Here is a 230,686-nt window from a genome sequence, read left to right on the forward strand (position 1 = left end):
CTCCTGGCCTATCTGGCATGGTATGTCATCGGCCTCGTCTCCATATTGCAAACAGATCTGCTGATAGCCGCCCTGGCGCTGCTTTTTTGGCTGGCGGGAGGCTTTGCCGTGCAATATGTGATGGAACAGAACCTGGGACAAGTCTATGCGTCTTTCGGAGAGACGTTCCCTTTCCGCATACTGTTCGGAGCATTGGCTTGGGGAGTGATGATGTTGTGGTATCGTTTACAGTCGTTGAGCACTGTTCAGGAGGAGATATTAGAAGAGGCTGTTTCAAGAGAAGAAGCCCTTCGTGAAGAACTGAAGCAGGCCGGATGCCGCGAAGAGAAAGCGTCGTCGGAAGAGGCGGAATGCATTGACCGCATCACGGTGAAAGACGGTACGCATATTCACCTGATCTGTACCGACGAATTGCTGTACATACAGGCATGTGGCGATTACGTCACATTAGTGACCCCTTCGGGACAATATGTCAAAGAGCAGACGATGAAGTACTTCGATGCCCATCTGCCGTCGGCCGGATTTGTGCGCGTACATCGCTCTACGATAGTAAACGTGACACAAATATCACGGGTGGAACTCTTCGGGAAAGAGAACTATCAACTCTTACTGAAAAATGGGGTCAAGCTGAAAGTGAGTAATTCCGGATATAAGCTGCTGAAAGAACGGCTGGAGCTATAATAACTCCTATCTGGGAATAAACGGAAGGGTGTAGCCATACGAAGCGGATGGCTACACCCTTTTGTGCCCGGGGCTACACCCTTTCCTCCGGATGGCTACACCCTTTCATAAAAATCTTATGGAGAAAGGACCGGTAGCCGGAATAGATTTATTATATTTGCACTAATTGCAAAAATATAATATTCTATGACTGAATCGGCTCCGATGCCTTTATACAACGAGTTTACTTTCTTTCTGAAAAAATATTTTCCTTACAAGGTGCAGAAGATATCTCTCAATGCGGGTTTTACATGTCCCAACCGGGACGGAACGAAGGGGCTGGGAGGCTGTACATATTGTAATAACCAGACATTCAATCCCGAATACTGCAAAACGGAGAAATCCGTCACCCGGCAACTTGAAGAGGGGAAGCAGTTCTTTGCCCATAAATATCCGGATATGAAATATCTGGCCTATTTTCAGGCTTATACCAATACTTATGCCGAACTTGAAGGACTGAAACGGAAATACGAAGAAGCTCTGAGCGTAGATGGTGTAGTGGGGTTGGTCATCGGTACACGTCCCGATTGCATGCCGGATCCTCTGCTGCATTATCTGGAAGAGCTGAATAAACACTCTTTCCTTTTGGTGGAGTATGGCATTGAAACCACCCGGGATGCTACACTCAAACGCATTAACCGGGGGCATACCTATGCCGATACGGTAGAAGCTGTCCACCGGACCGCAGCGTGTGGTATTTTAACCGGGGGACACGTCATTCTCGGTCTTCCGGGAGAGAGCCGCGAAGAGATCATTGTTCAGGCGGCAGAGTTGTCACGTTTGCCCCTGACCACTCTCAAAATGCATCAGTTGCAGCTGATACGTGGCACGAAAATGGCACGTGAGTTTGAACTCCATCCCGAAGATTTTCATCTCTTTAGTGTCGACGAGTATATCGATCTGGTAATCGATTATGTGGAACATCTGCGTCCTGACCTGATACTCGAACGTTTTGTTTCACAATCACCTAAAGAACTCTTGATTGCACCCGACTGGGGATTGAAGAATTATGAATTTACAGCCCGCGTGCAAAAAAGAATGAAAGAAAGAGGTGCTTATCAGGGAAAGGCATACTGGGTTTAGAAAAAAAGAACTATTTTTGCGAAGCGAATGAGTTGCGAGTTACGAGTTGCAAGTTTAGAGTGCCGTTGGGTGTTGTTACTCGTGCCCCGTAATTAATTAAACTAAAATATAGAATGGAACAGAAAACAAGAATTAAAGGAAACGTTCATTATGTGGGAGTTAACGACCGTAACAGGCACCTCTTTGAGGGAATGTGGCCTTTACCCTATGGAGTTTCATATAACTCTTATCTGATTGATGATGAAATGGTGGCACTGATCGATACAGTGGATATTTGCTATTTCGAAGTATATCTTCGTAAAATTAGAAGTATCATAGGCGACCGTCCTATCAACTATTTGATTATAAATCACATGGAACCGGACCATTCAGGTTCTATCCGATTGATTAAACAGCACTATCCCGACATTGTAATCGTTGGCAATAAGCAGACTTTCGGAATGATCGAAGGCTTCTATGGTGTGACCGGCGAGCAATATCTGATAAAAGATGGTGATTTCCTTGCTCTCGGACGTCATAAACTGCGTTTTTACCTTACTCCGATGGTGCATTGGCCGGAAACAATGATGACATTCGACGAAACGGATGGTGTACTCTTCTCCGGTGATGGGTTCGGCTGCTTCGGTACGCTGGATGGCGGGTTTGTGGATACACGTATGAACATCGATCACTATTGGGGCGAAATGGTGCGTTATTATTCCAATATCGTCGGAAAATACGGTTCGCCCGTACAGAAAGCTTTGCAAAAACTGGGAGGACTTCCCATTTCGACCATTTGCTCTACACACGGTCCGGTATGGACTGAAAATATCACTAAGGTGGTAGGCATTTACGATAAACTGAGCCGTTACGATGCAGACGAAGGTGTGGTGATTGCTTACGGAAGCATGTATGGCAATACCGAACAGATGGCGGAGGCCATTGCTGCCGAACTGTCGGCCCAGGGCATTAAAAACATCGTGATGCACAACGTCAGCAAGAGCAATCCTTCTTATATCCTTGCCGATATCTTCCGTTACAAAGGATTGATTGTCGGTAGCCCGACTTACAGCAACCAGATTTTCCCGGAAATAGAGTCGCTTTTGTCCAAAATACTGGTACGTGAGTTGAAAGGACGTTATCTGGGCTATTTCGGCTCGTTCACATGGGCCGGTGCCGCCGTGAAACGCATGGCCGAGTTTGCCGAAAAAAGTAAATTCGAACTGGTTGGTGACCCTGTAGAGATGAAACAGGCCATGAATGATATCACCTATCAACAGTGTGAGAATCTGGCACGTGCCATGGCCGACCGTTTAAAAAAAGACAGAGTATAAGTTACCCCTAATTTATTAACCTGATAAAAACAATCGAACATGAGACTAATCATTCAGCCGGACTATCAGTCCGTTTCTCAATGGGCAGCACATTATGTTGCTGCTAAGATCAAAGCTGCCAATCCTACTCCGGAAAAACCTTTCGTATTGGGTTGCCCCACCGGATCATCTCCTCTGGGTATGTATAAGGCACTGATCGACCTGAATAAAAAAGGAATCGTATCGTTCCAGAACGTTGTTACTTTCAACATGGACGAATATGTGGGACTGCCGAAGGAACATCCGGAAAGCTACTATTCTTTTATGTGGAACAACTTCTTCAGCCATATCGACATCAAACCGGAGAACACGAACATTCTGAATGGGAATGCTGCCGATCTGGATGCTGAATGTGCACGTTATGAAGAGAAGATCAAATCGTATGGTGGTATCGACCTGTTTATGGGAGGTATTGGTCCCGACGGTCACATCGCTTTCAACGAACCGGGTTCTTCACTGAGCTCTCGCACTCGTCAGAAGACACTGACTACGGATACGATTATCGCTAACTCCCGCTTCTTCGATAATGATATCAACAAGGTTCCCAAAACTTCGTTGACAGTCGGAGTAGGTACTGTGCTTTCTGCCCGTGAGGTGATGATTATCGTAAACGGCCACAACAAAGCACGTGCATTGTATCATGCCGTAGAAGGTGCTATTACTCAGATGTGGACTATCAGTGCGTTACAGATGCACGAGAAGGGTATCATCGTTTGTGACGATGCTGCTACTGCCGAACTGAAAGTAGGTACTTACCGTTACTTCAAGGACATCGAAGCAGATCATCTCGATCCGCAATCGTTGCTGAAGTAATACATAAGCATAAAAATAAAGAAGAGGATAGGTCAATCGTTTTTTCGGCCTATCCTCTTCTTTTTATCGGTCTGATACATGAAGCCCGGTTGGGCGGGGCTAATCTTTCAGACCGTCTTTGATCCCTTCCATTGCTTTCTCGCCTTTCTTCACAGCTTTTTGGGTACCTTCTTTCACATCTTTTGCTGCATCCTTCGCTGTGTCTTTGGCTTTCTCAAAAGCGTCTTTGGCACCTTCTTTCAAGTCATTGCCTATTTTCTTCAGCTTCAGGGCGGTATAAGTGGATTCCAGTTTTACTATCTCGTCCTTTTCGTTCGAGGTCATTTGCTCACTGAATTTGTTATAACTGTCTTTTAGCTTCGTAAATTGCTCGTCAGCTTTTTCCCAGTCGGCTTTTGTATAGTCCTGGGCGTTTTTTTGTACGTTTTCGACAAAAAGCTTGAAGCCGTCCAGATACGACTCCTTTGTTTGGGTGCATGCGGTGGCAATGGCCAGTACTAATGCAAGGAATAATACTTTCTTCATAATCAAATACTATTGTTTAGGTTTTATATATTAACACCGTGTATTTGAAAATTGTTTGCCTGGGTCAGGCTTCTTCCAGTTCCCCTTTGCCTTGCCGGACGATGGTTACCTCTCCCTCAGTACAGTTTACGATGGTCGAAGGTTCGATTCCGCCGATTCCTCCGTCGATCACAAGATCTACCTGGTCACCGAACTTCTCGTCTATCAGCTCCGGGTCAGTGATATACTCTATGTCTTCGTGTTCGTCATGAGGCAGGGTAGTGGTCATGATCGGAGCATCCAGCAGACGCGCGATCTCCCGGATGATGTGGTTGTCCGGCATACGGATACCCACTTCCTTCCGGTTACGGAAGATTTTAGGCAACCGGTTCGTTCCGTTCAGAATAAAGGTGAAGGGACCGGGCAGGTTGCGTTTCATCAGTTTGAAGATGTTATTGTCTACCTTGGCATATTCGCTGATACTGCTCAGGTCGTAGCAGATGATAGAGAGATTGTTTTTCTTTGGGTCTATTTCCTTAATCCGGCAGATGCGCTCGATGGCACGTTCCTTCAGGCCGTGGCAACCAATGGCATACATGGTATCCGTGGGATAGATAATCAGTCCCCCGTCATTCAGCAGGTCCACAATCCGTTGCAGGTCCTGGGGATTATTGTTTTTCTCGTAAAGTTTGAGTATCATAATTGTTCGTTATTTAATCTTCTTTTTTAAGAAATCAAGTGCTTTTTCTACGGCTTTTTCCTTTACTTTTTCCTTCACGGAATCTTTATTGGCCGTAGTTGCCGAATCCAGTCCCAGTTTTTTCCCTATTTCGCTGATTGCCTTATCTGTGACTGCTTCCACTGCCTGGTTGGTCATGCTTTTCGTATCCAGTGAAACTTTGGGCGAAGAGAAAGTGCCCCCTATTTTCAGGTCGAGTGTAGTCAGTTTGGCAATATCACCCGCTGATGCCGGTAGCTTGATTTTTCCCGAGTAGTCGATGGTCTGGTCAAGTCCCGTACTTCCTGAAAGGTTCATCACATAGTCTCCTAACTTAATGTCGAACGGTTCGGTAGACACCCTTCCCTCCTTGATGGTGAAGTCCAGCGTCATGTCCTTCACTTTCATTTCTTTGAGTTCAGGCTTCTTCACGGCATCGGCTATCTGGTCGATGACCTTTACACCGCTGAGGCTAAGGTCTTTGGTCGAAAGGCTGCCATTGCCTTGCATCGTATCCATGACGGGCTCCATCCGGTTGTCGAGCAAAGTCTGCACATGCATGTTGCCGGAGAAGTTTCCTTTCAGATTCTCGAAAATAGGAGCCATTTGCTGTACCATATTCAATTCTTTGTAGGCTTGTGCAAAGCTGAGTCCCTCCAGGCGGAACCCTGCATTCATCTCTGGTTTTTTTAAGTCGGCGGTAGAATAATATCCGTTCATAATAACCTTGCCTCCCATGGTGTTCATCGACAAGTTTTTCATATCCACTTTTCCGTCTTTTACAACCAGTTTTCCATTCATATTCGTAAAGGCCATCTTGTCGAACAATACCTCTTTCAGGTTGGCATCCATCTGGAAATCGATATTGCGTGGAACCTCTATCAGGCTGGCTGCTTCATCGGGCGAAACTGCCTGTGCCGTTTGGGTGGTAGTATCGGTTGAGGCTGTCATAAAGTCGTTCAGATTGAGATGGTTCGACCGGACATTCAATGTACCTTTCAATGTAGTGCCTTTCAGAGCATAACCCATGTAATTTTCGAACCGGCTGTCGGCGGTAAGGTCGTTCTTGCCAATAACTACTGTGGTCTCACTGAGTTGCAGATATTTCGGAGTGAAAGTGAACAGTGATTGTCTGATTTCTACATCAGGTATCTCTTTCATTTTTAGTTTCATGTCGCTAAGGGCGATGGTACCCGATGCGGAGAAACGGTCATATTGCTCTTTTTCGATGTACGAAAGGCGTCCGCCCATCTTCATATCCGCACGAATGGTGCCATTCAGTTCCATATCGTCCAACGGGTATACTTGCTTGATCATTCCTAAATTAAGCACTCCCTTTGCTTCGGCTGTAAAGTCCGGATCGCTGACCGGTGTCTTTATATCGGCAGTCAGGCTAAACGGGTTGTTTGCCAGACGGAAGCTGAAAGGACGAATGTTGATTTCTGTCAGGTCGATATTACCTCCCGGGTTACGTACTTGTGCGTCAATGTTGATCTGGTCGACTCCTGCCGGCAGGGACGGATAACGGAACATGGCATTCTTTACTGATAACCGCACATCGAACCGGGGGACGGTATCACCTTGCAATACTCCTTTTGCCGTGGCTTCGAGGGTAGCGGTTCCGTCTGTTTTCAGATTCTTGAATTCTTTGGAGTAGATGGCTGGTATCAGGGACAGAATTTCCTTAAAGCCCACTTCGCTGGTATTGAGCTTCAGGTCCATGTCAATGGCAGGATCTTTCAGTTCTACCCATCCGTCGATGCCTGCCTTAATGGCGTTGAGGCGAAATTCATTCTTTTTCAGTGTGAATTTGTGATGTACGAGGTCAGCGTCCACATCCATTTTGGCATAGATGTTGGCTTGTGAGAGGAAGGGAATGCCATTCATCTTATAAGTCAGGGCTTCGGTCTCTGCTTCTAAATTGAGCAAAGTCTGGTCGCTGCCCAGGTCGCCCGAGCAAAGCGCATTGAAATTGTGTATGTCGGCATACATGGCGGACTGTCGGTCGTCATACACCACATTCATGTTCTTGATAACAAAGCGCTGAAGTTTAATCCGGAAGGGAGAAGATTCGCTGCTCTCCGATGTCTCGCTGACGGTGGCTGAATCGGGTTTCATGATATCCCAGTTGGCTTTGCCGTCAGGAAGTACGATGGCATGTAGCCAGGTATCTGTGACAGATACTTTGGAAACATCGTATCCGCTGTCTCCGAAGAGTGAAAACAGGTTAATGGCGGCAGTAACTTCACCGGCTTTCACCAGCGTGTCGTTTTCAAACACTCCTGTTCCTTTCAGCCAAAAATCGTTTAGGGTAACGGAAGCTTTCGGGAAATTACGGAACAGGCTGATGTCGAGGCTACTGAAATCGAACCGGGCGTTCAGCATTTTGTTTCCTTCGGTTTTTACGATACCTTCAATTTTGCTGCGGAAGGCAAAAGGAAGGAGTAACATCAGTATCAGGATGACACCGATGACGATTGCTGTAATTTTGAGTCCTTTTTTCATAATTGCACTGGTTGTTAGGTTGATAGTGATAACAAAGTTAATAATAAAAGACGAGAAGTCCAAGGTGATGATGGATTATGTTTGGATAGGAGCAAGTTAAGCTCACCACAGAGTAACACGGAGTCTCACAGAAAATTTAAGTACCTATAATAAAAGATTAAAACTCTGTGAAGTTCCGTGTTACTCTGTGGTGAATCGACTTCAAGACCATTTAAGAAATGAACTTATCTTATTTCTTCTTTTTTCGTAATTCCTCTGCGATTCGCCATTGTATGGCCGCTTCTGTCTCTTTCCCCACCTTCAGCAGTGCATCTCCAAAAAGTTCGTGTGCACCCGGATGTTCCGGTTTCAAGGTGGTTGCTTTGTCGAGATCGGCCAAGGCGCCTTCCGTATTCTCTGTTTTCAGACGGAGTTTGCCCCGGTTGTAGAGTGCCTTGAAATCTGTCGGACGAAGACTGACTGCCCGGTTCAGGCAACTCTCGGCATCAAAGAACTCTTTCTCGTTGAAAAGTGTGATTCCTTTCCGTATCCATGCATCGGTGTATTCGGGATACAGTTCGATTGCTTTGTCGTAATTGGCCAGTGCAGCCCGGATATCATGTGCCTGGGTGATGCATTCGTTGCCCATCAGCAGATATTCCCGTGCATACTTTTGCAGACTTTTTTGCTGTGCGGTCATTTGTTCCTGTAACTTCCTTTTCTGTTCACGCAACAGGTTGATGACACCCAGTTTCCGGCGGATCAGTCTCCGGGCGGTAGGCTTCTCTATGTCGTAACGGGAGTGGATGGCCAAGAAAAACTGTTCAAGACACGCTTCGAAATCTCCTTTGTCGAAAGCACGGGCAGCTGCGGCATATTGCACATCGGCTTGTGCCTGTTTCAGAGCTTTGTCAATAGCTTGCCGGTTGTTGAACCTTCCGGAAAAACTTACGATTTCGGGACGGACAAAGATGTCGGCACGGCTGACAGGCTTTTTTAATTGAATGCCCTCGAGCGAGGTGCAACGGCTGAGAGCTACGTATGCCTGTCCTCCGGCGAACACTCCGCCGGTGAAGTCGATAACTACGCGACTGAAGGTCAATCCCTGACTTTTGTGTACGGTGATGGCCCATGCCAGCCGAATGGGATATTGAGTGAAGGTGCCTAACTCTTCTTCTTCGATCTCTTTCTTTTCTTCATTGTACTTATAGCGAATGTTTCGCCATGATTCACGGTGGACATCGCACTCTTTACCGTCATCGGTGATGACATAGATGATACCGTCGTTATCGATTCCGCTTACTACACCGATGGTCCCGTTCACCCAGCGGCGTTCAAAATCGTTCTTGATAAAGATGATCTGTGCTCCGGGTTTCAAAGTCAGGTCCTTGGATGTCGGCAGGCTGCTTTCGGGAAAATCTCCGTTGATTTCGCCTTCGAATACTACCGGATCTCCGGGGAGTTCGGCAAGCCGTCGGTCATTGATGGTTTCCACCGTATCGCGACGGGTGGCAAGGGTGATGTACATATCCTCTTCCGAGGCATCGATGGGAGCGCCATAACGGGTATTGAGCAACTGAAGGTCGGCAGCTCCGGCAGCTCCGCTGCGAATGTGATCGAGTACGCTGACAAAAACCGCGTCCGACTGTCGGTATACCTTTTGCAATTCGATGGATACCAACTCTATTTCGTTGAAAACCCGTGCCGAAAAAAAGTAAGGAGTGGGATAGAAGCGGTTGATAATTTCTCGTTCGTCTCCTTTGATCACCGGTTCCAGCTGGAATACATCGCCCACCAGTAAAACCTGTTTCCCGCCGAATGGGTCACGCAGGTTGCGGCTGTATACTCGCAGGATGCGGTCTACGGCATCAATCATATCTGCCCGCACCATCGATATCTCGTCGATAATGACCAACTCTACCTGTTCCAACAGTTTCCGATGGGGCTTGGTATACTTGAAGAATTCGTGGATACGTCCCCGTTGCAAGCTTAGGTTGGGGTCGTCGGGCAGCAATGGATGGAAGGGGAGCTTGAAGAAACTGTGTAAAGTACTGCCACCGGCATTAATGGCGGCGATGCCGGTGGGGGCCAGTACGATATGCTTTTTCTTGGTGTTCTTGCAGATATACTTCAGGAAAGTCGATTTACCCGTCCCCGCTTTTCCGGTGAGGAAAACCGATTGCCGGGTGTACTGAATCAGGTTCAGTGCATCCTGAAATTCTTTATTGCCGGTGTCTATAGTAAATTCCACGTCAGATGATACCGAAATGTTTTAATGCTTTTTGTATGCCGTCTTCGTCCACCGATGCAGTCACATAATCGGCTGCCTCTTTGACTTCGTCGTTTGCATTGCCCATGGCCACTCCGATGGCTGCATGGCGCAGCATGCTGATGTCGTTGCCTCCGTCGCCGAATGCCATTGTCTCTTCCAGGCGGATGCCGAAATGGCGGATGATTTCGTCTATCCCTTTTTGCTTACGGATACCTTTTGCCACAACATCTGTGAATGCCGGAAACCAACGTCCGGACTCGCAGTGCGGGAGTAAAGGCAATATGTTTTTTTCGTCTTCGGTGGTGATGAACGGGGTCATCTGGAAAATCTCGGTTTGGGTAGCTTCGGCAGTAGTCTGAACGGGCAGGATGTCTACATGCAGGAACTCGTGGAAAATTTGGTTTACCAGTTCGTTGGGGTTGCAGACGGCTACGGTATGTTCGGCGACAAAGATGCAGGGAAAACCTTTCTCGTCCGAAAGGGCAGCAAGTGTCTTGACATCTTCTGCCGGGATGGAATGTTTGTAAATCACTTCATCTCCTACAAAGCAGTATCCTCCGTTCATGGTGATGTAACCGTCTATCAAACTTTGTTTCTGGAGGGCCGACAGGTTGTTAATAATCGCTTTCGGACGTCCGGTAGCAATGAAAATCTTAATTCCTTTAGCTTTGGCTTCGGTTATGGCCGAGAGGGCAGACGAAGGAATTTCGTGCGTGTTGAAACTAACCAACGTCCCGTCTATATCAAAAAACAGGGCTTTTATCATACGTCTTTTCTTTAATGGAGCACAAATGTACTGAAAAAGCCTGATATAGAGTAACTGAATAGCACAATGATGGTAAATTTTAACTGCTGTCTGCTAAAATAGCTCATTTGGTTTCATTATGAAACAGATGAATTGTACATTTGCAGGCTGAACTTAAAAAGAGAACCCTTATGAAGTATAACTTTGATGAAGTGATAGAACGCCGGGGGACAGACTCGGTAAAGTATGACGCAGTGCCGGAACGTTGGGGACGAAATGACCTGCTTCCGATGTGGGTGGCCGACATGGATTTCCGTACTCCACCTTTTGTGATAGAAGCTATCCGTCGCCGGTTGGATCATGAAGTGTTGGGATACACTTTTGCCTGCGAAGCCTGGTATACATCCATTATCAATTGGCAGAAGGAACGCCATGGGTGGAATATTACCCGGGAGATGCTGACATTTACTCCGGGAATTGTGCGTGGACTGGCTTTTGCTTTGCAATGTTTCACTGTTCCGGGCGATCGGGTGATGGTGATGCCTCCTGTCTACCATCCGTTTTTTCTGGTAACGGAACATAATCATCGGGAAGTGGTCTATAGCCCGTTGGTTTTGGAAGATGGACAGTATCAGATCGATTTCGAACGTTTCCGTACCGATGTGAAAGGATGCAAAATACTGATCCTTAGTAATCCGCATAATCCGGGAGGACGTGTATGGACCCGGGAAGAGTTGGCTGAGATTGCGGAAATCTGTTATGATAATCAGGTTTTGGTCATTTCGGACGAAATCCATGCCGACCTGACATTGCCCGGATATACGCATCCCACTTTTGCGTTGGTATCGGAGAAAGCCCGTCGGAATTCACTCGTGTTTATGTCGCCCAGTAAAGCTTTCAATATGCCTGGACTTGCCAGTTCGTACTGTATCATAGAGGATGAAGACATTCGTCGTCGTTTCCAGACGTATATGGAGGCCAGTGAGTTCAGTGAAGGACATTTGTTTGCTTATCTTGGAGTGGCCGCTGCTTATAGTAATGGAACGGAGTGGTTGGATCAGGTGTTGGAATACATTCAGGGAAATATTGATTTTACGGACGAGTATCTGAAAGCGAATATCCCTGCAATACGGATGATTCGTCCCCAGGCTTCTTACTTGATTTTCCTGGACTGTCGCGAACTGGGACTGTCGCAGAAAGAATTAGTAAGTTTCTTTGTTGATGATGCACATCTGGCACTGAACGATGGTGCAATGTTTGGTAAAGAGGGAGAAGGATTTATGCGTCTTAACGTGGCTTGTCCGCGGAGTGTGCTGAAGCAGGCACTGGATCAGATAAAGCAGGCATACGGGAAGAAGCATGACACAATAGCATAATTTGTGGAATTTATATAAAAAGACTTTCAGGATGAAAAAAAATAGTTTCGAGACACAAATACTGCATACTCCTTTTGAGAAAGAGGATGCATATCATTCTCTTTCCATGCCGGTATATCATACTGCTGCTTATGAATTTGAAACTGCTGAAGAGATGGAAGCTGCTTTCTGTGGACGGACAGCCGGACATGCTTATTCACGAATTACAAACCCTACGGTGCAGTACTTCGAGCAACGTGTACAGGCTGTGACCGGTGCGCTGAGCGTGACGGCGTTGAATTCCGGAATGGCTGCCATCAGCAATGCTCTGATCACTTTGGCAAGTGCAGGAGCTAATATCGTGGCTTCGGCGCATTTATTCGGCAATACCTATTCATTCCTGAAAAGTACGTTAGGAGCTTTTGGGGTAGAAGTACGTTTCTGTGACCTGACATGCCTTGAAGAAGTGGAGAGGCAGATCGATGAAAATACTTGTGCGCTTTTTCTGGAGGTTATTACCAATCCGCAGCTGGAAGTGGCCGATTTGAAAGCCCTTGCCGGTATTGTCCATAGTGCCGGAGTACCATTGCTGGCAGATACAACGGCGGTTCCTTTCCATGTGTTTCGTGCGGCGGATTTCGGAGTCGATATTGAGATTGTGTCCAGTACGAAATATATTTCGGGAGGTGCTACCTGCATTGGAGGACTGATAATTGACTATGGCACCTTTGATTGGGGGCATTCCGGTAAGTTGGCAGCTTTGAGTACAGATACCGGGAAGGAGGCTTTTACCGCCAAACTCCGTAGGGAGATTCATCGTAATCTCGGAGCATACATGACTCCCCAGGTAGCTTATATGCAGACACTCGGGCTTGAAACAATGGAAGTCCGGTTTGCCCGGCAGGCGGAAACATGTTTGAAACTGGCACGGTGTTTGCAAGAACTGCCGGAGGTTGAGTCGGTGAATTATACCGGCTTGGAGACCAATCCGTTTTATGAATTAAGTATCCGGCAGTTTGGTTCTCTTCCGGGCGCGATGTTGACGTTCGACCTTCCATCGCGTGAAATATGTTTTCGTTTCATAAATCGGTTGAGAATCATACGTAGGGCCACGAACTTATTTGATAATAAAACGTTAGCTATCCATCCGGCAAGCACAATCTACGGTTCGTTTACCGAGGAGCAGCGCCGGGATATGGACATCAGTCAGAAAAACATTCGCCTTTCGGTGGGGCTGGAACGGACTGATGACCTGCTGGAAGATATCATACAGGCTCTGAAAAGCTAAATTTATCATTTACAAACTTTATACAATGCTGCCAAAAAAAGAAAACCTGGAAGAAAAAGAGAGAACGAAACATACGGTTGATAGTCTGTATAAAGACTATGTCGACGACTTGTTTTCGTATGCTTTAGGATTCGGGTTTGATAAACAGGCAGCGATGGATGCCATTCATGACGTGTTTTGCAGGGTATGTATTCGTGAGAAGGATGTTCAGGAGATACAGAATCCTAAATTTTACTTGTTGCGTGCCCTGCGAAACCAATTGATTGACACCTATAAGCTTAAACGGAACTATTCGGAGGTTCTTACCGGTGAGATTACCGATGAACTTCCATACAGAATCAAAATCACCGTGGAGGATGAAATGATCGCGGCGGAAGAACAGGCGGAAGTGTCACAGAAAGTCGATGAAATTCTGAGTGTGCTGACCGAACGCCAACGCGAGATTATTTATTTACGCTACATGCAGGAATGTTCCTATGAGGAAATTGCGGAGATCATGCAAATCAGTGTTCCTGCTTGTCGTAAACTGCTCTATCGGACCTTACTTAAACTGAAGCACAATAATACGTTAGTGCTCTTCTATCTCTTGCTTTCTATTAATGTTGGTTAAATAAGGCACCAATTTAAATTTTATTCGGGAAAAGTGGGTATGAAACCTGTGCCCGTTCGTGTTCTATGCAGACAATAGTGTTATTAAACTCTTTAAGCACCTATTCTGAATGGAAAAAACGAAGCGGGATAGCAGACATATTGATCCTTTGAAAGATGAAGAGAAATTCTTCCAGTGGTTAAAATTCAAGAGCGTTCGGATGAACAGGGAGCGCCTCTCGAAAGATGATCATGAGCGTCTTCGTCAGCGGATCCATGCTTCTCTGCGCATGTTGCGACGGAAACGAACCATCAGGAGGGGCGCTTATTATGGTATATCCGTGTGCATCGTTATTGCATTAGGAATCATTTCTTATTTGAATCGTTATGAGAGAGTGGAACCGGTAACGCCTGTTACTGAACAAAAAGCGGAGATTGTATGGCAACCTTTGAAATCAGAAGATATCCGTCTGGTAAGTGGCGACAGTATAACTTCGTTCCGGCAAAATGTACACCTGCTCTTAAGTAAGGATGGATCAGCCATGGTCTACCACCCCAACAGCGGGCAAGAAAAGATCAGGATGGAACAGAATGAGGTCAATAAGTTGGTGGTTCCTTACGGTAAACGGTCGAAGGTGAAGCTGGAGGACGGAACAGAAATCTGGTTGAATTCCGGTTCTGTTCTTAAGTTTCCTACCCATTTCTCGGGAGAGAAGAGGGAAGTGAGCCTGAAAGGCGAAATGTATGCCGAAGTAGCCGCAGATAGCAAAAAGCCTTTCATAGTGCATACGGCACATTTCGATGTGCAGGTATATGGCACCCGATTTAATGTATCGGCTTATGAAGACGAGGCGGTTCCTTCGTGTGTACTTGTGGACGGCATAGTCGGATTTCGGCCGGAGTCCGGTCCTGAGATACGCATGAAAGCAAATGAAAAAGTGCTCTACGATGGGAAGCAATGTGAAAAAAGAAAAGTTAGTGCCTCCAGATATACCTGTTGGAAGGAAGGTTATCTGGAATTGGATGATGCCAATATGGTGGATGTACTGAATCGGATAGGACGATATTATAATCTGTCGTTTAACTTCGGTGACAAGAAGCAACTGACCGGTAAGAGATGTTCGGGAAAGATCTATTTATCCGATAATATTGATAATGTATTGACGACTATATCATTGCTGTATTCTACTGATTACAGGAAAGAAGAGCGGACTATTTTTATATCTGAGAACCCATAAAATGGTAGAGCCTATGGAATGACACTGAACACTATGACACACGCACACACACAACCCCCACAAAAAGGATAGAGTGATATCCTTCCTCTAACTTACACACACGACTACATATCAGAGCCGGGAAGCATGGTTATGCCCTCCGGGAAGGGATGCAATGGCCTGAAATTAGTATTATAACAACTGGAACAAAGCATGAAAAGAGAACGTATAGTAAGAACTGAAAACATTGATAAACAGAGAATAAAATATAGAGTATTGTTTGGCTTTATTTTCATTATGTGCTGTAATGGGGCAGCTTTATCGTCAGAGGATGTTAAGATGCCGGACTGGAAATTTTCTTTTAATCTGAGACGTGTGCCGATCATCCGGGTTTTTGATGAAATCGAGCAAAAGAGTGATTTTGTCTTTGCGTGGGCTTGCGATATAGACACCGAGATTCATAAGGAAATAAGTATTTGTGTTTCGGAAGAACCTATCCAAAGAGTGATGGAGAAGGTTTTAGAAGGATCGGGACTCGTTTTTCAGAGACTCGACAGGCAAATCGTGGTTTATCGTTTGTCGGAGCACAATGCCTGTAGAGCAACTGTTCGCAAGGATAGTGTGAGGGTAATGACAAAGGTGGGACCAAACGACTGATAGAGGGATTGGCACCGACTCTTTATCGTTTTTCGTTCCACTCTGTCAGGAGTGCTAAGTCGGGTATGCGGATTTCTTTCCGGTGGAGTTCCAGCAGATTTAATTCCTGCAATCCGTTGAGGGCTTTTGATACGTTCAGGCGAGTATCATCCAGTATGCGTGCCAGATCATCCATTTTCACTTTAAACAGTTTTTCACCTGTCATTCTTTCGATATGGGCCAATATGAAACGTATTATTTTATCTTCAATGTCCTTGGGAGCTCTATCCCACAAACGAGTGTAAAGGTTCTGTGCACGATTGCTGACGATATTCATATAGTTGAGGCGGAAAATATCGTATTTGAACAATTCACCCATAACGAATGATTTGCTGATGCTTACCATTTGTGCTTCTTCATTATGAGGAATGTAGGTAGATATATACCGGGTGTTCATTCCAAACATGGAGTAAGGTTCCAATACGGCAGGAGCTTCGAAATACTCTATGACAGTCAGTGTCTCGTCTTCCGATACGGTGACGGAAGAGAGCTTACCTTTTAGCAAAAAAAGTAACTGGTCACATACTTCACCACTTTTTATCAACGGTTCTCCTGCTTTATGACGGGTGAAATGAAGTTTTACTTTTTCTAATATATTTGTGAAATCCTCATGACAAAGTCCCTGAAACAGGGGGAGTTGTAACAAGGTGTCGAACATGGTTTCCATATATCGTAATCTTCTAATTTGAAGGCAAATGTAACGATAATAGGGGTTGACTGAAACCATCTTCCCCTTCTTTTTGTTTTTTTTATTATTTCTTAAAGATGGTAGTGATTACCTAAAACAATCTCTTGCGAGATGCATAAAAATGAAGTATATTTGCGGGAAAAAGGAGGAAGTCATGTTTGCAAACTTTAATTTTCAACAGATGGTCAGTGCGTTTATCGTGCTTTTTGCTGTGATTGATATTATTGGTTCTATTCCTATTATCATCAATCTGAAGGAGAAGGGAAAAGATGTGAATGCCACGAAAGCGACCGTTATTTCGTTTGCATTAATGATTGGCTTTTTTTATGCCGGTGACTTTATGCTGAAACTGTTCCATGTTGATATTGAGTCCTTTGCCGTGGCGGGAGCATTTGTTATCTTCCTGATGTCTTTGGAGATGATTCTGGATGTGGAAATCTTTAAGAACCAGGGACCGATAAAAGAGGCTACGCTTGTACCTTTGGTATTCCCTCTGCTGGCAGGTGCCGGTGCATTTACTACATTGCTTTCTTTGCGGGCCGAATATGCCAGTATCAATATTGTGATCGCTTTGATCCTGAATATGTTGTGGGTGTATTTCGTTGTCAGTATGACAGGACGTGTGGAACGCTTTTTGGGCAAGGGAGGCATCTATATTATTCGTAAATTCTTTGGTATCATTCTGTTGGCTATTTCTGTCAGATTGTTTACCGCCAATATCACATTATTGATTGCTGCATTACAGAAGTAATAGGTATCCCCATTAATCTGTTGTAGAAACCGAGGTGAAAAACTATTCTTTTTCACACTCTGTGTCTTTTTGGTCCGTTTCGTCGCTATTGATTTCGTCGTTATCGGTTTCATTTGTTTCATTGGCAACCTCCTCCTCTTCCTCTTCATTTGCGAATGGTTCAGGCTTTTGTGGACCATGATTCATAAAAGCAAGGGCACAGATGGTACCGGTGACAGCTCCACTCAGATGTCCCTCCCACGAAGTACCCGATGGCGCGAAATAAGGAAGCATATTCCACACCAGTCCACCATAGAGGAAGGTTACTAAAAGAGAGATCGCGATCAGGGGGACATATTTTCGTAAGAGTCCGCTGAAGAAAAGAAAAAAAGCCAAACCGTAAATAATGCCGCTGGCCCCGATATGCCAACCGGGCTTACCGATAAGGAACGTGATGGTTCCGCATCCTATCCAGATGATAAAAAAAATCAGAGGTGCAATGCTCCTGTAAAAATAAAAAAGACACCATGAAAGGAAGAATAGAGGTAAAGTGTTGGCCAGTAAATGTTTGAAGCCACTGTGTATAAGAGGATGCGCGAAAATACCAAACATCCCTTTTTTTGACAATGGGTATACTCCTAATCTGGTAAAGTCCCAGTCCATGCCCACCTCTAAAACTTTTATTGTATAAAGGATAAAAATTAGGAACATAGGAAGCACCATCGCTATCAGGATTCGTCGAACATCTGACTTCATATTGGCATATTTCTTTAAATTTTATACAATGCTACGAATATTTGCCTTGAAAATAAAAAATAAAGTTCCTTTTTATTTTGTTTTTTACCTTTAATTCGTATTTTTGGGCATCATACTTATATTATATACTATGATAACCGAAATAATTAACCTTTAAATAATGCACAACTATGAGTTATTTACATTTTGACAAGACTCTGATGATAAATCTTGAGGAATCTTTACCAAGGGAGATTCTCCGGACGAATAAATCAGGAGCTTATCATTGTACAACGATTGTAGATTGTAACACACGCAAATATCATGGATTGCTGGTGATTCCCGTACCCAATCTGGACGATGAAAATCATGTGCTGCTGTCTTCTTTGGATGAAACGGTAATTCAACACGGTGCGGAGTTTAACCTGGGATTGCATAAGTATCAAGGAAATCACTTTAGTCCGAATGGGCATAAGTATATCCGTGAGTTTGACTGCGAACATATTCCGGCAACAACTTACCGTGTGGGAGGAGTCATACTTCGTAAAGAAAAAATCTTTGTACATCATGAGAATCGGATCCTGATCCGTTACACCTTGGTCGATGCACACTCTGCTACCACTCTTCGCTTCCGCCCGTTCCTCGCTTTCCGTAGTGTACGCGAATATACACACGAGAATTCGCAGGCGAGCCGTGACTATCAATTGGTAGAGAACGGCATTAAAACTTGTATGTATCCCGGATATCCGGAACTGTTCATGCAATTGAATAAGAAGAATGAATTCCACTTTGATCCGAATTGGTATAGAGGAATTGAATATCCGAAAGAACAAGAGAGAGGATATGACTTCAATGAAGACCTTTATGTTCCCGGATATTTCGAAGTTGATATAAAGAAAGGAGAGAGTATTATTTTCTCTGCCGGTATTTCAGAAATTTCTCCACGTCGACTAAAGCAAACTTTTGATGCGGAAGTGGCCGACCGTACGCCGCGTGATAGCTTCTATCACTGTTTGAAGAATTCTGCCCATCAATTCCATAATAAGCAGGAAGATGACCATTATATTCTGGCCGGATATCCCTGGTTTAAATGCCGTGCCCGCGATATGTTCGTGGCTTTGCCGGGATTGACGCTTGCTGTGGACGAGACAGATGAATTTGAAGATGTGATGGAGACAGCCCGTAAAGCGATTGGCAACTATATTAAAGGTGAACCGATTGACTGTAAGATATACGAGATGGATGATCCGGATGTATTGTTGTGGGCTGTATGGGCCTTGCAGCAATATGCAAAGGAGACAAGTCGTGAACAATGTCGTGTCAAATATGGTTCTTTGTTAGAAGAAATCATTGATTTTATTCGTCAGCGTAAACATGATAATCTGTTCCTGCACGAAAACGGGTTGCTTTATGCCAATGGTGCAGATAGGGCGATCACATGGATGAACTCCACGGTTAACGGGCGTCCGGTTATTCCACGCACGGGTTATATTGTAGAGATAAATGCTTTGTGGTATAATGCTTTGCGGTTTATTGCCGATTTAGTTCGCGAGGGTGGTAACGGACTGTTGGCCGACTCGCTGGATGCACAGGCTGAAGTAACTGGAAAATCGTTTGTGGAAGTATTCCGCAATGAATATGGTTATCTGTTGGATTATGTAGACGGAAATATGATGGACTGGAGCGTACGTCCCAACATGATATTTACGGTTGCCTTCGATTATTCTCCTCTTGACCGGGTACAGAAAAAACAGGTACTCGATATTGTGACGAAGGAATTACTTACTCCGAAGGGACTCCGAACATTGAGTCCGAAGAGCGGCGGATATAATCCGAATTATGTGGGTCCTCAGATCCAGAGAGACTATGCTTATCATCAAGGTACGGCTTGGCCGTGGTTGATGGGGTTCTACATGGAGGCTTATCTGCGAATCTATAAGATGAGCGGTATCTCGTTTGTAGAACGCCAGTTAATCGGCTTTGAAGACGAGATGACCAGCCATTGCGTTGGTTCACTGCCTGAGTTGTTTGATGGAAACCCGCCTTTCAAAGGTAGAGGAGCGGTATCGTTTGCAATGAATGTGGCAGAGATTTTGCGTATCTTGAAGCTGTTGTCTAAATATAATTTATAGGAGGAGGGACGAAGATGAAAGTTTTAATGTTTGGATGGGAGTTCCCCCCGCATATCTTAGGAGGTTTAGGAACTGCCAGCTATGGTTTGACGAAAGGGATGTCTCAACAAGAGGATATGGAGATTACGTTCTGTATTCCCAAACCTTGGGGGGATGAAGACCAAAGTTTCCTGAGAATAATCGGTATGAATAGTACACCGATTGTGTGGAGGAATGTAGATTGGGATTATGTGAAAGGACGTGTCGGTTCGTACATGGATCCCCAGTTATATTTTGACCTGCGCGATCATATTTATGCTGATTTCAATTATCTGAATGCAAACGATCTGGGATGTATTGAGTTTTCTGGGCGTTATCCGGATAACCTGCACGAAGAAATCAATAACTACTCGATTGTGGCAGGAGTAATAGCACGCCAGCAGGAGTTTGAAATCATCCACTCACATGACTGGTTAACTTATCCGGCAGGAATACATGCAAAACAGGTATCGGGTAAACCATTGGTGATTCATGTACATGCTACCGATTTCGACCGTAGTCGTGGCAATGTGAATCCAACTGTATATGCCATCGAAAAAAATGGTATGGATCATGCCGATCATATCATGTGTGTGAGTGAACTGACTCGTCAGACGGTGATTCATAAATACTTCCAAGACCCGAAGAAAGTGTCGACAGTGCACAATGCAGTCTCTCCTTTATCACAAGAGATACAGGATATCGTACCCAATAAGAATCCGAAAGAAAAGGTTGTCACTTTTCTGGGACGTATCACGATGCAGAAAGGACCGGAATATTTTGTGGAGGCAGCTGCAATGGTGTTGAAGCGTACGCGGAATGTACGTTTTGTGATGGCCGGTAGCGGTGATATGATGGATCAGATGATTCGTCTGGCTGCTGAAAGGGGGATTGCGGACCGTTTCCACTTCCCGGGATTTATGAAAGGAAAACAAGTATACGAGGTACTAAAAGCCAGTGATGTATACATTATGCCTTCGGTATCCGAACCTTTTGGTATCTCTCCGTTAGAGGCTATGCAGTGTAGTGTGCCAAGCATCATTTCCAAACAATCCGGTTGTGCCGAGATTCTGGAAAAGTGTATTAAGACCGATTACTGGGATATACATGCTATGGCGGATGCTATCTATTCTATCTGTACCTATCCGGCTATGTACGAGTATCTCCGTGATGAAGGTAAGAAAGAGGTGGATGAAATTAAGTGGGAGAACGTAGGCTACAAAGTTCGCGGCATCTACGACGAGGTTATAAAAAATTATGGAAAACAATAAAACAATATAGATATGAGAACAATCTGTCTTTATTTTGAGATACATCAAATTATTCATCTGAAACGTTACCGCTTCTTCGACATTGGTGCCGATCATTACTATTATGATGATTATGCCAATGAGACAGGTATAAATGAGGTTGCCGAACGTTCTTATATTCCGGCTCTCAATGCATTGATTGAAATGGTGAAGAATTCCGGGGGGGCCTTTAAAGTAGCTCTTTCTATTTCGGGAGTAGCATTGGAACAACTCGAAATTCATGCACCTGCTGTAATTGACTTGTTACATGTATTAAACGATACAGGCTGCTGCGAATTTTTGGCCGAGCCATATTCCCATGGGTTATCATCATTGGCCAATGAAGACTGTTTCCGTGAAGAAGTGATGCGTCAGAGCGACAAGATGAAACAGATGTTTGGTAAAGCACCGAAAGTGTTCCGCAATTCCAGTCTGATCTATTCGGATGAAATAGGAGCTACGGTAGCAAGCATGGGTTTCAAAGGTATGCTGACTGAAGGCGCTAAACACATATTGGGTTGGAAGAGCCCGCATTATGTATACCATTGCAATCAGGCTCCCAGCCTGAAACTGCTGTTGAGAGATTTTAAGTTGTCCGATGATATCAGCCTGCGCTTCTCTAATTCCGATTGGAGCGAGTATCCGTTATTCGCTGATAAATATATTGGTTGGATCGATGCTTTGCCGCAAGAAGAACAAGTTATCAATATCTTTATGGAACTGAAGGCACTGGGGCTGGCTCAGCCGTTATCATCCAATATCTTGGAATTCCTGAAAGCTCTTCCGTATTGTGCAAAAGAAAAAGGAATTACTTTCTCTACCCCATCGGAGATTGTTTCAAAATTGAAATCAGTTTCTCAATTGGACGTACCATATCCGATGTCATGGGTGGATGAAGAAAGAGATACCAGCAGCTGGTTGGGTAATGTCCTGCAGCGTGAAGCTTTCAATAAGTTATATAGTGTGGCCGAGCGTGTACATCTCTGTGATGATCGCCGTATCAAGCAAGATTGGGATTATCTGCAGGCCAGCAATAACTTCCGCTTTATGACTACCAAGAATACCGGTGTAGGGTTGAATCGTGGTATTTATGATTCTCCTTATGATGCGTTTACCAACTATATGAATATTTTGGGTGATTTCATTAAGCGTGTAAATTCTCTCTATCCTGAAGATATTGACAATGAAGAGTTGAATTCATTGTTGACAACGATCAAGAATCAGGGAGAAGAAATTGCCGAGTTGCATAAGGAGGTTGATAAACTGGAAGCAAAGGCAGCAAAAGCTACCAAAGCAAAAGCGGAACCCAAAGCTACTGCTCCTAAAAAGGCAGCAGCAAAGAAACCTGCAACAAAGAAGACAGCTGCAAAGAAAGAAGACTGAATATAGTGCAAGTTTGCTTTAGCGAAAGCTTTTCAAATAGAGAGGGCGGAGGATTTACATTCTCCACCCTCTTTTAGTATAGAAGGGGCATTTGATGATTAGATTTTTGTCTCATCTCAGAATTAATGAAAAGGAAGGGGGCGTATAGAAAACAATCAGGGCGGTGTAAAGGGAAACTATTCACACCGCCCTGATTATATAATGAAAATCTCTTGTTATTATTTACCGTTGAAGTTGGTGTATGTCACTTCTAACTTCAGTTTTGGACCATTCTGGCCACCTTCCAGTTTTACATATCCCGGTTGTAAATCGTGCTGAATACTGATCATGTTCTTGTTGGAAGAACTGTCATACTGTACAAGTACCGGAATGAGTACTACTTTGTTCCAATCCGGGTTTTCAGCTTCCCAAGCAGCTTCATTCCAACTGGCCCCAGCTTTTTTCTTGGCTTCCAGTTTTTCGTTGACACAAGTGTTGATCAGACGAGTCAAATTGGTAAACACATACTGATTGGTTGTAGGTTTACTGTTAATTGTTGCATTGTGTACCGCCAGATAAGAAGTGATATTATCTGTAAGTTTATTCTCCTCAAAGAAACTTTGCCGTTCTTTTTCACGCAATAACAGCACATATGTAGGTGCTTGCATGCTGAATTGCCCATTATCTACTTGGTTATAGTTGTTGAAAGTCAACTTCACTGCATTAATGGTGTCGTTGCTTAATTCCTCATAAATCTTGTTGATGGGCAATGTAGCTTGAGTGAAGATACCCGCCGGAGATTTCAGATAAGTACAATCGGTCTTTTTGGCTATTTCCTCTAACTTAGCGGAGTTCGTAAACTTGTTGGCTTGAATAACCTCTTTTGTTGTAGCGAAAGTACGGGTTGTGTAGTACAGAGAATCAGTACCGTCTTTTTTCTTCAGGTTATTTCCTAAACTGTCTTTTTCGTGGCATCTGATTACAACGTTCAGGTTGATTTGATCAACATAAAGAACTGTTCCGTTACCATAATCATTTTTGGCATAAATACCTTTGAACACATTGTTGATAAAAGCTTCCGAACTTTTGAAATATTCAGGATGATTTCTGTTTAATCGATAAATCTTTTTACCTAAATTAGTAATCTCCTCAGACGTCAGACGGACATTGGGATAAAAATTCTCAGTTTTTCTGATGGAATCACTGAGTGATTGATCGACCGCAGTGTAGGCTTTCCGTGCAAGTAAGTTGTTCGGATTATAATATTCCAATGGGTTTATGTCTGTATAATAATTCTGGGTTAAGTTTTTGTCCAGTTCGTACACAGTCATACGGCACGGGCTTATAGAATCGCCAAAATAGCTTTGATAGTACAATATCAATTCAGCAGTGTGGATAGAGTCTCCTGCCATAACACCTTTGGGATTGGTTTCCGGATCGTAAACCGAGGGAAAGGAAATTCCATCCGGACTATTCAATTGTGCGAGGAAACTGGCTTCGTAATCTCCGAACACCTTGTCGGTGAATTTACCGACATAACCTACGCTGGTTTTGGCAAAAACAGGACCTGATAAATCGGAATTTGTAGTCAACTCGTAAGTGGTGTATCTTCCATTGATATTTTGGTCGCTTTCCGGAAGCATTCCCAGTCCGAGAGTACCTGTATTATCATCACACCCGAAGAAAGTCAAGGCAAGCAGTGCCACCCATACATATTTTGCTTTCATGATCGTCGTATCTTGGTTCTTATTATTTTTGTTCAGTTTCCCACACCTGATCGTAGAAGCTGTTGCAAGCGTCTGCAAGAGCGTCGGGAGCCTGATAGTCAAGAACCAATTTACCCGATTGACGGGCATAGTTCATGACTTCTTCATTTACATGTTCGCTATTCTGTACTACTCCGTCTGAGTAATCAACAGCCAATTTGCAAAGTGTAGCGTAATCTACCGGATCTTTCAAAGTAGCCACATCCTTTTTATTAATGCCTTTCAGCATCAGTTTAGTTGCGAAATCAGGGTTGAACGTACCTTTGAAATCATCCTCGTATACGGAGAATACCACTTTCGCATCACGGAACGAAGGTTCGTCTTTATACGCTTTTTTGATATATAAAGGAGCCAGAGCAGTCATCCAGCCGTGACAGTGAATCACATCCGGACACCAACGCAGTTTCTTTACCGTTTCCAACACTCCTCTTGCATAAAAAATAGCCCGGCTGTCGTTATCATCGTATTCTACTCCGTTTTCGTCTGCTGTTTGTAGCCGGTTCTGGAAGTAATCATCGTTGTCGATAAAATAAACCTGCATACGTGCTGACTGGATGGAAGCTACTTTGATGATAAGAGGATGGTCGGTGTCATCGATAATCAGGTTCATACCGGAGAGTCGTATCACTTCGTGCAATTGATTTCTGCGTTCGTTGATATTTCCCCATTTGGGCATGAATGTTCTGATTTCTCTGCCTTTTTCCTGGATAGCTTGTGGTAGATGTCTGCCTATATTGGCCATCTCGGATTCTGAAACGTAAGGAGTAATCTCTTGTGTAATAAATAAAACCTTGTTAGCCTTTGTCATAATAACAATCGTTCTCGTAAATATTCTGCAAAGATATAAAAAAAAACGGGCATTAAAGCAAGTTCTCGGGCGGTATAATTCCTTATGAATTGTTAAGTGCTTGTCTTTCAGTTGTAAACCGTCTGGTTGTTAAGGTTCCTACTTCGGTATCTTTTGCATTAATTTACGATATTTCTTCTTTATATGGTAAATTATGGTTTATTTTGCACCGTTTTTCAAACGACTAAGAATCATAAACCAATTAAAATGAAAGTAATACATACGATCAAGGACTTGCAGGCTGAACTGTCGGTTTTGAAAGCCCAGGGTAAAAAGGTAGGTTTGGTACCTACTATGGGTGCTTTGCATGCAGGGCACGCATCTCTTGTAAAACGTAGTGTAAACGAGAATGAAGTAACGGTGGTGAGTGTTTTTGTGAACCCTACCCAGTTTAATGATAAAAATGACCTTGTAAAGTATCCCCGTACGTTGGATGCCGATTGCAAATTACTCGAGGCTTGCGGAGCGACTTATACTTTTGCTCCTTCGGTGGAAGAAATGTATCCGGAACCGGATACTCGCCAATTCAGTTATGCTCCTCTGGATACTGTGATGGAGGGGGCTTTCCGTCCGGGCCACTTTAATGGGGTATGCCAGATCGTAAGTAAACTGTTTGAAGCAGTAAAACCACATCGCGCATATTTTGGTGAAAAAGATTTTCAGCAGTTGGCCATCATCCATGAGATGGTTCGCCAGATGCAGTTCGATCTTGAAATTGTAGGTTGTCCCATTGTCCGTGAAGAGGATGGGCTGGCTTTGAGCAGCCGGAATGCTCGGCTGTCGGCAGAAGAACGTGAAAATGCATTAAAAATATCTCAGACCTTATTTAAAAGTCGTACCTTTGCAGCTACTCACACAGTGAGCGAAACGCAAAAGTTTGTGGAAGATGCTATTGCTGCTGCACCGGGATTACGCCTGGAATATTTTGAGATAGTAGATGGAAACACTTTGCAGAAGGTTGGGAATTGGGACCAAACATCCTATGCAGTAGGCTGTATTACAGTATTCTGTGGAGATGTCAGACTGATTGATAATATTAAATACAAAGAATCTTAAACTAAAAAAGACGAAGTCCTTATGATGATTGAAGTGTTGAAGTCGAAAATTCATTGTGCCCGTGTTACGGAAGCCAATCTGAATTATATGGGTAGTATCACGATTGATGAGGATTTGCTGGATGCAGCCAATATGATTGCCGGTGAGAAAGTATACATCGCTGATAATAATAACGGTGAGCGTTTTGAGACCTACATTATCAAAGGTGAACGCGGATCAGGTAAAATCTGCTTGAATGGTGCTGCTGCCCGGAAAGTACAACCGGACGACATTGTGATTATTATGTCGTATGCGTTGATGGATTTTGAGGAAGCAAAGACATTTAAACCAACGGTGATTTTTCCGGATCCAACTACAAACAGTGTGGTGAAGTAAGAAACCGTTCAACCGAAGAATATAAAAAATCCCTGCTAATATCAGAATATTAGCAGGGATTTTTTTATTGGGTAGATCCGTGTTGATGTTACTTTCTGCCCAAAGAGTCTATTTGCGGTCGGTAAGCAATTGGTTGTGAGATCACGAACCGTAGATTACTTACCAACGCAGATTTCCGATTCTTTATTTAGAGCTTAACTGTTCGTTCATCGCTGCTGCAGCACGGCGTCCGTCTCCCATGGCAAGGATTACGGTAGCTCCTCCGCGTACAATGTCTCCTCCTGCATAAATGGTAGGGATAGACGATTGCATCTGGTCATTAACGGTAATCGTACCTTTACGTCCCAATTCCAGACCTTTGATAGAGCTGGGAACAATGGGATTGGGTGACACGCCTACGCTGACAATGGCAAGATCGATGTCGATGGTTTCTGTCGCTCCTTGAATGGGCACCGGACTGCGTCGCCCTGAAGCATCCGGTTCACCCAGTTCCATTTTCTGTAAAACCACTTGTTTCACACGTCCTTGCTCATCAGCCAGATATTCGATCGGGTTGTGCAGGGTCAGGAATTCTATCCCTTCTTCTTTAGCATGCTTCACCTCTTCCAGACGTGCCGGCATTTCTTCTTCCGAACGACGGTAGATAATCATGGCACGTTCTGCTCCCAGGCGTTTGGCTGTACGGACAGAGTCCATAGCGGTGTTGCCACCCCCAATTACAGCAACGTTCTTACCGAAAGCTACCGGAGTATCGGAATCGGGACTGGCCGCATCCATCAGGTTTACGCGAGTCAGATATTCATTAGAAGACATAATATTGATAGAATTTTCTCCCGGTATATTCATGAAGTTAGGGAGTCCGGCACCGGAAGCTACAAAAATGCCTTTGAAGCCTTCTTCCTCCAATTGTTCCACACCGATTGTTTTTCCTACGATGCAATCCTTGATGAAAGTAACCCCCATTTTGGCAAGATTCTCTATTTCAACGTCTACAATCTTGTTGGGCAGACGGAATTCAGGAATACCGTATTTAAGTACACCGCCGATTTCGTGCAGCGCTTCGAATACAGTTACATCATATCCGTATTTGGCCATATCCCCGGCAAATGACAGTCCGGCAGGACCTGAACCGATGACAGCTACTTTGATACCGTTCTTCTCACCAATTTCCGGAACAGAGATTTGTCCGCTTTCGCGTTCGTAGTCGGCGGCAAACCGTTCGAGATGACCGATGGCTACAGCTTCTTTACCCATTTTCAAATGGATGCACTTTGACTCACATTGTTTTTCTTGTGGACATACACGGCCACATACGGCAGGCAGGGCACTGGTTTCTTTCAGTGTCTTAGCCGCTTCAAGAATTTCTCCACGTTCGATGTTCTTGATGAAACGGGGAATATCGATACCTACCGGACAACCGGTCATACAACCTGGATTGGCACAATCCAGACAACGTTGTGCTTCTGTGACTGCCTGTTCTTTAGTTAATCCCTGGTTAACTTCCTCTTTGCGGCTGTGTGAACGATACTCCGGATCGAGTTCATTCATTTTGCAGCGTTCGATGTTTGCACGGTCTTTTGCTTTTATTGCTTTACGGAGTTCTTCGCGCCAAGGAGCGGTACGTCCGTTTTCGTCTATGGTTTTAGTTGCTTCACATTCGTCGAGTTTGTGCAGTTCTTCACGTTCAATGGCTTTAAAAGCGCCCATGCGTTTCAACATTTCGTCGAAATCCACCTGATGACCGTCAAACTCCGGACCGTCTACACATACGAATTTGGTTTTTCCTCCGATGGTGATTCGGCAAGCACCACACATTCCGGTACCGTCCACCATAATTGTGTTCAACGATACTTCGGTCGGAATTTCGTATTTTTTCGTCAGCAAACAAACAAATTTCATCATGATAGCCGGGCCGATAGCAAAACATTTGTCCACTTTCTCCCGCTTGATCACTTCCTCTACTCCTTCTGTAACCAGACCTTTGCGGCCATATGATCCGTCATCGGTCATTATGATCACTTCATCCGAACTTTCGCGCATTTCTTTTTCAAGAATAATCAGTTCTTTGCTGCGTCCGGCCAATACAGTGATCACACGGTTGCCGGCTGCTTTAAGCGCTTGTACGATCGGTAGCATCGGAGCAACTCCCACACCTCCTCCGGCACATACAACGGTTCCGAAGTTTTCAATGTGTGTAGCCTGTCCCAGCGGGCCCACTACGTCAGTGATATAGTCTCCTTCGTTTAGTTCGCAAAGGCGGGTAGAAGAGAGTCCTACCTCCTGAACAACCAGTGTGATGGTTCCTGCCTTCGGGTTGGCGGCTGCAATGGTCAGTGGCATACGTTCTCCCTTTTCACCGACACGCACAATCACGAAATGACCAGCCTTGCGTGATTTTGCTATCAACGGAGCTTCAATTACAAGTTTGAATACTTTCTCCGAGAAATGTTCTTTGCTAATGATTTTGTTCATTATCTAATTAATTTGTTGGATTTATTACGTAATTGCTATCAGAATGTTCTTAGTGTGCAAAGATACTGCTAATTTGTAAATAACAAAAGAAAAGCCATCCTTTTGAAGGGATGGCTTTGTCCTCAAGGTGAGTATATTTGTTTATTTTGTTCTGATTTTATACCCCGCCATTCCATAATAGAGGATAAAGAGGAAGCAGGGGAGGCAGATCCAGTAAGCATTTTGTGCTCCTGCTATATCTTTGATATATCCGAACAGGGTAGGAATGACAGCACCGCCGGCCATAGCCATTATCAACAAAGAAGAACCGGCCTTGGTGAATTTGCCTAAGTCTGCCATGGCGAGTGGCCAAAGTGCAGGCCACATCAGTGAACATCCCAATGCTATGAATGCTATGAAGTAGATCGAGATATCAGCCGGAGTCAATACTACCAGGATAGAACCTGCAATGGCAAGAATGGAACAGATTTTCAATGCTGTAGCCTGATTGAGGTATTTAGGTATGAAAATGATGCCGCAGATATATCCGATTACAATTCCGATTGGAGCAATCCAGGCATAAGCTGCTGCGTTTTCCAGATGTAGGCTGTTGGCGTAGTCAACAAGAGTACCCAATGAAACCGTTTCTACACCTACGTAGAGGAAGAGTGCAAGACATCCCAACAGCAGATGCGGGAATTGCCATACAGACGTTTTGCCGGCTGCATACGGACAAGCCTCTGCACCACCTTCGCTGTCGTCTTCGCCGGCTGCTTTTACTTCCGGCAGTGGAGCCATCAGCGAGATGATTCCTAATAAGATGAAGGCGGCGATGATTACATAAAACGGAGTAAATAAGTCTGATACGGTAATGTCGCTGACTTCCTTACCGATCAGGAAGGCCAGGAACAATGGAGGAATCGGCCATGCTAACTTGTTGCAGATGCCCATGATGCTGATACGTTTGGCGGCACTGTCCAATGGACCGAGGATAGTGATATACGGATTGACAGATGCTTGTAAGAATGCATTTGCCGTACCGCTAACGAAAGATGCTACCAGGAAAAGTGCGAAACTTTCCTGACTGGCAGACGGAATGTACAAACCGAAAGCAATGGCAAACATGGCGAATGAGAGTGCCATGGTACGTTTGTACCCGATAGCTTTGATAGTCATCGAAGCCGGATAACCAAAAATAAGAAAAGGTACGAAAGTAGCTGCGATAATAAGATAAGATTCAGCGGAAGTGATGCCTAAAGAACCTTGTAAAACCGGAATCAGAACGGAGTTAATTCCTAATGCGAATCCGATGGCAAAGAACATGATGCCGATAAATGCTAACGGCAGAGCAAAGTTTTTTTGAGTAGAGCTCATAAAATAGGAGTTTTGAGGTTAGTAAAAATGTGTTTTAAGGTAAAAAAAGAGCAACCCCTGTATCGGAGTTGCTCTTTTATCTTGTTTTGTTTTTAGTCGATAATGTCAAATCCGCAGTAAGGAACCAATGCTTTCGGGATCCGAATGCCCTCCGGGGTCTGATGATTTTCCAGCAGGGCTGCTACGATACGGGGTAACGCCAGCGCTGATCCGTTCAGTGTATGGCAAAGCTCGGTCTTTTTTTCTCCGCTGCGATAACGGCATTTCAACCGGTTAGCCTGGTAAGTATCGAAGTTGGATACGGAGCTGACTTCCAGCCAGCGTTTCTGTGCTTCGGAGTATACTTCGAAATCAAAGCAGAGAGCGGCGGTAAAACTCATATCACCGCCACAAAGACGGAGAATGCGGTAAGGAAGTTCTAACTTCTGGAGCAAACCTTCAACGTGATCCAGCATTTCCTGATGTGACTGGCGGGAGTGCTCAGGCTTATCTATACGTACCAATTCTACTTTAGAAAATTCGTGGAGACGGTTCAGGCCGCGTACATCTTTACCGTAGGAACCGGCTTCACGGCGGAAGCACTGTGTGTAAGCACAGTTTTTAATAGGAAGTTGTTTTTCATCCAGAATCACGTCACGGTAGATGTTGGTTACCGGAACTTCGGCTGTCGGGATCAAATAAAGATCGTCTACTTCGCAGTGGTACATTTGTCCTTCTTTGTCCGGAAGTTGTCCCGTTCCGTAACCGGAAGCTGCATTGACAACCGTTGGGGGCATGATTTCAGTATATCCCGATTTACGTGCTTCATCCAGGAAAAAGTTAATCAGTGCACGCTGCAATTGAGCACCTTTACCTTTGTATACCGGAAAACCTGCACCGGTGATTTTTACACCCAGGTCGAAATCGATCAGGTCGTATTTCTTAGCCAGCTCCCAGTGAGGAAGTGCATCTGTTGGGAGTTGAGTTTCCATGCCTCCCATTTTTTCTACAACATTATCCTCGGCGCCAACACCCTCGGGTACGCTGTCATAAGGAATATTGGGAATAGTATACAGCAGATTCAGCATGTCGTTGGCCGCCTGATCCATGTCAGCCTGTAGTGTTTTGTTGGTCTCCTTTATTTCGGCTACACGGGTTTTCGCAGCTTCGGCTTCTTCCTTTTTTCCTTCTTTCATTAGCTGGCCGATGGTTTTCGAGAGCGAATTTACCTCTGCCAGGTTTTTATCTAATTGGTTTTGTGTATTACGTCTTTTGTCATTCACTTCAATCACTTGGGCAATTGTTTCTTTGGCCCCTTTGAAGTGTTTCTTTTCCAGACCGCGGATTACCGCATCTGTGTTTTCTGTAATTTGTTTAATGGTAAGCATATCTATACTTTATTTATGAACTTTCTTCTTTGAGTTTACAAAGATATATAAAAATAAGATAAGAGGATACGTCTTGTATAAAAAAGAAAAGAGACGCAATCAACCGATTGCATCTCTTTCTTCAATTTCTTACAATTTCCTTTAAACTCCGGAAATTTATGCTTCTGTTGCTTCAGCAGGGATGATAGAAACATATCTTCTGTCTTCTCTACCTACTTTGAAACTTACAGTTCCGTCTACTAAAGCGAAAAGAGTGTGGTCCTTACCCATACCGATGTTTTCACCCGGGTGGAATTCAGTACCTCTTTGACGAACGATGATGTTACCTGCTTTGCAAGCTTCGCCACCAAATATCTTAACGCCTAATCTTTTGCTCTGTGATTCGCGGCCGTTCTTAGAACTACCGACACCTTTCTTATGTGCCATTTCTTCTTACTTTTAAAAATTGATTAAGCTACTACTTCTGTAATTGTTAACTCTGTGAACTGCTGACGGTGACCGTTCAACTTTCTGTGACCTTTTCTTCTTTTCTTGTGGAAAACAAGTACTTTGTCACCTTTAACCAGGCTTGAAACAATCTGGCAAACTACTTTTGCACCGTCTACAGTAGGAGCACCTACAGTAACGTTTCCGTCTTTGTCTACCAAAAGAACTTTGTCAAATTCTACAGTTGCACCATTCTCTGCATTCTGAATGTGGTGAACGAACAATTTCTGGCCAGCTTCAGCTTTAAATTGCTGACCGTTGATTTCTACAATTGCGTACATCTTATATAAATAAATGTAAGTTAGCTCCGTCGGGTGGTCTTTAATCACTTAAAAAACACTTGCTCAAACCCGGTGCGGAATAATCAGGGCACAAAATTACTGCTTTTATTTGTTTCGGACAAGTTTTTCTTTTTCTTTTTTGTTGTTCAGTATGTTATTTTACTCTTTTTCTTCTTTCAGGCAAGGGCAGTTAGAAGGTTGATTACTAAATGGAATATGACTTTATTCATTCTGTCACTTTGATAATCGGAACTCCTCAGAATCGTTTATTTCGGACGGGGACGCTTGCCCAAATGAAAAAACGCATTCTACAGTTTTTTCCTGATGACATATTTCTTTGGATTTTTGATTGATTGTATACATGAGGAAAGAAAAATGTCTTGACGGCGGTGAAAGTGTTGCGGATGAGATCGTATCCCGGTTATTCTGTCATTCCAGAAAGCTCTGCCTGCGGGTGCCAACCGGAAGATGGAGTGTTCCTTTCAAGCCGGATTTTGAATAACAATAGGAGATATTGGAGAAAACAATAGGAGATATTTTCAAAACACAAGGACATTTTTGGTAAATGCTTACTTCTTTCCGGGTAAATGCTTACTTCTTTCTGCTAAAATGCCTGCTTCTTTTCGCAAAAAGCCCGGCTTTTCAACCTCGGAAGCCCGGCTCTCCGGCCCCTTAAGCCTCCGTTGGGCTTTTTTCTTCTCTCAGAGCATTGGAAACGGACAAGGACTCTGTTATAAAAAACAGATGTTTGCTTTCTTTTTGCACCGTTATTCGGCGAATGGATAACATCCGGTTGATTGCTCAGAGCGAACAGTCGGCTTTGTCGTCCGGAACGGAAATTAGCTGACCAAGGGAACTGATGATTCTGTCGTAGGGATAAGCCTGAAACTCTTCGGCAGTGGTCATACCGCTGGTAACACCGACAAAAGAAACTCCGGCAGCGGCGGCCGTTCCTGCATCCACTGTACTGTCACCGATGTATAATACTTCTTCGGGGCATGCCTTCAATCGGTCAATGGCAAGTAACAAACCTTCAGGATCGGGTTTATGATGTGTCACATCTTCACCTCCGATAATAATGTCAAACCAATCATCCGGCATGTGATTTTTCAGGAAACTCAGTATCCGGAACCGGTATTTGGTTGAAATGATTCCGATACGGGCCCCTTGTTTTTTCAGGTACGTAAGCGTGGGGAGAGTATCCGGGAAAAGGATGGTGTTTGCATTCATATATACATCTGCCTCTTTGGCATACTCTTGTCTGAATGCTTCCAGTTGACTGGCGTCAGTAATTCCTGTAAGGATGCTGAATGATTCTTCAAGCGTTTTCCCAATGGTACGTTTAATGGTATCATCGGTGACACCGGTGTAGCCGTGTCTCTCGAGCACGCTTCTGAAGCAGGTTACGATACCGCGTGAAGAGTCTGCTAACGTATAGTCAAAGTCGAATAAATAAACCGTGTATTTCATTTGCGGAATTTTCGGCAAAGATAGTGATTTTTTTATTTCAATAAAGCTTATTTGCGCACTCTGCCTCCCGATATCCAATGGGTACGGTAATAAGGCTCGTTGAGGCTGCTGACAATTACCCCTTGGCTGGTGCTGGCATGAACAAACTTTCCATCCTTGAGATAGATGCCCACGTGGGCCACTTTTCTGCGCGATTTCCGGCTGCTGAAAAATACCAGATCACCTTCCCGAAGATTCCGCCGGGCAACTTTGCTGCTCTCTTTCTTCTGGCCGTCTGTACTTCGTTGCAGTTTGATGTGATACACCTTTTTATAAATCTGGCAAGTCATTCCCGAGCAGTCAGTACCACGTTTCGTCTCCCCACCTCCCCGGTAAGGGGTACCTATCCACTGGGCCGCCTCCAGATAAAGTTTGTGATTATCTTCCATTCCGATGTCCACACCCAGGCGTACAGAAGCGCGGGCGAGTGCCTTATAATCAAGTCTGGGGACAGAAGTACGGCAAGCACTCAGGCTGACAACCAAAGCAGTAAGGAGCAGCAGATTAAAAAGATGTCTCTTCATACGTTTTTATTCTTCTACATTAAAGTAATCTTCCAGTTCTTTTTCAGCCGAATTATTCTCGTTCACAATGTCACGGATGATAATTCCGTGTTCAAGTACTGCGATGCGGGGACAAACATCTACCGTGTGGTTCAGATTATGGCTCGAAATGATGACTGTGGCATTATGTTCTTCATTATACTTTTTCAGCAGGTGCTTGATTACGGATTGCGAACTCGGATCGAGAAAGTTGAATGGTTCATCCAAAATTATCAATTTGGGATAATGCAACATGGCCGATATGATTCCTATTTTTTGCTTATTTCCCGCGGAAAAATTACGGATAAACTTCTTTTGCCCCAGTACTTCTCCGTTCATAAAACGTTCGAAAGCGGTCAAACGTTCATCCACCTCCTCTTTTTTCAGTCCATACATTTTGCCGATGAAATAGAAATACTCCTCCGGAGTCAGGTAGCCGATCAGAAAACCATCATCGATAAATGCACCGGTGAAACTTTTCCAGTCTTCACTTTGATTCACATGGATGTCATTAATAATGACCTCTCCGGAGTCAGCTTTCAGCAAATCTAACATTAAACGGAATAAAGTTGTTTTTCCGGCTCCATTGTTACCTACCAGGCCAATCATTTCTCCTTGATTGATTGTGTAGCTATCGATATCGATAGCTGTTTGGGTACCGAAATTTTTTCGGAGGTTATGTATGGTAATCATATTCTTTTTTGTTTGATAAATATTGAATCGTTATTTACTATCTCTGAATCCTTCCATATTTTCGTAGCGGCGTTGCATGAAACGGACATACACATTGTTTATCCACATAGGGGAGGTCAGGGTGAAGCCTAATCCGATGATTAATATAACAATGTAGGCCCATGTTTGTCCCAGCAGCATGGGGAGCGTACCATAGAGTGTGGTTGGTACGATGAAAACTCCAAGACTGATTAGCATCTGCATTCCGCTATTCGTGCTTTGTTTGCCTGTGATGCTTTCATTGAGTGGTACGGTTTTATGGTTGTATACCGCCAGTTGGAACAAGATGCAATAGACGGGACCTGTTGTCAGAAAGATTAGTGCGACAGCACCCAGCAGGCTGGCTTTTCCCATCACAAAAGCCGGTATCAGCAGGATCAGCGGAATGATTTCCGCCAAGCTATAGATATAATATTTGGCTGTCAACAGGCTTTTGATAGATTCTTTGCGAGTCATCAGTCCGTCGATATAGTTTCCTTCAAATCCCATAAGTTGTATCAGAATCACCATACCGAATCCAAGGAAAGAGTATACCAGGACAAAACTCTTCATGTGGTCATACGTACTGCTGAAACTCAGTATGATGGAGAAGATGATTACGAGCATTGCTACCGATCGGAGTGAGGCCTTACAGCGTTTGTTTCGTAGGAGCATTTTCAACTCCAGGCGCATGTATTCGCCCACTTCTCCGTAACGTTCCAGAAAACGGTATTCGGATACGGTTTTTACTTTTGTGTCTTCTACTTTATTGATTTCGTTGTATATTAAACCGGTCATCACTTTACGGTTGATACACCATATCAGAACAGTGGCTGCCAATGTACCCAGGTAAGCAAGTAGATTTCCTTCGATATAACCTTCTCCCAAGTTCATGAAAAAGTCACTTATAAATTCCGTTTTGGGAATAAAAATAGCGATGGCAATTCCACTGTAGACAACGATGGGAAGTAACACCCACCAAATATGTTCGTTAATCAGCGTACGGCAAAGCAGATACCAATATCCATTGAAAACCATCAGTAACCAAATGCCGATGCTGTAAGTGAGAACTCCTGATATTCCATAAAAAGGAAAGACTGTGAGTGCTGCGAACGGCACGAACAGGAACAGCCAGATAAGATTGAAAGAGCTGAGTCCGTGGCGGAGAAGCAGAAAGTCGAGTATACGGCTTCGTTTTACCGGAAGTAGCAGGTAAGGCTTTACTTCTTGTGTAGGAGTTTTTTGGAAGGGGAAACGTATTACAAAGTCCAGGGCAAGCGCAAATATCAGTCCACTGTTCAAAATATGATAGGCTTCCATATTGGGAACTTCTGTGCTGATGGCTTTTGCCAGACCGATGCCAATAAATATAAAGTAAGCACCCCAGAAAATAAAGGAGGCATACATGATGTATTTGCCGATTTTATTCTTTTCGTACATCGGATGCCGTTTGGCAGCAAGTTTGCCGTGTCGACGCAATTCGTTGAATAGCATAGTTTGTTATAGTTTAAGGGAGGGGGGAGAGCAAAACCACCACAGATTACACCGGTTTTCATTGTCTGAGTTTCATTCTCGGATTTTGAATGACTGTGATTCTAATCTGTGAAATCTGTGGTGGAAAAGATTTTTTGATGCTCTTTGCTTTTAGGATTGATTATTTATTTTCTGCACTGACCATTGTCACTTCCACCTCGTTCTTTTGTTTGAACAGGTCGTCTGCGAATTTCCGGATATCATTTACCGTAATGCTGTTGACTATCTTTTCGTAGTCATTCACACGGTTAACGCCGGTATACAGGTATTCGTCGATACTTCCCAACCAGTAGCTATTCTCTTTCAGGTCCTCGGTATGCTTTTTCAGCATGTACTCTTTCACCTTATTCAAGTTGGTTTCTGACGGACCGGTTTTCGCTATGTCGGTTATCTCGTCAAAGATGATTTTCATCAATTTCTCTTTCTTGTCGGGGGCTGTATCGAAGATAATCTGCAAAAATATTTTTTCTTTGGGATATTTTTGTAACCTTCCACCTACGTATACTCCATAGGTACCTCCCTCGTCTTCACGTACTTTTTCTGTGTAAACCAGATCAAGTATCTGGCTTGTCATGCCGAGCAGAAGGTTGTTTCTCAGATCATATTTGCAGTCTCCGCTATAAAACACGAATACCGAAGCTTTGGGCGTTTCCTGTTTCTTGGTGAATTCGTTCTTGTAAACACCCTGACGCACTTCTATTTTGTTATCTTTAAAAGTCTCCTGACGATTGATGGCAGGGAGTGCACCCAGATATTCTGCAATGACCGGTTTCATCTTTTCTACGTCTACGTTACCGACAAAGATGAATGTGAAGTCGCTTGCATCTTTAAAACGATCCTGATACATAGACAGAATCTTATTGTAATCCATCTGATCCACCATATCGGCTTTTATGCGTCTGGCTCTCGGATGATTCATATAAACACCGGCCTGAATGGAGTCGTTGAATGCCACATTCGGATTCAGTTCCTGATTCTTTAACGTGGCTTTACTACGACTTTTATAAGATGCAAATGCATCGTTGTCTCTGCGCGGGGCGGTGAATGTGAGGTAAGTGAGTTGCATCATCGTTTCAAAATCTTTGGGAGAGCAACTTCCTGAAACGTTTTCGGTCGTGAGTGAGATATTGTAATTGACCGATGCTTTCTTTCCGGCAAGCACTTTCTCAAGATCTACCGCACTGAAGTTACCTAAGCCACCGGCGCCGACAGCATCCAGACCACTTATATTAATGATTTCCGAATCGGGGAATAAAGAACTGCCTCCCAGACTGACACCTTTCATACGGATTTCGTCTGCTTTGAAATCGGTCTTTTTTATAATTACCTTTACCCCGTTAGATAGAGTCAGAGTAGTTGTTCCAAAGATATCATCTTTCGTTTCGGAAACAATTTTCCCCCCTTTCGGAGCTTCGGCCATCAAAGGTTCGTCTGATACCTTGTCTACATAAGCAGTCAGTTTCTCCGCTTTTGCATCTTTCAGCAGTTTGTTTATGGTCGCTTCGGAAGGCAGTTTCAGACCTTCTTTTTCAGGAGCGAAAAGAGCTACTACCTGATTATTGTCCGTAATAAGCCCTTTCATCAATTGGTTGATTGCTGCCACCGGAATATTTGGAGCTATCTGATTGATAAAAGTATATTCGTTTTCAATACCCGGTATTGGTTCGTTATCAAGGAAGTGACGGACATATTCGTCCACATATTTATTATTTTTCTGTTTATCCCGTTCGTTGTAAGCCGATTCCAATTGGCGTAGGTATTCTGCACGGGCACGGTTGTATTCTGTTTCGGTAAAGCCGAACTGGCGGGCACGTTCTATTTCGCGCAGCAGGGTGGCGATACCATTATCTATGCTGTCTTCTTTGCAGACCACAACTCCGAGAAAGGCATCCTTGGTTTTGGATACGAAAAAGTTGCCGTCTTGCGTTCCGGCATAGATATAAGGCGGGTTAGCCGTTTGTGCCAATTCATTTAAACGTGCGTTCAGCATACTGCTGATCAGATCCTTGGCATACTGCTGTATCAGGTAGTCCACATTGCCTTTCTGATTATCAGGAATTGCTTCGTGCTTATTGAAAAGAAGAACCTGTACATGAGGTTGTTCCTTATCTTTCAGGATACAGATGATCGGTTCTTTATTATCGGCAACCGGATAATAGATGCGTTCGGCGGCATTCGGCTGTGCCGGAATATCGGCGAACATTGTTTTGATCTTGGCTTCTACGGCATCTACGTCGATATCACCGACAATGACGATTCCCTGTAGGTCCGGACGGTACCACTTTTCATAGTAGTCTCTCAGTGTTTGTGGTTTGAAGTTCATCACTACGTCCATGGTTCCAATGGGGAAACTGTTGGCATATTTATCGCCCGGATACATCATCGGTAGAAGTTTCTCTTGCATACGCATCATGGCACTCATACGGGTACGCCATTCCTCATTGATGACACCTCGTTCTTTATCAATTTCCTTCGGATCGAGGGTCAGGTCATTGCTCCAGTCGTGGAGGATCAGTAAACAAGAATCTACTGCTCCGGGGGTGTTGACCGGTACATTGGAGATGTTGTAAACCGTTTCGTCGATGGAAGTATATGCATTCAGATTCTCACCGAACTTTACTCCGATACGTTCCAGATACTGTTTCAGCGCATCACCCGGGAAGTGAGTGGTCCCATTGAAACACATATGTTCCAGAAAGTGTGCCAATCCACGTTGGTTTTCTTCTTCTTGGATAGAGCCCACTTTCTGGGCAATGTAGAAGTCGGCACGGTTGGCGGGCAGATTGTTCTTACGGATGTAGTAAGTCAGACCATTGTCTAACTTTCCGATACGTACATTCTTGTCAATAGGGATGGGCGGCATTTGCTGTGCAAAGGCCTGCTGGAAGTTGCAGCACAGGATGACTGCAACGAAAAGTAAACCACGGAATAAATGTTTCATTGCTATACTGTTTTTGAATTCTATCTACCGCAGCATACACTGATCACACTCTCGTTTTTGATGTTTTTATATACAAGATTCTGTGCTTTCAGTGCGTTCTGTGGTGAATAATCTTGTTTCTGTTTTTTCTATCAGTCGCATTGCCGGGAAGTAAATCACATAATCGCTTCTCTAATTTTCACCAGTTTAGTCAATAATCCTTCCAATAGGTCAAGCTTCAGCATATTGGCACCGTCACTCTTGGCTACTGTGGGATTTTCGTGCGTTTCAATGAAAAGTCCGTCGACGCCGACAGCGATACCGGCTTTGGCCACCGTCTCAATCAATTGCGGCATTCCTCCCGTTACTCCATTTGTCTGATTAGGTTGTTGCAATGAGTGGGTTACATCCAGAATGACCGGATAACCAAAAGATTGCATTTCCGGTATACCCCTGTAATCAATCACCAAGTCCTGATAACCAAATGTTGTTCCACGTTCAGTCAGCATCACGTTCTTGTTTCCGGCTTCTATCACTTTGTCGGCTGCAAATTGCATGGCGAGTGGGGAGAGAAACTGTCCTTTTTTGATATTAATCGTTTTTCCGGTTTTAGCTGCCGCCACCAGCAAGTCCGTCTGTCGGCACAAGAAGGCCGGGATTTGCAGAATATCTACATAACTGGCCGCCATGGCCGCTTCGTCGGCAGCGTGAATATCTGTTACGGTAGGTATTCCGAAGGCTTTGTGCACTTTTTCGAGAACCTTTAATGCCTTTTCATCACCAATTCCCATGAATGAATCCATGCGTGAGCGGTTAGCTTTGCGATATGAACCTTTGAATACATAAGGAATTCCCAGTTTATCGGTGATGTTTACTATTCTTTCGGCAATTCGCATGGCCATCTCTTCACCTTCGATAACGCATGGTCCGGCCAATAGGAAAAAGTTTCCCGTCTTATTGTTTTTCAGTTGTTCTATCATAACATTTATATTTTATCAATTGGGTATAATCAATGTGGTTGCTTCCGGAATAATTCCTATTTCGATGGGAAAATGACGTGGCAGGAGACGTCCGTCAAGGTCGACTGCGGCATTTTGTGCACGCAATACCTTTACTTTCCGGGTGCGATAAGACTTCACGACTTTATGATTCAGGATACGTCCCTGGATAAGCATCCAAAGTCCGGATATTATTTGCAGGAACTCAGGACGGTAGATGACTGATACATCTAACCAGCCATTATAAGGAACAGCGCTTGGAGTTTGTCCGTATCCGGTAGCGCTTCCTACACAGACTGTCATGATCCGGCCGCGTATATGTTCGTCGTTAATCTTGAGATGTGAGCGATATAGCTTACGTTCGAATATCAACAGGAAAAGAGCTGCCAGGTAGGAGAGGAACTTTACGCCCCAGAAACGTTTGGTTTGATCGGTGATTTTTACGATACGTGCCCCTAACCCTATGTTAACGGCATTCAGGAAATAACGTCGCCGATGCTTCTCGCCATCGTAAAAATTGCAGTAACCTACATCTATTTTCTTTCGGCGGTTGTTAATGATCCAGTCCACTGCCTGCTTATATTCCAGGTTCAGTTCCCAATATCTGGCAAAGTCGTTTCCAATTCCGTTAGGGATGATACCAATGGCTATTTCGTCTTTTTTTTCTGCATTCGAGCTCATAATGCCGTTGATGGCGTCATTCAGTGCACCGTCTCCCCCCACAACTACGATGGTTCGGTAACCATTGTTGGCCAAAATTCCGGCAAGTCGTTCTACTGAACCGAAACCTTCGGACTGCACATAGTCGTATGACACTCCTTTAGAGTCCATGTACTCTTTAATTTCTTTCCATCGTTTCTGCACTTTTCGTGTGCCTGCTTTGGGATTGTAGATTACACCCCATTTCCCAGGTTCTACGCTCATGGATTTTACATTTATTATTTCGTACTTCTAATTCAATCTCTCTGTCAGCGAACCGGTTTCTTGCTTAAGCGGTAGATCATTCGTTTATTAACAACGGACTTACCGTACTTTAACCGTCTGACATTGGTTATTTATTAGCTTTTCCCTCGTCCTTTAGCTCGTCCCGCATACGCGGGCTCATCGTCCCGCCTGCCTGGGCTCATTAGCCCGCGTACGCGGGCTAATGAGCCCAGGCAGGCGGGACGAGTTGATGAACAAAGCAAAGGCTGTTAAGAACTTCGCCAAAGTTACTAAAACTCTTTGAGTTTCTGCTTTACAAAGTTAATCTTTTCCTCCATCGGAAGTGAAGCATTTACCCAATGAATGGTAAAGCCCCTTCGCTCCATTCCCCTAAACCAGGTCATTTGCCGTTTGGCAAACTGATGAATGGCAGTTTCCAAGCCCGTGAACATTTCCTTATACGTCATTTTCCCAATAACATGCAGAGTCAGGTATTTGTATTCCAACCCATAATAAATCAGATCATCCGGATGGATTCCTTGTGCCAATAAGCGGCGTACCTCTTCTATCATGCCGTCATCCAGCCTTTGCTTCAGCCGGCGGGTGATTTTTTCCCGTCGTAACTCCCGGTCGATGTCCACTCCGATAATCAGGCTGTTCAGTTGTGGAAACTCTCTTTCTTCTATCGGCGTCTTTGCGTAATATTCTTCAATTTCGATGGCGCGGATTGCCCGTTTAACGGTATCTACATCTGTCGAGTTATGAAGTGTCTTATACTGGCTTAATATGCCGGTCAGTTCTTCCAATGATTTTTCCGCCAGACGTGTGCGCAATTCTTGATTTTCGGGGACGGGAATCAGGCGATATCCTTTCAGTACCGATTCCAGATACAGTCCCGTACCTCCACATAGAACGGGAAGGCGCCCTTTTTGTTTAATAGTCTCGTAAGCTGTCAGGAAATCACGTTGATACTCAAAAACATTGTATTTATAACCCGGGTCGGCAATATCGATCAAGTGATAGGGAATTTGCTGCCCGTTGATGGTGTAATCTTCCAGATCTTTGCCTGTTCCGAGGTCCATTCCCCGGTAAATCTGGCGTGAATCGGCACTGATGATTTCAGTATCTAAGTCTGCAGCTAATGCGGCAGCAAAAGGGGTTTTACCTGAAGCGGTGGGGCCAAGTATGGCAATCAGATCATAGTCCGGCATGGTCATAACTTTATTAATGATTGGACAAAGATATGAAAAAGGAAGTGAAAAGCAGATGTTAAACTCTTAAATGGTGTTATAAAACATGCTTTTTTTCTTGTATTATTTGCAGATAACCAAAGAGTGCGTATCTTTGCAATGTGTTTTTCATAGTATTAGATTTAAGGTTAACAAAGGTTGGAGCAAGGCGTTGCTCCTTTTTTTATGTCCTAATCTCTCTTATGCGTTGTGCATCCATATAGATAACATCTTCTTTTTCAAAACAATGATATTGATGAATGATACCAGTAAGAACAGCAATATGCCGATAGTGAATGTGGGCCAAAGTGATCCGGAGGGTATCTGTGGGAAAAGTGAGTTTAGTGTTTCGAGATAAGATGCACGTGTCCACGAAACAATTCCTATGGATAATAACATCACTACAATATTAAGTCCTACTGTCAGGGTCTGATAGGGGAGTGCCACTTTCGAAGGGCTGTATCCTATCAGAAGCAGGCTTTCCAGCTTGGTGGTGTTTTTTTGCAGTAACAAGAAAATGCTGAGCATCAATATATAGAAAGAGAGCAAGCTGATGAATAGTCCCACAGCCAGAACGATACCCACAATCAGTCTCAGGAAATAAGTCGTTTTACCGGCATCCAGTTTCCCGTCTTCCGTTTCATAACCTTTCTGCTGAAAATATTTTGCGATAGAGGCGTCAGCCGGGTTGTTTACTTCAACAATCAGTCGTGAAGGATCTGCCTGACGATCCGGTGCGAAGTTCTTGTTAGCCCAATCCATGAACGATTGTGGAACCAGAATGGTGTTCAACCGGTTGGAAAAGCCGACGATATTCCCCTTGTATTGCTCTACCCGTCCATTCCCCTTCATCAGGATGTCCATCTGGATCAGACTCATCAGGCCTTCCGAGAGTTTAGGCAGGTTTCGGCTTTGAGCAAAACCAAAGTTATACAGGTTCAGATAATTGCGTGGAATGATGATGGGGAGGGTATGGGTATTTTCATCGAAGTACCATTTGTTGAGGTTGACGTCTACGAATTCGTCAGGGACGGCTTCGAAAAACATTTCCGTAGAAAGGTGTACTCCTGCTTCCTGCATTCCCAGACCGGCGGATACTTTAAATTGCGAAGGGGTGAAAGCGCCTACTGTTCGGGTGAATGACTGTTGTTTCAGTTCCTCGATTTCTTTGGGGGAGAAGGTGTTATTCTTACCTGCGAAAGTGCCTAATGTGCTGATTCTCTTGGTAGCAATAATATAATCTTTCTTCATGAAACTATCCCCTTCGGTAAAGATGGGAAGTACATCTTTGTAGAATTGTGCGCTGAGCAACACAATGACCATCCCGAAAAGGTTGGCAAAAAAGAAACCGGTCAACTGACCGATGCTGATATGCTGGCGGAGCAGCTTCCAGACTAAGTTGTTCATAATTTTAATATTCTGTCATACTTTAACTCGATATGCTTTCCGATGGACGTCACGATGATACCCGCCCCTTGTTTCTCGGCTTCTCCCGTCACTAACTCTTCCATGATATGTGCGTTGTCATCGTCAAGATGGCTGATGGGTTCATCCAGGAAAATAAAGTCGAAGGGTTGACAAAGTGACCGGATGAACGCCACTCTTTGTTGTTGTCCGAAAGATAGTTTTCCTGCTTTTACATTCAACTTGTCCGAAAGTCCCAGTGCTTCGAACAATGCCAATACCTCTTTCCGGGTTTTATATCCGGTTAGGTTATTCTTTAACCGGATATTTTCGATGGCAGTCAGCTCTGTGAAAATGCGCAAATCCTGAAATAGCATACTCAGTGAATGTTTCCTGAGTTCAACCCATTGCTTCACCGAGTATGCTTTTATATTGGTTTCATCGAAATTGATAATTCCTTGATAGTCGTTTCGGTAGCCATAGATATAGCTGCATAGCGATGATTTTCCGGTACCGGATGCTGCTTCGATCAAGTAAGATTTTCCTTTATGGAAAAAGAGGTCTTGATGCCATACATCCGAAATGACCGAGTTACGCTCAGCAAACACTTGGGGAAGTGTTTGCTGTAAGTGAATGCTGTTCATACGCTGAAGGTTACATGCCGGCAAATTGCTTGGCAAAGTCTACTATCTGTTTTAAAGCGTTGACATCTTTGTTTTTCAGGAGAATGGCTGTTTCAGTCTTACCTTCGCTGTCACTGAATGCTTCAATATAAGAAATCTGTGAAGCAAGTTTATAGTAAGTCTGGTATTCTTCGCCACCGAAACCGGTTATCATTTTCACGACAGGAAGATCTAAAATGGCATCCATGTTGATGACAAAGAACACATTTTTGCCCTTCATATCCGATACATATCCGGCATCTTTGATTGATTTGTCTACCGGCTTACTGATATTCTTGTAGAGGAGCTCGTCATTGGTGGCATACATTTGTTTGTTACGGATGCCAAAGAACACATTATTGGTGTTGGACTTATAAACGTATTCATTTTCGCCCAGTTGGATGATGTCTTCATTTCTACCTAATTTCAATTCTTTCTTTTTATCGTACAATGCTTTCAAGGCATTTCCGTTCTTTGCGTCGGCATAAGCAGCGAAAGTGGGTGCACTGTTCATGGTTACGTTAATCAGACCGATAGAGATATCACCATCGAAAGATGCGAATAAACTTTTCACCTCCTCGGCTTTTGCAAGTGAAACGTTTCTGCGGAATTCTTCGTTGTTGAGCAATAGGTCATAGAATGCTGCCCCGTTGACTCCTATGTTTAGAAAGGCAAGAGTCGATTCCGGGAAATTCTGGAGGAAAGTTGTATTTAGTTTTTTCACAGCTTGAGCCTGCTTCTTTAGCAGTGCGTCTGTTTCGGCGTTATCCGAATAAGTTTCAATCTGCAGAGCTATCTTTCCTTTCTCAAAGTTGAGATTGCCTACGGCCATTACTTCGCTTAGATCGAGTTGTGAAGAAAGTCCCATACTGATTTGTTGTGAGTATATCTTAGGAACAGCATCCATTGAAGCAAAGAAGTTAATGTCCCCTTTTTGATTTTGCATCTTTTTGAAACCGCTGTTCTTCATGATACTGTTCTCTTCCGTCTGTTTTAATAAAGTAGAGATGGTTTGTTTGGCAACATCCATTTGTGAAGTTCCGTAGGCTTCTGTCAAGACTGCTGCGTTTTCATTAAAAACCAACAGGCTGTTTTTTTGCAGAGTAGTGAAACTATATCCGTCTTCTTCTGCTATCGGCTGGCAGATTCCCTCTTTGGCCATTAAGTCAAGAGAAGCACGCAAGTCGTCGATATTGCTAACCTTGGCAACCATAGCGGGGGTAATGAACGTTTTGGAAGTAAACACAAAGACGGGGGCCTTGATATCGATACCCGATTGGGAAGGATCCTTCATTATCTTTTCCAATTGCTGGAAGGCGGCCGCATTCATTCCGCTTTTCAGGGCTTCCATCATTTTTTGTTTCATTCCTTCGTTTTCTTTATCATTCAGGCCGGCTTTGTCGGCAAGCGTATTCAGATTGACGGAGGCAACAGCCGAAGCGTCAGCAGGAATCACATGGATATATTCCGCTTTCTTTGAGCAGGCTGCCATGAAAACAATCAGTACTCCCAGTACCGAAAGTCGGGAAATCATTCGTTTTACCATAATTACTATATATTTAGTTCTGTAAATTACATATTCATTGTATGGCAAGCCACTAATGCCGCCGTTTCTGTTCGTAATCGTGATTTGCCTAAACTGATCGGGATGAATCCCTTTTCGATGGCTTTTTTCACTTCCTCTTCGCTGAAGTCGCCCTCCGGCCCGATCAATACTAATGTATCTTCTCCTTTTTTCAGTACATCCTTCAGGAGAGGTTTCTCTCCTTCATAACAGTGGGCTATGAATTTTTGTCCTGAGAAGTCTTTTTCAATGAACGAATTGAAGTCAGTCATTTCGTTCAACCGGGGCAAGCGTGCCTTTAATGATTGTTTGATGGCCGATACCAATATCTTTTCGATACGTTCCGTCTTGATCACTTTTCGTTCGGAAAAGCGACAGTTCAGAAACGTCAATTCATCGAAACCTATTTCTGTCGCTTTTTCAGCGAGCCATTCATTACGGTCCATATTCTTGGTCGGTGCCATGGCTATATGCAGATGGCCCTGCCATAAAGGCTCTTGATGAATAGTTTCTTTAATATTCACCAGGCAACGTTTATTGGTTGCTGCACTGATCTCTGCCCGATAGAAGTTTCCTTTACCGTCGGTCAGGGTGATTTCGTCTCCGGCTGTCAGACGGAGCACACGCACGCAATGCTGTGCCTCCTCTTCCGGAAGCTCAGCATTGGTTTGTATATCAGGGGTATAAAATACGTGCATATCTTTTATTTATGTCGGTTTATCTCATCACGCAGTCGGGCGGCAAGTTCATAATTCTCTTCTTGAATGGCCTTGCTTAAGGCTTCTTCAAGGGAAATGATGCTGACTGCCTCCGTACGTGAGTTATCATCTTCTTCCGGTGAATCAGGACGTTCAGCACCGTCTGTCATCCGAATGCATTCGCGTTCAAGGATAGATTCGTATATAAATATGGGACAATCTGCCCTCACGGCCAATGCTACCGCATCCGAAGTACGTGCGTCTATCCGGATAATCTCTTCGTCTCTTTTAAAGTAGATATACGAATAAAAGACACCTTCTTTTGCTTTATAAATCAGTACCCGGAGCAAAGATGCTCCCAGAACATTCAGACACGAGTAAAATAAATCGTGTGTCAGCGGGCGAGGGGCTTTTATTCCTTTCAGGCAAATGGCTGTGGCTTGCGCTTCGGCTGGTCCTATTATGATAGGTAACTGCCGTTCGCCATCTACTTCTCCCAGTACCATTGCATAGGCACCCACCTGCGCCTGACTGTTAGAAATGTTCAATACCTGTAGTTCTACTTTCTTATCCATTGTTAATTATTCACTTTCTTAAGTTCTCCCGGTTGATGTTTGTATCTGAAGACAACGGCAAATAAAATGCCGATGGCCAGTGCGTATGCTGCAAATATAAACCAGATGGTTGGCCAATCTCGGCTTACCAACATTCCGTTTTCGTATACGGAGAATGCGTCCACTACAGCACCGCTGGCATATCCTCCGATGACGGCTCCAAGTCCATTTGTCATAATGAAGAACAAGCCTTGTGCGCTGGCCCTTGTCTCAGGTTTTGTTTCCAATTCAACAAATAAAGAACCGGAAATGTTGAAGAAGTCAAATGCCATACCATATACTATCATGGATAAAATCAGCATCCAGATGCCCGCACCCGGATCACCGAATCCAAACAGCCCGAATCGGAATACCCAGGCGAACATACTGATCAGCATGACACGCTTGATTCCGAAGTGTCTCAAGAAGAAGGGGATGGCCAGGATAAACAGGGTCTCGGACATTTGTGAGATAGATAGTAGAATTACCGAGTGTTTGACACCAAAGGAATCTGCAAATTCGGGTATTTTGGCGAAACTACCCAGGAATGCATCACCATAGGTATTTGTAATTTGCAATGCCGCACCCAATAGCATGGAGAAAAAGAAGAAAATAGCCATCTTTTTTCTTTTGAACAGGCTGAGGGCATCAAGTCCGAAAGAAGACAATAAAGTTTTATTTTCATTCTTCGCCGGTGGACAGGGAGGCAGCGTGAAAGAATATATCCCCAAAAGTAAGGCTGAACTTGCTCCTACATAAAGTTGTGCACTGGAGTTCTTGAATCCTGTAAGGTCTACTGCCCACATGGCACAGATGAAACCGATGGTTCCCCATACGCGGATAGGCGGGAAATCCTTTACTAAATCACATTTATATTGTTCAAGTGCGTTATATGAAACTGTATTGGCAAGGGAAAGGGTAGGCATGTAAACCATCAGGTTGAGTAACATGGCCCAATACATTTGATTATAGTCGGTAGCGGTGGATGCGTAAAACAAACAGCCGGCTCCTAATAAATGACAAATACCATAAAGACGTTCGGCGTTGAACCATTTATCGGCAATAATACCGGTTATTCCCGGCATGATGATAGATGCGATTCCCATTGTAGCGAAGATAGCTCCGATTTGTCCACCTTCGAAATGGAGGCCTCTTTCCATATAGCCACCTAATGAAATTAACCACGACCCCCATACAAAGAATTGCAGGAAGTTCATAATAATCAAACGATTTTTTATATTCATAACTTTATTGATGTGTTTCCCGTCGTGCCAATATATGGCAGATCAGCTGCAAATATAATATTTTTAGTTGACAGAGTGGAAAAAGCACAGGATAAAAGGGAGGAAGAAAGGGAAAAATAGCAAAAGAAAATTGGAAATGCAAAGAAGGAAAGGGTATATAAAAAAAGAAGGCTATCTATCCCAGACAGCCAATCTTTATTAACCTTAAATCTAATACCATGAAAAACACATTGCAAAGATAAAGGGTTTTATGTTATAGAACATAACGATTTGGTGAAAATCTTCTGTTTGTTAACTCATATTAACTTTGTAGCTTCTGCTTTTATGCTATTAAGGCGATTATTCGACATACAGTACCAATCCTTTGAGATATTCGCCTTCCGGGTGATAGATATTTACCGGATGATCTGCTGGTTGAGTCAACTGATGCAGTATGCGTACACTTCTACCGGACATGGCTGCTGCTGTGAATACAGCAGTACGGAAATTATCTTTGGTCACCACCTGTGAACAAGAGAAGGTGAACAGGATACCGCCCGGTTTGATTTTCTCAAATGCTTTGGCATTAAGTTTGCGATAACCTTGGAGGGCGTTGCGCAATGCGTCTTTGTGCTTGGCGAATGCCGGCGGATCGAGGATGATCAAATCGTATTGGTCGCCCATGCGGTCGAGATATTTGAAAGCATCTTCTGCAAAAGCCGCATGACGGGTATCACCCGGGAAATTTAATTCTACATTTTTATTAGTCAAATCAATGGCCTTGGCAGAACTGTCTACCGAATGTACCTGTTTGGCACCTCCACGCATGGCGTAAAAGGAGAATCCGCCGGTGTAGCAGAACATGTTTAATACCGAACGGTCTTTGGCATAACGTTCCAACAAAGCACGGTTTTCGCGTTGGTCTACGAAGAATCCCGTTTTTTGTCCTTTCAGCCAGTCTACATGGAACTTTAATCCATATTCCTGAGCGATGTTGTCGTTACTTCCTCCTTTGAGGAAACCGTTTTCCGGAAAAAGGTCCGCTTTGAATGGCAAAGTCGTTTCCGATTTATAGTAGATGTTTTCAATCTGCTTGCCCATCACTTCGGACAATGCTTCGGCAATGGCCATGCGGTCTACGTGCATGCCGGCAGAGTGTGCCTGCATTACGGCGGTCCGGGCATAAACATCGATAACAAGTCCTGGCAGGTTATCGCCTTCTCCGTGTACCAGGCGGTAAGTGTTGTTAGTCGGGTTGGTAGCGATGCCGATGCTGCGTCGCATGTCATAAGCCACTTCCAACTTGCGTTTCCAGAAGTCATGGTCGATCTCTTCTTGTTTAAAGGAAAGAACACGTATGGCAATGCTTCCGATTTGGAAATGCCCTTTAGCTATGAATTCTTTTTTTGAGGTATACACTTCCACTACTTCTCCTTCTTCGGGTTCGCCGTCGAAGTGAGCAATGGCCCCGGAGAAAATCCAGGGATGGAACCGTTTCAGTGAGTCTTCTTTGCCGGGTTTAAGATATACTTTATGCATAAATTTATTATGTTGTTTTTATTTTTATCATTGATCCGAACCTGCTTTCACCGTCTCTACGGTTTCTTCTTCCGGGGCCAGTTCGTAATTACCCGTACGCTTTAGGTCTTGCAGTAGGTGGTATATGTTGAGGCAAGCCCATGCGTCTGTAGCTGCATATTGCTTTTGGGCATCCGTCAGTACATCTGCTTCCCAATTGGAAAGACGTTGTGATTTTGAGATTTTTTCCCTGAATAAGATACCGTATATCTTTTGCAGGCTTTTATCCTGAATGCCGAACGGACGGACATACTCTTGCAACTCGATGCATGCCTGCTGGTTGAAAGGAGCCCGTTTATGCAACATCATAAAGTCGTCTTTCAACGAGAGTCCTACTTTGATCACTTCCGGATTTTCAAGCAACTCTATGATGGGTTGGGTCAGCCCGGTCATGTTCAGGCGGAACAGGAAGCAACATTCGTCAGATGAAATCTGGAGCAATGCTACTTTATGGGAATGTCCTTTGGTGAATGAGGGACGGGTTTCGCTGTCGATGCCCAGAATTGCCTGGGATTGCAGATAAGCCACTGCTTTTTCCGCTTCACTTTCAGTTTGTATTACATGAATCCGTCCGGGGAATGCCGCTTTGGGCATCTCCTTCACCTCTTCTTTGCTTATGGTTCTTTTTAAAATCATATTCGTTTATTCATCGTCGTGGCAATGACAGCCATGATCGTGACAATGGCAGTCGTCATCTTCACAGTGACAGTCTTCATTGTTTTCGGGTTCGTATTCATCCTCCTCTTCGTCTTCTCCCCGGGCCTTCGGACTATATTTCACGTCATGCAGGGCACGCATGGTATTTACCAGTTTTTGTCCCCACAAGAGTCCGAAGTTTTCCTGGCAAATGGCAAGGGAGTCATTCATCGTCTCGTTCAATCCCAGTTGAAATACAAAGATAAAATCTTTAATATCCTGATAGATATCGGCCAGGTCTTCCGAAATATTCTTTTTGATGGGTTCATCGCTGTAAGCCATGTCGGGTAGGAATACTTCCAGATAGTCGTCCTTTTCCGCCAATACGGATGCCAGGTTGATGCGCAACACTTCGTATATTTCTTCCGTCACATATGTTTCCGGTGCTTCGTCGCCTATCATTTCGCATTTTGGAAGCATGGACGCTTTTAGATAAAGTAAAGGAAGAATTTTCAGGGTGGTGTCAACAAACATACTACGTTTCATGCCTTCGGCACGTTCCAGAAAAGCGCAGAACTCGGCAGCTACCGTAACGAATTCTACCACATTCTTATCAAATATTACTTGGCTTTCTTTTTTCATATCAGCTTGAATTGAAACGCAAAGGTAAGAAAAAGTTGTGGGTAGTCCAATGAAATTCTTTTTTTTACTACTTTTGCATCATTAATCATATAGCTTAAGATTCTTCATCCACATGGCAAAAAAGAAATCAGATAAGGAAGCAGAACAGAAGCCGGCTTCCACAAATAAGTACTTGGCTTTCTTCAGAAACGAAACAATCCACTTTGTGATCGGATTGGTATTGGTCATCTTTTCAGTCTATCTGTTGCTGGCTTTTACCTCCTTCTTTTTCACCGGAGCAGCCGACCAGAGTATCATTGATAGCGGGAATGCCCAGGATCTTGCTGCTGTAAATAATCATGTAAAAAACTATGCAGGTTCCCGGGGAGCTCAGCTGGCAAGTTATCTGATCAATGACTGTTTTGGTGTCTCCTCTTTCTTTATTTTGGTTTATCTGGCTGTAGCCGGATTGAAGCTGATGCGTGTGCGTGTGGTGCGTCTTTGGAAGTGGTTCATCGGATGTACGCTGTTGCTCATTTGGTTTTCCGTTTTCCTGGGCTTTATTTTTATGGATCATTATCAGGATTCATTCATTTATCTGGGTGGATTGCATGGATATAATATCAGTAACTGGCTTATTTCGCAGGTCGGTATTCCCGGTGTTTGGCTTATTCTTTTGGTGACAGGCATTTGTTTTCTTATATATATGAGTGCCCGCACAGTCATCTGGTTGCGTAAGCTTTTCACTCTTAGTTTCCTGAAACGTAAACAAAAAGAAGAACATTCAGAGGTGAAGCAGGATTCCGATCCCCGTGAATATGATAATCCGAAACCTCAGGAAGTGGAATTCGATGTTAATCGCACTTTCCGTCAGGAGGTACCGGTGAAGAAGGTGGAAACTCCTACCGTATCCGATCTGCTTGTCGAGTCTCCTTCTGAGTCTCCAATAGTTACGGAAAGCAGAAATACGGCAACCGATGGTGATGTCACCATGACTTTCGAACAGACAACTCCTGATCCTGTGCCCCCTTTTCGGGCAGAGTCGGCAGATAACGGGCCTGAGTTTGAAATAGAGGCTGCTGCCGATGACGAAAGTTATCAGGGAACGGAAACCGAACCCTATAATCCAAAGTTGGATCTGGAAAACTATCATTTCCCTACTATCGATTTGATGAAGCACTATGAAAATAGTGAGCCTACCATCAATATGGAGGAACAGAACGCAAATAAAGACCGTATCATTAATACATTGCGTAGTTTTGGTATTGAAATCAGTACGATTAAAGCTACGGTAGGTCCTACGGTGACTCTTTACGAAATCACTCCGGAACAGGGAGTGCGCATCTCAAAGATTCGTGGGTTGGAAGATGATATCGCTTTAAGCCTTTCTGCCTTGGGTATCCGTATTATAGCTCCTATACCGGGAAAAGGTACAATCGGTATCGAGGTACCTAATTCAAATCCTAAGATTGTTTCGGGGCAGTCCATCATCGGCAGTAAGAAGTTTCAGGAATCGACATACGATTTGCCCATTGCGCTTGGTAAGACCATTACGAACGAGGTATTCATGGTAGATCTTTGCAAAATGCCTCATGTGCTGGTGGCAGGTGCTACCGGACAGGGTAAATCTGTCGGTTTGAATGCCATCATCACTTCATTGCTCTACAAGAAGCATCCTGCCGAACTGAAGTTCGTTCTGGTGGATCCTAAAAAGGTAGAGTTCAGTATTTATTCTGTTATTGAGCATCATTTTCTCGCGAAGCTTCCCGATGGTGAGGATGCTATCATCACCGATGTGACCAAGGTGGTGCAGACCCTCAACTCAGTCTGTGTAGAGATGGACAGTCGTTACGATCTGTTGAAAATGGCACATGTACGCAATATCAAAGAGTACAATGAGAAATTCATCAACCGCCGCCTGAATCCGGAGAAAGGGCATAAATTTATGCCTTATATTGTGGTAGTCATCGATGAGTTCGGAGACTTGATCATGACTGCCGGCAAGGAGATCGAGTTGCCGATTGCCCGTATTGCGCAGTTGGCACGTGCCGTAGGTATCCATATGATTATTGCAACCCAGCGTCCGACTACAAATATCATTACCGGTACTATCAAAGCCAACTTCCCGGCGCGTATTGCGTTCCGTGTGTCGGCCATGATGGACTCACGTACCATCCTTGACCGTCCGGGAGCCAATCAACTGATTGGGCGTGGTGATATGCTTTTCTTGCAAGGGGCCGATCCGGTGCGTGTGCAGTGTGCTTTTATCGATACGCCGGAAGTGGAAGAAATTACCAAATATATTTCACGCCAACAAGGATATCCTACCGCTTTCTTCCTGCCCGAATATGTGAGCGAAGACAGCGGAAGCGATCTGGGAGATGTCGATATGGGGCGCCTCGATCCTTTGTTTGAAGATGCTGCCCGCCTGATCGTAATTCATCAGCAAGGGTCAACTTCGTTGATACAGCGTAAATTCTCCATTGGCTACAACCGTGCCGGACGCTTGATGGATCAGCTTGAAAAGGCCGGCATTGTGGGTCCTTCGCAAGGAAGCAAGGCGCGCGACGTACTTTGTGTTGACGAGAACGACCTTGAAATGCGTTTGAACAATATTCAATAATCAAACGTTAAATGAGTGTATACAATGAAGCAGATTATAATTAGCATTTGGATAGCTTTACTGACTTTGCCTGTGTTTGCGCAACAACAAATGCAGGCAAAGGTTGTGCTTGATAAAACGGCAGCCACATTTGAGAAAGCAGGGGGTATTCGTGCGGGATTCAACGTGACGGTGTTCAATAAAGGCCGGATGGCGGGACAATCTGCCGGAGTCATTGAACTCAGGGGAGAGAAGTTCGTGCTGAAAACGGACGATGGTACCACGTGGTTTGATGGCAAGACCCAATGGAGTTATCTGGCAGGTAGTGACGAGGTCAATATCAGCAATCCAACCGGAGTCGAACTGCAAAGTCTTAATCCGTACGCACTTTTGCAGATTTATCGCCATGGTTTCAGCTATAAGCTTGGAACACTGAAGAATTTTGGTGGCAAATCGATTTATGAAGTGGTGCTGACTGCTACCGACAAGAAACGGGATTTATCACGAATTGTGCTTTATGTCAGTAAAGACACTTACCAGCCACTCTTCATTCTGATGGAACAACGTGATAAGAGCCGTAGCGAAATCACGGTGACCAGCTATCAGGCTGGATTGAAATATGCCGACAGTATGTTTGTGTTTGATAAGAAGCTCTATCCTCATGCCGAGGTGATCGATCTCCGATAGGTCAAGAGGAGTAACTTCGATCGTTTATTATAAATCGTAGAATGTAAAATAGGAATATGGAAACAGAAAGAATTAAATGCCTTATTATAGGTTCAGGACCAGCCGGCTACACAGCCGCTATTTATGCAGGACGTGCAAATTTGTCACCGGTGCTTTACGAAGGAATACAACCGGGTGGACAGTTGACCACGACTACCGATGTAGAAAATTTCCCGGGCTATCCTCAGGGAATCAGCGGACCGCAATTGATGGAAGATCTTCGTACACAGGCCGAACGATTCGGTGCCGATATCCGTTTTGGAATCGCTACTGCTTCCGACCTTGGCCAAGCTCCCTACAAAATCACGATTGATGGTGAAAAAGTAATTGAAGCCGATTCATTGATTATCGCTACCGGTGCCACAGCCAAATACTTAGGTTTGGATGATGAAAAGAGATATGCCGGTATGGGGGTCAGTGCTTGTGCTACTTGTGACGGATTTTTTTATCGCAAAAAGGTAGTTGCTGTTGTGGGTGGTGGCGATACCGCTTGCGAAGAAGCCATCTATCTGGCCGGACTCGCTTCTAAAGTCTATTTGGTTGTACGCAAGCCCTATCTTCGTGCTTCAAAGATCATGCAAGAGCGTGTGATGAAGCACGATAAGATTGAAGTCCTTTTCGAGCATAATGTAGTCGGACTCTTTGGAGATAACGGTGTAGAAGGTATGAATCTCGTAAAACGTTGGGAAGAACCGGACGAAGAACGTTATTCGCTGCCTATCGACGGATTTTTCCTTGCCATCGGTCATAAGCCTAATTCGGACATTTTCAAACCTTACCTGGATACTGATGAGGTGGGATATATCATCACTGACGGTGATAGTCCCCGTACCAAGGTTCCCGGAGTGTTTGCGGCTGGCGATGTAGCCGATTCACATTATCGCCAGGCTATTACTGCTGCAGGAAGCGGCTGTAAGGCTGCCATTGAGGCTGAGCGTTATCTGTCGGAGAAGGGATTGATCTGATAGTCGTAAGATATTGTTTATTAATATACCGGACGCAACCATGCTTAATAAGAGAGAGCTGGTTGCGTCCGGTAGTTTTTTTATAACTTCTTATTTCTTTATTGATTTTGCGAGATCAAGCCCCTATGGCACCCTACAAATTCGTCTTGTTCAATTCTATATGTTGTATCAGAGTCATCTCAGGCTTGATTCTGTTTTATATTTATCACTTATCCGGATAGATGAAGTTCTTTTTCCGGTAGTTTTCATTTCACCACCGATTAACAGATTACATTGAGAAGAAGATAATTGGGATTATTTATTTTTATGTAATCGTCAATCGATGGAAAAACAAATTAGTATACTTCAATTTCGTCCAGATACAGGTTTGCCTGAACCACCTCTTTGCTGCCCGGGTCTTTTACGAAGTCGATGCCGTTTCGCAAAGTACCGCCATTCTGAAGGGTGACTTTGAGATAGGTTACTTCTCTCGGTTCGAAGGCTAAGGTGTCTGTAAATGCCTTTCTGCCTCTTTCCGGATAGTTGCGTTTGAAGGAAGCTTCTGCGACTTTGCTGTATTTTTGTCCGTCGGAAGAGGTTTCGATGGTGGCAACACTCGGAGGGAGGATAACTGACGCAGGGTTGTATAGCGAACCGAAGACTACTTTGCTGACAGTAGTGGGCTCATCGAATTCGACGATGAATACCATCTCTTTGCAGTTATCATCCATCCGGAATCCGCTCCACGGAGTCATAGAGGCGGTGTTGCCGCGTTTACCGTTGGTAAGCCCGAAGGTACTTATGTCCGTGCCGAGAACGTCATTTTCACCAAAGATGTCGCCTTTGGCACCTCCAATGGCCGGAGTGACTGTGAAGCTCTTTCCGCTGATCAGGTTGCCGTACAGTTTCTTTCCGGTGACCTTGCCCAGCATCTGTCCGTCTTTGAAAGCGGCTGCTTTCACTTCAATTTCGCCCGAGAGGGTGAAAGGGCGATTGTAGAGGGCCGATTCTACGGTTGGAGTACTTCCATCTGTTGTATAATGAATTTCCGCATTGGGATAAAAGCTTTCCAGTATCACTTTTAGCGTATCACTCTCGTCTACATGAGTATTTATGTTCACATCGAAGAAATTACGGCAGGCTTTTACATTCTTCACGTCCATTCGCCGGAAATCTTCAACCATGCGCTGGCAGAAGTCATTCCAGTTTTTGTTTGCGTTCAGTGTCCAACCGGTTTCGGCAATAGCTATTGCGCGCGGGAAGGCTTGATAGTCGCGGTTATTGTCGCTCGGCATGTATTCGGTCCAAATGTTGCCTTGTACTCCGATGATGTGTTTTTTTACCAGGTCGTCTGCATCGTCCGGTACCGGGTTATAACTGTAGGTCTTTTTAAGTGTATTATATCCGCCGATAGTAACGGGGGCTATCTCCGGTTCTTCCTGATATTGATCCAGATAAGCGTATGGATTCGGAGTCATAATAGCGTTGTGACCGGCTTTGGCTGCATTCATTCCGCCTTCTACTCCCCGCCAGGACATGACGGTAGCATTCGGGGCCAACCCGCCCTCCAGGATTTCGTCCCACCCGATGATGTTGCGTCCTTTGCTGTTCAGGTATTTTTCCATGCGGGTGATGAAGTAACTCTGTAATTTCTCCTCTTTGGTATGCTTCTTCCCGTCAATAACGTTGGGAGTGACATCGTCTTTCAGTCCCAGTTGTTTAATCAGTGACTGGCAATATTCACTTTTGATCCAGGCCGTTTTCGGACATTCGTCACCGCCTATGTGGATATATTTGCTTGGGAAGAGATCCATTACTTCGTCCATCACTCCTTCAAGGAACTCGAAAGTGGTATCCGAAGGACAGAATACCTCTTCGAATACGCCCCAGGTTCCCGTCACATCGCATGTACTGTCCGGTGTACACGAAAGCTCCGGATAAGAAGCGATGGCAGCTATTGCATGTCCCGGCATTTCGATCTCAGGGATTACAGTGATGAATTTACTGGCAGCATAGTCTACAATGTCCTTGATCTGTTCCTGTGTATAATATCCGCCATGCTCTTTGCCGTCGAATATTTGCGGATAGTTCACATAATAATAGTCTATCAGTGTCTCTTTGCGCTTGGAGCCTATCTCGGTCAGTTTCGGGTATTTCTTGATTTCAATTCTCCATCCCTGATCATCGGTCAGGTGCCAGTGGAAGGTATTCATTTTATGCATGGCCAGCATGTCAATGAACTTATATACATATTCCACTGGAGAGAAGTGGCGGCATACGTCCAGCATCATACCGCGGTATGCAAAGCGCGGGGCGTCTTCTATCTCGACAGCCGGCACTGACCATTCTGCGTTTTTTACTTTCTCTGTGCCATATACGGCGGGAGGAAGCAATTGGTAAAGGGTCTGTAATGCATAGAAAAATCCCTTGGGGGTGGAGGCGCTGAGAGTGATATTCTGCGGTGTGACCGAGAGTTTATATCCTTCTTCGGGCATTCCGTCCTGGGGGACAAAGCGGATGACGGGCTCGTCCGTTATGTTTTCGAAAGTCTGTTTCATTGTGATTCCGGACATCAACTTCAATCGGTTGATAAGGCTGTCGGCAATGGTCTGTACTTCCGGTGTGCAAGCAGTAGTGATGACTCTTACTTTTTTACTTATTTCAAATCGCCCCTGTTGGGGAATCATTTGGTTGGGCAACGGAACGATATTGTACTCGTTCACGATGGCTTCTTTTGACTGTTTACATCCGGGGGCGATGAAAAGTAGAGACAAAAGAAGAAGAGTAATTCCTTTTTTCATGGTCTGATAAATATGTGTTAAGTTATTAAATAGTGACGAAGCGTCTTAACCGATTTTGCTGATCTTCTTAAGCTTTTCTTCGTCAATGATCTTGATTTTTCTTCCGTCGATGGTGATCAGGCGTTCGGTTGCGAAGTTGGACAACGTGCGTATGGCATTGGAAGTTGTCATATTCGACAGATTGGCCAGGTCTTCACGGGACAGATAGATACTCAGGGTAGAGCCGTCTTCCTCCAGTCCGTAACTCTCTTTAAGGAAGAGTAGCGATTCGGCCAGACGTCCGCGGATATGCTTCTGGGTCAGGTTCACAGTTCTTTCGTCAGCAATACCGAGGTCAACAGACAACTGGCGAATGAAAAACATGGCCAGGTCGTTGTTCTGGCCGAGCAGTGTCATGATGGCACTCATGGGAATCAGGCAGATAGTTGAAGGTTCGAATGCGGAAGCGGCGGTCACATAGTCTTCTTTGGCAAAATAAGCCCGGTAACCGAAATATTCCGTAGGTTTTATCATGCGGATAATCTGACTTCTGCCTCCTACACCGTCTTTGTAGATTTTAACTTTTCCGCTAAGGAGACACATCAGATAGGCAGGCGATTCGCCTTCGCAATAGATTGTTTCGTTCTTTTTGTAATTCTGAAGAGTGAAATTATTGGCCAGGAACTCTCTCTGCTCTGCGTTTAGAGGAGCCCACATCTCTGCAATACGTTCGGGAACGTTTATTTCTGACAAATTCATCTTTACCATGACTGCTGCAAAACTGTGTTATAAAGCACAAATGTAGAAAGAAAAAATGAAAAACGGAATAGTTTTGGGAAAAGTTTGCCATGTTGGCATTGCAATACCGCAGATTCCACAGATGTATGCAGGGTTTATTTCTTTCATTACAGAAGTAGAGAGGGCACAGTGAAACTATATTTTTGAAGATATATTCATAAATGATTAAAAGCCTGTGAACTCTGTATCTTTTGTATTGCATTCTTTGGCTGTTCCTTGTATACCTTTTGATCTCTATATCTAAAACATCCGGGTGTTTATGATGATAACATCCCCATGTTGTTGTGTAAAACATCCGGATGTTTTGTGGTAAAACATGGGGATGTTTTAAGGTGAAGGAATTAGTGCTTGTAGTGGAACATTTATAAATAAAAAAAGAAAGTGTGTCGAAACTCACCACAGAGTAACACAGAGTGAATTTTAAGTCATTGATTATCAGTATTGATAATCTGTGATAATCTGTGTAACCTGTGGTGAAAAGACTTTTGACAGAATCCCATTCTATAAAGTATAGGGCTTACTTTGTGAATAGTAGTTCTCTATACTTCGGTAACGGCCAGATTTCGTCGTCGATTTCCATTTCCAGGTGGTCAATATGATCGCGTATGCTTTCCAGATAGGGACGTACGGTCTCTTCGTAGGCAAATGCTTTTTCCTTAAAGTTCTCTTTATGGTTTGCCACTTTGCGGGCCTCTGTCATGTCGCGTACCAGTACCTTGATGGCAGACACACGGTGCGAGATTTCTTTGATAAGCTCTTTCCGGTCGGCACTCATGATTTCGTATTCTTCTGCTGGGAAGATCTCTTTCATTCTGCAAAGGTTTTCCAGCAAGCGGTTCTGATAGCTGACAGCAATGGGGACAATGTGGTTGATGGCCAAGTCACCCAATACACGACTTTCGATCTGTACTTTCATGGTGTACTTTTCAAGTTCCACTTCCAGGCGGCAGGCAAGTTCGGTTTCGTTAAAGATGCGTTCACCGATCAGTACGGCTCTCGATTGGTTGTCCATGTAGTGCATCAGGGCTTCCGGTACGTGGCAGATGTTTGTCAGTCCGCGACGAGCTGCTTCCTGCTTCCACTCTTCCGAATAACCGTCCCCTTCGAAACGGATGGGTTCGGAGGCGATGATATTTTCCTTCAGGATGCGGAAGATGGCTTCATCCTTGCTAATGCCTTCTTCCATCAGTTTGTCTACCGATGCTTTAAATTCGTTCAACTGGTTGGCCATGGCAGCGTTGATGGCAATCATGGCGGCGGCACAGTTGGCCGATGAACCTGCGGCACGGAACTCAAAGCGGTTTCCGGTGAATGCGAATGGAGAGGTGCGGTTACGGTCGGTAGTATCGAGCAAGATTTCGGGGATACGTCCGATGCCCAGTTTCAGGGTAGTCTTCTCTTCCGGAGTCATTTTGGAATTGGTCACCTGGCGGACAATTTCGTCCAGAGTAGCCGACAGTTGCGAACCCAGGAAGATGGATAAGATGGCTGGAGGGGCTTCATTGGCTCCCAAACGGTGACTGTTTCCGGCGCTCATGATCGAAGCACGCAACAGGTCCTGATTTTTGTGAACCATCATCAGCACGTTGACCAGAAAGGTGAGGAACAACATGTTTCCTTTTGGGTTCTTGCCCGGTGCAAAGAGATTGACACCTGTGTCAGTACAAAGCGACCAGTTGTTATGTTTACCCGAACCATTGACACCGCTGTATGGCTTTTCGTGGAAGAGTACGGCGAAATGATGCTTGCGTGCGATGCGCTTCATCAGATCCATCACCAGCTGGTTATGGTCATTTGCCAGGTTGCAGTTTTCGAAAATGGGGGCCAACTCAAACTGGTTGGGAGCTACTTCGTTGTGACGGGTTTTCACCGGTATGCCCAGTTTGTGGCATTCTATTTCAAGCTCTTTCATAAAGGCTGTGACACGTGGAGGGATGGAGCCGAAGTAATGATCTTCCAATTGCTGATCCTTAGCCGAAGAGTGTCCCATCAGGGTACGTCCGGTCAGTCGAAGGTCAGGACGCGCATTATATAAAGAGGTGTCGACCAGGAAATATTCCTGCTCCCAACCCAGATTGGTAAATACGCGGGTTACGTTTTTGTCGAAAAGCTGGCACACTTCGGTGGCAGCTTTGTCAACGGCGGCCAATGCTTTCAGTAACGGAGTTTTGTAGTCGAGCGCTTCGCCCGTATAGGAGATAAAGATTGTCGGGATACAAAGAGTGGTGTCTACCACAAAAGCCGGTGAGGATACATCCCATGCTGTATATCCGCGGGCTTCGAATGTATTTCGGATTCCGCCGTTGGGGAAGGAAGAAGCATCCGGTTCTTGCTGGATCAGTAATTTTCCGGAGAAGCGTTCGATGACTTCACCGTCTTCGCCAAACTCGATAAAGCCATCGTGCTTTTCGGCAGTTCCGTCCGTCAGTGGCTGAAACCAGTGTGTATAGTGTGTCACGTTGAGCGATTTAGCCCAGCTTTTCATACCATTGGCTATCAGATCGGCCATCTCACGGCTGATGGGTGTACCTTTTTCGGTAGCGTCTACCACTGCTTTGTATGCTTCCTTGGGAAGATATTCCTGCATCTTCTTGCGGTCGAATACGTGGCTGGCATAATAATCGGATAGTTTGTTTGAGGGAGTGGTAACTTCTAAGGGCTTTCTGTTAGATAGCTCTTGTAATGCGAAAAATCTCATTTTTGACATAATGGTGCCTTTTTTATCGGTTGTTGGGCGCAAAATTATGTGTTTTTTCTGAGATAACCCCTATTTTTATAGGGGTATTTTCTATAATTAGTCTCTTTTTTAAGATGACACCCTGTTTTAAGAAGGTAGATCGGATTCGTATAAATCATTAATTTATTAGTCGTATAATCGGATTTTTTTTATATTTGCCTTGAATAAAGGAGATTACTATTTGAGATACAAGATATGGATATGGGTGTTTGGGCTTGTCTTGCTCTCTTTTTCACAAAAGGGAGTGGCTAACGTTGTTCTTGATCCTCAGACCAAACGTCCGATTTCTGCCGATTCCATTTTAAATAATGTGATGACCTTTGCCCCGTTTTATGAAAAGTTGGTGACCGACTACCGAGCCGACCTCTATATAAAAGGTACGATGGACATCAAACGCAAAAATTTTATTCTCCGGTATGTGCCTTCCATGTTCCGTCTTCAGAAAGGAGTGCGCCAGTATATGGTGGAAACATATAGTGACCTGCATTTTACGGCTCCTAATATTTATGACCAAAAAGTGAAAGCCTCTGTAGGTACGGTACACAATAGCCGGGGAGTGCCGGGTATGCTGGAGTATTTCAATATCAACCTCTATTCGTCTACGCTGCTTTATGATCGGTTGCTTTCGCCCTTGGCCAAAAATGGACGGAAGTATTATAAGTATCTGATTGATTCCATTATGGGGGGGACAGATAACCGGCAGTATAAGATACGGTTTATCCCCAAAAGCAAAAGCGACCAGTTGGTGGGCGGGTATATGATTGTGAGCAGTGATGTATGGAGTGTCCGCGAGATACGATTTTCCGGCAGGTCGGAGCTTTTGCTGTTCAGTTGTCTGATAAAGATGGGAGGAGTTGGAGAAGATGATGAATTTCTGCCTGTCAGCTACAATGTCGAGGGACAGTTTAATTTCTTGGGTAATCGTATCAACGGGGTTTATGTGGCATCACTCAACTACCATGACATCGTACTTGAAGAAAACCAGAATGAATGGAAAGAAAAAGTGAGGGCAAGGACAAAAGGAAAAAGTAAATATGATCTTTCAGACTCTTACAACCTGCAATGTGAGACTGCTTCTTATCATACGGATAGTGCCTACTTTGAAACATTACGGCCTATTCCCTTGTCGGAAAGTGAGCGTAAATTGTACGAGGAAGATGCGCTGCGTAAAGACACCATTCAGCGCAATATCAAGCCAAAGAGTAAGAGCCAGGTGTTCTGGGGACAGGTAGGAGATGTGCTGATCAGTGATTATAAATTGAATCTGTCCAATTTGGGAAGTGTGAAGTGCTCGCCCATAATCAATCCTTTCTTATTGAGTTACAGTGGAAGTAACGGGCTTTCTTACAGGCAATCGTTTAAGTACAACCGGCTTTTTAAGCACGACCGGCTGTTGCGTGTGGTGCCTAAGTTGGGTTACAACTTTACGCGCAAGGAGTTTTATTGGTCTGTCAATTCCGAATTTAATTATCTACCCGAGAAAATGGGGACCTTCCACGTGGACTTTGGTAACGGAAACCGGATTTACAGCAGTGATGTGCTCGATGACCTGAAGGCCATACCGGATAGTGTATTCGATTTCAACCAGATTCATCTGGATTATTTCTATGACTTATACTTTAACTTCAGGCACAGTATCGAAATTATTAATGGACTGGAATTGAGTGTGGGCTTTTCCACCCATAGACGAAAAGCCGTGAAACCCTCCAAGTTGGTTCCATTGACCAAGAGCCTGGAACTTCCCAACGAAGATATTCAGGGAAAAATCAGGAATACCTATTTAAGCTTTGCTCCCCGGGTCCGGTTGGAGTGGACCCCTTGCCTTTACTATTATATGAACGGCCATCGTAAGATCAACCTGCGTTCTAAATACCCCACTTTTTCAATAGACTGGGAGAGGGGTATCAAGGGGGTGTTTGGCAGCACCGGGCAATATGAACGTCTGGAGTTTGACCTGCAACACCATATCCCTTTGGGACTGATGCGTAATATCTATTATCGTTTTGGTTTCGGTATGTTTACTAACCAGAAAGAAATGTATTTTGTTGACTTTAATAATTTCACCCGTAGCAATCTTCCTGAAGGTTGGAATGATGAAATTGGCGGAGTATTTCAGCTTCTTGACCGACGTTGGTACAATGCTTCACGCAAGTACATACGGGGGCATTTCACCTATGAAGCTCCTTTTTTACTTCTAAAGCATCTGATCAAGTATACACGCTATGTGCAAAACGAACGGTTGTATGCAAGTATATTATCGGTACCCCATCTTCAGCCTTATATTGAGCTGGGATATGGAATCGGCACTCACATTTTCGATTTCGGCGTTTTCGTAGGAAGTGAGAACTGGAGGTATACCGAGGTTGGCTGTAAATTTACGTTTGAGTTATTCAACCGCTAATTTTATTCTTGTTATTATTTGTCGGGGAAGAGAAAACCTTTATCTTTGCCCGTAAGAGGATGAGATAAAGATTTAGCAAAAAAGAGGTGCAGTCGCCTCGTGAATTCAGGGCCTTTCTGGATTTCTTTATTAAGATACTCATAATAAAGAAAAGTAAACACTCTCATCCTCTTTTTTACTTGCTTCTATATATTAATTAAGGTATAAGGATGGAACTACTTTTAGCTATTGTGATTGTCGTTACCGGTTGGCTGGTTTTTAGTATCATTCGTTCAAGTAAAGGCCAGGAAGGATATAAAAGATGGAAAGCCGGAAACTATGCCGGTGAGAATCCTTATGCTAAAGAGAAGAAGGAAAGTGTTTCGTCCCTGAAGAATATTTTTGGTAGGAAAGCCGTGGCTTTCGGCTCAAAGCGGTTCGATGCCGGAGCTGTCAGTTGGTGTGCCAGTTTACTTGGAGTCAAAGAAGACACGTTGAGAGAGGTGCTGGATTATGTGCCGAGGCAATATACCCAGTTCTATATAAAGAAGAGAAGCGGAGGAGTCCGGATCATTACAGCTCCCCAAGGTCAGTTGCGAGCTATGCAGCAGACCATTTACCAACGAGTTTTATTGTTAGCCAATGTGCATCCTGCTGTTACCGGATTCTGTCCTGGTAAATCTGTATCCGATAATGCGCGGGTTCATTTGGGACGAAAAAATGTATTGAAAGTAGATCTTCATGACTTTTTCCCTTCCATACGTTCGCCCAAAGTGAGGGCGACATTCAGGGAGATGGGATATTCACGTCCTATAGCGAAAGTACTGGCGGAACTCTGCTGCTGTAACAGGTGCCTTCCGCAGGGTGCGCCTACAAGTCCGGCTCTCAGCAATATTATTGCTTATCCGATGGATAAAAAAATGATGGCGTTAGCCGATGAATACGGGCTGGTCTATACGAGGTATGCCGATGACCTGACCTTTTCGGGAGATTTTCTGCCGAAGGATAAAGTCTTGTCACGGATTGATCAGGTTATCAGGGAGGAAGGGTTTACGATGAATGTGAAGAAAACCCGTTTTCTGCCTGAGCATAAACGTAAGATAATCACTGGAGTATCAGTTAGTTCGGGTACGAAGATGACAATTCCCAAAACTAAAAAGAGGGAGATCCGTAAGAATGTGCATTACGTCCTGACAAAAGGATTGGCCAGTCATCAGGAGCATATTGGCTCCACCGATCCGGTTTATCTGAAGCGTTTATTGGGCAATCTGTGTTACTGGCGTTCCATAGAACCGGATAACCGATATGTATCCGATTCTATCGCGGCTTTAAAGAGCTTGATGTGAGACGTACCGATTGTAGCTCTTTTTGATATTTTTTTTGCTATTCTTTTCTAATTCAAGAAAATAGTTCTATCTTTGCGCCCGATTTATATAATCAATATAATGTCTTATTTAATTAAAGAATTACTAAACAATTAATTATTAATGGAAAACTTAAAGAACGTTGCTCCTATTGAAGACTTCAACTGGGATGCGTATGAAAACGGCGAGAGCTTCGCTGGTGCCAGCCACGAAGAACTTGAAAAAGCTTACGACGGTACGCTTAACAAAGTAAATGACCGTGAGGTTGTTGACGGAACTGTAATCGCAATGAACAAACGTGAAGTTGTTGTGAACATCGGTTACAAATCAGACGGTATCATTCCTTTGAATGAATTCCGCTACAATCCTGATCTGAAAGTAGGTGACACTGTAGAAGTATACATCGAAAACCAGGAAGACAAAAAAGGACAGTTGGTTCTGTCTCACAGAAAAGCCCGCGCTACCCGTTCTTGGGATCGCGTTAATGCTGCTCTGGAAAATGAAGAAATTATCAAGGGTTACATCAAGTGCCGCACTAAGGGTGGTATGATTGTTGACGTATTCGGTATCGAAGCATTCTTGCCGGGTTCTCAGATCGACGTGAAACCGATCCGCGACTACGATGTATTCGTTGGCAAAACAATGGAATTCAAAGTTGTTAAAATCAACCAGGAATTCAAAAACGTGGTTGTTTCTCACAAAGCTCTTATCGAAGCTGAACTGGAACAACAGAAGAAAGAAATTATCGGTAAACTTGAAAAAGGACAAGTTCTTGAAGGAACCGTTAAGAATATCACATCTTATGGTGTATTTATTGACCTCGGTGGCGTAGACGGATTGATCCACATCACTGACCTGTCTTGGGGCCGCGTAAGCGATCCGAAGGAAGTGGTTGAGCTGGATCAGAAGTTGAACGTAGTTATCCTCGACTTTGATGACGAGAAGAAACGTATCGCTTTGGGTCTGAAACAACTGACTCCGCACCCATGGGATGCTTTGGATCCGAACCTCCAGGTAGGTGACAAAGTGAAAGGTAAAGTAGTGGTTATGGCTGACTACGGCGCATTTATCGAAATTGCTCCGGGTGTTGAAGGTCTGATCCACGTATCAGAAATGTCATGGTCACAGCACCTGCGTTCTGCACAGGACTTCATGAAAGTCGGTGACGAAGTAGAAGCTGTAGTTCTGACTCTGGACCGTGAAGAACGTAAGATGTCTTTGGGTATCAAACAACTGAAACAAGATCCTTGGGAAACTATCGAAGAAAAATATCCTGTAGGTTCTAAACATACTGCTAAGGTTCGTAACTTCACTAACTTCGGTGTATTCGTAGAAATCGAAGAAGGTGTTGACGGATTGATCCACATCTCTGACCTGTCTTGGACTAAGAAGGTTAAACACCCGTCAGAATTTACTCAGATTGGTGCTGACATTGAAGTTCAGGTACTGGAAATCGATAAAGAAAACCGTCGTCTGAGCCTTGGTCACAAACAACTTGAGGAAAATCCTTGGGATGTATTTGAAACAGTATTTACTGTAGGTTCTGTACATGAAGGTACAATCATCGAAATGTTGGATAAGGGTGCTGTAGTTGCTCTTCCTTACGGCGTTGAAGGTTTCGCTACTCCGAAACACCTCGTTAAAGAAGACGGTTCACAGGCTCAGATGGACGAGAAACTGGAATTCAAAGTAATCGAGTTCAACAAAGACGCTAAGAGAATCATCCTGTCTCATAGCCGCATTTTTGAAGATGTTGCCAAGGCAGAAGAAAGAGCTGAGAAGAAAGCTGCTTCTAACGCAAAGAAATCTTCTAAGAGAGAAGAAACTCCTGCTATCCAAAATCAGGCTGCTTCTACTACTTTGGGTGATATCGATGCTTTGGCTGCTTTGAAAGAACAGCTGGAAGGTAAGAAGTAATTCAAATCTTTCATAGATTGATATAGAAGGGTATCTCATTCAATGGGATACCCTTCATTTTTTTGTATGTTGAATCATTGCGCTGAACTTTAATTGTCTATCTTTGCAAATACAGTTTGAAAGATGGAAAAATTTGAATTACATATATTGGGTTGTGGGTCCGCATTGCCTACTACCCGGCATTTTGCCACTTCGCAGGTAGTCAACTTGCGTGATAAACTTTTTATGATCGATTGCGGAGAAGGGGCACAGATGCAATTGCGTAAGTCGCGGTTGAAATTTTCGCGGCTGAACCATATCTTCATTTCGCATCTGCATGGTGATCATTGCTTCGGATTGATGGGGCTTATTTCCACTTTCGGGTTATTGGGGCGCACGGCAGAGTTACATATCCATTCTCCAAAAGGATTGGAGGAGTTATTGGCTCCTATGCTTAATTTCTTTTGCCATACGTTGGCATATAAAGTCATTTTCCATGAATTTGACACCAGACAAGCGTCGGTGATTTATGAAGACCGTTCGATGACAGTCACCACCATCCCGCTCCAGCACCGTATTCCCTGTTGTGGCTTTTTGTTTGCGGAAAAGGCCCGGCCGAACCATATTATCCGTGATATGATCGATTTCTATAAAGTACCGGTCTATGAACTGAATCGGATAAAGAACGGTGCAGACTACATAACTCCGGAAGGAGAAGTGATTGCTAATGTGCGCTTGACCCGCCCCTCGGATCCTCCCAGACGGTATGCCTATTGCTCGGATACGATTTTCCGGCGGGAGATTGCGGAACAGATCTCAGGTGTTGACTTGCTTTTTCATGAGGCTACATTTGCCGAATCGGAACTGGCACGTGCTAAAGAAACGTACCATACTACAGCCGCCCAAGCCGGCCGGATAGCTGTGGAAGCCGGTGTACGGCGATTAGTGATCGGTCATTTCTCTGCCCGCTACGAAGATGAAAATGTTTTGCTGAAAGAAGCTTCGGCTATCTTTCCGGATACTATACTTGCAAAAGAAAACTTGTGTATAAGTCTTTAATTTCGGGAGACCGATTAAACCTTTGTTGAATAGAATTGTCTAAAATAACATATACGAATTACAAACGAACCTATGAACCCTTATAATGAACGAGAGGTTTTGGCACTCCTTCAGGATGAGAGGACACAGAAGCAGGGATTTGAGCAGATCGTTTCGCAGTATAGCGAACAATTATACTGGCAGATCAGGCGGATGGTACTTTCACATGACGATGCCAATGACCTTCTTCAAAATACTTTCATTAAGGCATGGATAAACATTGACTATTTCCGGGCTGAGGCAAAGCTGTCTACCTGGCTTTACCGTATTGCCCTGAACGAATGTATCACTTTCCTGAATAAACAACGGGCTATGAATACAATTGCCATTGACGATCCGGAGGCCGACGTGACTCAGAAACTGGAGAGCGATCCTTACTTCTCGGGGGATCGGGCAGAGTTATTGCTTCAGAAGGCATTGCTGACCCTTCCTGAAAAGCAACGGATGGTGTTCAACCTGAAATATTATCAGGAAATGAAATATGAAGAGATGTCGGAGATATTCGGCACTTCGGTGGGGGCTCTGAAAGCTTCTTATCACCATGCCGTGAAAAAAATCGAGAAGTTTTTGGAGGAGGCTGATTAAACCTTTTAATATGCATAATGTCTAAGAAGAAGAGAGGAGAAGAACGTATGAAAGAAGAAGATAACATATTGAAGAAAGTGGGGAGGGAGAATTCCTTTAAAGTACCTGAGGGATACTTTGAAAACTTGACTTCAGAGGTGATGGGTAAACTTCCGGAAAAAGAGAAGCCTGCTTTTGAAGAAGTGAAGCAACCCACAATGTGGACCAGGGTGAAACCTTTATTCTATATGGCGGCTATGTTTATAGGAGCTGCATTGATTATCCGTGTGGCTTCTTCAAATCACCAGCCGGCAACGGTGGATGATCAACTGACTGCAAATGATGCAGGAACCGAAGTTGTTTCGGATGAATATATTGATGTAGCACTGGATCGCTCGATGCTGGACGATTACTCTTTGTACGTCTATCTCAGTGATGCTACAGCTGAATAAGTAAACTAAACTGATTTAATAAAGCAAAATGAAGAAACTGATTATTCTATTGATTATAGTTTGTAGTTGTATCCCGGCACTGAATGCCATGGGAGATCCTAACCAACATTTGTCACCCGAAGAATTCAGGGCCAAACAACGAGCATTTATAACAGAAAAAGCCGGTCTGACTAAGGAAGAGGCAGCAAAGTTCTTTCCGGTTTACTTTGAATTACAGGACCGGAAAAAACAACTGAATGACGAGGCCTGGAAGTTGCTTCGTAGCGGTAAAGATGATAAAACCACTGACGCACAATATGGAGAAATATTGGAAGGGGTATACGATGCCCGTATTGCTTCAGACCGTCTGGATAAAACTTATTTTGAGAAGTTTAAAAAGATACTTCCGTGTAAGAAAATTTATCTGATACAGCGAGCGGAAATGCGTTTTCACCGAGAGTTGTTGAAAGGGGTTCGTGATAACAAAGGAAAGAAAAAATAGAATGAAAAATTGCTCTCCTGCAAGAGCGGGAGAATTTACCACAGACTTAACGGATTGCACAGATAAACACTAATTGGGGATATTTATTGATCCGTCAATTACATACTCTGCGCAATCCGTTAGTTTGCAGTGGAATTTTGGTATTATCCTTTTAGAGGAGAGAGGACTTTTTACAGTCCTTTCTTTTTGGCTTCATCCCAGATTGCATCCATTTCTGCGAGAGACATCTCTTTCAGGTTTTTGCCTTCCTTAATGGTGTGTTCTTCCAGATAGTTGAATCGGCGGATGAATTTTTGGTTTGTACGTTCTAAGGCATTGTCCGGGTTGATCTTGTAGAGACGGGCAGCGTTGATGAGGCTGAACATGACATCACCGAATTCGGCTTCCGCCTTATCTTTGTCCATATGGGCTATTTCTACCTGAAATTCTGCAATTTCTTCTTTGACTTTTTCCCAGACTTGCTCTTTTTCTTCCCAATCGAATCCTACATTACGTGCTTTGTCCTGCATCCGGTAAGCTTTGATAAGTGAGGGTAGGGCAGTAGGGACTCCGCTTAATACAGTTTTATTTCCGTCCTTTTCCTTTAGTTTCAGCTGTTCCCAGTTTTCGGATACTTGTCCGGCTGTGTCGGCTTTTACTTCTCCGAAAACATGTGGATGGCGGAAAATCAGTTTTTCGCAGAGTTTGTCACAAACATCTTTCATGTCGAAATCACCGGTTTCTGAGCCTATTTTTGCATAAAAGGCCACGTGCAGCAATACATCTCCCAACTCTTTACAAATATCTTTTTTGTCATCGCGCATCAATGCGTCGCACAATTCGTAAGTCTCTTCGATAGTATTGGGGCGCAGACTTTCGTTGGTCTGTTTGCGATCCCAGGGACATTTTACCCGAAGTTCGTCGAGTATATCCAGGAAGCGCCCGAAGGCTTCCATCTGTTCTTCTCTTGTATGCATGTTTATTCTTTATTTGATTCTTTTTTCCATTCGTTGTATGAAATCAGCAGACCGATGACTTCCGAATAGTTTTTCCGTCCGCTTTCTATTTTGTTTCCTTTCAGATATAAGTCATATATCCAATCTTGAATATCACCTATCAACGGGCTATATTTAGCCATCCAATACTCTTGATCCTTCCGGGCGAGTTCGATGATTTCCGGACGTATCCGACTGAATAATTCCCGGTATTCATTTTCTGTCATCAATCTGCGGGCATTAGCAAGCACATGTCCCAGGATAGAGAAGTAACCGCTAAAGCGGATTTCTCTATTTGTAGAACGTGTGCAGACCTGATAGGCGTAAAAGTTGGCTTCCGCTTCACTGGTGATACCCAATAAGTGGGCCAGTTCATGCGTATAGGTTGCCGGATATTGTGGAGGTAACAAGTCACCATTCAGCGTGAACTCACAGAAAAACGGTCCCATGCTTCCTGTTACTCCTACCATTGAAATAAGTGGAGTGAACAACATTGTTTTGACCTGTGGCATGGAGTGTGGAGGATGGTGTACGCCGAGACTGTCACTGATCAGACTGTACTGGCTGACTGCCTCTTTACAGATGGTTTCCTTGTCGATCCGGGTTATGGGAACGTATGATTCATTCAGTAAATAGATGTATTGGTTTACAAAGTGGTCAAAATTTTCCGGAGTATAGGTAATATATGGTATCCCTGTACGCTCGTAGAAGTTTCTTTGCGAATAGTTGAGTCCCCATGCCAGGTAAAACCATACATAGATCCATGCCAGATATTCCATATCCCTTCTCAGGATTGTTTTCCAGCTTAACTTTTGGCGGATGCGTGCGTATACCGGATAAAGAATAATCCCTGTAATACTGAATGCTATGAACAGGTCACCCAAAGCAAAAGGAATGAAATTGGAAAAACCGGACAGGACGTACGAGATAACAGGATAGACCGAGCGTGCATATCCTTCTCCCATTGCCGGGATCGCCTGAGTGACCCAGACAAGGATAATTAAAGTTCCTAAAACAGAGTACCGTATGACTCGCTTTTTGCTTTTCATTGCTACTTCTTTCTTTCGAGGAACAAAAGTACATATTCCTGTCCCTATATTCTACTTATTTTTATTAATTTTGCGCCAATCTTTCGCAATAAACTAATAAAATAGATATATACAACATGGAATTAGCAAGTAAGTACAACCCTGCTGACGTGGAGGGAAAGTGGTATCAGTATTGGCTGGACCATAAATTATTCAGTTCGAAACCCGATGGACGTGAACCTTACACCATCGTTATTCCGCCCCCTAACGTCACTGGTGTGCTGCATATGGGACACATGCTTAATAATACCATTCAGGATATCCTCGTTCGTCGTGCACGTATGGAAGGCAAGAATGCTTGTTGGGTGCCGGGAACCGACCATGCCTCTATCGCTACCGAAGCAAAGGTGGTGAATAAGTTGGCTGCACAGGGTATTAAAAAGACTGATCTGACTCGTGACGAGTTTCTGAAGCATGCTTGGGCATGGACAGATGAACATGGTGGGATTATCCTGAAACAGCTCCGTAAGTTGGGGGCATCCTGTGACTGGGACCGTACTGCTTTTACTATGGACGAAAAGCGTAGCGAAAGTGTGCTGAAAGTATTTGTAGACCTTTACAAGAAGGGACTTATTTACCGTGGCGTGCGTATGGTAAACTGGGACCCGAAGGCATTGACAGCTTTGTCTGACGAGGAGGTGATTTACAAAGAGGAGCATGGAAAGCTGTATTATCTGAGATATAAGGTAGAGGGTGAAGACAGTTATGCCGTTGTTGCAACTACTCGTCCGGAGACGATTATGGGCGATACCGCTATGTGTATCAATCCGAATGACCCGAAAAATCAGCACCTGAAAGGTAAGAAGGTTATTGTTCCGCTGGTAGGCCGTGTCATCCCGGTGATTGAGGATGATTATGTAGATATCGAATTCGGTACAGGATGTCTGAAAGTGACTCCGGCACATGACGTGAATGACTATATGCTGGGTGAGAAGTATAACTTGCCAAGTATTGATATTTTCAATGATAACGGGACTATCAGCGAAGCTGCCGGTATGTATATCGGTATGGACCGTTTTGAAGTTCGCAAACAGATTGAGAAAGATCTTGAAGCCGCCGGATTACTTGAAAAGACGGAGGCATATACCAATAAAGTCGGCTATTCTGAACGTACCAATGTAGTGATAGAGCCTAAACTCTCTATGCAGTGGTTCCTTAAGATGGAGCATTTGGCTCAGATTGCCCTTGAGCCAGTGATGAAGGATGAGATTAAGTTTTATCCTGCCAAATATAAAAATACTTATCGTCATTGGATGGAGAACATCAAAGACTGGTGTATCAGCCGTCAGTTGTGGTGGGGACACCGCATCCCGGCTTACTTCCTTCCGGAAGGCGGATATGTAGTAGCCGTTACTGACGAAGAAGCATTGAAATTGGCTAAAGAAAAAACAGGAAACGATCATCTGACAATGGCTGACCTTCGTCAGGATGAAGATTGTCTGGATACTTGGTTCTCTTCCTGGCTGTGGCCTATTTCTTTGTTCGATGGCATCAATAATCCGGGTAACGAAGAAATTAACTATTACTATCCTACCAGTGATCTGGTGACCGGTCCGGATATTATCTTCTTTTGGGTGGCCCGCATGATTATGGCAGGCTATGAGTATGAAGGTAAAATGCCGTTTAAAAATGTATATTTTACAGGTATTGTCCGCGACAAATTGGGACGTAAAATGTCCAAGTCGCTTGGCAACTCACCGGATCCGTTGGAGTTGATAGAGAAATACGGAGCAGATGGTGTACGTATGGGGATGATGCTTTCGGCTCCTGCCGGAAACGACATTCTTTTTGATGATGCACTTTGCGAACAGGGACGTAATTTCTGCAATAAAATATGGAATGCCTTCCGACTGGTAAAAGGTTGGGAGAATGGAATGGGAACAATCGATATTCCGGCGGATGCACACCTGGCTGTACAATGGTTTGACCAAAGACTGGATGCTGCCGCAGTTGAGGTAGCCGATTTATTCAGCAAGTACCGTTTGAGCGAAGCGTTGATGCTGATTTATAAACTGTTTTGGGATGAATTTTCTTCATGGTTGCTCGAAATCGTGAAACCTGCTTATGGACAGCCTGTAAACGGATTTATCTATTCAATGACTTTGAGTGCTTTCGAACGTCTGTTGGCTATGCTCCATCCTTTCATGCCATTTATTACGGAAGAATTGTGGCAGCAGTTGCGTGAGCGTGAGCCGGGGGCAAGTCTGATGGTAGAACCGTTGGCAGAAGTCGGAGAAGTGAACGAGGAGTTCTTGAAACAATTCGAAACGGCTAAAGAGATAATCAGTAGTGTGCGTGCCATCCGTTTGCAAAAGAATATTGCAATGAAAGAACCGCTTGAGTTACAAGTGGTAGGAGTAAACCCGGTAGAGAAAATGAACCCTGTTATCTTTAAAATGTGTAACTTGTCTGCTATTCAGGTAGTGGATGTAAAAGCTGACGGAGCTTCTTCATTCATGATCGGAACGACTGAGTTTGCAGTCCCCTTGGGCAATATGATCGATGTGGAAGCTGAGATAGCACGTATGGAAGCCGAACTGAAACATAAAGAGGGCTTCTTGCAGGGCGTTTTGAAGAAACTCAGCAATGAGAAATTCGTGAGTAATGCACCGGCTGCCGTTATTGAAATGGAACGCAAGAAACAGGCTGATGCCGAAAGTATCATTAAATCGCTCAAAGAGAGTATTGCATCTCTGAAAAACGCGTAAGAAAGTCTTTTTAGAAGATAAATATAAAAGGGCACTCTAAAATAATAGGGTGCCTTTTTCTGTATACGAATAATAATGATACCTTTGTCACCGATTTTAGCAATCGACCGTTACAAATGAAACAAATACAATTCAGATACTTCTGTTTCCTTCTGATTCTGTTGGGAGGAATGAACTGTCGGCTATCGGCTCACAAGGACAGGTCCGGTGAAGATGTGTTGTTTCTGAATTCTATTAACTTTAATCTTCCCTGGGCAAAAAGTATATATTGGTATGTACATCAGGAATTGCAGAAGGAAGATATTTCCGTAACGGCCGAATCTCTGTCTGTACCGGCCCTTTGTAGCCGTAAAGAGGCAACTGCAATTGTAGAACAGTTACGTCGAAAGCATGATATACCTCCTCGATTGGTTGTTTTTATAGGTGACCCGGGATGGATTGTCTGTCGGGAGCTTTTTGATGATGAATGGAGAGATGTGCCGGTCATCATTATTAATGCCCGGGACCGCTTGCCGGCAACACTTGATGTTTTGCTGTCTCACGAACCGTTGACTGATACCAATACCGTTCCGGCTAAAGAATGGCGCAAAGGATATAATGTGACTACATTGGGGCAAACGTATTATGTAAAAGAGACTATCGAACTGATGCGGCAAGTGATGCCCGGGATGAAACGAGTTGCTTTTATATCCGATGACCGATATATCAGTGAGGCAGTTCGTGGTGATGTCAGTCAGGCTGTGGGCAGATACTTCCCGGAGCTGAGTCTGGAGCAGTTGTCAACCAAAAATATTTCTACTGAAATGCTGCTCGATACTTTGAGCGGATATGATAAAAACACCGGATTGATTTATTATTCGTGGTTTGAATCGCATAACCAAGACGACAATAACTATTTGTTTGATCATATTCAGGAGATTATTACCCGATTTGTGCACTCTCCCCTGTTTTTGCTGGCTGCTGAGGATTTATCCAATAACACATTTGCGGGAGGGTATTATGTATCGGTGGAGTCATTCGGAGATTCATTATTGCAACTGATTGAACGTGTGTTGAAAGGAGAGCAACCCCGCGAAATTCCGTCTGCATTAGGGGGTGAGCCGGCCGCTTATCTTTGTTATCCGGCTTTGCAGTCCTACCAAATCCCTGTTTCGCTTTATCCGGAAGGGGCTGTATATGTAAATCTTCCTATGAGTTTCTTTGAGCAGTATAAAAAGGAGATTTTACTAACGGTATTTGTTGTGCTTCTGGTAGCAGGTGCCATTGGCTTTTATATTCATATTCTTAAGAAAACTCATCAACGCCTGGAAGAGGCGCGTCTGAAAGCGGAGGAGGCTAATCAATTAAAATCAGCTTTTCTTGCGAATATGAGTCATGAAATACGTACCCCTCTGAATGCTATTGTCGGTTTTTCAAACCTGCTTTCGCAGGTAGAAGATAAAGAAGAGATGAAAGAATATGCCGATATCATTGAAACCAATACAGATCTTCTGCTTCAACTGATCAGCGATATTCTGGACATGTCGAAGATCGAGTCCGGAATGTATGATTTTCATATAACCCGTGCGGATGTCAATCAAATGATGTCGGAGATAGAACAAGTGGGTAAACTGCGTATCAAATCGGAAGAACTCGTTCTAACTTTTGACGAACAATTGCCCCAATGTATTTTATATACTGATAAGAATCGGCTGACACAAGTCATTATTAATTTGTTGACCAATGCGATTAAGTTCACTTCCGGAGGGGAGATACGGATGGGATATCGGTTGAAAGATGCCGCAACATTATATTTTTATGTGTCTGATACAGGCTGTGGCATGTCTACCGAACAGTGTGAGCATGTGTTTGAACGTTTTGTCAAATATAATCCTTTTATACAAGGTACCGGGCTGGGACTATCTATCAGCCGGATGATTATTGAAAAACTGGGAGGTGAGATCGGGGTTACCTCCGAGGTTGGTAAAGGCTCTCTTTTTTGGTTTACTTTACCCTACCGGACTTCTGTATAGTATTTGCTGAATGCTCCGCTGTTTTAACGCAGCAGGAAGGATAGCAGGACGGGCAGATAATCTTTCAGATCGATGCGCAGTTGTTTCAGTGCCTGCTGAATCCGGTAATCTATCGTTTTGGGAGATACTCCTAAGCGTTCGGCTATTTCGTTGTAGGTCAGGTTCTGGAAACGATTGAGCTCGAATGCTTCGCGGATATTTTCCGGGAGTCGTGCCAAAGCTTCTTCTATTTTCTCGGTTAATTCTTGCATGACGTAGAAATCGGGATCATCATACTGTGATTGGAGATTGTCGAAAATCATCTTTTCGATTCTTTGTTTCACTTCGTTCCGATTGATAAGAGTCAGGCAACGATTTTTAACAGCTTTGAACAAGTAACTTTTCAAAGAAGTTTCAAATGCCTGCATCTCTTTATTTTCCCAAAGCCAGACCATTACATCCGATACAATCTCCTGTCCGTCGTCCGGTTCCACAAACAGCCTGGCGTAAGCGCACAAGGCGGGATAGTGCCGGAGAAACAGCGCTTCAAATGCGTCTTCATTTCCCTGTTGTATCTGATAAAAAAGAATTTCGTCGCTTGTTGTATGCGATGTATTGTTGTGCATGTAAACCCTCGTTTTGGGCAAAAATAATATTTTTTTCAAAAAAAATACGTTTTTAGGTTAGGAGATTTCTGATTTCATTCGTCTTATCTATAAAAGCACGAATTATGGATGAATCCTATTACATAAATGAGTCAATTCTTTTAAGCTATTTTGCCGGGGAGCTTCCTGCTGACAGACAAAAGGAGGTAGAAGAGTGGATTGCTACTTCGGAGGAGAATACGAAGACAGCACGGGATATTTTTCAGCTTTACCGGGCAGCCGATACATTGAACTACATGAAGCACGTAGATTCTGTTGCGGCTTTCCATCAGGTAAAGGACCGAATACACAAACATCAACATAGAGTTTCATGGATGGTGTGGGGGCAGCGTATTGCTGCTTGTTTGGCTCTGCCGCTGCTTGCCACCACCCTTTATCTGATTTTGAAAAACTCCCCCGTGGAGTATGTGGAGATACGGACAAATCCCGGTATGGTTGCTGAAGCGAATCTGCCGGATGGAACTAAAGTTTGGCTGAACTCGGGATCTTCACTTAAACATCCTACCAGGTTCACAGGAGATATACGTAACGTAGAACTTGATGGAGAGGCTTACTTTGAGGTGCATAGAGATAAGAGTAAGCGATTTATTGTTAATACGCCTTTCCGTATTCAGACTGAGGTTTTGGGTACGGAGTTCAATATAGAGGCTTATCGGACGGACAGTGTGGTAAGAACTACCTTAGTATCGGGCTCTGTGAAATTGTCATTTCTGGGTGAGGGTGACAAGCAACGGACCTTTGTGATGAAGCCTGATGAGGAGTTTATCTATAATCCGAAAACACGTACAGTGAGGACCGACAAACCTTATGTGAAAACTTATACGGCCTGGAAAGACGGTCAGGTGGTATTTAGGAATACCCCGCTGTCTGAGGCTTTGAAAATACTTACCAAGCGGTTTCATGTGGAGTTTATCGTAAAAGATTCTACTCTTTATGGAAATTCATTTACCGGAGTATTCAGCGAACAGCACTTACCTCTGATTCTTGAACACTTCAGGCTTGCTTCGGGCATACAGTATAGATTTATAGAACTGGAACATAACACACAGCAGACAATACAGCAGAAAATGAAAATAGAGCTATATTGACCATTTGAATATTAAACTTTTAAAATCTGATACCTATGACAACACGTCCACCTTAAAACAAAAAAACATACAGGAAAATATTGGCGTATTTTCCTGTATGAAAGTCCACCGTCCGCTTGTTTGGCGACAAGTTGTGCGGTTAATAGAATTTTTTAAATCAAAATCACTACAAATCTATGACAATTTACTTAAACTTCCAATTTTTCGGGAGGCAGAATATCTTTTCGCTTCTGAAAAAAATACCTTTGTGTATGAAACTATCAGCGATCATGTTGTTTGTCTTTGCCAGTATGGCATTTGCGGCTAAGGGTTATAGCCAGTCAGTACGTGTGACATTGAATGTCAGCAACAGCAGTCTTCAGAAAGTGCTGGATGAAATAGAGAAGCAGTCGGAATACCACTTTTTCTATAATAATAAGCAGGTGGATATCTCTCGGAGTGTGACTATTAAAAGTACTCAAAAAGAGATCAGCCAAGTTTTGAATCAGCTGTTTGCCGGTACGGATATCGGTTATAAAATATTGGAGAATAGTATTATCCTGTCTCCTAAACAGATTTTGGAAACGACTGCTGCACAACAGCAGACCACTAAAAAGATAAAGGGACTGGTTACTGATGAGGCCGGTTTACCCATTATCGGAGCTAATATTAAAGAAAAGGATTCCGGAAACGGGACGATTACAGATGTCAACGGTAACTTTAGTCTTTCTGTAGGAACTAAAAGCTCAATTATCATTTCGTATATCGGGTACATCACCAAAGAAGTTCCTGTGGGTAATAATACTTCACTTACTGTTCGGTTGGCCGAGAACACGAAACTGCTCGATGAGGTTGTTGTAACGGCATTAGGTATCAAGCGCGAAGAGAAGGCTCTGGGGTATGCCGTGCAAAAAGTGGACGGAGATCGGCTGGCTGCTGTAAAAACAGTGAATGTTGCTACTTCGTTAACGGGCAAGATTGCCGGATTGAATGTAAAAAACAGTACAGAGTTCAATACAGCTCCTTCACTCTCGTTGCGTGCATCTGCCCCCCTGTTAGTTATCGACGGTGTACCTTATGGTAATGTGGGATTGAATGATATAGCAGCTGATGATATCGAATCGGTTGATGTCCTGAAAGGAGCTACGGCTTCGGCACTCTATGGTGCCCGTGGAGGTGCCGGTGCAGTGATGATTACCACTAAAAAAGGTAAGGAAGAAGGATTGAATGTGACTGTAAACAGCAGTACCATGTTTGCAGCCGGATATCTGAGAAAGCCGGAGGTACAAACTTCATATAGTTCCGGGTCGCAGGGGACTTATTCCACCGGAGGATATGTATGGGGAGACAAACTGGACATCGGACGTACAGCATTGCAATATGATCCGTATACTCACGAATGGGTGGATATGCCTTTGGTTTCGAAAGGTAGAAATAACTTAAAGAACTTTCAAGAATTGAGTTTGGTGACAAACAACAATGTAAGTGTATCCCAGAAAGGTAAATATGGTAGCGTACGTACTTCATTGACCCATGTATATAACAAAGGGCAGTATCCGAATCAAAAATTGAATAAGATTACTTACTCAGTATCGGGCGATATGAAATGGAAGAAATTTTCTTTTGACGGAGGTCTGACTTATAACAAACGTTTCTACCCCAACGATATGGGAGCCGGATATGGTGGAAGTGGTTTCCTTTATAATTTGTTGGTATGGTCAGGGGCTGAGTATGATATACGGGACTATAAAAATTACTGGATTAAACAGGATGAACAGCAGAACTGGATGGATACCAAATGGTATGATAATCCATATTTCATTGCGAACGAAATTACGCGTTCAAGCGATTATGATTTGATTAACGGATATCTTTCTGCCAATTATGATTTTACTCCTTGGTTGAACTTATCACTGCGTTCGGGGCTGGACTCGTATTCACAGAAAAAAGAGTGGCGGAATGCTGTAAGTGCTGTGGGTGGTTGGCATAAACAGGGTTATTATGGTCTGCAACGCTTAGGCGGATATAGTTTAAACAATGACTTGATACTGTCTGCCGATCATAAATTCGGTAATTTCAATGTCGATGGTTTCGTGGGTGGAAACGTTTATTACTGGAAGAGTGATAATATTTTGGCTGAAACACAAAATGGTCTGAAAATTCCGGGATATTACTCATTGAAATCATCTGTAGACCCGTTGAAAACAACCAGTGGTATTACTAAAAAACTGGTGACCAGTGTATATGCAAAAGCTTCTGTTTCGTGGAAGAGTACTTTATTTCTGGATGTAACGGGACGTAATGACTGGTCATCTTCCTTGCCGTCGGAGACACGATCTTATTTCTATCCGTCTGTGGCCAGCAGTGTTGTGCTTTCGCAGTTTATCCCAATGCCTAAATTTATTGATTTCTGGAAAGTGAGAGGTGCATGGACACAAACTAAGAGTGACCTGGGAGTATATGATACTAACAATACTTATAGTGTGTCTACCGATTTGTGGAATGGTGAGAGTGCTGCATATTATCCCACATCTATCCGTGGTGTTGCGGTGAAACCTTCGGCTACACGTTCTTATGAAATCGGTACGGCAGTCCATATGTTTAAAAATCGTCTGAAAGTAGACTTTACTTATTATAATAAGCTCTATTACAATCTGACTCGTAGTGCCGGCATCAGCAACTCTTCCGGATTTACGTCTACATTGATCAACATTGATGAAGAATATGTGGGTCGTGGGGTAGAATTGACCCTGTCAGGCGATATTATCAGAACAAGAGACTGGAATTGGGAGTCGGCTTTCAACTGGTCACGTGACCGTTGGTATTATACCAAAATAGACCCGGTATATTCTACACAGAAGCCTTGGGTAGCTGTCGGTAAACGTTGGGATTGGTACGGAATTTACGATTGGGAACGCGATCCTCAAGGAAATATTATCAATTACAATGGTTATCCTAAACAGAGCGATTACCAGTCGGTTATCGGTTATGAATATCCTGATTGGATATGGGGCTGGACGAATACGATAACTTACAAGAATTTCACTCTCTCCTTTACACTTGACGGACGGGTAGGAGGTATGGCACACTCGAAAACCAATCAGGCGATGTGGAACTCGGGGGCACATATTGATTCGGACAATCAGTGGCGATATGATGAAGTGGTGAATAAGAAGACCAATTTTGTAGGTACCGGAGTGAAAGTCGTTTCCGGGAGTGTAGATTACGATTCGAACGGAAAAATTATCCATGACGATCGAGTATTTGCTCCGAACGACGTACAAGTATCTTACGAGTCGTATATGAAAAGTACTAACCCGTATATAGGTACCGTGACACGTCAGAATGTATTTGACGAGACGTTCTTCAAACTGCGTGACCTCTCGCTGAGCTATCAGATGCCTAAGTCTGTTTGCAACAAACTGCATATGAAAGGTTTGACACTGGCTTTTGTCGGACAAAATCTGTTTGTATGGACTAAAGAGTTCCGCTTTACCGATCCCGACAGTGACTCAGATAACCTAAGTTCTCCGTCCACCCGTTATTTAGGCTTTAATGTAAAATTGGATTTTTAAAAGATAGAATAATATGAAACGAATTAATAAATACATATCGTTGTTATTGGTAACTACCTTGCTGGCTTCTTGCGATAAGTTCGATGAAATCAACACAAATCCCGATGCAACCACTAAGGTTACCTCTTCACTGCTGGCGACCGGATTACTTTTGGATATTACATCGTCCAGTGCCAGTAAATCATTTATATATGACGATCTGCTTGCCAAACAGATGGCATGGGGCGAAAGTATGGAAGATTACCAGTATAATGTGTTCGGACGTTCCGGTTTCGGAGGATACACGACACTGATTAATGCACAGAAGATGGTCGAATCTGTTACGGATGATAATGTGAATGCATACGATGGTCTGGCGCATTTTATAAAGGCCTACAAAATATTCTATATGTCGATGGAAATGGGTGACCTTCCTTACGAGGAGGCTTTGCAAGGTGAATTAGGGTTGGTGCGCCCTAAATACAATACCCAAAAGGAAGTGATGGGGTTTGTTTTGAGTGATCTGGAAAGAGCATACGAATTATTTTCCTCAGCTAAAGATTTTGATGGTGATCCGATTCTGGGAGGTAGTATCAGCAAATGGAAGAAAGCGACTACAGCATTTCAGTTGAAAGTTCTGATGCATCTTTCGAAGAAAGAGAGTGATGTAGATTTGAATGTGAAAGAACGTTTTGCCCGGATCGTGGCATCGGGTAGCTTAATGGAATCAAACGATGATAATCTTCAGATGAAATATGCGGATAAAGCGAATACTGTATATCCTTTCCATAACACAAATACTAAACACGCCGGTTATGCCATGCTTTCTACTATGCTGATTGATAAGTTTAAGGCAACCGGAGATATCCGTATGTTCTATTATGCCAAACCGGCAAAGGCTAAACTTGATGCAGGAGTGACCGCTGACAGTTGGGATGCTTATATCGGGACTGATCCGTCATTGCCTTTTGAGCAGATAGAGAAGGCTTATGCCACAGAACAATATTCAGGATTTAATGCGCGGTATACTGATTATCCTTCCGGAGAACCGGTTGTCCGATTGGGATATGCCGAACAGAATTTCATTCTGGCAGAAGCTGCCGTGAGAGGATGGATTTCGGGTGATGCAACTACTTATTACAAGAAGGCAATCAGAGCTCACATGGAGTTTATAGCTGCTAATACTCCGGATGAAGAGATCTATCATCATGGACATCCGTTGACGCAGGAAGCGATTGCGGCTTTTCTTGAAACACCGGCTATACAGTTAAGTGGTGAGAGAGAGGGAGACCTTGAGAAGATATTGACACAACGTTATCTGGCATCGTTCATGCAACATCCGTATGATGTTTATTATGACTACCGTCGTACAGGGTATCCGATATTACCGATTAATCCTGCAACCAACCGGAATACGATGAATGACAGACTGCCTATGCGCTGGATGTATCCGAAATCAGAGTCTGATTATAATCTGGAGCATCAGAACGAGGCTTTGCAACGTCAATTCGGGGGAGTAGATGACGTTAATAAACTGATGTGGATTTTGCAATAAAATAGAGTTTTAGAAGAGGTGTGTGCAGAATGGAGAGAAATGCTTTCTGTTCGCACCTCCTCTGGTTTTTAATACATTTATTAATATGATGTTGAGATATAGTTTATTAAGTATAGTCTTATGGCTATCTACTGTAATGGCTTATGGCAAGGGAAACGAAGTTAAAGTCCTCCAAATGAATATCTGGCAGGAAGGTACCATGGTGAAAGGGGGCTTTGAGGCAATAGCTGACGAGGTGGCTCGTCTGGAGCCGGATATCGTGATGTTTAGTGAAGTGAGAAACTATCATGGAAAACAATTTATTTCGCGTATACTACAGGCTTTGGAAGAACGTGGAAAGAGATATTATGGTGAAAACAGCAAGTTGGATGTAGGTATTTTATCTAAATATAAAATTGAAGAACAGGCTCCTAATTGTCCCTTGGAAGATGATGCCGGTTCCGTACTGAAAGCCCGCATACGCATTAATGGAAGAGATGTTGTTGTATATTCCGCACATTTGGATTATACACATTATGCCTGTTATCTGCCAAGAGGATATAGTGGCGTTACATGGAAAAAGTTGGATGCACCGGTACTGGATGTAGCGGTGATTGAGAAAGCCAATAATGAATCTTTGCGTGATGAAGCGATTCGTCATGTGATAGAAGATGCCCGGAAAGAAAAGGGGAATATTGTTTTATTAGGCGGTGATTTCAATGAACCTTCACATTTGGACTGGAACGAAAATACGAAGAAATTGTGGGATCATAACGGGACGGTAGTTCGGTGGGATTGTTCCGTTCTCCTTGAAAATGCGGGATTTAAAGATGCCTACCGGACAAAATATCCTAATCCGATCACACATCCGGGATTTACTTTTCCGTCTGATAATGAAGGTATAGCTGTAGAAAAGCTGTCGTGGGCACCTGACGCTGATGAACGGGACCGTATTGATTTTATTTATTTCAGGCCTGACAAAAAATTGAAATTGAAGGATGTATCTGTGGTAGGACCTTCAAAATCGATTGTCCGCAGTAAACGTATAGAGGAGAGAAGCAAAGATTTATTTATAACCCCGTTAGGGGTGTGGCCGACGGATCATAAAGCTGTAATGGCCACTTTTCTTCTGAAATAATTAGGAGGATACAGGGGTTATTGCCAGTGAGTATTTATATCTTTGCTACTTAATTTTATTTGAAATATTTAAATGTAATACTTATGAACAGGAAAAACTACTTATTAGCTTTTATTCTTTGTATGCAGACTTTATTTGTTTCTGCGCAAGTTTATCCGGTACGTGCAAAACTTACCGATAAAAATTCTTTTTCAATGATTCTGTTGCCCGATCCACAGAGCTATACAAAGTTCGATGCCAACCAACCTCTTTTTGAGTTGCAGACAGCATGGGTGGCTAATAGCATTGAGTCTCTGAATATAAAAGGAGTGCTTTGTACCGGTGATTTGGTGGAGCAGAATGAAATCCGTATTCCGGATGGAGTGAACGGGAATCAGACAAGTGAAGAACAATGGCGTGCCGCCTCGCGTGCATTTGAGCGCTTGGACGGAAAGCTGCCTTATGTGATTTGTACCGGCAATCATGATTATGGATATCAAAAAGCAGAAAATCGTTTGTGTCATTTTCCTGATCACTTTCCTTCAGAGAGAAATTCTTGTTGGAGAGAAAGTCTGGTTGCTGTAGGAAATAACTATCAGGGCATACCAACACTGGAAAATGCTGCTTATGAATTCGTGACTGATACCTGGGGTAAGATTTTAGTTGTTTCTCTGGAGTTTGCTCCTCGTGATGAAGCTTTGGAGTGGGCGAAGAAAGTGGTGGATTCACCTCGCTATAAGGATCATAAGGTGATATTGTTGACGCATTCATATCTGGCATGGACAGGAAAAATAATTGAAAAAGAGAATTATAAAATGACACCTGCCAATTATGGACAAGTTATTTGGGACAAGTTGGTTTATCCTTCAAAGAATATTTGTATGGTGATTTGTGGACACGAATGTGAGATAGCCGATTATAAGGATAATGTCAGTTTCCGGATTGATAAAAATGCATCCGGTAAAAATGTTCCTCAAATGATGTTCAATGCACAGACAGCAGATGGACAATGGTTTGGTAACGGTGGAGACGGGTGGCTGAGAATTATGGAATTTATGCCTGATGGAAAAACGATTAAAATCAAGACTTTCTCTCCTCTTTTTGCTCTCTCTCCTCTGACTTGCGATAAATCGTGGAGAACAGATTCTTATGATCAGTTTGATATTACGATAGAATAAACAGTGCATGTGTAAAGGAGGGGGTGTCGAAACTCACCATAGAGAACACAGAATAACACAGATGTGTCTTTAAGTCGTTGATGATCAATGTGAATAATCTCTGCTACTCTGTGTCCTTTGTGGTGAAAAGACTTTTGACACAACTCCTTCTTTTTATTCGGTAACTCTGCAGGGCGGACGCTCAATAAGTATAACATCTTATTAGGGTTGTATTATTTCCTAAATATGTAGTCCCTTCCCTGTATTTTTCAATATTTCCTGCTCCTTTTGTCTGTGTGTAATATAATTCATTACATTTGTTTTTTACTATATTAAATCCATATCGCAATATGACCATTCAAGCATTTTCAGCTATTATTCCTGATGTAAGAGATGATAAGAATAAAATATATCAGTCTAACGAAATAGTGTTCATCGCCCTAGTCGCTGTTATCTGCGGTGCTGATACGTGGAACGAAATAGAAACATTCGGAAAAACACATGAATCATATTTCAAGGCTCGTCTTCCGGGTTTGGTTTCTATTCCTTCTCATGATACCTTGAGCCGTTTCTTCTCCATATTGGATATCGATTGGTTTGAAGAATGTTTCAGGTTGTGGGTTGATGACATCTGCCGTAGAATCCCCGGAGTGGTAGCTATTGATGGAAAAGCCATTTGTGATAATCCCGATAAAAGTAGTAACTCAAAAAATGGAGTGAGAAGTAAACTCTACATGGTCAGTGCCTGGTCTGTATCTAACGGTATTTGCCTTGGGCAAAGAAAAGTAGAAGAAAAATCGAATGAAATAAAAGCTATCCCCGAGCTGATAAAGACACTGGATCTTGAGAATTGTATCATAACCATTGATGCTATCGGCTGTCAGAAATCAATCACTAAACTAATAATAGAGAACAAGGCTGACTATATTTTATGTGCCAAAGATAATCACGAAGCACTCAGGGATATAATAGAGTTTAATCTTAGTGAGGAATCGAGATACTATTTATGTCACGCAAAAAGGTACTTTGAGGAAAACAAAGGGCATGGAAGAAGTGAATACAGAGAATGTGTATGCATAAGCGCTAAAAATCTTCAGTATTTTCTCAAAGGCTGGACGGGAATCAAGACATTGGCAATGATAAATTCTATTAGAAAAATGGGGGATAAAGAGGCTGTCATGGAAACAAGGTATTATATATCATCATTGGAACCTGACCCGATTATCATACTCAAATCGATTAGATCACACTGGGAGGTTGAAAATAACCTACATTGGGTACTTGATATAGGATTCAGAGAAGATGATGACAGGAAAACAGGAAATGCAGCTATCAACTTTTCTGCCATATCAAAGTTAGCACTCATGCTATTGAAACAGAGTGACATCAAACTGGGAATGGCAGGAAAGAGGAAAGCATGTGGATGGGATGAGAAAATAAGAGATAAAGTCATTGGTATTGAAAAAATATAGAAAATGATAAGATGTTATATTTATTGAGCGTCCGCCCTGGTAACTCTGCCTCCTTTTATAATGTCTATCTTTCGTCTGTGCGAACTACGCTGCCAGAAAAATTAATGCCAATGATAAGAATTCCTTGAGTTCCTTGCGTAGTAATTTCAGTGCCTGTTGTATACGATAATCTACGGTCTTAGTAGATATATTAAGGAGCTCTGCAATTTCTTTGTAACTCATATCCTTGAAGCGGTGCATGATAAATGCTTCTCGATAAGATTCCGGTAACGCTGCTATGGCTGTGTGAATCCGTTTTGTTAATTCTTCTATCTGATAGAAGTCTACATCGTAAATCATTGCCTGATTTTTTTCATAAAATAGTGTATCTGCGCGATATTTTACCTCTTTCTGCGCGATGCGGTTTAATGCACGGTGATATATCATTTTTAGCAGATATTGGCTTAGTGATGATTCAATAAGTAATATCTCACGATTCTCCCATAGCCAAAGCATCACATCCTGTACAATTTCCTCCGCATCCTCCAAATCCACAAACCGGTGGGCGTATGCACATAACGTTGGATAGTATTTTCTGAACAAGGCGTTAAAAGCCTTTTTATCCCCTTGTTGAAGTTTGGAAAGCAATAAAATCTCTTCTCTTGTCCGGTTTGGCTTCATAGATCTAAGAATTTAATTTATATACAAAGATAGTCTTTTCTTATTAAAACAAAGATTTTCTAAAAAAAAATGGAATTAAGTTTAGGAATCCTATTTTCCCACCTGTCTTATTAATAAAAGAGTTGAGTTATAAATATGAATCAAGAAGATATAGACCATTTACTACCTCGCTATTGTGAAGGACTGGCTACGGAAGAAGAGTGCAGGCAGGTGGAAGCCTGGATAGGAGAATCGGAAGAGAACCGGAAGATGGTTGATCAGATGAATACTCTTTATCTGGCTGTAGATACAGTTAACGTAATGCGTAAGGTGGATACGGAGAAGGCCTTGGATAAGGTTAGGAGTAGAATGGTTGTAAAGAAAACAACTTGGTGGGAGTGGATACAACGTACCGCTGCTGTTTTATTCATTCCTTTGTTTATAGCTTTTGTGGTGCAATACATGAACAATAGTAAACCTGTCTTGAGTCAGATGCTTGAGATTAAGACGAATCCGGGAATGACAACTTCGGTGGTACTACCAGATAGTACGGTTGTTTATCTGAATTCGGAATCTTCTTTACGTTATCCAACTTTTTTTGAAGGTGATACACGAGATGTGGAGTTGCGGGGAGAGGCTTATTTTGCGGTAGCAAAAGATTTAAAAAAGAAGTTTTTCGTCTCTACTCCACATGCATCAAAGATAGAAGTATTGGGTACCCATTTTAATGTGGAGGCTTATGAAGATGAACCGGACGTCTCGACCACGTTGGTAGAAGGACATGTTTGTTTTCATTTTAATGATAGAGATTATCGGGTTAAGAAAGTTGTTATGAAACCCGGACAAAAGCTTGTTTATAGTTCGACAAGCGGTGATGTGCGGCTATATGCTACATCTGGCTTGTCGGAAACCGCCTGGAAAGATGGCAAGATCATATTCAGTAATACGCCGTTGGAAGTAGCGTTGAGAATGCTTGAAAAACGTTTTAATGTAACTTTCATTATAAAGAATACACGTTTAAAAACAAATGCGTTTACGGGTACATTCACCGAACAACGGCTTGAACGCATATTGGAATATTTTAAAATTTCGTCCAAGATACAATGGAGATACCTGGAGAGTCCTGATATTCAGGATGAACGGAGTAAAATTGAAATTTATTAATTAACCCTTAAAAGAAATGCTTATGAAAAACAAATCTCCCTGAACTACTAAAAACGTACGGAAAGATATTGGCGTATCCTTCCATACGTAAAAGAGTAAACCTTTTGAGCTTGTTTAGCGACAAGCTAAGATAAACTATTTTTTTAACTTTAAGTCAATACAAAATTATGCAAAATTATTTTAGCATCCAATTATTGCGGGTGGTAAAGTCTTCGCTTTGGCTGACCTCGAATAAAATACCAAGAACTATGCGACTATTTATTCTATTCCTAATTTGCTCTATGAGTTTTGTGCATGCCACAGATGTTTTTGCACAAAAGGTGGAGATCAGTATTGATATACATAATCAAACTGTAGAGAAAGTTCTGAAAGAAATAGAAAAGCAATCGGGCTTTGGCTTTTTCTTTAATAACAAACATGTTAACCTGAAAAGGATGGTTTCCGTTTCAGTTGACAAGAGTGATATATTTAAAGTGCTGGATGAAATCTTTGAAGGGACTAATGTGAAGTATTCCGTTTTGGATAAAAAGATTATTTTATCTACCGAAATGACATCGAAGCAACAACAAACGGTAAGAGTTTCGGGAAGAGTGACGGATGTGAACGGAGAACCGGTGATTGGTGCCAGTGTCGTTGAGAAAGGGACAACAAACGGTATCATAACTAATTTAGAGGGAGAGTTCTCCTTATCAGTGAGTTCGGAGAAAGCGGTGATTGAGATTTCTTATATCGGATATCAGACTCAGGAACTGAAAGTTGTTTCGGGAAAACCATTGAGTGTTACGATGAAAGAAGATACCCGGGCTTTGGAAGAGGTGGTCGTGGTTGGATATGGTTCACAGAAGAAAGTGAACGTGATTGGTTCGATTGCTGCGGTGGATAGTAAGAAACTTGAATCCAGAACCGCTCCCAGCGTTTCGAATATGCTGACCGGACAACTATCCGGAGTAACAATTACACAATCGAGCGGTAATCCCGGACAAGATCAAGGTACAATTCGTGTACGTGGTGTCGGTTCTTTTGGAGCAACCCCCGATCCTTTGGTGCTGGTTGACGGACTTCCCGGTAGCTTGAATGATTTGAATCCAGCTGATATTGAGAGTATTTCAATCTTGAAAGATGCTTCCTCTGCTGCTATTTACGGTTCGCGTGCTGCGAACGGCGTTGTACTTGTGAAAACCAAGGGTGGTCAAAAGGGTAAGGTTACTGTAAGTTATAACGGTTATGTCGGATTTAATCAGGCTACTGAATTACCTGAAATGTGTGATTCGTGGGAGTATGCCGAACTGTACAATAAAGCAATGGGCAAGGAGGTTTATACGGCAGAAGAGATTCAGAAATATAAAGATGGCTCCGATCCGTACAATTATCCTAAAGAACACTATCTAGACAAATTATTGGGTAACAAAGGGCTGCAAACCGGACATGAACTGACTGTGAACGGAGGCAATGATAAAACACAATATATGGTTTCCTTTGGCTATGTAAAACAGAACGGACTGATGAAACACAATCACTATGATCGTTATAACGGCAGAGTGAATCTGACGACAGAATTGGCTAAAAACCTTACATTAACCACACGTTTAGGCGGTGTCGTTTCAAAAAGAAGCGAGCCTTCTACTCCAGGTGGAATGGATTCTGCAGGATTTAAAGCTTTTTCAAGCAATGCACTTCGTTTCCCAGGATTGTGGGCTACCAAATTGGAAGATGGTTCGTACGGTTTAGGACCCAAGGTGCTTGGTACACCGTTGGCATGGTTGGATAGTGGTTCTTTTTATGATGAAAACTTTGATAAATTCCGTTCTAATGTAGAGTTGGCGTTTACACCGGTGAAAGGTTTAACTTTGAAAGCTATCGGAGGATATAATTATACCGGTCAGCAGATTCGTCACTATCGTTCGGCTATGGAGATTACAGGCGGTAAAAAGTTGGGTCCTTCTTCTCTGTCGGATACCATGTATAAAACGGTCTATAAAACGTTTCAGGCATTGGCAGATTACAATGTGAAATTCAGCAAGAATGATTTGTCTGTATTAGTCGGTTATACTTGGGAAGATGAATCGCAGAGAACCGTAGGAGGAAGCCGCCTGAATTTCCCATCGGATGAAGTCCCCTACCTGAACGCCGGAGGAGCTGATGGGCAAACCAATTCCGGTGGAGGCTATGATTGGGCCATTATGTCTGTTTTCGGACGTTTGACTTATAATTATGACCAACGCTATTTGTTTGAAACCACGATGCGCTATGATGGTTCTTCCCGTTTCCCGACAGATAATAAATTTGGTTTCTTTCCATCTGTTGCCGCAGGATGGCGTTTATCGGAGGAGCAATTTTTCAAAGAAGCAGAGTCACTGAGCTTTATTGATAATCTGAAGCTGAAAGCATCATACGGTATTCTGGGTAATAACAATATTGGTAACTATCCTTATCAGTCTACTTATGCTCTTGGAAAAGCAATGAACTATGTATTCGGGGGTGTTTATACTCAGGGTGCCGCAGTGACTACCTATGTTGATCCGACTCTAAAATGGGAAAAGACCCGTACTACGGATGTCGGTATCGAGACTGCTTTCTGGAAGAACAAACTGACGTTTAATGCAGCTTATTTCTATCGTAAGACAACAGACATCCTGTATAAACCGAGCGCAAGTTATTCTTCTATTTTCGGTCTTGCACTTTCGCAAGTCAACACGGGAAGTCTTGAAAACAAGGGATGGGAGTTTGAAATAGGGCACCAGAATAAGGTTGGTGAATTTAGTTATCATGTTAACGGAAACTTTTCCATTATCAAGAATAAAGTGATCAGTCTGGGTGTAGGAGATGTGGAGCAAAAGAGTGGAATGATAGGTAATGGTAGCAATCTGTTCCTGGGTTATCCGATGAATATGTTTTACGGTTATAAGACGGATGGCGTATTCTTGACTGATGAAGAAGTAAAAGAATGGCATGATCAGAGTAAGATTGCTCCTAACTCCAAAGCGGGTGATTTGCGTTATGTGGATATTTCCGGTGACGGAAAGGTGGATGAAGCCGATAAAGCTTATTTGGGATCGAAGATACCTCAATATACATTTGGTTTAGGATTGGGTGCCGAATACAAAGGATTCGATTTCAATATATTGCTTCAAGGAGTGGCCAAAGTAAAAGGACAGTTGACTAATTATGCCGGTTATGCTTTCTTCCAGGAAGGTAATATCCAGAAATGGCAGGCAGAAGAGACCTGGACGAATAATCAGTCGAACCGGTATCCTAAGTATCCCCGTCTCGAGGTGATGTCGAATGCGGGTAGCAACAATACGCTGGGTTCTGACTTCTGGATTCTGGATGCCTCTTATCTCAAAGTGAGAAATATCCAGTTAGGATATACATTGCCCAAACATATAACTCAGAAGTTCGGTTCCTCCAACCTTCGTTTTTATATATCACTTGATAATCCATTCTCCATCAGCGGATATCGTAAAGGCTGGGATCCGGAAATTAATACAGACGGTAGTTATTATCCTATTCTGTCAACTTATACATTTGGTTTAACCTTAAAATTTTGATGTAAGATGAAGAGTTTAAAATATATAGTAGCATTGGCATTGGCGGCAGGACTGTTTCAAGCTTGTGATTTAGAGCGCTATCCACTGACAGACTTGTCTGAAGAGACTTTTTGGAATAGCGAATCGAATGCGGAACTGGCATTGACTTCTCTTTATAGAGGAAGCCTGACAGACGGCGTAGAGTATAACCCTTCGGATTGGTGGTCCTATCACGGAATGATTATGATGGAGCATCTTTCGGATAATGCTTTTGACCGTCGGGGGGAGAATAATCCTTTCTTCAAGATTTCAAGTGGTAATTTGACGGCTGATAATGCATTTATTAAAAGATATTGGGAAACGTCTTATAAGAGAATAGGTTACTGCAATCGTTTTCTTGTTGGCATTCAGAATAGTTCCGAATCGGCAAAAAAGACACGGATGATTGCTGAGGCCCGCTTTTTACGTGCAACCCAGTATTTTTATCTTGCCAGCTACTTCAAGGATGTTCCTTTAGTAGAGAATGTGCTGACGGGTGAAGAAGCCAACAATGTGACAAAGACTTCACAAGCCGATATCCTGAAATGGTGTGTAACCGAATTTACTGCAGCTGCGGCCGATTTGCCCCGTTTCTCCGCCATTCCGGCGGGAGAAGCCGGACGTGCTTGTAAACAGGCGGCCCTTGCTTTTCTCGGACGTACCTGCATGTTGCAGAAAGATTGGAAAAGTGGAGCAAAGGCTTTCCACGATATTATGGAATTGGGAGATAATGCGATAAACGCCAACTATCAGGAGCTGTTTTATCCTTCTACCGGAACTTCGAACAAGGAGAATATTTTCTACATCCAGTATCTGGAAAACTATCTGGGTACCGGTCTGCCGCAGCATGCACTTTCTGCCAAAGACGGGGGCTGGAGCCTGGTCAATCCGGCTGCTGATTTATACGAATCGTATGAATTTAAGGATGGAACTCCTTTCAGCTATGATGATCCGAGATATGACCCGTCTAATTTAGGAAAGGATCGCGATCCGCGTCTGGATTATACAATTTACTATAATGGTGCCATCTTTATGGGTACAGAGTATAAGATGAGTCCTGACTATAGTGCAGCCAAGAAAGAGAAGCTCGATTATACGAGCGAGGCTTCCAGAACCGGCTTTATGATGAGGAAATATTTTGAAGAATCGACACCTATAAACGATGTACAGAGCGCAAACGGACTGACTCCGATTATTCGTTATGCCGAAGTGTTGTTGGGATATCTGGAATGTCTGGTTGAAGATAATCAAACGATCACTCAGGGAACATTGGACGAGACAATCAATGCAGTGAGAGGTCGGGCCAGTGTGAAGATGCCTGTTATTACCGAAGTGAATCCGGCTAAACTTCGTGAGATCGTGCGTCACGAACGTCGCATTGAGTTGGCTATGGAAGGTATTCGCTACTGGGATATCATGCGATGGGGGATTGCACATGAAGTGTTGTCCCAGAAAATATGGGGTGCTCCCTATCCAAATTCAACTCAGTATGCAACAACGACCAAGGAGGTTGATCCGACAGGGAAGTGCCGTTGGTATGTTGGAAAACGTGCTTTCCGCAATCCGACAGATTATACATGGCCGATTCCACAGTCTGAACAGAATATTAATCCTAATTTACGCGACTAATTTAATAGCTTAAGTAATGAGACAATATGTATTATTGGCTTGTCTCTCTCCGGTAGCATGCCTGATGGCTGCTACCGGTCAGAAGGGAGGGAAAGCCCAACAAAAAGTTAACGATCGGAAGCTCCCCAATGTTGTGTTTATCTATGCTGATGACCTCGGCTATGGTGATTTGGAATGTTACGGTGCAAAGAATGTGCAGACACCCCATGTAAATCGTTTGGCAGCTGAGGGGATCCGCTTTAATAATGCCCATGCTACAGCAGCTACAAGTACCCCATCCCGTTATTCCATGCTTACCGGAGAGTATGCCTGGCGTCGTCCGGGCACGGATATTGCGGCAGGCAATGCAGGGATGATTATCCGCCCCGAGCGTTATACGATGGCTGACATGTTTAAAAACGCCGGTTATGCTACTGCTGCTATCGGCAAATGGCATTTAGGATTGGGAGATAAGGATGGGGAACAAGATTGGAATGCTCCGTTGCCGACTGCTTTAGGAGATATCGGTTTTGATTATTCCTATATAATGGCTGCAACCGCTGATCGTGTTCCGTGTGTTTTTATAGAAAATGGTAAGGTGGCCAATTATGATCCCTCTGCTCCGATTGAGGTCAGTTATCGTAAACCGATTGAAGGAGAACCATTGGGAAAGGATCACCCGGAGTTGTTGTTCAATCTGAAGTCAAGCCATGGACATGATATGGCTATTGTCAATGGCATTGGTCGTATCGGATATATGAAAGGGGGAGGCAAGGCCTTGTGGAAAGACGAGAATATTGCTGATTCGATAACTTCACATGCCATAGGTTTCATTCGTGAGCATAAGGACGAGCCGTTCTTTATGTATTTTGCGACGAACGATGTTCATGTCCCTCGTTTTCCGCACGATCGCTTCCGTGGTAAAAATCCGATGGGATTGCGCGGAGATGCAATAGTCCAGTTTGACTGGAGTGTAGGTCAGATTATGGATACGCTTGATAAGCTGGGATTATCAGAAAATACCCTCATTATACTGTCCAGTGATAACGGGCCGGTTGTTGATGATGGCTATCAGGATCGGGCAGAGGAGTTGCTGAACGGGCATAGTCCCGCAGGACCGTTACGTGGTAATAAGTACAGTGCTTTTGAAGGTGGAACCCGTATTCCCGCTATTGTCCGGTGGCCGAAGGGAGCTGCTTCAGCCGAGGTTTCCAATGCTTTAGTTTCACAAATTGATTGGTTTGCTTCTTTGGCTTCATTGGTTGGAGCAGGGCTACCCAAAGGAGCGGCACCTGACAGTTTTAACTTTCTGGATACTTGGTTAGGCAAGAATCAGTCCGATCGTCCATGGGTGATAGAGCAGGCTTCAAATCACACTTTGTCGGTCCGTACCAAAGATTGGAAGTATATTGAGCCGAATGACGGACCTGCCATGATTACCTGGGGACCTAAAATAGAAACCGGTAATTTGAGTACCCCCCAATTATATCATGTAGCAGATGATGTGGCGGAACGGAAGAACGAAGCTTCTTTATATCCGGAGCGGGTTTTTGAATTACAGAATATATTAAGGCATGTCCGGATGAAAAATCTGAAACCTTAGAAAACTTCTTGGCAGAAACAGGATGCCGTCTTAATGATAATATCGTTGAGGCGGCATCTTTTTTAGATGTGCTTTATATTTAATTTCATTATTTTCATGACAGAACAAGATTCTTGCCTATCTTTGTACTCAGGCTCCATTGACCTCATCAGAAATTACTCTTGAACAAATTTAATATGACAAACGAAAAAATGAAATTGCTAAACTGTACCTTAGGGGTGGTAGCGGGGGTATCTTTGCCGGCTACTGCTTTGGCCGGCGCGCCGCAGTCTGCACAAGAACAAACAGAAAAACAGCCCAACATTATCCTGATTGTTGCCGATGACTTGGGATACGGAGACTTAAGTTGTTATGGTGCCCATCGAATACAGACTCCGGGCATGGACCGTATAGCCAATGAAGGTATTCGGTTTACACAGGGATTCTGTACCGCGGCTACGTCCACTCCGAGCCGTTATTCGGTCATGACCGGGAAGTATCCCTGGAGCAATGTCGAAGCTAAGATTTTGCCGGGTAATGCCGCGTTGATTATTGATCCACAGAAGATAACATTGCCAAAGCTGATGAAGCAGGCAGGGTATACTACCGGTTCTGTCGGTAAATGGCATATCGGTCTGGGAGACGGGCATGTAGATTGGAATAAGGAGGTACATCCCGGTGCTGCCGAGATTGGTTACGATTATTCATTCATTCAGGCAGCGACGAATGATCGTGTTCCTTGTGTTTTTCTGGAAAATGGAAAAGTGGTCGGGCTGGATCCGAATGACCCTCTTTATGTGGATTATCGGAAAAATTTCCCTGGCGAACCCACCGGTAAAGACAATCCGGAGTTGTTGCGTATGCACCCCAGTGTGGGGCATGCAGGTTCCATCGTGAATGGGGTGCCTCGTATTGGTTTCCAGAAAGGCGGTAAGGCGGCACAGTGGAAAGATGAAGAAATGGCAGGATTATTTCTGGATAAAGCCAAACAATTTGTTGATGAAAACAAGGATAAACCTTTCTTTCTCTATTATGGACTTCATCAACCGCATGTACCTCGTGTGCCTAACGAACGTTTTGTCGGGAAGTCGGGTATGGGGCCTCGTGGCGACGTGATTCTGGAAGCTGATTGGTGTGTAGATCAATTTCTGAAAGAATTGGATAAACTGGGATTGGCAGAGAATACCATCGTGATTCTGACAAGTGACAACGGTCCGGTACTTGATGATGGCTACAAAGATGATGCTGTTGAATTGGTGGGTGATCACCAAATAGCCGGGCCCTTACGCGGGGGTAAAACAAGCATGTTTGATGGGGGAACCCGTATACCATTTATGCTTCGCTGGCCGGCCAGGGTGAAGCCTCAGGTATCAGATGTATTTGTTTGCCAGATGGATCTATTAGCTTCATTTGCTTCACTTCTGGGACAAAGTTATCCTGATAAAGTGGATAGTCAGAATACGATGGATGCTTTTTTAGGTAAGAGTAAAAAGGGTCGTAAAGAGTTAGTGATCGAAGGGATGTTCAATTATGCTTATCGTCAGGGTGACTGGGCACTGATTCCCCCTTATTATAATCCCTATAGTAAAGAAGACGGTGACTTTATCGGTTTAGGCTATGGCTATAAACTCTATAATCTGAAATCGGATATCGGTCAGCAGGAGAATCTGGCAGAGAAGTACCCTAAAAAGTTGGGTGAACTAATCAATCGTTTTGAATACCTGAAGGCGCATTCGGACAAGGTGACAAGGTATTGATTATCCATATGTCCGTCATGAACCCAATCCAAAAGAGGCTATTCGAATTATTCGGATAGCCTCTTTCAGTTATATCACAAGAAGGGGGCGGAACTATTTTTCCAATAAGTTTTTCAGAAAATCGTCCAGTTCTTTATCCAGCCCTTTCAGAAGTTCATCATTTACTAACAGTGTATCATCGTCTACAAGCAAAAGGTCGGAGATCGTCTCTTTATCTTCGTCTACCAATACGAAAGAATAAGGTTTAAGGATAGTCAACTTATCGAAACTTCCACCTTCTTTCATACGGCAGAGCATGGTGCGGAAGATTCTTTCAGCATCTTCGTAAAAGTCATCTCCCTCGTAGGCTGTCCATTCATCAATGGTTACACTGGATAATTCTTCATCTTCATCATCATAGATGAAGAGCTCACCGGAATTTTGGTTCGGTTGAATATGGATATCTGTGACAATGGTCTGTTCGCATCCACAGGTATATTTGTTAATTGCTTTTTGAATCGCAGATTCGATAATGGCTTGTGACTGCTGACTAAGTTTCATATCTTTTAGCTCTTTTTATTTAGCTCAAAGGTATAAAAAAAATAAGAACCCTTGCATGATTTCTTTAAAAATCATCATTAAATCTACTCATTTGGCCTTTAAGTTTGCCTAATCCCTCGGCCCTTTCCTTCAATTCGTTCACATAAAGGCTGGTCAGGTAGTAGTTGGGAATTCTGCTAAAGTCTATATCACTGCTCTTCAGTGAATCGATTTTATCTATTTTACGTGCAAATTCCTGTGCTTTGATAGCCCATTTCTCTGCTTCTTCCACACTATCTTTCATTTCGTGGTATAGGGCCAGATTGAAAGCTGCACGCATTTTCTTTTTGTTATTTTTAGTTGCTTCGAAAGCTTGTTCCCAAAGTTTTGATGCTTTGTCCCATTCATTTTCTTTCACATAGACGGCTGCGTCGCGCATTGCTACCGAGCCACTGATGAAGTAATAACGATAGGCTGTTTTCCAGTACGGCAGTATCTTGCTTACCGGAATGCTACCGGCAAACTCAGAGGATTCGCGAATCATTTGTTTGTCATCCGGGAGACGTGAGCGGACAAACGCTTCGGTATTTCCGTACTCTTCCCAAAAAATGCTGTCGTTGCTGTTGATCGTTACCATCGGGCTTTTCCGTCCCGGAAGATAAATCTTCACCGTAGGATAGATTTTAGTATCTAATGTACCATAATAAGTGTTCCATTCGGGAATATAACTGAAAACACGTGTTGATTTCATTTGCAAGTTTTCAAGTGAAATGATGAAATCAACACCTAAAGTCTGTGTCAAGGTCCGGACCTCTTCTTGGCTGAGGGTTGATTCACGAGGTCTGAAGTCCCGTGCGCGCAGAGCCGAATCACAAATAACGACTTCGTTAAAATAATTCTGCTCAGCTATGGCTTTGGCCAGTGCCTCGGTAGTGAGCACGGGCTGGCCGTCGTGATAGGATACTGCCCGGCTGAGTTCATTTTTATCTTTTATTTTATTTTCTTTGGGAGGTAAGGTATTATCAGGTGTGGCACTGACATTATTTACGATTGCCACCCGTTTCAACTCGTTAGGAAAACTGATTTCCGCAGGGAGCATATAATCAATGGAAAGTTGCTCAACAGTCTGGCAGGAACTGAAAGACACAAGGAGCAATACGAACAGAATATACGGATATTTTGTCATAGCCTGTTTTTTTACTTTTCTGAAAGAACAAAAATACGATTTTGATTGAATATAGAAAAGCCTCGAACAGTTTTTAACCGTTCAAGGCTTTTATTAAGGAGTTACGGGTTCTTTATATACTTAACTGTTCCGTCCGTGACAATTTTTATATTTTTTTCCGCTTCCACATGGGCAGGGATCATTGCGTCCTACTGTTTTTTCGGCACGGATGGGTTCACGTTTCACGGCTTCGCGCGTATCTTGCTGGGCAGCGGCCTGCTGATTCGGATCACTCAGATCTTGTTTTTGTTCCCGATATTTGCTCATGTCCTGACGTTGTTCCGGAGCTGCCTGGCGTACTTCTACGCGTCTGGCCGCTTCTTGCTGTTCTTCAGTTGGTTCGGCTACAGGAATCTGACCACGCATCAGGATGGATACAGTCTGATTATTGATCTTGTTTACCATATTATCAAACAAAGTCACCGATTCCAGTTTATAGATCAATAGCGGATCTTTCTGTTCGTAACTTGCGTTCTGTACCGAATGTTTCAGTTCGTCCAGTTCACGTAAGTTTTCTTTCCAAGACTCGTCGATGACATGGAGCAAGATCGATTTTTCGAATGATTTCACTACTTCTTTCGATTCGCTTTCGTAAGCAGCTTTCAGATTGCAAGAGATATTGTACATACGTTTTCCGTCCGTGATCGGAATCAGGATGTTTTCGTACATATGTCCTTGGTTCTCGTACACTTGCTTGATCACCGGATTGGCTATCTGTGCCAGACGTTCTGTCTTGCGCTTGAAGTTAGCCATTGCCACATCGAATGTTTTGTCTGCCAGTTTATCCTTTTTCTCGTTGCGGAACTCTTCTTCTGTGAAAGGAACCTCCATTGCGAGCGTTTGGAGCAAGTCCAGCTTACATTCTTCGTAGTCTGCATTGTTCTCGATAGCGGCGGCACAACGGTCCCAAATCATATTAACGATATCCATTCCGATACGTTCACCCATCAGCGCATGGCGGCGTTTGGTATAAACAACCGTACGTTGCTTATTCATTACATCGTCATACTCCAACAGACGTTTACGGATACCGAAGTTGTTTTCTTCTACCTTTTTCTGTGCACGCTCGATGGAGTTGGAGATCATCTTGTGCTCGATCATTTCACCTTCCTGGAATCCCAGTTTATCCATCACGCTGGCGATACGGTCGGAAGAGAAGAGGCGCATCAGGTCGTCCTCGAGTGAAACGAAGAAGACAGATGAACCCGGGTCACCCTGACGTCCTGCACGTCCGCGCAACTGACGGTCTACACGACGTGACTCGTGACGTTCGGTACCGATGATTGCCAAACCGCCTGCTGCTTTTACTTCAGGACTCAGCTTGATGTCCGTACCACGACCGGCCATGTTTGTAGCAATGGTTACCGTACCGCTCAAACCTGCTTTAGCAACGATGTCTGCCTCCCTCTGGTGAAGTTTCGCATTCAATACGTTGTGTTCGATCTTGCGCATGGTCAGCATCTTGCTCAGCATCTCGGAGATTTCTACCGAAGTAGTACCCACCAATACCGGGCGTCCTGCCTGTACCAGTTGTTCTATTTCTTCGATTACGGCTTTATACTTTTCGCGTTTTGTTTTATAAACGCGGTCATTCATGTCTTTGCGGGCAATCGGTCGATTGGTCGGAATCACGACTACATCCAGTTTGTAAATGTCCCACAACTCACCGGCTTCTGTTTCGGCCGTACCGGTCATACCCGAGAGTTTATGATACATACGGAAGTAGTTCTGCAGAGTGATGGTGGCAAAAGTTTGTGTGGCAGCTTCTACTTTCACACCTTCCTTCGCTTCGATGGCCTGATGCAGTCCGTCTGAGTAACGGCGGCCTTCCATGATACGTCCTGTTTGTTCGTCAACGATCTTCACTTGTCCGTCGATTACCACATACTCATCATCCTTTTCGAACATGGTGTATGCCTTCAGCAACTGGTTGATGGTGTGTACACGTTCTGACTTGATGGCATAATTGGTCAGCAAGGCATCTTTCTTTTCAAGCTTTTGTTCGTCGCTCAATCCATGTTCGTTTTCCAATTCCGAAAGTTGGGCGGCTATGTCCGGCAATACGAATAAAGTCGGATCTTCCGAGTTACCGGTGATCAGGTCTACACCTTTATCTGTCAGATCTACGCTGTTCAACTTTTCGTCAATCACGAAGTACAATGGATCTGTTGCTTCATGCATGCGTTTGTTGTTTTGCTCCATGTAGATCTCTTCCGTTTTCAGCATACCGGCTTTGATTCCCTGTTCACTGAGGAATTTGATCAATGCCTTATTTTTAGGCAGTGCTTTGTGGCTGCGGAACAGAGCGAGAAATCCTTCTTCCACCTCTTTCTTATCATTCGAGTTGATAAGTCTCTTAGCCTCCGATAAGTATTTAGTTGCTAACTCTTTCTGTTTCTCCACAAGGCGTTCTACCAATGGGCGGAGTTGCTCAAAGAGTTGGTCTTCGCCTTTGGGCACGGGACCTGAAATAATCAACGGAGTACGGGCATCGTCAATCAATACCGAGTCCACCTCGTCGACGATGGCATAGTTGTGCTGGCGCTGTACAAGGTCTTTCGGGCTGATAGCCATATTATCACGCAGATAGTCGAAACCGAATTCATTGTTCGTTCCGAAAGTGATGTCTGCCAAATAAGCCTGGCGGCGTGCGTCAGAGTTGGGTTGGTGACGGTCGATGCAGTCCACGCTGAGTCCGTGGAACATATAAAGCGGTCCCATCCATTCGGAGTCACGTTTAGCCAGATAGTCGTTCACGGTTACTACATGTACGCCGTTTCCGGTCAGGGCATTCAGGAATACGGGAAGCGTAGCTACAAGAGTCTTACCTTCACCGGTCGCCATTTCGGCAATTTTCCCTTTGTGCAGTACTACACCGCCAAACAACTGTACGTCGTAGTGAACCATGTTCCATACCGTGTCATTTCCACCGGCATTCCAATGATTCTGCCAGATGGCTTTGTCACCTTCGATGCGCACGAAGTCTTTGGTAGCCGCCAGGGTGCGGTCGAAATCTGTAGCTGTAACTACTATTTCTTCGTTTTCAGAGAAACGTTTGGCAGATTCTTTCACGATGGAGAAAGCTACCGGCAATACTTCGTCAAGTGCTTTTTCGTATATCTCTAATATTTCTTTTTCAATTTTGTCGATCTGAGCGAATACTTCTTCGCGGTCTTCCAGTTCCACGCTTTCGATGCCTGCTCTGAGTTCGTCAGCTTTAGCACGTTCTTTGCTTGCCGAGTTGCGGATGTATTCTTTAAGTTCCTCTGTTTTTGCACGGAGGCCGTCATTGTCAAGCTTAGCAACCTCTGGGTAAGCGGCTTTGATCTTGTCTACCCAGGGTTGAATTTCTTTCATGTCTCGTGTGGATTTGTTTCCGAAAATCGAGCTTAAAAATTCATTAAATCCCATTATCTATTATTTATGTTTATTATTTACTAAATTGATTCAACTGCGCAAAGTTACATTAAAATGCTGATTTATTTGCGCTTTGCACACTGTTTTTTGTGTGGAAAGTGTCACCGGATGTCGGTAATCGGAGTTGCAGTGCATGCGTTCGGGGCCCGTATTCTCAGGATGTGAGCTACGGTAGGAGCTATGTGGTCGACGGTTACGGGCGTGTTGATTACGGCCGGTTTTACGCCACTGCCCAGAAAAATAAGCGGAGACGGAATATGTGCTTTCCGGACCACTTTATGGTCGGATGTATTTTCATTGACGATGGTCCAGCCCGGCAATACGTCGATCAACAGATCGCCCGAGCGTTTACGGTGGAAACCATTCCGTATCATTGAGATGTCCGGTGTCCAGGCCCCCAATAACAGGCGTTTACCCGAATAAACCTCGTTTACCCCACTAAACTGGATCAGGAATTCAGCGGCTTTTTCCTGAATATCTGCCAAATCCAGTTGTTTTTCTTCTATCAGTTTATGGTTGAGATAAATTTGCTGGTCGTAGTAGGCTTCCACGTATTGTCCCTGACCGTAAGTAGCCATCAGATACATGTTCAACAGGGCCGCACAACGGTTCAGGTGGAACTCTCCGGTCGGAACCCGGTAGAGTCCCCGGTCTGCCGATTCAGTATCGGTATATCCGGTGGAAGTGATAAAGAAGACAACGTTCTGTAAGCCTACTTTCTTGTCGATGATATCCAGCAAAGAAGCAATGCTGCGGTCGAGGCGAACGTAGGTATCCTGCATCTCCATAGCGCATTCCTGTACGCTTTTGTGAGCATAATTGCCGGCGTAATAGGTGAGTGAGAGCATGTCGGGAGTATTGTCTTTTCCCATTGTGCTCTTATCCAGAAGCTCCTCGGTCAGCAAGTTAACTTCATCGTTGATAAAAGGGCTTGTAATCAGCCGTTTGTATTTATTGATGCGGTCATCGTCAAATTTATATTTAAAGGCTGCGTCCCTCCATTCGGGTAGGAATGTGTAATTTTGCATGGGGTGGACAGGAGTCCACGTCATATCGGCAATGCGGAAGTCTACGGCATTCCGATCGTTATATTGGCTCACCCACCATGGAAATTCACTATAATAAGTTGTTCCGCACCATTTTCCGGTAGTATTGTTGAGCCAGAATGCGCCATTTCCGGCATGTCCGGCTGCAAGAATGGCAGCGTCACGGAAGGGGGCGATAGCATATACTAATCCTTCGTTGCGGGTAGCTATTTTGAGTTCGTCGGCAATTGTTGAGGTCAGGAGATGTGAAGGAGAAGAACTTTCATTCGTGTAATTACCCATAAATGAAGGATCGTCTACACAACTCACGGTACGCAGGATCGACACATCCATCCAGCGTTTACCGATGATTCCGTTGACCGAAGGAGTGGTGCCTGTATAAATGGCTGCGATGGCCGATGCGCGGTCTGTGCCACAGAAAGTATATTCGGCATTCCGGAATACGCGTCCTTCTTTCCAAAGCCGCCTGAAGCCTTTGTCGCCATACAAAGTTGAAAAAGCTTCCAGATAGTCCGTACGTAACTGGTCGATTGTAAGTCCCACCACTAATTTCGGAGTAGTGGGAAGTGGCTGGGCTTGCAGCCCGGTAAAAGTAAGTACGGTCAGTATGGAGGTTAATAGTCCTTTCATTTAGCTTTTTTGTATGTCAGTATAAGGTTGCTTGCAGAACGTATCAGCAAACTGAGTGCCAAAGGTAATACTGCTAAGTCGAAATTTTGTGGTATTACAGGGAAAAACGCTATAAAAAGTGTTAAAACCATGCAATTCAGCAGATGATACCTACTTTTGCGCTGCTTCCGTTCATCGTTTATGAAGAAAGGGAGGCAGAGCAGATGTCCCGGGTGAAAGACAAATAACAAGTAATTCGCCCCCACCGTGGGATGCTCGGAGAAAAGAGCAAGGAAAGCAATAATGCATCCTGCGATACCTGCTGCGGCGAATACTGCTATATCCAGTCCCCAAAGACTTTTCTTTTTTCGCAGGCCATAGACCGTAGCTATGCCGATGCCGATAAAAAACAGAAGAGATAGGCGGATGGGGGTAAGTGTATCCCAGATGTCACTTTCTGCAGGTGCGGATACGTCCGGTTCGCAGTCGATAATTTTTTGAGTGGCGGTCACTAACGGTCTGTTTTCGGATGCGTTAACGATGCGCGCTTTGTCAAAAGCATCCATCAGATAGAATGGTGAGAACATCATTTGTCTTTCGCTGATGGGGCGGTCGGCCTGGCTGCCGATGCAGAAGTCGATTCCGAATTGTGCCCAGGGGTGTCCTTTCGTGTATTGGTGAACAATATCTCGATAAGATTTAGTCTCGTTATTTTCGGTATATGTATTGCTGAAGAGCAGTTGGCTGCCACTTTTTTGCAGGCTCTCTTCCACTTTGTCCCGTGGTCGGGTAGCACAATTATCGTAGAAAAAATTATAGCGGTATATCCGGTTTTCCGGGCGGTAATTTTCTTCCAGAAGGGTGATTAACTGTTGTTGTTCTTCGGCTGTCAGATTGAGCGTCTGCTGCCATACACTGCGTCCGAAGTATTCATATTCGACGGCAAAATGACGGTAATCTTCCACTCCCAACCGGTAGTCGGCATTGCCGAGTGCAAAACGTAGCGTAAAGTTAGGGGTGTTGAAACTGAACAGGCCGTAGTTGTACACCCTATCGATACCCCGTGCCGGTTCTTCATAGCGGATGGCAGTATGTCCGAATAACGAATAGATTTCTTCCCCCGGAGCGCACGTCAGCAGGCTGATTCGGACAGAATCAGGCGAGGATGGACTCTCTGTTCCCCATGTCAGGATGGTGAAGAAAGAAAAAAATATCAGGAGCAAATGTCGCAACTTTGAGTTCATGTGGCAAAGATACTGCTTTTGCGGGATAAAATACTCGATTAAGTGAATAAATCTGTCACTTTTTCCCGACCGCCGGGCTGTTTGTGTCGGAGCGCCGGGCTACAGATTGCGGAGCGCCGGGCTGCATACATCCGACCGCCGGGCTACGGGGCCGGAGCGCCGGGCTACAAATCTTTTTGTGATAAGTTTACCGGGGATGGCATCGGCAGCGGCGGTATCTTGTTTCTTCTGTTATTGTTATGTTCTGTATTGTATTGTTCTGTATTGTATTGTTCTGTATTGTATTGTAGGTTTTTCTGGGTTTTTATACATACGTAAGGCGTTGCTAATCAATGGTGAAAACTGGATGTTTGGTTTTGGGTTTTCTGCCTTCCTTTTCGTGTGCTTTTTCAGGCGGGTTTTCTGTTTTAAAACGTGTTTCTTCGATAGCTCGTCAAGTCGTCTTTTGGGGGCTTTTCTTTGCCTCCCAATGCTTTTTATTTCTTATTTCAGTATGCAAATAAATTTTATCCCTTATCTTTGCACCCTCAAACAGAGAGAAAGTGAACTTAATTATCGATATTGGAAATACAGTAGCCAAGGTAGCGCTTTTTGACCAAACTTCTATGGTAGAAGTTGTTTACGATTCTAATCAATCTCTGGATTGTTTAGAGGCAGTTTGCAGCAAATATAATGTTCGAAAAGCAATTGTTGCCACTGTTATAGACTTAAACGAATGTGTGTTGGCTCAGTTGGGTAAGCTCCCTGTACCCATTTTATGGTTGAATTGCAATACGCCGCTTCCGGTAACGAATCTGTATGAAACACCTGAAACTCTCGGCTATGACCGGATGGCTGCTGTTGTAGCGGCCAACGATCAGTTTCCCGGTAAAGACATTCTGGTGATTGATGCGGGTACATGTATCACTTATGAATTTATTGACTCTTTGGGGCAATATCATGGTGGAAATATTTCGCCCGGATTATGGATGCGTCTCAAAGCGCTTCATCAGTTCACCGGGCGTTTGCCTTTGATCAATGCGGAAGGACGCCTGCCGGATATGGGAAAAGATACTGAAACAGCCATTCGTTCCGGAGTGAAAAAAGGGATAGAATACGAAATTGCAGGGTATATTACGGCTATGAAGCATAAATATCCTGAACTTTTGGTTTTTTTAACGGGCGGAGATGATTTTTCTTTTGATACGAAATTAAAAAGTGTCATCTTTGCAGATAGATTTTTAGTGTTGAAAGGATTAAATAGAATATTAAACTATAATAATGGTAGGATATAAACAGACACTTTGTGCGCTTCTGCTCACGATATTATTACCCGGAGTGGCAATCGCTCAAAATAATACAAACTCTCCTTATACACGATATGGTTATGGTCAGTTGGCTGATCAGTCATTTGCAAATAGTAAAGCAATGGGAGGGATTGCTTATGGGTTGCGCAATGGATCACATATTAATCCGTTAAATCCTGCTTCTTACACAGCGATTGATTCGTTGACTTTTCTTTTCGACGGAGGGTTTTCGATGCAAAATACCAACTTCAGTAGTGAAGGAACAAAGCTGAATGCGAAAAATTCAAGTTTTGACTACATCGCCATGCAGTTCCGTTTGCAAAAATGGATAGCCATGAGTATTGGTTTGTTGCCTTATTCGAGTGTCGGCTATAGCATGGCAAAAGCAGATAAAGACGTTGCGTCGGAAGATGCGCAGAATGTGACTACATTTTCCGGAGACGGCGGGTTGCATCAGCTTTATGTAGGTTTTGGAGTGAAAGTGCTTAAAAATTTGTCTGTCGGTGCGAACGTGTCTTACTTTTGGGGTGAAATAACACGTACGGCACGCATTGCTTTCCCGAATAATGAAAATGCTTTTGCTTTTCAAAATGTTGATTATTTGTCCGTTCGCGACTATAAATTGGATTTTGGGGCACAGTATACACAACAGTTTGGCAGAAAACATGCTGTTACTTTAGGAGTTGTGTTCTCACCTAAAAAAGATTTGCATAATGAAGCTTATGTGCAAAGGGCAACACTTACCAATTCCAATAGTAACCAGACAGTTGCGGTGAGCACTATCGATACGGTGGCCACCTATGGGACACCAAACAGTTTTGGAGTGGGACTCACCTACGAATATGACAAACGTCTGATCATTGGTGCAGATTTTAATTTGCAGAAATGGGGAGATGTAACCTATATGAATCAACCTAACGCCTTTTGCGATGCAATGAAAATTTCAGTAGGTGCCGAATATATGCCGAATCGTTTTTCACGCAGTTATCTGGCACATATTAAATATCGTGTTGGCGGATATTATTCGGAACCCTACTATAAGATAGGGGGGGAGAGAGCTTCTCGTGAGTATGGAGTGACAGCCGGTTTGGGGTTACCGCTTCCGGGGTCACGTTCGCTAATCAATGTTTCAGCCCAATACATTAAAGTACACGGACTGAGAGCTGGTATGGTAGATGAAAATACATTGCGGTTGAGTCTTGGAATTACCTTTAATGAAGGCTGGTTCTTCAAACGTAAAGTAAAATAACAGAAAGAATAGACGGTATTATATAACAACTAAAATTTAGATACAATGAAAATTAAAACGCTTGTGGCTGTGTTGTTTCTTTCGGCGGGAGCAACAACTGTGGTAGCACAGGACGACGCTAATTGTAATTCGAACAGTAGTATTTCTCACGAAGCGGTGAAAGCAGGCAACTTTAAAGATGCCTATACTCCGTGGAAAGCTGTTTTGGAGAACTGTCCGACTCTTCGTTTCTATACCTTCACAGACGGTTATAAAATTCTGAAAGGGTTGCTGGGACAGATCAAAGACAGAAATTCTGCTGAATACAAACAGTATTTTGACGAGTTGATGAATACCCATGATCTTCGTATGAAGTATACTCAGGAATTTTTGGGAAAAGGTGTGAAAGTATCATCAGAGAACGAAGCTTTGGGAATCAAGGCTGTTGATTATATTGCCTTTGCTCCTAAAATGGATGTAAACCAAGCTTATGAGTGGCTGAAAAAGTCGGTAGATGCTGTAAAAGGTGAATCTTCGGGAGCTACTATATTCTACTTCCTGCAGATGTCACATGATAAACTGAAAACAGATCCTGCCCACAAAGAACAGTTTATTCAGGATTACCTGAGTGCATCCGAATATGTGGACGCTGCCATAGCTGCTGCTGATAAAGAGAGTACAAAGAAAGCGCTTACTGGTATCAAAGACAATCTGGTAGCTCTGTTCATCAATAGCGGTACAGCCGATTGTGAATCACTGCAAGCAATCTATGCTCCCAAAGTAGAAGCTAATCAGACAGATCTGGCTTATTTAAAGAAAGTTATCGACATTATGAAGATGATGAAATGTACAGATAGTGAAGCCTATCAACAAGCTTCATTCTATGTGTATAAAATAGAGCCTTCAGCTGAAGCTGCTACAGGATGTGCCTACCAAGCTTATAAGAAGGGGGATATTGAAACTTCTGTGAAGTTCTTTGATGAAGCGATTAATCTGGAAACGGATAATGCGAAGAAAGCGGAAAAAGCTTATGCTGCTGCCAGTGTTTTAACTACTGCTAAGAAGTTATCTCAGGCAAGATCATATGCTCAGAAAGCAATCAGTTTCAATGAAAACTACGGTGCTCCTTATATCCTTATTGCTAACCTGTATGCAATGAGTCCGAACTGGAGTGATGAATCAGCATTGAATAAGTGTACTTATTTTGTGGTTATTGATAAGTTGCAGAAAGCTAAATCTGTAGATCCGAGTGTTGCAGAAGAGGCTAACAAAATGATCGGTAGATATTCCGCTTATACTCCGCAGGCTAAAGACTTGTTCATGTTGGGTTACAAAGCTGGTGACCGCATCACTATCGGTGGCTGGATTGGAGAGACTACAACGATCAGATAAATTTATGTTGCGACAACAAAGTAACAGTTTATTAAATAAAAGTTTGAGCATAACAATTGTCTTCGGGGCAATTGTTATGCTTCTTTTATTTTCTTCCTGTGGCGGAAGAAATAAGGCAATGGCCGATGCCATTACCGAACGGGATTCCCTGCCTGTCATGGACACGCGAGGGGTGACGACTCTTATATCCGATTCCGGAGTTACGCGTTATCGGGTCAATACTGAAGAGTGGCTGATTTTTGACAAGAAGAAACCCTCGTATTGGGCCTTTGAGAAGGGAATTTATTTGGAGCAGTTCGACTCCTTGTTTCATGTAGATGCAAGTATAAAGGCAGATACGGCTTATTATTACGACCGTGACCGGCTTTGGAAGCTTATTGGGAATGTAGACATTAAAAGTCTGAAAGGAGATCATGTCAGTACCGAATTATTATACTGGAATGAAGCCACCAAGAAAGTATATACCGATAAATTTGTCCAGATGGAGCAGCCCGATCAGGTGATAACCGGATATGGTTTTGAGTCGGATGACCGATTTCTGAAGCCGGTTGTTCACAATATTGCCGGTATATTTTATGTTGACCAAGATGCCGAAAAGGCAAAAACAGATTCTGTAAATTAGTTATGAGTATCATTATTTACCTGTTGATAACCATGGCATTCTCCGCCTTCTTTTCCGGTATGGAGATTGCTTTTGTTTCGGTAGACAAACTTCGTTTTGAAATGGATCGGAAAGGGGGAGTGTCGTCTCGTATTCTTTCGCTTTTCTTCCGGAACCCGAATGATTTTATTTCTACCATGTTGGTCGGGAATAACATTGCTTTGGTTATCTATGGTATATTGATGGCACAGATTATCGGTGATAATTTGCTGGCCGGGTGGATTACCAATCATTTTGTGATGGTATTGATACAGACCGTTATTTCTACATTGATTATCCTGGTAACAGGAGAGTTCTTGCCAAAAACGCTTTTTAAGATCAATCCGAATCTGGTTCTGAATGTATGTGCGCTTCCTCTTTTTATCTGTTATATCATTCTTTATCCGATATCCAAATTCTCGTCGGGAGTTTCTTATCTTTTCCTTCGCCTGTTCGGGATGAAAGTGAATAAGGAGGCTTCGGCAAAAGCTTTTGGAAAAGTAGACCTCGATTATTTTGTCCAGTCGAGTATAGATAATGCCGAAAGCGAAGAGACCCTGGATACAGAAGTGAAAATCTTTCAGAATGCTCTCGATTTTTCGACGGTTAAAATACGAGATTGCATTGTTCCCCGTACGGAAGTAGTAGCCGTTGCATTGGATACCTCGCTTGAGGAACTTAAAAACCGGTTTGTGGAATCCGGAATATCAAAAATAATTGTTTATGACGGAAACATAGACAATGTCGTGGGGTACATTCATTCGTCGGAAATGTTCCGTAACCCGAAAGACTGGCGCGACCATGTGAAAGAGGTACCTATTGTGCCCGAAACAATGGCTGCCCATAAGCTGATGAAACTGTTTATGCAGCAAAAGAAGACTATTGCCGTAGTAGTGGATGAGTTCGGAGGAACTTCGGGCATTGTCAGTCTGGAAGATCTTGTTGAAGAAATTTTTGGTGACATAGAGGATGAACATGACAATACTTCCTATATCTGCAAGCAAATCGGAGAGCATGAATATGTGCTCTCGGCCCGTCTTGAAATAGAGAAAGTAAATGAAACTTTCGATTTGGACCTCCCGGAGTCCGATGACTATCTGACAGTGGGAGGATTAATCTTGAATCAGTATCAGAGTTTCCCAAAATTGCACGAATTGGTATCCGTGGGTAAATATCAGTTTAAAATAATTAAGGTTACAGCAACGAAAATCGAACTTGTTCGGCTGAAAGTGATGGAATAATGATCGATAACTGTAATTTTTTAGCTAATAAATAGATGCATATTAGCATTTTTTGTATCTTCGTGCGCTAAAACCAAAGATGAAGAAAATAATAATAACAAATAAATCGTATTAATCAAAATGGCAACATTACAAAACATTAGATCCAAAGGACCCCTGTTGGTGATCGTTATTGGTTTGGCTTTGTTTGCTTTCATTGCGGGCGATGCCTGGAAAGTTCTCCAGCCACACCAGTCGCATGATGTAGGCGAAGTCAACGGAGAAACTCTTTCTGCTCAGGACTACCAGAATATGGTAGAAGAATATACTGAAGTCATCAAGTTCTCCAGCGGAATGAGTTCATTGAACGATGAACAAACCAATCAGGTGAAAGACGAAGTATGGCGTAGCTACGTGAACAATAAACTGATTGAAAAAGAAGCGAAGAAGCTGGGGATTACAGTTTCAAAGGCTGAAATTCAGTCTATCATCAACGAAGGTGTGAATCCGTTGCTGCAACAGACTCCGTTCCGCAATCCGCAAACGGGTGCTTTCGATAAAGATATGTTGAAGAAATTTTTGTCTGACTATTCTAAAATGGACAAAACTAAGATGCCGTCTCAATATGTAGAATACTATGAAGGCATGCACAAACTTTGGTCATTCGTTGAAAAAACTCTGATTCAGAGCCGTCTGGCTGAAAAATATCAGGCATTGGTGACAAAGGCTCTTTTCTCTAACCCGGTTGAAGCACAAGATGCTTTCGATGCAAGAGTGAACCAATCGGATGTACTGTTGGCTGCTGTGCCTTATTCTTCAATTGTTGATTCTACCATTACAGTGAAAGAGTCAGAGCTGAAAGATCTCTATAATAAGAAGAAAGAACAGTTCAAACAATATGTTGAAACACGCAATATCAAATATATCGATGTACAGGTGACTGCCAGTGCGGAAGATAAAGCCGCTATTCAGCAGGAAGTGACTGATTATACAAATCAGTTGGCTACTGCTAATGGTGATTATACTACTTTCATCCGTTCGACAGGATCTGAATATCCTTACGTTGATTTGTATTACACTAAAAGAGCTTTTCCGTCAGATGTAGTTGCACGGATGGATTCAGCTTCAGTGGGACAGGTATATGGTCCTTATTATAATGCCGGTGATAATACCATTAACTCTTTCAAGGTTTTGTCTAAAGTGGCTGCTGCCGATTCTGTACAGTTCCGTCAGATTCAGGTTTATGCTGAAGATGCTGCTAAAACAAAAGTTTTGGCTGATAGTATTTATACAGCAATTAAAGGTGGGGCCGACTTCACCGCTTTGGCTAAAAAGTATGGACAGACAGGTGAATCCAACTGGATTTCTTCTGCTAACTACGAAAATGCACAGATTGATGGTGACAACCTGAAGTTTATCACCACGATCAACAACCTGGGAGTGAACGAACTCTCTAATGTAGCATTGGGACAGGGTAACATCATTTTGCAGGTTACTGACAAGAAAGCTGTGAAAGATAAATATAAAGTTGCCGTAATCAAACGCGCAGTTGACTTCAGCAAAGAAACTTATAATAAGGCATATAATGACTTCAGTCAGTTTATCGCAGCCAATCCGACGGTAGAAAAGATGGCGGCTAATGCTGAAGAAGCAGGTTATAAATTGCTTGAAAGAAATGATTTGTATAGCTCGGAACACGGAATCGGTGGTATCAGAGGAACCAAAGAAGCTCTGAAATGGACATTTGCTGCAAAACCCGGTGAAGTTTCCGGTTTGTATGAATGTGGTGAGAGCGATCGTATGCTGGTTGTCGGCCTGGTTAACGTGATCGAAGAAGGTTATCGTCCTTTGGCTCAGGTTCAGGATCAGTTAAGAGCAGAAATCATTCGTGATAAGAAGGCTGAAAAAATTATGGCTGACATGAAGGCTGCCAATGCAACTTCTTTCGATCAGTATAAATCAATGGCCAATGCAGTGAGCGATTCAGTGAAACACGTAACATTTGCGGCTCCTGCCTATGTAGCTGCTTTGCGTAGTAGCGAACCGCTGGTAGGTGCTTATGCATCGGTAGCCGATATTAATAAACTGAGCGCTCCTATCAAAGGTAATGGCGGTGTATTTGTATTGCAGGTATATGCCAAAGATAAGTTGAATGAAACATTCGATGCCAAGGCAGAGGAGGTTACTCTGGAAAATATGCATGCCCGTCTGGCTGCCCGTTTCATGAACGATCTTTATCTGAAAGGTGATGTAAAAGACAAGCGTTACCTGTTCTTCTAAAAACAAGACTCGTTTTCTTCAGAAAATAGTTTTATAGATAAAAGGTCATTCCTTGTGGAATGGCCTTTTCTTTTTGTTCTCTCTTTCCTTCTTCTTATTAACTTTTGTCCTTTCTCTTTTCAAAAATCAACTTTTATTCCTTACATTTGCATGAATAAATAAATATTTGTAGTAAATATGCCCAAATATCCGCTTTTAGGAATGACTCTTACCGAATTGCAATCTGTTACCAAAGACTTGGGGATGCCGGCTTTTGCGGCCAAACAGATAGCTTCCTGGTTGTACGATAAAAAAGTGACTTCTATTGACGAAATGACTAATTTGTCGTTGAAGCATAGAGAATTGCTGAAAGGCGAGTACGATTTGGGAGTAGTCGCACCCGTGGATGCTATGCGTTCCATAGATGGTACGGTGAAGTATCTTTATCGCGTGGGAGAGAACCATTTTGTTGAAGCGGTATATATTCCTGATGAAGACCGGGCGACACTGTGTGTGTCTTCCCAGGTGGGGTGTAAAATGAACTGCAAATTTTGCATGACGGGCAAGCAAGGATTTACAGCAAGTCTGACTGCCAATCAGATTTTAAATCAGATCGCGGCATTGCCGGAGCGGGACAAGTTGACCAATGTCGTTATGATGGGGATGGGTGAACCGCTTGACAACTTGGATGAAGTTTTAAAAGCATTGCATATCCTGACAGCTTCGTATGGATACGGTTGGAGTCCAAAACGTATAACTTTGTCGTCGGTGGGGTTACGGAAGGGACTACAGCGTTTTATTGAAGAAAGCGAGTGCCATCTGGCCATCAGCCTGCATTCTCCCTTTCCTTCACAGCGTTCAGAGTTGATGCCTGCCGAAAGAGCCTTCTCGATAAAAGAGATGGTCGATCTGTTAAAAAACTATGATTTTAGTAAACAACGCAGACTTTCGTTTGAATACATTGTTTTTAAAGGCGTCAATGATTCGTTGATTTATGCCAAAGAGCTGGTAAAGTTACTTCGTGGGCTTGATTGCCGGATGAATCTGATTCGCTTTCATGCCATTCCCGGAGTGGATCTTGAAGGTGCCGATATGGAGACTATGATGGCATTTCGTGATTATCTGACGTCGCACGGATTGTTTACTACGATTCGCGCTTCAAGGGGAGAAGATATTTTTGCTGCCTGTGGTATGTTATCGACTGCCAAGCAGGAAGAGAGTGACAAGAATTAATATAAATTATCAGTTTCGTAGACTATATGTATACGATGATTTCGTAGTTTTGTGAAAACATTAAAATTGATGCATATGAAAAAGTACCTGTTTTACCTCAGTATGGCTCTTGTAGCAGTAGTATTGTTTTCTTGTAAAGGCGGCAAGAAAAGTGTGTTTACTCCAACTTCCAGCGGACGTGCTTACGAAATCCTGGTGGTCGTTGATAATCCAGTGTGGGAGCGTCCTGCCGGTAGAGCTTTGTACAATGTGCTTGATACAGATGTACCCGGACTTCCGCAATCGGAACGTTCGTTCAGAATCATGTCTACTTCTGCGAACAATTTCGATGCTATCCTGAAGCTGGTACGTAATATTATTATCGTAGATATACAGGACATCTATAGTCAGCCTAAATTTAAGTATGCCAAGGATGTATATGCATCTCCCCAGATGATTCTGACTATTCAGGCTCCGGACGAAGCCACATTTGAAAAGTTTGTGAATGAAAACAAGCAAGCAATTATCGACTTCTTTACCCGTGCCGAGATGAATCGCCAGATTTCCTTGTTAGAGAAAAACCACAATGATTTCATTTCGAAGAAGGTTAACAGTATGTTCGATAGCGACATCTGGCTTCCGGCTGAGTTGGGCAGTTCAAAGACTGGAGAGGATTTCTTCTGGGCAGGTACGAATACAGCTTCCGCTGATCAGAATTTTGTGATCTACTCTTATCCGTATACCGATAAGGATACGTTTACGAAAGAGTTTTTCATCCATAAACGCGATTCTGTGATGAAAGCTAATATTCCGGGAGCTAAAGAAGGTATGTATATGTCGACAGACTCGACTACAGTCGAGGTTCGTCCAATCGATATTCATGGCGACTATACAATGGAAGCACGTGGGCTTTGGCGTATGAAGGGTGACTTCATGGGTGGTCCGTTTGTTTCGCACACTCGTCTGGACAAGGCTAACCATCGTATTGTCACTGTAGAGGTATTTATTTACTCACCAGATAAATTGAAACGTAACCTGATGCGCATGTTGGAAGCGTCTCTGTATACTTTGCAACTTCCTACCGAGAAGAAGCAGGAGCAGATTCCGATGGGCATAGAGCAGGAGGAGAAAACTAACAAATAACAAAATGGAAGATAACAAAATAAAAATTGGTATCACTCAGGGAGACATAAACGGGGTAGGATACGAAGTAATCTTGAAGACTTTTGCCGACCCCGTCATGTTGGAACTTTGTACACCGGTCATTTACGGTTCGCCGAAGGTGGCTGCATATCACCGTAAATCACTCGATCTGCCTACTAACTTCAGTATTGTCAATACTGCTGCAGAAGCTGCACACAATCGGTTGAGTGTAGTCAATTGTACGGATGACGAAGTGAAAGTCGAGTTTTCAAAACCCGATCCGGAGGCCGGTAAAGCAGCTTTAGGGGCACTTGAAAAAGCGATAGAGGAGTTCAGGGAAGGGTTGATTGATGTCATTGTGACAGCTCCTATTAATAAGCATACAATTCAGTCCGAAGGATTCGCTTTCCCCGGACATACTGAATATATTGAAGAGCGTTTGGGAGACGGTTCGAAATCTCTGATGATCTTGATGAAGGAGGATTTCCGTGTGGCTTTGGTGACCGGTCATATTCCGGTTCGGGAGATAGCTTCTTCGATAACCAAAGAGCTGATTCAGGAGAAACTTGTCATTTTCAACCGTTCGTTGAAACAGGATTTTGGAATCGGCGCACCTCGCATTGCAGTGTTGGCACTGAATCCACATGCCGGAGATGACGGGTTGCTCGGTACGGAAGAACAGGAGATCATTTCTCCGGCTATCCAGGAGATGGCTGCTAAAGGAATCTTATGTTATGGTCCTTATCCGGCTGACGGCTTTATGGGATCGGGTAATTTTACCCATTTTGACGGAGTGCTCGCTATGTATCATGATCAGGGACTGGCACCTTTCAAGGCATTGGCCATGGATGAAGGTGTGAATTATACGGCAGGTCTGCCTGTGATACGCACTTCTCCGGCGCACGGTACAGCCTATGATATTGCAGGAAAAGGGGTTGCTTGTGAAGATTCATTCCGGCAAGCCATTTATGTAGCGATTGATGTATTCCGTAACCGCCAGCGTGAAAAGGCAGCACATGCCAATCCGTTGCGTAAACAATATTACGAAAAAAGAGACGACAGTGACAAACTGAAGCTCGATACAGTAGATGACGATATTTAACCAGGAAGGGAGTTTAGTGCGAATATGACAAAAGCGGAAATACAACAAGTAAAACTAAGGTTCGGTATTATTGGTAACACTGAAGCCTTGACGCGTGCGATAGATGTTGCCATACAGGTAGCGCCTACCGATTTGTCCGTGCTAATAACCGGAGAGAGTGGTGTCGGCAAGGAAAGCTTTCCTCAGATTATTCATCAGTATAGCCGTCGTAAACATGGCCAGTATATTGCCGTGAACTGTGGTGCTATTCCTGAGGGGACCATTGATTCGGAACTATTTGGGCATGAAAAAGGGGCTTTTACAGGTGCTATTGGTGAGCGGAAAGGATATTTTGGCGAGGCCGACGGCGGGACTATCTTTCTGGATGAAGTCGGGGAGTTGCCTTTGCCTACTCAGGCGCGTTTGCTTCGTGTGCTTGAAAGCGGAGAGTTTATAAAAGTAGGTTCTTCCAAAGTGCAGAAAACAGATGTCCGTATTGTGGCTGCTACCAATGTCAATCTGACACAAGCCATTGCTGAAGGGCGTTTTCGTGAGGATTTGTATTACCGTCTCAATACGGTACCCATCCAGATTCCTCCTTTGCGGGAACGTGGAGAAGACGTGCTGTTGCTGTTCCGCAAATTTGCAAGTGATTTTGCGGAGAAATATCGTATGCCTGCGATACAACTGACCGAAGATGCCAAACAGGTTTTATTGTCATATTCATGGCCGGGTAATGTGCGCCAATTGAAGAATATCACGGAACAGATCTCCATCATTGAGACAAATCGTGAAATCAATGCTTCTATTTTGCGGACCTATCTGCCTGCCCAGAATACACAACGACTGCCGGCTTTGTTCGGTGTAAAGCCCGGGAAGAGTTTTGAAAGTGAACGTGAAATTTTATATCAGGTTCTCTTTGATATGCGGCAGGATGTGACCGAACTGAAAAAGCTTGTGCACGAAATCATGTCCGAACGCGGAGCTGTAGCTTCCAATGTTGGTACGTTTTATGCCCCGGCTCCTGTTGTGACGCCTCCGCCTTCTGTACCTGCCCTGATCCATCCGGTCAAGCCTAATTGTCCCGATGACGATGACATACAGGATACCGAAGAGTATGTTGAAGAGTCTCTTTCGCTGGACGAGGTAGAGAAAGAAATGATACGTAAAGCCCTTGAGAAACATCATGGCAAACGAAAAAGTGCGGCAAAGGACCTCAATATCTCTGAGCGTACCCTTTACCGAAAAATAAAAGAATATGGATTGGAATAAAAAGATAATGCGAATCTCACTACTGGTTGTCACGCTGGTAGTGGGCATCTCGTGTACTGTTTCTTATAAATTTAATGGTGGTAATATCAATTACGATAAGGTAAAGACTATTTCTATAGCCGACTTTCCTATAAAGTCGGACTATGTTTATGCACCGTTAGGTACTAAATTCAATGAAGATCTGAAAGATATCTTCCTTCGCCAGACTCGCCTGAAGCTGGTGAATAATAATGCCGACCTTCAGATTGATGGAGAAATCACCGGATACAACCAGTATAACCAAGCTGTTTCGGCCGATGGATACTCTTCTGAAACGAAGCTGACGATTACGGTAAATGTTCGTTTTGTGAATAATACGAACCATGAGCAGGACTTCGAACAGCAATTCTCGGCTTTCCGTGTCTACGACTCAAGGGAGTTACTGACAGCTGTTCAGGACGGACTGATTGCGGAGATGACCAAAGAGATTACAGATCAAATATTTAATGCAACGGTAGCAAATTGGTAATTGGGATGATTTCTGCTAATTTACAACAATGGATTCAGCATCCTGAAACGCTGAATAAAGATACTTTGTACGAGTTGCGGACACTTGTCACACGCTATCCTTATTTCCAGTCGCTGCGTTTACTCTATCTTAAAAATCTTTATCTGTTACACGATATCTCTTTCGGTGCGGAGCTTCGTAAAGCCATATTATATGTGGCAGATCGCCGGAAGCTGTTTTATCTGATTGAAGGTGAGAGGTATATTTTGAAGCCCCGTAAAAAGAATATGCCTTCCGAAGCAGAAGTGTTGGAGGAAGAGCCCGGTCTGGATCGTACACTCTCCCTGATCGATGCTTTTTTGGCCACTGTGCCTGAAGAGGTTTCCGGGCAGACAAGTCTGGACTATTCAACGGATTATACTACTTATCTGTTACAGGAAGATGAAGAAGATTCCGCTCCGGAACAGTCGGAGATTCCGAAACTTCGTGGGTATGAATTGATCGATGGCTTTATCGAGAGAAGTGAGGGAGAAACATCCATTCGTCTGCAGCCCGCAGCTAACAATGAAACGCTTCCCGTGGAAGAAGAGGGGGAGGCGCATCATGAAGAAGATGAAGATGATAGCTGTTTTACCGAAACATTAGCCAAAATATATGTCAAACAGCACCGATATTCCAAGGCACTTGAAATTATTAAAAAATTAAGTTTGAAATATCCAAAAAAAAATGCTTACTTTGCAGACCAAATCAGATTTTTAGAGAAATTGATTATTAACGCTAAATCAAAATAACAAAATGTACTTATTATTAGTTATCTTAATGGTTATTGCAGCCATACTGATGTGCTTCATTGTGTTGATTCAGAACTCAAAAGGCGGTGGTCTTGCTTCTGGGTTCTCGTCATCTAACCAGATTATGGGTGTACGCAAAACTACAGACTTTCTGGAAAAGGCAACTTGGGGCTTAGCTGCATTTATGGTTGTGATGAGCATTGCTACTGCTTATGTTGTTCCGACTTCTTCTTCTAAAACGCAAGATGTCATCATGGAACAGGCTCAGCAGGAAGAACAGACCAACCCGTATAACCTGCCTGTAGGTACTACTGCGCCGAAGACGGATGCTGCTGCTCCGGCTGAAGCACCTGCAACAGAAACTCCGGCAACTCCGGCAAACTAACAACAGATTCTTTTTAAGAAACGATAAGTGAAGCTGCAATTTCAAACCGAAACTTGCAGCTTCACTTGTTTTTAGCCGTAAAATGTATCTTTTTGTTAGGCATACAAGGCGGATTTAGTTACCTTTGTTCGCTATAACACTTTTACTAACTTCTGAGTTTAAATATTACAATGACAGAACAATTGAGAAACAAACTGAGTGACTCCAAAACACTTCGTTGGAGTGTGCTCGCTCTGGTCGCTTTTACTATGCTTTGCGGCTATTTCCTTACTGACGTAATGTCTCCTTTGAAACCCATGCTCGAAAAAGAGCTCCTTTGGGATAGTTTGGATTATGGATTCTTTACCAGCGCTTACGGGTGGTTTAATGTATTCCTGCTGATGTTGATTTTTGGTGGTATCATTCTCGATAAGATGGGAGTTCGTTTCACCGGAATGGGAGCCTGTATACTGATGGTGCTGGGTTGTGGACTGAAATATTATGCTATTTCTACAACTTTCCCCGAAGGCGCTTTGATTATGGGCTTCAAAACTCAGGTCTTTCTGGCTGCTTTAGGATATGCTATCTTTGGTGTAGGTGTAGAGATTGCAGGTATTACGGTTTCCAAGATTATTGTAAAATGGTTTAAGGGCAAAGAGATGGCTTTAGCCATGGGACTTGAGATGGCAACCGCGCGTATCGGTACTACTTTGGCAATGGTACTTACTGTTCCTATTGCCGATTATTTTGGCTATACGGATGAAAGTGGCAGTTTCCATACCAATATTCCGATGCCTATTTTGTTGTGTCTGATTATGCTGTGCATCGGTACTATCGCCTTCTTTATCTATACCTTTTATGATAAGAAACTTGATGCTTCTTTAGATGCTCAGGGAGAAGAACCGGAGGAACCGTTCCGTATGAAGGATGTTATGCTTATTGTTACTAATAAGGGATTCTGGTTGATTGCTTTATTGTGTGTATTGTTCTATTCCGCTGTCTTCCCCTTTATTAAATATGCAACCGACTTGATGGTGCAGAAGTATAACGTAGATCCTAAATTGGCCGGAAATATCCCAGGATTACTACCGATAGGGACCATCTTCCTGACTCCGTTGTTTGGTACTCTTTATGACCGTATCGGTAAGGGAGCTACATTGATGATTATCGGTGCCGTTATGTTGATTGGCGTACATACTTTGTTTGCGCTTCCTATCCTTAATGTATGGTGGTTTGCCACTGTAATTATGATAATTCTGGGTATTGCCTTCTCACTGGTGCCTTCTGCCATGTGGCCTTCTGTTCCGAAAATTATTCCGGAGAAACAACTGGGTACAGCCTATGCCCTGATTTTCTGGGTACAGAACTGGGGATTGATGGGTGTTCCTTTGTTGATCGGATGGGTACTGAATACTTATTGCAAAGGTCCCGTTGTAGATGGTGCACAGACCTATGATTATACTTTGCCTATGTCTATCTTTGCTTGTTTTGGTGTTTTGGCACTGATTGTGGCTTTGATGCTGAAAGCTGAAGATAAGAAGAAGGGATACGGATTGCAGGAAGCGAATATTAAGAAATAACAGAATATGGCAGACGCGAAAGAGAAAATAAATCTTCTGGATGTAATTCCTTTCCGTAGTGAGAATATTACAGCCGAAAAGGGAAGCGATGGTACCGTTACCATTGCTTTCCCCCGGTTTAAATATGAATGGATGCGGCGTTTTTTATTGCCCAAAGGAATGTCTCCGGATATTCATGTCCGGCTGGAAGAACATGGTACTGCCGTATGGGAGTTAATTGACGGGAAGCGGACCGTACGCCAGATTATTGAAGAACTTGCAGAGCATTTCGATCACGAAGAAAATTACGAATCGCGTATTACTGCTTATATCACCCAGTTGCAGAAGGACGGATTTGTGAAATTAGCAGTTACGAACTGACGGTGTTTGAAAAGCACAATTTAAGAAAATAAAAAAACTCCGACTGACCTGTATAGATCAGCCGGAGTTTTTTTATCAGTTTTATTCTCCTTCTTCCCTATCTACTTTAATCAATCCTCCTGTAGCCGGATTGAAAGTAACTTGTACGGTCGATTTTTTATTGAAAAGAGCCGGAGCCAGATATTCAATTGTTCCGAACTGTGTAACGGGAAGTTCACCGTTAAACCATTCTTTTTTTCCTTCTATGAGCGTCACTTGCGCCTTACCGGGTACGTTATAAGCTATGCCGTCTACTTTCTTTTTGCCATCGTCTTCCGGTACATTGACTGTTTTCAGATTTTTCAGAGTAATGTAAACCGGTTCTCCTGCCAGATCATTATTGGCAACTATACCCAGTTTCCTGGAAAAGCGGAAGGCCACTTCGTTATCCATCTCTTTTTCCGGATTCAGGCGGATAGTAAATATCCGCTCGTCTTTATTCAGTGTACCTGAGAACATTTCGGTCATGGCAGCTTCCTGTTCTTCCAGGTTGGCAAGCATTATCTTCAGTTGTTCTCCGTCTTTAGGCATGTTGTCTGCCTGTCCGCGTACTAAGGCGTTTTTGCTTTCGCGGATGTTGTAGATTTCTTTGGCGACCAATTCAGCCATTTTAGCTGTAGAACCTGCCATCAGAATCTCTTCTGTCAGAAAATCGCGTGGATTTACTTTTTTTCTCAGCGTAGTGGCTGGTTGTATAGGTGCAGACTTCTTCGGACTTAACGGTACATTGATCGATTTAACAATACCGTCTTCGGTCAACTCTATCAACGGAGCCACTGTTTTATCCTTCAGTTTGACGAAATAGGTATGGTCACTATCGGGGATACCGACAGATTTGGCTTTGACGCTGACCAGTTCCCAATATTCCTGAGGCTCTCCCGACACATCGGTCAGCCGCAGATAACGGTCGGCATATTTGCTGAATTCTCCCGGAGTGTATGTCACTTTATTGGCTTTGACTTCAATGTCGATTGCTGTTTTAGGAAGTGCATAGGTCACCCCGTAATCTTTTCCCCGGGTAACTCCCGCTGTAACTTCTGTCTGGGCATATGCCGAGGCAGAAAGTAACAGTCCTGTCAGTATAATTAGCTTTTTCATTTTCCGGTTTATTTTAACTGGTTTAAAAAACAAAGTTAATGAAGTTATTTGGAAAATCATAAGTTGTTAACCTTTATTCGCTTACCAGACGCCAGGCCATTGGCAGATAATTGACAATATCTCCGGCTGTCATACCGATAACGCCCTGCTTTTTGCGTGCGAAATCGCCGGCCAAACCGTGTACGTAAGTACCTATTTTAGCTGCTTCTTCAGCCGGGTATCCCTGTGTCAGTAAAGCCAGTACGACACCTGTCAACACATCTCCACTTCCGGCTGTCGCCATGCCCGGATTACCTGTGGAGTTGAAATAACATTTGCCCGAAGGGGTGATAATTGCTGAATAAGCTCCTTTTAATATAATATGTACTTTAGCGGTACGAGCCAGTTCACAAGCTTTCATCAGTCGCTCGTACGAATTCTGGCATTTGCCCACCATACGTTCCAGCTCCTTGGGGTGAGGGGTCAGGATGGAGCCTTTGGGGAGCGTGGTCAGTGCATGGCGGTGGTTGGCTAATATATTCAGTGCATCGGCATCCAGCACCAAAGGAGTCTGGCATCCACTGAGTTGCTCGAGCAATGCGGCTTCTGTTTCTTCTGAGCGTCCGATTCCCGGACCGATACCTACCGCCTGATAGTCATCTGTATCTGTGGGAAAAGCAAAGCAGGAATCACTGGCATCGAGTTCGACAATTGCTTCCGGGACGGAAATCTGTAGGATGTCATTGTTACGCATGGGTGCGTGTACAGTCAGCAATCCTACCCCCGAACGCATACAGGCACGGGCCGCCAGCACCGAAGCCCCTGCCATACCATACGATCCGGCAATCAGCAAGGCGTGTCCGAAATTTCCTTTGTGTGAAAAGGGGCTGCGGGGCTTGATCAAAGCATGTATCTCTTCTGCTTCCAATAAGGCATAATTGCTTTCTGTTTCTTCGATGGCTTCATGGCTGAGGTTGATATCCAGCAATTTCCATTCACCAACGAATTCGGCATTCTCTGCGAAGAGAAAAGCCAGTTTGGGCAATTGCAGGCTCAGTGTCAGATGGGCACGGATGATATTGGCTTTTACGTTAAATGTGTTTTCTTCTCCCATCAATCCCGAAGGGATGTCGATAGCAACCACTGTAGCAGGCGATGCATTGATATATTTCACTACAGCCGCGAAACCGCCGCTTAACGGTTTATTGAGTCCCGAACCAAAAAGTCCGTCCACTACCAAATGATCCATTGTCAGGGTAGGAGGTACGAATTGTGTGCTTACTTCACTGAACTTCACATTATCCATCATTTCCACCAATTCTTTGTTGGTCTGACAGTCGGCTGACAGTTCTCCTTTCGGGTTGAACAGATAGGCTTCAACCTTATATTCCTTTTCCGCCAGCATGCGGGCCACGGCAAGGGCATCTCCGCCGTTATTACCCGGTCCCGCAAATACCGTGACAGGAGTTGTGATGTCCCAACGTTCAGTGATGGCTTTTGTCAGTGCCTGCGCTGCCCGTTCCATCAGGTCGATCGATGCAATCGGTTCATGTTCTATGGTGTAAGCATCCAGTTTTTTGATGCTGCTACTTGGAAAAATCTTCATGGTGAACTTTTATTTTAAGTTTTTTGACCCACAAAGATAGCAATTAATATACGAAATCAGGAACTTCTTTTTCTTCTTCTTTTTTTCTGAATACGCCTGTTTTTCCGTAGTTCTCTCTACGATAACGTTGATGCAGATAGATAAATGAACATACGAAAGCGACAAAACAAATCACTCCTACATAGCCGGCCATCAGGTTGTAGAAAGTAGTCCAGTTAATGTCAGGTGAAAAGAATTCCTTGACAGCCAATACGATAACCGTACCCGTATAACCGAGAAAATCATTCATGGCAATAAAGAAACCTACATTACCCCGGATTTTGAAGCAAGCGATAAAACGGTCGAAGAAAATGGTCTGAAAAGTGAGAAAAGCCAGATAAAGACAGAGGCTCTGAATGAATAACCAGACAATAGCGTTTAATTGCAATTGTTCGTAGCCAAATGAAACCACTGCCATCACTACCATGCTGATGATGATCAATCCCAGTAATATCGATAATGCTTTCAAGTTGCTTCGTACAAAAACCATCAACCCGAAAATGACAAGGATAATGATAGTTACTACGCTGTCTACCTGAGCAAACATCCACGAAGAGTATTGGGATACATCGATAATCTTCACCAGGAAGTCTTCTTTGATATCCCTTAAGATTGTCAATACTACATTGGCAATGAAGAGCAGGGTGAGAAATGGCATAAAATTCTTGAAGATATCCCAACGCTGTTTGCCGTTCAGTGTTTCCCGTTTCGATTTCATGGCGATATCTTCGGCCGTGGGTTGTGGGAGCCGGTTCAGAGAATAACCCAATAGGGCGAGTATGGGTAAAGCAATACCTCCGATCAGAGCCGGCATCCAGAATTCACTTATGTTTAAAGTGTCCATAACAAACAAGCCGGCGGACTTAGCTGTTCCCGAGCTGATAACCATACTGACACCCAACAGGCTGGCGAGTATGTCCGTCATGCGGCGTCCTTCTATAAAACTAAAAATGATTCCCCACATACATCCCAATGAAAGACCGTTCAGAAACATAGCTCCTATATTATAAGGTGCAGGTAGTAGTCCGAACAGTATCAACGAAGCTTCTGCCAGTACAATGGAGATCAGGATGAATTTCATCCGGTTTTCCCGTTTCAATTCTGAAATGAGTTTGATCCCAATGAACTTGGAAAGTACGTATCCTAATATCTGTGCGATAGTGACCACTACTTTATAATCCATTCCAAATGCCTCAAGTCCATCGAATCCGGCAGCCGTATAAGGTTTTCTTAGTGCATAAACCAGTGAGTAGGAGAGCAATGCAGCACCACCTGCCCAAAGAATGAAAAGGAAATCGGAAAGTTTCTTTTGTGAATTAGTTTTTACTTGTTGTACATTGTCCATAACATCTGCTTGTTGTTTTCTGGCGCAAAAATAGGTCCCTCGTATTACAGACCTGTTACTGAATATATGAATATTTATTATTAATAGATATTGATAATGAAAGAGTTATGTTGTAATGTTTATGTAATATTTATGAAATAGAAACGAAATTCATGCTGTGCTTCTATCGAATAAATTCCCTACTTTTAGGTATTGCCTGTTTATGTGGAATCTGTAACTTTGTTTGCGAAACCAAAACAAATAATAAATGAAAAGAAAAAGCCTTATTAACAGAATCTTGCAGAATGTCCGTAAACCCGAAGGATTCTTTGGAAGAATGATACTCTGGGGAATGAATCAGGGACATGCTTCGTTGGCTCATTGGGGAATGTCTTGTATGGAGTGGCATCAGGGATGGAACGTGCTTGATATAGGTTGCGGTGGTGGTGCCAACCTGGCGCAAATCCTCAAATATTGCCCGCAAGGTAAGGCTTTTGGCATAGACATTTCACCGGAAAGTGTTGCTTTTGCACGAAAAAGAAACAGAAGGCAACTTGGTACACGTTGTTTTGTAGAGCAGGGGAGTGTCGATCAACTTCCATATTCCGATCACAGTTTTAATGTGGTCACCGCTTTTGAGACCATTTACTTCTGGAGTGACTTACAGCATACTTTTACTGAAGTGGCACGTGTCTTGAAGCCTGGCGGTGCTTTTCTTATCTGTTGCGAAATGAGTGATCCGACGAATGAAGTATGGACCAGTCGTGTCGAAGGAATGGTGGTGTATTCCGAGGATCAGCTGAAGGCCACTCTTGTTAATGCCGGTTTTACCAATATAGCCATGTACCGCCGCAGAAAAGAGGAATTATGTATAATAGGGCATAAGAAAATGATGCAGTTGTAAAGGATACCGATGGTTAGCTTACTACTGAATGTATTAACAATGTTAATGGTAAGAAGAGAAGTTTAATTGCTTGCCGATAACTTATTAACTTCGTATTTTTATGAAGTTAATATCCTATGGTTACGAAGTTAACTTTAACACTGTGTTAAAGTTAACTTCCTATAATCATTTTATTAATACCCTGTTTGCAGGAAATCAGATGATTATATGTTTGTTGTTTAGTTCAGGTAGAATCATCCTTTTACATTTAAAATATGAAGTTGTCAATTTATCAAGTTAGCATTAATACTTCTTGTTATTTAATTAAATGCTTGTTTTTATATTTTTCTATAATACATATATTATAGTACTTCCCTTCTTTATGAAGATTTGAATTATACTTTTGATTTACATGGGTATAGCCATGTTTTGTGAAAATAATCTGTGAAAAGTTTTGGAGACTCGAAAGAAGGTTTTACCTTTGTAACCGAAAATATATATGCGTGTGAATACTCTTTTTTGAATCGAATATATATTTCAAATAAAATAATTCAACGTATCAGATGGTTCTCAAATCTGATGCGAATACTTTTTCTATATCCAATCATTAAAAAACTTAATTTGTAAATTGCTGAAAATAAGGCGTATTTTTTAAATATTCCTGTTTTTAACAAATTTTCATCCTTAGTCATTACTGAAACTTTTTCTTACGAACGTAGTCTTGGAGACAACAGATAGCGATAAACATTGGTATGTCGTACTGACACGAACTAACTCAGAACGTAAAGTTCGGGATTATTTTCAATTGCAGGAGGTAGATACCTTTCTTCCTGTACAAAACCGTGTCATAGAGCGTGAAGGAAAACGCATTGAGCGTGAGCGCCTTTTGTTGCCCCGTATGGTTTTCGTTCATATCTCCCGTCAGGAAATGGCCGCCGTCCGAAGCACACTGAATGTATACGATTTCCTTCGTGATCGTTCCACCGGGGCTCCTACCTGTATCCCTGATGCGCAAATGGCTGATTTTCGCTATATGCTCGATTACTCCCAGGATCAGGTGATCCTGACAGGAGAGTCCATTCCCAAAGGTACTCGTGTAGTAGTTGCCAAGGGCGATTTACAAGGCTTGCGGGGAGAATTGGTCCGCTATAATAATAAATATCATATTTTAGTACGTATCGATATGTTCGGTAGCGCTATGGTTACAATTCCGGCCAGTTACGTCCGGAAAGAGAAATAAGAAATATATATGTAAAGAAAATGCCATTATATGTAATGGCGATGACAATATATGTAACGGGTGATAACAATATATGTAATGCCCCGTTACGTCATTAGATACAATTCTCTTTTATATAAGTCAAAAACCGAAGAAAGAATCGACGAATCATAATTCATTCCTTTTTAAAATGAAAAATTCTCTGTGTAACTCTGTGTCCTCTGTTGTGAAAAAGCTTCTGGAGTATGGTGAGGACGGTACTCCTGTCTATGTGAATGAACTTACTGCGTTAAATCAGGAACTCCGTAATTTGTGTGCCGATCTTCTTCTCCGGAAGGGGGAATCTCCAGAAGAAGAAGCGGAAATACTTGTTGCCTTGTTCAAAGGTTACGATACCATGCTGTTTAATGTCTCCGCAGAGAATGAACAGGTTATTCAAGAGTTATTGGATCGTTCAATGGCTGTTTTAGAAAAACTTCCTGCCTCTGTTTTGAAATGTCAGTTACTGTTGGAGTGCTTTGAGCAGACGGGGGATGAGGAGCTGATAGCCAGCTTAGGGACCGTTCTGGATGTTATGGGTATAATGTAAGTCAGTTATGAAGTGTTTGTAGTGTATTTTTTTAATAAATATAGAGCTTAATTATTTTAAACTGTAAAAGTTTAATTGATAGATTTTTATTTTTTATAAGAATGGTGTAACTAATAGAATTTATCTCTCTTATTAGAATATTGTTTATAAATCCTTATTAAATGAATAAAGGGGGCAAGCATATTGCAAAGAATACTGTAATATTGTATTTACGTATGATGGTAACTATGTTGGTTACATTATATACATCAAGGATTATATTAGAAAGCCTTGGGATTGAAGATTATGGTATTTATAATGTTGTAGGAGGAGTTGTCACATTATTTTCATTTATTAATGGTGCAATGACAAGTGCAACTCAGAGATATATAACTTTTGCTATAGGAAAGGGTGATGCAATAGAACTTCCTAAAGTGTTTAGCATTAGTCTTTTATCGCATTTTTCCATAATAGCTATAGTATTGTTATTTTCGGAAACTATTGGATTATGGTTTTTAAACTCTTATATAAGTATACCTAATGGAAAAATAGTAGAGGCTAATTTGGTTTACCAATTTTCGATTTTGGCTTTTTGTTTTCAGATTATAAAGGTTCCATATGATGCAAATATAATTGCACAAGAGAAAATGTCTATTTATGCATATGTAAGTATTGCAGAAGTAATAATGAAGCTTTGCATTGCTTTCTTGTTGCAATTATTTTTTAGTGATAGACTTGTTTTGTATGCTTTCTTGATATTTTTTTCTTCTGTTCTATTTTACTTTATAAATAAACTTTTTTGTTTAAAAATATATCCTTATTGTAAATATCGTTTCTATTGGGATAAGAATATATATAAAGAATTGATGAGTTTTTCTGGTTGGAGTTTCCTTGGTCAGGTCGCTATTGTATTTTCTAGTCAGGGGAATAATATATTATTAAATATGTTTTATGGAGTAGTTGTCAATGCAGCATTAGGGATTTCAAATCAAGTAAATTCCGCATTGATGAGTTTTGTTAGTAATTTCCAGACGGCTTTTAAACCTCAAATAACTAAGTCTTATGCAAATAGTGATTTTGAATATCTTTTCAATATGATGTTCTATACATCTAAAATGTCATTCTATTTGATATATTTATTGGCTATTCCAATTATTTTTAATATAGATGCTATTTTACATTGTTGGTTAACTATTGTTCCAACTTATACTTCAAACTTTTGTATATTAATGATTATTTATTCATTAGTTGATGCTGTGACTGGTCCTTTTTGGATGGCTATTTTTGCAACTGGAAAAATAAAAAAATATCAAATAATATTGAGTTTGTTTGTTTTTTCAAGTATTATTTTGTCTTATTTTTTGCTTTATTTTGGAGGATCTCCGGAAAGTGTATTATGGATAAGAGTTGGTATAAATATATTAGTATTGTTGATTAGAGTTTATTTTGTAAAATATTTATTAGGAGTTCCTCTGGAGCTTTTTCTGCAAAAAGTGTTGTTCCCAGTTGGTTGTGTTGTCACATTAAGTATTCCTTTATCTTATCTAATATATATGCAAATTTATAATTTTCATTTTATTTTTATTCTTATCGTAATATTGCTATTAAATGGGGTTATAGTAATGTTTGCTGGTATAAATAAGAATGAAAGGGGGAAAATATATAATATGGTGTATAATTTAAAACTTAAAAAAGTGTAAATATGGAATCTCATGATATCGGTTTCTATTGGGATGACTTTGAGGTTGGGGGTACATTTGTTCATAGCCTTTCTAAGACAATTTTTGAAAGTGATAATAATCTTTTTTGTCTTTTGACAATGAACTATCACCCAGTACATACAAATGTTGATTATGCAGCTAAGAATCAACATGGTAAAGTATTAGTTGTTGGAACATTAGTTTTCTCTTTGGTTGTTGGAATGACTGTTCCTGATATTAGTGGCAAAGCGATTGCTAATTTATGCTATGAAGATATCCAACACTTGGGTCCTGTATTTATCGGAGATACCATATATTCTAAAACAATAATTCTTGAAAAGTATCCTTCTCATTCTAAAAAGGATAGAGGAATTGTTTATGTGAAAACGATTGGGTATAATCAGAATGGAGAGGAAATTATAAGTTTTAAACGTAAAGTTTTAGTAAAGCGAAGAGAATATGAGCCATCTATTTAGAAGTTTGATGTTTGTGCCTGCTCATAATGAGCGTTTATTGAATAGTGCATCTAGATCGGATGCTGATGTATTAATTTTAGATATAGAAGATTCTGTTCAGCCAGTGTCGAATAAGATAATAGCACGAAATAATATTGTTAAATATATTGGTGATCATATTTTTTTAAATCGTCCTATTTATCCTAGAATTAATGATAGAGAAAGTGGTGAATTATTAAAAGATATCTATGCGTTAACAATTCCGGGTGTTTCGGGTTTTATGTATCCTAAATCGACTAAAGGAGAAGATATATATTTTATTGGTAAGCTGCTGGAAACTGTAGAGTATGAAAAAGGTTTTCCTATTGGGACTTTTAAAATAATTCCTTTGATAGAAACAGCAGGGGCTATTGTAAATCTGAAAGATATTTGTACGGCATGTTCTAGAGTAGTGGCTGTTGCTTTTGGTTGTGAAGATTATGTAACGGACTTACGTGGAGAGCATGATGAAAAAGGAGAAAGTATATTTATGGCTAGATCTTTAATCTCAGCTTGTGCAAGAGCTTGTAACATTTATCCTATTGATACTGTTCACATCAAAGTACATGATTTAGAGGATCTAGAGAAAAATTTGATTTTGTCTAAAAAATTGGGATTTGAAGGTATGCTTGTATTAAATCCTAAAGAATTACCATTAGTACACAGATATTTTTCTCCTACTCAAGAAGAAGTTGAGTGGGCAAAAGAAATGTTAGCGTTAGCGTCTGACTCTGTTAGTGAGGGCAAAGGAGTTGCAGTCAAAGGAGATAAATTCATAGGACCTCCAATGGTGAAAATGGCTAATAATATACTGATGAAGCAACAATTAATAAAGGAAAAAGTACAATGATAACTTTTGATAGTTTGCGTAATGATTTAAAGATGTTAGGGGTTTCCAGTGGTGATTTACTTTTTTTACGAATATCTTACAAAGCTATTGGAAGGGTGGAAGGAGGACCGAAGACTTTTGTTGATGCTTTACTAGACGTAGTTGGGAAGGAAGGAACAATTGTTGTTACAGCTTTTCCTTCTAGATATAGTTCTTTTATGAGATTTTTTTATAAATATAATTTGTCTAATAAACTAATTTCTAAAACGGGAGCTATTTCTAATATTGTATTATCAAACCCGAATGTTTCTGTTTCTGCCCATCCTACTTTACCATTTGCGGTAATAGGTGCGAAAGCACAGGAATTGATAGAGCATAAAGATAATGATAGCTTTAGTAATTATGATATTTTAAAGAAAATGCTATCTATGAATGGAAAGTGTCTACGCATTGGAGGTGAACCTTTCGATGGGACAACACATATAGCTTTAACGGATTTTCTAAAAAAAATGGGATATTATCAAGTTAGAGAGTCTAGTGGACGATACTATTATAATAGTAAAAATAAAAAGATTTGGTATGATAAGCTACCTTCATTATTCTGTCCCCAAGGATTTTTCAATTTTTATCAGAAGAAATTGAAAGATTCGATTATTGTTTCATCTGGATATGTTGGTGAGGGAGAGGCGGTTATAACAGATATGTCTACTTCTTATAAAATTGAAAAAGAGCAATTGTTTAAGAATTCATATGCTTTATTTTGTGATGATCCAGATTGCATATGGTGTAGAGTATCTTATAGTTATTCCGATTTATCTTATTTTAATTATATAAATATTCAGCTAAAGCAATTATTTAAGAAAAGATCAAAAAAAGCACTGAAAAATATATACAAAGTGTTATTACTTATTTTTTTTGGGAAAAAGTGTCAATAAAACTGTTCTTTACTATGAAAATAAATGGGCAAGTATTTACAATAAAGCAACTGTTTTTTCTAATATTATATTATAGTATTTTATTCTACATGCCTTGTAGTACAAATCTTGTATTTGGAAAACTGATGAAACATTGGCGATATTTATGTTGCCGAAATATATTCTTGAAATGTGGTCGTAATGTTAATATTGAACGTAAGGCAATTTTTGGTTCTGGGAGGAATCTTGTCATCGGCGATAATTCTGGTATTGGAATAAATTGTTGTGTACCAGGAAATATAGTTATAGGTAAGAATGTAATGATGGGACCTAATGTTTATATTTTAGGACAAAATCATGAATTTAGTAGAATAGATATTCCAATGATTATGCAAGGTCATGCTAAAGTAAAACAAACGATAATTGAAGACGATGTATGGATTGGACGTGATGTGCTTATGACTCCCGGTAGAACCATACAAAAAGGAACAATTATTGCAGGGGGAACTGTCCTTTGTAAAGATTTTCCAGAATATTCAGTCGTTGGTGGGAATCCATCAAAGTTAATAAAGATAAGAAAATAGAATACAATATGATGACTATTTGTATTTCTAATCATAATCGATTAAATAATAGATATGACTATATGGTCATGTTAGTTATATTTACACTTATAGCTGGCAATTTAGGAGGGGCATTGCAGCCTATTAGATTAATCGGACTATTTTCGCTTCCATTTGTTCTGACTTTTATTTATAATAATAAATTAAGATTTCGGAATATTCTATGTTTTTTTATTCTATGTTTTTTTTATTCACTGGTAAGTCTATTTTGGACAAGTGATATCAATGAAGCTTTTAAGGAGTTTTTTTATTATTCGACACATATTTCGCTCTTTTTTTTACTTGTCTATCTTTCTTTTAATGCTAATCAACCCTATCGCTCAATAATTAAGGGCTGGCTCATTGCTTTTTTATTTTCAGCAATTATTGCTGTTTGTGAAATTTTATTTGACATACATCTTCCGATGAATATTTATGAATCAGATTTATTATTAAATTCTGGGGGTACTGTGATGCAAAAACAATATGCATCGGTTACATTTGGCAATTATAATGGTTATGTTACTTTTTTGTGTTGTGTCTTGCCCTTCTTATTTGCATATATCTTGAGTGCTGTGAAGGTTAGGTGTTTATTATATGGCTGGCTATCTTTTATGTTAATGGCTTACATACTCTTAATCAATGCTTCAAGAGGTGGACTATTATCTTTATTGATCTGTTTTTTGATCTTTTTGTTTTTTTTTAAACGAACAAACATAAAATACAAGAAGATAATTTTCTTTATTTTGATTAGTTTTATATGTTGCACCATATACGTATATTCTGATATATTGCTTCTTCAAATCGTTTCAAGATTTGTTGAGTCAGAAGCTATTGTAAGCGATAGTTCTAGAACAGAACTTATTGAGTTTGCTTTTTCTCTATTTCTCAATTCGTACTTTTGTGGAACAGGGATAGGCAGTATTCAAGCTTCTTTAGAGACTCTTACCTCTGGTATAACTTTACCACATAATCTATTTATAGAAATTTTAGTACAATATGGATTGGTGATTTTCTTTTGTTTTTTATCATTATTATATTTTATATTTTTAAATATTCGAAAAGCTAAGGATTTGGTTATTCGTTATGTACTATGTGCAGCTTTATGTAGTTTGCCTGCTATGGCTGTAATAAATAGTTCTTATCTCTTATTTCCTGTAATATGGATCTATTTTTCCTCTTTGTTTGTATTTGTTACACTTGATAAATAATATGCTTGATTTTTATAACTATTGGTATGCTTCAATGCAGCATGAAGAGCACTCCTTTTTAAAGAAGATGCGAATTTATTCTGTTTTAAGATTTTTTATTCGAGTTTTAGCCAATATAACCATTCCGATTTATTACGTTCTTACTGTAAATAATAAGAAATATTCTTTATCGAGTGGGGAGCTTAAAAGTGAACGTATAATAGTGACTTTAACTTCGTTTCCTGCACGAATAAATCGACTTTGGTTAGTCATTGAGTCGTTGTTGAGACAGAGTCATAAACCTGATATGATTATTTTATGGTTATCGAAAGATCAATTTTCTAATCTTGATTTATTACCTAAGAGTCTGCTTAAATTGCGTAAGAGGGGGTTGCAAATCTTTTTAAGAGAGGGTGATTTACGTTCTTACAAAAAATTTTTTTATACGTTATCAGAATATCCTAATGATGTTATGATTACGGTGGATGATGATATTTTTTATCCGACTTCTGCTATAGAAGAGCTTTTAAAGGAAAGTTTAAGATATTCATGTCCTGTGGTTGTTTCTCGTTATTTTTCTGCTATTACGCAAGATAATCTAGGTAATTGTCTCCCTTATATTAAGTGGAAACAATTAACGAACAAATCAAGAGATAAAATATTTTTTGGTTCAGGTGGTGGAACTTTGTTTCCTCCAGGAGTATTGTACAAAGATGTTTGTAATATTGGTCTTTTTCAAAGGTTAGCACCTTTTGCTGATGACATATGGTTGAATGTGATGTGTCGATTACAAGGCACTAAAATAGTACCAGCTAAAGAACGAAGTGCAAGTCTATTACCAGTTATAAATTTAATAAATGTAGCATTGGCTGATAAAAATATAGGTAATAACTTGAATGATAAACAGATTAAGTCTGTTAGAGAATATTATCTAAAAAAAGGAATAGATCCTTTTGCTATAAATAATAAATAATAGAATATGGAGAAGATTAAGATTGCCGTAATAGGTCTTGGTTATGTTGGGCTTCCCTTGGCCCGATTGTTTTCGACAAAATATGAATGTATTGGTTTTGATCTGAACCAGTCTCGTGTTGATGCTTTAAATTCCGGTCATGATATGACTTTAGAGGTTTCTGACGACTTACTTCGGAAAGCGATAGAAAATGGTTTCAAATGTACCAGTAATATTGACGAAATAAGTAATTGTAACTTTTATGTTGTAGCTGTACCAACCCCTGTGGATTTGAATAATCGCCCCGATCTTACACCTTTGATTGGTGCGAGTACTACAGTCGGAAAAGTTATTTCAAAAGGGGATATTGTTGTGTATGAATCTACTGTATATCCGGGAGTAACAGAGGAAGAATGTCTTCCGGTAGTCGAAAAGGTGTCTGGGTTAACATACAATGTAGATTTTTATGCAGGTTATTCGCCAGAACGTATAAACCCGGGTGATAAAGAGCATACTGTTGAAAAGATTAAGAAAGTAACTTCCGGTTCGACTCCTGAGATTGCTGACATTGTTGATTCTGTTTATAATTCGGTGTTGGTTAACGGTACTCATAAAGCCCCTTCTATCAAAGTGGCTGAAGCTTCCAAAATAATAGAGAACTCCCAGCGCGATGTGAATATTGCCTTCATGAATGAACTCTCAAAGATCTTCAATGCAATGGGCATTGATACCAATGATGTTATTGAGGCTGCATCTTCCAAATGGAATTTTATCAAGTTGAAACCTGGTTTGGTCGGTGGTCACTGTATTAGTGTTGATCCTTATTATCTTATTCAGAAGGCCCAGGTTTATGGGGTACTCCCACGAATCATGTCTGCAGCAAGGCGTTTGAATGATGGTATGGGAGACTATGTCGCTAATCAGGTGATTAGATTAATGAATAAAAAAGGTATTCTTGTCAAAGATTCAAAGATTCTGCTTCTGGGTTTTACTTTTAAAGAAGATTGCCCTGACATTCGAAATACCAAGGTGATAGACATTTATTCTACCTTACATGAGTATACTTCTGACATTACCGTTTATGATGCTTGGGCTAATTCGGCTAAAGTGGCACATGAATATGGTATATTGATCCTGACTGCTGGTATTGATAATTTGGTTGGACAATTTGATGCGGTGGTGTTGTGTGTTGGACATAAAGAGTTCCGGCATATGAATATTCGCGGCTTTCTCCGTTCTGATATGGGTGTTGTTTATGATGTTAAAGCTGTATTGAGTAAAGATATAATAGATGGCAGATTATAATTCTTCTATTTGTTGTATTTTTAATATAGGGACTCACTATCGCAATCCTATATATTCAAAAATGTCTTCGGAGCTTCCCTGTGATTTTTATTTTGGCGATCGTTTATTGACGCCAATAAAGAAAATGGATTATACCCAATTGAACCATTTTCGCTCAGAATTGCATAACAAATATTTATTTTCTCAGTTTTATTGGCAATCTAAATCTGTCCGGTTAGTCTTTAAACCCTATACTTATTATGTATTGGATGGAGAACCTTATTGTTTGTCTTCATGGGTTATCCTTTTCTGGGCAAAACTTTTAAATAAGAAAACAGTAGCTTGGACTCATGGTTGGTATGGCAGAGAAAGTATTGTAAAGAAGGTTATAAAAAAGTTGTTTTATTCTTTGTTTTCTGAGTTGATGGTTTATGGCGAATATGCTATTTCCCTGATGTCAAAAGAAGGCTTTGATAAATCAAAGATGGTTTGTATTGCAAACTCTTTGGATTATGATAATCAGTTGAAAATCAGATGCAATTTGTCGCCTTCTTCTATTTATTCTACTCATTTTTCCAACTCCTATCCTGTATTATTCTATATTGGGCGTGTGCAAAAATCGAAGAAATTGGAATATATAATCCAAGCTATGGATATCTTGAAACAGAAAGGGTTTCCGGTAAATCTTGTTGTTGTCGGTAAAGATGTGGATGGGGTTCATCTTGATTGTGAAATAGCTAAATATAATCTTGGCTCTCATGTCTGGTTATATGGACCTTGTTATGACGAGATGCGCATAGGAGAGATGTTCTATAATGCGGATGTTTGTGTGTCTCCTGGGAATGTTGGCTTGACTGCTATCCATTCTCTGACTTATGGTTGTCCTGTCATAACACATAATAATTTTCCTTTCCAAGGTCCTGAATTTGAATCTATAATTCAGGGAAAAACGGGGGATTTTTTCCAGGAAAATGATGTAAACAGTTTAGCTGATACCATTCAGAAATGGTTAAGTCGGAGTTTATATAGTAGAGATGATATCCGGCAGTTTGCCTATCAGACAATTGATACTAAATGGAATTTATATTACCAAATGGATGTCCTCAAAAAAGTTTTTTCTTAAAACAAATTAAGGATGAACAATTTTCGAAGTTTAGTTAGAAATGGTATTTTGGATATTTTAGGAACGTTTTCGCGTCCTCAGAATGGAATTCATATATTGAATGGACATATGATATGTCGCGGAGCGGTCAGCGATCAAGCTAAAGATTATTTTTCTTACCAGTTAAAGCAACTTTCTCGTTATGTGCATTTTATACGAGTGGAGGAAGCCACTTCTCTAATCCTCAATCATAAAAGTGTCGATGAACCTTTGGTTGCCTTTACATTTGATGATGGTTTTATGGAATGTCATTCAATGATAGCACCTGTTTTGGAACAGTTTGGGGTGAATGCGGCTTTTTTTATCAATCCTAATTTCGTAGATGGGGATGATGTGTATATTCAGAATTTTACAAATAATATAGTTCTTACTCCCGGTAAGATTCCAATGCGCTGGGCAGAGATAAGAGATTTACAGTCGAGGGGACATGTTATTGGTGCACATACAATGGATCATTATATGATTAATGATAATGATTTGGCAGAATTGGATAAACAAATAGGCTGTTGTAAATCAGTTATTGAACATAAACTTTCTACTCCTTGTGAATATTTTGCTTTTCCATACGGCCGTTTGGAACATGCTAATCAATCTTCGATTGATATTGCATGTAAGTATTACAAATATGTGTTTTCTCAATCGGACTATAAACATTACTTTTCTTTTGGCGGTCGCGTAATTAACAGACGGCATTTTGAGCCTTTTTGGCCCGTGAAACATGTTTCTTATTTTTTGAGTTGCCATAAAAAATAGGGGACTTTAATTAGTCTTTTCGATCTTGTTCTCTTCTATTTGATCACTACGATAGTGAAAACTCTCTTTCAAATAAATGTTGTTGCTAACTCTGGTTCCACCGGCCATATTGCAGAGGAGTTAGGGCGTTTGGTTATTGCTTCTGGCTGGAAAAGTTATATTGCTTACGGTCGTTGGGCCTGTCCCAGCCAATCTATGTTGATTAGGGTTGGAACTAGATTTGATCTCTTTGTCCATGGCTTGAAATCCATGTTGTTTGACAGGCATGGTTTTGGTTCACGGAGAGCTACCTTGCACTTAATTTCAAAAATAGAGAAAATAAAACCGGACATAATCCATTTGCATAATCTTCATGGCTATTATTTAAACTGTGAGGTTTTATTTGACTATCTATCTACAGCTAAAATACCTGTTGTTTGGACTTTGCATGATTGTTGGAGTTTCACGGGACATTGTGTCCATTTTCAGAATATCGGGTGTGAGAAGTGGAAGACAGGTTGTTTTGCATGTCCCAATATACGAGATTATCCCAAAGCTTTAGGTTGTGATAACTCTCGTATGAACTATATAGAAAAGAAGAGATTGTTTACTTCGGTTGAACGTATGATGATTGTACCTGTTTGCAATTGGCTAAGTGATATGTTGAGTAAGTCATATCTTTCTCAAATAAAACGGCAGACTATTGTTAACGGGATTGATTTGAAAGTGTTTACTCCAAAAGGTAATCGTGATGTGATAAAAAGTAATTTAGGTGTAGGGACACGATACATGATTTTAGCTGTTGCTACGGTTTGGGGGACTACGAAGGGATTTGATGATCTTATATACCTAAACTCTTTATTACCAGATAAGAGTGTCATTGTTGTGGTGGGGCTAACCACAAAACAAATAAAAAAATTGCCTGGTAATATGATTGGTATAGAGAGAACGGAGAATATTAATCAGTTGGTTGAAATATATTCTGCTGCAGATATTTTTATAAACCCGACATATCAAGATACATTACCTACAGTCAATATTGAAGCGCTTGCTTGTGGTACTCCTGTTATAACTTATGATACCGGAGGCAGTGCTGACATTGTAGATTCTGATACGGGAATGGTTTTAAAACGTGGGGATATTCATACGTTATTAGAAAAGATTTTAGAAATAAGAGAAAGAGGTAAAGAGTCTTATATAACAAAATGTCGCCAAAGAGCATTACAATTTTTTGATAAGTCAAAGCAGTTGAGTTACTACTTGTCTCTTTATGATCAATTACTAAATAAAGAAAGATAGTTCTTCTTTCATAGTTATGAAAATATCCCTTGTTACTGTCACTTTTAATAGTGCTAAAACGCTTCGTGATACGATTCATTCTGTTCTTTCGCAGTCTTATACTAATATAGAATATATAATAGTGGATGGTTTGTCTAATGATGAAACCGTTGCACTTATTAAAGAATATGAACCTCTATTTCAAGGTCGTTTGAAATGGATAAGTGAGAAAGATAAGGGACTCTATGATGCTATGAATAAAGGGATTCGAATGTCTACCGGGGATATTGTCGGGATTATTAATTCGGATGATTTTTATCATAGAGAAGATGTTTTAGAGAAAGTTGCTCAATCGTTTGAAGTTGGTGAAACAGAGGCGATTTATGGAGATGTACGTTTTGTAAACCCTGATAATTTGGATAGGACAGTTCGCTATTATTCTTCTAAAAGGTTTGTCCCATCCTTGTTTCGATTCGGATTTATGCCTGCCCATCCAACATTTTTTACATATAGAAAATATTTTGACCTGTTTGGCTATTATAAAACAAATTATAAAATAGCTGCTGATTATGAATTGCTTGTTCGTTTTTTATATGTACATCGGTTAAAAAGTAAATATTTGCCTTTGGATTTTATGAAAATGAGAACAGGAGGTGTGAGTACAGCTTCTATTAAGAGTAATATCTTATTGAATAAAGAGATAGTAAGGGCATGTAAGGAGAATGGAATATGGACTTGTTATCCCTTGCTTTTATTAAAATATTTAGTAAAAGTGTTTGAACTGATTTTTATAAAAAAATGAATATACTTATTTCTGGAATTCATGGTTTTATAGGCTCTAATTTTATTGGGGCTTTGAAAGATAAACATACTTTGTATGGGCTTGATATTGTTTTTCCTGCTAAAGATGGAGTCGTTAATACTTTTTCTTGGAGAGATATTGAACCCACATCTTTCCCTTTTCAAGCCCTTCCTCAGTTTGATGCCATTATTCATCTTGCCGGAAAGGCTCATGATACGAAAAACCAATCGGCTGCTCAGTCTTATTTTGATATCAATACCGGTTTGACTCAAAAGATATTCGATTTCTTTCTGGAATCATCTGCCAAGAAATTCATTTTCTTTAGTTCGGTGAAAGCTGCTGCCGATAGCGTAGTGGGAGACGTACTTACTGAAGACGTGATTCCGACCCCGGTTGGTCCTTATGGGGAGAGCAAGATAAAGGCGGAAGAGTATATAAAAGAGCATTTTATGTTTCCAACTGCTTCTATTGACGAGGATCAGTCTTTGCGGTTGGGGAAAGATAAGGGGAGGACGGCTATGAATAAACAGGTATATATCCTTCGTCCCTGTATGATTCATGGTCCTGGAAACAAGGGAAATTTAAATTTATTATATAACGTAGTGAAGAAGGGAATCCCTTGGCCTCTTGGCGATTTTGATAATCGCCGTTCGTTTACTTCAATCGATAACCTTTGTTATGTGATTGAGGGGCTTTTGAATCAGGATGTACCTACGGGCATCTACCATATGGGAGATGATGAAGCTCTGTCAACGAATGAACTGATTGGCATCATGTGTGAAGCAATGGGAAAAAAGCCGCATATCTGGAAGATGAACAAAGGGCTTATGGAAGGATGTGCCGGCTTGGGTACTCTGCTGCATTTACCTTTGAATACGGAAAGACTTCGTAAACTGACGGAGAATTATGTAGTAAGTAACGCTAAGATCAAAGCCGCTCTCGGGATTGATAAAATGCTTGTGACAGCTAAAGAGGGGTTGATGAAGACCATTCGTTCATTTGAAGAAACTAAATAACTTATGTACTATCTAATCATCTTAGTTCTGCTATTCCTGGCAGAACTTTTTTATTTCCGTATTGCGGATAAGTGTAACATTATCGATAAGCCTAACGAACGTAGTTCACATACCCGGATTACACTGCGTGGTGGAGGAATCATCTTTTATTTTGGGGTGTTGGTCTATTTTCTCACAAACCACTTTGAATATCCATGGTTTATGCTGGCTTTGAGTCTGATAACTTTTATCAGTTTTATAGATGACATTCGTTCTACTTCGCAAGGATTGCGTTTAGTCTTTCATTTTACGGCAATGGCTTTGATGTTTTATCAATGGGGATTGTTTAGCTTGCCTTGGTGGACAATCCTTGTTGCCCTGATCATTTGTACTGGGATTATTAATGCTTACAACTTTATGGATGGCATTAATGGCATAACAGGCGGATACTCATTGATCATTCTGATAGCATTGGCCTATATAAATAGGGTATATGTTCCATTTGTTGAAACGGACTTTATTTATACTATGCTTTGCGCAGTATTGGTCTTTAATTTTTTTAATTTTCGCAAGAAAGCGAGATGCTTCGCCGGTGATGTTGGGTCGGTCGGTATAGCTTTTGTGATCCTTTTTCTGATCGGAAGTTTAATTATCAAAACAGAGAATTTTAGTTGGCTCGTATTACTTGTTGTATATGGAGTAGATAGTGTGTTGACTATCATTCATCGATTGATGCTTCACGAAAATATTGGTCTGCCGCACCGGAAACACTTATATCAGATTATGGCTAATGAATTGAGAATACCGCACGTAGCAGTATCGTTGGTGTATATGATTGCGCAATTTGTAATTATCATCGGGTATTTATATTGCCGGGATTATGGTTATTGGTATTTATGGGGTTGTATCATCTTGCTGAGTGGAATATATATTGTTTTTATGAGCAAATATTTTCATTTGCATCTTTTACCTAAAAGATAATTATTATGTTTATGATAATTGGGGGTATGGTCGTTATTAATCCTTTCATAGTTGGAGGATATGTCTGATAATCCCTTCTATAACTTACTTTTCCGGTTTCTATAAACTGTTTTAATAAGGATGCAATTAATGCATCCTTATTTTTTTGCTTCGTTTATGGTGTCTTTTATACACGATGTATCCCGAAATGAGAATCAACGTTAGCAGAAGTCCGGAGATAAAAACGAATAGATCCGAGAAAACACCTAAGAAAGGTGAATAGCAGCGACCGACATGGAGTTCTAAGCAGAAATTCCATAATGACATGGGTTGCTGTTGCATAAAAACAGGCATTGCCGGCAATGCTAAATTATTCTCTTTATTGCGTGCTCCGTTGTCGTATTCGAAGATTACCTCCCGCGTGATTAAATCGTCGGTGAATCCGTTAACGAGACTGCCGCCGAGTGGTCTCCCGTAAGTTGCTGCCGGGGGGTGCCCTGTATAATAATCGAGAACACTTCCTGTAGATGGGTTCCAGATAAACAGTCCGCTGAAAGAGCCGATTAACCATTCGTCCGGGTTTTTCGGATAAAACACATTAACTCCCATAGGACTTACTGGTGGGGTTCGTTTTAATTTAACCGGTGGCAGTGTAAAGTCTTTTATAAGATAGAAACCGGTTGACGAAGACAATAACCAGACATTTTTTGATGCGTCCCATCGGATACTGCGGAGTTTGTCATGCCACGGATTGTCTGAATCAAGAGTTGTTCCGGGGATGGGGTTCGTGTTCACCAGAACAAAAGGTATCATTAAGGGCGGTCGGAGACACATACCCGTAACAGATAACAATATGGTCAGTACGATCAGCCATGTACCCAATTTATTGTGCCAGTTCAGTGAAGTTTTCAAGGCCTTTGCCTGTGTTTTGACAGGGAGCCTTTTTCTGTGTCTTCGGCGAATGAATGAGGGAAGAAAAGTATATATGATTCCCGTTATACTGAGAATGATTAATACTACTCCCAGAAAATCAACTACCAGTTTGCCGGGTGTACCGAACAACTCTCCGCTATGGAGGAGCCAGATGGTACGGAATAAGGAGGTTTTCGGTGAATAACTCGCGGGGGCTTTTAATTCTATTTTTTTGAATTGATGGTAAGGAGATACACTGGTATACAGATTAGAACGTGTGAGCACGACCAGAGTATCTCCGCGTTGGGTTATATCAGAGATTCGTTCTTCATTTCCGGATATCGGATACTCCTGCCATTTGTTTTTGTCCAGGAGATAGACAGAGTATAATCCGGCACACCAAATATCGTTATTGGCAAGGCGGATGATATTACTTATTTTGCGATTGTCGATTCCCCGAACCAGACCTTGGTTGAAATCGGTAAAGGTGATGAAACAGGAGTCTGTTTGCCAGACTCCTGCATTACCATATGCCAGAATTTTCCCATCAGGAAGGCGTAATGTTCCTTTTATAATTCCATTATTCCAGTTTCTGTAGTGATAGCTTTCCGGCATCCAGTTTCTGTTGACTTCAACTTTTGAGAAAATTGTACGGTGATTGAGTACAATGCCTGAGAAACAGAACATCAGGATAAAGAAGCTAAAGAACAAACCTACCCATTTATGGTATTTCTTCCAGAAATTTTTCATTAGAGATTGTTACTTAGTTTAAATTGGTACTGCCATTCGGCTGAATGGCGTATTCAAAGGAATAAATGCCACTATTGCCTTCGTCATCATAAAAACTTTTGGCTTTTAGTTTTGCATATTTCCCACTGACTGTGCGGACGATAAATACATAATCACTTGGCGTGTAAGTGGGAGGGGGGCCGGCAAAAGTGATTGCTTTACAAAGTACTTCGTTGGCAGTAGACTCCATGGTAGGAGGAGGAAATCCGGTGCCGGGAGCGGTAATGGTATAGGATGCATCGACAGTGAATGTTCCTTGAGGAACTGTCGTACAGGCTGCCATATCTTTGATATTCGTGAGTAAAGCACCACCTTTTCCCTTACCGGATGCGCCGCTGTTGGTACGCACATTGTAACGGTTGAATGCGATATCCCAATCTGTATTTTCGGCATGGGTTTCTTCACTGACGTTTACTTCTTTTCCTTTTTCAAGTGAATAATAAATCCAGTCGTTCCCATATGCTGTTTTCCGGCTCAGGCTTACCTGTTTTACCGGTAAAGCACCTCCCCCCTGTGAGGGATCGTCGGGCAGAGAACCGTTATTGTCACCTGAGCAGGAGGTGCTGATAAATGCTGATAGTACGCCAAATAATAGAATGGCGAATCTGAATTTGCTTTTGTTGTTCATACTTGTTTTAGTTTAATTTATTTATAGTGTATAATTACATGCGATAAAATAATTTCTTCCCGGTGAGGTAGAGGTATTGAAGGTTACCCGGTCTGAGGTATAATCGAACAGGTTGGTTATTCCTGCCGTGATTCTCAGGTTCTGCATGATGTATTGTGACACCGTCAGATCCCAAAGACAATAGGGGTTCACCTTAGCCTGATAGTAGGCTTCTACTTTCTTTCCCTCTATTTCGAGTTCGTCCAATACGTCGAATCTCTTTTTTCCCATGATATTGCCGGACAGATTGACAACTGTGGCATAACGGGGGATACGTGTATTGTATTCGGCACGGATGTTGCCGGAATGTGGACTGGAAGAACTTAACCGGACTCCGTCAGCGTCTTTGCTTGTGTAGAGGTAATTGTAAGCTCCGTGTACATTGATGTGTCTGTTTATCTGTACCTTGCACATGGTTTCAACTCCTGCCAGATGACTTTTCCCCACATTGGTATAATGGAGTTCGGTTTGGTCATTACTCCACATTCCTTCTATTTTGTTTCGGAACCAGTTACTGTAGATGTTGGTATTGATATTGATCCAACTATTCACGTACTCTCCTGAAAGTGATATATAATTGTTGGTTTCAGGTTTCAGTTTACTATTGCCATATATCCAGAACATCCCCAGGTGATCCCAGTTCATATAGAGCTCTTTAATGCTGGGTGAACGGTATCCGCGTGCATAATTGAAGCGGACTGTGAATGGGAATACTTTATACATGACAGAAGCTTTGGGAGTGACGTTGGCACCATATTTTTCATGATAGTCACATCGCAGTCCCGCCACAACGGAGAATTGCTTGTTGATACTCCAATCGTCCTGGAGGAAAGCGGTAGCATACCATTGGCTTTTGTTCTCTTTTACACCGGTTTCGAATTTATCACTGAACAATGACTCTCTGTAAAATTCCAAACCGCCTGTGATGGTCTGTTTGTCCAATGCAGTGGTAGTGTAAACGACGCGTGGCTGAATAATATTGTTTTTATATTCAAGGCGGCGCCCGCTTTTCAATTCGTATTTATCATAACGATTGTAATGGTCGGCATGAATAGAAGCAACCAGAGCCGATTTATCGGAAATCGTATAGTCTATTGTGCCCCCATAAGTATAGTCTTCTGATTTTTCGAAAATGTTATCTGCTTGAAAATCATACTTGTTTAGCATATAATAGCTTCCCTTTAACTGGACCTTCAGTCGTTTACTGAAACGATAATCCATTTTATGGGTTACTTGCACGTCTTCGTATCCCGATATGCTGGTGGGAGTTGTGTTGAGTTCTTCGGTAATTGTGGTGTTATAGGCCGGGAAGAATTTTACCAACGGCTTTTTGTCATATAATTGATATCCGTCGAAACTTTTATAAAGTATATCGGTGTTCATCGTGAATTTTCCTAAGTTTAATCCAAGGGATAAATTGGTGTTCAGATTGGGTTTATCTAAATGGGTCCGGTACTTGTATTGTGAATGGTCCTTGGGGGTATCTTTATAATTTTGCTGGTTTTTTCCCGCATAACGTATCCCTGCGGAGGCTTCAAACTTCTTTTTAGCTTTACGGGTAATGATATTGATGACTCCACCCATAGCTTGTGAGCCGTAAAGGGCAGAAGAGGCCCCTTTGACTATTTCGATATGGTCGATATTATAAAGATTGATTCGTGAATAGTCAATGTTGCCACCGTTTTCTCCTGCTATGCGTTCACCGTCTATCAGGAAAAGGATATGTTTGGAGCCCAAGCCCTGTATGTCGATACTGGTTCCATAACCGACTTCCTGAAAATTGAGTCCGGGTACCTCCTGGGTCAAGAGATCCTGGATGTTACCGGTTCCCCTTTCTTCTATTTGTTTTGCGGTGATTACCTGAGTGATAACCGGTGTATTTTTTATTTTTTTTTCAGTTCGGGTGGCTGTAACCACAATTTGTTCAAGGTTGAAAGGATCATCATTCATATAAGAAACTGTGTCCTTTTCTTGCCGTACATTCTGTGCTGCTAAAGGGAGTGCACCTATAAAAGTCAGTAGTAATGCAAATTTTGTTCTTATCATAATCTTTGTTTTTGGATCAGCAAAGATATAGGGTACTTAAAGAGTGTGAAATACCTAAAAATAGGTAAAAGACAGATGACGATTAATACTAATTCCATCGAAATAATTAGTTCAGCTTCCGGATGGCTTTTCTCACCTCGCATATCGGAGGGATTCTGCCGCTTCTCTTAAAGAATTTGCAGGAGATGGTGTAAGGAGTGGAATAAAAATCGTATTTTTGCAACCAACTTTTTTAAAATAACCGGTTATGAATACCATTCAGATAAAAGATAAACTATTCACTGTTTCTATCAAGGAACAAGAGATTCAAAAAGAAGTGATTCGCGTGGCGAATGAAATTAATCGTGACCTGGCAGGTAAGAACCCTTTGTTCCTCAGTGTGTTGAATGGTTCGTTCATGTTTACTGCCGATTTGCTGAAACATATAACGATTCCCTGCGAAATTTCATTTGTAAAGTTAGCCTCTTATCAGGGAGTATCGTCTACCGGTACTATTAAAGAAGTGATCGGTATCAATGAAGATATAGCGGGACGTACTGTTGTTATCGTAGAAGATATTGTAGATACGGGACTGACTATGCAGCGTTTGCTGGAAACACTGGGAACGCGCGGGCCACAGGAAATCCACATTGCTTCGTTGCTGGTAAAGCCGGATAAGCTTAAGGTGGATCTGAATATTGAATATGTCGCAATGAATATTCCCAATGATTTCATTGTAGGATACGGACTCGATTACGACGGTTTCGGGCGTAATTATCCGGATATTTATACAGTTATAGACTAACATAAAATAAATAATAGGTATACCAGTAATGGTAAAATGTAGAATTATAAATTAACAAGATGCTGAACATTGTAATTTTCGGTGCTCCCGGTTCAGGAAAGGGAACACAAAGCGAACGTATTGTAGAGAAATACGGAATTAACCACATTTCAACAGGAGATGTATTGCGTGCAGAAATTAAAAACGGCACAGAGCTGGGTAAAACAGCTAAAGGCTACATTGATCAGGGACAGTTGATTCCGGATGAATTGATGGTAGACATTCTGGCAAGCGTATTCGATAGCTTTAAGGATAGTAAAGGGGTTATTTTTGATGGTTTCCCAAGAACTATTCCGCAAGCTGAGGCGTTGAAAGTGATGTTGAAAGAACGTGGACAGGATATCTCTGTGATGCTGGATCTGGATGTTCCGGAAGAAGAGTTGATGACTCGTCTGATTAAGCGTGGTCAGGAATCAGGTCGGGCTGATGATAATGAAGAGACTATCAAAAAGCGTCTGGTTGTATATAATACACAGACCTCACCGTTGAAAGAGTATTATAAGGGCGAAGGCAAATACCAGCATATCAATGGTCTTGGCACCATGGAAGGTATCTTTGAAGATATTTGTAAAGCGGTAGATACATTATAATTATATATGTGCCGATGTGCTCATTAAGAAAATAGCATGGATTATGGGTATGTCGGCACATGATCACATTGAAAATTTATTGATTATGGCTGAATCGAATTTTGTTGATTACGTAAAGATATACTGCCGCTCGGGTAAGGGTGGAAGAGGCTCTACGCACATGAGGCGAGAAAAATATACTCCTAACGGTGGTCCCGATGGAGGAGATGGTGGTAGAGGAGGCCATGTTATCCTGCGTGGTAACCGGAACTACTGGACATTGCTTCACCTGAGGTATGACCGTCATGCTATGGCCGGTCATGGAGAATCGGGGAGCAAGAACCGCAGTTTTGGTAAAGACGGCGCAGATAAGATTATTGAAGTCCCCTGTGGTACGGTAGTTTACAATGCCGAAACGGGAGAATATGTATGTGATGTTACGGAACATGGACAGGAAGTCATTCTCCTGAAGGGTGGCCGAGGCGGATTGGGAAACTGGCATTTCAAGACAGCTACCCGTCAGGCTCCCCGTTTTGCCCAGCCGGGTGAACCGATGCAAGAAATGACAGTGATCCTTGAATTGAAGCTGTTGGCAGATGTAGGTCTGGTTGGTTTTCCGAATGCCGGAAAGTCTACGTTATTGTCGGCTATTTCTGCGGCAAAACCCAAAATAGCTGATTATCCGTTTACTACTTTGGAGCCTAACCTGGGTATTGTGTCTTACCGTGACGGACAGTCGTTCGTGATGGCAGATATTCCGGGAATTATCGAGGGAGCCAGTGAGGGTAAAGGGCTTGGATTACGATTCTTACGTCACATTGAACGCAACTCTTTATTACTGTTTATGATACCGGCAGATAGTGACGATATCCGTAAAGATTATGAAGTGCTGCTAAACGAGCTGAAAACGTTTAATCCGGAAATGCTGGATAAGCAACGGGTACTCGCAGTCACCAAAAGTGATATGCTCGATCAGGAGTTGATGGATGAAATAGAGCCGACATTGCCTGAGGGAATCCCTCATGTGTTCATTTCGTCCGTATCCGGTCTGGGTATCTCAGTATTGAAGGATATTCTGTGGACGGAACTGAATAAAGAGAGCAATAAAATAGAGGCTATTGTGCATCGTCCGAAGGATGTCAGCAGACTGCAACAGGAACTCAAAGACATGGGAGAGGATGAAGAACTCGACTATGAGTATGAGGACGATAGTGATGAAGATGATCTGGATTACGAATACGAAGAAGATTGGGAAGATAAATGATTTCACTCACCGACGATAAGAAAATGTTGGGGTATGGGCTGTTGGGCGTATACCCCAACATTTCTCATTTTGTGACGACCCGACATGGAGGTTATAGTGAGGGAGCGTATGCTTCTTTTAATTGTTCTCCTTACTCGGGGGATGAATTTGAAAAAGTAAAAAAGAATCAGCTTTTATTGTTTCAATCGTTACCGCAAGTACCGAAACATCTGATCCTCCCTTTCCAGACGCATGGAACAAAAGTGCTTCTGATTAATAAGGATTTTCTGGAGACTTCTATAGAATGTCAACAGGAAATGCTGAACGGGATAGATGCATTGATTACCAATGAACCGGGGTGTTGTATCGGTATTTCAACGGCAGATTGTATTCCGGTACTGCTATATGATAAAGTACATGGGGGTGTAGCAGCCGTACATGCCGGATGGCGGGGAACTGTGGGGTATATCGTGGGACACACGCTTGAGAAAATGCGGGCGGCATTTGGTACGGAGGGACGGGATGTGATTGCATGTATCGGCCCGGGTATTTCTATTCAATCATTCGAAGTAGGGGACGAAGTTTATGAAGCTTTTCGTTTGAATGGTTTTGATATGTCGCGTATCTCTTTCCGACATTCGGTTACCCATAAGTACCATATTGACTTATGGGAGGCAAACCGGCAGCAACTATTAGACTTTGGTGTGCCGGGAGTTCAGATTGAAGTAGCGGATATCTGTACTTACATCCATTATGAAGATTTCTTTTCAGCGAGAAGATTAGGCATAAAGTCCGGACGTATTCTATCGGGTATTATGATAAACTGCTGATGGACAAAATTTTGATTTATTATGTATACCATTACTATATCGAAAGAGTTAAAAGAAGCATGTCCTGTTTTTGCAGGAGCTGCTGTATATGCTGAAGTGAAAAACACTTCTTATTGTGAAGGGCTTTGGGAGGAGATTCAATCTTTTACAGAAAAGCTCACTGCAACAACCCAGTTGGAAGATATTAAAAAACAACCAGTGATAGCTGCCACACGTGAGGCTTACAAACGGTGTGGAAAAGACCCCGGAAGATATCGCCCATCGGCCGAAGCATTACGTCGCAGGCTGATGCGGGGAATTGCCTTGTATCAGATTGATACTCTGGTCGATTTGATCAATCTGGTTTCTCTTCGGACCGGGCATTCGATAGGTGGTTTTGATGCGGATAAGATAGCGGGCACCAATCTGGAGCTGGGGATAGGCAAAAAAGAAGAGCCTTTCGAAGGTATTGGCCGTGGAGTACTGAACATAGAGGGACTTCCGGTATACCGCGATGCCGTGGGAGGAATAGGAACACCTACCAGTGATAACGAGCGGACAAAGATGGATCTGGAAACGACTCATATATTAGCCATCGTTAATGGTTATAATGGGAAGGAAGGATTGCAGGAGGCTGCCGGGATGATACAGACTTTATTGCGAAGATATGCAGGATCGGACGGAGGAACGATCACCTATTTTGAATAACAAGCGTCCATGAAGAACATACACACTTTTTTGATTTTATCTCTGTTTTCGTTGTGTACGAGTGCACAACGCAGTGCACAAACCAAATTCTCGGATATGGAGGTTAATCATGTCCGGGTGGCTACACCGGGACTTTTTGCTAAAGAGAATTGCATCATGCTCGATCTGAATTCCCTGTCTCGGAATTACTCTTTTCCTTTGCCGGGAGGTAAAGTCATTTCCGGTTATGGAACCCGTGGCGGACATAGTGGGGATGATATAAAAACTTGTGCCCGTGATACGATTCGCGCTGCTTTTGACGGAGTGGTACGTATGGCAAAACCTTATGGTGCATACGGCAATGTGATTGTGATTCGCCATCCCAATGGATTGGAAACGGTGTACAGTCATAATGTGAAGAATCTGGTAAAAAGCGGAGATGCTGTGAAAGCGGGAAAAGCTATTGCCCTGACCGGACGTACCGGGCGGGCTACTACGGAACATCTGCATTTCGAAACGCGGATTAACGGGCAACATTTTAATCCCGGTCTTATTTTTGATATGGATAAACGCACTTTGCGCAAGGATTATCTGCAATGTACGAAGAAGGGGAAAGGGATTATTGTGAAAGCTTTGAAAAGCGAAAAAGTTCCCCCTAAGTATAAAACTCTTTCGCCTTTCCTTTATGAACTGCCCGGTATTAAAAAACCGGAATGGAATATACCAGGCCTAGCGAAATCCGCTGTGTATTCGGGTCTATAGCTTCTAAACGGCGGGCAGCTTTCAGGAGTTCGTTCCGTTTGTACTGATAATGGAGGAAGATCAATAGTTCGCTGTTTCGCATCGGATAGTATTCTACGCAGGCTTGCCCGCACCAGGTACGACGATAGGTGCCTTTCTCAAAGATTCCGTTTGTTTTATAAATCTTACCGGTTTCGTAGATACCTTTCAAGTATACATTCCAATTGGGATGGAGACGGTAGTCCACATTGGCAATGGTAGTGAAGTATTCGGTATATTGGGCCGTTTGTGGATTCTCCAGGTCAGTGTGGGGTAAGGCACTGATAATGCCTTTGTTGTCGATCCCCTGTCGGGAGTACATTAAATCTACATAAGCGATCCATGGCCCTTTTTCATAGACGTTTCCGGCAGTGAGATACAGGATGTTTCTTCCTTTGGCCTGCTGTCCCCATGAAGCGGCATATCTTAACTGGATGGCTTTATCCAGATAGTAACTGTTCCAGTTGATAGTTGAGATCAGGGGAACTTTGGTAGCTTCTACATTTGCCGGTAGCCCGTGGAGATAGGTATCTTCATCCCCACCATTACGGTTGTTTACTATCTGGAAGTTCAATTCCTGAGTAGGGGTTACATTCCAGGTGGCAGATACACCTGCCAGAAAGCAGTTGACATAATTATTAAATTCACTGAACTCACGCACTTTAATCGGGTTGACATAGTATTCGTAGCCACCCAGCATGAGGAACTGTTTTCCGGCGGTGATGGAAAAGCGTTCGGAGAGGTGATAGGTCAGATAAGCATACTCTACGGAAGAAGACAGGTTGTCCAGTACAAAGGGATTGCTGTATTTATTAAAAGATTGACGGAAATGGTAAGAGAACTTTTGGTTGATATTTCCTACAATTTCTAATTTGAACCGATTAAGTTTGAAAGCGACCTCCTCTAATTCATTCTCGGTAAAAGAAGCAGCACATGAGGTGTAGAGTTGCAGGTTCATGTGAGCGGAGAATCCTTTGTTTTCTTTTCCGGTGATGCGTTGGACTACAGAAGAAATAGAGTCGTTTGGGGAAATAATGGGTTGCTGTTGGGCCGTAATAGTACCCATGGTAAACAAGGTTACCAAAAGGAAGACGTGTCTTTTCATATTTGTGAAATCTCTTTGGGTTAATAAAAGTGATGCAAAAATAATAAAAAACGTCTTCCTTTTCGTCTTTTCAAGGTAAAACTGTCTGTTTCTCCTTAAAGTTCCTGTTCTGTTAGTCTACAAATTTCAGGCAAACAGGTTTGTCTACTTTTATATCTTTCTTGATGTCGGTCAATAGTCCGGTAGTCTGGTTCCTTTCAAATATCTGAATGGTATTGGTGTCGCGGCACGCTACCAGCAAATATTTGCCGTTGGGGGTAATGATGAAGTTACGCGGATGGATTCCCGTTAACTGATAACCTACCTTGGTCAGGGTACCATTGGTCTTGTCGACTTTGAAGATGGCAATTCCGTCTGCTTTCAGGCGGTTGCTGGCATAGAGATATTTTCCGTCCGGACTGATGTGGATATCGCCACTGCCTTGTGCATTTACAGTATCGGCTGCAATGGTTTGAATTTCATCCAGCATTCCGTCGGTATACCGGAAAGCTATTACCGTCCCTCCTATTTCGTTAATAAGGTAAGCAAACTTGCTGTCCGGACTGAATATCAGATGTCGGGGACCGGAACCCGGAGCAACCTTAAAAGCTTCCGGATTACCCTTTGTCAGGAGTTTCTCTTTGTTATCGGCATTGGCATTCGGATTGAGATTGAATTTATGTATCTGATCGGTACCTAAGTCATCGGCGAGTAAATATTTGCCATCCGGAGTAATACGTACGCAGTGCAGATGAGGCATTGTCTGTCGTTCTTTATCCGGTCCGGAACCTTTAAATTCGATTACATCGGAGGCGGGTAGCAGAGAACCGTCTTTTCCGATGGGAAAGACAGTGATGCTCCCTCCGCTATAGTTGGCAGTGATAACATTCTTTCCGTTGGTGATCAGGTAGCACGGATCGGCCCCCATTGTTTTCTGAGTATTCAATAAGCGAAGCGTTCCTTTGGTTTTATCGAAAGCAAAGGCGCTCACAGATGCCTGGTCTTTGCTGAATTCATTGACGGAATAAACGAATTTTCCGTCGTCCGACGGAACGAGGTATGATGGGTTAGCAACTTCTGTATCACTGAGTGGTACTGATGCTCCGGTTTCTTCGTTGAACCGGAAAGTGTAAATGCCTTTACTGTCGCCGGAAGTATATGTTCCTACCAGCATAGTCAGTTCGTTGTCAGTTGTTGTTGGATCTGCCGGCTGTGCGGTTGTCTTCTTTGGAGAACAACTGGCTACAAGCATGCCGACTGCACAGATACTAATGATTTTTTCGACCATAATAAATAGATGTTATTTTGAGGGTTTGTTGGTTGCCTTCGTTATATTCTGAAAACACAAAGTTAGTATAATCTCCTGTGTTTCTTTCCGGAATGAATAAAATATCTAAAATCCATCCTCTTTTTCTTTCTTTATGATGAATATTCCCTATCTTTGCAGCCACATAAGTGGTTACCACTTCCTCATCTCAAAAGGGGTTGACTGGTTTTGACAGCGGGCAGAAATGGTGGGTAAGCATGCAGTGCGTCGGTGATTTGCACTTTAATCTCAGTTATCAAAATTTTATCTGGCGAAACTAATTACGCTCTTGCTGCTTAATCGAATCATAGTAGATTAGCTTAATCCAGGCACCAGGTGCCAGGACGAGACATCACTCGGAAGCTGTTGCTCCGAAGCATTCCGGTTCAGTGGTGCAGTTACATCGGGGATAGTCAGAAGTGGCCTCGCGCTTCGGATGAAAATTTAGAGGATAAGGCAGGAATTGATGGCTTTGGTTCTGCTCCTGCACGAAAAACTTAGGCAAAGATAAGCATGTAGAAAGCTTATGATTTCCTCGTTTGGACGAGGGTTCGAATCCCTCCAGCTCCACTTTATGACAGAAACGTCCCTCTGAACCGGTAAGTTCAGGGGGATTTTTTGTTAAGAATATCCGGATTGTCCGGGTTATTTGTTACGTTCTCAACGTAAGTCGTTGATAGGTAGCTGCCTATCGGCATTTAAACTGCTGTTATTTGTCCGGGTACTTTATTTTGTCTTTTAAAATAAACACTCTACATTTGACTTCTGAGCAATTCGTCATAGAGAGTCGACAAGTGAGAAACGGTCTAATCCCAAGTATGGTTAAAGAAATTATTGTCTGCTCATATTTATTGTTTATTCATATTCCGGTAAATGCCCTTGCCAATCTATCTTTTTCTTAATAAAAACCATATTGGGGAAACAAACTGAATATTGTCTCGTTATAATGTAGATCAGATTGATTTTTCATGTGAGTCGCCTTTCTTGATGTCCTGTTGCTCACCGATAAACGATGTGAACATCTCATTACTATTGTTTTGTTAGTATCCTCTACGACAACAGGGAGGGATTTAAGGCGTTCAGGAGCGCCACAAATCCGGTCACCTACTCACGTGATGTGCAGAAGGTAGTGTTTTTCTTTCCCCCATGACTACCTTACTATAGGGTTCCCACTTTTAATAAAACTACTCCATTTTAATTATAACAAACAAAAAGAATGAAATATATTTTATACTTCATGATGATGATATATGGTTCGTTATGCCATGCCATCGTTTGCAAACACATTGTAGAAATAAGTGAAACGAATACTCGTAAAGTGCATCAGATACGGAGAGATGCCTTGGGATATATGTGGTTTATGAGCCATACCGGAATAAGCCGGTTTGATGGAACGAAGCTGAAACACTATAAGTTGTCTGCCGAAGGACAGACTGTGGATTATTATATGGGCTGTTGCCGGCTGCTTACGGACAAAGAGAATGGGTTATGGGCGGTTACCCGAAACGGAGATTTATGGACGTATAATCCGTCATTGGATAAGTTTGAGTGCAGAAACCATCTGCCGAACCAGGATAAGGCGTCAGTGCGCTTTCTCTGTGCAGATAGTCAGGGGCATATCTGGTTTTCCGCTGGAAACCGGTTGATTGCTTATCGGGGAATTACTAATACTTTCTATCGGGTGAATCACAATCTGAAACAGATTTCCGGTATGGTAGAAGTAGCTCCGGGAGAGTATTTCGTGGGCTCGGATGAAGGCCTGTTTGAGATAACCATGAAGGGTTATTCCATAGAAAAACAATCCGGCGAACTGTCCGGGAAGAGATGTCGCCGGATACATGAAATGCTTTTTCATCCGTATAGCGGCAGACTGATTATCGCAGACTATTCGGAAGGGTTAATGGTGTGGGACACGAAGTCGGAGCGGATGATTTATACATGGGACAGGCCTGTGAACAGCCGGATTAGCAGTTTGCGAACATTGGACGACCGGAATGTCTTAGTAGCAACGGACGGTGAGGGATTATATCGCATGGACATTATTAACCCGGAAATCAGGTCTTTTGTACATACCGATTTTGAGAATGGTAATTCAATTCGTACGAACCGGATTGTCGATTTGTTTGTGGATGATCAGAAACATATCTGGGTGGCGGATTATCCGGAAGGCGTATCAATGATTGATATGGATTCTCCGGATGATTATAAGTGGTATAGGTTTCAGGCAGGAAATACGCATTCATTGGCGAACAACCGGGTAAATGCGGTATTACATGATTCGGACGGGGATGTCTGGTTTGCGACGGATCGTGGTATCAGTTGTTTTCACCCGTCGACAGGCAGATGGGAACGGATTGTTACAGATCTTCCTTGCCAGATGTATACTGCACTTAGCGAAACAGGTCCCGGAGAGATATGTGCCGGAAACTATGTACACGGCTTGTACATCATCCGTAAGAAGAATAATAATCAGGTTGTTCCGTATGCCCGCATTTCCGGGGTCAATGCACTTTGCCGTAAGGATAAAGATCGGTTGTGGATTGGGACGGATGAAGGTTTGTTTCTCTATTGTCCCAATGATAATGGTGTTGTAGAAGTGAAATCCTTGTCCGGTCTGCACATTCATGCCTTGTATCAGTCCGATAGCAATTGCCTGTATATTGGAACCGAAGGAAACGGTTTGCTGGTCTACCGTCCGGAGCAATCCCGGCTGGATACTGTGAAAAATTCGGGAGTTGCTAATGTGTACGCTGTTTGGGAGGATGACAAGAAGCGGCTGATAGGAAGCAGTGACCAGTTTGCCTTTTCATTTGATCCTGTACAGCATTCGTTTCGGCGGTTTCCCAATAAAGGACTCCGGATTACGTCGGGAGCTTTTATTGGAGACGGCAGGCAGATACTGGGTACATACCAGGGAGCAATTGATTATGACAAACAAGAGCCTCGTTCGTTACATAAGACCTGCCTGGGATTTTATCTGGACGGGCTTCGGGTTCTGGATAAGGATATGACCGTAGAAACAGAAAATACTCCGTTAGAAAAAGCACTGAATTATACAGCTACCTTACAGTTGGATCATGATGAAAACACTTTTTCGTTTACGGCTACTGCCGTCCGCTACGATGAAATACAGGATATAGCTTACAGCTGGAAACTGGATAATACGGACTGGAGTAATCCGTCGCCGGAGAATAGAATTCGTTTTTCGAACCTTGCTCCGGGTGAATATGTCTTCTCCGTACGGGCAATATCCATTGGCAACGGACGTCCGTTTGCACAGAGGAATATGAATATCGTGATTCGTAAACCGCTCTGGAAGACAAATGGCGCTTTTCTTTGTTATGGAGTTTTGGCTATTACGCTGGGGTCTTTAGCTGTTCGTTCGTGGTTCATCTGGCAAGACAGGAATCTTTCAAGAGAAAAGATACAATTGTTTATGAATACTACCCGTAACCTCTGCATGCCGCTTACGTTGATAAAGGTTCCGTTGGAGTATCTTTATGAAAAATCGTCTTCCGAACTTGTCAATAACGTATTGCAACAGATTAAGGGTGTAAACAATCTGCTGGCCGACCTGGAAAGCATCAGCCGTATTTCGGCTTCTCCCGGGTGCCTGTCTCTTGCCGATCATGAGTTATCCATGTTTCTCAAAGAGACGGTGAACCGGTTCAGTGATTACGCAAACGAAAAATGTATTACGCTTCGTTGGGTGGACGAGCTGGCTTTTGTTACCGTGTGTCTGGATAGGGAGAAGATGGCTGCAATCCTCCGGAACCTTTTGATGGCTTTTACCGACAGTATAGACAGGGGCGGGGAAATACTTCTGAGTACATCGTGCAATACTCAAAACTGGGAGTTGAGGCTGGAGTCTGAAGATAATGGACTTCTTAAAAAAAAATTCTAAATTATAAGGGATTGGTTTCGGGAGGCTCTGCCGAGACCATGAGTTGGTTATTTATACGCAAATTAATCTGTTTGCATAAAGGCAAAATCAAATTTACTTATAAAGAAGAGCATAAACTGGTTCTTATCTTAGTCTTTCCTGTTGCTATCCGGCAATCGGAGAAATTTTCCGACCTTTCCGATCTGCTTTCCGTACCTGAATTTCCGCCCAAGGACAGCGAACTGTTACCGGCTAACGAAACGTTGCCGGCAATGGAAACTCCATTACCGAAACATCGGGAGAAGAGACGCAACGGACGTTCTTTGGTATTGGTCGAAACCCATAAAGAATTACGTAATTATCTTGTGCGAATCCTGATGCCGGATTACGAAGTTGTATCGGTTTGCGATGCGGAAACGGCCTTTACGACTATATGTGAACAGCATCCCGATGCTGTTCTGGCCTCTTCAGCCCTTGTCGGAATTTCGGGGGAAGAACTTGCTGTCCGGATTAAATCGGATGACAGGGTAGCACATGTACCTGTGATATTGCTGGTGAAACCGGGTGAAGACAGCAACGAGACCCAACGGAACGCCGATCTTTATGTGACGATGCCTTTTGCCATTTCGTTCTTAAAAGCAGAGATTGAAAGTCTGATTACCAACCGGGAGATTATCCGCAAGAGGTATATCCGTTTGACATTAGGGGTTGATGCTCCGGATGACGTCGAAGCCGATGTGCCGTTGTCGGATAGTGATCAGGAATTTATCAGTCTGGTGAGAAGCCTGATTGAAGAGAGACTCACCGATTCCAGGTTTACGATTGACGAACTGAGTGATTGTGTGAATATGAGCCGTTCGAGCTTTTACAATAGGATTAAGGAGATAACCGGCCATGCACCCGCAGACTATGTTCGTAGTGTACGCCTTAACAAGGCGCTGATCTTGCTGATGAGTAGGAAATATACTGTAGCCGAGGTTGCCGACATGACGGGATTCAGTGATCCGAAATATTTCAGGATCGTGTTTAAGAAACGTTTCGGAGATTCACCGACAAAGTATATAAGCAATTTGTAAGTTAACGGGAGACCGGCCGGGGGAGTGCCTTGCCGGTCTTCATTTTATTAACTAATCCTGTCAGTGGGATTGAAAGAATAACTCTTATCTTTGCTTCTCAAAATGTGAACTGCGATGTAGAATTATTGCAGAAATGGGCGAACGTAAGATTATACATATTGATATGGATGCTTTCTATGCTTCCGTAGAGCAGAGAGACCATCCGGAATTACGTGGTAAACCGCTTGCTGTCGGGCATGCCGAGGAGCGGGGAGTAGTGGCGGCGGCAAGCTATGAAGCGCGTCGGTACGGAGTGCGTTCGGCTATGTCGTCACAGAAGGCAAAGCGCTTATGTCCGCAACTGATTTTCGTTCCCGGACGGATGGACATATATAAATCGGTTTCCCGCCGGGTACACGAGATCTTTCATGAATACACCGATTTGATTGAACCCCTTTCGTTGGACGAGGCATTCCTGGATGTGACAGAGAATAAACAGGGAATTTTACTGGCGGTAGATATAGCCAGGGCTATCAAGCAGCGCATCCGTGAAGAGTTGAACCTGGTAGCATCGGCGGGTGTATCTTATAATAAATTCCTGGCAAAGATTGCTTCGGATTTTCGGAAGCCCGACGGACTCTGTACCATCCATCCCGATCAGGCGCTCGATTTCATTGCCCGTCTGCCCATCGAGTCATTTTGGGGAGTAGGACCGGTGACTGCCCGGAAGATGCATTTGCTGGGTATTCACAATGGCCTTCAGCTACGTGGCTGTTCGTCGGAAATGTTGGTACGGCAGTTTGGTAAAGTAGGACTGCTCTATTACGATTTTGCACGAGGAGTCGATCTCCGTCCCGTAGAAGCGGTATGGATACGTAAATCAATCGGTTGCGAACATACGTTGGAGAAAGATATTCATGTGAAATCGGCTGTGATTATAGAACTTTATCACGTAGCTACGGAACTTGTGGAACGGTTGCAACGGAAGGACTTCCGGGGAAAGACGCTGACGCTGAAAATCAAATTTCATGACTTTAGCCAGATCACACGGAGCATGACGCAGGCTCAGGAACTGACGAGCCTTGAAAGAATTCTGCCTCTTGCCAAACAGTTGCTGAAAGAGGTGGAGTATGAGCAACATCCCATTCGGTTGATAGGGCTTTCGGTGTCGAATCCGAGAGAGGAGACAAATGAGCATCGGGGAGTGTGGGAACAATTGAGTTTTGAGTTCAGTGACTGGGGAAAATAGTTAAAGATCGGGATGCGGGGGTGAAATAGTCGGGTGATTGTATCTGTTTAGTATTATTTTTCTTATCTTTGGGAGTGATACGGCATTGAGAACTAATAAATTATAAAAGATCATGAACCTGAGCAGATGTCCAATTCTCTTCTTGCTACTATTTGCGTTGTTCTGTAGTTGCCACGATGAAGACAGGGAGGATATACCTCCGACCGACAAACGAACCGCGAACTTCATTGTGAAATATAACGACGGATCCGGAATACATCCGGATTATAATGCTAAAGTATATATTTATTATGGAATATATTCGATGGATATTGCAGGTTTCCGCTATCTTCCGGATGGAGTTCTGGAATATCGCGGACAGGAAATAGTTCCTGATATAGCATTGTCTGCTGATGGGAAAGAAGATGTGTCACTGTTATTAAATAACACGGAGAAGGTAACGGTCGTGGTTGAGAGTTCCTTTTATGAAGGGAAAATAGGAATAACGAGTTACTCTCCGGGGGATATGTCCATAAAGGCTACATTTATATTTGGGGGATAGTATGGTGGCTCGGGACAGCCGCCTGAATGTCTGTCCTCGTTTTATGATATATAAGAAAGGGGAGAAGCCGAAACTTCTCCCCTTCTGTATAGAGGCTCTGTTTGCTATGAACAGAGCCTTTGTTTGGTACGGATAGAGCCTCTGTTCTGCTTCTGCAGAGTCTCTGTTTCCGGCAAGTGCTTACTTCATTCGTTTTCGGAGCAACCGGCTCCCGGTGCTTTTCCCGGTTGCATCCGGGGGAATTGCCGGTTTCTCCGGAAAAGCCATTAAAAGCTGCCGGAATCTGTTTGCTACAATCCGTGTATCGCTTTCATCAGTTGTTCTCCCAGTCCGATGGTATAGCCTTGTGAAACAAAAACTACCCGGTTGAACGTATCACCGATAATAAACATCGGCAAGATGGTGCTGTTAGGCAATTTCATCGATTCGGCAATTTGTTTCTGGATGGCTCCGTTTACATCGATACCATAGGTGATGGTCGAGGGCAGTCCGGGGAATTCCGTCGGGCGGAACTTCTTATATTGTTCTTCATTAGGGAAAAGCAGTACCATTTTGCGGCCCCATTTTTCGAATTCGCTGCTTAGGGCCGCAATATCCCGGAGAGCATGGTTTGTCGGTTCTTGTCCGGCTCCCAACACGGCAACTACAAAATATCCCCGTCCGCAAGTCTGAAGAATGCTTTGCGGTTCGGTGGCTCCTATCGGCAGGTAGGTGGATTCGGAGTTGAAATTACCGATCACCTGCACTTGATCCTTACTTTCGCGCATCACCAGATCGACAGTTGTTGTCTTTCCCTCTTCGATGGTGAAGAAAGTGATGTTGGCCAACACTGCTCCACTTGCCATACGGGTTCCGGTTACCATCATGTAGTATCCGGTATCCATGCGGGCGCCATTTTTCAGCAAGTTCGACCAGGTGGCTCCGCCGCCCATATCTACGTCCCCTTCATCGTAGTTCAGCAATTGGAAAGTCCCGTTGCGGAATTTCGAGAGAGTGAAGTGTGAATAGTATTTCGGATCGCTCAACGAAGGGATAGGCTGGTAGCGGGCTACGAGTGTTCCCGTCGGTGCCTGTGTCTGCTGTGCTGCTTCAAAATCCACGTCGTAGACTTTACCGTTCTTTAGATCGTTGTCATTGAAACTCCGGTATTGAATTTTTCCGGTCACTTCGTCTATCCAGGCGGGGATACCCAGACTACGTGCCATGGATACAAAGAAAATGTTACGGGACTTTTCGTCTGCTACCCGGGCTTTCCATACTCCCATTGGAGACATCGGAATACGTTGTGAGTTCAGTTCATTGTTGATAGTGATCTCTTTTCTGCACCATTCTACCAAAGCCTGTGGATTCTTTCGGAAAGCTTCCGCTTCAGTTGCCGGGATCTCTTTCTGGAAGAATGCTTTGTAGGGAGTGATCATTTCGTTGGCCACACGAGGGTTCAGTACGTTGCTGCAGAAGTCCTCGGAACCGGGCAGACCGGAGTTGTTCAGATGATCGTTCAGTACTTCCGGACTAACATCTCTCAGGTCCTTGGCTGAGATTACTTTCAGCAAGCTGATGGCCTGACTGGCTTTATCGGCTTTTACGGCAGCAGAAAGGAAATCTGTCAGAGTCTGATGGTTACCTCTGGAAGCTATCAGTAGGCGTACTGTTTCGGTTTCATCCAGTTTGTTCTCTTTGGCAAAAGTCCGGGCTTGCTCTTCGGTAATGAAAGTGGCTACGTAAGCATTGCGGATGGAATCTTCCTGTGCCATGCGGCGATCGTTTTCAGTACGTTGCTCCGGAGTCACTTCGGGCAGGTTGGCACCTTCGGCCGGAGGAACAATATCCAGTGGGAGTGAATAGGTTTCACCGGCGTTCTTGTCCAGTGCGATCTTCAGTTCGTTATCTTTGCCGAATGACAATTTGGAATAACCGAACCGTCCGTCTTTAGAGGCCCATACCAGCATATCGCCCTTGCCGGCAGTCAGCGATGCGCGTCCTGCCTTATCCGTATGTTTAGTGGCTACGGTGTAGAATTCAGCATAATTATACACCTTGAACTCTACAGTGGCATCGGATACCGGCTGCCCTTCGGCATCTGTCACCAATACCGAGCCTTTGGCTGTCGGGGCATAGTTGTCGATTACATTGATTTCCGTATAGTTCGGAGTTTCGTACATGATTTCCTCTTGTCCGGCATAGCGTCCGAATACTTTGGTATGCATCAGCATGCCACGGCTGGCAGGAGCATTAAACCAGCCCAGGTTCAGTACCGGTTCCGGTTCGCAGGCGCCGAAGAAATACCATTTACCATCTACCCAGGCTTCTACCCAGGCATGGTTATCGTCGGTATGCGCCCAACGCGGAGTATAAACCTGCCGTGCCGGAATGCCTACCGAGCGGAGAGCGGCTACAGTGAAGGTCGATTCTTCACCACAACGGCCATAGGCGGTCTTTACCGAAGCGAGGGGGGAACTGGTACGGGCATCGCTTGGGGTGTAGACTACCTTTTCGTGGCACCAGTGGTTCACTTCAAGCACAGCGTCGTGCAGCGACAGGTTCTTCACACGATCTTTCAGTTCATTGTAAAATACCCGGCGCGAGTCGTCCAGATTTTCGTTGTTTACCCGGATAGGGAGTACGAAATGGCGGAATACGTCATCGGGGATCTCTTTTCCCCAAGGCATTTCGCGACGCGCCTGATCGGAGAGTCTGACATTCTCCAGATAGTAGTCACCTGTATAATCCGTCACGTCACCTGTGGGCATATAGGCATAGAGGAACATCAAGGCCTCCTGTTCGGGAGTGGTGAGTTTTTCATTAAACACTGCGAACAGATCTCCGTTAGGGAGCTGTTGCTTCTTCTTTTCAAAATCTTGCGTCACTTGGCTACGGTAAGTCTCATCTTTCAGGAAGTGGGACTCACTGCATGAAAAAAACGCAACCGACAACATCGGGATGATTAGAAAGCGGGTCAGGATTTTCATACAATTTGTTGTTAAATAAGGCTTCGCTCCTTTTTCTCTCCCGGAGAGAGGGGAGGAGTGAATGCTGTTGGTTTATATATTTGATTATGATTTCTTTTTTTATTTCCTAAAATCCGTTCATTGGGAAGAGTACTGTGGGGATCAGCAATACCATTCCCAGAATGATGAATAAAAGAAGTACCTTCCAGAACCATTTCACCCATATCTCGTAGGGGATGCGGGCAATGCCCAAGGCTCCCATCAATACGGCGGAAGTAGGTGTGATCATGTTGGTAAATCCGTCACCAAACTGATAAGCCATTACTGTAGCTTGCCGCGAAAGCCCGATGACATCGGAAAAAGGTGCCATGATAGGCATGGTTAATGCAGCTTTGGCCGATCCGGACGGGATAATCAGGTTGATCAGTGTCTGTATCAGGTACATCACCCCCAAAGATACTATTTTTCCGGTTTCTCCCATCAGTGAAGCCAGAGAATGTAAGATCGGGTCGATGATATGTCCGTCTTGCAGTATTTGGATGATCCCTCCTGCCAGACCTACCACGATGGCAGCTGATAGCATATCTTTGGCTCCGTCCATGAATTGCCCGATGATGTTATCTGTTTTTTCACTGTTGGCAAATCCCGAGAGAATACCCATTGCGAGGAAGATGGCGGAGATCTCCGGCAGATACCAGCCATGTCCCATGACACCGGTAATCAGGAAAAGAATGGTGAACGCAAGCAGGGTCAGTATGAAGAACTGGTTGGATTTACGTAAACCCAGCCAGCCGAAGGCGGCAAACAAAACAGACAGGACGGGCACTGCATAGCAGGTGACAGACGCTTCGCCTATTGCGAAAGTACTGGTTGGGTAAATGATGGAAAACAGGCACAAGGATATGATTAACAGTATGTAGACGATCCATGCCGGACGAGTCGTGACACGGGATATCTCTCCGTTGCTTTCTTCTTCCCGTTTCCGCCAATAAGCATCGGCATGATACATGGGCGATTTCTCCGGATGCTTTTTAATGACGGCGGCATATCTGAGTACACAGACTATCAGGACCGTGGTCAGTATCAGCCAGCAAAGCATGCGATATTCAAATCCGGAAAATAGCGGTAAGTCGGACAAGCCTTGTGCAATGCCAATGGTAAATGGATTCAGTACGGCACCCGAAAAACCTATGTGGGCAGCAACATATACCATGCAAAGCCCCGTGATGGAATCATATCCCATCGAAATGGCCAACGGGACGATGATAATGACAAAGGCCAGGGTTTCTTCACTCATGCCAAATACGGAGCCGAAGAGGCTGAAGAGAATAATGACTAAGGAAATCACCACATTGTTTACCCCCAATGATTTAATCAGTCTGTGCTTTTCAAGCCCCTTCGTAAAGTTCAGGAATGAAAAGATGCCGGTATCGATGGCACGACTGCTGTTCATTATCTGAAAGGCACCTCCCATGATTAATAAGAAGGCGATGATTCCCGCTTGCCGTTCGAAGCCTTCAAGAAGAGCGCTGAACACTTGCCAGGTCTGTGGCGTCTGTTCTACCCGGTGGAAAGAGTGGTCTATAATGACTGTGCGGGAAACGCCGTTGACGTCAATGGTCTCGCGCACATACTCACCTGCGGGAATGATCCAGGAAAGCACTGCACAGAGCAAGATGACAGAAGAAATGATGGTATATGTGTGGGGTATCCGTTTTAGCATAGTCGTTTTTCTTGATAAAGCGCAAAGTTATGCAATATATTTGTAATATGCACTTGCCAAATCTGTCCATATAAAAAGAAAAATCAACTAATGACACACTTTTCTTATGTTTTAGAACATGTTTTCGAAAACATTTCGTATCTTTGCAGTGTTAATAAAGAAAACAAGATGTAAAACCGCTCTTCAAAACGTGGGGAGCAAAAAAAGAGGACCAAAATTATGAAAAAGAATGCAAATGAAATTATGATGTTGCAGTACCGTATCAAACGTTACCAAGCAATGGGAAATGGAACAATGTGCCAGCTGTTGAATGGCAAACTTCAAAAACTGCTTGCAAAGCAGGTTACCATGTAATTAAACACACCTATATTATATGAATAAGAAGCGGGGAATCGGATGATTCTCCGCTTTTTTTGTCATTTATCTGTCTGTTCCGGGAACAATCATTATAAAATATTCGTTAATTAAACAACGAATCCTGTTTTATCTCAAATTTATTACTACGTTTGCGGTCACTATGATAAAGTACGTATTCTGCATATTGATAGGTATCTTCTTAATGTATGGAGCCGGTTGCACAGCCCCTGCAGAAGAGAATGCGGAACTTCCTGCGGGAGTTACTGCAACCTTTATATCGCAATGTGCCGGAGACCACTCTTTATTCAACGACCAGACGGCTGACTCGAAAGTGAGTGATGCCATCCTTCCCCACGGTTCTTTTTCACGGGAACTCGGTTCATCCAAAGTATTAAAACTTAAATTACAGACTGCCATCCGCTTGCTTAATACCTTTCATATCCGCCAGTCGGAGAAGGGAGATGCTTATCCGGATTTCAATCATAACTTCATTAAATATTCCAGCGGGTATTATGTATACACGTTAGGGCATATCCTGATTTAGCTTTTCGGTTTCACACTTCCGTATTGAAGTGATTGGGTAACCCCATTTATCTGTTCCGATAAATGCCGGGGAAGTGTGTCTTGTCTCCCTCCGGCAGTCGGCATTCGTTGCATTTTATTTTTTCAATCTAAAATCATACCATGTTATGTTTAGTTTATTGTTATCCACTTTTGCCATGATGGGGCTTACCTTCGTCATTGGCTTTTTCGTTGCCGGAGTAATAAAGCTGATTGCTTCTGCGGCTGATTCATTGGCTTTCTACAGTTCACATCAGGAAGAGCTTGCCCGGTTGAAACGTATTCGGAAACTTCATCAGAAAGTAGCTGTCTTGATAACCGAAAGTGCCCTTAGCGACGAGGAGTACGGGAGTGACGGGCGTGAAGACTTCAGCAGGGGCATCACCAAACATCCCGGAGACAATCGCGGGTTCTATCACGGTGTCAGTCCCGGTGAGCCGGAACGCGGACTGATGGATTATTTTTATCCGGAAGATACAAGATCCATGTTTCTTCGCAAAGAAGAACAAATGTTACAGCATGACAAAAAGAACAATAAGAAAGCATCTTCAACCAATAAAAACAAATAAATCTTGATAGTATGGAAAGTATAGACTTTGGAACCCTGTTTCAGGGATTTGGAACAATGATGGCCAGCGGATGGTTTCTGGCCAGTGCCCGTATGTTTTTAATAGCTTTGGGATTTCTGCTCATCTATCTGGGCTGGAAGGGTGTACTTGAGCCGATGGTTATGATTCCGATGGGACTGGGGATGGTAGCCATTAATTGCGGAACACTGATTATGCCCGACGGAGCATTGGGGAACCTTTTTCTGGACCCTATGTTATCGGATACGGACGCGTTGATGAATACGATGCAGATTGACTTTCTGCAACCGGTATATACATTGACGTTTAGTAACGGACTGATAGCCTGCTTTGTGTTTATGGGAATCGGTACGTTGCTCGATGTCGGATTCTTGTTGCAGAAACCGTTTGCCAGTATTTTCCTGGCCCTTTGTGCTGAGTTGGGGACTTTCCTTACAGTGCCTATCGCTTCGGGTCTGGGGTTGTCTTTAAAGGAAAGCGCTTCTGTTGCAATGGTCGGCGGAGCCGATGGACCGATGGTGCTGTTTACTTCGCTTGCCTTGGCCAAACACTTGTTTGTGCCTATTACGGTGGTGGCTTATCTGTATTTGGGATTAACATACGGGGGATATCCTTATTTGGTAAAGCTGTTGATTCCTAAACGTCTGCGTGCTATCAAGATGGTGGAGAAGAAAGCTCCTAAAAATTATGACGCGAAAGTGAAACTTGCCTTTTCTGCTATTCTGTGTGCTGTGCTGTGTTTCTTGTTTCCGGTTGCTTCTCCACTATTCTTTTCTCTGTTCTTAGGGGTAGCTGTACGCGAGTCCGGCATGAAGCATATCTATGATTTTGTAAGTGGTCCGTTGCTTTATGGTTCTACCTTTATGCTGGGATTACTGTTGGGTGTGCTCTGTGACGCCCATTTGTTGCTCGATCCGAAAATTCTGAAACTTTTGGTGTTGGGTATGCTTGCTTTGTTATTGTCGGGTATCGGGGGAATCATGGGTGGTTACATCATGTATTTCATTAAGAAAGGAAACTATAATCCGGTGATCGGTATTGCTGCCGTGAGTTGTGTGCCTACTACGGCAAAGGTTGCCCAGAAGTTGGTAAGTAAAGATAATCCGAACTCTTTCATCCTGGGGGATGCACTGGGTGCAAACATTTCAGGAGTAATCACTTCGGCTATCATTACGGGTATTTACATAACGATTATACCTTATTTATAATAATGTTGTAGCTGACAGAATGATTTCATGAGTGACTGACAGAGCTTATCCATTTACAGTTTGTATATTTGTCGCTCTCAGATAGTTTGAAAGACAAGGTTATGAAAAAACTTATCCCTCGATATACCTTTTTAAAGAATAAGTACGGCAGTGAGTTGCTGGTGGATATAGTAGAACTGAAAGATATAAAGAAATATGTCGTTAAAAGTTCTGTTCATACCCTGACTTATTATGACATTACCTTTATCACCGAAGGGGAAGGAAGTTTCATTCTTGATAATCATACCTACCGGGGCGGTGTGGGAGATGTGTTCTTCTCCAAGCCGGGAGAGATACGTAGCTGGGATACAAATGCGATTGTGAATGGATATGCTCTGATATTTGAAGAAGAGTTTTTATCTTCTTTCTTTAAAGATTCTTTGTTTGTGCAGCATCTTTCCTTTTTCAATCCGGTGAAGGAATCATTGAAAATACATTTGCCGGAACGCTCTTTTCTGCGTATGTTGCAACTTCTGCAATCTATTAAGGAGGAGATTGATCTGTTCAGACAGAATGACGTTCATGTGTTGAGAGCGCAACTTTATGAAGCGTTGATGCTGCTTGACCGTTTTTACGTGCAGACCGTATCGGATGCAGGGATAAACAAGGAAGGCCGCAGTCCGTATCTTGTTCAGTTTGTACAGTTGGTCGACCGTGGGTTCAGTGAATACCGTACCGTGCGGTATTATGCCGGAAGACTGTGTATTACTCCTAACTATCTGAATGAAATAGTGAGTACCGCTATGCAGATAAGCGCCAAGCAATATATTCAGAATAAAGTGATGGAAGAAGCAAAGCGGATGCTTGCTTACACGGATTTGCCGGTTGCCGAAATAGCTTTCGAACTGAATTATGAAACGGTTTCTTATTTCAGCCGTTGTTTTCGCCGGTATACGGGAGAAACTCCTTTGGGCTACCGGAGGGGACATAAACCATAAAAAGTGTCATTTCTGCCTTTGTTTCTGTCACATACCCTCTTTTTTCTTTCTGTACCTTTGTGTCAGTGTAAAACTATTAAAATTTAGAACAATGAAAGATGTAGAGAAAACGATTGGGAATCTGATTGATAAGCAAAAGATCGCATTTATCGGATCTGTTGATATAGAAGGCTTCCCCAATATTAAAGCAATGTTACAGCCCCGGAAGCGTGAAGGTATCCGGATTCTTTATTTTACCACCAATACCTCTTCTATGCGTACCACTCAATACCTGAAGAACCATCATGCTTGTGTCTACTTCTGTGACTCTCGCTTTTTTAGGGGAGTTATGCTGAAAGGTAAGATGGAAGTGCTTACAGATAATTCCACTAAAGAAATGATATGGAGAGAAGGCGATACGCTCTACTATCCGCTTGGCGTTACAGATCCGGACTATTGTGTACTGAAGTTCACCGCTATCACCGGCAGGCGTTATGGAAACTTCAGTTCGGAAGATTTTGAGGTAGAGTAGGCTGTTTTCAATCTTAGAAGCTGATTGAAAACAGTGCTTCTACCTGGAATTTTCCATAGTCGATCGGCTGGATCAGCCGTACGCCTGTCGTGAGCGGATAACTCATACGTAGCACATTCCAATCGAAAATAAGATCGCCTCCGTAAGAGCTTTGTGTGCTCCAGTTACTTTTGCGACTGGCTTGGTTGCGTGACAAGTCATAAAAAAGATTTGCACGCAGCCTGCGTATGTAAATCAGTGAACTGATGCTCAGGTCGGGCGAAAGCAGGGGTAAAGCATAATCTGCTTTGAAGGCCCATTGTTGGCGGGTTTGATATTGGAAATGATATCCGCGAGGCTTTTCCAGCAGATGTTTGGGGAGATACAGTGATTTATTGTCAAGGTCTTGATATTGGTAACCCAAGCGTAGCATCAATCCGTGATTCCTGATGATACCCGGCCAATAGGTAGTCAGCCGGGCAGCGTACAGACTACCGAAATTCTCCTTATTGAACGGGGTTTTCAAGTATTGCAGCCGAAGCTGGTAACCGTTTCGGGGAAGGATATCGCGTTGTGCTTTTCGTCTGTAATCATAAAATAGGATTTCCGGGAGAATGTATTGGAAGTTGCGATACTTTCCACTATGATACTCCTGATACTTATTGTTTGTGAAATAGTAAGTAAAAGCAGGCTGTATGCCTCGTATGCGTTGGTTACGTGTCAGGTTGAAAGGGAGGTAAACTCGCGCTTCCGCTTCCAGTAGATTGCGTCCGGGATAATATCCTTTGGTGATATCCTGACCTTTGTCATCTTTGGTCCAGCCGATATTGAAAGCCTTATCACCATAGTCGGCAGCAAGATTTATTATAGGGAACCAGCCCTGATAGGTGAATGACAGTTTACCGTGATGGTAGCCTTCGTCATAATACCAGCCGGCCTGCATGATGGCAGTGTTCAGTGTATTTTGTGACATAATGGTTGCTCCCGGCTTGACAATTGTACTTAAATCACTTGCACTGCTGTTCATTGCTTCGGCCACATCATAATAGAAAGGTGCCCAGCTGTGTATCTTGAAAGTATGTGTACCTTTATGATAGCGTTTGGGGGTGAAATCAATGCTATCCAGACGGGTAGAGTCAAGGTTGAACTGTTCTTGAGCAGCCAATGTTTCAACGAATGGCATCGGAGCAGGACGGGCTAAATCGGCCTTTTCAAATAGTAAGCTGTCAGTCGGCAACGCAGCAATCCGGTATCCGTCTGCTTGATAATCAGCAAAAAGCAGATGGTTGCCTGACTGGGAAAATGAAGGATCGAATGCACCGAAACGAGCGGCTGTCAGCCGATAAACCTGTTTGTCGGAGAGATGAAGACAGTAGATATTATTTGTGCCGTTGGCTCCCGACTCAAAAAAGAGTTTTCCGTCTTTCCAAGTAGGAGAGGTGATGTTGGCCGAGGTGGTTTTTATCAACTCCTTCCACTCTCCGGACCGCGGATTGAATTCCAACAGACTGGTTCCCGAATCGGTTACGGCTATGGAGAAAATATCAAGGCCTTCTCCGAATGTGAGTTCTTTGATAAATGCGTTGTCAGGTACGTCGAAAGAGGATAGCTCTTTTCCCTTTTCTGCATTTATCAATACAAGTTGGTTTTTGCCTTCTACAGTGGGGCGGGAGACCGCAATGGTCCGACCGGACTTGTCGATAGCCGGGGCCAGATAACGTTGGCGCGGGGTGATTGTTTTTATCTGCTTTTTATCCAAATCATAATATTTCAGAACGGAATAGTTCTCGTGCGTCCAACGGAGCCCGGGAACCAATTCACTCCAGTAAATCCGGTTGTTCCGGAAGTTGAGACGACTATTGATACTTCCGATATAACTCAGATGCTTTTCTTTACCGTTGCTGATGGCTACCAGAGAGTTTATATCTTTCAGTCCGGATTTGACGGCAATAATTACACTGTCATTGATCGATTGGGGATATCGATAAGAGGTGTAGGTTTTTGAGGTAGAAGAGAGGTAGTCGGGCACAAGTGTACAGGTATCCTGTTTTTCCCATTCTTTCCGCAAGAAATCGAATGTGTCGTGCTGAAGCCGTTTGAAACTGCTTCCTGTGTAATGCTTGAATGAGCCTTCAAATAATAAATTCCGGACATAACGGCTGGTACTTTTATCCCAGATATCAGCTCCATAACGCTGGCGGGCATATGAAGCCATATCGTAGCCCAATGCATAATAAGTTCCTGTATAATTTTTGTAAGATCCCATTAACCACTTGTCGAAAGTATAAGGCTTTCCGCCTGCTAATAATTGGGCACGATAGATCATGTTGAATTCCGGAAGACGTCCCCGTCCGCCGTTTGACATGGCAGTTTCGGTGCTTACCGCATCTCCTTCGAGAAACCACACCGGAAGAAAAAAGGAGGCCACGCCGGCTGCCTGTTCACCTATTATATAATAAAGAGGTTTGAAGATACCATGCATCACCTTTCCGGTCTGGAATACGTGGCGCGACTCGTGCAATACCAGATGTTTATCCCAGCTTTGAGTACTTAGGTCCGAAGAAGGAGTTGTAATCAGTTCCATCCGTCTCGGTGCCCAGGAAACCATTCCGTTGGATTGCATGCTGGCCGGATGGAGAATGACCGGGAAACGGGCTTTGATCGGCTTTCCGATGGTCTTGGACATATGGGGATATACATTTTCAAGAAAGAGAGCATATCGATAGGCCATTGAATCATTTCCTTGCGGGTATACCAGATCATAGTGAGGCAGTTTCGCTATGTTCCATTTAAACCGGGCGGGATCCGACCCGTAATCCATGAATTGTGCATGAAGCCGGAGCGGTGCCAGCAGGCAAAGAAGCGAAAGAAACAGATATTTGGATTGTAACATGAGCTGATTTTAAATAGTTATCTGTCGCAAAGCTATAAAAAAATCTCAGTCTGTTCTGTTAAATTCGTTTATACATCAAGAAATTAGTCATTTCTATGCCGTTCACATCGACCGTTTGTTCTTTTTCGGTGATATATCCGTGTTTTTCAAAAAAAGGCCGGGCGGTGATACTTACTTCCGAGTGAACCGATACAGCGCGACAATTGCGGGCATACTCTTCAGCTTTTCTCAACAGACTGGAAGCGATACCCCGATGCTGATATTGGGGATGGACGAACATGCTGTGCAGATACCCTTTAGGGTTGATAGAGGTGAATCCGGCTATTTGTGATTGTCTGATATCTTCTGCTAACAGAAAACATAAGTCACTTTGAAATAATTCCTGCCAACGTTGTTGAGTTCCTCGTCCGATCCATGCTTGAATCTGTAGGTGATTATAATCGGCAGAACAAGTGTTCTGTACGCTTTGTGTAAACACTGTTTGCAGCAAACCCATATCTTGGATCCTTGCTTTTCGCAGCCGGACGGGAGGAATTTGCAGGTGTAAAACAGGAAATGGCTTTCCCGTTCCGTCCAACGCGTCGCGGCCTGTCACTTCAAATCCTTGATGTAGATAGAATCCTAATGCTGCCGTGTTTTGTTCATTTACGTCTACTTTATAAATGTGTTTTTCACGGATGGCGAATTCAACCAGTTCACTGCCATAGCCTTGTTCCTGGGCCTTAGGACTGACAAATAGCATTTCGATACAATCGGTGCTCAGTCCCATGAAGGCAGCGATGGTTCCCGCATCTTCACGGATGACATAAAGTTGTACTGCGGCAAAGTATTCGTTCCGGATCAAAGGTTTATAAAACTGTATATCCGTTTCGGTCAGGAAGTGGTGGGTAGTGCGAACTGCCTCCTCCCAAACCTGAAGAAGCTCGTCATACTCGTGTATGTGGGGTTGTTCTATCATTGGTTATTTGTTAAAAGTCAGCTTTCTTTTCAATATATATTCTTTGTCCGGACACCGGATGGGTAAATTCCAGACGTTCCGCATGTAAATAAAGCCTCTCCGCTCTCTTACCGTAGAGTTCATCGCCTGCGATGGGGCAATTCAGACCTGACGGATGGGCGGAGTGAACGCGTAACTGATGTGTACGTCCCGTTTGCGGGAAGAAAGCGATACGGGTTCGTCCGTTTTTGCGATCTATTACGCAGTATCGGGTGACAGCCTTTTTGCCTGATTCTCTGTCTGCTTTTTGTCTGGGCCTGTCAAGAAGATCCGGACAAATGGGAAGATCGATGGTTCCTTCGTCAGTCGGTAAGATACCTTCCAGCAGTGCTGTATACTGCTTTTTAATGCTGTGGCTTTCAAACTGCGCCTGTAAGTGCTGATGTACTTCCTTGGTTTTGGCTACCAACAACAATCCTGAAGTTGCCATGTCCAGTCGATGTACGATCATCGGTCCCGTAGCTTCAGGATAGCGGGCTCTGAGTAGACTGTAGGCGGACAGTTCCTCCGATTTTCCAGGTACGGAGAGTAGTCCTTCCGGTTTATGGATAACCAGAAGCCATTCGTCTTCAAAGAGAATCTCTATTTCCTTTGGCGGGGCAGGGGCTGTTGCCAAAGGATCCGGTTCGACATCCAGACCTTGTAACATGTGACGTAAAATGGGCCCGCATTTTCCTTTGCAGGACGGATAGTAATAACCGTGACGCCTGATTTCTGTTTTCGGTGATTCTCCCCACCAGAATTCGGCCATGGCAATGGGCTTCAATCCATTTAGGTAAGCATATTGCAATAGCTTGGGTGCGGCACATTCACCTGCTCCGGCAGGTGGTATCTGCTGAATGGTTTGTTCGAAGATAGCACACAAGTTCTTGCTTTCTCCTCTGGCATTCAAAAAGCTGAATTGATGGAATAGCTTTTGCTGCAATGCCGCCGAACGGTTTTTGCGTTCTGCTTTGAGAGATTCAATCTGCGATGAAATACTTTCCAGTTCTGCTTTCACTTCGGAAATTCGCTCTTTCCAATATCTTTCCAGACGTTTGAATTCTGCTTTCTGATATTGGCTTTCACGTATCATGGCAGCTTGTTCATCTTCATCCGGTTGCTGCTGCCGGCGCTGTTCCCGTTTTTCTTTTGCCGTTTTCAGAGTCTTTCTCGCTTCGGTCAATATCTGTTGTGATGAGGCTGTTTCTTTCGCCAGCCTTTGTTGGAGTTTCACATACCGGTCACTGTTTTGCAATTGTCCGATTCGGCGGTTGATAGCCGAGATTTGTTCTTCTTCTATCTTGAAGAAACCATCCGGTTGCAACAAATCGTATACCGGTGGTACAAAGAAAGAGTGTGAATTGCTTCCGCACAAGTTACCCGAGAAAGCAGCCAGATATCCCATTTGTCCGTTAGAAGTACGGACTATCAATACGCCGAACATTTTTCCTTTGTCCAATTCTTCTTTCCATCTTGTCTGTTTATTTATGTAAGCCTGTACTTCTCCTGCTGCCATTACACATAACGGATGAGGAGTGTAATGGAAGGGATAAGTAAACAAGTGGGGCAATTCGATGCCGGCAATGGAGGTCTGGAAGGAATGAAACATGCTATTTTATTGGATTTAAACGGGATCTTGTGCGACAATTTTCAAAAGTTCCTCGAAGGAACTTACTTTATCATATTTAAGCTTTCCACCGTTTACATTCGCAAAATGTTTTTTGGCACATTCTATCTTTGCCCTTTCTATTTCCCGGTCTTGCAGGGAAGAATCGCTGGCTTTGGTTTCGGCTATAAAATAAGGATACTTCGACAACTTTTGTTTGAAGACGATGGCCCAGTCCGGATGGTATTTTCCCATTGGAGTAGGGATATAGAAACTGTTGGGTAGTTTTACATAAGCTTCTATTTCGTCATTTTCTTCTAGTTTTTCCATGAATGTTTTTTCATTTCGAGAGTCGAATCTCACATGGTCGTACAGATGTTTATCTGCTTTCATTGTGTTTACTCCCAAACATCCTTGAACAGCTGCCTGGGTAAAGACCGATACATCATAGTACTGGTCGATTGGGCTATATTCGATATGTTGTACTATCAGACGCGCTTTTTCTTCGTTAATCAGTTCCGAAGCCTTAATAATAAAATCTTCGGGATTATTTCTGAATTGGGCGAATACATTCGGTTTTATCCGGGCAAGAATCTGAGCAACTGCCTTTCGGGTCAGATTTGTGGCGTTTGTGAGTTTACCGAGCAAGTCATATTTTACTTGATCGTTTGCCATGGCATCTATCTTTTCATAGTGCGCCTGATTGGGATCTACTTTAAATGCCTCTCCCGAAACCAAAGTTGCTTTAGACTTGATTTCGTCCATTTGGCCTGTAATGACAGAAAGATAGAGCTGGGGTACTCTTAACTTTTCATTTAAGCTCCCGATTGCTTTCTCTACCAATTCTTTTTCGTCAAACTTTACGGTGTAGGTTGACTTACTGCATAGCAGCTTCAGCAATTCCTGAAGTTTGCTGTTTTCAAGTTTATCTTTCGACAACCGAAGATTTATGTTGTATTTCCTTGCATCCTCCGGCTGCATCTCTCTTGGATTATAGATAGAGGTTAGGATGGTCATGATAGACGCCTTATAATCGGTGAGCTCATCGTCGAAAATCACTTCTCCCTGTTTACGGTCATCATAGAATTTGTCCGTCAGTTCTCCTTTCTTGATGTACTTGTTTTCAAGTAAAGAGTCGTAGATACTTTGTGCTATATCTTCGGTTGCTATGATGGTTTCACCATTAGGCAATCGGAGCGTCTTGTCCTTGAATAATTGGATAGTTACTTTTTGTGGGCGGTCGGCTATGGCTTCTGCCATTTCTGTCTGTAAGCCTTTGGCAAACGATTCATACGATTCACTGGCTATCACGGTCAGTAGGTTGACACGATGTACTTCTTTGTCTAAAACGTTGGCGTCCATGCGATCTCCCTGTCCGTTTACGCAGAGGCGCAGCCCGCGTCCCACCTCCTGACGCTTGCGTACCTCTGCCGAACTTTGTTTCAGGGTACAGATTTGAAAGACGTTCGGGTTATCCCATCCTTCCCGCAGGGCGGAATGTGAAAAAATAAAGCGGATCGGCTCTTTTCGGTCAAGCAGGCGTTCTTTATTTTTCATAATCAAATCGTATGCCTCCTCATCTGTCGATTCTTTGGTTCCCCGCTCGGTTTTACTGTCAATCAGCTTTCCTTTTCTATCTTTGGAGAAGTACCCTTCGTGAGCTTTTGATGCCACGGTCGATTTTAGATAATTGATATATTCCGGCTGATTGAATAACGAAAGGTCCAAGTGCTTTATGATATCGGTATATTCCTGTTCGAAAATCTCGGCATATTCTCCTTTTCCGTCTGGGTTATACTGGCGGTATTTGGCTACTTCATCGATGAAGAAAAGGGAGAGAACTTTGATGTCTTTCTCAAACAGTTCCTGTTCTTTCTTAATATGTGATAAGATGGTTTCTCGTATCTGGATACGTCGTAGTTGAGTTTCGTTGACGCTACCCGTTATGTCACCTGCATAAAGCTTGATGCCGTTCCGGAAGGTGACGGAATTTTCAACGCCGTTGATATCTGTAATTACATAGTCGTTCCGGTATTCTTCCAGACGGTTTGATTTAGCGTACAAGTCATCATTTACTTTCAGAGCCCGTACTACCTGATTCACTGCTTTGGTCCTTTTTATTTCGAATCCGATATTGGCAGTCGGATTTTTGTCCGGATACAGGTTTAAACCTTCCAGATAGACGAAGCCTTCGGTGGCTGTTGTTCCACTGATGGAAATACCTTTGACGGCAATCTTCTTAACCAGTTTCAGGTTGTAAGCTTCCATCGCGTCCAGGCGATAGATCAGGTTATAGAGTTCGCGGTGTGTAGCCGAATAACGCAGTGTGAACAGGGGATTGAATCGTTTCAATCCCTCTTTTGTTTTGGCTCCTTCTACCGACTGGGGTTCGTCGATAATCAGTATCGGATTCATCTGTGCAATCACATCGATAGGACAGCTGCCGCCAAAATCATCCAGTTTCATGTAGATGCGGCGGGCGTCTTTGTTCGTAGCATTGAACTTCTGTGAATTGATGATCATTACATGGATTCTGCTGTCTGTGACAAATGCGTTCAATTCACCCAACTGTTTGGAGTCGTAGATGAAATAAGACAGAGGGGTGCTGTAATCCGAGGCAAAGTGTTCCTTCATAATCTCCAGGCTTTTGTGGACTCCTTCGCGGATGGCAACACTGGGTACGACAATGATGAACTTGCACCAACCGTAGCGTTTGTTCAGTTCGAAGATGGTTTTGATGTAGGTATATGTTTTGCCGACTCCTGTCTCCATCTCGATGGTGAGATTGTATTTCCCTTCCAGCGCTTCCGACGGTTTGATTTGTTGGGCACGCTGGATATCCTGGATATGTCTCAGAACCATCTCATCTGTGAGTTGGGGTACGACAGGGTGGTTACGGAATCCTGTAAATCTTTCGTAACTGGTCTGTCCGTCTTTCTTCCGGGTCTCTACTTGATAGTCGAGCATCTTGTATGGCTGCCCGGCAAAGACATCACATACCGCTTTTGCTGCGTCTTCCTGAAACTTTTGATGTTTGAATTTTAATTTCATTTCTGTACCTTCCTTCTCTGTTTAAAGAATCTCGATCATAGTACCGGGAGATAACGTTTTAAATATCTCGTCTATGTTGATGCGATCGGCACTATCCCTGAACGAGGCATCCCGAAAGACGACCCGGCGTGGTTGCCTACCGGCTATTTCACGGAAGACTTCTTCGGGAATCTGTTCTGCAAAACATGCCATTAATTCGGTCTTGTCGACAGAATAAACCGTATATCCATTTATATCCTCTTCATTGTGTGGGAGTGACAGGGATAGTCCCAGGTTGGTCAGGCAACCATAAAGCAGATCGAGTCCGGTACGGTCTTCTTTGATATTGTCTGTGAAATAAAACAAATCACTTTGTGAATATTCCCCTGCACTGTAATATACGTCTTTCATATTGCTGTCGGCAATCCGAAAAACACGGAAACCGATATCCGGGCGGTTCTTTAATTTAAGTTGGTTGCATTCCGCCTCAATCGTGTCTCCGGCACGTCGAATACGCTCTTTGGACAGTTCGCAGATGTTCAATGCTTTATGCTTTTCCGTGAGAAAGTCGATCGCATTTTGCATGATCTCTTTTTCACTGGGAGTCTTGGCCTTTTTTATTGTTTCAGTCACATCTTCCGGCAGTTGTACGAGAATGTACTTCACCTTGTTTTTACGCGGTTTCATGTTCATCCGCATAACCGCTTCGGCAGTAGTGCCACTACCAGAGAAGAAGTCCATCACAATACAATCTTTGTTTTTGGTGTCGATAAACTCACATAAATATTGAATCAGACTGACAGGTTTCGGAAAGTTGAACACTTTCTTATCAAAGAACTGTAGCTGATAGTTACCGGCCTGCTCATTAGTTTCAACTCCTACTTTGTAATTAATCAGGTTGGGTGGAACTTCCGGGTCATATTCCAGTTTTTCGTACGAAGGACTTAACTTAAGAGTCGGTATTTTGATGGTTGTTCCTTTTTTTATCTCTTTCTCCAGATTTTCCTGACTCCATTTGAATTTGGCTTTCAGCTTGACGGGGGCTGTAAACAGTCCGTCACGTACGGTGGTATCTTCCAGTAATTCCACGTCATACGCATCTGTTCCGTACATGCCCGCTTTGATCACTCCGTCGGGGATGGAAGTAACTACTTTGTTGGCGGGGAAAGTCAGAATGCCGACGGAATTCGGTTGATTCAACAGACCGTTTGAACTGACCGACTCCTTCTTCAGACCCTGGAATTTCATGTCGTTTTTCTTCTTCTGATAGCAGACGATGTATTCGATGATTTGCTTGCTTTTTTTCGAGAGATTTTCCGGAGTTTCCGTCTTTGCCCAATTAAATACATCGATGAAATTAGAAGCATTGAATACTTCATTGCCTATTTTAATCAGATTTGCCAGTTCGTGATCATCAATGGAAATGAAAATGATGCCATTATCATTTAACAGGGTATGGGCAAGCATCAGCCGGGCATACATCATGCTACACCAATCGGAGTGAAACTTTCCGTTAGCCTCCGTATTCTGAAACAATCGTTGTCCTTCTTCATTATATCTTCCCTGTTTCTCGTCGGATTCTTCCTGTGAAAGAGCGAATGTATCATTGAAGATAAAGTCTTTACCTGTGTTGTAAGGCGGATCGATATAGATAACGTCTACCTTTCCTGCATAACTCTTTTTCAGGAGTTTCATTGCGTCCAGATTGTCTCCCTCGATGTATAGGTTTTGGGTCTGTTCCCAATTCCTGCTCTCTTCCGGGCAGGGACGCAATGTTTTGCGGATAGGATGCGCCGCCTCTCTTATCGCCTGCTTCTTGCCCACCCATGTTAATTCGTAACGTTCGTCGTCATCATATACCACTCCCATTTCTGCTTGGTTGGCTGTAAGGAGGAATTTCAGTTTATCAAAGTCGATAGCTTTATGTAGTTGTCCGTCCTTACCCATCGATTCAGTGACTACGTTCGGGAAGAGTTCGGCTATTTTATTCAGGCTGTCCTCTGCGATACTCACAGATTCCATTTTTAGCTTTTCCATATATGATTTCATTTTTGTCCTGCAAAGTTAAGATTTTCATTCTGATTGGCTAATTTCCTCTATAAATAATGTGTGTTTTGGGAAGTAACGTACCGCTATTCCGAACCGGTTGTTGGATTAGGTAATAAGGTAAGTGTTTTATCTTGCTGACCGGATAGTCTTATGTTCTAATCATCAATCGAAAAACATCCTCATGTTTTTCGATTGATGATTAGGAGGAAACGGGCATAGGATGTGAAGGTGTTTCTTGAATTATAGGAAGCAAGTGTATTTACTTGTATTTATTTTCATAGAATATGCCTTTTCTGAATACTTTTGCCTATTTTTGCGTATTCAATCTATTGACAGAATGGAGTAATATTTAGTTGAAATTTTATAGTAAAAATCATGAAGAACGCAATTGGTAATTGTAAGCAGCGAAAAGCAGTGCTCTTCGCTCTCGCTTTGCCTCTGATGTTTTCCGGTTCGCCTATGCAGGCTATGCATCGGTCCGAAATCGTTAGAGAGGTGACACAACAAAACTTGAAGATCGTTAGTGCAAAGAAAATCAATCCGACTACGATTGAAGTACTGTTCTCTAATAACCAGAGAATGACATTCGATTTCTACGGAGAGAACATTTTCAGAGTATTTCAGGACAATGATGGAGGAATCATCCGTGATCCGGAAGCGAAACCTGAAGCACAAATTCTGGTAAATAATCCCAGAAACACAGTCTCTACGCTCGACTTAAATGATGGCGGCAATCTCCTTTCTATCACTACGGGGAAAATCAAGGTGGAAATCGATAAGAATACTTCTTTGATGAAAGTGATCGACCTGGAAAAGAAAGCCGTAGCTTTTGAAGAAGCCGAACCGGTACTTTTTGATAAAGGAAAAGTTACTGTAACTCTGAAAGAGAACCCCAACGAATATTTCTATGGCGGCGGTGTGCAGAACGGACGTTTTTCGCACAAAGGAAAAGCAATTAATATTGTAAACGAAAATAGCTGGACAGACGGTGGAGTAGCTTCACCCACACCTTTCTATTGGTCTACTAACGGCTATGGCATGATGTGGTATACTTTCAAACCGGGTAAATATGATTTCGGTGCGGAAGAAAAAGGTAAAGTGAAGCTTACGCACGATTCTCCTTACCTTGATGTATTCTATATGGTTAGTGATGGTGCCGTAGGGATTCTGAATGACTTTTATCAATTGACCGGTAATCCGGTGTTGTTGCCTAAGTTCGGTTTTTATCAGGGTCACTTGAATGCTTATAACCGTGACTACTGGAAGGAAGACGAAAAAGGAATCTTGTTCGAAGACGGAAAACGCTATAAGGAAAGCCAGAAAGATAATGGTGGAATCAAGGAATCATTGAACGGAGAAAAGAATAATTATCAGTTCTCGGCCCGTGCAGTGATTGATCGCTATAAGAATCATGACATGCCTTTAGGCTGGTTGCTGCCAAACGACGGATATGGTGCCGGATACGGACAGACCGAAACTCTTGACGGAAACATCCAGAATCTGAAAAGTCTGGGCGACTATGCTCGTAAGAATGGTGTCGAAATCGGTTTGTGGACACAGTCTGACTTGCATCCGAAAGAAGGTGTGAGTGCATTGCTGCAAAGAGATATTGTGAAGGAAGTGAGAGATGCCGGTGTGCGTGTATTGAAAACAGACGTTGCATGGGTAGGCTGGGGATATTCCTTCGGACTGAATGGTGTGGCAGACGTAGGTCATATTATGCCTTATTACGGAGATGATGCCCGTCCGTTCATTATTTCACTCGATGGTTGGGCCGGTACACAACGATATGCCGGAATCTGGTCGGGCGACCAGACAGGCGGTGTATGGGAGTACATCCGTTTCCACATCCCGACTTATATCGGTTCAGGTCTGTCAGGTCAGCCTAACATCTCTTCGGATATGGATGGTATCTTCGGCGGCAAGAATATGATTGTCAACACCAGAGACTTCCAGTGGAAAACTTTCACTCCGATGCAGCTGAATATGGATGGATGGGGATCGAACGAAAAATATCCGCATGCTTTGGGCGAACCTGCCACTTCTATCAACCGTTGGTATCTGAAACTGAAATCGGAATTGATGCCTTATACTTATAGTTTTGCGAAAGAAGCTGTAACCGGAATGCCGCTTATTCGTGCTATGTTCCTGGAATATCCGAATGCTTATACTCTGGGTACAGCCACGCAGTATCAGTTTATGTATGGTACCGACTTCCTGGTAGCACCTATCTATAAAGCCACAAAAGCAGATGCTGAAGGGAATGATATCCGTGACGGTATTTATCTGCCTGAAGGAGAATGGATCGATTATTTCACCGGAGAAAAATATCAGGGTAACTGTGTACTCAACAACTTTGCTGCTCCTCTCTGGAAACTTCCGGTATTTGTGAAGAACGGAGCTATTATCCCGATGACCAATCCTAACAATAACGTTGCTGAAATCAATAAAGGACTTCGTATCTACGAGATCTATCCGTATAAGCACATGATGACTGTTGAATATGATGATGACGGTGTATCGGAAGCATATAAGGATGGTAAAGGTGCCACAACTTTCATTGAGTCAAATGTTGATTCGAAAAACAATGTGAAGATTTCTATTCGTCCTACACAGGGTGATTTCGACGGTTTTGTAAAAGAGAAAGCTACTGAGTTTAGGGTAAACGTTACTGCCAAACCGAAGAAAGTTTCTGCTCAAGTGGGCAAAAGCAAAGTGAAGTTGATCGAAGTGGCCTCTATGGATGATTTCCAGAAAGGTGAGAATGTATACTTCTATGATGCTGCTCCTAATCTGAATAAATTTGCTACGAAAGGCAGTGAATTTGAAAAGAAAGTAATCACTAAGAATCCTCAGCTTCTTGTGAAGTTGGCTGCTACTGACATTACTAAAAATCAGGTTGTGATGAATATCGAAGGCTTCCAGTATGCGCCTGCCGATAATTACAGAGTAACGTCCGGTTCGCTGACTGCTCCTGCAGCTCAGATTACTGCCGAGAATATTGAAGCTTATACTTTGAAACCTACATGGAGCAAAGTGCCGAATGCCGATTTCTATGAAATAGAGTTCAATGGCATGTTGTATACAACAATTAAGGATACTGAGTTGCTGTTTGACGGGCTGGCTGCTGAAACCGACTACGCATTCAAGATCCGTGCCGTAAACAAGGATGGCTATTCGGATTGGGCTGAATTCAGCGCTAAGACAAAAGCGAACCCGCTGGAATTTGCTCTTCATGGAATCAAGGGTGAAACAACTGCGAAGAATCAGGAAGGATTTGATATCGATCGTTTGTTCGACTTTGCCGAATTGGGTGATATGTGGCATACGAAGTATGGAGCAAAAGCGCTGCCATATGACATGATTATCGACTTGAGAACTGTGAACCAGTTGGATAAATTCGAATACCTGCCACGTACCGACGGTGGTAACGGAACGATTCTGAAAGGTACTGTATATTACAGTATGGATAAAGAGAATTGGACTGAGGCCGGAGCAATCGACTGGAAACGTAATGGTGATGTGAAAGTATTTACATTTACTGAGCGCCCGACTGCACGCTATATCAAACTGGCTGTAACGGAAGGTGTGAACAATTATGGTTCGGGTAGGGAATTGTATGTATTTAAAGTTCCTGGAACAGAGAGCCGTTTGCAGGGTGATATCAATAACGACGGTAAGATCGATAATAACGATTTAACTTCGTATACCAACTATACCGGTCTGAGAAAAGGTGATTCCGACTATGAAGGCTATATCAGCGTAGGTGATATCGACCAGAATGGTTTGATCGATGCTTATGACATTTCTGTTGTGGCAACACAATTGGAAGATGGTGTCAGCGATGAACCGATTGAGAAACTGGATGGTACTATTGAGATCAGTACGGCTAAACGAAATTACAGTAAGGGTGATGTGGTTGAAGTGCTTGTAAAAGGTGTCAACCTCCGTTCTGTAAATGCCTTGAGTTTTGCGTTGCCATACAATCAGCAAGATTATGAATTTGTAGGTGTCGAACCTTTGAACCTTAAAGCAATGGAAAATCTGACTTACGACAGACTCCATACCAATGGTACAAAAGCACTCTATCCTACATTCGTTAACCTTGGAGCTAAAGAAGCCCTTGAAGGAACAAACGATCTGTTTATTCTGAAGCTGAAAGCGAAACGTGCCGTGAAGTTTGATCTGAAAGCTATTGATGGCGTTTTGGTCGACAAGAACCTGAACACACGTAAGTTTTAAACTTGTGTAAGAATACTCCGCCGTTTGAACGGAGAAAAATAAAAAGCTGCCCGGAAATTTCCGAGGGCACTGAAAAAACAGATGGCTTTTCAGTGCCCTCTTGAAGAGCAAAAGTGAGAGTCGCCAAGTTAGAAATACTAACTTGGCGATTTTTCTATTTGGTTCCAGTAAGTAAAATGCTTCACATAACGGTTGACATCGTACTTACGAACGTAGTTGTTAAACCGAGTTCTGTTCAAAAAAGTGGAAAAGTTGAGAAAAAGTGTATTTATCTTGATTCATCATTACAGCTGCAAAAATAGAAATTCAAATCCGTTTTATTTCAAAATATAACTTAATCGACTATATTTCAATCATTTCAAAGAACTATTATTTACTTTAACGGAACAGTAGTGAAACATTTATTATATAAATACAAAATATTATCATAATTCATAGTAATAATTGTATTAATAATAGTAGCTTTGTTACTCCTTAAACATATAGTTAAACAATGAAACTAAAACACAAATTAAACTATATACTACAATGAAAAACATGAAAATTGCATCCTTTATGATAAAATTCATAATGATGCCCCTGCTTGTCAGCACTTCCTGTGTAAATGAAATTTCAGAAGAATCGACAACCCTTCCCGGAGAAATTCCTATCCGCCTTTCTACACAAATTTTATGCAACCCCACACGTGTTATTGATAACAAATTTCAAGAAAAGGACGCCATTGGCTTGTATGTATTGACACAACCATCAACTATCAATCAGAAACGATACATTGACAATATGCGTTTCACATGTTCCCAAACCTCCGGCTTCGAACCGGAAGAAACGATTTATTATCCTAAAGGAAACGGAGAATGTAACTTCATCAGTTATTATCCTTTTCAAGAAACAGGTATTGAACCGGACAAAAGTACAATGCAGGTCCAGATACAGACCGACCAAAGTACTGTGGGCGGACTATCACTTTCCGACTTTATGATCGCTGTAAACAATGACATTACACCCAGCCAGAACATGGTTGCCATGGAATATAAACACAAACTTTGCAAACTGGAAATCATTATAAGACCCGCAGCCGGAGAAGACTTACAAGAGCTCTTGGCTGATAACCCTACCTTATCCTTAAACGGATTCCATTCGGAAGCATCTTATGATTTTCTCACCGGCCAATTCGGGTCATCGGGACAAACGAGCGGCATTATTCCTTATGGAGAATGGAAAATAGAGAATAATACCCTTATAGGCAAAAAAGCGATACTGATACCCGAAAAAATAGAGTCTGACAGTCACTACATAAATATGGAAATAGATGGAAAGAGCTATAGTTGCCCATTTCCGGACAACTTTCAGCTGTCCAGTGAAAAAAGCTGTTCCATAGGCATTATCTATAAATCATCCGAAGGTATTCAAATCAACAACTTCGATCATAGCATTGCAGACTGGACAGAAGGGGAGTCGGGTGAAACGACAGCTCAGGAAACATCAGGTATAATTCACCTGGCTGCACTGAAATTCAGTAAGAGTAATGTATATAAAGCCATTAACGAAGGGACGCAGGTAGCAGAGATCTGTAAAGAGTACCTATTGGCAGACAATATCGATGCACAAGCCATCGTCGCCTATCCTGTTCTAAATGGAAAGACAGATTTAAACAACGGCACGGTAATTTGTTTACTTGACGAAACAGCAGCCGTTCACGGAGGCAAGGTCTCTTGGAACAAAGTTAATAATGTATTAGCCTACACGCCCGGAAATCAAAGCGTCATCAACGATTTCTACATAGCCGAAGATAACTCAATATCAATATCCAAGCCGGAAAATCCTCTACCTGTACGGTTGCAAGAAGATGTCTTGACAGATATACGGAATACGGAAACCAAAACTTATCCTATAGTAAAAATAGGAATCCAATATTGGATGGGACGTAGTTTGGAAGCGGCACGCTATACCGATGGTAAAACAATTACTTTGAAAAAGGATTTCACGGCAACAGCAGGCTATTACACCGGGAAATATCAAGATGCGCCTCAAAATTTTTACTTTTACAATTCTGAAGCTGTTATTTCAGGCAAGTTATCACCCCAAGGATGGAATATTCCTACCGAAACCGAGTGGGAACAACTAAAGCAATATATAAACAATGATGCTTCTAAACTGAAATCCGGACCATGGTCAAGCGATGAAAGCGGTGACAAGCTTCCTATACTTAACACTACAGGATTCAATGGAATGCCGGAAGGATATATTCTAAAAAGTAAGAACGGATATACCAACGGCTTATATACGGTGGTATACTGGTCTACCAATTCATCTGGAAATCAAATAAATAAAGCAATCTATTTGCTGCATACTACAAATGAAATAAAAGACGGCAATATAACAGACAGAGCTCTTTCTGTCAGATGCATCCGTAAATAACAAGCACTTTGCCTATCATACAGAATCTAAAGTTTAGGTAGATCTCCTCACCGCTACTGGCCCAAACTTTAGATTCTGTATTTTATCGTTAAATTATTCTCTTCATTCGAATAGGGAATCTTCTTCTTTTTTCTGTCTTTATAATCAAGAAATCAATTATAAAACCCAAAACAGAAAACATATGCAGAAAGTATTATTTATCACTACAATTCTACTTACATTATTCGCCCTCTCTATCCATGCTGAGCACAATCCTCAAAAAAGACCAGATGCATCTGCCCAATTCCAAACCGTCTCCGGTCACAGTATCAGTTTAAATGGTATCGGACTGGCATATAGTTATGAATATGCTTTTGCTCCGAAAGGTACTGTTATTTTTAGCGCAGGAGCTTCTTATGCTTTTGAAAGAACATGGCAACTCAAAATGGAATCACTTCGCGAATTCCATATCGCTACCAAAGACTATCATTTAGTAACCGGAGATTTAGCCATAGAACCACGTTTTTATTATAACCTGAAGAAAAGGCATCGCAATGGCAAGCGTACTTGGGGTAATTCCGGTGGGTATTTATCTGCCTGTTTCGGATATTCTTTTCCAATAGCCATCAGCAGCGGAGTAAAAACAGCGCATATATATGTTATCACCCCATATTGGGGATTTCGACGCGTATGGAAACATTTTCTTTTCGATCTATCTGGCGGAGCCGGTTATATAAAGTCCTCCAACGGCAATTCCGCCATCTATCCTACTGTGAGAATAGGACTGGGATATAGATTTTAAACGTCATACTCTAATTGAAGAATAAATAACCAAAGTACCGAATACAAAAAATGGCTACTCATCCCGAGCAACCAATCTTTTGTTAACCTTAAATCTAATACTTATGAAAAAAACACAATACAAATATACCGAATTTCAAGCAATTAGCAAATATCAGAGCAAAAATATCCTGTATTATAACACCGTTTAATACTCGATCTTGTTTTGTTAATACTTTAGGCTAAAAACGTTAACAATTAACACATTCGTTCACAGTTCTCCTGTAGCTCTATAGCCATAGGAAAAACAATATTATTTTCTAAATGAATATGATGATGCAAATTTTTCTCAAATGTCTCCAACATCTCAAATAATAACCTGTAGGTGTCACAAGCATCATCGGGTACTAAATATCCCTGAGCCAATAAAGAAATCCGGCGAAAACGTTCACCTTCGGCATCATGTTCATGCATCATTACCGAAATAGGGCTACTGACACTGCCACAATGAAAAGGCGGAACGGGGCGGTGTTGGGTCACTGCATCGAACAAATCGTATATATAAGGAAACAACACCATTTCCTCCTTGGTAAGATGATTATTCAGATCTATCCAGGACTCCTGAAACAACCCACGTATCTCATGAAGTTCCGGATGCTTCTCACCGTGTACCTCACAAACTTTATCAAGCAATTGAAGAATCTGCGGTCCCTGGTAACGGATATTACGATGATGGAATTTCAGGATGTAATCTACCAATAAATCCATAGGCCAACTTTTAAAATCAAAAATCGGAGAATGGTTCGGTTGCGTTTGCCCCAACTCTTCCAACAAGCTGTCCACCCCTGCTCCGGCTCTTTCACAAGCATCAGTCAGCGAGACATCTCCATTGCAACAGAAATCAATGCCATACTTATTGAATACCTTTGCGTGGTCAAAACGATCGGCTACAATCTGGCCGACTGTCATAAGTTTATAATCTTTCATATTTTCCTCTTTTATTATTCAGAGGACAAAGGTCGGGAACAGAAAACAAATAATTTGTAACCAATGTTACAGGAAGGATTTTCTTTTGTCTTTCGAAGCAATATGAAGTATAAAACAATGGCATACACAGTCTTCTATAACTTGTGTATGCCATATTCTTTTCTTAATTAAAATAATACAGAAAGATAGCGATACCTTCGAGTGCTTTCTTAGGCTGATCTTTAATCTCAATCGCAAACTTAATTTCAGCTTTAGCCACACCACGCAAGTTAGTAAGAGAATGCAGACTTGCCTTCAGTCGCACACTTTGACCTGACAGTACTGCTTGCCCGAACTTCATCTTGTCCATACCATAATTAATCATCATCTTCAAATTATTTACTTCAATAATCTGGTTCCACAAATGAGGAAGTAATGACAATGTCAGATATCCGTGAACAATGGTGCTATGATAAGGGCTCTCCACCTTAGCACGCTCTGTGTCCACATGAATCCACTGATGATCTAGTGTTGCATCAGCGAAAAGGTTGATACGTTCCTGAGAAACCTCCAGATAGTCAGAGACTCCAATCTGCTGCCCCACTAATTTCTCAAAATCTTCATAAGAATTAATAATTACTTTATCCATATTTCTTCATTTAAAAATGTACATCTTTGCTACAAAGATATATTTTTTTTAGATAAGTTAAAATTAATCCGGTCTTTTAGATTCTTCATTAGAAAAACTCGCCGGCTTAGTACATGAATCTACTTTCCCAAATATCCGATACCGATATTTGGAAACCAATAAATACAATGCATCCCTTACTTTTACCGGAATCAGGATCAATGGATAAAAACACTGCCAGAATCCTCCCAGGTCTTTTAAGATATAAAGTATAGCCGTAGATTTAGAATAACAATCTCCTTTCCGAAAATAATAGAGAGTCTTATTACTACTTTCAACAGCATACCGGCCCAACAAAGTTTTACCCGCTTCAGATTGCAGTGAAACAAAACGGAACAGCTTTCTTTTATCCCTCTTTACAATAAAAGAAACTGTCCCGTTGCAGAGATTACATATACCATCGAAAAGTATAATATTCATTCTATTTTTCTAAATAATGGAAGTCTCGTATGCACTGGTCAACATATCATAATCGGCATCACTGTATTCTCCTTTTTCCCGAGCCTTCTGCACCTGTTTGATAAATATTTCTACCTGTGAAAGGAAAGTCTGATAAGACTTCATCTCGCTTTCATGACCATTCACGGCAGGAAGTTTTTTAGCAGCATCGAGTTGTTTGGTAAGTTCAGCTACTTTCAGGTCAATGCGGGGGCCATCCATCATATGCTTACGTGCATACAGGTTCAAAATACTCTGCATCGTAGCAGACATCTTCCGTACAGACATAATCTGTTCTTTCAGCGGACTGTCCGCCAGAAGCACCTGTTCAGCCTGTTCGGTAAACGGACTCAGAATATCAAAAACATTCTGCTTGTATTCAGACATCTGTGTGCTCAACTGATAATTCGCATCCAACAGTTGCTTCGCTTTGGTTACATCTTTCTTTTTCAAGTAAGAAAGATAGGTATCGAAATTTGCGTAAAACTCAGCTCTCGCCTTAAACAATCCGGCATAGTTCTGCACCAGATTCTGGCGGGTTTCTCTATTGAAGTAATCTCCGGGATTCATCACCGTCGCCGAATCTTTTGCAACAACTGCCGGTGGGGCGATGGCGGTAAGAGCCGGTACTTTTCCTTTTTGTTCCATATAATCCAAAACGGCATTTACATCTTTTTCCTTCACCATATCTTTTAATACTCCGAGAGAAGTATTATAATATTTGATTACCTCTGTCGCATTTTCAATATCTGCCGTACTGGCAACAGGAGCTTTGCTCTTGCTTCCACCCGAACAAGAGGCCAACAGAAAAGCACTCACAAGTGCTCCAAAAAACAATAGATTCTTTTTCATAATGTTTCCTTTAATAATTAGTAAATAGAACAAGCCTATAGATAGCTGATATTGCACTAATAACAATATAAAAGTCGTTTTGCTCTCAAAACCATCTATAAATTACAAAGGGAACAGGGAAATTAAAGAAATAAATATCATCGGAAGCGAAACCACATTACTGCATAAAACAAAAAATGGCTACTCGTCCCGAGCAACCAATCTTTTGTTAACCTTAAATCTAATACTTATGAAAAAACACAATACAAAAATACCGATTCCCAACTAATTAGCAAATTTACGCACGATATTCTGCTCTATTATAACATGGTTTAATGTTACCGATAACTTATTAACATTTCACACTTGTATTGTTAACCATTAACAAGTTCCATTACTCGTTTTCAGACATAAAAAGGCTATCATACGTCATCCACCCAATAACGATGATATCCCCACCGGTACAATATTACTGAATTTCTTTATCCCCCGGATCATATTCCAATCCTTCAGATAACAATGAACATGTTACAGGTATAACCGGTATTTCATTCATAACGAAATGAATGTAGACCTCAAAAGATAGTTTATAACCAACCCACACAACCCTATGCATTTCTGAAGCAGAAAGATAGAAATCAGACAAAGGCAGTAATCTATTATTCAATTCTAACAGTTCGAATGATGGAAAAAAAGAGAAGTCGATATTGTGATATTCTTTCAATAATAGAATCTTGTCGCTTAATTTATTCTTTTTGATTTCTTGTATATTAATGTTTTTTTCTTGCTTTAGACATCAGATAGTGGTATATTTACCCCGAAACACTTCAGCCCGTTTCTTAACCTTAAAAGGAATTGAATATGAAAAATTTAAAATAATTATTGATCGTACTAATCTTTGTTACATAAAAAAACAAATAAAACAAATAAGATGAAACAAGTAAACACAGTTTTGACAGTCATTCTGTTGGTAGTATTGACAGGATGTGGAAGAAATAAACAATCAAACGATGATTTAATCATCGTGGACGTTTCGAAAAGCTATCCTAAAAAAGAATTGATTCTTCAGGATTTTATGAATGTGGAATATGTTGCGCTGGAAACTACAGATGAGTTTCTTACACAAGGCTTAGTACAAGATGTGGGAAAAGAATACTTATTGGTAACCAATAGGAATAATGATGGGGATATTTTTATTTTTGACAGGCAAACCGGTAAAGGATTAAAAAAGATAAATCGGCGAGGGCAAGGGGCAGAAGAATATGCAAGGATTAATGAGATTATTCTTGATGAAAGCAATGATGAAATATTCGTAAAGTCACCGGGAAATAAAATCTTAGTATACGATCTTAACGGAGAATTCAAACGGTGTTTGAATCTTGGTAGAGATGTTTCATCTATTTTTGATTATGACAAACATAATTTGATCTGTTATGATATGTCAGATTATCATAATAAAGGAAAGGATAGAAACAAATCGTACCATATTCTTATATCAAAACAGGATGGAAGTATCACCCGGGAAATTTTTATTCCTTTTAAAACGATTAACACACCGATTGTGACTGATGGAGATCGATTTATAGCAAATTATTCTTACCAAATACGCCTAAGCAACGGAAAATGGACACTTATAGATGCATCAGCCGATACATTGTATAACTATGCACCGGATGGTACATTAAGCCCCTTTATTGTAAGAACCCCCTCTGCAAATACTATGGAGCCTGAAATTTTTCTTTATATGGGTATTCATACCGACCGTTATTACTTTATGGAAACCGTTAAAAATGTATTTAACTTTGAAAAAGGTAACGGATTCTATACAGATGAGCTGGTGTACGACAAGAAGGAAAAAGCCATATTTCAAGTTGCCGTATATAATGATGACTATGCAGAAAAAAGAACTGTAGCTATGACGGCGAAATCAATTAATCGCGATATCGAAAATGTCACGAGTTTAAGTGCATCCCGACTTGTTGAGATTTATAAGAAAGAGCAACTGAAAGATGGCAAATTGAAAGAAATTGCTTCAAAGTTGAATGAAGAAGACAATCCTGTAATCATGTTGGTAAAGCAAAAAAAATAGTGGTTTAAAATGAAAAAGGCAACCAACTATTTTATCAAGAGCAGCGGATCATCCACCACCTGCTGAACACTCCTTTTATTCCATTCGCAGGATTGTTGACCGAATAGAGGGTGTTGCTCTTGTTCTTTACGTATACTATGAGGTTGTGTCAAAGCGTATTTGACACAACCTCCTTTTCACATTTACATTCAATCATTATAAAAATAACTAACCTTTCATCATGCTATGCTTATCATGATTTTATTTAGCCTTTTACGGTAATTCGTTTGTAACCATATACAGCACGGTCACCCAATTCTTCTTCTATACGGAGCAACTGATTGTACTTCGCCATGCGGTCCGAACGGCTTAACGAACCGGTTTTAATCTGTCCGCTGTTTGTTGCTACGGCAATATCTGCAATGGTTGCATCTTCTGTTTCGCCGGAACGGTGAGAGGTGACTGTCGTATATCCGTGGCGGTGTGCCATTTCAATAGCGTTTAATGTTTCTGTCAGCGAACCTATTTGGTTTACTTTAATCAGAATAGAATTGGCACAACCTTTTTCGATACCTTTTGCCAGGAAATCAACATTAGTAACGAAAAGGTCATCACCTACCAATTGGCAGCGGTCGCCGATACGTTGAGTTAATTTTTTCCAGCCTTCCCAGTCATTTTCACTCATACCGTCTTCGATAGAGTCAATCGGATATTCGTTGATAAGTTTCTCCAGATAATCAATCTGTTCCTCGGCTGTACGTTTTTTACCCTTTTCACCTTCAAACTTGGTGTAATCGTAGATACCGTCATGATAGAATTCGGAAGAAGCGCAGTCCATGCCGATCATTACATCCTTACCTGGTTCATATCCGGCAGCTTTAATAGCGGCAAGGATAGAGTTTAGTGCATCTTCTGTGCCTTCCAGATTCGGAGCGAAGCCTCCTTCATCACCTACAGCTGTACTCAAACCACGGTCTTTTAATACTTTTTTCAAGGCGTGGAATACTTCGGCACCCATGCGCAGTCCCTCTTTGAAAGAGTTTGCACCAACCGGGCGAATCATAAATTCTTGAAAGGCAATTGGGGCATCGCTATGTGATCCTCCATTAATGATATTCATCATTGGGACGGGCAAAACATAAGTATTTGTGCCGCCGATATATCTGTAAAGGGGAATATCAAGATAATTGGCAGCTGCTTTGGCTACGGCAAGTGAAACACCCAGGATAGCGTTTGCGCCCAGTTTGGCTTTTGTCTTTGTTCCGTCCAGTGCCAGCATAGCATGGTCAATGCCCATTTGGTCGAGGGCTGACATACCAATCAGATGTGGGGCAATGACTTTATTAACGTTCTCTACTGCTTTCTGTACACCCTTACCGCCGTAACGATGTTTATCACCGTCGCGGAGTTCAAGCGCTTCATGCTCACCGGTCGATGCGCCCGACGGAACGGATGCACGTCCCATGATGCCTGATTCCAATACTACGTCTACTTCTACTGTAGGGTTACCTCTTGAGTCGAGAATCTCTCGTCCTGTAATTTTTTCTATTTTCATTGTTTCTCTTGTTTTTTAGTCTCTGCAAATGTACTCACTTATGGGAAGCGGTAGAATAACTATTAATAGGTATTCCGTGCGGTCTCTTTCCCTATAAATCAGTATTATCGCTTTTATACTATAAAACAAAGAGAGGGGTGGAAAAGTTCAGTCGTCTTCAACCTTGACTCCTAACAGAGGCAGTAAGTCCATTGCCTGTAATGAACTGACTATAGCCCCTTTCAGGTCAGCTATGTTTAGTTGAATGCCTGTTATTCTTGAGCTCCTCAGGTCGATACCTTTTAAAGACGTATGCGAAAAATCTGCTTCAAGCAGTTCACAGTTGTCGAAAGCTGCCGGTATTAATTTACTGTCATTGAGGCTGGCGTTTCGAAAATCACAATGGCTGAAACGAACGGTCCGCATTTTCGTCATGGAAAGATTGATGTATTGTCCATAACAATGCTCCATCCGGACATGGTTTAGGGTGGCTTCCGGAAAACCTGTTCCTAAGAGCTTGCATGATATAAATTCTACCCGGTAGAAAGTAGTTCCGGCAAAGGACACGTTGGATAAGTCGCAATTTTCAAAACGTATGTCTGTTAATTGGGCTGATTTCAACTGGCATTCGTTGAATATTTGTTGTTTGAAAGTACAATTGTTAATACTTAGATAGGGCTTATTTACTTGTCGGACAACTCCTTTAGAGAAATATAAATCAGAAATTTTCTCTTCATCCACCAAAATATCGAGTGGAGTGATGCTTTCGGACTGCTCATTGATGAATGGGGCTATGACTTTAACAGGTTGGACTTTCTTAATTGCTGGTTTCATATATTAGTCTATTGTTTTAAATGTTCTCCGAGGTATCCTCCACCTAATACGGCTAAAAGCCCGAGTATCATACTGGCTAATGTGTAAAATGCGAATATGCCGTAGAAGCCTCCTTTCAGTAAACTCAGGCCATCATTAGCCAAAGTAGAAAATGTGGTAAAACCTCCACAGAAACCAACAGTCAGAAATAGCCTTAACTCGAAGGATAGATCAAGACGTTCCGAAAGTGAATAAAATAATCCTATTAACAAACTCCCAGCAATGTTCACGGCAAACGTTCCCCACGGAAAGGGGAAAAAAGTAGGGCTAAGTTTCTCGTTGACGGCTATTTGTGCCAGATAGCGGGATACACTGCCTATGCCTCCTCCGATAAATATATAAATAATCTCTTTCATCTTTTTTGTTTTGTTGGCAAAGTTACCACTGTCAACTGTTTATGCAAACGTTTTCTGATAAATCTTCTTTATTTCGGTTCCATTCGTCGAACCGGAATCTGCTTCTTGCTTATCTTTGTTGCATGATTACTAATTTATATTAAACCATATCATGAAGAACATGAATAAACTGACTTTTAAGTTGGCTTGCTTTTTTCTTTCTCTTTTAGTGAGTAGTGTGGCAATGGCCGAAAGCATTACTTCTCCAAATGGACTCTTGAAACTGAACTTTTCGGTGAATGGAAAAGGCGAGCCTGTGTATGAACTTTCTTATAAGGGTAAAGAAGTGATTAAACCTTCTAAACTGGGCCTTGAACTGAAAGATGATCCCGGTCTGATGGATGGTTTTACATTGATTGATGCCAAGACTTCTTCTTTTGACGAAACCTGGGAACCTGTTTGGGGAGAAGTAAAGCAAATCCGTAACAATTATAATGAGCTTGCGGTAACTTTAGACCAAAAAGCTCAGGATCGTAAGATGTTGATTCGTTTTCGTTTGTACGATGACGGACTCGGTTTTCGCTATGAATTTCCGCAGCAAAAGAATCTGAATTATTTTGTGATAAAAGAGGAGCATTCTCAATTTGCTATGACAGGCGATCATACTGCTTTCTGGATACCGGGCGATTATGATACACAAGAATATGATTATACTCGATCGAAGCTTTCGGAAATACGTGGCCTGATGAAAACAGCTGTGACTCCCAATGCTTCCCAGACTCCTTTTTCTCCTACCGGGGTTCAGACTGCTTTACAAATGAAGACCGATGATGGATTGTATATCAACCTTCATGAAGCTGCCTTGGTGGATTACTCTTGTATGCATCTTAATTTAGATGATAAAAACTTTGTTTTTGAATCATGGCTGACTCCTGATGCACAGGGAGATAAAGGATATATGCAGACTCCTTGTCAGTCTCCATGGCGTACAATCATGGTCAGTGATGATGCACGTGACATTCTTACTTCCAAATTAACATTAAACCTGAACGAGCCATGTAAATTGGAGGATACTTCCTGGATTAAGCCTGTCAAATATGTAGGTGTATGGTGGGAGATGATTACGGGTAAAAGTACATGGGCTTATACTGACGACGTTTATTCAGTGAAGTTGGGTGAGACCGATTATGCTAAGACCAAGCCCAATGGACGTCATGGTGCCAATAATGAGAATGTGAAACGTTATATCGATTTTGCCGCTGAACACGGTTTTGACCAGGTATTGGTTGAGGGCTGGAATGAAGGATGGGAGGACTGGTTTGGCAAGTCAAAAGATTATGTGTTTGATTTCGTCACTCCATATCCCGACTTTGATGTGAAAATGTTGAATGAATATGCCAAGAATAAAGGGGTAAAGTTGATGATGCACCATGAAACCTCTGCATCTGTCCGTAACTATGAACGCCACATGGACAAAGCTTACCAATTTATGGAAGATAACGGCTACAACGCTGTGAAGAGCGGATATGTAGGCAATATAATCCCACGCGGTGAGCATCATTACGGGCAATGGCTGAATAATCATTATCTCTATGCAGTGAAGAAAGCAGCCGATCATAAAATCATGGTAAATGCTCACGAAGCCGTTCGTCCAACCGGATTGTGTCGTACGTATCCAAACCTGATCGGTAACGAGTCTGCCCGTGGAACAGAATATGAAGCTTTTGGTGGGAATAAACCATTCCACACTACATTGCTTCCTTTTACACGCTTGATTGGTGGTCCAATGGATTATACTCCAGGTATTTTTGACACTCAATTGTCTTTCTTGAGTGGTGAACATAGTTTTGTGCATACCACTTTGGCAAAACAATTGGCCCTTTATGTTACACTTTATAGTCCGCTGCAAATGGCTGCCGACCTTCCGGAGAGTTATGAGCGCCACATGGACGCATTTCAGTTTATTAAAGATGTGGCAGTAGACTGGGATGACAGTAAATATATTGAAGCAGAACCGGGAGAATATATCACGGTGGCTCGAAAGGCCAAAGGAACCGATAATTGGTTTGTTGGAGGTATTACAGGTGAAAATCCCCGTACTTCTACATTCATTCTTGATTTCCTGGATCCGGGGAAACAGTATGTAGCCACTTTATATGCTGATGGGAAAGATGCGGATTATGAGAAGAATCCGACCTCTTATGAGATTAAAAAAGGTATAGTGACTAATAAAACCAAGATCTCTACTAAATTGGCTCGTAGTGGAGGTTTCGCTCTCAGTCTGATAGAAGCTACTCCGGCCGACCGAAAAGAACTTAAAAAGTGGAAATAAAGGTGGGGTAGTGGTAAAAAGGTTAGTTTGGTTATTTTTTTGAAATGAAAGAGTCCGGATACACAATATGTATGTCCGGACTCCTTTTGTTGATAGTTACTATATTATCAATTAAGTGAGTCATCTCTTGACTTTCTATTTTTATCTGCTGTTTTATCTTTATTGATTATATCGTTTTTAATCAAGTGATTAATAGTCTAATGTTGAATGTTTATAAAGCTAACTTTAACATAGAGTTAAAGCTTGTTTTTTGAATGCAAAGAACAAGTTGTTTGCATTTAAAAGATTTGTTCTTTGTACAGAGGGAATAACGATCTTTGTTTTCTCCTTAACATTGTTAAATTATTCTGTTGTGATTATATCTTTGCTTTGATAGCTTTTGTTCCCTATATATAATAAGGTGTAAACAACTCTACTTATTAGCTCCTCCATCCAGTAACTCGGCTATTTTCTTTTTCAGGTTTAGCTTGATAATTTCATCTTGCTGCAGTTCTATTTCTACTGTAATTTTGGCATTTCCCAATTTATATCTGATAGCTTCGTTATCACAATTTATCTGTTCTTGTTTGATGCTATATAAAAGGGCAAAATCATAATCTAACGCCAGTGAAATATTATATAATGTATCCGTATCAATGCTTTTCCTTGTCAGTAGATAATCTACACTTTGAGGCTTAACGTCCAATCTTCTTGCGAGTTCAGCTTTAGTGACCTGCCTCTCGGACATTATATTCTTGATAATTTCACCTATATAAATATTGCTTTTTTTCATTTGCATGAAAGTACAACATAATCCGAAGAGTTAGGTTTATCGATATAAAAGAATCTCTGTTTATTTTTGTATTTTGTTCATAATTTATTTGTTTTATCAGATAAATTGGGATATATTTGCTGCGGATAACAGAGAGGGGTGCACTAACACCCTTCTGGTAACAGAAGAAAAGGCAGAGTAAAACATAACATTTATATTATTATTATTAACACTAAAATTTTGAGATTATGAAAAAGAAACTCATGATGGTTGCAGTGCTCCTGGGTGCTTTGTCACTGGGAGCTTGCGTAGACAACGACGAATCGGCATCGGTAACAGCGGTGCGTAACGCAAAAGCTGAACAGCTGAAAGGTCTTGCTGCATTGGCTAATGCACAGGCTGAGGCTACAAAAATTACAGCTGAAGCAGAGGCGGCATTGAAAAATGCACAAGCTGAATATCAGAAAGAAATGACTGAAGAGGCTAAACAAAAGTTTGCGGTGATGATTGAACAAATCAAGGCTAAAGCAGAGGAGGAGATCGCTAAATCAAAATTGAATGCTGCTCAAGATCAGCAGTCATTGTTGGATCTCGCTGATAAACGATTGAGAGAACTATATGTAAGTTATAAGTTTGCTTTGGGAGATCTTGTAGAGTTGAATAATGATAAAATTGAGTTAGTAGCTGATATTGCGAGTGCGGAAGAGTCGCTTATTCCATTTACAACTCAAAAACAAATTGCAATAGATCGTTTACAACGAAAAATTGAGAACGAAAAATTTAAGATTGAAACTTATGCTAAATATGAAGGCGTAAATAAGACTGAATTGGAGCAAAAAGCAACCGTCTTATATAAGGATTATCAGAAGGCTGGCGATGTCGTATCTCAGAAAAATGCTGCACAACAAGAAGCGCAGGCTGCATACGCCCCAAATCCTTTTTACTACCGTTATGGCGATAAGGTTACTTTGAAGACGGTAAAAGCCGCAGGCGAATTACGTAATAATTATTATTATGCCTATGATCCGATTACTGAAACAAAGACTCTATTAGCAGGTGACTATTCTATTGATTACTATACATTAAATGCTAAAGGAGTTGAGTCTACTAAACAAGCTCTTAATGATAATGTTAAGTATTATGAGAATCTAATTGGTACAGATAAAGATAAGGCTGATCAAAATGGATCTTATTATGCAAAGATTGCTTATTATACCGCACAAAAGGCTGAAATATTAAAAGCGGATCCTGATGCTGATGTTTCATGGTGTGATAACCAGATTTCGCAAATGAATGCTAATATAACGTCTGATAAGATTGAACTGAAAAAAGCTCAGGACAGAGTAACTGAATTTAATGCTTTGGTAGCAGCATTTTCCGGTGATGATTTGAAAGCTTATGATGCCGCTGTTGCTGAATTGAAAACATTGGCAGTGGCTTTGGATAAGGCTGATAAAGAATTGCAAGATGCTCGGGATGCACAGAGTAAAGCACTTAGTGAATGGCGGATTGCTTCCACTTTAGCCGGGCAGAATAATGTCGATGAATTGGTTGAAACATGCAAAGATAATATTGCGGGTTGGGAATCAGAGATATATGGCTATGAGAAAGAGGTTACAGATCAGGAAACTCTTATTCAGCAACAGAAAGCTGAACTTGAAACGCTCAACACTCAGATTGAAGCTCAGACTGCAATCGTAAATAACTGGAAGGCTCAGATTGAAGCTGCTATCGAAGCACAGAAATAATCGCCAATAGTAACGGCAAATAAACAACAAATCAAAAAAAGTATCGTATGAAAATAAAAAGACTTTTAGTGTTGGCCGTTCTACCCATGATGTGTCTTGCAGTGAATGCGCAGAACTGTAGTAAAGACAATACTCCTAAGAAGGGTGACTTTACGGTAGCAGCTACTGTTGGATACAATAGTTACACAAACGTCACAGCCCCTTCGGGGCTGCTGACTGACTATGAAGTCAGAGCACTCTCAACCAACTGGGCAGACAAAAAGCTGATGGTTGGTTTCGAAGGGGGCTGGTTCTTCAAAGATCAGTGGAAACTAAATTTGGGTGGCGGTGTCAGCTTCACGAATAACCCCGGTTATCCGGCTGTTCCCGGCACGATAGATGGTTCAGAATCGAATGGAAGTGGATCGGCAGACGATTTGATGGGAGAAATCCCTAACTACCGTGCCGTAGCCAGTGCCCAGTCGTTCGCCTATAATGTGTCGGCAGGTGTTGATCGTTATTTCAACATCAAGCGTGTTCCTAACCTGATGTGGTATACAGGCGTTCGCGTAGGTTTTGCTTACGGCGAAAATGAAATGAAGTATGATGAAGAGACCTCTATGGGCAAATCGGTTGCCGAGAGCTGGAATCTTCGTGGCGCCTTGACTATCGGTGTCGATTACTATGTTCTTCCTGCCCTCTACGTCGGTGCGCAAATCGATCCGTTTGCTTATACGTACAACAAGACCACGTATAATCCGCAAGCCGGTCTTGGCGATCTGTCGGCAGACAGCCATGACTACAGTGTTTTGGCAGCTCCGACATTGAAGATCGGATTTAAGTTTTGACCTCTATCTCCATCCGGCCGATAGGTTATCGGTCGGGTGGGTGATTTTATAAATAAGTCCATTTATTTATACCTCCCCGATGTCCGTGACGGCTGTCGGGGATTTTTATTTATTGTCTTCTTCAAAATCAAAGTCAAAATCAAAGTCATCCATAAATTCCGGAGTAGTGAATTCTTCAATGCTTCGACGGTCTTTTTTAGTCGGGCGTCCGGTGCCTCTTGCGCGATCAATGAAACCACTGATTTTGCTCATTTCCAAAAGTTCGTATTGATCGGGTGTCGTTACGTTTTCCATCATCTCGGATACAAGTTTTGCTCCGATTCGTTTCTCGATAGCTTGTAATACTTTGAAAGAGTATGTAATGGGGGGCTTTTTTACTTGAATTACGTCTCCTGGCTTTATCATACGAGATGCTTTCACAAACGATCCGTTGATGCTGATTCGTCCTTTTTTGCAGGCCTCAGCGGCGATGGTGCGGGTTTTGAAGATGCGGACTGCCCACATCCATTTATCTATTCTTGCTTCAGGCATTGGGTTATAAATTGAAAATGAATTATTATTTTTTGTTGAATTGATTCATCGTTATGTCGATTCCTGCCAAACAAAAGCTTTTGGCAATCTCTCCGGCTGTCTCCAGGCGCTCGTTCATTGTTGTCCAGTCTTCTTCCGTAAAATGTCCTAATACGAAATCAACTTGTCCGCCCTTTGGGAAGTCATTGCCAATGCCAAATCTCAACCGTGCATAATTCTGAGTTCCCAAGATAGCTGCGATATGTTTTAATCCGTTATGACCTGCATCGCTACCTTTGCTTTTCAGACGTAATGTTCCAAAAGGAAGAGCCAGGTCATCAACGATGATTAGCATATTCTCCAATGGAATATTTTCCTTTTGCATCCAATAACGCACGGCATTGCCACTTAGATTCATAAATGTCGAAGGCTTTAACAGAATCATTTGTCTTCCTTTTACAGATAGGGTAGCTGTAAAGCCATAACGACCGTCCTTGAATGATAGGTTGTTTGCTTTGGCCAAAGCATCCAACACCATAAAGCCTATATTATGTCGCGTTTCATGGTATTCAGGACCAATGTTTCCTAATCCGACAATTAAGTATTTCATATCTTTCAGTTTATTTGTTTTAAATAAAAAACGCAGATTAACACAGATGTGAAATCTGCATTAATCTGCGTTTGAATGATATCTCTAATAAAGGGATAGCAATATTATTTTCCTGCTGCAGCAGCTGCACCTCTTGCCGCACGAGTCAACTTAACGGCACATACGACAGCGTCTTTTGCGTTCAGAAGTTCCAGTCCTTCATAGCTCAATTCGCCTACTTTAACTGTTTTGCCAAGACCCAAGTGAGCTACATTGACAGTCAGTTTCTCAGGAATAACGTTGTACAAAGCTTTAACTTTCAGTTTACGCATCTGCAATGCTAATTTACCACCGGCTTTCACACCTTCAGCAAGGCCTTCAAGTTGTACCGGTACTTCCATTACGATAGGTTTAGCTTCGTCAATCTGATAGAAGTCTACGTGCAGGATAGTATCTTTTACAGGGTGAAATTGAATGTCTTTCAAAATCGCATTCACTTTTTTGCCATCGATAATCAGGTCTACTACGTGGATGTGCGGAGTATAAACCAGATTGCGAAGTCCTTCGTTAGTCACTGTGAAGTGAACAACTTCTCCACCACCGTAAAGTACACAAGGTACACCACCGTTGTTACGAATTTCTTTCAAAGCTCTTGCCTGTTCAGAAGAGCGTTCTGCAATTGTTCTTGCAGTTCCTTTAACTTCAATTGATCTCATTTCTTGAAATTTTTTGTGTTACTCTAAATTAAGTTATTTTGCTTGCTTAATTCACCATCACACGATGTGATTATCACACGATGTGCAAAAAGCGGTGCAAAAGTACACTTTCTTTCTGAAATATCAAAGAATTGATGTTTTTAATTATTCAAAATCAATATCTATTTTAATTTCACTATCTAAAACTGCAGTTTCAGTTTCGCTTTCAGATTCGATTTTTTTTTCGGATTCTAAATCTTCGGTATATTCTTGATTCTGATTGATATAACTGATCGCTTGTTCAAGACCGGACATGAATTTACCAAAATCTTCTTTATACAAAAAGATTTTATGCTTTTCAAAACTTACCTGGGAATCGTCTCCTTCTCCCATTACGACTTTTTTGCTTTCAGTGATAGCAAGAAACATTTCATCTTTACGGTTCTTTTTAACGTCCAGATAATATATACGTTTACCAGCTTTAATCGATTTGGAGAATACAATCTCTTTATCATTCATGTCTGTTCCTATTTTCTTTTTAAAATCTTCCATATTGTTAGGTCTGTTTATAATTGGCTTCAAAATTGGATATTTTTTTTAAACCGTCAAAAGAAAAAGGAAAGAGAATGAAATACTGCATTAAAAAATGTGATTTATTTGCGTAAACTCATTAAAAATGTCTACTTTTGCAATTCGTTAATAACAGTATTAATTAAGATTATGATTAACAGAGTTCTTATTCGTCTAAAGATCATACAGATAGTGTATGCTTACTATCAAAACGGCAGCAAAAATTTAGACTCAGCGGAGAAAGAGTTGTTCTTTAGCCTCTCTAAGGCTTACGACTTATACAACTATTTGCTGATGCTTATGATTGCTTTGACGGAATATGCACAAAAACGCATTGACACAGCGAAAGCTAAATTGGCGCCGACAAAAGAAGAGTTGTATCCTAACATGAAGTTTGTGGAAAATAAGTTTATCGCACAACTTGAAGTAAATAAACAATTGAGCGAGTTTATAGCTAACCAGAAAAGAACCTGGGCAAACGATCAGGACTTTATCAAAGAATTGTACGAGAAGATTATTGCATCCGATATATATAAAGAATATATGGCTTCTTCCGATAAATCTTACGAAATGGATCGTGAGTTGTGGAGAAAACTATATAAAACGTTTGTTTTCAATAATGATTCGCTGGATCAAGTGTTGGAAGATCAGAGTTTATATTGGAATGATGATAAAGAGATTGTTGATACATTTGTATTGAAAACTATCAAGCGTTTTGAAGAAAAACAAGGGGCTAACCAGCCGTTATTGCCTGAGTTTAAAGATGATGAAGATCAGGAATTTGCACGGCGCTTGTTCCGTCGGGCCATTCTGAATGCCGATTATTATCGGCATCTGATCAGTGAAAACACAAAGAACTGGGATTTGGATCGTGTAGCTTTCATGGATGTGATTATTATGCAGTGTGCGTTGGCAGAAATTCTTAGTTTTCCGAACATTCCGGTCAGTGTTTCGTTAAATGAGTATGTAGAGATTGCCAAACTCTATAGTACAGTGAAGAGCGGTAGCTTTATCAATGGTACATTGGACGGAATAGTTAATCAATTAAAAAAAGAAGGTAAGTTGACAAAAAACTAATACCTTTGTCCAAATAGATTAAAAAACTAAAAAACTGATTATTTTATGAACCTATTAACTGTATTTTTTCAAGCTCCTGCTGCTGGCCCTGATGGTAGTTTGATGTGGATTATGCTGATAGCAATGTTTGTTATCATGTACTTCTTCATGATTCGTCCGCAGAATAAGAAACAGAAAGAGATCGCTAATTTCCGTAAGTCTCTCCAGGTGAATCAGAATGTAATTACTGCTGGTGGTATTCATGGTGTGATTAAGGAAATCAATGATGATTATATTGTTCTTGAAATCGCTTCTAATGTAAAAATTAAGATAGATAAGAACTCTATTTTTGCAGATGCTTCAGCTGCCAATAGCCAGTCTGCTACGAAATAAGGAACTAAAAATAAATAAAGCCTATGTTCGAACGTAGGAACATAAAGTATATTTATTTAAAATTATCAAGAAGGATTAAGGACTTTCTGCTTAGTGATAAGAGCAGAGAGTTCTTAATTTTTTTATTTTTCTTTTTTATTGCAGGTGGATTTTGGCTGCTTCAAACATTAAATAATGATTATGAAGCAGAATTTTCAATTCCTGTTCGTTTGAAAGGAGTACCCAATCATGTAGTTTTAACTTCTGAACCTCCTTCTGAATTGCGTATCAAAGTAAAAGATAAGGGTACGGTATTGCTGAACTATATGTTGGGCAAAAGTTTCTTTCCGGTAAATATTGATTTTTCTGAGTCAAAGGCCCCTGATAATCATGTGAAGATTTATACTTCAGAACTTGAGAAAAAGATTCTGGGACAGCTCAATGTGTCCACTCGTCTGCTTTCTGTCAAACCAGATACCTTGGAGTATATTTATTCTACCGGAAAGTCGAAATTGGTGCCTGTTAAATTAGAGGGTAAAGTTACTGCAGGGCGTCAATACTATATTTCCGATACCATTTATTCTCCGGATTCTGTTTTAGTATATGCTCCTGTAGCTATATTGGATACAATTACAACTGCCTATACACAAAAAGTGAACTTTGAGAATGTAGCGGATACATTGAGGCAACGAATTGCACTTGCCGGAGTGAAAGGAGCTAAGTTTGTTCCTGGAGCGATTGATTTAACTTTGCCTGTGGATATATATACGGAAAAGACTGTTGAAGTACCATTGCGTGGTATTAATTTTCCGGCAGATAAGGTGTTGAGAGCTTTTCCGTCTAAAGTCCAGATTACATTTCAGGTTGGACTAAGCCGTTTTCGCAAAATTAAGGCAAGTGATTTTGTTGTAAATGTCTCTTATGAAGAACTTTTAAAGTTGGGCACTGATAAATATACTGTCAAATTGAAGTCAGTTCCACGTGGAGTGAGTCATATACGCATTCATCCGGAGCAGGTTGATTTTCTTATAGAACAAGTTTCTTCTTATGGCAATTAAAATTGGTATAACCGGTGGGATAGGCAGTGGCAAAAGTATTGTTTCACGGCTACTTGAAGTAATGGGGATTCCTGTCTATATTTCAGATGAGGAGTCCAAGAGAATTGTAGCGACCGATCTTGTTATACGTAAGGAACTGTGCGACTTGGTAGGAGAGGAGGTTTTCTTAAACGGTAAATTAAATAAGGTCTTATTGGCTTCATACCTTTTTGCTTCCTCCATACATGCTTCTCAAGTTAATAGAATCATACATCCGAGAGTTAAAGAGCATTTCAGGCAATGGGCTTCACACAAGGGTTGTATGGATATTATAGGTATGGAATCAGCAATCCTTATAGAGTCGGGGTTTGCTGATGAGGTTGATTATATTGTGATGGTTTATGCCCCTTTAGAAATAAGGGTGGATCGTGCAGTTCGGCGTGACAATGCTTCGTGTGAACAGATAATGCAACGTATTCGGAGCCAAATGAGTGATGAAGAAAAGTGTGAACAGGCTTCTTTCGTTATAATAAATGATGATGAGAAACCGTTGATACCACAGATTTTAGAGTTAATTGCTTTCCTATATCAAAAGATTCATTACCTTTGCTCCGCAAAAAATAACTAATATAAAAGTAATATACTATGTTAAAGACTATTTTGTCTATCTCCGGTAAACCGGGATTGTATAAGCTTATTTCGCAGGGGAAAAATATGTTAATTGTAGAAACAATTGATGCGACTAAGAAACGTTTTCCTGCTTATGGTAATGAAAAGATTATCTCTTTGGCAGATATAGCAATGTACACAAACGACTCGGAAGTACCTTTACGTGACGTATTGCGTTCAATAAAAGAAAAGGAAAATGCAGCTATGGCCTCTATAGATGTGAAGAAGGCTACCCCCGAGCAACTACGCCAATATTTAGCTGAGGTTTTGCCTGATTTTGATCGTGACAGAGTGTATGTGAATGATATCAAGAAATTGATCTTATGGTACAATATTCTTGTTTCTAACGGAATTACAGAATTTGGTGAAGAAGCTGCTGCTGAGGCGGAATAAAAATTAATTCTGTTTCTTTTAGTTAAAAGCGCAATATCCCTTACTGAAAGGGGAATATTGCGCTTTTATTTTTTATCATGCCCCAATAAACAAAAGGCTCCTTAAGCTGTTCTTGCATAACTATATAAAATTTGCATAGAATATTTTAGAGAACTTATTTGTCGTATTCAGGGCTTTTTAATTATCTTTGTTGCAATCCGTCGATACCTGAAGAGTCAGTGTTGCGAGGAATATTACACAAAAAGAACAAAAGCGTTTTTAAGATATTATTCTGTACTTGAAATCTGGACAATTTCACTATTCAGGAATAATGCAACGAACGCTCATGCTCTGCTGTATATGCAAATATATAGTATCGAGCGTGGGTTGTTGTACATTATTTGAATAGTGGCAGTCCAGAGCCTCAGGTACGATAATTGCAACGTTCCCACGCTTTTTTATATACGAAAGATTCTTTCGAGGGAACCGGGAGTGATAGGAGAGAAGGAAAGAGCATGAAAGCAACAAGAGATAGCGGTATCTGTATGAAACTGGACGATTTTACCGGAGTTTTGTCTTTGGAACGTCTGGAAGTTAATACAATGGTATACCTGTATAGTGAGCAGGGTGAGTTAATAGGGAAGATTCACTCAACGGGAGATTGTGTTACTTTTATATTGCCGAGAAGAGGCATGTATGTGCTTGTTATTCATTGTGCATCCTATCCGGTGGAGGTCAGGAGGATCACTTATTGAACTTTCAAGAAAGAGAAAAGCCGGTATACCATAAGGCATACCGGCAGATCGCTATAGTTTATAGATTCTCAATTCTTTAGTTACGAAAAACCAATCCGTCACCTTGTGCATCTACAATAATTGCTTTACTACGGTCTACTTCTTGTGCTAATAATTTCTTTGATAAATCATTTAATAAATATCTCTGAATAGCTCTTTTTACAGGACGTGCACCGAACTCTGGATCATAACCTACTTGTGAAAGAAAATCTAAAGCGGCATCTGTCAGCTTCAACTCTACTCCATTACCCGCAAGCATCTTCTGCACACTTTTGATTTGCAGCAGGACAATTTGTTTTATTTCTTTTTCCGTTAGTGGTAGAAACATGATGGTTTCATCAATACGGTTTAAGAATTCGGGGCGTATGGTTTTCTTTAGCATATTCATTACCTCTTTCTTGGTTTCTTCTACAACTTCGTCTTTGTTGGCGCTGTTCAGTTTTTCCATTTGACTCTGTATGTAGCTACTACCCATATTAGAGGTCATGATGATGATTGTATTTTTGAAATTTACCACGCGACCTTTATTGTCTGTTAACCTTCCGTCATCAAGTACCTGTAACAATATATTGAATACATCCGGATGAGCCTTTTCGATCTCGTCAAACAGTACTACAGAATAGGGTTTACGCCGTATGGCTTCTGTCAACTGTCCTCCTTCATCGTATCCCACGTATCCCGGAGGTGCTCCAACTAAACGTGAAACACTATGTTTCTCCTGATATTCACTCATATCAATACGGGTCATCATTGTTTCATCATCAAAAAGAAACTCTGCAAGTGCTTTAGCCAGTTCGGTTTTACCTACTCCGGTAGTGCCCAGGAAGATGAAGGAACCAATCGGACGCTTGGGATCCTGCAATCCTGCGCGGCTGCGGCGTACGGCATCGGATACAGCTGCAATGGCTTCATCTTGCCCGATAACACGCTGATGTAATTCTTCTTCAAGATGAAGTAACTTGTCCTTTTCACTCTGCATCATTTTGCTTACGGGAATTCCGGTCCAGCGGGATACTACATCGGCGATATCTTCAGCATCTACCTCTTCCTTTATCATAGCTGTATCCCCTTGCATTTCATGTAACTTTTTCTGGGTATCCTCAATTTCCTTATTCAATTCTTGTAATTTTCCATATCGGATTTCTGCAACTTTCCCATAGTTTCCTTCACGTTCAGCCTTGTCGGCTTCAAATTTAAGATTTTCGATTTCAACTTTGTTCTGCTGGATTATATCCATCAGACTTTTTTCACTTTGCCATTTTGCTTTGTATGATTTCTCCTGTTCTTTCAGTTCGGCCAATTCTTTGCCGATTGTTTGTAATTTCGGTTCATCATTTTCGCGTTTAATGGCTTCCCGTTCGATCTCTAACTGTTTGATTTTACGTGATATTTCATCCAATCCTTCCGGGACGGAATCTACCTCCATACGGAGTTTGGCTGCCGCCTCATCCATAAGGTCAATTGCTTTATCCGGTAAAAAACGATCAGTTATATATCGACTGCTTAATTCTACGGCAGCTATGATTGCATCGTCTTTGATACGTACATGGTGATGATTTTCATATCGTTCTTTCAGACCACGCAGAATGGATATTGTACTCAGATTATCCGGCTCATCTACTTGTACTATCTGGAAACGGCGTTCCAAAGCTTTGTCTTTCTCAAAATACTTCTGGTATTCATCAAGGGTCGTAGCACCGATGGAACGTAACTCTCCACGGGCAAGTGCAGGTTTCAGGATATTAGCTGCATCCATGGCACCTTCTCCCTTCCCGGCTCCTACCAATGTATGGATCTCATCGATGAAGAGTATGATGTTGCCTTCAGATTTTTTCACTTCATTCACTACGGATTTAAGCCGCTCTTCAAACTCTCCTTTGTATTTGGCTCCTGCAACCAGTGCCCCCATATCCAGAGAGTATACTTGTTTATCTTTCAGGTTTTCAGGAACATCTCCCCGGAGGATACGGTGTGCCAGCCCTTCAACGATTGCTGTTTTACCGGTACCCGGTTCACCTATTAATATAGGGTTATTTTTGGTGCGTCGACTCAGAATCTGAAGTACACGCCGAATTTCTTCGTCACGTCCGATCACCGGATCGAGTTTGCCGCTACGAGCGGCTTCGTTCAGGTTTATGGCGTATTTTTCCAGTGATTGATAATTATCTTCACTGGACTGAGAAGTGACTTTTTCTCCTTTTCTCAATTCATTAATAGCTCCGCGTAGTTCTTTTTCGGTCATTCCTGCATCTTTCAGAATAGTAGATACAGTACTCTTTACCGTTAGTAATGCCAGTAACAAGTGTTCCAGTGAAACAAATTCATCACCCATTTCTTTGGAATACTGTGTTGCTTTCTGGAAGACTTCGTTTGCTTCCCGACTCAAATAAGGCTCTCCGCCCGAAACTTTTGGGAAAGAGTCAATTTGCTTGTCGAGTACAAGGGCGATTTGCTGGCCGTTCAATCCTAACTTCTGGAAGATAAAGTTAGTAACATTTTCGCCTACCTTCATCACTCCATACAGGATATGAGCTGTTTCAATGGCTTGTTGTCCCCGGCTTTGTGCCAGATTGATCGCTTCTTGTACAGCTTCCTGTGATTTAATGGTAAAATTGTTGAAATTCATATCGTTTATTCTCCTTTCTTTTTCTTATTTTCAATAACACTATTGAAGGCGCAAAAGATTTGCCATGGGTTAAAAACTGACTTTTTTTCAGCTTTTTAAGGAATGTAAAAGCCAAAATGTCATATATTTTCCTTTTTACAAGGAAATTGTGTCCGAATGCAAGGGCATTTTAGAAGTATGTTGTATCTTTATAGCCTGAATATAATTATAAAGGAATTACTATATGGACGAAAAAATAAAGTTCCCTTCGAATGTGATATTGATAGATGCAGCGTTCTTGAATTTAGTTATAACGGATCTGAAGAAATATTTTGAGCGAACATTGAAGCGTGAGTTACAAGAGATTGATCTTTCGGAATTGATAACTTATTTAGCGTTAGACTCAGGCATAACAGAAGGAGAAAATCAAGTTCAAATATTAGTGGTATACGATAAGAATTCCGTCCGGTTATCTAATTGTGTACCGTCTGATTTATCTACAGAGCTGAATGGTGTAGCGTTTAAGAGTCAGTTTGGAGAATTTTCTTTTGCCGGTGTGCCTTGTGAGGAAATGGTATCCCGTGAGGAATTATATCTTGATTTATTAAATATTGTTGCAGATTCTGCCGATGTGAGACAATTGATTTTAGTCTCTTTTAATGAAGAATATGGTGATAAAGTAATGAATCGGTTGAAAAAGATTAAAAATAAAAAAACGATTCAGTTTCGTATGAATGAACCGGAGGAAATGCTGGAAGGGCATCAATGGGAAATGCTTGCATATCCGTTGATGCAAGCGTTGGGAATCAGGGGAGAAGAATTGTAATATAGACAATAAACCTTTATATTTATGTCTGATTTTCGTCTAAAAGTATTTTTAAGTGTTGCTAAGAACCTTAGTTTCACGAAAGCGTCACAGGAGTTGTTTGTCAGTCAGCCTGCTATAACCAAGCATATTCAGGAATTGGAAACTTGCTATCAGGCCCGCTTGTTTGACAGGCAAGGGAATAAGATATCTTTGACAGAGGCAGGGAAGCTTTTGCAAGAACATAGTGAAAAGATATTGGAGGACTATAAACGGCTGGAATATGAAATGCATTTACTCCATAATGAATATATAGGTGATTTAAAGTTAGGTGCCAGTACTACAATTGCGCAATATGTGCTTCCTCCTTTATTGGCTAATTTTATAGCAAAATTTCCTCAGGTGAATCTTTCTTTGCTGAATGGGAATTCCAGAGAAATAGAAGCAGCTTTGCAGGAACACCGCATTGACTTAGGTTTAGTGGAGGGAATTTCTCGTTTGCCGAATCTTAAATATACTACGTTTTTGCAGGATGAATTGGTGGCTGTTGTCCACACAGGTAATAAGCTCTCATTACCGGATGAAATTACTCCGGAAGATTTATCCAGAATTCCTCTTGTGCTTCGTGAGAGAGGTTCGGGCACGTTGGATGTTTTTGAAAGAGCTTTGTCCGGACATAATATAAAGTTATCATCTTTGAATGTGCTTTTATATTTGGGTAGTACGGAGAGTATCAAATTATTTCTGGAACATACAGATTGTATGGGAATTGTTTCTATCCGTTCCATCAGTCGTGAATTACTTTCCGGTACTTTCCGGGTTATCGAAATCAAAGGCATGCCTATGTTGCGTGAATTCTGTTTTGCCCAACCCCAAGGGCAGGAGAGTGGATTGTCACAGGTTTTGATGCAGTTTGCCATGCATCATAATAAAAAGTTATAAAGCATAATTAGATGCAATTGGCATATACCGATAAGTAGCCGTATCTTTGCACCCGAAAAATAAAAAAGATAATAAGATATGGTATCAGCTATTACGAAAACGTTACAGACAAACAATAAAAAGGTCTATGTTTCTTTACTTTCTATTTTGACTTTATTTCTAATGTTGGATTATGTTCCAGGATTGCAGGCACTTTCTGCATGGGTAACTCCACCATTAGCTCTCTTCCTTGGGTTAGCTTTCGCATTGACATGTGGACAGGCGCATCCGAAATTTAATAAAAAGACATCCAAATATTTGTTGCAATACTCTGTTGTCGGATTAGGTTTTGGTATGAATTTGCATTCGGCACTTGCTTCAGGTAAAGAAGGAATGGAGTTTACTGTTATTTCAGTAATCGGTACACTGATCATTGGGTGGTTTATTGGTCGTAAGTTCTTGAAGGTAGATCGTAATACCTCTTATCTTATCAGTTCGGGTACGGCGATTTGTGGTGGTAGTGCCATTGCTGCTGTAGGTCCTGTAGTAAAGGCGAATGATAGTGAAATGTCTGTAGCGTTGGCTACAATATTCATATTAAACGCACTTGCACTTTTTATCTTTCCAGTAATCGGACATGCTTTAAATATGAGTCAACATGAGTTCGGAACTTGGGCTGCCATTGCTATTCATGATACAAGTTCTGTGGTAGGTGCTGGTGCTGCATACGGTGAGGAGGCACTAAAAGTTGCTACTACTATTAAATTGACCCGTGCCCTTTGGATTATTCCAATGGCATTTGCTACTTCGTTTATCTTTAAAAGTAAAGGACAGAAGATCAGCATTCCTTGGTTTATCTTCTTCTTTGTATTGGCTATGATTGTGAATACCTATTTGTTGGGTAGTGTGCCCGCATTGGGGGCAGCTATCAATGGATTGGCTCGTAAGACTTTAACTATCACTATGTTTTTCATCGGGGCTTCTCTTTCATTGGATGTTGTGAAGTCCGTAGGTATCAAACCTTTGATACAGGGAGTACTTTTGTGGGCAGTGATTAGTCTGAGCACTTTAGCATATATTTATTGGTGCTGATTAAATATAAACAGAACTGTATGTAAGAGGTACGATGTCTAAATACATCGTACCTCTTACATATAATAACTATCCTATATCATTTACTCTATACTTATGTTTTTTAGTTCTTTCCCAAGGTTTTTTAGTTCCTCATTCAAAGCGTTTAATTCTTCACTATAATTTGTATCTATAGTGTTCAAATTATAAGTTCCGCTTAATTCTATCATACCTTTTTGTTTGCTTATATCTTTCTTGCTGTCATAAATGACAGGTGTATTATTGGTATAGAGCCTATCTCCTGATATTATAAAGCACTGACTGGTATTTTGATACAACATTAGTTTTTTGATATCATCCGTCGTCATATCTCCTTCCATATATACAAATTTTAGGGAAGATGCTCCGTCCATTACCATAATTAGTTCTTTTATCTTACTTCCTTTACGATTTACATAGATTTCTGAACCGGAAGTTGTCCCTTTTTGTTTCATCAATAGTTCATATTTGGATGACTGCACCAAAGAACGAATATCTTTAGCCATCTCTTCACGTATCTTATTATCACGCGTAGAAAGGACCTGAACAGAATTCAAGTGTTCTGCCACCTTACCTATATAAAGGTCCTTCATAAATAAGTTCGGATTTAGTTCCATCATTGCTTTAGAGATGTAAACTGATGATACCCCTTTCATGTCGTTGTATTTGTTGAACAGATTCTTTTGTGCCTGACAAAAGAGAGGTGATAATAGCAGCACACAAACCAGAATAAATTTCATTGTTTTCATAACCGTTTATTTTTTTATTTCGTTTTTTACTTCTTGATGTATTCTTCTCATGTCAATTTGGCTTTCCTTCACTTCATTGAATCCATTGTTCAGGTTAACGGAAATCTCCAGTAATGTCGCCTGAAACATTCGGTAGGCTTCTTCCGGGTCAGAAAACGTGTCTTGCGGTGTAGGTGGACACACATTTTTACCCAGATTGTCGATACCATATCCAAGACCGACAAGTAATAGTATAGTGGCTGCTATACTTCCAATCCAGCGCCAATTGTTCTTGGAACTGTTGGGGCGGAAGAAGCGTTGTTCTTTCTCGGCCATTTCATCAATCAACAAGTTTAGTTTGTCCTCCAAATATGCAGGAATTTCCACATCATGATCTGCGTTTAAGTAAAGGTTAAGAAAGATTTCTTTGTCCTTCAGCAGATGTTCGGGCACTTCCGTTGTTCTGAAATAATCTCTCAGCGCCTCTTCCTGGCTCTCGGTAGTAGTCCCCTCATAAAACTTGGCGAGCAACCTTTCAATTTCTTCGACTTTCATAATTATTCCATTTATTAAATTCTTCACGTATCTTTTTCCTTGCTCGTGATAGCAGTACACGAACATTAATAGAATTCAATCCGGTAACTTGTTCTATCTCTTCGTAAGAACAGCCTTTGATATCGCGCATGTTTATGATCCGTTGCTGCTGTTCGGGTAAGTGGGCTATGATATCTGTTACCTGTCGTGCGCCTTCGCGTACTTCCAGGTTGTCCGACTGGGAAATATCCTGAACGGCAGACAGTTCTACGGTTTGTCGGGACAATATGTACTTTCCTGAGCGGAGCAAATCAAAACACATATTCTTTACCAAAGTGACACTAAATGCTTCCGGATTACTAATAACAGTCAGTCCTTCCCGCTTATCCCACAGCTTCAGGTAGGCTTCTTGCACTATATCCTCCGCATCGGCTGAATTCTCCAGTAGTCGGTAAGCTACACGGTACAGTTTGCGGTGATAAGGCAGAAACTCTTTTTTAAAACTCTCAGCATCCATGGATTCGTTTTTGTCAATGTTTATATTTGTAAGACGTAACGGGACGAATTATGTTACAAAGAAAGAGAAAAAAGAGCAAGTAATATGAAGATATTTGATGAAAAGGATGTACTTTTAATGACTTAATTAAAATGAAATACTATGAGTGAAAGTGAAATTACGAAATTGGATATTATTGTAGAGGTATTAGGTGAGAGGGAACCAGAGATACGGCGCTTGGTTACATTGGATGATCGGATAAGGACATTTGCAGAGTCTGGTGATGAAAATGGTCAGAGAATGCCAATTGAACTTATAGCGGAGTGGGCGATGTTGCTGGATAAGTACTATCCGTTGGCATTGGAAAAACGGAATTCTCTGAATTGATATATGATAAACGATTGGCTGTCATTCAATGAAATACAGCCAATCGTTATCTATTGATTAGAGTTATTTGTGTTCTCTCAATTTTTCGAAGATTAATCCTTCCAGTTCTTCAGCGAGTTCAGGATTATCGGCAATACACTGTTTAGCTGCATCGCGACCTTGTCCCAGCTTCGTGTCGTTATAGCTATACCATGAACCACTTTTCTTGATGATTCCCAAATCGGCTCCCAGATCAATAATCTCTCCAGAATGTGATATACCTTCGCCAAACATGATATCGAATTCTGCTTTACGGAAAGGAGGGGCTACTTTGTTCTTCACAACCTTGACCTTTGTTTGTTTACCAATCACTTCTTCACCGTCTTTTATTTGTTGTGAACCGCGGATATCCAAACGTACCGAAGCATAGAACTTCAATGCATTGCCACCGGTTGTTGTTTCGGGATTACCGAACATTACACCGATTTTCTCACGCAATTGGTTGATGAAAACACAAGTCGTACGGGTTTTACTCACTGCTGATGTTAACTTGCGTAATGCCTGAGACATTAATCGAGCCTGCAAACCTACTTTATTGTCGCCCATGTCTCCTTCTATTTCTGCTTTCGGAGTCAAGGCGGCTACGGAGTCTACTACGATGATGTCGATGGCTGAAGAGCGGATCAATTGCTCTGCAATTTCCAGTGCCTGTTCTCCGTTATCCGGTTGAGAGATAAATAGATTATCTACATCCACTCCCAGCTTGGCCGCATAAAAACGGTCAAAGGCATGTTCAGCATCAATGAAAGCGGCAATTCCACCGGCTTTTTGTGCTTCTGCAATGGCGTGGATCGCCAGTGTGGTTTTACCGGATGATTCCGGACCATAAATTTCAATTATTCTTCCGCGGGGATAACCGCCTACGCCTAATGCTGCATTCAGTGCAATCGAACCTGTAGGAATTACTTCTACTTGTTCTACCACTTCTTCACCCATTTTCATGATAGAACCTTTACCGAAGCTTTTCTCTATCTTGTCCATGGCAGCCTGTAAGGCTTTTAATTTTTCGCTTGATGCCATTTTATTATTATCTGTTTCAAAATTTAACTCGTCTTCTTTCTTTGCCATAATGATCGATTTATAAAATTTGTGAAGCGTGTTCTTTGGTCTTTACCTCTTTCGGACCGATGATTCGTTCAACGACTCCTTCTTCATTGATCAGGAAAGTAGTGCGTAAAGTACCCATATAGGCACGGCCATATAGCTTTTTCTCTCCCCATACTCCAAATTGCTCTACTAATTTTTTATCAGTATCGGCAATCAAGGTAAATGGCAGATTATTCTTTTCAATAAATTTTTGATGTGACTTTTCATTGTCTACACTAACACCGATCACTTCGTATCCGGCCTTACGCAATTCTGCGTAATTGTCACGCAGGCTGCAAGCCTGAGCCGTACAGCCGGAAGTGCTATCTTTGGGGTAGAAATAAAGGACGATTTTTCTTCCTTTATAGTTGCTGAGGCGTACCTCTTCTCCCTTTTCATTGATACCCAGCAATTCAGGGGCTTTATCTCCTATATTCATCTTTGATGATTTTCCCAATGTATAAATTATGTCAATCAGCTTACCACAAGGTGGCATATAGCCAATTGACATATTATTATGTTAATTACAATTCCAGGTTTCCGTCGAATTCTTCGTGCCAAGGCAGACCTTGTTTGTTCAATTGTTCCATGAACGGATCCGGATTAAACTCTTCCACATTATTCACACCCGGTCGCTTCCATTTGCCTTTGAAGAACATCATGGCACCAATCATGGCCGGGACACCTGTGGTATAGCTTACTCCCTGCATACCCGTTTCTTTGTATGCTGCTTCGTGACTACAGTTATTGTATACATAGTAGGTACGTTCTTTGCCATCTTTTAAGCCACGGATGCGGCAACCGATAGAGGTTTCCCCTTCGTAATTTTCACCCAGATCTTGAGGATTAGGTAGCACGGCCTTCAAGAATTGCAAAGGAACAATTTTTTGCCCGTTGTAATCGATTTCGTCGATGCGGGCCATACCGATGTTCTGAATCACACGTAGGTGAGTCAGATATTCCTGACCGAATGTCATCCAGAAACGTGCTCGTTTGATAGTTGGAAAGTGTTTTACAAGTGATTCTAACTCTTCGTGGTATAACAAGTATGAGTCACGAGGACCTATATTCGGATAAGTCAAGTCTTTATGAATTTCCAAGGGTCCGGTGGTTACCCACTGTCCGTTTTCATAATAACGTCCGTTTTGGGTGATTTCACGGATATTGATTTCCGGATTGAAGTTTGTAGCAAAAGCCTTGTGATGATTTCCGGCATTACAATCTACTATATCCAGGTATTGAATTTCATCGAAATAATGTTTGGCAGCATATGCCGTATAAATACCACTCACCCCTGGGTCGAATCCACAACCTAAGATAGCAGTCAGACCTGCCTCTTTGAAACGTTCGTGATAAGCCCATTGCCAGCTATATTCAAAGTGAGCTTCGTCTTTAGGCTCATAATTAGCGGTATCCAGGTAGTTTACACCTGCTTTCAGGCAGGCTTCCATGATAGTCAGATCTTGATAAGGCAAAGCAACGTTAATAACCATTTCCGGTTTGAAGTCGTTGAATAGTGCTACCAGTTCGTCTACATTATCAGCATCCACTTGGGCTGTTTTTATGCTGGGGTTGCCGATGGCTTTCACAATGTCGTCACATTTTGACTTCGTGCGGCTGGCGATCATGATATCAGTAAATACATCGGCATTTTGTGCCACTTTGTGTGCTACAACGGTACCTACACCGCCTGCACCGATAATAAGAACTCTACCCATTTCTTTAATTAAGAATTTTAAATTAAGAATTTAAGAATTGTTGATGGAACAAATATACGGCATTATTTCAGAATATTCGCCGATTTAAGTTTCTTTATTTGGCGCGAAGCAAGATACCATTTTCAAACTCCAGTATTTTTCCTCTGTATAACCATGTCTCAAAACGAGAGTCGGTCCGGGCTCTGATTTCGATAGGTTCGCCGATTGCCAACTTACACTCCTCGGTTGTCATACCCGGTTTTACTTCTCCTTTAGCAAGCATTAACCAGTTGGCTTCGCTAATGTTCGGATATTTTTTTCGTATGTTGGCAAATTCAAAAAGATTTTCGATGAAATCTTCATTTCTAAGGATAGGGTCATATCTCAAATCTACTTTTATTCGGTATGTTGTTCCCAAAACATCTGCCAGTAGGAGTGTAGCTGACGTTCCTGTTTTTTCAGGTTGCACATCTTTGATTTGTAACGGAGTATAACGCAGTAAATCTGCTTGTTTTGTTCGTATTGTTTTTAAGGGATAAACGGCTTGTCCGATATATTTAGATTGGATGGACTCTTTGGCTTTAATGTCCAGATTGGTAAAAGAAAATGCGTTGGGGAAGTAGCTCATCCTTTTTTCTGCTTGAAAATCTTCAGGTTCCATACAGGAATTTGTTCTGGACATGGCTACGTCAATATAATAGGTGTTCCCTTTACTGTCAGTAAAAACAATTCTCACAGGAAAAGCTTTGCTACCAATACTTATTGCCATAACTTTCACGGGTTCGCCTTTGGGAATGCTGACCTCTCTGTATCCGGAGTAACTGCTGACATCATCTACTTTTACTATGGTAGTCCGGGTATAAAGTGTTTTTCCAATCAATAATTCTTTGGCAGTATTTATATCTTGCAGGTAGACGAGCCCGTTGATACCGGCACGAGGATCTTTATCACACAGATCGTTTAGTTTGGTATCTTTCATTTCGTAATAGTATTTTTTACCTTCACATTCAAAAATGAAACGTGAAGTATATATTTTACCGATATATGTTTCATGCTCTGTTTCTTCTGATCCTACATATTCTACAGTTTTATTTTTGAGTAAGTCGTTAACTACTTCTTTCCCGTTTTCGTAACAATAAAATATGGGGATGAATTCGTCACCACTATCCGGAACAAACATAAATTTTATTCCAGGTGTCCACTTACATAATTGTTTCATCGGAAAATACGTTGTTATGAAATTCGTTTCTTCATCAACCGATGGAGCCAAGGGGAAAGCGAGGGGTACGGAATAATCTTTCTGTGCAATTGCCGCCGAAGCGACTGTCAAGAGGAGGAGTAATAAGGTTCTGATACGTCTTTTCATGATTGTATATTGTTTGTTGAACTATTCGTATGTCTGTTCTGTTTATCTTAATTCGACAAATGTATCAACTTTATATTATTTTTTATCTATATTTGCGCCAATATTTAACTTAAATAGTATAACAATGAAAAAAGTATTGTTTTCAATTTGCATGGCAGGTGCAGCATTCGCAATGTCATCTTGTGGTTCAACCAAAGAGACCGCTTCTTTATCATCTTTAAATGGTGAATGGAACATTATTGAAGTGAACGGTTCAGCTGTTGTTCCGGCAGAGAATCAGGAATTGCCGTTTATCGGTTTTGATACAGCAACTGGAAAAGTATATGGTAACAGCGGCTGTAATCGTATGATGGGTTCGATAGATCTAAATTCAAAACCCGGTACTATTGATATGAGTCGTTTGGGAAGTACTCGTATGGCTTGTCCTGATATGACAACGGAACAAAATGTACTGAATGCATTGGGACAGGTAAAGAGTTATAAAAAACTGGGTAAACAGAACATGGCTCTTTGTAATGCTTCCAGTCGCCCGGTGGTTGTCCTTCAGAAGAAAGTATCTACGGTGAAGTTGTCTGCACTGAACGGTGAATGGAAAATAGAGGAAGTGAATGGTGAGGCTATCCCTTCCGGTATGGAGAAGCAGCCTTTTATCAGTTTTGACATTAAAAAGAAATCTATTCATGGAAATGCCGGATGTAATCTGATTAATGGAGGATTTGAAACTGATAAAGAAAATCCTCGTTCTATTTCTTTCCCAAATGTTATTTCTACTATGATGGCTTGTCCGGATATGGAGGTAGAAAGTAAAGTGATGAAGGCTATCAATGAGGTGAAATCATTTGATGTATTGTCTGGTGGTGGAATTGGTTTGTATAACGCAGACGGAACATTAGTAATGGTATTAGTGAAAAAATAGTAGTGCCTTAGTTAAAAGATACAGAGAAGGGTGTCCCACGTGGGACACCCTTCTCTGTATCTTTTAACTAAGGTTTAGTATAATAATGGTTCTTCTTATTTTAGATATGAGTTGCGGAATATGATCCAAACGATTACTGGAGAGCCAAACAAAGCAGTTACTGCATTGATAGGTAATGTACCCTGCATTCCGGGCATTTGAGAAATTAAGTCGCAAATTAACAGCGTAATGGCACCACACAGTATGGAGCCCGGAAGAATAATACGGTGATTAGGGCTCCCAAACAATCCTCTGGCTACATGGGGCATGGTGATGCCTATGAAGGCTATAGGACCGGTAAAAGCTGTCGAAGTTCCGGCCAAAAGTGCAGTGGCCAGAATAATCCAAAGGCGTAATTTGATCACAGAGACTCCCAATCCGTTGGCATAGTTTTTTCCCAACAACAAAATATTGAGTTGCTTTTGCAAGAGCAATGCAGTCAGAATTCCACAGGCAATGACAGGGGCCATCACACTCATCTGTTCCCAGCCCACTGAAGAGAGGCTGCCAAAGGTCCAGGTAATAAAAAGCTTGAGAGTATCCGGATTGCTCATACTTTGCAGGATACTGACGATGGCACCGGCAAAGTTGCCGAACATCATGCCTATGATTAACAGAGAGACAGTCTGAGGTATTTTGATAGAAACGATTATTACCAATAATAAAACTCCTATAGCCCCAATGATAGCAGCTGTCACTTGCCCCCATCCTGCTATAAGCCATAAAGGAAGCGAAGAAGTGCCTAAAGTGAGTAAGGCTACTCCCAGGCTGGCGCCGGAAGTTACTCCCAATACGTCAGGACCGGCCAGTGGGTTATGAAACAGAGTTTGCATCAATACTCCGGCAACAGAAAGTGATGCTCCTGCTAAAATAGCTGTTAATGCTTTGGGAAGTCGGTGATTGATGATAATTTCACGATAGATAAGATTATCACTGCCTCCGGTAAGTGTATCCCATACGTCTCGTATGGAGAGGTTGACGCTTCCAATAGCAATATCTGCCATGAAAGCAATGACTAATAATATGATTAATAATAAAAACAGCCGGTAGTTTTTCATTCACTTCTTAATTTATCCATGTAAGTTAACTCGTAGTCAGGCAATAGTGTCGGATGAACGATCTTGATCATATCACTCAATAATAGATCCGGACGAGCTACTCCACTTTCCCAATAGTCGTTTCCACCAGTAGCATTTGCCCGCTTGTTTATATGGTATACATTGCCGTCTTTATATGATTTGAATAGTTTGTATTTCGAGTCCATTCGTCCCAACTCTTCCAAAGTATTGGCTTGTACGCCTACCCATATGTCAGCTTGGTTGAAATGTATCAGAGCTTCTTCAATACTGCTGGATATACTACCGGAAGCTGTTGTGTCGTTGGCATAATAGTAATTGGCACCTGCATCGCGGAAGAGTTGTGCACTATAGCTTCTTCCTCCCGGCATAGACCAGGTTCCCCTGTAATCTTGCCCGGAAAGTATAGAAGGCGCATATGAAAATTTCTCGGCACTCTTTTTTACTTCATTGTATTGTTTTGCTATTTGCCCGAAAATGCTGTCAGCCAATGCTTCTTTGTCAAAAAGGGCTCCGACAAATTTAATCCATTCTGCACGTCCCAGAATAGATTTTTCTTGCCATTCAATATTATATAGGATCGGCAATCCCGTTTGTTTCATACGTCGGCTGTTTTCGTCTTCGGTATTGTAGGCAGAAGTCATTACGGCCTGTGGGTGTAATAAAAGTAAGTTTTCTATGTCCAGATTGAAAGCATCGCCCAAATCTTTTATTTTACCCTCCTTGACACCTTGCAGAATGGTAGGATTGTAAATATAGGCCGAGTTGCACACCCCTGTCACTTTATGCAATTCCCCCAGAAGTTCAAGAAACCCCAAATGAGTAGCTGAGTTGGTCATAATACTTTTTAGTGGGATCACTATTTTGTGACCGTTGGCAGGGACAGGCTGATCTTCGGTTTTCACAAGATAATAGATATCATAGGTCTCTCCCGGTTTCCAGGGATTATATACTGTTACTGTAGTGTATTCAGGAGAATGTGTTATTCCGAATCCTTCTGCATATGAAAGAGGGGCCGAAACACCTTCTTCGACAGTGAGTGTTGCTTTCTGCTTTTCTTTGCAAGCAGTGAGCAGAAATGATATTAGTACAAAAAGAATAAAAGAAGATCGGTTCATCATACTTTAAATATTGATTAGTCGTGGTGCAAAAATACAGGATTATTCCGGATTATAGGTCTGCCTAATAAGGAAAATGCCGTAAATACGAGCAAAGGGAAAGCCGATGAAAATGTGTTTTTAAACGTACGTTTATTTGTTCACAAAGATAAAGCTAATATTTAAATACACAAAGTGTTTAATAAAAAGACTTCATTTTAACTTTCATTGTTATTGAAATAACCTCATTCTCAAATCAATGTCTGTTCTTTTTCTTTTCATTTTATCTCTATGATTTTATAAATCTTTCCCTTTAACGAATCACTTGTTTTTAATGTGTTTTTAAACGTACGTTTAAAAACACATTTTTTTAGATATAATACGTTGATAATAAGAGTGTTTTATTGAGAATATATTAAAAGCTAACTACTATGATTTTATTAGGATTGATTCTTGGAAGTGTAATATTAGGACTGCTTGCTTGTCTGATATGGATACTTTATGATTTTCGGAGATTTAAGAAGAAAAATAATCTTATAGAATAACTTAGGAAAATGGGCAAGAAAGTATTAGTCTTTTTACTGTTTCTTTTATTTATTGGATGGGTAAGGGCTCAACAGGAAGAGCTGCAAAAAGTAGTAGGACAGAGCGAACAAACTCAGGTTTTTGGACGCAATATATTTGCAAGTCGGAACTTGTCATTTGAACCTAATCTGAATATTCCTACTCCAGAAAACTACATGTTAGGACCGGGAGATGAAGTGATAATTGATATATGGGGAACTTCGGAAAATACGGTAAGAGAGACTATCTCTCCCGAAGGAAGTATTGTGGTGGAGAACATCGGTCCTATTTACCTGAGTGGTCTGAACATGCAGGAGGCCGAGCAGCATCTACGGCGTGAATTTAGTAAAATCTATGCAGCTATCTCCGGAGAATCGGTACATATCAAGGTGACATTAGGAAAGATACGTTCCATTATGGTCAATGTCATGGGGGAGGTTGAAGTTCCCGGTACCTATCGGTTATCTGCTTTTGCATCAGTGTTTCATGCTTTGTATCGGGCTGGAGGGGTCAATCGAATTGGCAGCTTGCGTACGATTCAAGTCGTGCGGAACGGTGAAAAGGTAGCTGATGTGGATGTATATAAATATATAATGGAGGGAAAACTGGCAGATGATATCCGTTTGTCGGAAGGAGATGTGATTCTGGTCTCTCCTTATGAGAATCTGGTCGGTATTTCAGGAAAAGTGAAACGACCGATGATTTATGAGATGAAACAGGGAGAGTCTCTGGCTACCTTAATCAACTATGCAGGCGGCTTTACAGGGGATGCTTATCGGAATACGGTTCGTTTATTGCGTCGTAGCGGAAGAGAGAAGCAAATATATAATGTAGATAAAGTGGATTATGAAAACTTTATTCTGACTGATGATGATGAAGTTTCCGTAGAGGCGGTATTAGATCGTTTCTCTAATAAAGTGGAAGTTCGTGGGGCAGTATATCGTGCCGGTATGTATCAACTGGACAGTTTGACAGGAACTATAAAACAACTGATTTGTCAGGCCGAAGGGCTTCGTGGGGATGCTTTTCTTAATAGAGCGTTGCTTAAGCGAGAGCGTGAGGACCTGTCACATGAAATGATTCCTGTTGATTTAAGGAAATTGATGGAAGGTATTATTCCGGATTTACCCCTTCAGAAAAATGATGTACTTTATATATCGAGTATCCGGGAACTGGAAAAGGAAGGAACATTGGCTATCTATGGCGATGTGGCAAATCCGGGATATTTTCCTTTTGCTAAAAATATGACTATCCAGGATCTGATTTTAAAAGCCGGTGGTCTGTTGGAATCAGCTTCAACGGTTCGTATCGATGTATCGCGGCGTATTAAAGATGCTAAAAGCACCTCTTCCTCTTCTGTAATAGGGAAAAGTTTTACGGTTGAATTGGAGAATGGCCTATTGATAGGAGCAAAGAGGGTGTTTGAATTGGAACCTTATGATATGGTTTTTATACGTAGAAGCCCGGGCTATCAGAAACAGGCGAATGTGACGGTTGATGGAGAAGTAATATTCACAGGCAACTATGCGCTGACTAAAAGGAATGAACGGTTGAGTGATCTGATAGCTAAGGCCGGAGGATTGTCGAAAGATGCCTATGTAAAAGGTGCACGCCTGATGCGTAGGATGACAGCTGATGAAATCCGGCAAAAACAAGATGCAGTCCGGTTTGCTGTTAAGGGAACCGGAAAAGATTCGGTATCTTTGGCTGCTCTGGAAGTCGATCATACTTATTCAGTAGGTATTGAACTTGAAAAAGCATTAGCAAAACCAAAGTCCGATGAAGATTTGGTGTTGCGTGAGGGAGATGTACTTTTTATTCCTAAATATGTCAGTACTGTGACCATTACCGGAGCTGTGATGTATCCCAATACGGTTCTTTATCAAAAAGGAAGTGGAATTGATTATTATATAGGTCAAGCCGGCGGCTTTGGCAACCGGGCCTTGAAGCGACGTGCCTATGTTGTATATATGAATGGCACTGTTTCCCGATTAAGACACAATACGGCAAATGCCATTGAGCCCGGGTGTGAAATAATCGTTCCCACTAAAGAAGAACGGAAAAAAGCTACTGTGTCCGGAGCAGTAGGCATGAGTAGTTCCATGGCTTCTATTGCTGCAATGGTTGCTTCTATGGTGAGTTTAACAAAATAAGAGATAGATGAATATAAATGAAAAGCCCGAAATGGCGGAGAAACAGTCATGTCATTGGTATCTTGCTTTTACAGCTTCGCGGGCAGAGCAACGTGTAAAACAAGAACTGGATCAACGAAAAGTACGGAATTATCTTCCATTGCGGAAAATTACTTATCAATGGCAGGGCCGTCCCAAGGAAACATTGTTACCACAGATAACTCGTTGCATTCTTATCTGGGCTTCAGAATCTGATGTTTTGCAGTTGTCCGGAATACAAGGATTAATTATTCCTCAAAATATATGGGAATATCGGATACCGGAATGGCAGGTGAACAGTTATCAATTATTGTTTTCTCATATAGATACTGCTGTGGAGTGGATACCTGATTGTCCGGAACCGGCTCCTATGGTTCGTGTCACCGGAGGTTCTTTAAATGGACTGGTGGGCGAACTCGATACTTCGGAAACAGAAATACGGATAATAATCCGTTTTCATACTATGGGATGTTTTCGCATAACCATACCTGGAGAGTGGATTGAAAGACTTTAGATATTACTTTCTCTTTTTTCATCTCAACGATAATTCCTCGTCCATTTCAGGGCGGGGAATTATTATTTTATTTCCCTGTAACTTTGACTTTTTTTCATCCTTTGGGTGACATGAAAATGTCAAAATCTGACTTTCTGTCAGAATTCTGTCACTTTCGATCTTACTCAACCTTTTGGCACAAGGTTTGTTTTTTTATAGTCGTCCGTTTGAGACAAACTCCTGAAGGGGGTGCGGGAATAACCGGACAAAAGAAACTGAAATAATAATAAATAAAAGAATAACGATCATGGGAAAAATTATTGGTATTGACTTAGGAACTACAAACTCTTGTGTTTCTGTATTTGAAGGAAACGAACCTGTAGTAATAGCAAATAGTGAGGGTAAACGTACAACTCCCTCCATTGTAGCATTTGTAGACGGTGGCGAACGTAAAGTGGGTGATCCTGCAAAACGTCAGGCTATCACGAATCCTACCCGTACAGTTTTCTCTATCAAACGTTTTATGGGTGAAAATTGGGATCAGGTGCAGAAAGAAATCGCACGTGTACCTTATAAAGTGGTGAAGGGTGATAATAATACTCCGCGTGTAGATATAGACGGACGCTTATATACTCCGCAGGAAATTTCAGCAATGATTCTGCAGAAGATGAAGAAGACAGCTGAGGATTATCTGGGACAAGAAGTAACAGAAGCAGTAATCACTGTTCCTGCATATTTTTCTGACTCACAGCGTCAGGCCACAAAAGAAGCCGGACAGATTGCCGGTCTGGAAGTGAAACGTATTGTAAACGAACCGACAGCAGCTGCGTTGGCTTATGGTCTCGACAAGGCTCACAAAGATATGAAGATTGCCGTATTCGACTTAGGTGGTGGTACATTCGATATCTCTATTCTGGAATTCGGCGGTGGCGTATTTGAAGTACTTTCTACAAACGGTGATACTCACTTGGGTGGTGATGACTTTGACCAGGTAATTATCGACTGGTTGGTTCAGGAATTTAAGAATGACGAAGGTGCTGACCTGACTCAGGATCCGATGGCTATGCAGCGTTTGAAAGAAGCAGCTGAAAAAGCTAAAATTGAGCTGTCTTCTTCTACAAGTACTGAAATCAACTTGCCGTATATCATGCCGGTAGGTGGTGTACCTAAGCACTTGGTTAAGACTCTGACTCGTGCTAAATTTGAATCTTTGGCTCACAATCTGATTCAGGCTTGTCTTGAACCTTGTAAGAAAGCAATGCAAGATGCTGGTTTGAGTAACTCAGATATTGATGAAGTAATTCTTGTAGGTGGTTCTTCACGTATTCCGGCTGTACAGAAGTTGGTTGAAGATTTCTTCGGTAAAACTCCTTCAAAGGGTGTTAATCCGGATGAGGTAGTAGCTGTAGGTGCCGCTGTTCAAGGTGCTGTACTGACTGACGAAATCAAAGGTGTGGTATTGTTGGATGTAACTCCGTTGTCAATGGGTATCGAAACTCTGGGTGGTGTGATGACTAAATTGATTGACGCTAATACTACGATTCCTGCACGTAAGAGCGAAACATTCTCTACTGCTGCCGACAATCAGACCGAGGTTACCATCCATGTTTTGCAAGGTGAGCGTCCTATGGCTGCACAGAATAAATCAATCGGTCAGTTCAACCTGACTGGCATTGCTCCGGCACGCCGTGGTGTTCCTCAGATCGAGGTTACATTTGATATTGACGCCAACGGTATCTTGAAAGTATCTGCTAAAGATAAAGCTACCGGTAAGGAACAGGCTATCCGTATCGAGGCTTCCAGCGGTTTGAGCAAAGAAGAGATCGAAAAGATGAAAGCAGAAGCTGAGGCTAATGCAGAAGCAGATAAGAAAGAGCGTGAGAAGATCGACAAGTTGAATCAGGCTGACAGTTTAATCTTCCAGACTGAAACTCAGTTGAAGGAACTGGGTGATAAGTTGCCGGCAGATAAGAAAGCTCCGATCGAAACAGCTCTTCAGAAACTGAAAGATGCTCACAAGGCTCAGGATATGGCAACTATCGATAGCGCTATGGCCGAACTGAATACTGCATTCCAGGCTGCAAGTGCTGAAATGTACGCTCAGAGCGGTGCGCAAGGTGGTGCACAGGCTGGTCCGGATATGAACGCAGGTCAGGCTAATGCTGGACAAAATAACGGCAAACAAGACGATAACGTTCAGGATGCTGACTTTGAGGAAGTGAAGTAAGTAAGTTCTAAACAATAGGTCTACATATAGAAGGCCGCTGCAAGACGAGTGCTTGTGGCGGCCTTTATTTGTTTGAACTAATTTTAACTATTCCGGTGAAACCAAGCAATCTCCGGATTGTTGTACTCTGCAACGGTATAACGGACGGAGATATGTTTGGAAAATCAGGTGATTTAGAGGATATGAGGAAATGGCGGGTATGGAAGCTGAAATTGATAGATGCCCGTCTTTATTTTGTCAGTATATTCGTGGGATTGTTGACAGGGCTTGTTGCTGTACCCTATCACTATCTGTTACAATTCTTTTTTAATACCCGTAGAAACTTTTTTGATTCACAGCCACATTGGTATTGGCATATTCCTATCTTTTTGTCTTTATGGGGTATCCTCTTATTTGTGATGTGGCTGGTGAAAAAGATGCCGTTGATCACCGGTGGGGGGATTCCTCAAACCCGTGGAGTGATTAACGGACGTATCTCCTACAAGCATCCTTTTATAGAGTTAGTATCTAAGTTTGTGGGAGGAGTGTTGGCGTTGAGTGCCGGTTTGTCTTTGGGACGTGAGGGGCCCTCCGTGCAGATCGGCTCTTATATCGGTTGTCTGGTGTCTAAATGGGGAAGGGTGCTTGCCGGTGAACGAAAACAACTGCTTGCCGCCGGTGCAGGTGCCGGATTGGCTGCTGCTTTTGCCGCTCCCTTGGCTTCTTCGTTATTGGTCATTGAGTCTATCGAACGTTTTGATGCACCTAAGACCGCCATAACCACTTTGCTCGCCGGAGTGGTGGCAGGTGGTGTGGCGAGTATGATCTTTCCCATTAACCCTTATTTCCAGATTGACGCTATTTCTCCCGGACTGGTTTTTTCTTCACAAGTCAAATTGTTCTTATTGCTGGCTGCGGTAATTTCCGTATCCGGTAAGATTTATTCGGTTATTACAGTTTGGTTTAAGCGACTTTATCCGGCCATCAAGCATCCGGCTTATGTGAAGATGCTCTATTTGTTGTTTATTGCTTATTTAATATCACTCACGGAAGTGAATCTGACCGGTGGAGGTGAACAATTTTTATTGGAGCAGGCGATGCATGCTGACACCCATATTATGTGGATTGTAGGTATGATGATTTTGCATTTTGTTTTTAGTGTGCTTTCGTTTTCTTCCGGATTGCCGGGAGGAAGTTTTATTCCCACTCTGGTTACCGGGGGACTGATCGGGCAGATCGTTGCTTTGATTCTGGTACGTCAGGGCATTATCGGATACGAAAATATCAGCTATGTCATGCTGATATGTATGTCTGCTTTTTTGGTTGCGGTGATCCGGACTCCTTTGACAGCAATCGTTTTGATTACCGAGATCACCGGACATCTGGAGGTTTTCTACCC

188 protein-coding genes, 1 other RNA gene and 2 pseudogenes (2 of these 191 only partly in view) are annotated in these 230,686 nt (G+C 42.1%); 110 read left to right on the top strand and 81 right to left on the bottom strand.

The features are described from left to right. The 4 genes from G7Y45_RS07940 to nagB form a co-directional block, all read left to right on the top strand. Positions 1–681: the 3' portion of a LytTR family DNA-binding domain-containing protein gene (locus G7Y45_RS07940; protein ID WP_165017389.1), read on the top strand. 162 nt of this gene lie to the left of the window's left edge; 681 of the gene's 843 nt are visible here — the last part of the coding sequence; its start codon lies beyond the left edge, outside the window; the stop codon is at positions 679–681. Between the two features lie 186 nt (positions 682–867). Next, positions 868–1,803, top strand: coding sequence for a TIGR01212 family radical SAM protein (locus tag G7Y45_RS07945; protein ID WP_022012376.1), 936 nt, complete (start codon positions 868–870; stop codon positions 1,801–1,803). 113 nt (positions 1,804–1,916) lie between these two features. Further along, positions 1,917–3,116, top strand: coding sequence for an FprA family A-type flavoprotein (locus tag G7Y45_RS07950; protein ID WP_005775718.1), 1,200 nt, complete (start codon positions 1,917–1,919; stop codon positions 3,114–3,116). A 39-nt stretch (positions 3,117–3,155) separates the two neighbouring features. Then, positions 3,156–3,968 (top strand): glucosamine-6-phosphate deaminase, encoded by an 813-nt coding sequence (gene nagB / locus G7Y45_RS07955; protein WP_005775719.1) that lies wholly within the window; start codon positions 3,156–3,158, stop codon positions 3,966–3,968. Positions 3,969–4,067: 99 nt separating this feature from the next. Here nagB and G7Y45_RS07960 read toward each other — a convergent pair whose 3' ends face one another. The 5 genes from G7Y45_RS07960 to G7Y45_RS07980 all read right to left on the bottom strand — a co-directional run bounded on the left by G7Y45_RS07960 (position 4,068) and on the right by G7Y45_RS07980 (position 10,712). Continuing rightward, positions 4,068–4,493: a DUF6565 domain-containing protein gene (locus G7Y45_RS07960; protein ID WP_165017386.1), complete on the bottom strand. Its 426-nt coding sequence runs from the start codon at positions 4,491–4,493 to the stop codon at positions 4,068–4,070. Positions 4,494–4,557: 64 nt separating this feature from the next. Beyond that, positions 4,558–5,172 carry an L-threonylcarbamoyladenylate synthase gene (locus tag G7Y45_RS07965; RefSeq protein ID WP_165017383.1) on the bottom strand — a complete coding sequence of 205 codons (615 nt, stop codon included), beginning with the start codon at positions 5,170–5,172 and terminating at the stop codon, positions 4,558–4,560. A gap of 9 nt (positions 5,173–5,181) precedes the next feature. Then, positions 5,182–7,695 (bottom strand): AsmA-like C-terminal region-containing protein, encoded by a 2,514-nt coding sequence (locus tag G7Y45_RS07970; RefSeq protein WP_165017380.1) that lies wholly within the window; start codon positions 7,693–7,695, stop codon positions 5,182–5,184. Positions 7,696–7,924: 229 nt separating this feature from the next. Then, positions 7,925–9,925: an AAA family ATPase gene (locus G7Y45_RS07975; RefSeq protein WP_005810088.1), complete on the bottom strand. Its 2,001-nt coding sequence runs from the start codon at positions 9,923–9,925 to the stop codon at positions 7,925–7,927. 1 nt (position 9,926) lies between these two features. Then, complete coding sequence (locus G7Y45_RS07980; RefSeq protein ID WP_005775725.1) at positions 9,927–10,712, bottom strand: Cof-type HAD-IIB family hydrolase; 786 nt, start codon at positions 10,710–10,712, stop codon at positions 9,927–9,929. A 170-nt stretch (positions 10,713–10,882) separates the two neighbouring features. Here G7Y45_RS07980 and G7Y45_RS07985 point away from each other — a divergent pair, with 170 nt between their 5' ends. From G7Y45_RS07985 to G7Y45_RS08005, 5 genes are all read left to right on the top strand, one after another. Continuing rightward, positions 10,883–12,067 carry a MalY/PatB family protein gene (locus G7Y45_RS07985; RefSeq protein ID WP_165017377.1) on the top strand — a complete coding sequence of 395 codons (1,185 nt, stop codon included), beginning with the start codon at positions 10,883–10,885 and terminating at the stop codon, positions 12,065–12,067. Between the two features lie 31 nt (positions 12,068–12,098). Next, positions 12,099–13,334 (top strand): PLP-dependent transferase, encoded by a 1,236-nt coding sequence (locus G7Y45_RS07990; protein ID WP_165017374.1) that lies wholly within the window; start codon positions 12,099–12,101, stop codon positions 13,332–13,334. Positions 13,335–13,359: 25 nt separating this feature from the next. Continuing rightward, a complete protein-coding gene (locus tag G7Y45_RS07995; protein WP_005810078.1) occupies positions 13,360–13,944 on the top strand; it encodes an RNA polymerase sigma factor in 585 nt (194 codons plus the stop codon). Positions 13,945–14,053: 109 nt separating this feature from the next. Continuing rightward, on the top strand, positions 14,054–15,160 hold the full coding sequence (locus G7Y45_RS08000; protein ID WP_032531795.1) for a FecR family protein: 1,107 nt from the start codon (positions 14,054–14,056) through the stop codon (positions 15,158–15,160). A gap of 192 nt (positions 15,161–15,352) precedes the next feature. Then, a complete protein-coding gene (locus tag G7Y45_RS08005) occupies positions 15,353–15,796 on the top strand; it encodes an STN domain-containing protein (RefSeq protein WP_032542818.1) in 444 nt (147 codons plus the stop codon). Positions 15,797–15,818: 22 nt separating this feature from the next. Here the strand turns inward: G7Y45_RS08005 and G7Y45_RS08010 are convergent, their stop codons facing one another. Next, the gene (locus G7Y45_RS08010; RefSeq protein WP_005810071.1) at positions 15,819–16,562 is read right to left on the bottom strand and encodes a Crp/Fnr family transcriptional regulator; all 744 of its coding nucleotides are present in this window, start codon (positions 16,560–16,562) and stop codon (positions 15,819–15,821) included. Between the two features lie 115 nt (positions 16,563–16,677). On the opposite strand from G7Y45_RS08010, the gene G7Y45_RS08015 reads away from it, so the two are divergent. Then, positions 16,678–17,274 (top strand): MarC family protein, encoded by a 597-nt coding sequence (locus tag G7Y45_RS08015; protein ID WP_005775732.1) that lies wholly within the window; start codon positions 16,678–16,680, stop codon positions 17,272–17,274. Between the two features lie 42 nt (positions 17,275–17,316). Here the strand turns inward: G7Y45_RS08015 and G7Y45_RS08020 are convergent, their stop codons facing one another. Beyond that, positions 17,317–18,009, bottom strand: coding sequence for a rhomboid family intramembrane serine protease (locus G7Y45_RS08020; protein WP_032542820.1), 693 nt, complete (start codon positions 18,007–18,009; stop codon positions 17,317–17,319). Positions 18,010–18,179: 170 nt separating this feature from the next. Here G7Y45_RS08020 and G7Y45_RS08025 point away from each other — a divergent pair, with 170 nt between their 5' ends. From G7Y45_RS08025 to G7Y45_RS08035, 3 genes are read left to right on the top strand one after another with little or no spacing between them, the layout of a single operon-like run. Next, entirely contained in the window at positions 18,180–20,120 is a 1,941-nt protein-coding gene (locus G7Y45_RS08025) for a glycogen debranching enzyme N-terminal domain-containing protein (protein WP_005810067.1), read from the top strand. Positions 20,121–20,134: 14 nt separating this feature from the next. Then, positions 20,135–21,409: a glycosyltransferase family 4 protein gene (locus tag G7Y45_RS08030; RefSeq protein WP_005775735.1), complete on the top strand. Its 1,275-nt coding sequence runs from the start codon at positions 20,135–20,137 to the stop codon at positions 21,407–21,409. Positions 21,410–21,421: 12 nt separating this feature from the next. Beyond that, entirely contained in the window at positions 21,422–22,810 is a 1,389-nt protein-coding gene (locus G7Y45_RS08035; protein ID WP_022012383.1) for a glycoside hydrolase family 57 protein, read from the top strand. A 218-nt stretch (positions 22,811–23,028) separates the two neighbouring features. On the opposite strand, the gene G7Y45_RS08040 is transcribed toward G7Y45_RS08035, so the two are convergent. Both G7Y45_RS08040 and G7Y45_RS08045 read right to left on the bottom strand, forming a co-directional pair. Next, positions 23,029–24,516 (bottom strand): DUF4270 domain-containing protein, encoded by a 1,488-nt coding sequence (locus G7Y45_RS08040; protein WP_165017371.1) that lies wholly within the window; start codon positions 24,514–24,516, stop codon positions 23,029–23,031. Between the two features lie 22 nt (positions 24,517–24,538). Then, positions 24,539–25,363, bottom strand: coding sequence for a glycogen/starch synthase (locus G7Y45_RS08045; protein WP_005810059.1), 825 nt, complete (start codon positions 25,361–25,363; stop codon positions 24,539–24,541). A 246-nt stretch (positions 25,364–25,609) separates the two neighbouring features. On the opposite strand from G7Y45_RS08045, the gene panC reads away from it, so the two are divergent. After that, entirely contained in the window at positions 25,610–26,458 is an 849-nt protein-coding gene (gene panC, locus G7Y45_RS08050; protein ID WP_032539658.1) for a pantoate--beta-alanine ligase, read from the top strand. A gap of 21 nt (positions 26,459–26,479) precedes the next feature. After that, positions 26,480–26,833 carry an aspartate 1-decarboxylase gene (gene panD / locus G7Y45_RS08055; RefSeq protein WP_005775741.1) on the top strand — a complete coding sequence of 118 codons (354 nt, stop codon included), beginning with the start codon at positions 26,480–26,482 and terminating at the stop codon, positions 26,831–26,833. Between the two features lie 183 nt (positions 26,834–27,016). On the opposite strand, the gene G7Y45_RS08060 is transcribed toward panD, so the two are convergent. From G7Y45_RS08060 to G7Y45_RS08165, 22 genes are all read right to left on the bottom strand, one after another. Further along, positions 27,017–29,305, bottom strand: coding sequence for a bifunctional dihydroorotate dehydrogenase B NAD binding subunit/NADPH-dependent glutamate synthase (locus G7Y45_RS08060; protein WP_165017368.1), 2,289 nt, complete (start codon positions 29,303–29,305; stop codon positions 27,017–27,019). A 141-nt stretch (positions 29,306–29,446) separates the two neighbouring features. After that, a complete protein-coding gene (gene gluP / locus G7Y45_RS08065) occupies positions 29,447–30,658 on the bottom strand; it encodes a glucose/galactose MFS transporter (RefSeq protein ID WP_005775743.1) in 1,212 nt (403 codons plus the stop codon). Between the two features lie 92 nt (positions 30,659–30,750). Then, complete coding sequence (gene serS, locus G7Y45_RS08070; protein WP_005775744.1) at positions 30,751–32,025, bottom strand: serine--tRNA ligase; 1,275 nt, start codon at positions 32,023–32,025, stop codon at positions 30,751–30,753. A gap of 156 nt (positions 32,026–32,181) precedes the next feature. Further along, a complete protein-coding gene (gene rpmA, locus G7Y45_RS08075; RefSeq protein WP_005775747.1) occupies positions 32,182–32,451 on the bottom strand; it encodes a 50S ribosomal protein L27 in 270 nt (89 codons plus the stop codon). A 23-nt stretch (positions 32,452–32,474) separates the two neighbouring features. Further along, entirely contained in the window at positions 32,475–32,792 is a 318-nt protein-coding gene (rplU, locus tag G7Y45_RS08080; RefSeq protein ID WP_005775748.1) for a 50S ribosomal protein L21, read from the bottom strand. Between the two features lie 801 nt (positions 32,793–33,593). Further along, complete coding sequence (locus G7Y45_RS08085) at positions 33,594–34,262, bottom strand: HAD family hydrolase (protein WP_032531803.1); 669 nt, start codon at positions 34,260–34,262, stop codon at positions 33,594–33,596. A 47-nt stretch (positions 34,263–34,309) separates the two neighbouring features. Further along, complete coding sequence (locus G7Y45_RS08090) at positions 34,310–34,825, bottom strand: C40 family peptidase (RefSeq protein ID WP_005810046.1); 516 nt, start codon at positions 34,823–34,825, stop codon at positions 34,310–34,312. 6 nt (positions 34,826–34,831) lie between these two features. Then, a complete protein-coding gene (locus G7Y45_RS08095; protein WP_005818635.1) occupies positions 34,832–35,536 on the bottom strand; it encodes an ABC transporter ATP-binding protein in 705 nt (234 codons plus the stop codon). 30 nt (positions 35,537–35,566) lie between these two features. Beyond that, complete coding sequence (locus G7Y45_RS08100) at positions 35,567–37,048, bottom strand: DUF5687 family protein (RefSeq protein ID WP_005818637.1); 1,482 nt, start codon at positions 37,046–37,048, stop codon at positions 35,567–35,569. A 160-nt stretch (positions 37,049–37,208) separates the two neighbouring features. Beyond that, entirely contained in the window at positions 37,209–40,028 is a 2,820-nt protein-coding gene (locus tag G7Y45_RS08105; protein WP_005810040.1) for a pitrilysin family protein, read from the bottom strand. A 155-nt stretch (positions 40,029–40,183) separates the two neighbouring features. Next, positions 40,184–40,987 carry a 3-deoxy-8-phosphooctulonate synthase gene (gene kdsA, locus G7Y45_RS08110; protein WP_165017365.1) on the bottom strand — a complete coding sequence of 268 codons (804 nt, stop codon included), beginning with the start codon at positions 40,985–40,987 and terminating at the stop codon, positions 40,184–40,186. 15 nt (positions 40,988–41,002) lie between these two features. Next, a complete protein-coding gene (locus G7Y45_RS08115; protein WP_005810037.1) occupies positions 41,003–41,929 on the bottom strand; it encodes a diacylglycerol kinase family protein in 927 nt (308 codons plus the stop codon). 290 nt (positions 41,930–42,219) lie between these two features. Further along, entirely contained in the window at positions 42,220–43,140 is a 921-nt protein-coding gene (gene miaA / locus G7Y45_RS08120) for a tRNA (adenosine(37)-N6)-dimethylallyltransferase MiaA (RefSeq protein ID WP_005775759.1), read from the bottom strand. A gap of 219 nt (positions 43,141–43,359) precedes the next feature. Then, positions 43,360–44,565, bottom strand: a complete 1,206-nt coding sequence (locus G7Y45_RS08125) for an ABC transporter permease (RefSeq protein ID WP_165017362.1) — start codon at positions 44,563–44,565, stop codon at positions 43,360–43,362. Beyond that, positions 44,562–45,206: an ATP-binding cassette domain-containing protein gene (locus G7Y45_RS08130; protein ID WP_032531829.1), complete on the bottom strand. Its 645-nt coding sequence runs from the start codon at positions 45,204–45,206 to the stop codon at positions 44,562–44,564. Before G7Y45_RS08130 ends, G7Y45_RS08125 begins: the two co-directional genes overlap by 4 nt. Before the next feature lie 10 nt (positions 45,207–45,216). Further along, on the bottom strand, positions 45,217–46,770 hold the full coding sequence (locus G7Y45_RS08135; protein WP_005775762.1) for a DUF4836 family protein: 1,554 nt from the start codon (positions 46,768–46,770) through the stop codon (positions 45,217–45,219). Between the two features lie 26 nt (positions 46,771–46,796). Continuing rightward, positions 46,797–47,486: a 16S rRNA (uracil(1498)-N(3))-methyltransferase gene (locus tag G7Y45_RS08140; RefSeq protein ID WP_005810031.1), complete on the bottom strand. Its 690-nt coding sequence runs from the start codon at positions 47,484–47,486 to the stop codon at positions 46,797–46,799. A gap of 5 nt (positions 47,487–47,491) precedes the next feature. Further along, positions 47,492–48,061, bottom strand: a complete 570-nt coding sequence (locus G7Y45_RS08145; RefSeq protein ID WP_005775764.1) for a bifunctional nuclease family protein — start codon at positions 48,059–48,061, stop codon at positions 47,492–47,494. A 2-nt stretch (positions 48,062–48,063) separates the two neighbouring features. Further along, positions 48,064–49,323 (bottom strand): nucleoside permease, encoded by a 1,260-nt coding sequence (locus G7Y45_RS08150; RefSeq protein WP_005775766.1) that lies wholly within the window; start codon positions 49,321–49,323, stop codon positions 48,064–48,066. A gap of 339 nt (positions 49,324–49,662) precedes the next feature. Further along, complete coding sequence (locus G7Y45_RS08155; RefSeq protein ID WP_165017359.1) at positions 49,663–50,841, bottom strand: class I SAM-dependent rRNA methyltransferase; 1,179 nt, start codon at positions 50,839–50,841, stop codon at positions 49,663–49,665. 27 nt (positions 50,842–50,868) lie between these two features. Next, complete coding sequence (locus tag G7Y45_RS08160) at positions 50,869–51,516, bottom strand: 3'-5' exonuclease (RefSeq protein WP_005775769.1); 648 nt, start codon at positions 51,514–51,516, stop codon at positions 50,869–50,871. A gap of 6 nt (positions 51,517–51,522) precedes the next feature. Continuing rightward, positions 51,523–52,158 (bottom strand): DUF5063 domain-containing protein, encoded by a 636-nt coding sequence (locus tag G7Y45_RS08165; RefSeq protein WP_005810024.1) that lies wholly within the window; start codon positions 52,156–52,158, stop codon positions 51,523–51,525. A gap of 112 nt (positions 52,159–52,270) precedes the next feature. Between G7Y45_RS08165 and G7Y45_RS20140 the strand changes: the two are divergent. From G7Y45_RS20140 to trxB, 4 genes and pseudogenes are all read left to right on the top strand, one after another. After that, a pseudogene (locus G7Y45_RS20140) lies at positions 52,271–53,003 on the top strand (DNA translocase FtsK 4TM domain-containing protein); the annotation flags it as partial. A 119-nt stretch (positions 53,004–53,122) separates the two neighbouring features. Continuing rightward, positions 53,123–54,760, top strand: a pseudogene (locus tag G7Y45_RS08170) (DNA translocase FtsK); the annotation flags it as partial. A 24-nt stretch (positions 54,761–54,784) separates the two neighbouring features. After that, positions 54,785–55,426: a LolA-like putative outer membrane lipoprotein chaperone gene (locus G7Y45_RS08175; protein WP_005810020.1), complete on the top strand. Its 642-nt coding sequence runs from the start codon at positions 54,785–54,787 to the stop codon at positions 55,424–55,426. A 56-nt stretch (positions 55,427–55,482) separates the two neighbouring features. Then, the gene (gene trxB / locus G7Y45_RS08180) at positions 55,483–56,430 is read left to right on the top strand and encodes a thioredoxin-disulfide reductase (protein ID WP_005775774.1); all 948 of its coding nucleotides are present in this window, start codon (positions 55,483–55,485) and stop codon (positions 56,428–56,430) included. Between the two features lie 335 nt (positions 56,431–56,765). On the opposite strand, the gene G7Y45_RS08185 is transcribed toward trxB, so the two are convergent. The 3 genes from G7Y45_RS08185 to G7Y45_RS08195 all read right to left on the bottom strand — a co-directional run bounded on the left by G7Y45_RS08185 (position 56,766) and on the right by G7Y45_RS08195 (position 62,694). Further along, positions 56,766–59,210: a beta-N-acetylhexosaminidase gene (locus G7Y45_RS08185; protein WP_165017356.1), complete on the bottom strand. Its 2,445-nt coding sequence runs from the start codon at positions 59,208–59,210 to the stop codon at positions 56,766–56,768. A gap of 45 nt (positions 59,211–59,255) precedes the next feature. Then, positions 59,256–59,957 (bottom strand): Crp/Fnr family transcriptional regulator, encoded by a 702-nt coding sequence (locus G7Y45_RS08190; protein WP_005775777.1) that lies wholly within the window; start codon positions 59,955–59,957, stop codon positions 59,256–59,258. A gap of 547 nt (positions 59,958–60,504) precedes the next feature. Further along, entirely contained in the window at positions 60,505–62,694 is a 2,190-nt protein-coding gene (locus G7Y45_RS08195) for a glutamine synthetase III (RefSeq protein WP_005775778.1), read from the bottom strand. Positions 62,695–62,905: 211 nt separating this feature from the next. Here G7Y45_RS08195 and G7Y45_RS08200 point away from each other — a divergent pair, with 211 nt between their 5' ends. From G7Y45_RS08200 to G7Y45_RS08230, 7 genes are all read left to right on the top strand, one after another. Next, entirely contained in the window at positions 62,906–65,125 is a 2,220-nt protein-coding gene (locus G7Y45_RS08200) for a DUF5686 family protein (RefSeq protein ID WP_005810014.1), read from the top strand. 209 nt (positions 65,126–65,334) lie between these two features. Continuing rightward, entirely contained in the window at positions 65,335–66,450 is a 1,116-nt protein-coding gene (locus G7Y45_RS08205; RefSeq protein WP_005818658.1) for a retron St85 family RNA-directed DNA polymerase, read from the top strand. A gap of 141 nt (positions 66,451–66,591) precedes the next feature. Continuing rightward, a complete protein-coding gene (gene rpsA, locus G7Y45_RS08210; RefSeq protein WP_005775782.1) occupies positions 66,592–68,385 on the top strand; it encodes a 30S ribosomal protein S1 in 1,794 nt (597 codons plus the stop codon). Positions 68,386–68,508: 123 nt separating this feature from the next. Continuing rightward, on the top strand, positions 68,509–69,423 hold the full coding sequence (locus tag G7Y45_RS08215; protein WP_005818659.1) for a ribonuclease Z: 915 nt from the start codon (positions 68,509–68,511) through the stop codon (positions 69,421–69,423). A gap of 72 nt (positions 69,424–69,495) precedes the next feature. Further along, positions 69,496–70,047 (top strand): RNA polymerase sigma factor, encoded by a 552-nt coding sequence (locus G7Y45_RS08220; protein WP_005810008.1) that lies wholly within the window; start codon positions 69,496–69,498, stop codon positions 70,045–70,047. Positions 70,048–70,064: 17 nt separating this feature from the next. Beyond that, a complete protein-coding gene (locus G7Y45_RS08225; RefSeq protein WP_005810006.1) occupies positions 70,065–70,478 on the top strand; it encodes a hypothetical protein in 414 nt (137 codons plus the stop codon). Between the two features lie 28 nt (positions 70,479–70,506). Further along, positions 70,507–70,959: a hypothetical protein gene (locus G7Y45_RS08230; RefSeq protein ID WP_005775786.1), complete on the top strand. Its 453-nt coding sequence runs from the start codon at positions 70,507–70,509 to the stop codon at positions 70,957–70,959. 170 nt (positions 70,960–71,129) lie between these two features. Here the strand turns inward: G7Y45_RS08230 and mazG are convergent, their stop codons facing one another. Both mazG and G7Y45_RS08240 read right to left on the bottom strand, forming a co-directional pair. After that, positions 71,130–71,915, bottom strand: a complete 786-nt coding sequence (gene mazG, locus G7Y45_RS08235; RefSeq protein WP_005775787.1) for a nucleoside triphosphate pyrophosphohydrolase — start codon at positions 71,913–71,915, stop codon at positions 71,130–71,132. A 2-nt stretch (positions 71,916–71,917) separates the two neighbouring features. After that, positions 71,918–72,982: a DUF3810 domain-containing protein gene (locus G7Y45_RS08240; RefSeq protein WP_165017353.1), complete on the bottom strand. Its 1,065-nt coding sequence runs from the start codon at positions 72,980–72,982 to the stop codon at positions 71,918–71,920. A gap of 116 nt (positions 72,983–73,098) precedes the next feature. Here G7Y45_RS08240 and G7Y45_RS08245 point away from each other — a divergent pair, with 116 nt between their 5' ends. Next, entirely contained in the window at positions 73,099–75,729 is a 2,631-nt protein-coding gene (locus G7Y45_RS08245; RefSeq protein ID WP_005775791.1) for a valine--tRNA ligase, read from the top strand. A gap of 116 nt (positions 75,730–75,845) precedes the next feature. Further along, positions 75,846–77,741 carry an ATP-binding protein gene (locus G7Y45_RS08250; protein WP_165017350.1) on the top strand — a complete coding sequence of 632 codons (1,896 nt, stop codon included), beginning with the start codon at positions 75,846–75,848 and terminating at the stop codon, positions 77,739–77,741. A gap of 23 nt (positions 77,742–77,764) precedes the next feature. Here G7Y45_RS08250 and G7Y45_RS08255 read toward each other — a convergent pair whose 3' ends face one another. Next, positions 77,765–78,346 (bottom strand): RNA polymerase sigma-70 factor, encoded by a 582-nt coding sequence (locus G7Y45_RS08255; RefSeq protein ID WP_005775793.1) that lies wholly within the window; start codon positions 78,344–78,346, stop codon positions 77,765–77,767. Positions 78,347–78,450: 104 nt separating this feature from the next. On the opposite strand from G7Y45_RS08255, the gene G7Y45_RS08260 reads away from it, so the two are divergent. From G7Y45_RS08260 to G7Y45_RS08285, 6 genes are all read left to right on the top strand, one after another. Beyond that, entirely contained in the window at positions 78,451–79,473 is a 1,023-nt protein-coding gene (locus G7Y45_RS08260) for a FecR family protein (protein WP_032531811.1), read from the top strand. A 251-nt stretch (positions 79,474–79,724) separates the two neighbouring features. Continuing rightward, positions 79,725–83,027, top strand: coding sequence for a SusC/RagA family TonB-linked outer membrane protein (locus G7Y45_RS08265; protein ID WP_032539649.1), 3,303 nt, complete (start codon positions 79,725–79,727; stop codon positions 83,025–83,027). A gap of 13 nt (positions 83,028–83,040) precedes the next feature. Further along, complete coding sequence (locus tag G7Y45_RS08270; RefSeq protein ID WP_005809982.1) at positions 83,041–84,561, top strand: SusD/RagB family nutrient-binding outer membrane lipoprotein; 1,521 nt, start codon at positions 83,041–83,043, stop codon at positions 84,559–84,561. A gap of 88 nt (positions 84,562–84,649) precedes the next feature. After that, positions 84,650–85,678: an endonuclease/exonuclease/phosphatase family protein gene (locus G7Y45_RS08275; protein WP_032531830.1), complete on the top strand. Its 1,029-nt coding sequence runs from the start codon at positions 84,650–84,652 to the stop codon at positions 85,676–85,678. Between the two features lie 83 nt (positions 85,679–85,761). Then, a complete protein-coding gene (locus tag G7Y45_RS08280) occupies positions 85,762–86,835 on the top strand; it encodes a metallophosphoesterase (protein WP_165017347.1) in 1,074 nt (357 codons plus the stop codon). 329 nt (positions 86,836–87,164) lie between these two features. After that, positions 87,165–88,286 carry an ISAs1-like element ISBf9 family transposase gene (locus G7Y45_RS08285; RefSeq protein WP_209377340.1) on the top strand — a complete coding sequence of 374 codons (1,122 nt, stop codon included), beginning with the start codon at positions 87,165–87,167 and terminating at the stop codon, positions 88,284–88,286. An 84-nt stretch (positions 88,287–88,370) separates the two neighbouring features. On the opposite strand, the gene G7Y45_RS08290 is transcribed toward G7Y45_RS08285, so the two are convergent. Beyond that, a complete protein-coding gene (locus G7Y45_RS08290; RefSeq protein ID WP_005775800.1) occupies positions 88,371–88,946 on the bottom strand; it encodes an RNA polymerase sigma-70 factor in 576 nt (191 codons plus the stop codon). A gap of 135 nt (positions 88,947–89,081) precedes the next feature. On the opposite strand from G7Y45_RS08290, the gene G7Y45_RS08295 reads away from it, so the two are divergent. From G7Y45_RS08295 to G7Y45_RS08315, 5 genes are all read left to right on the top strand, one after another. Next, positions 89,082–90,089, top strand: a complete 1,008-nt coding sequence (locus G7Y45_RS08295; protein WP_005809974.1) for a FecR family protein — start codon at positions 89,082–89,084, stop codon at positions 90,087–90,089. Between the two features lie 167 nt (positions 90,090–90,256). Then, positions 90,257–93,637 (top strand): TonB-dependent receptor, encoded by a 3,381-nt coding sequence (locus G7Y45_RS08300; protein WP_165015970.1) that lies wholly within the window; start codon positions 90,257–90,259, stop codon positions 93,635–93,637. Positions 93,638–93,643: 6 nt separating this feature from the next. Continuing rightward, the gene (locus tag G7Y45_RS08305) at positions 93,644–95,284 is read left to right on the top strand and encodes a RagB/SusD family nutrient uptake outer membrane protein (RefSeq protein ID WP_005775803.1); all 1,641 of its coding nucleotides are present in this window, start codon (positions 93,644–93,646) and stop codon (positions 95,282–95,284) included. Positions 95,285–95,300: 16 nt separating this feature from the next. Next, positions 95,301–96,866, top strand: coding sequence for an arylsulfatase (locus G7Y45_RS08310; RefSeq protein ID WP_005809968.1), 1,566 nt, complete (start codon positions 95,301–95,303; stop codon positions 96,864–96,866). 176 nt (positions 96,867–97,042) lie between these two features. Then, the gene (locus G7Y45_RS08315) at positions 97,043–98,602 is read left to right on the top strand and encodes an arylsulfatase (RefSeq protein ID WP_022012999.1); all 1,560 of its coding nucleotides are present in this window, start codon (positions 97,043–97,045) and stop codon (positions 98,600–98,602) included. Between the two features lie 93 nt (positions 98,603–98,695). Here the strand turns inward: G7Y45_RS08315 and G7Y45_RS08320 are convergent, their stop codons facing one another. The 5 genes from G7Y45_RS08320 to G7Y45_RS08340 all read right to left on the bottom strand — a co-directional run bounded on the left by G7Y45_RS08320 (position 98,696) and on the right by G7Y45_RS08340 (position 106,662). Beyond that, positions 98,696–99,142 (bottom strand): hypothetical protein, encoded by a 447-nt coding sequence (locus tag G7Y45_RS08320; protein WP_005775807.1) that lies wholly within the window; start codon positions 99,140–99,142, stop codon positions 98,696–98,698. A gap of 64 nt (positions 99,143–99,206) precedes the next feature. Continuing rightward, positions 99,207–100,307: a DUF6340 family protein gene (locus G7Y45_RS08325; RefSeq protein ID WP_005809963.1), complete on the bottom strand. Its 1,101-nt coding sequence runs from the start codon at positions 100,305–100,307 to the stop codon at positions 99,207–99,209. A gap of 120 nt (positions 100,308–100,427) precedes the next feature. Continuing rightward, on the bottom strand, positions 100,428–103,757 hold the full coding sequence (gene secA / locus G7Y45_RS08330) for a preprotein translocase subunit SecA (RefSeq protein ID WP_005775809.1): 3,330 nt from the start codon (positions 103,755–103,757) through the stop codon (positions 100,428–100,430). A 107-nt stretch (positions 103,758–103,864) separates the two neighbouring features. After that, complete coding sequence (locus G7Y45_RS08335; protein WP_005775810.1) at positions 103,865–105,439, bottom strand: alkaline phosphatase family protein; 1,575 nt, start codon at positions 105,437–105,439, stop codon at positions 103,865–103,867. Continuing rightward, entirely contained in the window at positions 105,436–106,662 is a 1,227-nt protein-coding gene (locus G7Y45_RS08340) for a DUF4105 domain-containing protein (protein WP_005775812.1), read from the bottom strand. Before G7Y45_RS08340 ends, G7Y45_RS08335 begins: the two co-directional genes overlap by 4 nt. Before the next feature lie 542 nt (positions 106,663–107,204). On the opposite strand from G7Y45_RS08340, the gene G7Y45_RS08345 reads away from it, so the two are divergent. The 15 genes from G7Y45_RS08345 (at position 107,205) to G7Y45_RS08415 (ending at position 122,977) form a co-directional block, all read left to right on the top strand. Further along, positions 107,205–107,936 carry a type III pantothenate kinase gene (locus G7Y45_RS08345; protein WP_005775814.1) on the top strand — a complete coding sequence of 244 codons (732 nt, stop codon included), beginning with the start codon at positions 107,205–107,207 and terminating at the stop codon, positions 107,934–107,936. Beyond that, entirely contained in the window at positions 107,923–109,197 is a 1,275-nt protein-coding gene (locus tag G7Y45_RS08350; protein ID WP_005775815.1) for a hypothetical protein, read from the top strand. The genes G7Y45_RS08345 and G7Y45_RS08350 overlap by 14 nt, the downstream gene beginning before the upstream one ends. Before the next feature lie 45 nt (positions 109,198–109,242). Further along, positions 109,243–110,568 carry a hypothetical protein gene (locus tag G7Y45_RS08355; protein ID WP_165015973.1) on the top strand — a complete coding sequence of 442 codons (1,326 nt, stop codon included), beginning with the start codon at positions 109,243–109,245 and terminating at the stop codon, positions 110,566–110,568. Positions 110,569–110,572: 4 nt separating this feature from the next. Then, positions 110,573–111,190, top strand: a complete 618-nt coding sequence (gene lptC / locus G7Y45_RS08360) for an LPS export ABC transporter periplasmic protein LptC (protein ID WP_005809955.1) — start codon at positions 110,573–110,575, stop codon at positions 111,188–111,190. Positions 111,191–111,192: 2 nt separating this feature from the next. Then, positions 111,193–112,449 carry a hemolysin family protein gene (locus tag G7Y45_RS08365; RefSeq protein ID WP_005809954.1) on the top strand — a complete coding sequence of 419 codons (1,257 nt, stop codon included), beginning with the start codon at positions 111,193–111,195 and terminating at the stop codon, positions 112,447–112,449. A gap of 120 nt (positions 112,450–112,569) precedes the next feature. Then, positions 112,570–114,708: a peptidylprolyl isomerase gene (locus G7Y45_RS08370; RefSeq protein ID WP_005775820.1), complete on the top strand. Its 2,139-nt coding sequence runs from the start codon at positions 112,570–112,572 to the stop codon at positions 114,706–114,708. A 177-nt stretch (positions 114,709–114,885) separates the two neighbouring features. Continuing rightward, positions 114,886–115,920 (top strand): 23S rRNA (adenine(2503)-C(2))-methyltransferase RlmN, encoded by a 1,035-nt coding sequence (gene rlmN, locus G7Y45_RS08375; RefSeq protein WP_165015976.1) that lies wholly within the window; start codon positions 114,886–114,888, stop codon positions 115,918–115,920. 75 nt (positions 115,921–115,995) lie between these two features. Beyond that, positions 115,996–117,042 carry a DUF4837 family protein gene (locus G7Y45_RS08380; RefSeq protein WP_005775822.1) on the top strand — a complete coding sequence of 349 codons (1,047 nt, stop codon included), beginning with the start codon at positions 115,996–115,998 and terminating at the stop codon, positions 117,040–117,042. Between the two features lie 4 nt (positions 117,043–117,046). Then, the gene (pdxA, locus tag G7Y45_RS08385; protein WP_005775823.1) at positions 117,047–118,144 is read left to right on the top strand and encodes a 4-hydroxythreonine-4-phosphate dehydrogenase PdxA; all 1,098 of its coding nucleotides are present in this window, start codon (positions 117,047–117,049) and stop codon (positions 118,142–118,144) included. A 24-nt stretch (positions 118,145–118,168) separates the two neighbouring features. Beyond that, positions 118,169–119,395, top strand: a complete 1,227-nt coding sequence (locus G7Y45_RS08390; protein WP_005809949.1) for a sigma-54-dependent Fis family transcriptional regulator — start codon at positions 118,169–118,171, stop codon at positions 119,393–119,395. Next, positions 119,382–119,903 (top strand): LptE family protein, encoded by a 522-nt coding sequence (gene lptE, locus G7Y45_RS08395; RefSeq protein WP_005775825.1) that lies wholly within the window; start codon positions 119,382–119,384, stop codon positions 119,901–119,903. The genes G7Y45_RS08390 and lptE overlap by 14 nt, the downstream gene beginning before the upstream one ends. Before the next feature lie 5 nt (positions 119,904–119,908). After that, complete coding sequence (locus tag G7Y45_RS08400; RefSeq protein ID WP_122296602.1) at positions 119,909–120,673, top strand: tetratricopeptide repeat protein; 765 nt, start codon at positions 119,909–119,911, stop codon at positions 120,671–120,673. 4 nt (positions 120,674–120,677) lie between these two features. Next, positions 120,678–121,058, top strand: coding sequence for a preprotein translocase subunit SecG (gene secG / locus G7Y45_RS08405; RefSeq protein WP_005775827.1), 381 nt, complete (start codon positions 120,678–120,680; stop codon positions 121,056–121,058). Positions 121,059–121,228: 170 nt separating this feature from the next. Then, complete coding sequence (locus G7Y45_RS08410) at positions 121,229–122,617, top strand: MFS transporter (protein ID WP_005775829.1); 1,389 nt, start codon at positions 121,229–121,231, stop codon at positions 122,615–122,617. Positions 122,618–122,623: 6 nt separating this feature from the next. Beyond that, a complete protein-coding gene (locus G7Y45_RS08415) occupies positions 122,624–122,977 on the top strand; it encodes a PqqD family protein (protein ID WP_005809943.1) in 354 nt (117 codons plus the stop codon). Positions 122,978–123,058: 81 nt separating this feature from the next. On the opposite strand, the gene G7Y45_RS08420 is transcribed toward G7Y45_RS08415, so the two are convergent. The 3 genes from G7Y45_RS08420 to G7Y45_RS08430 all read right to left on the bottom strand — a co-directional run bounded on the left by G7Y45_RS08420 (position 123,059) and on the right by G7Y45_RS08430 (position 127,083). After that, on the bottom strand, positions 123,059–124,114 hold the full coding sequence (locus G7Y45_RS08420) for a DUF4831 family protein (RefSeq protein WP_005775831.1): 1,056 nt from the start codon (positions 124,112–124,114) through the stop codon (positions 123,059–123,061). 73 nt (positions 124,115–124,187) lie between these two features. Further along, the gene (locus G7Y45_RS08425; protein WP_032539640.1) at positions 124,188–125,699 is read right to left on the bottom strand and encodes a bifunctional ADP-dependent NAD(P)H-hydrate dehydratase/NAD(P)H-hydrate epimerase; all 1,512 of its coding nucleotides are present in this window, start codon (positions 125,697–125,699) and stop codon (positions 124,188–124,190) included. 43 nt (positions 125,700–125,742) lie between these two features. Further along, the gene (locus G7Y45_RS08430) at positions 125,743–127,083 is read right to left on the bottom strand and encodes a DUF5690 family protein (RefSeq protein ID WP_165015979.1); all 1,341 of its coding nucleotides are present in this window, start codon (positions 127,081–127,083) and stop codon (positions 125,743–125,745) included. Between the two features lie 247 nt (positions 127,084–127,330). On the opposite strand from G7Y45_RS08430, the gene G7Y45_RS08435 reads away from it, so the two are divergent. The 17 genes from G7Y45_RS08435 (at position 127,331) to G7Y45_RS08515 (ending at position 143,647) form a co-directional block, all read left to right on the top strand. After that, positions 127,331–127,966 (top strand): class I SAM-dependent methyltransferase, encoded by a 636-nt coding sequence (locus tag G7Y45_RS08435; protein WP_032531821.1) that lies wholly within the window; start codon positions 127,331–127,333, stop codon positions 127,964–127,966. 700 nt (positions 127,967–128,666) lie between these two features. Beyond that, positions 128,667–129,185 (top strand): capsular polysaccharide transcription antiterminator UpcY, encoded by a 519-nt coding sequence (gene upcY, locus G7Y45_RS08440; RefSeq protein ID WP_008658901.1) that lies wholly within the window; start codon positions 128,667–128,669, stop codon positions 129,183–129,185. Positions 129,186–129,354: 169 nt separating this feature from the next. Continuing rightward, positions 129,355–129,753, top strand: coding sequence for a UpxZ family transcription anti-terminator antagonist (locus G7Y45_RS08445; protein ID WP_005775838.1), 399 nt, complete (start codon positions 129,355–129,357; stop codon positions 129,751–129,753). Positions 129,754–129,914: 161 nt separating this feature from the next. Continuing rightward, entirely contained in the window at positions 129,915–131,432 is a 1,518-nt protein-coding gene (locus tag G7Y45_RS08450; protein ID WP_005775839.1) for a lipopolysaccharide biosynthesis protein, read from the top strand. A 2-nt stretch (positions 131,433–131,434) separates the two neighbouring features. Beyond that, positions 131,435–131,908: a MaoC family dehydratase gene (locus G7Y45_RS08455; RefSeq protein ID WP_005775841.1), complete on the top strand. Its 474-nt coding sequence runs from the start codon at positions 131,435–131,437 to the stop codon at positions 131,906–131,908. Beyond that, positions 131,892–132,776 carry a CoA ester lyase gene (locus G7Y45_RS08460; RefSeq protein ID WP_005809929.1) on the top strand — a complete coding sequence of 295 codons (885 nt, stop codon included), beginning with the start codon at positions 131,892–131,894 and terminating at the stop codon, positions 132,774–132,776. The genes G7Y45_RS08455 and G7Y45_RS08460 overlap by 17 nt, the downstream gene beginning before the upstream one ends. Beyond that, positions 132,773–133,690, top strand: a complete 918-nt coding sequence (locus G7Y45_RS08465) for an AAC(3) family N-acetyltransferase (RefSeq protein WP_005775843.1) — start codon at positions 132,773–132,775, stop codon at positions 133,688–133,690. The genes G7Y45_RS08460 and G7Y45_RS08465 overlap by 4 nt, the downstream gene beginning before the upstream one ends. Positions 133,691–133,704: 14 nt before the next feature. Further along, positions 133,705–134,253, top strand: a complete 549-nt coding sequence (locus G7Y45_RS08470) for an acyltransferase (RefSeq protein ID WP_005775844.1) — start codon at positions 133,705–133,707, stop codon at positions 134,251–134,253. A gap of 8 nt (positions 134,254–134,261) precedes the next feature. Continuing rightward, positions 134,262–135,482, top strand: coding sequence for an O-antigen ligase (locus G7Y45_RS08475; RefSeq protein WP_005809926.1), 1,221 nt, complete (start codon positions 134,262–134,264; stop codon positions 135,480–135,482). A gap of 1 nt (position 135,483) precedes the next feature. Beyond that, positions 135,484–136,434, top strand: coding sequence for a hypothetical protein (locus G7Y45_RS08480; protein ID WP_005775846.1), 951 nt, complete (start codon positions 135,484–135,486; stop codon positions 136,432–136,434). A 6-nt stretch (positions 136,435–136,440) separates the two neighbouring features. Beyond that, positions 136,441–137,718 carry a nucleotide sugar dehydrogenase gene (locus G7Y45_RS08485; protein WP_005809923.1) on the top strand — a complete coding sequence of 426 codons (1,278 nt, stop codon included), beginning with the start codon at positions 136,441–136,443 and terminating at the stop codon, positions 137,716–137,718. Beyond that, positions 137,705–138,820, top strand: a complete 1,116-nt coding sequence (locus G7Y45_RS08490; RefSeq protein WP_005809921.1) for a glycosyltransferase — start codon at positions 137,705–137,707, stop codon at positions 138,818–138,820. Before G7Y45_RS08485 ends, G7Y45_RS08490 begins: the two co-directional genes overlap by 14 nt. A 12-nt stretch (positions 138,821–138,832) precedes the next feature. Then, positions 138,833–139,612 (top strand): polysaccharide deacetylase family protein, encoded by a 780-nt coding sequence (locus G7Y45_RS08495; protein ID WP_022012991.1) that lies wholly within the window; start codon positions 138,833–138,835, stop codon positions 139,610–139,612. A 54-nt stretch (positions 139,613–139,666) separates the two neighbouring features. After that, positions 139,667–140,890 (top strand): glycosyltransferase family 4 protein, encoded by a 1,224-nt coding sequence (locus G7Y45_RS08500; protein ID WP_022012990.1) that lies wholly within the window; start codon positions 139,667–139,669, stop codon positions 140,888–140,890. A gap of 16 nt (positions 140,891–140,906) precedes the next feature. Further along, positions 140,907–141,671 carry a glycosyltransferase family 2 protein gene (locus G7Y45_RS08505; RefSeq protein WP_022012989.1) on the top strand — a complete coding sequence of 255 codons (765 nt, stop codon included), beginning with the start codon at positions 140,907–140,909 and terminating at the stop codon, positions 141,669–141,671. Beyond that, positions 141,668–142,687, top strand: coding sequence for an NAD-dependent epimerase/dehydratase family protein (locus G7Y45_RS08510; protein ID WP_122329958.1), 1,020 nt, complete (start codon positions 141,668–141,670; stop codon positions 142,685–142,687). Before G7Y45_RS08505 ends, G7Y45_RS08510 begins: the two co-directional genes overlap by 4 nt. 3 nt (positions 142,688–142,690) lie before the next feature. Further along, entirely contained in the window at positions 142,691–143,647 is a 957-nt protein-coding gene (locus G7Y45_RS08515) for a glycosyltransferase family 4 protein (protein ID WP_122329957.1), read from the top strand. A 126-nt stretch (positions 143,648–143,773) separates the two neighbouring features. Here the strand turns inward: G7Y45_RS08515 and G7Y45_RS08520 are convergent, their stop codons facing one another. The 3 genes from G7Y45_RS08520 to G7Y45_RS08530 are packed head-to-tail and all read right to left on the bottom strand — an operon-like array spanning position 143,774 to position 148,040. Further along, a complete protein-coding gene (locus G7Y45_RS08520; protein WP_165015982.1) occupies positions 143,774–145,288 on the bottom strand; it encodes a PepSY-associated TM helix domain-containing protein in 1,515 nt (504 codons plus the stop codon). Positions 145,289–145,301: 13 nt separating this feature from the next. Further along, positions 145,302–145,955, bottom strand: a complete 654-nt coding sequence (locus G7Y45_RS08525) for an HmuY family protein (RefSeq protein WP_122329955.1) — start codon at positions 145,953–145,955, stop codon at positions 145,302–145,304. 21 nt (positions 145,956–145,976) lie between these two features. Next, positions 145,977–148,040 (bottom strand): TonB-dependent siderophore receptor, encoded by a 2,064-nt coding sequence (locus tag G7Y45_RS08530; protein ID WP_165015985.1) that lies wholly within the window; start codon positions 148,038–148,040, stop codon positions 145,977–145,979. 247 nt (positions 148,041–148,287) lie between these two features. On the opposite strand from G7Y45_RS08530, the gene hpt reads away from it, so the two are divergent. The 6 genes from hpt to G7Y45_RS08560 all read left to right on the top strand — a co-directional run bounded on the left by hpt (position 148,288) and on the right by G7Y45_RS08560 (position 152,933). Beyond that, positions 148,288–148,824, top strand: a complete 537-nt coding sequence (hpt, locus tag G7Y45_RS08535; RefSeq protein WP_005809904.1) for a hypoxanthine phosphoribosyltransferase — start codon at positions 148,288–148,290, stop codon at positions 148,822–148,824. A gap of 59 nt (positions 148,825–148,883) precedes the next feature. After that, positions 148,884–149,453 (top strand): adenylate kinase, encoded by a 570-nt coding sequence (locus G7Y45_RS08540; RefSeq protein WP_005809902.1) that lies wholly within the window; start codon positions 148,884–148,886, stop codon positions 149,451–149,453. 85 nt (positions 149,454–149,538) lie between these two features. Beyond that, the gene (gene obgE / locus G7Y45_RS08545; RefSeq protein WP_165015988.1) at positions 149,539–150,696 is read left to right on the top strand and encodes a GTPase ObgE; all 1,158 of its coding nucleotides are present in this window, start codon (positions 149,539–149,541) and stop codon (positions 150,694–150,696) included. Beyond that, on the top strand, positions 150,693–151,505 hold the full coding sequence (gene pgeF, locus G7Y45_RS08550) for a peptidoglycan editing factor PgeF (RefSeq protein ID WP_165015990.1): 813 nt from the start codon (positions 150,693–150,695) through the stop codon (positions 151,503–151,505). Before obgE ends, pgeF begins: the two co-directional genes overlap by 4 nt. 21 nt (positions 151,506–151,526) lie before the next feature. Then, positions 151,527–152,192 (top strand): B3/4 domain-containing protein, encoded by a 666-nt coding sequence (locus tag G7Y45_RS08555; protein ID WP_005775861.1) that lies wholly within the window; start codon positions 151,527–151,529, stop codon positions 152,190–152,192. Positions 152,193–152,201: 9 nt separating this feature from the next. Continuing rightward, a complete protein-coding gene (locus G7Y45_RS08560; protein ID WP_005809895.1) occupies positions 152,202–152,933 on the top strand; it encodes a M23 family metallopeptidase in 732 nt (243 codons plus the stop codon). Here G7Y45_RS08560 and G7Y45_RS08565 read toward each other — a convergent pair. Together G7Y45_RS08565 and G7Y45_RS08570 are read right to left on the bottom strand one after the other, a co-directional pair. Next, positions 152,872–154,056: an OprO/OprP family phosphate-selective porin gene (locus G7Y45_RS08565; protein WP_005818731.1), complete on the bottom strand. Its 1,185-nt coding sequence runs from the start codon at positions 154,054–154,056 to the stop codon at positions 152,872–152,874. The two genes, G7Y45_RS08560 and G7Y45_RS08565, sit on opposite strands and share 62 nt — an antisense overlap. Before the next feature lie 112 nt (positions 154,057–154,168). Then, the gene (locus G7Y45_RS08570) at positions 154,169–155,323 is read right to left on the bottom strand and encodes a lactonase family protein (RefSeq protein ID WP_005775865.1); all 1,155 of its coding nucleotides are present in this window, start codon (positions 155,321–155,323) and stop codon (positions 154,169–154,171) included. Between the two features lie 193 nt (positions 155,324–155,516). Here G7Y45_RS08570 and ssrA point away from each other — a divergent pair. From ssrA to G7Y45_RS08595, 5 genes are all read left to right on the top strand, one after another. Then, positions 155,517–155,914, top strand: a transfer-messenger RNA (tmRNA) gene (ssrA, locus tag G7Y45_RS08575). 643 nt (positions 155,915–156,557) lie between these two features. Continuing rightward, entirely contained in the window at positions 156,558–159,245 is a 2,688-nt protein-coding gene (locus G7Y45_RS08580; RefSeq protein WP_005809889.1) for a two-component regulator propeller domain-containing protein, read from the top strand. A gap of 38 nt (positions 159,246–159,283) precedes the next feature. Then, complete coding sequence (locus G7Y45_RS08585) at positions 159,284–160,300, top strand: AraC family transcriptional regulator (protein ID WP_032538186.1); 1,017 nt, start codon at positions 159,284–159,286, stop codon at positions 160,298–160,300. A 133-nt stretch (positions 160,301–160,433) separates the two neighbouring features. After that, positions 160,434–161,528, top strand: coding sequence for a DNA polymerase IV (gene dinB / locus G7Y45_RS08590; protein WP_005809884.1), 1,095 nt, complete (start codon positions 160,434–160,436; stop codon positions 161,526–161,528). Between the two features lie 112 nt (positions 161,529–161,640). Beyond that, a complete protein-coding gene (locus tag G7Y45_RS08595; RefSeq protein ID WP_005809883.1) occupies positions 161,641–162,069 on the top strand; it encodes a hypothetical protein in 429 nt (142 codons plus the stop codon). Between the two features lie 290 nt (positions 162,070–162,359). Here the strand turns inward: G7Y45_RS08595 and G7Y45_RS08600 are convergent, their stop codons facing one another. Further along, a complete protein-coding gene (locus G7Y45_RS08600) occupies positions 162,360–165,038 on the bottom strand; it encodes a transglutaminase domain-containing protein (protein WP_005809881.1) in 2,679 nt (892 codons plus the stop codon). A gap of 106 nt (positions 165,039–165,144) precedes the next feature. Then, entirely contained in the window at positions 165,145–166,740 is a 1,596-nt protein-coding gene (locus tag G7Y45_RS08605; RefSeq protein ID WP_165015993.1) for a YfcC family protein, read from the bottom strand. Between the two features lie 219 nt (positions 166,741–166,959). Between G7Y45_RS08605 and G7Y45_RS20040 the strand changes: the two genes are divergently transcribed. From G7Y45_RS20040 to G7Y45_RS08630, 6 genes are all read left to right on the top strand, one after another. Further along, positions 166,960–167,094, top strand: coding sequence for a hypothetical protein (locus tag G7Y45_RS20040; RefSeq protein ID WP_005775876.1), 135 nt, complete (start codon positions 166,960–166,962; stop codon positions 167,092–167,094). A gap of 163 nt (positions 167,095–167,257) precedes the next feature. Further along, positions 167,258–167,641, top strand: coding sequence for a hypothetical protein (locus G7Y45_RS08610; RefSeq protein ID WP_122329951.1), 384 nt, complete (start codon positions 167,258–167,260; stop codon positions 167,639–167,641). A gap of 145 nt (positions 167,642–167,786) precedes the next feature. Beyond that, positions 167,787–168,227, top strand: a complete 441-nt coding sequence (locus G7Y45_RS08615) for a LapA family protein (protein WP_032529855.1) — start codon at positions 167,787–167,789, stop codon at positions 168,225–168,227. An 11-nt stretch (positions 168,228–168,238) separates the two neighbouring features. Beyond that, positions 168,239–169,453 carry a sodium ion-translocating decarboxylase subunit beta gene (locus G7Y45_RS08620; RefSeq protein WP_005775879.1) on the top strand — a complete coding sequence of 405 codons (1,215 nt, stop codon included), beginning with the start codon at positions 168,239–168,241 and terminating at the stop codon, positions 169,451–169,453. Between the two features lie 101 nt (positions 169,454–169,554). Next, the gene (locus G7Y45_RS08625) at positions 169,555–170,430 is read left to right on the top strand and encodes a helix-turn-helix transcriptional regulator (protein ID WP_005818741.1); all 876 of its coding nucleotides are present in this window, start codon (positions 169,555–169,557) and stop codon (positions 170,428–170,430) included. 91 nt (positions 170,431–170,521) lie between these two features. Next, on the top strand, positions 170,522–170,941 hold the full coding sequence (locus G7Y45_RS08630; RefSeq protein WP_005775889.1) for a pyridoxamine 5'-phosphate oxidase family protein: 420 nt from the start codon (positions 170,522–170,524) through the stop codon (positions 170,939–170,941). Positions 170,942–170,954: 13 nt separating this feature from the next. Here G7Y45_RS08630 and G7Y45_RS08635 read toward each other — a convergent pair whose 3' ends face one another. Genes G7Y45_RS08635 through G7Y45_RS08655 form a run of 5 tightly spaced genes read right to left on the bottom strand, consistent with a single transcriptional unit; the run spans position 170,955 to position 181,465 of the window. Continuing rightward, positions 170,955–173,813, bottom strand: coding sequence for a hypothetical protein (locus tag G7Y45_RS08635; protein WP_165015996.1), 2,859 nt, complete (start codon positions 173,811–173,813; stop codon positions 170,955–170,957). Between the two features lie 58 nt (positions 173,814–173,871). After that, positions 173,872–174,771: a GNAT family N-acetyltransferase gene (locus G7Y45_RS08640; protein WP_005775892.1), complete on the bottom strand. Its 900-nt coding sequence runs from the start codon at positions 174,769–174,771 to the stop codon at positions 173,872–173,874. Positions 174,772–174,781: 10 nt separating this feature from the next. Then, positions 174,782–176,401 (bottom strand): RluA family pseudouridine synthase, encoded by a 1,620-nt coding sequence (locus G7Y45_RS08645; protein ID WP_005775893.1) that lies wholly within the window; start codon positions 176,399–176,401, stop codon positions 174,782–174,784. Positions 176,402–176,416: 15 nt separating this feature from the next. Further along, entirely contained in the window at positions 176,417–179,449 is a 3,033-nt protein-coding gene (locus G7Y45_RS08650) for a type III restriction-modification system endonuclease (protein WP_044299510.1), read from the bottom strand. Positions 179,450–179,470: 21 nt separating this feature from the next. After that, positions 179,471–181,465, bottom strand: a complete 1,995-nt coding sequence (locus G7Y45_RS08655) for a site-specific DNA-methyltransferase (RefSeq protein WP_005809863.1) — start codon at positions 181,463–181,465, stop codon at positions 179,471–179,473. Positions 181,466–181,852: 387 nt separating this feature from the next. Here G7Y45_RS08655 and G7Y45_RS08660 point away from each other — a divergent pair, with 387 nt between their 5' ends. Further along, positions 181,853–185,719, top strand: a complete 3,867-nt coding sequence (locus G7Y45_RS08660) for a TIM-barrel domain-containing protein (protein WP_122329947.1) — start codon at positions 181,853–181,855, stop codon at positions 185,717–185,719. A gap of 137 nt (positions 185,720–185,856) precedes the next feature. Here G7Y45_RS08660 and G7Y45_RS08665 read toward each other — a convergent pair whose 3' ends face one another. Continuing rightward, positions 185,857–185,958: a DUF4372 domain-containing protein gene (locus tag G7Y45_RS08665; protein WP_157195908.1), complete on the bottom strand. Its 102-nt coding sequence runs from the start codon at positions 185,956–185,958 to the stop codon at positions 185,857–185,859. Between the two features lie 289 nt (positions 185,959–186,247). Between G7Y45_RS08665 and G7Y45_RS08670 the strand changes: the two genes are divergently transcribed. Both G7Y45_RS08670 and G7Y45_RS08675 read left to right on the top strand, forming a co-directional pair. Beyond that, positions 186,248–188,137 carry a fimbrillin family protein gene (locus G7Y45_RS08670; protein WP_165015999.1) on the top strand — a complete coding sequence of 630 codons (1,890 nt, stop codon included), beginning with the start codon at positions 186,248–186,250 and terminating at the stop codon, positions 188,135–188,137. A 181-nt stretch (positions 188,138–188,318) separates the two neighbouring features. Continuing rightward, positions 188,319–188,918: a hypothetical protein gene (locus G7Y45_RS08675; RefSeq protein WP_022011834.1), complete on the top strand. Its 600-nt coding sequence runs from the start codon at positions 188,319–188,321 to the stop codon at positions 188,916–188,918. A 236-nt stretch (positions 188,919–189,154) separates the two neighbouring features. Here the strand turns inward: G7Y45_RS08675 and ric are convergent, their stop codons facing one another. The 4 genes from ric to G7Y45_RS08695 all read right to left on the bottom strand — a co-directional run bounded on the left by ric (position 189,155) and on the right by G7Y45_RS08695 (position 191,840). Next, positions 189,155–189,883, bottom strand: coding sequence for an iron-sulfur cluster repair di-iron protein (gene ric / locus G7Y45_RS08680; RefSeq protein ID WP_032542356.1), 729 nt, complete (start codon positions 189,881–189,883; stop codon positions 189,155–189,157). A gap of 163 nt (positions 189,884–190,046) precedes the next feature. Then, complete coding sequence (locus G7Y45_RS08685; protein WP_005775901.1) at positions 190,047–190,511, bottom strand: MaoC family dehydratase; 465 nt, start codon at positions 190,509–190,511, stop codon at positions 190,047–190,049. A gap of 63 nt (positions 190,512–190,574) precedes the next feature. Continuing rightward, positions 190,575–190,970, bottom strand: a complete 396-nt coding sequence (locus G7Y45_RS08690; protein ID WP_165016002.1) for a thiol-disulfide oxidoreductase DCC family protein — start codon at positions 190,968–190,970, stop codon at positions 190,575–190,577. Between the two features lie 9 nt (positions 190,971–190,979). Further along, a complete protein-coding gene (locus G7Y45_RS08695; protein WP_165016005.1) occupies positions 190,980–191,840 on the bottom strand; it encodes a hypothetical protein in 861 nt (286 codons plus the stop codon). A gap of 910 nt (positions 191,841–192,750) precedes the next feature. Here G7Y45_RS08695 and G7Y45_RS08700 point away from each other — a divergent pair. Further along, positions 192,751–193,908, top strand: coding sequence for a 6-bladed beta-propeller (locus tag G7Y45_RS08700; protein WP_122329944.1), 1,158 nt, complete (start codon positions 192,751–192,753; stop codon positions 193,906–193,908). 244 nt (positions 193,909–194,152) lie between these two features. On the opposite strand, the gene eno is transcribed toward G7Y45_RS08700, so the two are convergent. The 3 genes from eno to crcB form a co-directional block, all read right to left on the bottom strand. Beyond that, on the bottom strand, positions 194,153–195,442 hold the full coding sequence (gene eno, locus G7Y45_RS08705) for a phosphopyruvate hydratase (RefSeq protein ID WP_005775910.1): 1,290 nt from the start codon (positions 195,440–195,442) through the stop codon (positions 194,153–194,155). A gap of 147 nt (positions 195,443–195,589) precedes the next feature. Then, the gene (locus G7Y45_RS08710; protein ID WP_032540879.1) at positions 195,590–196,255 is read right to left on the bottom strand and encodes a pentapeptide repeat-containing protein; all 666 of its coding nucleotides are present in this window, start codon (positions 196,253–196,255) and stop codon (positions 195,590–195,592) included. An 8-nt stretch (positions 196,256–196,263) separates the two neighbouring features. Beyond that, positions 196,264–196,650 (bottom strand): fluoride efflux transporter CrcB, encoded by a 387-nt coding sequence (crcB, locus tag G7Y45_RS08715; RefSeq protein ID WP_005809844.1) that lies wholly within the window; start codon positions 196,648–196,650, stop codon positions 196,264–196,266. Between the two features lie 151 nt (positions 196,651–196,801). Here crcB and G7Y45_RS08720 point away from each other — a divergent pair, with 151 nt between their 5' ends. Next, on the top strand, positions 196,802–198,961 hold the full coding sequence (locus G7Y45_RS08720; RefSeq protein WP_165016008.1) for a glycoside hydrolase family 97 protein: 2,160 nt from the start codon (positions 196,802–196,804) through the stop codon (positions 198,959–198,961). A 412-nt stretch (positions 198,962–199,373) separates the two neighbouring features. On the opposite strand, the gene G7Y45_RS08725 is transcribed toward G7Y45_RS08720, so the two are convergent. Further along, positions 199,374–199,733: a helix-turn-helix domain-containing protein gene (locus tag G7Y45_RS08725; protein ID WP_165016011.1), complete on the bottom strand. Its 360-nt coding sequence runs from the start codon at positions 199,731–199,733 to the stop codon at positions 199,374–199,376. Between the two features lie 227 nt (positions 199,734–199,960). On the opposite strand from G7Y45_RS08725, the gene G7Y45_RS08730 reads away from it, so the two are divergent. Continuing rightward, entirely contained in the window at positions 199,961–201,460 is a 1,500-nt protein-coding gene (locus G7Y45_RS08730; RefSeq protein ID WP_165016014.1) for a DUF4082 domain-containing protein, read from the top strand. A 47-nt stretch (positions 201,461–201,507) separates the two neighbouring features. Next, complete coding sequence (locus G7Y45_RS08735; RefSeq protein ID WP_165016017.1) at positions 201,508–202,287, top strand: BT1926 family outer membrane beta-barrel protein; 780 nt, start codon at positions 201,508–201,510, stop codon at positions 202,285–202,287. A 105-nt stretch (positions 202,288–202,392) separates the two neighbouring features. Here the strand turns inward: G7Y45_RS08735 and G7Y45_RS08740 are convergent, their stop codons facing one another. The 4 genes from G7Y45_RS08740 to G7Y45_RS08755 form a co-directional block, all read right to left on the bottom strand. After that, positions 202,393–202,818, bottom strand: a complete 426-nt coding sequence (locus G7Y45_RS08740) for an RNA-binding S4 domain-containing protein (RefSeq protein WP_005809834.1) — start codon at positions 202,816–202,818, stop codon at positions 202,393–202,395. 25 nt (positions 202,819–202,843) lie between these two features. Continuing rightward, positions 202,844–203,407 carry an aminoacyl-tRNA hydrolase gene (gene pth / locus G7Y45_RS08745; protein ID WP_005809833.1) on the bottom strand — a complete coding sequence of 188 codons (564 nt, stop codon included), beginning with the start codon at positions 203,405–203,407 and terminating at the stop codon, positions 202,844–202,846. Between the two features lie 104 nt (positions 203,408–203,511). Beyond that, a complete protein-coding gene (locus G7Y45_RS08750) occupies positions 203,512–204,102 on the bottom strand; it encodes a 50S ribosomal protein L25/general stress protein Ctc (protein WP_032540876.1) in 591 nt (196 codons plus the stop codon). 144 nt (positions 204,103–204,246) lie between these two features. Next, on the bottom strand, positions 204,247–204,633 hold the full coding sequence (locus tag G7Y45_RS08755; protein WP_005809831.1) for a PUR family DNA/RNA-binding protein: 387 nt from the start codon (positions 204,631–204,633) through the stop codon (positions 204,247–204,249). 168 nt (positions 204,634–204,801) lie between these two features. Here G7Y45_RS08755 and nusB point away from each other — a divergent pair, with 168 nt between their 5' ends. From nusB to G7Y45_RS08785, 6 genes are all read left to right on the top strand, one after another. Further along, the gene (gene nusB / locus G7Y45_RS08760) at positions 204,802–205,728 is read left to right on the top strand and encodes a transcription antitermination factor NusB (RefSeq protein ID WP_005775923.1); all 927 of its coding nucleotides are present in this window, start codon (positions 204,802–204,804) and stop codon (positions 205,726–205,728) included. Positions 205,729–205,773: 45 nt separating this feature from the next. Next, the gene (gene yajC / locus G7Y45_RS08765) at positions 205,774–206,100 is read left to right on the top strand and encodes a preprotein translocase subunit YajC (RefSeq protein WP_005775925.1); all 327 of its coding nucleotides are present in this window, start codon (positions 205,774–205,776) and stop codon (positions 206,098–206,100) included. Positions 206,101–206,123: 23 nt separating this feature from the next. Beyond that, positions 206,124–207,137, top strand: coding sequence for a CdaR family protein (locus G7Y45_RS08770; RefSeq protein ID WP_005775926.1), 1,014 nt, complete (start codon positions 206,124–206,126; stop codon positions 207,135–207,137). After that, positions 207,127–207,744 (top strand): dephospho-CoA kinase, encoded by a 618-nt coding sequence (coaE, locus tag G7Y45_RS08775; RefSeq protein ID WP_005775927.1) that lies wholly within the window; start codon positions 207,127–207,129, stop codon positions 207,742–207,744. Before G7Y45_RS08770 ends, coaE begins: the two co-directional genes overlap by 11 nt. Before the next feature lie 17 nt (positions 207,745–207,761). After that, positions 207,762–208,178: a DUF5606 domain-containing protein gene (locus G7Y45_RS08780; RefSeq protein WP_022011923.1), complete on the top strand. Its 417-nt coding sequence runs from the start codon at positions 207,762–207,764 to the stop codon at positions 208,176–208,178. A 524-nt stretch (positions 208,179–208,702) separates the two neighbouring features. Further along, a complete protein-coding gene (locus G7Y45_RS08785) occupies positions 208,703–208,912 on the top strand; it encodes a hypothetical protein (protein ID WP_050418555.1) in 210 nt (69 codons plus the stop codon). A gap of 76 nt (positions 208,913–208,988) precedes the next feature. Here the strand turns inward: G7Y45_RS08785 and clpB are convergent, their stop codons facing one another. Then, positions 208,989–211,577 carry an ATP-dependent chaperone ClpB gene (clpB, locus tag G7Y45_RS08790; RefSeq protein WP_005775930.1) on the bottom strand — a complete coding sequence of 863 codons (2,589 nt, stop codon included), beginning with the start codon at positions 211,575–211,577 and terminating at the stop codon, positions 208,989–208,991. Between the two features lie 223 nt (positions 211,578–211,800). On the opposite strand from clpB, the gene G7Y45_RS08795 reads away from it, so the two are divergent. The 3 genes from G7Y45_RS08795 (at position 211,801) to G7Y45_RS08805 (ending at position 214,374) form a co-directional block, all read left to right on the top strand. Further along, complete coding sequence (locus G7Y45_RS08795) at positions 211,801–212,382, top strand: DUF6621 family protein (protein WP_005775931.1); 582 nt, start codon at positions 211,801–211,803, stop codon at positions 212,380–212,382. A 24-nt stretch (positions 212,383–212,406) separates the two neighbouring features. After that, positions 212,407–213,303, top strand: a complete 897-nt coding sequence (locus G7Y45_RS08800; protein WP_005775932.1) for a LysR substrate-binding domain-containing protein — start codon at positions 212,407–212,409, stop codon at positions 213,301–213,303. 78 nt (positions 213,304–213,381) lie between these two features. Then, complete coding sequence (locus tag G7Y45_RS08805; protein WP_005809826.1) at positions 213,382–214,374, top strand: YeiH family protein; 993 nt, start codon at positions 213,382–213,384, stop codon at positions 214,372–214,374. A gap of 83 nt (positions 214,375–214,457) precedes the next feature. Here G7Y45_RS08805 and G7Y45_RS08810 read toward each other — a convergent pair whose 3' ends face one another. The 3 genes from G7Y45_RS08810 to G7Y45_RS08820 are packed head-to-tail and all read right to left on the bottom strand — an operon-like array spanning position 214,458 to position 216,171. Next, positions 214,458–215,141, bottom strand: a complete 684-nt coding sequence (locus G7Y45_RS08810) for a DUF4252 domain-containing protein (protein WP_165016020.1) — start codon at positions 215,139–215,141, stop codon at positions 214,458–214,460. A 6-nt stretch (positions 215,142–215,147) separates the two neighbouring features. Then, positions 215,148–215,675, bottom strand: a complete 528-nt coding sequence (locus G7Y45_RS08815; RefSeq protein ID WP_005775935.1) for a hypothetical protein — start codon at positions 215,673–215,675, stop codon at positions 215,148–215,150. Next, positions 215,656–216,171: an RNA polymerase sigma factor gene (locus tag G7Y45_RS08820; RefSeq protein ID WP_005775936.1), complete on the bottom strand. Its 516-nt coding sequence runs from the start codon at positions 216,169–216,171 to the stop codon at positions 215,656–215,658. Before G7Y45_RS08820 ends, G7Y45_RS08815 begins: the two co-directional genes overlap by 20 nt. Positions 216,172–216,312: 141 nt before the next feature. Here G7Y45_RS08820 and G7Y45_RS08825 point away from each other — a divergent pair, with 141 nt between their 5' ends. After that, positions 216,313–216,537, top strand: coding sequence for a hypothetical protein (locus G7Y45_RS08825; protein WP_005809822.1), 225 nt, complete (start codon positions 216,313–216,315; stop codon positions 216,535–216,537). A 63-nt stretch (positions 216,538–216,600) separates the two neighbouring features. Here the strand turns inward: G7Y45_RS08825 and recA are convergent, their stop codons facing one another. The 4 genes from recA to G7Y45_RS08845 all read right to left on the bottom strand — a co-directional run bounded on the left by recA (position 216,601) and on the right by G7Y45_RS08845 (position 220,725). Then, positions 216,601–217,644 (bottom strand): recombinase RecA, encoded by a 1,044-nt coding sequence (gene recA, locus G7Y45_RS08830; RefSeq protein ID WP_005775938.1) that lies wholly within the window; start codon positions 217,642–217,644, stop codon positions 216,601–216,603. Between the two features lie 10 nt (positions 217,645–217,654). Beyond that, on the bottom strand, positions 217,655–218,101 hold the full coding sequence (bcp, locus tag G7Y45_RS08835; protein ID WP_005775939.1) for a thioredoxin-dependent thiol peroxidase: 447 nt from the start codon (positions 218,099–218,101) through the stop codon (positions 217,655–217,657). 85 nt (positions 218,102–218,186) lie between these two features. Next, entirely contained in the window at positions 218,187–219,380 is a 1,194-nt protein-coding gene (locus G7Y45_RS08840; protein ID WP_165016023.1) for a saccharopine dehydrogenase family protein, read from the bottom strand. Positions 219,381–219,474: 94 nt separating this feature from the next. Next, positions 219,475–220,725 (bottom strand): hypothetical protein, encoded by a 1,251-nt coding sequence (locus tag G7Y45_RS08845; protein WP_165016026.1) that lies wholly within the window; start codon positions 220,723–220,725, stop codon positions 219,475–219,477. Positions 220,726–220,849: 124 nt separating this feature from the next. Here G7Y45_RS08845 and G7Y45_RS08850 point away from each other — a divergent pair, with 124 nt between their 5' ends. Then, complete coding sequence (locus G7Y45_RS08850; protein WP_165016029.1) at positions 220,850–221,641, top strand: META domain-containing protein; 792 nt, start codon at positions 220,850–220,852, stop codon at positions 221,639–221,641. Positions 221,642–221,736: 95 nt separating this feature from the next. Here the strand turns inward: G7Y45_RS08850 and G7Y45_RS08855 are convergent, their stop codons facing one another. After that, positions 221,737–222,738 carry an iron ABC transporter permease gene (locus G7Y45_RS08855; protein WP_122330747.1) on the bottom strand — a complete coding sequence of 334 codons (1,002 nt, stop codon included), beginning with the start codon at positions 222,736–222,738 and terminating at the stop codon, positions 221,737–221,739. Continuing rightward, on the bottom strand, positions 222,735–223,874 hold the full coding sequence (locus G7Y45_RS08860; RefSeq protein ID WP_032540898.1) for an ABC transporter substrate-binding protein: 1,140 nt from the start codon (positions 223,872–223,874) through the stop codon (positions 222,735–222,737). The genes G7Y45_RS08855 and G7Y45_RS08860 overlap by 4 nt, the downstream gene beginning before the upstream one ends. 533 nt (positions 223,875–224,407) lie before the next feature. Here G7Y45_RS08860 and G7Y45_RS08865 point away from each other — a divergent pair. The 4 genes from G7Y45_RS08865 to G7Y45_RS08880 all read left to right on the top strand — a co-directional run. Beyond that, complete coding sequence (locus tag G7Y45_RS08865; RefSeq protein ID WP_165016032.1) at positions 224,408–226,570, top strand: SLBB domain-containing protein; 2,163 nt, start codon at positions 224,408–224,410, stop codon at positions 226,568–226,570. A gap of 7 nt (positions 226,571–226,577) precedes the next feature. Further along, positions 226,578–227,102: a UpxY family transcription antiterminator gene (locus G7Y45_RS08870; protein WP_165016035.1), complete on the top strand. Its 525-nt coding sequence runs from the start codon at positions 226,578–226,580 to the stop codon at positions 227,100–227,102. 286 nt (positions 227,103–227,388) lie between these two features. Beyond that, positions 227,389–229,308, top strand: coding sequence for a molecular chaperone DnaK (dnaK, locus tag G7Y45_RS08875; RefSeq protein ID WP_005775948.1), 1,920 nt, complete (start codon positions 227,389–227,391; stop codon positions 229,306–229,308). Positions 229,309–229,460: 152 nt separating this feature from the next. Beyond that, on the top strand, positions 229,461–230,686 hold the 5' portion of the coding sequence (locus G7Y45_RS08880; protein WP_005775949.1) for a ClC family H(+)/Cl(-) exchange transporter. The gene runs 346 nt beyond the window's last position; only the first 1,226 of its 1,572 coding nucleotides appear in the window; its start codon is at positions 229,461–229,463; the stop codon falls past the right edge of the window.

Origin of the sequence: Bacteroides sp. ZJ-18 (assembly GCF_011038705.2) — a bacterium.
GTDB lineage: Bacteria > Bacteroidota > Bacteroidia > Bacteroidales > Bacteroidaceae > Bacteroides > Bacteroides hominis.

Coding starts and splice junctions, on each gene's coding strand:
- G7Y45_RS08770 (WP_005775926.1), top strand. CDS start 206,124: ATGTTCGAACGTAGGAACATAAAGTATATTTATTTAAAATTATCAAGA.
- G7Y45_RS08855 (WP_122330747.1), bottom strand. CDS start 222,738: ATGAAAAACTACCGGCTGTTTTTATTATTAATCATATTATTAGTCATT.
- G7Y45_RS08595 (WP_005809883.1), top strand. CDS start 161,641: ATGAACCTGAGCAGATGTCCAATTCTCTTCTTGCTACTATTTGCGTTG.
- G7Y45_RS08800 (WP_005775932.1), top strand. CDS start 212,407: ATGTCTGATTTTCGTCTAAAAGTATTTTTAAGTGTTGCTAAGAACCTT.
- G7Y45_RS08675 (WP_022011834.1), top strand. CDS start 188,319: ATGCAGAAAGTATTATTTATCACTACAATTCTACTTACATTATTCGCC.
- G7Y45_RS08045 (WP_005810059.1), bottom strand. CDS start 25,363: ATGACAAAGGCTAACAAGGTTTTATTTATTACACAAGAGATTACTCCT.
- G7Y45_RS08445 (WP_005775838.1), top strand. CDS start 129,355: ATGAAAAATTCTCTGTGTAACTCTGTGTCCTCTGTTGTGAAAAAGCTT.
- G7Y45_RS08195 (WP_005775778.1), bottom strand. CDS start 62,694: ATGTCAAAAATGAGATTTTTCGCATTACAAGAGCTATCTAACAGAAAG.
- G7Y45_RS08295 (WP_005809974.1), top strand. CDS start 89,082: ATGAATCAAGAAGATATAGACCATTTACTACCTCGCTATTGTGAAGGA.
- secG (WP_005775827.1), top strand. CDS start 120,678: ATGTACTTATTATTAGTTATCTTAATGGTTATTGCAGCCATACTGATG.
- G7Y45_RS08145 (WP_005775764.1), bottom strand. CDS start 48,061: ATGGATAAGAAAGTAGAACTACAGGTATTGAACATTTCTAACAGTCAG.
- G7Y45_RS08640 (WP_005775892.1), bottom strand. CDS start 174,771: ATGATAGAACAACCCCACATACACGAGTATGACGAGCTTCTTCAGGTT.
- G7Y45_RS08860 (WP_032540898.1), bottom strand. CDS start 223,874: ATGAACCGATCTTCTTTTATTCTTTTTGTACTAATATCATTTCTGCTC.
- G7Y45_RS08325 (WP_005809963.1), bottom strand. CDS start 100,307: ATGACAAAATATCCGTATATTCTGTTCGTATTGCTCCTTGTGTCTTTC.
- G7Y45_RS08270 (WP_005809982.1), top strand. CDS start 83,041: ATGAAACGAATTAATAAATACATATCGTTGTTATTGGTAACTACCTTG.
- G7Y45_RS08185 (WP_165017356.1), bottom strand. CDS start 59,210: ATGAAAAAAGGAATTACTCTTCTTCTTTTGTCTCTACTTTTCATCGCC.
- G7Y45_RS07960 (WP_165017386.1), bottom strand. CDS start 4,493: ATGAAGAAAGTATTATTCCTTGCATTAGTACTGGCCATTGCCACCGCA.
- rplU (WP_005775748.1), bottom strand. CDS start 32,792: ATGTACGCAATTGTAGAAATCAACGGTCAGCAATTTAAAGCTGAAGCT.
- G7Y45_RS08610 (WP_122329951.1), top strand. CDS start 167,258: ATGATAAAGTACGTATTCTGCATATTGATAGGTATCTTCTTAATGTAT.
- lptC (WP_005809955.1), top strand. CDS start 110,573: ATGTTGCGACAACAAAGTAACAGTTTATTAAATAAAAGTTTGAGCATA.
- G7Y45_RS08725 (WP_165016011.1), bottom strand. CDS start 199,733: ATGAAAAAAAGCAATATTTATATAGGTGAAATTATCAAGAATATAATG.
- G7Y45_RS08480 (WP_005775846.1), top strand. CDS start 135,484: ATGCTTGATTTTTATAACTATTGGTATGCTTCAATGCAGCATGAAGAG.
- G7Y45_RS08135 (WP_005775762.1), bottom strand. CDS start 46,770: ATGGTAAAACGAATGATTTCCCGACTTTCGGTACTGGGAGTACTGATT.
- G7Y45_RS07965 (WP_165017383.1), bottom strand. CDS start 5,172: ATGATACTCAAACTTTACGAGAAAAACAATAATCCCCAGGACCTGCAA.
- G7Y45_RS08125 (WP_165017362.1), bottom strand. CDS start 44,565: ATGAACAACTTAGTCTGGAAGCTGCTCCGCCAGCATATCAGCATCGGT.
- G7Y45_RS08710 (WP_032540879.1), bottom strand. CDS start 196,255: ATGAAACCAGCAATTAAGAAAGTCCAACCTGTTAAAGTCATAGCCCCA.
- ric (WP_032542356.1), bottom strand. CDS start 189,883: ATGAAAGATTATAAACTTATGACAGTCGGCCAGATTGTAGCCGATCGT.
- G7Y45_RS07970 (WP_165017380.1), bottom strand. CDS start 7,695: ATGAAAAAAGGACTCAAAATTACAGCAATCGTCATCGGTGTCATCCTG.
- G7Y45_RS08215 (WP_005818659.1), top strand. CDS start 68,509: ATGGAAAAATTTGAATTACATATATTGGGTTGTGGGTCCGCATTGCCT.
- G7Y45_RS08505 (WP_022012989.1), top strand. CDS start 140,907: ATGAAAATATCCCTTGTTACTGTCACTTTTAATAGTGCTAAAACGCTT.
- G7Y45_RS08220 (WP_005810008.1), top strand. CDS start 69,496: ATGAACCCTTATAATGAACGAGAGGTTTTGGCACTCCTTCAGGATGAG.
- G7Y45_RS08510 (WP_122329958.1), top strand. CDS start 141,668: ATGAATATACTTATTTCTGGAATTCATGGTTTTATAGGCTCTAATTTT.
- G7Y45_RS08190 (WP_005775777.1), bottom strand. CDS start 59,957: ATGGTAAAGATGAATTTGTCAGAAATAAACGTTCCCGAACGTATTGCA.
- G7Y45_RS08625 (WP_005818741.1), top strand. CDS start 169,555: ATGAAAAAACTTATCCCTCGATATACCTTTTTAAAGAATAAGTACGGC.
- nagB (WP_005775719.1), top strand. CDS start 3,156: ATGAGACTAATCATTCAGCCGGACTATCAGTCCGTTTCTCAATGGGCA.
- G7Y45_RS08165 (WP_005810024.1), bottom strand. CDS start 52,158: ATGAAAAAAGAAAGCCAAGTAATATTTGATAAGAATGTGGTAGAATTC.
- G7Y45_RS08865 (WP_165016032.1), top strand. CDS start 224,408: ATGGGCAAGAAAGTATTAGTCTTTTTACTGTTTCTTTTATTTATTGGA.
- G7Y45_RS08250 (WP_165017350.1), top strand. CDS start 75,846: ATGAAACAAATACAATTCAGATACTTCTGTTTCCTTCTGATTCTGTTG.
- G7Y45_RS08420 (WP_005775831.1), bottom strand. CDS start 124,114: ATGAAAAAGCTAATTATACTGACAGGACTGTTACTTTCTGCCTCGGCA.
- lptE (WP_005775825.1), top strand. CDS start 119,382: ATGGATTGGAATAAAAAGATAATGCGAATCTCACTACTGGTTGTCACG.
- G7Y45_RS08355 (WP_165015973.1), top strand. CDS start 109,243: ATGAAAATTAAAACGCTTGTGGCTGTGTTGTTTCTTTCGGCGGGAGCA.
- serS (WP_005775744.1), bottom strand. CDS start 32,025: ATGCTTACCATTAAACAAATTACAGAAAACACAGATGCGGTAATCCGC.
- G7Y45_RS08315 (WP_022012999.1), top strand. CDS start 97,043: ATGACAAACGAAAAAATGAAATTGCTAAACTGTACCTTAGGGGTGGTA.
- G7Y45_RS08060 (WP_165017368.1), bottom strand. CDS start 29,305: ATGAACAAAATCATTAGCAAAGAACATTTCTCGGAGAAAGTATTCAAA.
- G7Y45_RS08670 (WP_165015999.1), top strand. CDS start 186,248: ATGAAAAACATGAAAATTGCATCCTTTATGATAAAATTCATAATGATG.
- G7Y45_RS08400 (WP_122296602.1), top strand. CDS start 119,909: ATGATTTCTGCTAATTTACAACAATGGATTCAGCATCCTGAAACGCTG.
- G7Y45_RS08225 (WP_005810006.1), top strand. CDS start 70,065: ATGTCTAAGAAGAAGAGAGGAGAAGAACGTATGAAAGAAGAAGATAAC.
- G7Y45_RS08750 (WP_032540876.1), bottom strand. CDS start 204,102: ATGAGATCAATTGAAGTTAAAGGAACTGCAAGAACAATTGCAGAACGC.
- G7Y45_RS08695 (WP_165016005.1), bottom strand. CDS start 191,840: ATGAAAAAGAATCTATTGTTTTTTGGAGCACTTGTGAGTGCTTTTCTG.
- recA (WP_005775938.1), bottom strand. CDS start 217,644: ATGGCAAAGAAAGAAGACGAGTTAAATTTTGAAACAGATAATAATAAA.
- gluP (WP_005775743.1), bottom strand. CDS start 30,658: ATGAGCTCTACTCAAAAAAACTTTGCTCTGCCGTTAGCATTTATCGGC.
- G7Y45_RS08100 (WP_005818637.1), bottom strand. CDS start 37,048: ATGCTATTCAACGAATTGCGTCGACACGGCAAACTTGCTGCCAAACGG.
- G7Y45_RS08585 (WP_032538186.1), top strand. CDS start 159,284: ATGAGTTGGTTATTTATACGCAAATTAATCTGTTTGCATAAAGGCAAA.
- G7Y45_RS08000 (WP_032531795.1), top strand. CDS start 14,054: ATGGAAAAAACGAAGCGGGATAGCAGACATATTGATCCTTTGAAAGAT.
- G7Y45_RS08025 (WP_005810067.1), top strand. CDS start 18,180: ATGAGTTATTTACATTTTGACAAGACTCTGATGATAAATCTTGAGGAA.
- clpB (WP_005775930.1), bottom strand. CDS start 211,577: ATGAATTTCAACAATTTTACCATTAAATCACAGGAAGCTGTACAAGAA.
- G7Y45_RS08320 (WP_005775807.1), bottom strand. CDS start 99,142: ATGAAACTTAGTCAGCAGTCACAAGCCATTATCGAATCTGCGATTCAA.
- dnaK (WP_005775948.1), top strand. CDS start 227,389: ATGGGAAAAATTATTGGTATTGACTTAGGAACTACAAACTCTTGTGTT.
- G7Y45_RS08805 (WP_005809826.1), top strand. CDS start 213,382: ATGGTATCAGCTATTACGAAAACGTTACAGACAAACAATAAAAAGGTC.
- G7Y45_RS08030 (WP_005775735.1), top strand. CDS start 20,135: ATGAAAGTTTTAATGTTTGGATGGGAGTTCCCCCCGCATATCTTAGGA.
- G7Y45_RS08370 (WP_005775820.1), top strand. CDS start 112,570: ATGGCAACATTACAAAACATTAGATCCAAAGGACCCCTGTTGGTGATC.
- G7Y45_RS08485 (WP_005809923.1), top strand. CDS start 136,441: ATGGAGAAGATTAAGATTGCCGTAATAGGTCTTGGTTATGTTGGGCTT.
- G7Y45_RS07950 (WP_005775718.1), top strand. CDS start 1,917: ATGGAACAGAAAACAAGAATTAAAGGAAACGTTCATTATGTGGGAGTT.
- G7Y45_RS08040 (WP_165017371.1), bottom strand. CDS start 24,516: ATGAAAGCAAAATATGTATGGGTGGCACTGCTTGCCTTGACTTTCTTC.
- yajC (WP_005775925.1), top strand. CDS start 205,774: ATGAACCTATTAACTGTATTTTTTCAAGCTCCTGCTGCTGGCCCTGAT.
- G7Y45_RS08230 (WP_005775786.1), top strand. CDS start 70,507: ATGAAGAAACTGATTATTCTATTGATTATAGTTTGTAGTTGTATCCCG.
- G7Y45_RS08620 (WP_005775879.1), top strand. CDS start 168,239: ATGGAAAGTATAGACTTTGGAACCCTGTTTCAGGGATTTGGAACAATG.
- G7Y45_RS08085 (WP_032531803.1), bottom strand. CDS start 34,262: ATGAAATACACGGTTTATTTATTCGACTTTGACTATACGTTAGCAGAC.
- G7Y45_RS08300 (WP_165015970.1), top strand. CDS start 90,257: ATGCAAAATTATTTTAGCATCCAATTATTGCGGGTGGTAAAGTCTTCG.
- rpmA (WP_005775747.1), bottom strand. CDS start 32,451: ATGGCACATAAGAAAGGTGTCGGTAGTTCTAAGAACGGCCGCGAATCA.
- G7Y45_RS08275 (WP_032531830.1), top strand. CDS start 84,650: ATGTTGAGATATAGTTTATTAAGTATAGTCTTATGGCTATCTACTGTA.
- G7Y45_RS08155 (WP_165017359.1), bottom strand. CDS start 50,841: ATGCATAAAGTATATCTTAAACCCGGCAAAGAAGACTCACTGAAACGG.
- G7Y45_RS08840 (WP_165016023.1), bottom strand. CDS start 219,380: ATGGGTAGAGTTCTTATTATCGGTGCAGGCGGTGTAGGTACCGTTGTA.
- G7Y45_RS08700 (WP_122329944.1), top strand. CDS start 192,751: ATGAAACAAGTAAACACAGTTTTGACAGTCATTCTGTTGGTAGTATTG.
- G7Y45_RS08010 (WP_005810071.1), bottom strand. CDS start 16,562: ATGGTTTCAGTCAACCCCTATTATCGTTACATTTGCCTTCAAATTAGA.
- G7Y45_RS08850 (WP_165016029.1), top strand. CDS start 220,850: ATGAAAAAAGTATTGTTTTCAATTTGCATGGCAGGTGCAGCATTCGCA.
- G7Y45_RS08730 (WP_165016014.1), top strand. CDS start 199,961: ATGAAAAAGAAACTCATGATGGTTGCAGTGCTCCTGGGTGCTTTGTCA.
- G7Y45_RS08310 (WP_005809968.1), top strand. CDS start 95,301: ATGAGACAATATGTATTATTGGCTTGTCTCTCTCCGGTAGCATGCCTG.
- secA (WP_005775809.1), bottom strand. CDS start 103,757: ATGGGATTTAATGAATTTTTAAGCTCGATTTTCGGAAACAAATCCACA.
- G7Y45_RS08035 (WP_022012383.1), top strand. CDS start 21,422: ATGAGAACAATCTGTCTTTATTTTGAGATACATCAAATTATTCATCTG.
- G7Y45_RS08340 (WP_005775812.1), bottom strand. CDS start 106,662: ATGAACTCAAAGTTGCGACATTTGCTCCTGATATTTTTTTCTTTCTTC.
- G7Y45_RS08290 (WP_005775800.1), bottom strand. CDS start 88,946: ATGAAGCCAAACCGGACAAGAGAAGAGATTTTATTGCTTTCCAAACTT.
- obgE (WP_165015988.1), top strand. CDS start 149,539: ATGGCTGAATCGAATTTTGTTGATTACGTAAAGATATACTGCCGCTCG.
- G7Y45_RS08305 (WP_005775803.1), top strand. CDS start 93,644: ATGAAGAGTTTAAAATATATAGTAGCATTGGCATTGGCGGCAGGACTG.
- G7Y45_RS08450 (WP_005775839.1), top strand. CDS start 129,915: ATGAATAAAGGGGGCAAGCATATTGCAAAGAATACTGTAATATTGTAT.
- eno (WP_005775910.1), bottom strand. CDS start 195,442: ATGAAAATAGAAAAAATTACAGGACGAGAGATTCTCGACTCAAGAGGT.
- G7Y45_RS07985 (WP_165017377.1), top strand. CDS start 10,883: ATGAAGTATAACTTTGATGAAGTGATAGAACGCCGGGGGACAGACTCG.
- G7Y45_RS08645 (WP_005775893.1), bottom strand. CDS start 176,401: ATGTTTCATTCCTTCCAGACCTCCATTGCCGGCATCGAATTGCCCCAC.
- G7Y45_RS08380 (WP_005775822.1), top strand. CDS start 115,996: ATGAAAAAGTACCTGTTTTACCTCAGTATGGCTCTTGTAGCAGTAGTA.
- G7Y45_RS08685 (WP_005775901.1), bottom strand. CDS start 190,511: ATGGATAAAGTAATTATTAATTCTTATGAAGATTTTGAGAAATTAGTG.
- G7Y45_RS08825 (WP_005809822.1), top strand. CDS start 216,313: ATGAGTGAAAGTGAAATTACGAAATTGGATATTATTGTAGAGGTATTA.
- rlmN (WP_165015976.1), top strand. CDS start 114,886: ATGCCCAAATATCCGCTTTTAGGAATGACTCTTACCGAATTGCAATCT.
- G7Y45_RS08580 (WP_005809889.1), top strand. CDS start 156,558: ATGAAATATATTTTATACTTCATGATGATGATATATGGTTCGTTATGC.
- G7Y45_RS08245 (WP_005775791.1), top strand. CDS start 73,099: ATGGAATTAGCAAGTAAGTACAACCCTGCTGACGTGGAGGGAAAGTGG.
- crcB (WP_005809844.1), bottom strand. CDS start 196,650: ATGAAAGAGATTATTTATATATTTATCGGAGGAGGCATAGGCAGTGTA.
- panD (WP_005775741.1), top strand. CDS start 26,480: ATGATGATTGAAGTGTTGAAGTCGAAAATTCATTGTGCCCGTGTTACG.
- G7Y45_RS08265 (WP_032539649.1), top strand. CDS start 79,725: ATGAAACTATCAGCGATCATGTTGTTTGTCTTTGCCAGTATGGCATTT.
- G7Y45_RS08755 (WP_005809831.1), bottom strand. CDS start 204,633: ATGGAAGATTTTAAAAAGAAAATAGGAACAGACATGAATGATAAAGAG.
- G7Y45_RS08020 (WP_032542820.1), bottom strand. CDS start 18,009: ATGAAGTCAGATGTTCGACGAATCCTGATAGCGATGGTGCTTCCTATG.
- G7Y45_RS08530 (WP_165015985.1), bottom strand. CDS start 148,040: ATGATAAGAACAAAATTTGCATTACTACTGACTTTTATAGGTGCACTC.
- G7Y45_RS08655 (WP_005809863.1), bottom strand. CDS start 181,465: ATGGAAAAGCTAAAAATGGAATCTGTGAGTATCGCAGAGGACAGCCTG.
- G7Y45_RS08650 (WP_044299510.1), bottom strand. CDS start 179,449: ATGAAATTAAAATTCAAACATCAAAAGTTTCAGGAAGACGCAGCAAAA.
- G7Y45_RS08475 (WP_005809926.1), top strand. CDS start 134,262: ATGATGACTATTTGTATTTCTAATCATAATCGATTAAATAATAGATAT.
- G7Y45_RS08810 (WP_165016020.1), bottom strand. CDS start 215,141: ATGAAAACAATGAAATTTATTCTGGTTTGTGTGCTGCTATTATCACCT.
- G7Y45_RS08410 (WP_005775829.1), top strand. CDS start 121,229: ATGACAGAACAATTGAGAAACAAACTGAGTGACTCCAAAACACTTCGT.
- miaA (WP_005775759.1), bottom strand. CDS start 43,140: ATGCCGGACTATGATCTGATTGCCATACTTGGCCCCACCGCTTCAGGT.
- G7Y45_RS07990 (WP_165017374.1), top strand. CDS start 12,099: ATGAAAAAAAATAGTTTCGAGACACAAATACTGCATACTCCTTTTGAG.
- G7Y45_RS08740 (WP_005809834.1), bottom strand. CDS start 202,818: ATGCCTGAAGCAAGAATAGATAAATGGATGTGGGCAGTCCGCATCTTC.
- G7Y45_RS08555 (WP_005775861.1), top strand. CDS start 151,527: ATGTATACCATTACTATATCGAAAGAGTTAAAAGAAGCATGTCCTGTT.
- G7Y45_RS08140 (WP_005810031.1), bottom strand. CDS start 47,486: ATGCACGTATTTTATACCCCTGATATACAAACCAATGCTGAGCTTCCG.
- G7Y45_RS08565 (WP_005818731.1), bottom strand. CDS start 154,056: ATGAAAAGACACGTCTTCCTTTTGGTAACCTTGTTTACCATGGGTACT.
- G7Y45_RS08470 (WP_005775844.1), top strand. CDS start 133,705: ATGAAAATAAATGGGCAAGTATTTACAATAAAGCAACTGTTTTTTCTA.
- G7Y45_RS08005 (WP_032542818.1), top strand. CDS start 15,353: ATGAAAAGAGAACGTATAGTAAGAACTGAAAACATTGATAAACAGAGA.
- G7Y45_RS08780 (WP_022011923.1), top strand. CDS start 207,762: ATGTTAAAGACTATTTTGTCTATCTCCGGTAAACCGGGATTGTATAAG.
- G7Y45_RS08515 (WP_122329957.1), top strand. CDS start 142,691: ATGTACTATCTAATCATCTTAGTTCTGCTATTCCTGGCAGAACTTTTT.
- G7Y45_RS08285 (WP_209377340.1), top strand. CDS start 87,165: ATGACCATTCAAGCATTTTCAGCTATTATTCCTGATGTAAGAGATGAT.
- G7Y45_RS08735 (WP_165016017.1), top strand. CDS start 201,508: ATGAAAATAAAAAGACTTTTAGTGTTGGCCGTTCTACCCATGATGTGT.
- G7Y45_RS08845 (WP_165016026.1), bottom strand. CDS start 220,725: ATGAAAAGACGTATCAGAACCTTATTACTCCTCCTCTTGACAGTCGCT.
- G7Y45_RS08255 (WP_005775793.1), bottom strand. CDS start 78,346: ATGCACAACAATACATCGCATACAACAAGCGACGAAATTCTTTTTTAT.
- G7Y45_RS08635 (WP_165015996.1), bottom strand. CDS start 173,813: ATGTTACAATCCAAATATCTGTTTCTTTCGCTTCTTTGCCTGCTGGCA.
- G7Y45_RS08605 (WP_165015993.1), bottom strand. CDS start 166,740: ATGCTAAAACGGATACCCCACACATATACCATCATTTCTTCTGTCATC.
- G7Y45_RS08785 (WP_050418555.1), top strand. CDS start 208,703: ATGAAACTGGACGATTTTACCGGAGTTTTGTCTTTGGAACGTCTGGAA.
- G7Y45_RS08540 (WP_005809902.1), top strand. CDS start 148,884: ATGCTGAACATTGTAATTTTCGGTGCTCCCGGTTCAGGAAAGGGAACA.
- G7Y45_RS08795 (WP_005775931.1), top strand. CDS start 211,801: ATGGACGAAAAAATAAAGTTCCCTTCGAATGTGATATTGATAGATGCA.
- mazG (WP_005775787.1), bottom strand. CDS start 71,915: ATGCATACAAGAGAAGAACAGATGGAAGCCTTCGGGCGCTTCCTGGAT.
- G7Y45_RS08260 (WP_032531811.1), top strand. CDS start 78,451: ATGGATGAATCCTATTACATAAATGAGTCAATTCTTTTAAGCTATTTT.
- G7Y45_RS20040 (WP_005775876.1), top strand. CDS start 166,960: ATGAAAAAGAATGCAAATGAAATTATGATGTTGCAGTACCGTATCAAA.
- G7Y45_RS08105 (WP_005810040.1), bottom strand. CDS start 40,028: ATGAAACATTTATTCCGTGGTTTACTTTTCGTTGCAGTCATCCTGTGC.
- G7Y45_RS08015 (WP_005775732.1), top strand. CDS start 16,678: ATGTTTGCAAACTTTAATTTTCAACAGATGGTCAGTGCGTTTATCGTG.
- G7Y45_RS08820 (WP_005775936.1), bottom strand. CDS start 216,171: ATGGATGCTGAGAGTTTTAAAAAAGAGTTTCTGCCTTATCACCGCAAA.
- G7Y45_RS08460 (WP_005809929.1), top strand. CDS start 131,892: ATGAGCCATCTATTTAGAAGTTTGATGTTTGTGCCTGCTCATAATGAG.
- G7Y45_RS08280 (WP_165017347.1), top strand. CDS start 85,762: ATGAACAGGAAAAACTACTTATTAGCTTTTATTCTTTGTATGCAGACT.
- G7Y45_RS08600 (WP_005809881.1), bottom strand. CDS start 165,038: ATGAAAATCCTGACCCGCTTTCTAATCATCCCGATGTTGTCGGTTGCG.
- G7Y45_RS08160 (WP_005775769.1), bottom strand. CDS start 51,516: ATGATTTTAAAAAGAACCATAAGCAAAGAAGAGGTGAAGGAGATGCCC.
- G7Y45_RS07980 (WP_005775725.1), bottom strand. CDS start 10,712: ATGATAAAAGCCCTGTTTTTTGATATAGACGGGACGTTGGTTAGTTTC.
- pth (WP_005809833.1), bottom strand. CDS start 203,407: ATGAAATACTTAATTGTCGGATTAGGAAACATTGGTCCTGAATACCAT.
- G7Y45_RS08390 (WP_005809949.1), top strand. CDS start 118,169: ATGACAAAAGCGGAAATACAACAAGTAAAACTAAGGTTCGGTATTATT.
- G7Y45_RS08205 (WP_005818658.1), top strand. CDS start 65,335: ATGGAACTACTTTTAGCTATTGTGATTGTCGTTACCGGTTGGCTGGTT.
- G7Y45_RS08435 (WP_032531821.1), top strand. CDS start 127,331: ATGAAAAGAAAAAGCCTTATTAACAGAATCTTGCAGAATGTCCGTAAA.
- G7Y45_RS08495 (WP_022012991.1), top strand. CDS start 138,833: ATGAACAATTTTCGAAGTTTAGTTAGAAATGGTATTTTGGATATTTTA.
- coaE (WP_005775927.1), top strand. CDS start 207,127: ATGGCAATTAAAATTGGTATAACCGGTGGGATAGGCAGTGGCAAAAGT.
- G7Y45_RS08615 (WP_032529855.1), top strand. CDS start 167,787: ATGTTTAGTTTATTGTTATCCACTTTTGCCATGATGGGGCTTACCTTC.
- bcp (WP_005775939.1), bottom strand. CDS start 218,101: ATGAATATAGGAGATAAAGCCCCTGAATTGCTGGGTATCAATGAAAAG.
- G7Y45_RS08660 (WP_122329947.1), top strand. CDS start 181,853: ATGAAGAACGCAATTGGTAATTGTAAGCAGCGAAAAGCAGTGCTCTTC.
- G7Y45_RS07945 (WP_022012376.1), top strand. CDS start 868: ATGACTGAATCGGCTCCGATGCCTTTATACAACGAGTTTACTTTCTTT.
- G7Y45_RS08720 (WP_165016008.1), top strand. CDS start 196,802: ATGAAGAACATGAATAAACTGACTTTTAAGTTGGCTTGCTTTTTTCTT.
- trxB (WP_005775774.1), top strand. CDS start 55,483: ATGGAAACAGAAAGAATTAAATGCCTTATTATAGGTTCAGGACCAGCC.
- G7Y45_RS08690 (WP_165016002.1), bottom strand. CDS start 190,970: ATGAATATTATACTTTTCGATGGTATATGTAATCTCTGCAACGGGACA.
- G7Y45_RS08465 (WP_005775843.1), top strand. CDS start 132,773: ATGATAACTTTTGATAGTTTGCGTAATGATTTAAAGATGTTAGGGGTT.
- G7Y45_RS08175 (WP_005810020.1), top strand. CDS start 54,785: ATGAAGCAGATTATAATTAGCATTTGGATAGCTTTACTGACTTTGCCT.
- G7Y45_RS08425 (WP_032539640.1), bottom strand. CDS start 125,699: ATGAAGATTTTTCCAAGTAGCAGCATCAAAAAACTGGATGCTTACACC.
- G7Y45_RS08240 (WP_165017353.1), bottom strand. CDS start 72,982: ATGAAAAGCAAAAAGCGAGTCATACGGTACTCTGTTTTAGGAACTTTA.
- G7Y45_RS08490 (WP_005809921.1), top strand. CDS start 137,705: ATGGCAGATTATAATTCTTCTATTTGTTGTATTTTTAATATAGGGACT.
- dinB (WP_005809884.1), top strand. CDS start 160,434: ATGGGCGAACGTAAGATTATACATATTGATATGGATGCTTTCTATGCT.
- nusB (WP_005775923.1), top strand. CDS start 204,802: ATGATTAACAGAGTTCTTATTCGTCTAAAGATCATACAGATAGTGTAT.
- G7Y45_RS08365 (WP_005809954.1), top strand. CDS start 111,193: ATGAGTATCATTATTTACCTGTTGATAACCATGGCATTCTCCGCCTTC.
- hpt (WP_005809904.1), top strand. CDS start 148,288: ATGAATACCATTCAGATAAAAGATAAACTATTCACTGTTTCTATCAAG.
- G7Y45_RS08455 (WP_005775841.1), top strand. CDS start 131,435: ATGGAATCTCATGATATCGGTTTCTATTGGGATGACTTTGAGGTTGGG.
- G7Y45_RS08630 (WP_005775889.1), top strand. CDS start 170,522: ATGAAAGATGTAGAGAAAACGATTGGGAATCTGATTGATAAGCAAAAG.
- G7Y45_RS08570 (WP_005775865.1), bottom strand. CDS start 155,323: ATGGTCGAAAAAATCATTAGTATCTGTGCAGTCGGCATGCTTGTAGCC.
- G7Y45_RS08090 (WP_005810046.1), bottom strand. CDS start 34,825: ATGAAGAGACATCTTTTTAATCTGCTGCTCCTTACTGCTTTGGTTGTC.
- G7Y45_RS08870 (WP_165016035.1), top strand. CDS start 226,578: ATGAATATAAATGAAAAGCCCGAAATGGCGGAGAAACAGTCATGTCAT.
- kdsA (WP_165017365.1), bottom strand. CDS start 40,987: ATGATAGAACAACTGAAAAACAATAAGACGGGAAACTTTTTCCTATTG.
- G7Y45_RS08115 (WP_005810037.1), bottom strand. CDS start 41,929: ATGAGCGTAGAACCTGGGAAATGGGGTGTAATCTACAATCCCAAAGCA.
- panC (WP_032539658.1), top strand. CDS start 25,610: ATGAAAGTAATACATACGATCAAGGACTTGCAGGCTGAACTGTCGGTT.
- pdxA (WP_005775823.1), top strand. CDS start 117,047: ATGGAAGATAACAAAATAAAAATTGGTATCACTCAGGGAGACATAAAC.
- G7Y45_RS08150 (WP_005775766.1), bottom strand. CDS start 49,323: ATGAATATAAAAAATCGTTTGATTATTATGAACTTCCTGCAATTCTTT.
- G7Y45_RS08350 (WP_005775815.1), top strand. CDS start 107,923: ATGGTAGGATATAAACAGACACTTTGTGCGCTTCTGCTCACGATATTA.
- G7Y45_RS08095 (WP_005818635.1), bottom strand. CDS start 35,536: ATGATTACCATACATAACCTCCGAAAAAATTTCGGTACCCAAACAGCT.
- rpsA (WP_005775782.1), top strand. CDS start 66,592: ATGGAAAACTTAAAGAACGTTGCTCCTATTGAAGACTTCAACTGGGAT.
- G7Y45_RS08430 (WP_165015979.1), bottom strand. CDS start 127,083: ATGGACAATGTACAACAAGTAAAAACTAATTCACAAAAGAAACTTTCC.
- G7Y45_RS08415 (WP_005809943.1), top strand. CDS start 122,624: ATGGCAGACGCGAAAGAGAAAATAAATCTTCTGGATGTAATTCCTTTC.
- G7Y45_RS08560 (WP_005809895.1), top strand. CDS start 152,202: ATGAAGAACATACACACTTTTTTGATTTTATCTCTGTTTTCGTTGTGT.
- G7Y45_RS08525 (WP_122329955.1), bottom strand. CDS start 145,955: ATGAACAACAAAAGCAAATTCAGATTCGCCATTCTATTATTTGGCGTA.
- G7Y45_RS08130 (WP_032531829.1), bottom strand. CDS start 45,206: ATGAACAGCATTCACTTACAGCAAACACTTCCCCAAGTGTTTGCTGAG.
- G7Y45_RS08815 (WP_005775935.1), bottom strand. CDS start 215,675: ATGAAAGTCGAAGAAATTGAAAGGTTGCTCGCCAAGTTTTATGAGGGG.
- G7Y45_RS08335 (WP_005775810.1), bottom strand. CDS start 105,439: ATGAAAGGACTATTAACCTCCATACTGACCGTACTTACTTTTACCGGG.
- G7Y45_RS08520 (WP_165015982.1), bottom strand. CDS start 145,288: ATGAAAAATTTCTGGAAGAAATACCATAAATGGGTAGGTTTGTTCTTT.
- G7Y45_RS07995 (WP_005810078.1), top strand. CDS start 13,360: ATGCTGCCAAAAAAAGAAAACCTGGAAGAAAAAGAGAGAACGAAACAT.
- pgeF (WP_165015990.1), top strand. CDS start 150,693: ATGATTTCACTCACCGACGATAAGAAAATGTTGGGGTATGGGCTGTTG.